At 43.5% G+C, this 230686-nt stretch carries 186 protein-coding genes, 1 pseudogene and 2 other annotated features (1 of these 189 running past the window's edge); of the genes and pseudogenes, 142 read left to right on the top strand and 45 right to left on the bottom strand.

The genetic code is table 11. The features are described 5' to 3' along the window. Positions 1-214 precede the first annotated feature (214 nt). The 6 genes from dapG to MKZ09_RS20935 all read left to right on the top strand — a co-directional run bounded on the left by dapG (position 215) and on the right by MKZ09_RS20935 (position 8439). Positions 215-1438 carry an aspartate kinase gene (gene dapG / locus MKZ09_RS20960; RefSeq protein ID WP_036688442.1) on the top strand — a complete coding sequence of 408 codons (1224 nt, stop codon included), beginning with the start codon at positions 215-217 and terminating at the stop codon, positions 1436-1438. A 16-nt stretch (positions 1439-1454) separates the two neighbouring features. Further along, on the top strand, positions 1455-2330 hold the full coding sequence (gene dapA, locus MKZ09_RS20955; protein ID WP_076201735.1) for a 4-hydroxy-tetrahydrodipicolinate synthase: 876 nt from the start codon (positions 1455-1457) through the stop codon (positions 2328-2330). 510 nt (positions 2331-2840) lie between these two features. Continuing rightward, positions 2841-4520, top strand: a complete 1680-nt coding sequence (locus MKZ09_RS20950; protein ID WP_076127859.1) for a ribonuclease J — start codon at positions 2841-2843, stop codon at positions 4518-4520. A gap of 203 nt (positions 4521-4723) precedes the next feature. Then, positions 4724-5491: a ClpP family protease gene (locus tag MKZ09_RS20945; RefSeq protein WP_076136428.1), complete on the top strand. Its 768-nt coding sequence runs from the start codon at positions 4724-4726 to the stop codon at positions 5489-5491. Then, on the top strand, positions 5488-5700 hold the full coding sequence (locus tag MKZ09_RS20940; protein WP_076136429.1) for a YlzJ-like family protein: 213 nt from the start codon (positions 5488-5490) through the stop codon (positions 5698-5700). The genes MKZ09_RS20945 and MKZ09_RS20940 overlap by 4 nt, the downstream gene beginning before the upstream one ends. A gap of 78 nt (positions 5701-5778) precedes the next feature. Continuing rightward, positions 5779-8439: an FtsK/SpoIIIE family DNA translocase gene (locus tag MKZ09_RS20935; protein WP_076201737.1), complete on the top strand. Its 2661-nt coding sequence runs from the start codon at positions 5779-5781 to the stop codon at positions 8437-8439. An 89-nt stretch (positions 8440-8528) separates the two neighbouring features. Here MKZ09_RS20935 and MKZ09_RS20930 read toward each other — a convergent pair whose 3' ends face one another. After that, positions 8529-10493 (bottom strand): AraC family transcriptional regulator, encoded by a 1965-nt coding sequence (locus MKZ09_RS20930; RefSeq protein WP_076201739.1) that lies wholly within the window; start codon positions 10491-10493, stop codon positions 8529-8531. A gap of 172 nt (positions 10494-10665) precedes the next feature. On the opposite strand from MKZ09_RS20930, the gene sleB reads away from it, so the two are divergent. The 19 genes from sleB (at position 10666) to MKZ09_RS20835 (ending at position 30057) form a co-directional block, all read left to right on the top strand. Beyond that, positions 10666-11532, top strand: a complete 867-nt coding sequence (sleB, locus tag MKZ09_RS20925; protein ID WP_036688421.1) for a spore cortex-lytic enzyme — start codon at positions 10666-10668, stop codon at positions 11530-11532. Between the two features lie 176 nt (positions 11533-11708). After that, a complete protein-coding gene (yfmF, locus tag MKZ09_RS20920) occupies positions 11709-12947 on the top strand; it encodes an EF-P 5-aminopentanol modification-associated protein YfmF (RefSeq protein ID WP_232061535.1) in 1239 nt (412 codons plus the stop codon). 2 nt (positions 12948-12949) lie between these two features. Beyond that, positions 12950-14230 (top strand): EF-P 5-aminopentanol modification-associated protein YfmH, encoded by a 1281-nt coding sequence (gene yfmH, locus MKZ09_RS20915; RefSeq protein ID WP_076136435.1) that lies wholly within the window; start codon positions 12950-12952, stop codon positions 14228-14230. After that, entirely contained in the window at positions 14231-14998 is a 768-nt protein-coding gene (ymfI, locus tag MKZ09_RS20910; RefSeq protein WP_036688412.1) for an elongation factor P 5-aminopentanone reductase, read from the top strand. Positions 14999-15135: 137 nt separating this feature from the next. Then, positions 15136-15399 (top strand): DUF3243 domain-containing protein, encoded by a 264-nt coding sequence (locus tag MKZ09_RS20905; RefSeq protein WP_036688409.1) that lies wholly within the window; start codon positions 15136-15138, stop codon positions 15397-15399. A gap of 177 nt (positions 15400-15576) precedes the next feature. Beyond that, on the top strand, positions 15577-16344 hold the full coding sequence (locus MKZ09_RS20900; protein ID WP_036688406.1) for a DUF3388 domain-containing protein: 768 nt from the start codon (positions 15577-15579) through the stop codon (positions 16342-16344). A gap of 94 nt (positions 16345-16438) precedes the next feature. Next, positions 16439-17368, top strand: a complete 930-nt coding sequence (locus MKZ09_RS20895) for a helix-turn-helix domain-containing protein (protein ID WP_076201741.1) — start codon at positions 16439-16441, stop codon at positions 17366-17368. Between the two features lie 79 nt (positions 17369-17447). Next, complete coding sequence (locus tag MKZ09_RS20890; protein ID WP_169744781.1) at positions 17448-17609, top strand: hypothetical protein; 162 nt, start codon at positions 17448-17450, stop codon at positions 17607-17609. 210 nt (positions 17610-17819) lie between these two features. After that, on the top strand, positions 17820-18311 hold the full coding sequence (locus MKZ09_RS20885; RefSeq protein WP_036688400.1) for a YajQ family cyclic di-GMP-binding protein: 492 nt from the start codon (positions 17820-17822) through the stop codon (positions 18309-18311). Positions 18312-18466: 155 nt separating this feature from the next. Next, positions 18467-19054, top strand: a complete 588-nt coding sequence (gene pgsA / locus MKZ09_RS20880; RefSeq protein ID WP_036688397.1) for a CDP-diacylglycerol--glycerol-3-phosphate 3-phosphatidyltransferase — start codon at positions 18467-18469, stop codon at positions 19052-19054. Positions 19055-19162: 108 nt separating this feature from the next. After that, entirely contained in the window at positions 19163-20449 is a 1287-nt protein-coding gene (locus MKZ09_RS20875) for a competence/damage-inducible protein A (protein ID WP_036688393.1), read from the top strand. Positions 20450-20749: 300 nt separating this feature from the next. After that, positions 20750-21814, top strand: coding sequence for a recombinase RecA (gene recA / locus MKZ09_RS20870; protein ID WP_076127879.1), 1065 nt, complete (start codon positions 20750-20752; stop codon positions 21812-21814). Positions 21815-21924: 110 nt separating this feature from the next. Beyond that, a complete protein-coding gene (locus tag MKZ09_RS20865) occupies positions 21925-22650 on the top strand; it encodes a regulatory protein RecX (protein WP_076201743.1) in 726 nt (241 codons plus the stop codon). A 316-nt stretch (positions 22651-22966) separates the two neighbouring features. Beyond that, entirely contained in the window at positions 22967-24511 is a 1545-nt protein-coding gene (gene rny / locus MKZ09_RS20860) for a ribonuclease Y (protein WP_370510565.1), read from the top strand. A 211-nt stretch (positions 24512-24722) separates the two neighbouring features. Next, a complete protein-coding gene (locus MKZ09_RS20855; RefSeq protein ID WP_076100408.1) occupies positions 24723-25517 on the top strand; it encodes a TIGR00282 family metallophosphoesterase in 795 nt (264 codons plus the stop codon). Between the two features lie 199 nt (positions 25518-25716). Then, complete coding sequence (locus tag MKZ09_RS20850) at positions 25717-25977, top strand: stage V sporulation protein S (RefSeq protein WP_019910496.1); 261 nt, start codon at positions 25717-25719, stop codon at positions 25975-25977. A 122-nt stretch (positions 25978-26099) separates the two neighbouring features. Continuing rightward, positions 26100-27065 (top strand): dipeptidase, encoded by a 966-nt coding sequence (locus MKZ09_RS20845; protein ID WP_076136442.1) that lies wholly within the window; start codon positions 26100-26102, stop codon positions 27063-27065. A 138-nt stretch (positions 27066-27203) separates the two neighbouring features. Further along, positions 27204-27776 carry a phosphate propanoyltransferase gene (gene pduL, locus MKZ09_RS20840; RefSeq protein WP_036688383.1) on the top strand — a complete coding sequence of 191 codons (573 nt, stop codon included), beginning with the start codon at positions 27204-27206 and terminating at the stop codon, positions 27774-27776. Between the two features lie 892 nt (positions 27777-28668). Further along, complete coding sequence (locus MKZ09_RS20835) at positions 28669-30057, top strand: DEAD/DEAH box helicase (protein WP_081394161.1); 1389 nt, start codon at positions 28669-28671, stop codon at positions 30055-30057. A gap of 149 nt (positions 30058-30206) precedes the next feature. Here MKZ09_RS20835 and dapA (MKZ09_RS20830) read toward each other — a convergent pair whose 3' ends face one another. Next, positions 30207-31103, bottom strand: coding sequence for a 4-hydroxy-tetrahydrodipicolinate synthase (gene dapA, locus MKZ09_RS20830; RefSeq protein ID WP_076201745.1), 897 nt, complete (start codon positions 31101-31103; stop codon positions 30207-30209). 121 nt (positions 31104-31224) lie between these two features. Between dapA (MKZ09_RS20830) and MKZ09_RS20825 the strand changes: the two genes are divergently transcribed. After that, positions 31225-32100, top strand: coding sequence for a LysR family transcriptional regulator (locus MKZ09_RS20825; RefSeq protein ID WP_076136445.1), 876 nt, complete (start codon positions 31225-31227; stop codon positions 32098-32100). Here MKZ09_RS20825 and MKZ09_RS20820 read toward each other — a convergent pair. Next, positions 32071-32493, bottom strand: a complete 423-nt coding sequence (locus MKZ09_RS20820) for a VOC family protein (RefSeq protein WP_051491575.1) — start codon at positions 32491-32493, stop codon at positions 32071-32073. The two genes, MKZ09_RS20825 and MKZ09_RS20820, sit on opposite strands and share 30 nt — an antisense overlap. A gap of 253 nt (positions 32494-32746) precedes the next feature. Here MKZ09_RS20820 and htpG point away from each other — a divergent pair, with 253 nt between their 5' ends. Then, the gene (gene htpG / locus MKZ09_RS20815; RefSeq protein ID WP_076106327.1) at positions 32747-34627 is read left to right on the top strand and encodes a molecular chaperone HtpG; all 1881 of its coding nucleotides are present in this window, start codon (positions 32747-32749) and stop codon (positions 34625-34627) included. Positions 34628-34688: 61 nt separating this feature from the next. On the opposite strand, the gene MKZ09_RS20810 is transcribed toward htpG, so the two are convergent. Further along, positions 34689-35153, bottom strand: coding sequence for a DUF4362 domain-containing protein (locus MKZ09_RS20810; protein WP_076201747.1), 465 nt, complete (start codon positions 35151-35153; stop codon positions 34689-34691). Between the two features lie 133 nt (positions 35154-35286). Then, positions 35287-35548: a binding site (T-box leader), on the top strand. A gap of 43 nt (positions 35549-35591) precedes the next feature. Between MKZ09_RS20810 and metG the strand changes: the two genes are divergently transcribed. After that, positions 35592-37238, top strand: coding sequence for a methionine--tRNA ligase (gene metG / locus MKZ09_RS20805; RefSeq protein ID WP_076201749.1), 1647 nt, complete (start codon positions 35592-35594; stop codon positions 37236-37238). Between the two features lie 9 nt (positions 37239-37247). On the opposite strand, the gene MKZ09_RS20800 is transcribed toward metG, so the two are convergent. Then, entirely contained in the window at positions 37248-38117 is an 870-nt protein-coding gene (locus MKZ09_RS20800; RefSeq protein ID WP_076201751.1) for a LysR family transcriptional regulator, read from the bottom strand. 150 nt (positions 38118-38267) lie between these two features. On the opposite strand from MKZ09_RS20800, the gene MKZ09_RS20795 reads away from it, so the two are divergent. From MKZ09_RS20795 to MKZ09_RS20780, 4 genes are all read left to right on the top strand, one after another. After that, complete coding sequence (locus MKZ09_RS20795; RefSeq protein WP_076201753.1) at positions 38268-40004, top strand: ABC transporter ATP-binding protein; 1737 nt, start codon at positions 38268-38270, stop codon at positions 40002-40004. Continuing rightward, the gene (locus MKZ09_RS20790; protein ID WP_076201755.1) at positions 40001-41740 is read left to right on the top strand and encodes an ABC transporter ATP-binding protein; all 1740 of its coding nucleotides are present in this window, start codon (positions 40001-40003) and stop codon (positions 41738-41740) included. Before MKZ09_RS20795 ends, MKZ09_RS20790 begins: the two co-directional genes overlap by 4 nt. 793 nt (positions 41741-42533) lie before the next feature. Next, complete coding sequence (locus MKZ09_RS20785) at positions 42534-43247, top strand: ABC transporter ATP-binding protein (RefSeq protein WP_036688363.1); 714 nt, start codon at positions 42534-42536, stop codon at positions 43245-43247. Next, positions 43240-44841: a hypothetical protein gene (locus MKZ09_RS20780; protein WP_076201757.1), complete on the top strand. Its 1602-nt coding sequence runs from the start codon at positions 43240-43242 to the stop codon at positions 44839-44841. The genes MKZ09_RS20785 and MKZ09_RS20780 overlap by 8 nt, the downstream gene beginning before the upstream one ends. 102 nt (positions 44842-44943) lie before the next feature. Here MKZ09_RS20780 and MKZ09_RS20775 read toward each other — a convergent pair whose 3' ends face one another. Next, positions 44944-45642: a TetR/AcrR family transcriptional regulator gene (locus MKZ09_RS20775; RefSeq protein ID WP_076136456.1), complete on the bottom strand. Its 699-nt coding sequence runs from the start codon at positions 45640-45642 to the stop codon at positions 44944-44946. 230 nt (positions 45643-45872) lie between these two features. Between MKZ09_RS20775 and MKZ09_RS20770 the strand changes: the two genes are divergently transcribed. Continuing rightward, entirely contained in the window at positions 45873-47306 is a 1434-nt protein-coding gene (locus tag MKZ09_RS20770) for an MDR family MFS transporter (RefSeq protein ID WP_076136457.1), read from the top strand. A 94-nt stretch (positions 47307-47400) separates the two neighbouring features. Beyond that, positions 47401-49011, top strand: a complete 1611-nt coding sequence (locus tag MKZ09_RS20765) for an S-layer homology domain-containing protein (RefSeq protein WP_081394163.1) — start codon at positions 47401-47403, stop codon at positions 49009-49011. A gap of 100 nt (positions 49012-49111) precedes the next feature. On the opposite strand, the gene MKZ09_RS20760 is transcribed toward MKZ09_RS20765, so the two are convergent. The 5 genes from MKZ09_RS20760 to MKZ09_RS20740 all read right to left on the bottom strand — a co-directional run bounded on the left by MKZ09_RS20760 (position 49112) and on the right by MKZ09_RS20740 (position 53603). After that, the gene (locus MKZ09_RS20760; protein WP_076201759.1) at positions 49112-49828 is read right to left on the bottom strand and encodes a glycosyltransferase family 2 protein; all 717 of its coding nucleotides are present in this window, start codon (positions 49826-49828) and stop codon (positions 49112-49114) included. Next, complete coding sequence (locus tag MKZ09_RS20755; protein ID WP_076201761.1) at positions 49825-50562, bottom strand: glycosyltransferase; 738 nt, start codon at positions 50560-50562, stop codon at positions 49825-49827. The genes MKZ09_RS20760 and MKZ09_RS20755 overlap by 4 nt, the downstream gene beginning before the upstream one ends. A 187-nt stretch (positions 50563-50749) precedes the next feature. Beyond that, complete coding sequence (locus tag MKZ09_RS20750) at positions 50750-51736, bottom strand: phosphotransferase enzyme family protein (protein WP_076201763.1); 987 nt, start codon at positions 51734-51736, stop codon at positions 50750-50752. A 20-nt stretch (positions 51737-51756) separates the two neighbouring features. After that, a complete protein-coding gene (locus MKZ09_RS20745; RefSeq protein ID WP_076201765.1) occupies positions 51757-52629 on the bottom strand; it encodes a glycoside hydrolase family 43 protein in 873 nt (290 codons plus the stop codon). A 68-nt stretch (positions 52630-52697) separates the two neighbouring features. Continuing rightward, a complete protein-coding gene (locus MKZ09_RS20740) occupies positions 52698-53603 on the bottom strand; it encodes a helix-turn-helix transcriptional regulator (protein ID WP_232061395.1) in 906 nt (301 codons plus the stop codon). A gap of 155 nt (positions 53604-53758) precedes the next feature. On the opposite strand from MKZ09_RS20740, the gene MKZ09_RS20735 reads away from it, so the two are divergent. After that, positions 53759-55834 carry a beta-galactosidase gene (locus MKZ09_RS20735; protein WP_076201767.1) on the top strand — a complete coding sequence of 692 codons (2076 nt, stop codon included), beginning with the start codon at positions 53759-53761 and terminating at the stop codon, positions 55832-55834. Between the two features lie 49 nt (positions 55835-55883). Here the strand turns inward: MKZ09_RS20735 and MKZ09_RS20730 are convergent, their stop codons facing one another. After that, positions 55884-56429 (bottom strand): GNAT family N-acetyltransferase, encoded by a 546-nt coding sequence (locus tag MKZ09_RS20730; protein ID WP_076201769.1) that lies wholly within the window; start codon positions 56427-56429, stop codon positions 55884-55886. Further along, complete coding sequence (locus tag MKZ09_RS20725) at positions 56426-57076, bottom strand: NUDIX hydrolase (RefSeq protein ID WP_076201771.1); 651 nt, start codon at positions 57074-57076, stop codon at positions 56426-56428. The genes MKZ09_RS20730 and MKZ09_RS20725 overlap by 4 nt, the downstream gene beginning before the upstream one ends. 142 nt (positions 57077-57218) lie before the next feature. Here MKZ09_RS20725 and MKZ09_RS20720 point away from each other — a divergent pair, with 142 nt between their 5' ends. After that, positions 57219-57743, top strand: a complete 525-nt coding sequence (locus MKZ09_RS20720) for a hypothetical protein (protein WP_076201773.1) — start codon at positions 57219-57221, stop codon at positions 57741-57743. 2 nt (positions 57744-57745) lie between these two features. Beyond that, entirely contained in the window at positions 57746-58186 is a 441-nt protein-coding gene (locus MKZ09_RS20715) for a hypothetical protein (RefSeq protein ID WP_076138539.1), read from the top strand. A 310-nt stretch (positions 58187-58496) separates the two neighbouring features. On the opposite strand, the gene kduD is transcribed toward MKZ09_RS20715, so the two are convergent. From kduD to kduI, 3 genes are read right to left on the bottom strand one after another with little or no spacing between them, the layout of a single operon-like run. Continuing rightward, entirely contained in the window at positions 58497-59252 is a 756-nt protein-coding gene (gene kduD / locus MKZ09_RS20710; protein ID WP_036688326.1) for a 2-dehydro-3-deoxy-D-gluconate 5-dehydrogenase KduD, read from the bottom strand. 45 nt (positions 59253-59297) lie between these two features. Further along, entirely contained in the window at positions 59298-60053 is a 756-nt protein-coding gene (locus MKZ09_RS20705; RefSeq protein WP_036688324.1) for a DeoR/GlpR family DNA-binding transcription regulator, read from the bottom strand. A 34-nt stretch (positions 60054-60087) separates the two neighbouring features. Continuing rightward, positions 60088-60921 (bottom strand): 5-dehydro-4-deoxy-D-glucuronate isomerase, encoded by an 834-nt coding sequence (gene kduI / locus MKZ09_RS20700; RefSeq protein WP_036688322.1) that lies wholly within the window; start codon positions 60919-60921, stop codon positions 60088-60090. Between the two features lie 229 nt (positions 60922-61150). Here kduI and MKZ09_RS20695 point away from each other — a divergent pair, with 229 nt between their 5' ends. Beyond that, positions 61151-62827: a hypothetical protein gene (locus MKZ09_RS20695; protein ID WP_076201775.1), complete on the top strand. Its 1677-nt coding sequence runs from the start codon at positions 61151-61153 to the stop codon at positions 62825-62827. Between the two features lie 401 nt (positions 62828-63228). After that, positions 63229-64653, top strand: coding sequence for an aspartate ammonia-lyase (gene aspA, locus MKZ09_RS20690; RefSeq protein WP_370511154.1), 1425 nt, complete (start codon positions 63229-63231; stop codon positions 64651-64653). A 146-nt stretch (positions 64654-64799) separates the two neighbouring features. Here the strand turns inward: aspA and MKZ09_RS20685 are convergent, their stop codons facing one another. After that, a complete protein-coding gene (locus MKZ09_RS20685) occupies positions 64800-65342 on the bottom strand; it encodes a MerR family transcriptional regulator (protein WP_076138537.1) in 543 nt (180 codons plus the stop codon). A 213-nt stretch (positions 65343-65555) separates the two neighbouring features. Between MKZ09_RS20685 and MKZ09_RS20680 the strand changes: the two genes are divergently transcribed. From MKZ09_RS20680 to ybaK, 5 genes are all read left to right on the top strand, one after another. Next, entirely contained in the window at positions 65556-66176 is a 621-nt protein-coding gene (locus tag MKZ09_RS20680) for a bifunctional transcriptional activator/DNA repair enzyme AdaA (protein ID WP_143767285.1), read from the top strand. Continuing rightward, on the top strand, positions 66166-66699 hold the full coding sequence (locus MKZ09_RS20675) for a methylated-DNA--[protein]-cysteine S-methyltransferase (protein WP_076138535.1): 534 nt from the start codon (positions 66166-66168) through the stop codon (positions 66697-66699). Before MKZ09_RS20680 ends, MKZ09_RS20675 begins: the two co-directional genes overlap by 11 nt. Then, positions 66696-67514, top strand: coding sequence for an SPL family radical SAM protein (locus MKZ09_RS20670; RefSeq protein WP_076201780.1), 819 nt, complete (start codon positions 66696-66698; stop codon positions 67512-67514). Before MKZ09_RS20675 ends, MKZ09_RS20670 begins: the two co-directional genes overlap by 4 nt. Before the next feature lie 85 nt (positions 67515-67599). After that, positions 67600-67851 (top strand): YolD-like family protein, encoded by a 252-nt coding sequence (locus tag MKZ09_RS20665; protein ID WP_036688306.1) that lies wholly within the window; start codon positions 67600-67602, stop codon positions 67849-67851. Between the two features lie 100 nt (positions 67852-67951). Then, complete coding sequence (gene ybaK, locus MKZ09_RS20660) at positions 67952-68425, top strand: Cys-tRNA(Pro) deacylase (protein ID WP_076201783.1); 474 nt, start codon at positions 67952-67954, stop codon at positions 68423-68425. Here ybaK and MKZ09_RS20655 read toward each other — a convergent pair. The 3 genes from MKZ09_RS20655 to MKZ09_RS20645 all read right to left on the bottom strand — a co-directional run bounded on the left by MKZ09_RS20655 (position 68414) and on the right by MKZ09_RS20645 (position 71101). Beyond that, positions 68414-69166: a YdcF family protein gene (locus tag MKZ09_RS20655; RefSeq protein ID WP_076201786.1), complete on the bottom strand. Its 753-nt coding sequence runs from the start codon at positions 69164-69166 to the stop codon at positions 68414-68416. The two genes, ybaK and MKZ09_RS20655, sit on opposite strands and share 12 nt — an antisense overlap. A gap of 61 nt (positions 69167-69227) precedes the next feature. Next, complete coding sequence (locus tag MKZ09_RS20650) at positions 69228-70463, bottom strand: MFS transporter (RefSeq protein ID WP_076138531.1); 1236 nt, start codon at positions 70461-70463, stop codon at positions 69228-69230. Between the two features lie 155 nt (positions 70464-70618). Continuing rightward, positions 70619-71101, bottom strand: a complete 483-nt coding sequence (locus MKZ09_RS20645; RefSeq protein ID WP_076138530.1) for a MarR family transcriptional regulator — start codon at positions 71099-71101, stop codon at positions 70619-70621. A 324-nt stretch (positions 71102-71425) separates the two neighbouring features. Between MKZ09_RS20645 and MKZ09_RS20640 the strand changes: the two genes are divergently transcribed. The 5 genes from MKZ09_RS20640 (at position 71426) to MKZ09_RS20620 (ending at position 78255) form a co-directional block, all read left to right on the top strand. Beyond that, the gene (locus tag MKZ09_RS20640) at positions 71426-73027 is read left to right on the top strand and encodes a response regulator (protein WP_076138529.1); all 1602 of its coding nucleotides are present in this window, start codon (positions 71426-71428) and stop codon (positions 73025-73027) included. 32 nt (positions 73028-73059) lie between these two features. Next, positions 73060-74841, top strand: a complete 1782-nt coding sequence (locus MKZ09_RS20635) for a cache domain-containing sensor histidine kinase (protein ID WP_076201789.1) — start codon at positions 73060-73062, stop codon at positions 74839-74841. A 203-nt stretch (positions 74842-75044) separates the two neighbouring features. Further along, positions 75045-76394, top strand: a complete 1350-nt coding sequence (locus tag MKZ09_RS20630; protein ID WP_076138527.1) for an ABC transporter substrate-binding protein — start codon at positions 75045-75047, stop codon at positions 76392-76394. 84 nt (positions 76395-76478) lie between these two features. Continuing rightward, complete coding sequence (locus MKZ09_RS20625) at positions 76479-77417, top strand: carbohydrate ABC transporter permease (RefSeq protein ID WP_076129834.1); 939 nt, start codon at positions 76479-76481, stop codon at positions 77415-77417. 1 nt (position 77418) lies between these two features. Continuing rightward, positions 77419-78255 carry a carbohydrate ABC transporter permease gene (locus MKZ09_RS20620; protein WP_175619013.1) on the top strand — a complete coding sequence of 279 codons (837 nt, stop codon included), beginning with the start codon at positions 77419-77421 and terminating at the stop codon, positions 78253-78255. 77 nt (positions 78256-78332) lie between these two features. Here MKZ09_RS20620 and MKZ09_RS20615 read toward each other — a convergent pair whose 3' ends face one another. Beyond that, positions 78333-79247: a helix-turn-helix domain-containing protein gene (locus tag MKZ09_RS20615; RefSeq protein WP_076138526.1), complete on the bottom strand. Its 915-nt coding sequence runs from the start codon at positions 79245-79247 to the stop codon at positions 78333-78335. Between the two features lie 173 nt (positions 79248-79420). On the opposite strand from MKZ09_RS20615, the gene MKZ09_RS20610 reads away from it, so the two are divergent. The 24 genes from MKZ09_RS20610 (at position 79421) to MKZ09_RS20495 (ending at position 109943) form a co-directional block, all read left to right on the top strand. Further along, positions 79421-81532 carry a glycoside hydrolase family 52 protein gene (locus MKZ09_RS20610; protein ID WP_076201864.1) on the top strand — a complete coding sequence of 704 codons (2112 nt, stop codon included), beginning with the start codon at positions 79421-79423 and terminating at the stop codon, positions 81530-81532. Positions 81533-81717: 185 nt separating this feature from the next. After that, on the top strand, positions 81718-81975 hold the full coding sequence (locus MKZ09_RS20605) for a hypothetical protein (protein ID WP_179089510.1): 258 nt from the start codon (positions 81718-81720) through the stop codon (positions 81973-81975). Then, positions 81965-82573, top strand: a complete 609-nt coding sequence (locus MKZ09_RS20600; RefSeq protein ID WP_179089511.1) for an AraC family transcriptional regulator — start codon at positions 81965-81967, stop codon at positions 82571-82573. The genes MKZ09_RS20605 and MKZ09_RS20600 overlap by 11 nt, the downstream gene beginning before the upstream one ends. A 138-nt stretch (positions 82574-82711) precedes the next feature. After that, positions 82712-83599, top strand: a complete 888-nt coding sequence (locus tag MKZ09_RS20595; protein WP_076201791.1) for a DUF6923 family protein — start codon at positions 82712-82714, stop codon at positions 83597-83599. 33 nt (positions 83600-83632) lie between these two features. Next, positions 83633-85009, top strand: a complete 1377-nt coding sequence (locus tag MKZ09_RS20590) for an ABC transporter substrate-binding protein (RefSeq protein ID WP_076201794.1) — start codon at positions 83633-83635, stop codon at positions 85007-85009. A gap of 103 nt (positions 85010-85112) precedes the next feature. After that, positions 85113-86003 carry a carbohydrate ABC transporter permease gene (locus tag MKZ09_RS20585; RefSeq protein ID WP_076201797.1) on the top strand — a complete coding sequence of 297 codons (891 nt, stop codon included), beginning with the start codon at positions 85113-85115 and terminating at the stop codon, positions 86001-86003. Positions 86004-86087: 84 nt separating this feature from the next. Then, complete coding sequence (locus tag MKZ09_RS20580) at positions 86088-86924, top strand: carbohydrate ABC transporter permease (protein ID WP_076201869.1); 837 nt, start codon at positions 86088-86090, stop codon at positions 86922-86924. 12 nt (positions 86925-86936) lie between these two features. Next, on the top strand, positions 86937-87797 hold the full coding sequence (locus MKZ09_RS20575; protein ID WP_076138521.1) for a metallophosphoesterase family protein: 861 nt from the start codon (positions 86937-86939) through the stop codon (positions 87795-87797). Continuing rightward, positions 87794-88996, top strand: coding sequence for a Gfo/Idh/MocA family protein (locus tag MKZ09_RS20570; protein ID WP_076138520.1), 1203 nt, complete (start codon positions 87794-87796; stop codon positions 88994-88996). The genes MKZ09_RS20575 and MKZ09_RS20570 overlap by 4 nt, the downstream gene beginning before the upstream one ends. A gap of 2 nt (positions 88997-88998) precedes the next feature. After that, positions 88999-89514 (top strand): GNAT family N-acetyltransferase, encoded by a 516-nt coding sequence (locus tag MKZ09_RS20565; protein ID WP_076138519.1) that lies wholly within the window; start codon positions 88999-89001, stop codon positions 89512-89514. A 186-nt stretch (positions 89515-89700) separates the two neighbouring features. After that, positions 89701-90738, top strand: coding sequence for an ROK family transcriptional regulator (locus tag MKZ09_RS20560; protein ID WP_076201800.1), 1038 nt, complete (start codon positions 89701-89703; stop codon positions 90736-90738). A gap of 10 nt (positions 90739-90748) precedes the next feature. Further along, entirely contained in the window at positions 90749-91951 is a 1203-nt protein-coding gene (locus MKZ09_RS20555; RefSeq protein WP_076138517.1) for an MFS transporter, read from the top strand. Between the two features lie 65 nt (positions 91952-92016). After that, positions 92017-93108 carry a glycosyltransferase gene (locus MKZ09_RS20550; RefSeq protein ID WP_076138516.1) on the top strand — a complete coding sequence of 364 codons (1092 nt, stop codon included), beginning with the start codon at positions 92017-92019 and terminating at the stop codon, positions 93106-93108. Next, on the top strand, positions 93108-93725 hold the full coding sequence (locus MKZ09_RS20545; RefSeq protein ID WP_076138515.1) for a glycerol-3-phosphate acyltransferase: 618 nt from the start codon (positions 93108-93110) through the stop codon (positions 93723-93725). Before MKZ09_RS20550 ends, MKZ09_RS20545 begins: the two co-directional genes overlap by 1 nt. Before the next feature lie 225 nt (positions 93726-93950). After that, entirely contained in the window at positions 93951-96161 is a 2211-nt protein-coding gene (locus MKZ09_RS20540; RefSeq protein WP_076201803.1) for an AraC family transcriptional regulator, read from the top strand. A gap of 216 nt (positions 96162-96377) precedes the next feature. Next, complete coding sequence (locus MKZ09_RS20535) at positions 96378-97352, top strand: ABC transporter permease (protein WP_036688267.1); 975 nt, start codon at positions 96378-96380, stop codon at positions 97350-97352. A gap of 30 nt (positions 97353-97382) precedes the next feature. Next, positions 97383-98246, top strand: a complete 864-nt coding sequence (locus MKZ09_RS20530; RefSeq protein WP_036688266.1) for a carbohydrate ABC transporter permease — start codon at positions 97383-97385, stop codon at positions 98244-98246. Positions 98247-98333: 87 nt separating this feature from the next. Beyond that, on the top strand, positions 98334-99920 hold the full coding sequence (locus MKZ09_RS20525; RefSeq protein WP_076201806.1) for an extracellular solute-binding protein: 1587 nt from the start codon (positions 98334-98336) through the stop codon (positions 99918-99920). Positions 99921-100026: 106 nt separating this feature from the next. Further along, positions 100027-101463, top strand: coding sequence for a glycosyl hydrolase family 28 protein (locus MKZ09_RS20520; protein WP_076201809.1), 1437 nt, complete (start codon positions 100027-100029; stop codon positions 101461-101463). Between the two features lie 31 nt (positions 101464-101494). Then, entirely contained in the window at positions 101495-107014 is a 5520-nt protein-coding gene (locus tag MKZ09_RS20515; protein WP_076201812.1) for a discoidin domain-containing protein, read from the top strand. Positions 107015-107227: 213 nt separating this feature from the next. Then, complete coding sequence (locus MKZ09_RS20510; RefSeq protein WP_076138510.1) at positions 107228-107650, top strand: SRPBCC family protein; 423 nt, start codon at positions 107228-107230, stop codon at positions 107648-107650. A gap of 1 nt (position 107651) precedes the next feature. Beyond that, the gene (locus tag MKZ09_RS20505; protein WP_076138509.1) at positions 107652-107984 is read left to right on the top strand and encodes an ArsR/SmtB family transcription factor; all 333 of its coding nucleotides are present in this window, start codon (positions 107652-107654) and stop codon (positions 107982-107984) included. Between the two features lie 109 nt (positions 107985-108093). Then, positions 108094-109125, top strand: a complete 1032-nt coding sequence (locus MKZ09_RS20500; protein WP_076201815.1) for an ATP-binding cassette domain-containing protein — start codon at positions 108094-108096, stop codon at positions 109123-109125. A 2-nt stretch (positions 109126-109127) separates the two neighbouring features. Then, positions 109128-109943 (top strand): ABC transporter permease, encoded by an 816-nt coding sequence (locus MKZ09_RS20495; RefSeq protein ID WP_076201871.1) that lies wholly within the window; start codon positions 109128-109130, stop codon positions 109941-109943. Between the two features lie 138 nt (positions 109944-110081). On the opposite strand, the gene MKZ09_RS20490 is transcribed toward MKZ09_RS20495, so the two are convergent. After that, entirely contained in the window at positions 110082-110735 is a 654-nt protein-coding gene (locus MKZ09_RS20490; RefSeq protein ID WP_076201817.1) for a TetR/AcrR family transcriptional regulator, read from the bottom strand. Positions 110736-110934: 199 nt separating this feature from the next. Between MKZ09_RS20490 and MKZ09_RS20485 the strand changes: the two genes are divergently transcribed. After that, on the top strand, positions 110935-111720 hold the full coding sequence (locus MKZ09_RS20485) for an SDR family NAD(P)-dependent oxidoreductase (protein ID WP_076201820.1): 786 nt from the start codon (positions 110935-110937) through the stop codon (positions 111718-111720). A gap of 49 nt (positions 111721-111769) precedes the next feature. Here MKZ09_RS20485 and MKZ09_RS20480 read toward each other — a convergent pair whose 3' ends face one another. Continuing rightward, positions 111770-111940: a hypothetical protein gene (locus tag MKZ09_RS20480; protein WP_341041221.1), complete on the bottom strand. Its 171-nt coding sequence runs from the start codon at positions 111938-111940 to the stop codon at positions 111770-111772. A 1407-nt stretch (positions 111941-113347) separates the two neighbouring features. Between MKZ09_RS20480 and MKZ09_RS20475 the strand changes: the two genes are divergently transcribed. The 13 genes from MKZ09_RS20475 (at position 113348) to MKZ09_RS20415 (ending at position 126950) form a co-directional block, all read left to right on the top strand. Then, a complete protein-coding gene (locus MKZ09_RS20475; RefSeq protein ID WP_076129753.1) occupies positions 113348-113674 on the top strand; it encodes a PadR family transcriptional regulator in 327 nt (108 codons plus the stop codon). A gap of 6 nt (positions 113675-113680) precedes the next feature. Further along, positions 113681-114643 (top strand): permease prefix domain 1-containing protein, encoded by a 963-nt coding sequence (locus tag MKZ09_RS20470; RefSeq protein ID WP_076133886.1) that lies wholly within the window; start codon positions 113681-113683, stop codon positions 114641-114643. Positions 114644-114894: 251 nt separating this feature from the next. After that, entirely contained in the window at positions 114895-115653 is a 759-nt protein-coding gene (locus MKZ09_RS20465; RefSeq protein WP_076200642.1) for a YveK family protein, read from the top strand. Next, entirely contained in the window at positions 115601-116308 is a 708-nt protein-coding gene (locus MKZ09_RS20460; RefSeq protein WP_076133884.1) for a CpsD/CapB family tyrosine-protein kinase, read from the top strand. Before MKZ09_RS20465 ends, MKZ09_RS20460 begins: the two co-directional genes overlap by 53 nt. Positions 116309-116313: 5 nt before the next feature. Beyond that, complete coding sequence (locus tag MKZ09_RS20455) at positions 116314-117549, top strand: oligosaccharide flippase family protein (RefSeq protein ID WP_076200645.1); 1236 nt, start codon at positions 116314-116316, stop codon at positions 117547-117549. A gap of 80 nt (positions 117550-117629) precedes the next feature. Then, positions 117630-118853 (top strand): O-antigen ligase family protein, encoded by a 1224-nt coding sequence (locus tag MKZ09_RS20450; protein ID WP_076200648.1) that lies wholly within the window; start codon positions 117630-117632, stop codon positions 118851-118853. Then, positions 118804-120114: a glycosyltransferase family 4 protein gene (locus MKZ09_RS20445; RefSeq protein WP_081394120.1), complete on the top strand. Its 1311-nt coding sequence runs from the start codon at positions 118804-118806 to the stop codon at positions 120112-120114. The genes MKZ09_RS20450 and MKZ09_RS20445 overlap by 50 nt, the downstream gene beginning before the upstream one ends. A 66-nt stretch (positions 120115-120180) precedes the next feature. Then, entirely contained in the window at positions 120181-122091 is a 1911-nt protein-coding gene (locus MKZ09_RS20440; RefSeq protein WP_076200651.1) for a polysaccharide biosynthesis protein, read from the top strand. Positions 122092-122094: 3 nt separating this feature from the next. Beyond that, positions 122095-123216: an LCP family protein gene (locus MKZ09_RS20435; protein WP_341041219.1), complete on the top strand. Its 1122-nt coding sequence runs from the start codon at positions 122095-122097 to the stop codon at positions 123214-123216. Positions 123217-123240: 24 nt separating this feature from the next. Further along, complete coding sequence (locus tag MKZ09_RS20430; RefSeq protein ID WP_076129746.1) at positions 123241-123867, top strand: sugar transferase; 627 nt, start codon at positions 123241-123243, stop codon at positions 123865-123867. Beyond that, the gene (locus MKZ09_RS20425; protein WP_076133879.1) at positions 123864-124661 is read left to right on the top strand and encodes a GNAT family N-acetyltransferase; all 798 of its coding nucleotides are present in this window, start codon (positions 123864-123866) and stop codon (positions 124659-124661) included. Before MKZ09_RS20430 ends, MKZ09_RS20425 begins: the two co-directional genes overlap by 4 nt. Further along, positions 124654-125787, top strand: coding sequence for a GNAT family N-acetyltransferase (locus MKZ09_RS20420; protein ID WP_076200654.1), 1134 nt, complete (start codon positions 124654-124656; stop codon positions 125785-125787). Before MKZ09_RS20425 ends, MKZ09_RS20420 begins: the two co-directional genes overlap by 8 nt. After that, positions 125784-126950 carry a DegT/DnrJ/EryC1/StrS family aminotransferase gene (locus tag MKZ09_RS20415; protein WP_076200657.1) on the top strand — a complete coding sequence of 389 codons (1167 nt, stop codon included), beginning with the start codon at positions 125784-125786 and terminating at the stop codon, positions 126948-126950. The genes MKZ09_RS20420 and MKZ09_RS20415 overlap by 4 nt, the downstream gene beginning before the upstream one ends. 6 nt (positions 126951-126956) lie before the next feature. Here the strand turns inward: MKZ09_RS20415 and MKZ09_RS20410 are convergent, their stop codons facing one another. Beyond that, positions 126957-128603, bottom strand: a complete 1647-nt coding sequence (locus MKZ09_RS20410) for a glycosyl hydrolase family 28-related protein (protein WP_076200660.1) — start codon at positions 128601-128603, stop codon at positions 126957-126959. Between the two features lie 101 nt (positions 128604-128704). Between MKZ09_RS20410 and MKZ09_RS20405 the strand changes: the two genes are divergently transcribed. The 6 genes from MKZ09_RS20405 to MKZ09_RS20380 all read left to right on the top strand — a co-directional run bounded on the left by MKZ09_RS20405 (position 128705) and on the right by MKZ09_RS20380 (position 136204). Beyond that, a complete protein-coding gene (locus MKZ09_RS20405) occupies positions 128705-129649 on the top strand; it encodes an NAD-dependent epimerase/dehydratase family protein (protein WP_076133875.1) in 945 nt (314 codons plus the stop codon). Between the two features lie 27 nt (positions 129650-129676). Continuing rightward, positions 129677-130795, top strand: a complete 1119-nt coding sequence (locus tag MKZ09_RS20400) for an acyltransferase family protein (RefSeq protein ID WP_076200663.1) — start codon at positions 129677-129679, stop codon at positions 130793-130795. Between the two features lie 875 nt (positions 130796-131670). After that, positions 131671-132726, top strand: a complete 1056-nt coding sequence (locus MKZ09_RS20395; protein ID WP_038571758.1) for an LLM class flavin-dependent oxidoreductase — start codon at positions 131671-131673, stop codon at positions 132724-132726. 82 nt (positions 132727-132808) lie between these two features. Continuing rightward, the gene (locus MKZ09_RS20390; RefSeq protein ID WP_076133872.1) at positions 132809-133492 is read left to right on the top strand and encodes a Crp/Fnr family transcriptional regulator; all 684 of its coding nucleotides are present in this window, start codon (positions 132809-132811) and stop codon (positions 133490-133492) included. Positions 133493-133600: 108 nt separating this feature from the next. Continuing rightward, complete coding sequence (locus MKZ09_RS20385) at positions 133601-134419, top strand: DNA alkylation repair protein (protein WP_076200666.1); 819 nt, start codon at positions 133601-133603, stop codon at positions 134417-134419. Positions 134420-134653: 234 nt separating this feature from the next. Next, positions 134654-136204 carry an acetamidase/formamidase family protein gene (locus MKZ09_RS20380; RefSeq protein ID WP_232061391.1) on the top strand — a complete coding sequence of 517 codons (1551 nt, stop codon included), beginning with the start codon at positions 134654-134656 and terminating at the stop codon, positions 136202-136204. A gap of 78 nt (positions 136205-136282) precedes the next feature. Here MKZ09_RS20380 and MKZ09_RS20375 read toward each other — a convergent pair whose 3' ends face one another. Continuing rightward, positions 136283-136729 (bottom strand): Lrp/AsnC family transcriptional regulator, encoded by a 447-nt coding sequence (locus MKZ09_RS20375; RefSeq protein WP_076200669.1) that lies wholly within the window; start codon positions 136727-136729, stop codon positions 136283-136285. Between the two features lie 152 nt (positions 136730-136881). Next, positions 136882-137112: a binding site (T-box leader), on the top strand. 186 nt (positions 137113-137298) lie between these two features. Between MKZ09_RS20375 and tyrS the strand changes: the two genes are divergently transcribed. The 3 genes from tyrS to MKZ09_RS20360 all read left to right on the top strand — a co-directional run bounded on the left by tyrS (position 137299) and on the right by MKZ09_RS20360 (position 140515). Continuing rightward, positions 137299-138558, top strand: a complete 1260-nt coding sequence (gene tyrS, locus MKZ09_RS20370; RefSeq protein WP_076133869.1) for a tyrosine--tRNA ligase — start codon at positions 137299-137301, stop codon at positions 138556-138558. 187 nt (positions 138559-138745) lie between these two features. Continuing rightward, positions 138746-139060: a hypothetical protein gene (locus MKZ09_RS20365; protein WP_370511150.1), complete on the top strand. Its 315-nt coding sequence runs from the start codon at positions 138746-138748 to the stop codon at positions 139058-139060. Between the two features lie 210 nt (positions 139061-139270). Then, a complete protein-coding gene (locus tag MKZ09_RS20360) occupies positions 139271-140515 on the top strand; it encodes an anaerobic sulfatase maturase (RefSeq protein WP_076200672.1) in 1245 nt (414 codons plus the stop codon). Positions 140516-140578: 63 nt separating this feature from the next. Here the strand turns inward: MKZ09_RS20360 and MKZ09_RS20355 are convergent, their stop codons facing one another. After that, positions 140579-141778 (bottom strand): ROK family protein, encoded by a 1200-nt coding sequence (locus tag MKZ09_RS20355; RefSeq protein ID WP_076200675.1) that lies wholly within the window; start codon positions 141776-141778, stop codon positions 140579-140581. 186 nt (positions 141779-141964) lie between these two features. Here MKZ09_RS20355 and MKZ09_RS20350 point away from each other — a divergent pair, with 186 nt between their 5' ends. The 5 genes from MKZ09_RS20350 (at position 141965) to MKZ09_RS20330 (ending at position 146553) form a co-directional block, all read left to right on the top strand. Then, positions 141965-142627, top strand: coding sequence for a chromate transporter (locus MKZ09_RS20350; protein ID WP_256719118.1), 663 nt, complete (start codon positions 141965-141967; stop codon positions 142625-142627). 11 nt (positions 142628-142638) lie between these two features. Further along, on the top strand, positions 142639-143172 hold the full coding sequence (locus MKZ09_RS20345) for a chromate transporter (protein ID WP_076133867.1): 534 nt from the start codon (positions 142639-142641) through the stop codon (positions 143170-143172). 35 nt (positions 143173-143207) lie between these two features. Then, complete coding sequence (locus MKZ09_RS20340) at positions 143208-144185, top strand: formylglycine-generating enzyme family protein (protein ID WP_081388870.1); 978 nt, start codon at positions 143208-143210, stop codon at positions 144183-144185. Positions 144186-144224: 39 nt separating this feature from the next. Continuing rightward, a complete protein-coding gene (locus MKZ09_RS20335) occupies positions 144225-145058 on the top strand; it encodes a helix-turn-helix domain-containing protein (RefSeq protein WP_076133866.1) in 834 nt (277 codons plus the stop codon). 106 nt (positions 145059-145164) lie between these two features. After that, the gene (locus MKZ09_RS20330; protein ID WP_076200678.1) at positions 145165-146553 is read left to right on the top strand and encodes a sulfatase; all 1389 of its coding nucleotides are present in this window, start codon (positions 145165-145167) and stop codon (positions 146551-146553) included. Between the two features lie 81 nt (positions 146554-146634). Here MKZ09_RS20330 and MKZ09_RS20325 read toward each other — a convergent pair whose 3' ends face one another. Together MKZ09_RS20325 and MKZ09_RS20320 are read right to left on the bottom strand one after the other, a co-directional pair. Next, the gene (locus tag MKZ09_RS20325; RefSeq protein WP_076200681.1) at positions 146635-148413 is read right to left on the bottom strand and encodes a cache domain-containing sensor histidine kinase; all 1779 of its coding nucleotides are present in this window, start codon (positions 148411-148413) and stop codon (positions 146635-146637) included. Further along, on the bottom strand, positions 148400-149839 hold the full coding sequence (locus tag MKZ09_RS20320; protein ID WP_076200684.1) for a response regulator: 1440 nt from the start codon (positions 149837-149839) through the stop codon (positions 148400-148402). Before MKZ09_RS20320 ends, MKZ09_RS20325 begins: the two co-directional genes overlap by 14 nt. Positions 149840-150089: 250 nt before the next feature. Here MKZ09_RS20320 and MKZ09_RS20315 point away from each other — a divergent pair, with 250 nt between their 5' ends. The 5 genes from MKZ09_RS20315 to MKZ09_RS20295 all read left to right on the top strand — a co-directional run bounded on the left by MKZ09_RS20315 (position 150090) and on the right by MKZ09_RS20295 (position 157203). Beyond that, a complete protein-coding gene (locus tag MKZ09_RS20315; RefSeq protein WP_076129727.1) occupies positions 150090-151058 on the top strand; it encodes an ABC transporter permease in 969 nt (322 codons plus the stop codon). Positions 151059-151082: 24 nt separating this feature from the next. Next, the gene (locus MKZ09_RS20310) at positions 151083-151982 is read left to right on the top strand and encodes a carbohydrate ABC transporter permease (RefSeq protein ID WP_076200687.1); all 900 of its coding nucleotides are present in this window, start codon (positions 151083-151085) and stop codon (positions 151980-151982) included. Positions 151983-152039: 57 nt separating this feature from the next. Continuing rightward, entirely contained in the window at positions 152040-153671 is a 1632-nt protein-coding gene (locus MKZ09_RS20305; RefSeq protein WP_076200689.1) for an extracellular solute-binding protein, read from the top strand. Between the two features lie 121 nt (positions 153672-153792). Continuing rightward, positions 153793-155688: a family 20 glycosylhydrolase gene (locus MKZ09_RS20300; RefSeq protein WP_076200690.1), complete on the top strand. Its 1896-nt coding sequence runs from the start codon at positions 153793-153795 to the stop codon at positions 155686-155688. A gap of 15 nt (positions 155689-155703) precedes the next feature. Continuing rightward, the gene (locus MKZ09_RS20295) at positions 155704-157203 is read left to right on the top strand and encodes an arylsulfatase (protein WP_076200691.1); all 1500 of its coding nucleotides are present in this window, start codon (positions 155704-155706) and stop codon (positions 157201-157203) included. A gap of 72 nt (positions 157204-157275) precedes the next feature. On the opposite strand, the gene MKZ09_RS20290 is transcribed toward MKZ09_RS20295, so the two are convergent. Further along, positions 157276-158730 carry a sulfatase family protein gene (locus MKZ09_RS20290; protein WP_076200692.1) on the bottom strand — a complete coding sequence of 485 codons (1455 nt, stop codon included), beginning with the start codon at positions 158728-158730 and terminating at the stop codon, positions 157276-157278. Between the two features lie 154 nt (positions 158731-158884). On the opposite strand from MKZ09_RS20290, the gene MKZ09_RS20285 reads away from it, so the two are divergent. Both MKZ09_RS20285 and MKZ09_RS20280 read left to right on the top strand, forming a co-directional pair. Continuing rightward, positions 158885-160630 (top strand): glycoside hydrolase family 35 protein, encoded by a 1746-nt coding sequence (locus MKZ09_RS20285; RefSeq protein WP_076133857.1) that lies wholly within the window; start codon positions 158885-158887, stop codon positions 160628-160630. A gap of 131 nt (positions 160631-160761) precedes the next feature. Beyond that, positions 160762-161151: a hypothetical protein gene (locus MKZ09_RS20280; RefSeq protein WP_076133856.1), complete on the top strand. Its 390-nt coding sequence runs from the start codon at positions 160762-160764 to the stop codon at positions 161149-161151. Between the two features lie 82 nt (positions 161152-161233). Here MKZ09_RS20280 and MKZ09_RS20275 read toward each other — a convergent pair whose 3' ends face one another. After that, positions 161234-162259 carry a serine hydrolase domain-containing protein gene (locus MKZ09_RS20275; protein WP_076133855.1) on the bottom strand — a complete coding sequence of 342 codons (1026 nt, stop codon included), beginning with the start codon at positions 162257-162259 and terminating at the stop codon, positions 161234-161236. 13 nt (positions 162260-162272) lie between these two features. Further along, positions 162273-163103 carry a MerR family transcriptional regulator gene (locus MKZ09_RS20270; RefSeq protein ID WP_076200693.1) on the bottom strand — a complete coding sequence of 277 codons (831 nt, stop codon included), beginning with the start codon at positions 163101-163103 and terminating at the stop codon, positions 162273-162275. A gap of 264 nt (positions 163104-163367) precedes the next feature. Here MKZ09_RS20270 and MKZ09_RS20265 point away from each other — a divergent pair, with 264 nt between their 5' ends. Beyond that, positions 163368-163787 carry a hypothetical protein gene (locus tag MKZ09_RS20265; RefSeq protein ID WP_076133853.1) on the top strand — a complete coding sequence of 140 codons (420 nt, stop codon included), beginning with the start codon at positions 163368-163370 and terminating at the stop codon, positions 163785-163787. Between the two features lie 54 nt (positions 163788-163841). On the opposite strand, the gene MKZ09_RS20260 is transcribed toward MKZ09_RS20265, so the two are convergent. Further along, on the bottom strand, positions 163842-165758 hold the full coding sequence (locus MKZ09_RS20260; protein ID WP_076200694.1) for a right-handed parallel beta-helix repeat-containing protein: 1917 nt from the start codon (positions 165756-165758) through the stop codon (positions 163842-163844). A 120-nt stretch (positions 165759-165878) separates the two neighbouring features. Here MKZ09_RS20260 and MKZ09_RS20255 point away from each other — a divergent pair, with 120 nt between their 5' ends. Continuing rightward, entirely contained in the window at positions 165879-166658 is a 780-nt protein-coding gene (locus MKZ09_RS20255) for a helix-turn-helix domain-containing protein (protein ID WP_076200695.1), read from the top strand. Positions 166659-166738: 80 nt separating this feature from the next. On the opposite strand, the gene MKZ09_RS20250 is transcribed toward MKZ09_RS20255, so the two are convergent. From MKZ09_RS20250 to MKZ09_RS20230, 5 genes are all read right to left on the bottom strand, one after another. Continuing rightward, positions 166739-172702, bottom strand: a complete 5964-nt coding sequence (locus MKZ09_RS20250; protein WP_076200696.1) for a bacterial Ig-like domain-containing protein — start codon at positions 172700-172702, stop codon at positions 166739-166741. A gap of 541 nt (positions 172703-173243) precedes the next feature. Beyond that, the gene (locus tag MKZ09_RS20245) at positions 173244-174251 is read right to left on the bottom strand and encodes an alpha/beta hydrolase family protein (RefSeq protein WP_076200699.1); all 1008 of its coding nucleotides are present in this window, start codon (positions 174249-174251) and stop codon (positions 173244-173246) included. Further along, positions 174235-174912 (bottom strand): GNAT family N-acetyltransferase, encoded by a 678-nt coding sequence (locus tag MKZ09_RS20240; protein WP_076200702.1) that lies wholly within the window; start codon positions 174910-174912, stop codon positions 174235-174237. Before MKZ09_RS20240 ends, MKZ09_RS20245 begins: the two co-directional genes overlap by 17 nt. Beyond that, positions 174909-175697 carry a MerR family transcriptional regulator gene (locus MKZ09_RS20235; protein ID WP_076200705.1) on the bottom strand — a complete coding sequence of 263 codons (789 nt, stop codon included), beginning with the start codon at positions 175695-175697 and terminating at the stop codon, positions 174909-174911. Before MKZ09_RS20235 ends, MKZ09_RS20240 begins: the two co-directional genes overlap by 4 nt. Positions 175698-176161: 464 nt before the next feature. Then, positions 176162-176809 (bottom strand): transcriptional regulator, encoded by a 648-nt coding sequence (locus MKZ09_RS20230; RefSeq protein ID WP_076200708.1) that lies wholly within the window; start codon positions 176807-176809, stop codon positions 176162-176164. 945 nt (positions 176810-177754) lie between these two features. Here MKZ09_RS20230 and MKZ09_RS20225 point away from each other — a divergent pair. The 6 genes from MKZ09_RS20225 to MKZ09_RS20200 all read left to right on the top strand — a co-directional run bounded on the left by MKZ09_RS20225 (position 177755) and on the right by MKZ09_RS20200 (position 187195). Further along, complete coding sequence (locus tag MKZ09_RS20225; RefSeq protein WP_143767268.1) at positions 177755-180865, top strand: ATP-binding protein; 3111 nt, start codon at positions 177755-177757, stop codon at positions 180863-180865. A gap of 3 nt (positions 180866-180868) precedes the next feature. Beyond that, positions 180869-181960 (top strand): response regulator, encoded by a 1092-nt coding sequence (locus MKZ09_RS20220; RefSeq protein ID WP_076200714.1) that lies wholly within the window; start codon positions 180869-180871, stop codon positions 181958-181960. Between the two features lie 133 nt (positions 181961-182093). After that, positions 182094-185954: an S-layer homology domain-containing protein gene (locus tag MKZ09_RS20215; RefSeq protein WP_081394122.1), complete on the top strand. Its 3861-nt coding sequence runs from the start codon at positions 182094-182096 to the stop codon at positions 185952-185954. Between the two features lie 261 nt (positions 185955-186215). Beyond that, positions 186216-186446, top strand: coding sequence for an ankyrin repeat domain-containing protein (locus MKZ09_RS20210; RefSeq protein ID WP_076200719.1), 231 nt, complete (start codon positions 186216-186218; stop codon positions 186444-186446). Beyond that, positions 186427-186801 (top strand): DUF4180 domain-containing protein, encoded by a 375-nt coding sequence (locus MKZ09_RS20205; RefSeq protein ID WP_076133840.1) that lies wholly within the window; start codon positions 186427-186429, stop codon positions 186799-186801. The genes MKZ09_RS20210 and MKZ09_RS20205 overlap by 20 nt, the downstream gene beginning before the upstream one ends. Positions 186802-186820: 19 nt before the next feature. After that, complete coding sequence (locus tag MKZ09_RS20200; RefSeq protein WP_076200722.1) at positions 186821-187195, top strand: iron chaperone; 375 nt, start codon at positions 186821-186823, stop codon at positions 187193-187195. 127 nt (positions 187196-187322) lie between these two features. Here MKZ09_RS20200 and MKZ09_RS20195 read toward each other — a convergent pair whose 3' ends face one another. Then, positions 187323-188255 (bottom strand): ArsR/SmtB family transcription factor, encoded by a 933-nt coding sequence (locus MKZ09_RS20195; RefSeq protein ID WP_239498748.1) that lies wholly within the window; start codon positions 188253-188255, stop codon positions 187323-187325. Between the two features lie 143 nt (positions 188256-188398). Here MKZ09_RS20195 and MKZ09_RS20190 point away from each other — a divergent pair, with 143 nt between their 5' ends. Beyond that, positions 188399-191152: a glycoside hydrolase family 2 protein gene (locus MKZ09_RS20190; protein ID WP_076200725.1), complete on the top strand. Its 2754-nt coding sequence runs from the start codon at positions 188399-188401 to the stop codon at positions 191150-191152. Positions 191153-191228: 76 nt separating this feature from the next. On the opposite strand, the gene MKZ09_RS20185 is transcribed toward MKZ09_RS20190, so the two are convergent. After that, positions 191229-192923 (bottom strand): M3 family oligoendopeptidase, encoded by a 1695-nt coding sequence (locus MKZ09_RS20185; RefSeq protein WP_076200727.1) that lies wholly within the window; start codon positions 192921-192923, stop codon positions 191229-191231. Between the two features lie 229 nt (positions 192924-193152). Here MKZ09_RS20185 and MKZ09_RS20180 point away from each other — a divergent pair. The 8 genes and pseudogenes from MKZ09_RS20180 to MKZ09_RS20145 all read left to right on the top strand — a co-directional run. Then, a pseudogene (locus tag MKZ09_RS20180) lies at positions 193153-193296 on the top strand (VOC family protein); the annotation flags it as partial. A 202-nt stretch (positions 193297-193498) separates the two neighbouring features. Beyond that, entirely contained in the window at positions 193499-194683 is a 1185-nt protein-coding gene (locus tag MKZ09_RS20175) for a GntR family transcriptional regulator (RefSeq protein ID WP_076200730.1), read from the top strand. Between the two features lie 245 nt (positions 194684-194928). Continuing rightward, complete coding sequence (locus MKZ09_RS20170) at positions 194929-196194, top strand: glycoside hydrolase family 125 protein (RefSeq protein WP_076200733.1); 1266 nt, start codon at positions 194929-194931, stop codon at positions 196192-196194. Positions 196195-196238: 44 nt separating this feature from the next. Beyond that, positions 196239-197543, top strand: coding sequence for an ABC transporter substrate-binding protein (locus tag MKZ09_RS20165; protein WP_076200736.1), 1305 nt, complete (start codon positions 196239-196241; stop codon positions 197541-197543). Between the two features lie 64 nt (positions 197544-197607). Beyond that, the gene (locus tag MKZ09_RS20160) at positions 197608-198495 is read left to right on the top strand and encodes a carbohydrate ABC transporter permease (protein ID WP_076200739.1); all 888 of its coding nucleotides are present in this window, start codon (positions 197608-197610) and stop codon (positions 198493-198495) included. Between the two features lie 33 nt (positions 198496-198528). Next, positions 198529-199416: a carbohydrate ABC transporter permease gene (locus MKZ09_RS20155; RefSeq protein ID WP_076142466.1), complete on the top strand. Its 888-nt coding sequence runs from the start codon at positions 198529-198531 to the stop codon at positions 199414-199416. A 33-nt stretch (positions 199417-199449) separates the two neighbouring features. Next, positions 199450-200505, top strand: a complete 1056-nt coding sequence (locus tag MKZ09_RS20150) for a glycoside hydrolase family 76 protein (protein WP_076200742.1) — start codon at positions 199450-199452, stop codon at positions 200503-200505. Between the two features lie 12 nt (positions 200506-200517). Further along, on the top strand, positions 200518-201579 hold the full coding sequence (locus MKZ09_RS20145) for a glycoside hydrolase family 76 protein (RefSeq protein WP_076200745.1): 1062 nt from the start codon (positions 200518-200520) through the stop codon (positions 201577-201579). 64 nt (positions 201580-201643) lie between these two features. Here the strand turns inward: MKZ09_RS20145 and MKZ09_RS20140 are convergent, their stop codons facing one another. Continuing rightward, entirely contained in the window at positions 201644-202750 is a 1107-nt protein-coding gene (locus tag MKZ09_RS20140; protein ID WP_076200747.1) for a glycoside hydrolase family 88 protein, read from the bottom strand. 212 nt (positions 202751-202962) lie between these two features. On the opposite strand from MKZ09_RS20140, the gene MKZ09_RS20135 reads away from it, so the two are divergent. Beyond that, positions 202963-204417 carry a glycosyl hydrolase family 28 protein gene (locus MKZ09_RS20135; RefSeq protein ID WP_076200749.1) on the top strand — a complete coding sequence of 485 codons (1455 nt, stop codon included), beginning with the start codon at positions 202963-202965 and terminating at the stop codon, positions 204415-204417. Between the two features lie 7 nt (positions 204418-204424). Here MKZ09_RS20135 and MKZ09_RS20130 read toward each other — a convergent pair whose 3' ends face one another. Then, positions 204425-205282 carry an AraC family transcriptional regulator gene (locus tag MKZ09_RS20130; protein WP_076200752.1) on the bottom strand — a complete coding sequence of 286 codons (858 nt, stop codon included), beginning with the start codon at positions 205280-205282 and terminating at the stop codon, positions 204425-204427. 121 nt (positions 205283-205403) lie between these two features. Between MKZ09_RS20130 and MKZ09_RS20125 the strand changes: the two genes are divergently transcribed. The 3 genes from MKZ09_RS20125 (at position 205404) to MKZ09_RS20115 (ending at position 208439) form a co-directional block, all read left to right on the top strand. Next, positions 205404-206987: a glycoside hydrolase family 43 protein gene (locus tag MKZ09_RS20125; RefSeq protein ID WP_076200754.1), complete on the top strand. Its 1584-nt coding sequence runs from the start codon at positions 205404-205406 to the stop codon at positions 206985-206987. A gap of 92 nt (positions 206988-207079) precedes the next feature. Then, positions 207080-207913 (top strand): hypothetical protein, encoded by an 834-nt coding sequence (locus tag MKZ09_RS20120; RefSeq protein WP_143766637.1) that lies wholly within the window; start codon positions 207080-207082, stop codon positions 207911-207913. Between the two features lie 163 nt (positions 207914-208076). Then, positions 208077-208439 carry a DUF1304 domain-containing protein gene (locus MKZ09_RS20115; protein ID WP_076133826.1) on the top strand — a complete coding sequence of 121 codons (363 nt, stop codon included), beginning with the start codon at positions 208077-208079 and terminating at the stop codon, positions 208437-208439. A gap of 385 nt (positions 208440-208824) precedes the next feature. Here the strand turns inward: MKZ09_RS20115 and MKZ09_RS20110 are convergent, their stop codons facing one another. Continuing rightward, the gene (locus tag MKZ09_RS20110; RefSeq protein ID WP_076200757.1) at positions 208825-209712 is read right to left on the bottom strand and encodes a fructose bisphosphate aldolase; all 888 of its coding nucleotides are present in this window, start codon (positions 209710-209712) and stop codon (positions 208825-208827) included. A 2853-nt stretch (positions 209713-212565) separates the two neighbouring features. On the opposite strand from MKZ09_RS20110, the gene zwf reads away from it, so the two are divergent. The 3 genes from zwf (at position 212566) to MKZ09_RS20095 (ending at position 215891) form a co-directional block, all read left to right on the top strand. Continuing rightward, positions 212566-214101 (top strand): glucose-6-phosphate dehydrogenase, encoded by a 1536-nt coding sequence (zwf, locus tag MKZ09_RS20105; protein ID WP_076133824.1) that lies wholly within the window; start codon positions 212566-212568, stop codon positions 214099-214101. Positions 214102-214172: 71 nt separating this feature from the next. Beyond that, positions 214173-215066 (top strand): phosphogluconate dehydrogenase (NAD(+)-dependent, decarboxylating), encoded by an 894-nt coding sequence (gene gnd / locus MKZ09_RS20100; RefSeq protein ID WP_036688068.1) that lies wholly within the window; start codon positions 214173-214175, stop codon positions 215064-215066. Between the two features lie 183 nt (positions 215067-215249). After that, positions 215250-215891, top strand: a complete 642-nt coding sequence (locus tag MKZ09_RS20095; RefSeq protein WP_076133822.1) for a class I SAM-dependent methyltransferase — start codon at positions 215250-215252, stop codon at positions 215889-215891. An 84-nt stretch (positions 215892-215975) separates the two neighbouring features. Here the strand turns inward: MKZ09_RS20095 and MKZ09_RS20090 are convergent, their stop codons facing one another. Further along, positions 215976-216731, bottom strand: coding sequence for a DeoR/GlpR family DNA-binding transcription regulator (locus MKZ09_RS20090; protein WP_076100077.1), 756 nt, complete (start codon positions 216729-216731; stop codon positions 215976-215978). 358 nt (positions 216732-217089) lie between these two features. On the opposite strand from MKZ09_RS20090, the gene MKZ09_RS20085 reads away from it, so the two are divergent. From MKZ09_RS20085 to MKZ09_RS20040, 10 genes are all read left to right on the top strand, one after another. Then, positions 217090-218241, top strand: coding sequence for an iron-containing alcohol dehydrogenase (locus MKZ09_RS20085; RefSeq protein ID WP_076133821.1), 1152 nt, complete (start codon positions 217090-217092; stop codon positions 218239-218241). A 27-nt stretch (positions 218242-218268) separates the two neighbouring features. Further along, positions 218269-219735: a rhamnulokinase gene (gene rhaB, locus MKZ09_RS20080; protein ID WP_076133820.1), complete on the top strand. Its 1467-nt coding sequence runs from the start codon at positions 218269-218271 to the stop codon at positions 219733-219735. Positions 219736-219774: 39 nt separating this feature from the next. Further along, positions 219775-221031 (top strand): L-rhamnose isomerase, encoded by a 1257-nt coding sequence (gene rhaA, locus MKZ09_RS20075; RefSeq protein ID WP_076133819.1) that lies wholly within the window; start codon positions 219775-219777, stop codon positions 221029-221031. 43 nt (positions 221032-221074) lie between these two features. Further along, positions 221075-221920, top strand: coding sequence for a rhamnulose-1-phosphate aldolase (rhaD, locus tag MKZ09_RS20070; RefSeq protein ID WP_036688060.1), 846 nt, complete (start codon positions 221075-221077; stop codon positions 221918-221920). A gap of 148 nt (positions 221921-222068) precedes the next feature. Further along, entirely contained in the window at positions 222069-223163 is a 1095-nt protein-coding gene (locus tag MKZ09_RS20065; RefSeq protein ID WP_076200760.1) for an NADH:flavin oxidoreductase, read from the top strand. Positions 223164-223435: 272 nt separating this feature from the next. After that, positions 223436-225022: a tRNA (N6-isopentenyl adenosine(37)-C2)-methylthiotransferase MiaB gene (miaB, locus tag MKZ09_RS20060; RefSeq protein ID WP_038571650.1), complete on the top strand. Its 1587-nt coding sequence runs from the start codon at positions 223436-223438 to the stop codon at positions 225020-225022. A gap of 25 nt (positions 225023-225047) precedes the next feature. After that, positions 225048-225497, top strand: a complete 450-nt coding sequence (locus MKZ09_RS20055) for a RicAFT regulatory complex protein RicA family protein (RefSeq protein ID WP_076128288.1) — start codon at positions 225048-225050, stop codon at positions 225495-225497. A 241-nt stretch (positions 225498-225738) separates the two neighbouring features. Beyond that, complete coding sequence (locus MKZ09_RS20050) at positions 225739-226509, top strand: NUDIX domain-containing protein (protein WP_036688055.1); 771 nt, start codon at positions 225739-225741, stop codon at positions 226507-226509. A gap of 29 nt (positions 226510-226538) precedes the next feature. Continuing rightward, complete coding sequence (locus MKZ09_RS20045) at positions 226539-227078, top strand: cysteine hydrolase family protein (RefSeq protein ID WP_076200763.1); 540 nt, start codon at positions 226539-226541, stop codon at positions 227076-227078. Between the two features lie 51 nt (positions 227079-227129). Further along, positions 227130-228581, top strand: coding sequence for a nicotinate phosphoribosyltransferase (locus MKZ09_RS20040; protein WP_076128292.1), 1452 nt, complete (start codon positions 227130-227132; stop codon positions 228579-228581). A 168-nt stretch (positions 228582-228749) separates the two neighbouring features. On the opposite strand, the gene MKZ09_RS20035 is transcribed toward MKZ09_RS20040, so the two are convergent. Continuing rightward, positions 228750-229514: a hypothetical protein gene (locus MKZ09_RS20035; protein WP_143767269.1), complete on the bottom strand. Its 765-nt coding sequence runs from the start codon at positions 229512-229514 to the stop codon at positions 228750-228752. Then, a protein-coding gene (locus MKZ09_RS20030) for an amino acid permease (protein WP_036688050.1) crosses the window boundary here: on the bottom strand, positions 229451-230686 show its 3' portion. Its footprint extends 108 nt past the window's final position; only the last 1236 of its 1344 coding nucleotides appear in the window; its start codon lies beyond the right edge, outside the window; its stop codon occupies positions 229451-229453. Before MKZ09_RS20030 ends, MKZ09_RS20035 begins: the two co-directional genes overlap by 64 nt.

Below are 230686 nucleotides of genomic sequence, written 5' to 3'. Positions count from 1 at the left end.
AGATGCACCAAATGAGCAATGAGAAGTGCCAAGATAACGTAGTGGAACCAGCTAAGTTCATTGCTATCAAAAAAATATAAGCAGTATTGCTACCGTCCTCAGGTTAGAGGGCGGTACAGCCATTTACCAACTTACTTAACGAATAAGCTCACGTACCGTAATCTTTTCACGAATGATTAGTGTGTTTGCTTTGATAATAATGGGGGAATTATACATGGGTATTCTGGTACAAAAATTCGGAGGAACATCGCTATCCACACCGCAAGCTAGAGAACACGTAATCCGTAATGTCAAAAGGGAGCTGGCAAGTGGCTATAGTCTTGTAATTGTTGTATCCGCTATGGGCCGTCGCGGAGAGCCTTACGCAACTGACACTTTGCTGGATTGGGCCGTGCAGAACGGAGATGCACTTCCAGACCGGGAAAAAGATCTCTTGATGTGCTGTGGTGAAATTATTTCAGCTACTACTCTATGTGGGCTGCTGGAGAATGAAGGCATCGCTTCTACAGTATTAACGGGAGCTCAGGCAGGATTTCTGACAGACAGCAACTACGGTAATGCCAGAATTCTGGATGTACGTCCGGAACGTATTCTCCGTGAGCTGCGTGAAGATAAGGTAGTTATTGTTACCGGGTTCCAGGGCCAGACTGAAGCGGGTGATTTGACAACTTTAGGCCGTGGCGGCAGTGATACCTCTGCTACAGCACTGGGTGCTGCTCTTCATGCTGATATGGTGGATATTTATACGGATGTTAACGGGATTCTTACAGCAGATCCACGGATCGTTGAAGATGCTAAGCCATTAACTTACGTTAGTTATACTGAAATATGCAATATGGCTCACCAGGGAGCAAAAGTTATTCATCCACGTGCGGTTGAGATTGCTATGCAGGCACAGATCCCAGTTCGTGTTCGTTCAACCTTTTCAGAAGCTGAAGGTACGTTAGTTACGAATCCAGAAGGATTTAACGATATCCAAGCAGGGGGTATCGTGGATCGATTCGTTACAGGGATTGCTTATGTCAGCAACGTTACACAGATTTCTGTGGAATGCCCGGACGGTAACGGAACCGGAGTGCAACTGCAAATCTTTAAGAGTATGGCAGATAACGGGATAAGCGTTGATTTTATTAATGTAACACCCACGGAAGCCCTTTATACGGTTTTTGATGACAAATCAGAGAAGGCCATTTCTGCTCTACAGCAGCTGGGTTTACGACCTAAGAGTTTATCGGGTTGTGCCAAAGTTTCTGTTATCGGGGGCGGAATTAATGGTGTGCCTGGTATTATGGCGCGCATCGTTGAGGCGCTTAGCTCACAAAACATTCAAATTCTACAATCCGCGGATTCGAATACAACGATATGGGTGCTTGTGAAAAAAGAAGATATGGTGCAGTCCCTGCGTTCGCTGCATGCTATGTTTGAATTGCACCGCTGACAAGGAGGAATTCAAAGTGGATTTCGGAAGATTAATAACAGCCATGGTAACCCCTTTTGATGGGGATGGAGAAATCAACTGGGATGTAACTTCACAGCTTGTCGATTATTTGATTGAGGTACAGAAATCAGAGGCTTTAGTTGTCTGCGGAACGACAGGGGAATCGCCTACGTTAAGCGATGAGGAAAAGCTGCAGCTGTTTTCTTTTGTGCTGGAAAAGGCGAACGGACGTTGTAAAGTTATTGCTGGAACTGGCAGCAATAACACGAAGCATTCCATTCATCTGACGAAGGAAGCGGAGAAAATAGGCGTAGATGGAGTGCTTTTGGTCGTTCCTTATTATAATAAACCGAATCAGGAAGGTCTTTATCAGCATTTTTCCACGATTGCTTCAGAGACTTCATTACCAGTGATTCTATATAATGTTCCAGGTCGAACAGGTGTAAGTATGAGCGTGGCCACTACCCTGCGACTTGCTGAGATTCCGAACATCGTTGCTACGAAAGAATGCGCGTCTGTAGATCAGGTAACACTTATTGCCTCTGCTTGTTCAGATGATTTCCGTGTATATACGGGTGATGATGCTTCAGGTCTTGCCAGTCTGGCTGTTGGTGGATATGGAATTATAAGTGTATCTAGTCATGTGGTTGGTGCGCAGATGTCAGAAATGATTTACGCTTATACCTCCGGCAATGTTCAGCTTGCTGGAGAGATTCATCGCCAGCTGTTTCCAATTTTTAAAGGAATGTTTGAATGCCCACAACCGCTGCCCAATCCTTCAGCTGTAAAATATGCTTTAGGACTCAAGGGGATCCCTGTGGGTGGAGTCAGATTGCCGCTTATTTCGCCAACCGAAGCGGAAGCGGCTTTTATTGAGGCACTATTTCACTAAGAATTAATCATTGCTGATGTACGTTCTAAACCGGCTACTCTATTGGGGGAGCCGGTTTTTGCATTTATATTTTTTTTCTGAAATATTGAGGTGAATTTAAGGAAAGAATTTGGATACGAGGCGGATGACTTGTCTTTTGCCAAAAAAATCATGTATAATGATCTTAAGTGACTGGGTGCGGTTAAAATTAAATATGCGGTAATCTTCCGTCAATGTAATACATTGTGAGACAGGATAGGTCCCAAGATGAGTCTGTTTAAATAAATGACATGTCTTCGCGCGAGGGGCGCGACGGTGAATTTTGACGGCGTTTGTCCGCTTCAATATGAACTTTACTGCCCGGAATCGGGAGCTTTCGCATTGCGCATTTTACAGATTTCAGGAATTTCCTCGTCGATTGGAAGTTATTGGCTGTTTGAAAGAAATGTGTTCAGCGCCGCTGAAATAATCGAAGTTCGATATTTACCAATAAAAGTATGACGTCCAACATCATAGGAGGGTTAGATTCATTTGTCCAAAAAAAACAACAACGATAAATTGACGATTTTCGCATTGGGCGGAGTCGGAGAAATCGGGAAAAACATGTATGTTATTCAATACGGAGCTGACATTGTAGTCGTGGATTCGGGACTCAAGTTTCCGGAAGAGGATATGCTCGGTATTGACATCGTAATTCCTGATATCTCGTATTTGACAGAGAACCGTGACAAGGTAAGAGGTATTGTGCTTACTCACGGACACGAGGATCACATCGGTGGTCTGCCTTATGTCCTGAAGAATTTGAATGTTCCAGTCTATGGAACAAGATTAACTTTAGGTCTTGTAGAGAACAAATTGAAGGAAGCGAACCTGCTGGGTGACACCAAACGGATTCTGATCAACGAAGATTCAGAAATTCAATTGGGGAACTCACTTAAAGTAACTTTCTTTAGAACCAACCACAGTATTCCTGATTCCGTGGGTGTATGCATTGAGACTCCGGAAGGAAATGTTGTTCATACGGGCGATTTCAAATTTGACCACACCCCAGTCAACGGTCAATTTGCAAATCTGCATCGGATGGCAGAGATTGGCCAAAAGGGCGTACTTGCTCTTTTGTCGGATAGTACAAATGCTGAGAAACCAGGCTTTACCCCATCTGAGAAGAATGTCGGTATTGTGCTGGAAGATATTTTCCGCAAGGCTGAGCAACGTGTCGTTGTAGCAACTTTTGCTTCCAATGTGCATCGTATTCAACAAGTGGTTAATGCAGCAGAATCTACGGGTCGTAAGATTACAGTAATTGGCCGTAGTATGGTCAACGTTGTATCCATCGCTTCAGAGCTTGGATATTTGAACGTACCTGACGGAATGCTGATCGAACCGGAAGAAATGAATAGAATGGCAGCAAATCGTGTAGTTGTTCTTTGCACAGGCAGCCAAGGCGAGCCAATGTCTGCATTGACACGTATGGCACGTTCTAGTCATCGTAAAGTAGATATCCTGCCAGGCGATACCGTTATTATTGCGGCAACACCTGTACCAGGTAATGAGAAGTATGTAGGCCGTACTATCGATGAATTGTTCCGTCTTGGCGCTAATGTGATTTACAGCGGTTCCAACTCCGGCGTTCACGTATCCGGTCACGGTAGTCAAGAAGAACTTAAGCTGATGCTTAACCTGATGAAACCGAAATTCTTCATTCCGATCCACGGTGAATACCGCATGCAGCGCAAACATGCTTTGCTGGCTGAATCCGTTGGCGTAGAACCACAGAACATTTTCATCACTGAAATCGGTGAAATTGTTGAAATCCAAGGCGGTGCCGCTCGTAAGGCTGGTAAAGTAACAGCTGGTAACGTATTGATTGACGGACTAGGTGTAGGCGATGTTGGTAACATTGTATTGCGTGACCGTAAGTTGCTGTCTCAAGATGGTATCTTGGTTGTCGTGGTTACACTTAGCAAGCAGAATGGTGCAATTGTTTCTGGACCTGACATCATTTCGCGTGGTTTCGTTTATGTTCGGGAGTCCGAAGGGCTGCTCGACGAAGCTAACCGAATTGTATCCAGTACATTGCAACGCCTGATGAGTGAAAAAGTAAATGAGTGGGCTTCCCTTAAAACAAGTGTAAAAGATTCGCTGGGCCGTTTCTTATATGAACAAACGCGCCGCAGACCGATGATTTTGCCAATTATCATGGAAGTGTAAGGAGAGTTTCTCCTTCAATGAATATATAGCTAGGGCTGAGCCCCTTTTCCCCGGAAATATTGGACGGTTTCCACGGGAGAAGGGGTTTTTGTATGTTCAAAAGCTGAAAATTGCATAATGCAGCACCCTGAAATGTCATACTAAGGATTGTTAGTAAGGCAACAGCAGACTAGAGCTGCATATAACAAGGGAGAGCTGCGAAGATGAACTACATCGAAGGATCAAATGGAGCAAAAAATGAGGAAGTTGTCCCAGGAGAAACTAATCCGAACCCTAATGAAAATATGCCGCCCACTACAATGGGAGCGATTAAGGAGCTTGGACAAACAGTAGTCCCAAGTGGAGAGCCTGATATTTTTTGCTTAACGATTATTGGTCAGATTGAAGGACATATTGTTATGCCTCCACAGAACAAAACAACAAAGTATGAGCATATCATTCCGCAGCTGGTGGCAGCTGAGCAGAATAAAAACATCAAAGGCCTGCTTATCATTTTAAATACGGTAGGTGGAGATGTAGAAGCGGGATTAGCAATTGCGGAAATGATTGCATCTCTCTCAAAGCCAACAGTAACCGTAGTCATTGGAGGCGGGCACAGCATCGGGGTGCCGATTGCAGTTTCCTCCACTTATTCGATTATTGCTGAAAGTGCAACGATGACGATTCATCCGATTCGAATGAATGGTTTAGTGATCGGAGTGCCGCAAACGTTCGAGTATATGGAGAAAATGCAGGAACGTGTCGTTAAATTTGTGACTTCCCATTCGCGTATTTCTGAAGAACAGTTCCGTGATCTCATGTTTAAGACAGGTGAGCTCAATCGTGATATCGGGACGGCCGTGGGGGGCTTGGATGCCGTTAAATATGGTCTGATGGATGAGGTCGGCGGGATCGGAGCTGCTCTAGCACATCTCAACCGGATGATTGGCGGGGATTTCTCAGCATCGACTCCAGGAGGGATTACGCAATGACACTGTACACAGTAGTTGCAATGGATCAGGTGTGGGAGGGGGCATTTAACAATTATGCTGCAACCCTAGAAGTGAGTGTGCAGGGCATGCTGATGCAGGTTGAACCGATGGAGGAGGGGCGTGCGCGGATCGTGAGATTATTGGATTGTCCACTGAACCGTTATCTAGATCCGGCGTTCTCTCCAGGTTCGATAATTACATTAACATAAAGATTCATTTTCTGACAAAAGAGAACATAGGTACGCCACGCCATTATATGGTATAATGTTGTTCCGGGGGTGGCTGGCGTGGCTAAACGAAAAAAGAAGAAGAAAAAAGCGCTGCTCGGCAGCGTTTTAAAATATGAAATATATGGAATTTTATTAATAACTATTTCCGTCATTGCACTGTCTGGTGAAGCAGCCGTAGGGCGCTCACTTTCAAGTATGGCGGGTTACTTATTAGGGAGATTTTATTTTGTGTTGCCGCTTGTCGGCATTTTTTATGGACTTATGGTGATGATCCATCGAAGATGGCCTTCCTCGTGGAACAGCAGGCATACTGGCGTGCTTCTGCTTCTATTGTCTATGTGCCTTATGAGCACAATATCTGCAATGGAGCAGAAGCTTGGCCCGTTGTCTTTATTACATCCCGGCAATGTAATGACACAAATACATAATGATCTTTCGGGATCACTTTCACCTGGCTCGAACGACAGCAATGTCTATATGCTGGGGAAGGATATAAGCGGAGGGTACATCGGCGGGTTGGAGTATGCAGCGTTGTTATGGCTTTTTGGTAGTCTGGGCGCTAAGCTGCTTATGATCGTCATGCTGGCGATCAGCTTTATGCTAATTACCAACTTGTCCTATGTGGAGATTTTTACGCTTTTGCGAGTGCGCTTGGTTAAGTTTGTGGAGGGGATCCGTCTCCATGCTGCAAACCGTCCGAAGGCGGTTCCGGTAGCGGCCAGACCTTCTAGAGCCGCTGCTCCAGCTAAAGCTCGGCAGGTGAAGCAGCCTGTCTATGATGACGAGGATGAAGAAGACGAAGACGATCGGTATTTGCCTAATCGCAAACAACCTGTCCTTTTGAAAAAAATATCTGGCTGGTTCTCAGGCTCCACGCGTTCACAGGTGGAAGCAGATCCTGAGGATGACGATCAGGGTCCAATTGTGACAAGTGTTTCAACCGGTCCGATTATTTCGGGATTAACTCCAGATAGTCGTGTAATTCCATTAGACGATATCGATCATGATTTTGATGATGCGGATCTGGATATTGAACCTGTGACGCCTATTATTCGTGACTTCTTTGAACATATCCGTTCAGAAGGGTTAAACGAAGAAGATCGGGAAGAGTGGAGTGAATTCTCACCCACTGCTCGTGGTGAAGCAGCTAAACCTGCTGTAGCCGGACCTAATGCTGTTAAGCAACAGCCTACGGATGAGTCTGAGGAGAATGTAAGCATAGACTTGGAAGGCCTGCTAGGTGCTTCTCCAGATGGAGAGATTATTCCCGCTCCTCCAGCACCACCGCCACCGAAGCCATATAAGCTGCCATCGTTCCGTCTTCTAGCCAAACCTAACAATGGTGGCAAAGCTGGAGATCAGAATGATTATATGCAGACAGCCCGTAAGTTAGAAGCAACACTTGAAAGCTTTGGGGTACGGGCTAAGGTGCTGGAGGTAGTAAGAGGCCCAGCGGTTACGAGGTATGAGATACAACCGGATATTGGGGTTAAGGTTAGCCGTATTGTAAATCTGACGGATGACATTGCCCTTGCACTTGCAGCCAAAGACATTCGGATGGAAGCACCGATTCCGGGTAAATCTGCGATTGGGATAGAAGTTCCGAACTCTGAGGTGTCTATTGTTACCATGCGCGAAGTTATGGAAACACAGATTTTTCAGGAGGCTGAATCCAGATTATCGATTGCTTTTGGCCGTGATATTTCCGGCCAGACCATTATTGGCAATCTGGCTAAGATGCCCCATTTATTGGTGGCCGGTGCAACGGGCTCCGGTAAATCTGTCTGCATCAACGGGATTATTACAAGCATCTTATACAAAGCAAAACCTGATGAAGTCAAATTCCTCATGGTCGATCCAAAGATGGTAGAGCTGAATGTGTATAATGGAATTCCCCATCTTCTGGCTCCGGTTGTAACAGATCCCAAGCGGGCAAGTCTTGCTTTGAAGAAGATTGTTGTGGAAATGGAGAAGCGTTACGAGCTATTCTCCAAATCGGGAACACGGAATATGGAAGGTTATAATAAGCTAATGGCTGAGAATCCAGCGGCAATTCTCCCGTATATCGTTGTTATTGTGGACGAGCTTGCGGATTTGATGATGGTTGCTGCCAATGATGTTGAGGATGCAATTTGCCGACTTGCACAAATGGCGCGGGCGGCTGGAATTCATTTAATTATCGCTACACAACGACCTTCAGTAGATGTCATCACAGGTTTAATTAAAGCTAATATTCCATCCCGGATCGCTTTTGGCGTATCGTCCAATGTGGATTCACGTACCATTTTGGATATGCCCGGTGCAGAGAAGCTGTTAGGCCGAGGTGATATGTTGTTCTTGCCAATGGGCGCATCTAAACCTATTCGTGTACAGGGAGCTTTTATGAGCGACCAAGAAGTAGAGACTATCGTTCAATATGTCAGCAGTCAAGGTGAAGCCGAATACGATGAGTCCATCGTTCCTGAAGTGGATGATACAATCACTGAGGATCAGGAGCCACAGGATGAATTATACGAGCAGGCCGTACAAATTGTGCTGGAGGCTAAGCAGGCTTCAGTGTCGCTGCTACAGCGTCGCATGCGGGTCGGTTATACCCGTGCAGCCCGGTTGATTGACTCTATGGAGGCTCGTGGGGTCATCGGTCCTTACGAGGGCAGCAAGCCGCGTGAGGTACTAGTGTCACTTGAGCAATATCAGCATAACAAGATCAGCTCGTAAGCTGGACAAGCCTGTCGAAACCTTCTATAGACAGTAAAAGAGATGGCCACTTTAGAAGTGGACCATCTCTTTTTTTGTATGTTGAGTACTTATTTGACCCTTGGCGCAGCAAGCAAAGCTTCAACAATATAATCCAGTTGCACATTTAGAGAATAGATATCACTGTAATATCCTAATCCAAAATCAATTTCCATCAAACGGCCTTCTTTTACGGCAGGGATATTGTTCCAAATTGGGTTTTGGGTCAGATCAGCCATACCATCATAAGAGGACCGGAAGATATAATCACCGCTGTATTTGCTAAGGACTTCAAAGGATACGGATTCCCCATCCGCACCTGTTGTCGTATCTATTTTCTGTTGGATGATCTCCGGCGCCTTCATGCCTAAATATTCATAAATGATTTGCGAACCACGTCCGAATTGTTTGCTCGCCACAACAGCCATACTATTGTCTTTTCCACCTTCCATGATGGATATTGTGTGATCCAGAATACCAGCTTCTTGCAGCTTTTGTTTGCTGTCTTCAACTTTTTTATGGAAATCAGTAAATAATTCTTCTGCTTGATCTTCTTTGCCTACGACTTGTCCAATAAAGGACACCCGTTCTTCTGTTGACATTCTTTCATACGGAACTAACACTGTTGGTGCAATTTGGTGGAGGGCTTCATAAGTTTCCTCTGATGGCACGATGATAAGATCGGGATTTAGAGCAAGGATTGCTTCAGGGCTAGCCTCAAACCAGGTACCAAGCTTTTGCACATCTTTTAGCTCATCTTCAAAAGCAGCACCCTCGGATACATCGGATACGCCTATAGGTTTAATGCCTAGAGCCAGTACATCACCGAGCAAATAAAGAACTACGACTCTTTGTGGACTAGTGGGAACGGCAATGTCTCCTTTAACTGTGGAAATTATCCGGGTTTGTGCTTCGACAGCAGCTTTGTCTGTATTTGCCCCTGTACTTGTTTCTGCTGAGGGGGTTGGTGTCCCGTTGCTTGACGCATTTAAATTTGTGGTTCCTGTGGAACAAGCGCTTAACACTATGGTAAAGCATAATAAAAGGGTGAGCAGTAATGATGGTTTGGCATTTCTAAACATTGGTAATTCCCCTTCTCCGTTATATTGATAATGATTATCATAATCAATATAACGGAGAGGTTGTGTTCGGGCAATGTCAATTTGTGCACCTTGGGATGGCATATCACGCCAGCTAGGTTGGGTGATCAATTTATTTTTGTATCGGACAGGGGAGATTCCGTAATATTTTTTAAACATTTTTCCTAGATAATAGCCATCAGGATAACCTACTGCAATTGCGATGTCATGCAAGCTCGCCTCTGTGTTCAGGAGCAGTATTTTCGATTTTTCCATGCGGATGCTGATTAAGTACTGAGCAGGGCTAGTCTGCAGCCTTGTTCTGAATAATCTGGATAATGTTCTAGGGCTGCTGTTTACCGCTTTAGCTAACTTTTCAAGAGAGAAGGTTTCCTTATAATAAGCCTGCATATAGCGAATGGCTTGATCTAGCGGATCAGGTTGGATTAACTGTGTTTCCAGCGTATACAGCTGCCTAAGCATCTCATAAATCCATTGATAAAACAGTGTTTTAACATGCAGCCGATCCAAAAGACCTGCTTTGCCCCAATCAGTAAACATGTTCTCCATCTTATCAAATAAGGGCAGTGGACTAGTAGGTGTAAATCCATATTGGAGATTAAAGGGATTATTGTGTTCCATAATTGTCTTTAGATTGTTGCGTGAGGCGAGTGAAAGGTTTGCTTTATATAAAATTAAGTAATACTCCAGTAATTCCTCCGTGCGTAAAAATTGAATGTTCATTCCTTTTCCACCATGAAGGATATGAAAGTTGCCGATCTCGTGTGGGACCTCGTCAATCAGTATTTCGGCCTTGCCGTTTATGATCAACAAGAATGCGCTTGAGGGCAGCTGATAATGTGAATTCAGATCACCTGATCGTTGAAAAGTATGGCGTATATCAATAATTTCTATTAGTGCGTGGTTCCACAATAAAATGTGGTCCTTTAAATTCATGATTAATATCAACTCCAACGTTTTCTTATTTCGATTATAGTTGATAATTATTCTCAATTACAATGAAATGCTATTACTTCTTTTTTAGTAATGCATAGGATGTCCTGACAGTCGTCATAATAACTTTAGCCATCCATGCAGAACTCACAAAAGAAAGGTAGAGCGAACCCCTATGAAGAAACATAAGTTGTGGATCTTTGCTTCTTTAACCCTTGCACTTGCTGCCGCGCCGTTTGCAGGAATGCTGCTCCAGGGTAATGGCATAGTACAGACCAAGCAAAGTGCTGCTGCGTCATTTGTCCATGAACTAAATCATCCTGAAGAAGAGGCCTTGCCTGCCTTCAGCACGACTCCGATTAAACTCGGTTCTTCTGGTCAGGATGTTTATGAGTTGCAAGGACGTTTAAAACATCTGGGCTTTTATGAAGGGAAAATAGACAGTCAGTTTGGTCCGAAAACGAAAAATTCAGTAACGTGGTTTCAATGGAAGTTTGGAATGAAGTCTGATGGCATCGTAGGCGCTAAGACTAAGCTGAAATTGTATAACGCAACTAAGAATTGGAAGCCGACAGAATCGGCTTCAGCAACCGGAAATAATACAGCAAACAACAACACCGGTAACAAAACTAATACAACTAATAATTCGGATTCAGCGTCCCTGTCTTCAGGGAATACGATGGGATTATCAGAAAATGATCTCAAAATTATGGCTAATGCCGTCTATGGTGAGTCGAGAGGTGAACCTTTCGAAGGTCAAGTTGCTGTTGCTGCAGTAATCTTGAACCGGGTAAAATCTCCGAGCTTTCCAAATACACCGTCTGGCGTTATTTTTCAGCCTGGAGCTTTTACAGCTGTAGCTGACGGGCAGATTTATTTGGAGCCAAATGAGCAGGCACGAAAAGCAGTACAGCAAGCGCTGAATGGCTGGGATCCTTCGGGTGGGTGTTTGTATTATTTCAACCCTAAAACGGCGACCTCCAAATGGATTTGGACTCGTCCACAGGTCAAGACTATTGGCCAGCATATTTTCTGTATGTAGATAAGTAAAGAAGTAAATCCAGAGAGCAACCGGGAAGAGGCATCCGGTTGCTTCCTTACTTTGGAATGGTTTAGAATGGTTATTAATTCATAAACATGTTAATGAGCAACTATCCACGCGGTAAAGGAGTTTTGGACTTGACTAATAATGTATTTCAGCATGGCAACGTGGCAGGTATGCGTATTCACGTGATGCCTACCAAGGCGTTCAAGACCTACGCCATCTCACTTTATGCCGGTGTCCCACTTAATGAGGATACGGTCACCCCTACAGCACTTGCTCCATTTGTGCTCCGCAGAGGTACCGCTTCTTATCCAGAGACTACTCAATTCCGCGAGCGTTTGGAGGAGCTGTATGGCGCTGGATTTGGTTTTGATATTTATAAAAGAGGCGATTATCAGATTGTTCAGTTTCGCATGGACACCATTAATGACTCCTTCGTGCAGAGTCAGGAGAGCTTGCTTGAACAATCCTTTGCTTTCCTAGGAGAAGTCCTGACCCGTCCGTTGGTGGAGGATGGAAGCTTCCGTCCTTCCTATGTTGCAACAGAGCGAGAAACAGTGCGCAAGAAGCTGGAATCTATCGTAAATGATAAGATTCGTTATGCTGCGGAACGCTGTATCGAAGAAATGTGCCGTAATGAGCCTTATCGTCTTCATCCACTGGGTCAAAGAGCGGATTTGGATCGGATTACCCCAAAAAGTTTGTACGAATCTTATAACTCATGGTTGGATGGAGCTATTTTGGATCTCTATGTTGTGGGAGATACGACTACTGAGGAAGTTGAAAAGCTTGTGCAGCATCACTTCGGACGCATTCAGTCGGAGGTGGGCTTATATAGCTCCAAGTTTGTCCCGGTATCCGTCAGTGAGGTGCGGACGGTAGAGGAGAAGCTGGATGTCAGTCAGGGCAAGTTGAACATGGGTCTGCGCACATCGATTACGTATAAGGACGATACATATGCGTCCGCACTTATGTACAACGGAATATTAGGAGGGTATCCACACTCTAAACTTTTCGTCAATGTACGGGAGAAGGCCAGTCTTGCATACTATGCCTCTTCACGCTATGACGGTCACAAGGGGATTGGAACGATACAATCAGGCATAGAAACGCAAAATTACAACAAAGCTGTAGAAATTATAGAAAAACAATTGGAAGAGATGAAAGCTGGCAATATCACAGATTTGGAGTTAAGCCAGACGAAAGCCATGATCCGTAATCAGCTTTCCGAAATTCCGGATTCTGCTTTTGAGATGATCTCTTACGACTTCAACCGCCAGTTGTCAGGAAAAGAACGGACAGCGGATCAGCTGCTAGAAGAGGTGGAACAAATCGGTGCAGGGGAAGTAAAAGCTGCAGCGGAGACCTTTCAGCTGGATACGATTTATTTCTTGACAGGGAAGGAGGAATAGAGATGGAACAAATTCAATACGACAGACTTCAAGAGACCCTTTATCATGAGGTGATGGATAACGGGCTTCAGGTTTATGTATTGCCAAAACCAACATTTCAAAAAACTTACGCCACATTTGCAACTAAATACGGTTCTGTAGATAACCATTTTCATGTCGCAGGTGGAGAAGAGACCACTGTTCCTGATGGTATAGCTCACTTTTTGGAGCACAAAATGTTTGAAGAGCCTGAAGGCGATATTTTTGCCACTTTTGCCTCAAATGGAGCTTCAGCTAACGCTTTTACAAGTTTCGATCAGACGGTTTATCTTTTCTCGGCAACAGAGAACATAGAGACTAACCTTAGTACACTCGTTGATTTTGTGCAACGACCATATTTTACGGATGAGAATGTAGAAAAGGAAAAAGGGATCATTGGTCAAGAAATCAATATGTATGCAGATAATCCAGACTGGCGCGTATACTTTGGCCTTATTGAGGCGATGTATTCGAAACATCCGGTTCGGATTGATATTGCCGGAACTATAGAGTCGATTAGTACGATTACGAAAGAAACACTGTACACTTGTTACAATTCTTTTTATCATCCCAGCAATATGCTGTTGTTCGTAGTGGGTGGTGTGGATCCGGAGAAGGTATTCTCCTTGATTCGCAGCAATCAGCAGGGGAAATCTTATGGTAAACAAGGTGAGATTAAGCGTATTTTTGAAGAGGAGCCGGAACAAGTCGCTACGAAGCGCTTAGAAAGCAAACTGGCTGTTTCGATGCCTAAGATTATGTTTGGGTTTAAGGAAAAAGTTGATGGTCTTACAGGTGAAGCTGCGCTTAAGCGTGATTTGGCCACCAAGCTTATGCTTGATTTGCTGGTTGGCAGCAGCACAGCGTTGTACCAAAAGCTCTATGATGAAGAACTGATCTCAGACAGCTTTGGCCATGAATTTAATAGTTCAGAACAATATGCTTTTTCAGCTATGGGTGGAGATACCAAGGACCCTGATTTGCTTCTAAAACGAATAAAAGAAGAAGTGGATCAGATCTTAAAGTCTGGCTTTGCTGAGAAGGATTTCGAGCGGGCACGGAAAAAGAAAATAGGCGGATATTTGCGCATGCTGAACTCCCCTGAAAGTATCGCACATGAATTTACACGTTACCAATTCCGCGGTGGTGATCTGTTTGAAGTTCTGCCTATTTACGAATCGATTACTTTAGCTGAAGTGAATGAGCGTTTACATGCCCATGTAAATTGGGAGCAGCTCGCTGTTTCACTAGTGGTGAGTCCTTAAATGGCGCTTTTGGGAGAGAGCAACAAACCATTAGGAGAAATGACAGTTCTGGTGACAGGGGGCAGCGGGGGAATCGGTGGTGCCATTGCAGAACGGTTTGCCTCTGTAGGCATGAATATTGTTATTCACTACAAGCACTCACATGAAGCTGCTAATGATGTCGCTCGGCGTTGTATGGCCCTTGGAGCAAAGGTAATGACTGTAAATGCGGATATGAAGGATCGCAGTCAGATTGTACGAATGGCGGAGAAGCTTGAAAGTAATGGAATGCAGCCGGATATTCTTGTTAACAATGCCGGTAAATCTCATTATGGGATGCTGGCTGATGTGAGTGAAGAGGAATGGGACGATATTATGGCCATTAACTTGAAAGGTACCTTTATGTGCAGCCAGATTTTTATGCCGTACATGGTATCCCAGCGTTATGGCCGAATCATCAACGTTTCCTCCGTGTGGGGAATATCGGGAGCCTCTTGCGAGGTCGCTTATTCAGCCAGTAAGGGTGGAGTAAATGCTTTTACCAAGGCGTTAGCCAAAGAATTAGCACCTTCTGGCGTAACTGTAAACGCGGTAGCTCCAGGAGCGGTTAATACGAATATGTTGTCTAACCTCCAGGAGGATGAGGTCCGGATGCTGGAGGATGAGATTCCGGCGGGACGTTTGGCTACTCCTAATGAAATCTCCTCACTGATTTACTTTTTGGCCCTGCCAGAATCCGGGTATATTACTGGACAGATCATTAGCCCTAACGGTGGCTGGATTACGTAATGCTTAACTTGGAGAAAAGCTCCAGCATAAGAATCTATCTTCTGAGACATATTATAAGTGTTGTTTTTTAATCTCTCGTAAGGCGGCTTACAGCCTGTATGCAGGTGTTTGACCGTAAACATGAAGGAGGATTTAAGATGACACAAGACGATAGCGTAATCAAAAATTTTGACACCTGGAAGAAATTCCTAGGTAAACGGGTTGTACAGGCGGAGAAACTTGGGATGAGTCAAGACACAATCTCAAAGCTGGCTTTTGAAATCGGGGAATTCCTTGATGAAAAAGTGGATCCAGCAAACACTCAAAACCGTGCGATCAAAGAGCTATGGGATGTCGGCAACGATGAAGAGAAGCAAACGATTGCTAAACTCATGGTCAAGTTGGCGAAAGACAACGCCTAAGCTTGCGGAAAAGCTCCCCCTGTGGGAGCTTTTCTGCAATTATTACAGGACTGACCTTGCCTTTCATTTTTATTTTATATATCATTAACATGACCCGTGTAAAAGACCGCTTTGCCGGGGCAGCTTTTTTTGCTGTATTGGCAAAGGGTAGGGAAAAGGAATCTATGAGGTGTACAAGTGGAATATAAACAGTGGTATATGGAATACAAGATTCACAAGAACAGACCCGGTCTGCTTGGTGATATCGCTTCAATGTTAGGGATGCTGGAAGTTAACATTCTGACGATTAATGGAGTCGAAGGAAAAACTCGCGGAATGTTGCTGGAGACCAATGATGATGAGAAAATTATGCTGATGGGTGAAATGCTCAAAAAAGTTGATAATATTACAGTTTCAGCTCTGCGGTCTCCAAGGCTCGTGGACAAGCTGGCTGTGCGCCATGGGCGATATATTGAACGGGATTCAGATGATCGGAAGACGTTTCGTTTCACCCGCGATGAGCTAGGTCTATTGGTTGATTTTCTCGGTGAGCTGTTTAAAAAAGATGGGAATCAGGTTATAGGACTTCGTGGTATGCCCCGTGTAGGAAAGACGGAATCCATTATAGCTGGCAGTGTCTGTGCTATGAAACGCTGGACATTTGTCTCGTCCACACTATTGCGGCAGACGGTGCGCAGTCAATTGGCTGAAGATGAGATGAACCCACATAATGTATTTATTATTGATGGTATAGTCAGTACGATCCGCTCTAATGAGAAGCATTATAATTTATTGCAAAATGTTATGAGCATGCCAAGCACAAAGGTTATTGAGCATCCAGATATTTTCGTACGCGAATCTGAGTATAGTTATGATGACTTTGATATTATTATTGAGCTGCGGAATAATCCAACTGAAGAAATCTTGTACGAGTCATTTACGACGAGCTACAGTGATGATTTATAGAACACAAACGATGAAGAATACACTTCCGAGCATGTTTTTTTTATAAAGCTGGTTAAGGAAGTTTACATTCATAGAACTTACAGGAGGTGATGGTATGTCGGAACTGGGCCGGCAATTGAAAGAGGCACGTCTGCAAAAAGGGATGAGTCTTGACGATGTCCAGGAAGTAACAAAAATTCGCAAAAAGTATTTGGAAGCCATCGAGTCTGGAGACTACAAGGTGCTTCCAGGAAGTTTTTATGTGAGGGCGTTTATCAAAACGTATGCAGAAGCAGTAGGCATGAGTCCTGACGAACTGCTTGAGGAGCATGGGAACGTACCTGCACCACCTGCAGACACGACCATGGAGACGGTGATTCAAAAGCGCAGCCGTAGACCCGAAACCGAACGGAATGCAAAATGGCTGCCAACAGTGCTGATGTGGACATTCCCTATATTGATTATTGTAGTGATTTACATTTATGCTTCTAGTTTAAACAAAGCAGACCCTGATCAAGTTGATCAAACAAATATCACAAATAATGTGCAGGATCCTAATACAGCACAAACTTCTCCACCCGCATCAGGAGGCGGTGTTGTAGCACCTACTTCCTCGGCAGGTGCAGAAGCAACTACTGAGCCAACTACGGAGCCTACGCCAACACCGACACCAACGCCGTCTCCTCAATCTATCACGGTTACACCAGATGGGAAGTCAGGCAAAACAACGAAATTTAAGGTTACAGCTCCTGCCGGAAGCGAAGTTAAGGTTGAGATTGTTGCATCTGGAGTAAGCTGGCTTGAAGTTTATAAAGGCGAGAACTCTAAAGGTGAAAAACTCTCCTTCGGAAATACTGCAGCAGGAGAAACTATGAGCTTCGTTCTGGGCAGTGAAGGTATGTATATTAAGTCTGGGTATTCCCCAGCAACTGAGATTACCGTAAATGGTCAAGTAATCACGGATGAGAAGACGTCCTCACGTCTCCTGCTTAATCTTGACGGTTCTGGAAGTGAAGGTACTCAAAGTGAAGGGACAGGCGAATAACAAATAGGATGTATAGACTTTGGCTTTAGGGAGAACATAAGACTGTTTTCAGTTTTAGCCAAAGTGAGGTGTACATCTTATGACAGTTAGCTGGATTGTAGCTGGCCTTGGGGTTGTTGTCAGTCTTATCGGATACTATTTGACACCAGGTGCTTGGGGATACGGAATTCTCGGATTCGGTATTGCACATATTGTGCTAGGAATTCTGGATATGTTTCGTAATCCGGTCCGAAGCAGATAGAAGCTGTAGAAATGAATGTCTCCAACGATTTACTTCCGGTGGAGACGTGTTTCTACCCTTTGAACCAAACTCACTCGAAGGAAAAGCTCCACTTAGTGGGGCTGTTTTCTATGTCGGGTGAGCTACATAATGATTTATCCAAAATTAGACTTAATAGTACCATTCTCTTATAATAGTAGCAGACTAATTGTATAAAGGACGTGGAGTTTAATGAGTTCAGAATGTTCATTTGATATTGTATCCAAAATGGATATGCAGGAGTTAACGAATGCTATTCACCAAACAGAGAAAGAGATCGACAACCGCTTTGATTTTAAGAACAGCAAAAGCAGTCTGAAGATGGAGAAAGACGCACTTATTATCGCCTCTGAAGACGAATATAAGCTAAATGCTGTTATTGATATTTTACAATCAAAGATGGTGAAAAGAGGCATTACCCTAAAGAATCTGGATTTCGGTAAAGTAGAACCGGCTTCCCTGGGATCTGTACGTCAACGTTTAGGGCTTAAGCAAGGCATTGATCAGGAGAATGCGAAAAAGATTAATATTCTGATCCGTGATTCAAAATTAAAGGTAAAGAGCCAGATCCAAGGGGATCAAATTCGTGTGACTGGTAAGAGCCGCGACGATTTGCAGCAGATTATTCAGATCTTGCGTAAAGCTGATTTACCACTGGATTTACAATTCATGAACATGAAATAGAATTTTGTGCCCCGCAGTGCTTATTAGCACTAACAACGCGGGGTGCTTTCTGTTTTTTTGACACCTATTTATTGCTATAATATACTTGCTTAAGTAGAAATGGATTAGCCTGATTTAGGCAATTTGTATGAACGATTTAGGGGAGGAAAACTTCAGTGAATTTGCCCAACCGCATCACGCTAGCTCGTATTTGCCTGATCCCGATTATGATGTTTTTTTTACTGGTGGATTTCAGTTTTTATCCAGAACCGATACATTGGGGCTCGTTTCAGCTATCTGTTAATCATTTGGTAGCAGCTGTAATCTTTTTGCTTGCGGCCAGCACAGATGGAATAGACGGCTACATTGCTAGGAAATATAATATGGTCACCAATCTCGGTAAACTCCTTGATCCACTTGCGGACAAACTGCTGGTATCTGCAGTACTGATTTCACTTGTGGAGCTAGGCAGATGCGATTCATGGATTGCTATTGTAATCATCAGTCGTGAGTTTGCAGTCACCGGACTTCGCCAGATTGCATTGCTAGAGGGAAAAGTGGTTGCCGCCAGCAAATGGGGCAAGATAAAGACGGTTGTACAAATTGTTGCGATCTCACTGCTGTTGTTGAATAATTTCCCATTTCAATTTGTCAGTATTCCTGTAGACGATATTGCTATTTGGGCCGCAGCGCTGATCACTATTTATTCTGGAATTGATTATTTTGTGAAGAATAAGGATCTGCTACAGCTGCATAATGCGTAAGCATGTAAGCTGGATATACAAGGAAAGGTAATAGGTGAAGCACCTATTACCTTTTTTGAAATCCAAAAGCAGTGTACCTACATTATAACGAGGAGGCGAAAGCCAGGTATGAAAGCGGAGATTATTGCAGTAGGGACAGAGCTTTTGCTCGGTCAAATCGTGAATAGTAATGCCCAGTTTTTGTCTATAGAGCTAGCTGCCATCGGGATCGATGTATACTTTCAAACCGTTGTCGGTGATAACAGCAGCCGCCTGCAGCAAGCCATCGAGATCGCTCAGAGTCGGGCCGACGTTATTATCTTTACGGGCGGAATTGGCCCCACTGAGGATGATCTGACTAAAGACGCACTGGCTGCATCGCTAGGTAGAACGCTCCATATTGATCGTTTGGCGATGGATCATGTACAACGTTTCTTTGATGATCGTAAGATCGTTATGACCGAAAATAACCGCAAACAGGCACTTATTATTGAAGGAACTACACCGTTGCCGAATGAAATCGGTCTTGCGGTTGGGATTGCTTTTGAGCATGAGAAGAAATATTATATTGTGCTTCCAGGTCCACCTCGTGAGATGAAACCGATGTTCGTTGATAAAGCAGTACCGTGGCTACAGCAGCACGCTTTGACGAACGAAACACCGCTTTATTCAAAAATGCTCAAATTTGCCGGCATTGGAGAATCGTTGCTGGAGGACAAGCTCATTGAACTGATTCGCAGTCAGACTGATCCAACGATTGCCCCGTATGCCAAAGAGGGAGAGGTAACTGTTCGTATTTCGACAAAGGCCCCTTCTGAGCATGAAGCTACAAAGAAGCTGGAGATACTGGAACAACAAATCAAGGAGATTTTGCCGGAACATTTGTATGCGAACATTGATGTACCGCTGGAGCAATTGATTGTGGATTGGATGGCGGATGCCGGCCTGACCTTAAGTGCGGCAGAGAGCTGCACCGGAGGTTTGCTGATGGAGAGCATAACAAATATTCCAGGCAGTGCTTCGATGTTTGCCGGCGGAATCGTCTGCTATTCGAATGACCTAAAGAAAAAGCTACTGAATGTGCCAAGTGCTTATTTGGAGGGACCCAATGCTCCTGGAGCCGTAAGTCGTGAGGTTGCCGAGGTGTTGGCTGACCAAGTGAGAATGATTGCAGACAGCGATTTTGGCTTATCTGTTACAGGTGTAGCCGGACCGGGTTATTCTGAACGCAAGCCTGTTGGACTTGTATTTATCGGCTTGGCTGAACGGGGACGTAAGACAGAGGTCTATGAGCTTAATCTTAAAGGTACACGGGAAAATATCCGGTTGCGTACTGTTAAGGCTCTGCTGTATCGCCTCTGGCGGAGACTTGAGGAACGCAAGGTGGAGACACCTCTTGAGGGTTCAGACTTGTAATGGGAGATTAGCCCAGTTATAATATACACATACGGAAGAACCGTGGCACTGAGATTTCTTTGCTGCGGTTTTTTGTATATTTGCAGAGATTTTGATCACGATGGCTACTCATGATCATAAGTCGTTGATGTCCGGTGAAGTGGGGAATTTAATTAACTTCTATCTCCGGAGGGAGGCTTACAATAAAAGGGATAAATAACGCCCAAGACAAAAAAAACGAATGTATGTTCGAAAAAAAGCTTGGCAAGACCTTAAAAACACGTTATTATATTACTATAAACAGTGAAGGAAGTGGTCTGATTGTCAGATCGTCGTGCAGCGCTTGATATGGCGCTTCGTCAAATAGAAAAACAATTTGGTAAAGGTTCGGTAATGAAACTGGGAGAATCCACGCATATGCAAGTGGAAGTTGTACCTAGCGGATCTTTGGCACTTGATATTGCGTTAGGTATAGGCGGACTTCCAAAGGGACGTATTATTGAAGTATATGGACCGGAATCTTCAGGTAAAACAACAGTTGCTCTTCATGCTATTGCAGAAGTGCAAAGACAAGGCGGACAAGCTGCATTTATCGATGCCGAGCATGCGCTTGATCCGAAATATGCACGTAACTTGGGCGTAAATATCGATGAGTTGCTGCTTTCTCAGCCAGACACGGGTGAACAAGCGCTGGAAATCGCCGAAGCACTCGTTCGTAGTGGAGCCGTTGATATTATTGTCGTTGACTCCGTTGCTGCTTTGGTACCTAAAGCTGAAATTGAAGGCGATATGGGTGATTCCCACGTCGGATTGCAGGCTCGCTTGATGTCTCAAGCACTTCGTAAGCTTTCTGGTGCCATTAGCAAATCCAATACGATTGCTATCTTTATCAACCAGCTTCGTGAGAAGATCGGTGTTATGTTCGGTAACCCTGAGACAACTCCGGGTGGTCGTGCATTGAAATTCTACTCTTCTGTACGTTTAGATGTACGTCGCGTAGAGAGCATCAAGATGGGGAACGATGTGGTTGGTAACCGTACTAAGATCAAGATTGTGAAGAATAAAGTAGCTCCTCCATTTAAACAGGCTGATGTTGATATCATGTACGGTGAAGGGATTTCCAAAGAGGGAAGTCTTGTAGATATCGGTACTGAAATGGATATCGTGAATAAAAGTGGTGCATGGTATTCCTACGAAGGCGAGCGTCTCGGTCAAGGTCGTGAGAATGCTAAACAGTTTTTGAAGGAACATCAGGATATAGCCCTTATTATTGAGAATAAGATCCGTGAAGCAAGTAATTTATCCACTATTGTTGCTGCGCCGAAGAATGAGGATATTATTGCAGAGCAAGAAGAAGAAGAGAAATTGCTTCTCGAAATCGAATAGTATATTAAGCAATAGGACGCCCTGTGATTGATTGTTGCAGGGTGTCTTTTCTTAACAATTAATGAAAGTAAGACGATAACTGATCTATTGCTATGAGGTGACAAACAACTATGGTAATACAACTGGATTTTGAAGCAGAAGAACAAGATGAGCAGGTGTTATCTGATTTTCCTGAAGGAGAACTCTTAGAGATCACTAAAGTAGAACGTCAAAAGAAATCTGACCACCGTTATATCATACATTTCGGAGCATATAACATGACTGTGCACGAAGACGTCATGATTAAATATCGAATGATTACTGGTAATTCTTTTATGAAGGCTGATTTGGAGGGAATTGTTGTAGCTGATGAGCGTCAGCGAGCTTATGTAGAAGGCCTCCGTTATCTAGAACGTAAACCACGCACCGCTATGGAAATGACTCGCCGTTTACGCCAGAAAGAAATAGGAGAGACTATTATTGCGGAAGTGGTGCAGCGGCTGCAGGAGGAAAGACTTCTTGATGACCCTTTATATGCTAAGCAATGGGCCGAGCAACGAATAGCGAACCAGCGGAAAGGGAAGATGTGGATTCGACAAGAGCTACGTGAGAAAGGGATTGACAAAACCCTTATAGCGGAAGCTTTGGAGAATATTACTCCTGAACAAGAGCTGGAGAGTGCACTCGAAACTGGGCGCAAGAAATGGAATCTCATCCGTGGAGACGCTTCTGATAAACGAAGAAAGACTGGAGCCTTCCTTATGCGCCGTGGATTCTCGGGCGATATGGTTCGCCAAGTGATCAATACTTTACTTGCGGAAGACAATTATGAAGGTGAAGATGAGGAGTTTTACTAGAATCACTGATTCTCTTGACATTAATGCGTATATCGACTCTCTTGACAATGTCTTTTTATAAATAATAAAATATAACATGAATCGGCATAAAATTAGAATCCTTTTTCCTTCCCAAAAAGGAGCCTGTTTTAAACGGTTCACGTACAACTCATATGAAATGTAATCGCCGGATAAGGCGGGCAGTGTGCATGTGCAGCATGTGCAGTATGGCAATCGGTTGTTTACCGGTTTTTTGTATGGTGATGAACGGATAGTTAAACAACTGCACAATTCCCAGGGATATACCTTGGAGAGGAACCAACGAGGAGGTGAACAGATGCTGGAATCATGGATCTGGGTCATTATCGTTCTCGTTGTAGCTGCAATATTCTTTGGGTTCGGTTATTTTATTCGTAAATCCCTTGCAGAAGCTAAAATCCAAAGCGCAGAAAGAGAAGCCGTTGTCATCGTTGAGAATGCGAAGAAGGACGCTGAGGCGCTGAAGAAAGAAACAGTATTGGAAGCTAAGGACGAAGTCCATAGAATCCGTACTGAAGCTGAGAAAGAAACTCGTGAACGTCGGAATGAAATCCAACGGCAAGAGAGACGTTTGCTGCAAAAGGAAGAATCTCTGGATAAAAAAATGGAATCGCTTGAAAGAAAAGAAGAACAAGTAGCTAACAAAGAGAAACGAATTGATGAAACCCAACAGCAAATTGATGTTATTTACAAAAACCAAGTCACTGAATTGGAACGTATCTCCAATTTAAGCATCGAAGATGCAAGAAGTATCATTCTTAGCAATGTTGAGCAAGAAGTTCGCCATGAAACGGCACAAATGATCAAAGAAATTGAACAGCAGGCGAAAGAAGAAGCGGATAAGAAATCCCGTGAAATCATTACACTCGCTATCCAACGCTGTGCAGCTGATCACGTAGCGGAAACAACGGTTTCAGTTGTTACGTTGCCGAATGAAGAGATGAAAGGTCGGATTATCGGTCGTGAAGGCCGTAATATTCGTGCTTTGGAAACTCTTACAGGTATCGACCTCATTATTGATGATACGCCGGAAGCAGTTATTTTGTCGGGATTTGATCCAATCCGCCGTGAAGTGGCCCGTACGGCACTTGAGAAATTGGTGGCTGATGGACGTATTCACCCCGCTCGTATTGAAGAGATGGTGGAGAAATCCCGCAAAGAAGTGGACGAACGGATTCGGGAATATGGTGAGCAAGCTACTTTCGAAGTGGGCGTTCACGGTTTGCATCCAGATTTGATCAAGATTCTGGGGCGTCTGAAATTCCGTACAAGCTATGGTCAAAATGTATTGAAGCACTCCATGGAGGTTGCTTATTTAACAGGACTGATGGCCGGTGAGCTTGGGGAAGACATCGTGCTTGCAAAACGTGCAGGATTACTCCATGATATCGGCAAAGCGCTGGATCATGAAGTGGAAGGTTCGCATGTTGAGATTGGCGTTGAACTAGCGAAGAAATATAAAGAACATCCGGTTGTTATCAACAGTATCGCATCTCATCATGGAGACTGCGAAGCTACTTCGGTTATTGCTATGTTGGTTGGTGCCGCTGACGCATTGTCGGCAGCTAGACCTGGTGCTCGCCGTGAAACACTGGAAACGTATATTAAACGTCTAGAGAAACTGGAAGAAATCTCAGAGTCGTTCGAAGGCGTTGAGAAATCATTTGCTATTCAAGCGGGCCGTGAGGTGCGCGTGATGGTACAGCCAGAGAAGATTGACGATGCAGAGGCATTCCGTCTTGCTCGCGATATTACGAAGATGATTGAAAGTGAACTGGATTATCCAGGACATATCAAGGTTACCGTTATTCGTGAGACACGGGCTGTTGAATACGCTAAATAGGCAATAAGTAGATAACATACGCTTTGGAAATAACGATATTTATGATCGTTTCCTGGTACATGTTTCTGCTAGGAATATAAGGTTAAAGGATAAGATATAACTTATACTTTCTTATATTTGATGAAAATTGGCCCCTAAGCGGGGCCTTTTTTCTTTTAAATATGAAGACTTATCCGCTAGATGGAGAGGTTAAGATTAGGAGGAGAGAAACATTAAAGTACTATTCATTGGAGATATCGTAGGTAGTGTGGGCAGGAAGGCACTTCGGGAGATGTTGCCCTCATTAAAAAGCAAATATCAACCACATATAATCATAGTTAACGGTGAAAATTCTGCTGCCGGTAGAGGTATTACTAAAGCGATCGCAAATGAATTTTTTAACTGGGGCGTTCACGGAATCACCATGGGTAATCACACATGGGACAACAAGGATATCTTCGAGTTTATCGACGATGAGGCTCGGATTATCCGTCCTGCTAACTTTCCTCCAGGAACACCGGGAAGAGGATATACAGTTGTTAAAGGTAACGGCAAAGAGCTAGCTATAGTTAACCTGCAAGGCCGTACATTTTTGCCTGCGATTGATTGTCCTTTCCGTGTGGGTGAAGAAATTGTGGAAGAACTGCGTAGAGATCATAAATGCATTCTCGTTGATTTCCATGCAGAGGTTACCTCTGAGAAAATCGCCATGGGCTATTTCATGGATGGTCGCGCGTCAATTGTAGTAGGGACCCATACTCACGTTCAGACGAATGATGATGTGATTTTGCCGGGTGGAACGGCTTACTTGACCGATGCGGGCATGGTTGGTTCAAGCGAAGGGATTCTGGGTATGGAAAGAGATGCAGTACTTTATAAGTTCACTACACAGCTTCCAGCACGATTTGTTGTTGATGAAGGCAAATGGCAGCTTCACGGTTTATTTGCAGAATTAGACGAGAATACTGGCGCGGCTACCCGTCTGGAGAAAATACGGCTACGTGAAGATGAATGGGTAATGAGCTAGTAGTAGGATAAGATAAGCGATTTTCCGGGTAATTTCGCCGAATAAGGGTAAAGTGTGATATTTATTATATCGAAAAAGAGTATCTATTGTACCATTTTCTCCAGAGTAGTCCGCAAAAAGAAGGAATTATTTCTTCTCTCGCGAATAACATCTAAAGTAGTGGAAGAACACCATTATTTTCCCAGGGGAGGTACTTACTATGGATGTATTAAAAGTATCAGCTAAATCCAATCCAAATTCCGTCGCCGGCGCTTTAGCAGGTGTTCTTCGTGAACGTGGATCGGCCGAATTACAAGCTATTGGAGCTGGAGCACTGAATCAAGCAGTCAAAGCAGTTGCCATTGCCCGGGGATTTGTTGCACCAAGCGGAGTAGATTTGATCTGCATTCCGGCATTTACAGACATTGTGATTGATGGAGAGGATCGAACCGCGATTAAATTGATTGTAGAACCCAGATAATAGAAGCATAGAACGGATGAACCTGTTTACTTATGTAAACAGGTTTTTTTGCTTTTGATATATAGTCTGGTGTTTTTAAGCATAGAATCTGGAATAGGGCTGCATGAAAGCGAGGGCTTGGGATGAGAACCGATAAGCTACAGGTTGCGGATTTTCATTGTGATGTGCTGAGTAAAATGCAAGCGTCACCGGATATGAATTTTATGAACGATCCTCGGTTGGATGTTACCGGAGAGCGGTTGGTAGCGGGCGGTGTGGAATTGCAGATTTTTGCAATATACCTTTCGGCAAGTAGAGGTAGACCTAGCTTTGAGAATGTTTTAGGACAAATTGATTTGTTCCGGCAAAAAATAATAGGCTCAGAGAGCCTTCAGTGGCTGCGTTGGAAGGAGGAGGTAGGAAAACGAACAGCTGGAGCATCCCCGTGGGGAATGCTCTCTCTGGAGGGTGTAGACGGTCTAGAAGGGAACTTGTTTTATGCACAGCTCTGCTATGAGCTTGGCGTGCGGTTTTTGGGGATCACTTGGAATTATGCCAATTGGGCAGCGGACGGTGTTCTGGAGCAGCGCAACGGCGGATTTACGGAAAAAGGGCACAAGCTGATTGAATGGTGCAACGACAGTGGAATGCTGCTTGATGTGTCACATTTGTCTCAAGCAGGTTTTTGGGAGCTAGCCGACTTAAGCACACGTCCGTTTATAGCTTCCCATTCGAACGCTGCAGCAATCTGTGGGCATGTTAGAAATTTAAATGATGAACAGATTAAAGCTTTGATTGCAATGGACGGAAGAATGGGCCTGACCTTTTATCCGTGGTTTGTATGTGATGATGGAAAAGCTCGTATGAATGATTTGTTAAAGCATATTGATCATGTATGTAGTCTAGGTGGCGAGAAACATATGATGTTTGGTTCGGATTTTGACGGCATTGACACTTGGGTAGAGAACATGGAGCATCCGGGAAAGTACCCTGAGCTCGCGGAGCACCTGCTTCGTTACTATCCAGAAGCTTCCGTAAAAGGTTGGTTATATGAGAATGCGGTCTCCTACCTGCGCACAAACTTACCTTCTCAGGTGTCCAAATCATGACAATCCTGTTCTAAAAGTATGAATTATCGAAAAAAAGGCCCTCGTTATGATGTGGGGCTTTTTATTTTTGGTTAAGAAGATGTATAATGGTTAATGGCTTGTACAGATACTAGAGAAAATACAAGGAGTGACTTTACTATGAGTAAGACTGTACCCGTAGGTGTGTCGGCTAGACATATTCACCTTACGCAAGAGCATGTGGAGGCTTTGTTTGGCCCAGGATATCAATTAACGGAGTTCAAACCCCTCTCTCAACCAGGACAGTTTGCAGCAAATGAGCAAGTAGCAGTTATCGGCAGCAAAGGTAAATTTGACAAAGTAAGAATTTTGGGACCTGCTCGTCCGGCTTCCCAATTAGAAATTTCCCGTACTGATTCCTTCGCACTTGGCGTGAAAGCTCCAGTTCGCGAATCTGGAAATATTGATGGAACACCTGGCATTACGCTTAAAGGACCTGCTGGCGAAGTAGAATTGGAACAAGGCGTTATCATCGCCGCTCGTCACATTCACTTCCATACTTCTGAAGCTGAAGCTTGGGGCATTGCTGATAAGCAATTGCTTAAAGTTCGTCTCGGAGGCGACCGTGGTCTCGTATTGGAGAACGTAATTGCACGCGTATCAGACAGCTTTAAACTGGATATGCATATTGACACTGACGAAGCTAACGCTGCAGGTGCCAACAACGGCGATACTGCTGAAATCGTAGAATAGTCATCATAGTTATAGCAAAGATAAGAAGCGGGGGAGAAATCCTCCGCTTTTTTTGTGTGGCAGATCCGCATGCTGTAAGGATTGCGTGTCTGATCTGTGTGCTGTAAAGATTGCATGTCTGATCTGTGTGCTGTAAGGATTGCGTGTTTGATTGGCGTGCTGTGAAGATTGCATGTTTGATCTGTGTGCTGTAAGGATTGTGTGGCTGAACTGCGTGCTGTAAGGATTGCGTGATTGATTGGCGTGCTGTAAAGATTGCATGTTTGATCTGTGTGCTGTAAGGATTGTGTGGCTGAACTGCGTGCTGTAAGGATTGTGTGGCTGAACTGCGTGCTGTAAGGATTGTGTGGCTGATCTGCGTGCTGTAAGGATTGCGTGGTTTACCCGACCGCTTGTACGTATCGGACTGTATCGCAGCTATTTCAGCATTTTGATCTATTTTGTCAAGGTATCGGACGGCATAGCTCTTATTGCTTTATATTTGTACTGATTTGGGCTTCAAAAGTGTGAATAACTGCATCTGAGTCCGATAGCATCGCCAAAATCAATGAATCTTCAAAATAAGGGTGTCTGAGTCCGATAGGTCAGCAGGATCAACATGATCAAAAGGATCAACAAAAGGATCAACATGATCAACAGGATCAACATGATCAACATCAGGATCAACAAAAGATACGCCGCAGGGATAAATTGAGGAGGAGTATTTTACGATTAGCAAAATATTTCTGTAAGAGTAGAACGGATTGTATCCTGAAATGGATTATTAATGAAAATTGGTGTGATGATAAAGAAAATCTATTATTATGTAACTTATTGTGTTATGATTATGGTTTATGACGTGATAAAAGGATTTATTGTTAAGAATATATGTATTAGAAATTAAGGAGACCCAATGACATTTAATGAACTGAATATTGTGCCTGCAATTTTGAAGGCTTTAAGCAAAGAAAACTATACATCACCTACACCAATACAGGAGCAGTCGATTCCAGCTGTATTAGCGGGTAGAGATTTACTTGGATGCGCGCAAACGGGAACAGGAAAAACAGCTGCATTTTCCGTGCCAATTATTCAATTGCTAAGCGAACAATCCAACCCAAACAAATCCAATAATGTGCGACGCATTCGCTCGTTGATTTTAACACCGACAAGAGAACTAGCGATTCAAATTGCTGATAACATAAAAGCGTATAGCCAATATACAGATATCCGCTCTGCTGCCATTGTTGGCGGTGTGTCACAGAAAGTGCAAGAGCGCGCACTGAATCAAGGTGCCGATATTCTTATTGCTACCCCTGGTAGACTTATCGACCTGATCAATCAGAAACGTGTAGATCTGCAATATGTACAAATTTTAGTTCTGGATGAAGCTGACCGGATGCTGGATATGGGCTTTATTCATGATGTGAAACGAATCATTGCCAAAATGCCTACGAAGAAGCAGACTTTGTTTTTCTCGGCAACGATGCCAACTGAAATTTCTAAATTGATCAAAACATTGCTTGTGAATCCAGTCAAGGTAGAAATCACACCCGTGTCATCTACTGCGGATAGAATCAATCAATCGATCTATTTATTAGAGAACGGAAATAAGCAAAACCAGTTGAATCTGCTATTACAGGATAAATCCATCGTTTCAGCTTTGGTGTTTACTCGTACCAAACGTGGTGCAGACCGTGTTACCCGAGATCTGGCTAAAGTGAACATTGCTGCTCAAGCTATACACGGCAATAAATCACAAAATGATCGCCAAAACGCCTTGCGGAATTTTAAAAGTGGTGCGACACGTGTTCTCGTAGCTACGGATATAGCTGCCCGCGGAATTGATATTGATGAGCTGTCTCACGTAATCAACTTCAACTTACCGAACATTCCGGAAACCTATGTGCACCGGATCGGTCGTACAGGCAGAGCGGGATTGAGTGGAACGGCAATTTCTTTTTGCGAAGCTGAAGAGCTTCCTTTCCTGAAAGATATTGAAAAATTGATTGGAAAATCGATTCCGGAAGTTAAGGATCATCCTTATCCGATGTCTCGTAAAACGCAAATGAAGACAGATCGTTCGGCGAAACCATCAGGTTCGAAAGCAGCAGCTTCGAGACCATCGTCTTCGAGACCGTCGAATTCCAAACCAGCAACTGCTAAACCTGCGGCAACAAAACCGGCAGCAACAAAATCAGCGGTATCCAAACCAGCAAAAGCAAAACCTAAGTCTAACCCTCCATTGAAGCCAAAGTCCGAGTGGTTCACAAAAGGAAGACAAAAAACGAGCAGCAGATAAGTTAGTTTGAATCCGTATCGTTTCTATAGCAAAATAAAAAAACCGTCAGAGTAAATCTGATGGTTTTTTATGTTTTAAGTCCTGATGATTTACAACAAAAAACAGCCGCTAAACAGTTCCTCACTGTACAACGGCTGTTGTTATTTCATTTATGCGGTTGCTTCAATTGTATTGTCCTGAACATAGGGGCTCAGTTCTTGCTGAAGTCCTGTGCTGATGGAAGTCATAGGGAGGCGAAGCGTATCCGAGGACAGTAGGCCGTTTTGGCTAAGCATCCATTTGATTGGAGCGGGATTCGATTCCTTGAACAATAGGCGGATGATCGGCAGTAGTTGTTCAAAGCTTTCTTTAGCGAAGTCCACTTGACCAGATGTAAAGGCTTCAAAGATACGAAGGCATTCTGCCGGATAAACGTTGGCAGTAGCGAGCATACCCCCAGCTGCTCCGCAGCTAAGCATTTCATAAAAGAGGGAATCATCGCCGCCAAGCACAGGTTTAGCACCTGTACGTACTAACTCCGTAACCATTTTTGTACTGCCTGAGCAGTCTTTTAAACCGACAACATTATTCATTTCTAGGATTGTACGTGCAGTATCTACCGTCATGGCGGTACCTGTACGACTTGGAATATCATAAGCCATGATAGGTATGCCTACTTCTGCAGCTTTGCGGAAATGGGCAATGATACCCTCTTGTGAAGGACGACTATAATAAGGTACGACTACTAGTGCACAATCAGCACCAAGGTTTGCAGCAATTTCCGTGCGTGCAACCGTAGAGGCTGTATCATTGGTACCTGTACCAACTACTAAAGGGATTGATGTGGATTGCAGAAGCTCACGGGAAGTGTTTACTAGAAGCTGCATTTCATTTACGGTTACAGTGGGCGATTCTCCGGTGGTTCCATTAACGACCAGACCTTGTATGCTGTTGTTAATAATGTTCTTTACATAACGCTGATACGAATCCAAATCAACTTCACCAGCAGCATTGAACGGGGTGACCACGGGGACATAAACTCCATAAATCTGTTGTTCTGTAAGCATAAATTATCGGCCTCCAAAATATTTTAATTCCTCTACATACACTTTACCATGGAAAGTAGCATCGTCGTTAGCTATAATAAATGATATGGATCATCAAAAATATTGATGTTAGGGTGAGGTAATGGATTTAACCTATTTACGAACCTTCCGCGAGGTGGCTAAACGTCAGAGCTTTACGCGAGCTGCTGAAGAATTGGGATATGCACAATCAAGTGTGACGATGCAGATACAGAAGATAGAGAAGGAATATGGAGTACCTTTAATAGAAAGGCATGGCCGTCAGCTGCGGCTTACCCCTCCAGGAGAAGAGTTATTGAAGCTGTTCGTGGAGATTTTGGATTTGTATGATCGTTCAAAAGAAACCATCGCCCAGCAAATCGGAGGAACGATAACTATTGGGACGATAGATTCTTTAGCGGCCTTTTATTTACCTCCTTACCTGCAGCAGCTAAGGACTAAATTTCCGAAGCTGGATATTCATCTGCAAACGATGCAGGAAGCTAATCTTCTTGCCAAAATAAAAGATGGCGAAGTAGATCTAGGCTTAATGTTGGATCGCACCACTGCGGATTCCATCCTTGAGCGTACGATCGTCAGAGATGAGCCACTTGTATTGATAGCCCCCATTCATCATCCGCTTGCCCAGATGGATACGGTAACCCTACACGATCTGAATAACTGTGAACTAATAGTCTCGGAGGAAAGCTGTATTTACCGCAGTCTGTTCGAGAATTTGTTAAAAGAGCACGGGATCATCTTCCGCATAGGTTTTGAGCTTTCGAATCTGGAGGCCATCAAACGTTGTGTAATGAATGGTCTTGGAATTGCTTTGTTACCAAAAATCGTGGCAGAGGAAGAAATTGAACGAGGAAGCTTGGCGGAGCTGTCCTTTATTCATCCCGAAATTCACTTTGATCTGCAGCTTCTGATGCACCCTAAGAAGTGGAAATCACAACCGCTGCAATTTTTAATCCAAATGTTGCTTGCAAATCATTAATTTATTCCCATCAGGATCTTTCACAACAAACCAATGCTCATCTTGAATTTCAGTTACTAGCTCTACACCGAGAGCCTTCACATAATTGAAAGAGGCTTGCAAATCATCGGTCAGTAACAAAAAAGCTGGTGTTGTAATGGGCGGTGTTCCTTCAGGTTCTAAGCCGCCCCACAACGGCATCGTATCCAGGATGATTCCAGTGTTTCCCTGCATAGGCAGCGGGCATAAATGACCGTTCATGATCTTACAATCTGTCTCTGGAAGCCCCAGGACTTGGCAATACCAGCGACGGGATTTTTCAATATCATGTACGGGAATGAATACACTGCCAATTAAGTTCTTTACGGGGCTTTTTATTGTGGAATTTAAAGCGGACATCGCTTGTTCATTCATTTAAAGACCTCCCAAATCCGAAATGGATAAACCTTTATTTGGAAATTATGTATCTAATCTATTTAAATCATACAATCAATAGGATTGCAAGGGAATTGTAAATGGTTTTATTTTCATATGAAAGTAGCCAAAAAATTTGACATTGAAAATCAGTTTATGTTATATAAAAAGAAGAATTAGCACTCATCTAAGAAGAGTGCTAATCACGGAATGATGAATAATAAGGTTATTTTGAAAGGAGATTTATTTATTCATGGCCAAAAAAGAGTTTAAAGCCGAATCGAAAAGATTGCTGGAAATGATGATTAACTCCATTTATACACAACGGGAAATATTCCTGCGTGAGCTGATTTCCAATGCAAGTGATGCGATTGATAAGATCTATTACAAAGCATTAGCTGATGAAGGCCTGGTCTTCAATAAAGAGGATTATTATATTAAAGTGACCGCCGATAAGGCGAACAGAACCTTGACGATTTCCGATACAGGTATCGGGATGACACAAGAGGAGTTAGAGAATAACTTAGGTACAATCGCGAAGAGTGGATCTCTTGCTTTTAAGAAAGAGAACGAAGCTAAAGATGGCCACAACATCATCGGGCAGTTCGGGGTGGGCTTCTACGCTGCGTTCATGGTGGCTGATGACGTTATAGTGATCAGTAAAGCATTAGGCAGTGACGAGGCCTTTAAATGGGAGTCTAAGGGCGCTGACGGCTATACCATCGAGACTGTCGAGAAGGATTCTGTCGGCACTGATGTGATTTTGAAGATTAAAGAGAATACGGAAGAAGATCAATATGATGAATATTTGGAAGAATATCGCCTGAAATCCATCATTAAAAAATACTCCGACTTCATCCGTTTCCCAATCAAAATGGACGTGAAGGAGCAAAAGCCAAAAGAAGGCACGGAGAACGAGTTCGAAGAAGTTGTTCAAGAACAAACCGTAAACAGCATGGTGCCAATCTGGCGCAAGAACAAAAGCGAGCTTACTACAGAAGATTACGATAACTTCTATGCAGAGAAACGTTACGGCTTCGATAAGCCGCTTAAACATATTCATATCAGTGCTGATGGTGCTGTAGTGTACAATGCAATCCTGTTCATCCCAGAAAATACGCCGTTTGACTATTACACAAAGGAATATGAAAAAGGACTTGAGCTCTATTCCAACGGTGTGCTGATCATGAACAAATGTGCGGATCTGCTGCCTGATTACTTCAGTTTTGTAAAAGGTATGGTGGACTCAGAGGATCTTTCCTTGAACATTTCCAGAGAGATGCTCCAGCATGACCGTCAGCTGACTCTGATCGCTAAGAACATTAAGAACAAGGTAAAAAGCCAACTGCAAAGCCTGCTGAAGGATGAAAGAGAGAAATATGAGCAGTTCTATAATGCTTTTGGCAGACAGCTTAAGTTTGGTGTTTATAACGATTATGGGATGCACAAAGACACCCTTCAAGATTTGCTGATGTTCTACTCCTCTAAGGAGAAGAAGCTGGTTACGCTGGACGAATACGTCTCAAGAATGCCAGAAGATCAGAAGTATATCTACTATGCTTCCGGAGAGTCGATCGACAGAATCGAGAAGCTCCCGCAAACCGAGCTTGTATCGGATAAAGGGTATGAAATTCTCTACTTCACTGATGATATTGATGAATTTGCGATCAAGATGATTCAGTCTTATAAGGAAAAAGAATTTAAATCCGTATCCAGCGGAGATCTGGGGATCGAAGCCGACGAAGCGGACAAGCCAACGGAAGCGGAAGAGAACGAAAACAAGGAGCTTTTTGAAGCGATGAAGGACATCCTGTCCGGCAAAGTGAAAAATGTTAAAGCTTCCAAACGTTTAAAGACTCATCCGGTATGTCTTTCTGCCGAAGGTGAACTGACCATCGAGATGGAGAAAATCCTGAAATCGATGCCGAATGGCCAAGAGGTGCAAGCGGATAAGGTACTCGAAATCAACATCCATCACGAAGTGTTCCAGTCCTTGAAGGCGGCAGCAGAGAACGACAAAGAAAAGCTCGGTTTATATACGAACCTGCTGTACAACCAAGCCCTGTTGATCGAAGGTCTACAGGTTAGTGATCCTGTTCAATTCACCAATGATATTTGCAAAATCATGAAATAATATGAAGTACAGAGACCATCCAATTGTATTATGATTGGGTGGTCTTTTTTATTTCAGCATTTCATTTTGTTGTGCGAAAAAGGTAGTAATCAATTTCAGAGTCATTTTTTGTGCAACTGCTAATCGAATAGATGATTTCACCGTGTGTGCTTTTTTTACTCGTCACTTCGGAGCAGGTATCGGTTCTGACTCCTGTGTTGCTTCCACCGAATGCATCATTAGAGGTATCATAGCTATAATTAATCACGTTACCGTCAAATTTCAAATCCTTAAATATGGGATCGCCTTCATCTGTGTAACTTGTAACGCGTATATTGTCTGCTTTTTTGCTGGAGAGATTCGTTATAAATTGCTCGAATTTATCTAGGTTGTACACTTTTTCAATAGAAACAATATCCCCTCTACTGATGGCTTCTTTGGAAGTATAGGGTTCACTTTTGGGAACAGAATTAACTTTATTATCGGAACAACCCCATACTCCTGCTAGTAAAAGAACAGAGAGTATAAGTAAATTTACTTTTTTCACTGAAGGACCTCCTTGTAACGTTGTAACGTATTTATATAAAAGACGGAGATTAACTGGAAAAGTTACAGTGAGCTTGATGTTTCATATTGACAATAAACTACAAATTGAGTATTATTTTCTGTAACTTGAATATGTAAAAGCAAAGAAGAGAAAGAGTACCACGGCAATTCTTTCAACAGAGAGCTCCGGTCGCTGAAAAGGAGTAAAGAAAACCCTTGGGAATATGGTCTCAGAGCTGCGCATCGAAACCTTATGGGTTGTAGGCTGCGCCGGAACCTGCATCCGTTACAGTGCTAGGGTATAAACGTTAATTAACGTCGTACCTGAAGAGGTAAATGTCATGAGGCATTTATAAAATTAGGTGGTAACACGTGAGTAGAACTCTCGTCCTTTGTGGATGGGAGTTTTTTTGTTGTCTAAAAAAGGAGGAGAAGGTTAATGAGTAATGTGTTTATAGGTGGTGCTTGGCCGTATGCGAATGGATCTTTACATTTGGGGAGATTATCCAGCGTGTTGCCTGGGGATGTGCTGGCACGATATTTTCGCTCCAAAGGGGATAACGTATTATATGTATCAGGCAGTGATTGCCATGGCACACCCGTAGCAGTTCAGGCTGCAAATGAAGGGATTACGCCCGGAGCTTTTGCAAGCAGATATCATGAAGAGTTTCTGAAGTGTTTTGAACAGCTGGGATTTAGTTATGATCTATATACTCGAACGGATCAACCGCAGCATCATAAGGTCGTGCAAGAGTTGTTTACAAAGCTGCTAGAGAATGGTCATTTATATAAAAAAACCATTGCGCAATGTTACTGCGAGGTGGATCAGCGCTTTTTGCCAGACAGATATGTGGAAGGGACTTGTCCGGTATGTGGCCAGCGGGCGCGAGGGGATCAATGTGATTATTGTTCTACGATTCTAGATCCTGCCGATTTGTTAGACAGAGTCTGCAAATTATGTGGGAATACACCAACAGAACGGCCGACAGAACATTATTATCTTAGCTTATCTAATTTTCAGTCTGAATTAACGGAATATGTAGAGGAAGCACAATTTTGGAGAGAAAACGCTATAAAACTGACCAAACGTTATTTACAAGAAGAGCTGCAGGACCGCGCGGTAACAAGAGACTTGTCTTGGGGTGTAGATGTTCCTGTGGCTGGATTTGAAGATAAAAAAATTTATGTTTGGATTGAGGCGGTAAGTGGTTATTTATCAGCCAGTAAGCAGTGGGCTGCACAGTCCGGAGGAAGCTGGGAGGATTTTTGGTTAGAGGAAAAAGGGGAGAATACCGCTTATTATGTGCATGGGAAAGACAATATTCCTTTTCACACCTTAATATGGCCGGCTGTGTTATTAGGAGCAGGGGGTCTGCATTTACCGGACAGGATTATATCTAGCGAATATTTAACCCTTGAAGGGCAGAAGTTCTCCACTAGCCGAAATTGGGCGGTCTGGGTACCTGATATTTTAGAGCGGTATCAGCCAGATTCTGTTCGTTATTTCTTAATTGCCAATGGACCCGAGAAGCGGGACACGGATTTTTCCTGGAGAGAGTTTATTTATAGCCATAATGGAGAGCTGCTTGGAGCATTTGGTAACTTTGTGAATCGTTCTTTGGCTTTTGTAGATAAGTTTTATGAAGGGAAAGTGCCAAATGGGCAATTGGATAAGGGGTGGAAGGACAATATCGACCTCTTGTATTTGGAATCAGGGCGGCTTATTGAGGCTGGGAATCTTAAAGATGCGCTGGAGTATATTTTTTCTTATGTGCGCAAGGCAAACCAGTATTTCGATCTGCAAAAACCTTGGATACAGATAAAAGAGGATCAGGTTTCTTGTGATTCTGCAATATACACATGTGTGCAGATTATTGCGAACTTAGCGAATTTGTTGCATCCGTTTCTACCGTTCTCTTGTGACAAGATCAGGGGGTTCCTATCGTTAGCACTACCGAATTGGCAGCCTTGCTCGGTGCCCCCTTACCAACAGGTTACTGATTTACAATTATTGTTTGAACGAATTGATATTAGCCGTATTAAGGAAGAAGAGGATAGGCTAGATCAACAGCAAGTGAATAAATAGAGCTGGTATTTATCCATTCCTGAAGCTTTCAATAAACTTGGAAGCCAATGATGATAAGTATTTATCCTTAATCCAGACGGCGGCGACCCGTGTGCGTAGTGATTCACTACTGATTTCTTTATAGATCAAATTACTGTTACTCGTTAATTCGAAAGCGGATTTGGGGATGATTCCGATGCCAAGACCAGCGTTTGCCCAGAGCAGTGTTGTCCTAGCATCATCATTCATACAGAAAATCAGCGGATCAAAGCCGTTCTCAAGACATGTTTCCCGGATAAGCTGCTCAAAACGGCGGTAGATAATAAGCGGCTTATCCTTTAGCTCACCGATCTTCATAAAGTTTTCATCCGTTTTCCAGTCATACTCAGGTGTCATTACGGCAATCATAGGTTCAGCTTGTGTGTAAAGACATTCTAAATTTGTACCATTAAAGGGTGTCCTAACAATCCCGACTTCGACAATACCTTTATTCAAGAGGTCAATGATTCTAAAGGTATTTCCTTCATGTATCTCAAACTTTACACCTTTATAGGTTTTGTGAAATTCACATAGCCGATCTTGAAGCAACGTAGCTCCAGAGGAAGAAACTGTACCAATGGCTAGGGTTCCTTTTAAACCTTTGACAAAATCAGTGAGCTCACGGGCAGTGGAATCTGCCAGCTCCAGAATTTGTAGGGCACGGTCCCGCAAAATGGCTCCAGCTTCAGTGAGCTGCACGCTGCGTGGACCTCGTTCCACTAGCTTTACACCTAGTTCTTCCTCCAGGAGCTTTAGCTGCTGGCTCAGCGGAGGCTGGGCCATTTGCAGTTTTTTGGCTGCAGATGTAATCTGTCCTTCCTCAGCTATCGCCATAAAATATTTAAGTTGTCTAATATCCATATAAAAATCCTCCGAACTTGAGATATGCTAATCGTATGGGAGCGATACGAATCCAATATTATTAATATGTGAGTAGATATGCCATAATCATAACTGTTCTTATACATATTTCAAGTGGTTAAATACTTCTTATGTTGGGTGTGGATGAATTTGTTCAAAATTGCAGTATATTTAAAGCCGTACAAAAAAGAAGCGATCATAGGACCGATCTTTAAACTGATGGAAGCGATTCTGGAGCTGATTTTGCCTACCATTGTCGCATTGATCATCAACAACGGGGTTGGCAATCATGACAGCGCCTATGTTTACCGCATGGGTGGCCTAATGGTGCTGATGTCACTGCTTGGCTTCGGCTGCTCCATGGTATGCCAATACTATGCAGCCCGGGCTTCACAGGGATTCGGTACGACACTACGCAATAAGATGTTTAGACATATTACATCTTTGTCGTATGCTGAGCTAGATACCTTAGGTACGCCTACACTGATTAATCGGATTACCAATGACGTAAACCAACTGCAAATTGCTGTGGCTATGCTGATTCGTCTAGTGATTCGTGCTCCGTTTATCTGCATCGGGGCTATCCTAATGTCGATGATTTTGGATTTTAGATTATCGCTGATTCTAATAGCGGCAACACCGGTTTTTGGCATTATTTTATATTTTATTATCACCCGCAGTGCTCCTTTGTACCGAAAATACCAACAGAAGCTGGATGCCCTAGCGCTCGTACTGAGTGAGAATTTGTCGGGGATTCGAGTGATTCGTGCTTTTGCCAAAAGACGTACAGAAAAAGAACGTTTTGATGCCTCATCCGAGGATTTGACTACTACAGCGATCCGGGTTTCACGGATTTCCGCTTTGCTTGGGCCGATGACTACACTTGTAGTAAATGCGGCGATCATAGCTATTTTGTGGGTAGGCGGAATTCATATCGATGGGGGCCGATTGTCTCAAGGGGAGATCATTGCCTTCATCAATTACATCACTCAAATCTTGCTGGCGCTGATAGTGGTCTCTAACTTGGTCATTATTTTTACAAAAGCCTCATCCTCAGCTAATCGTGTAAATGAAGTCTTGGGAGTTAAGGTATCCGTGTCCGAGGAAGGAAATGTTGTGATTGCTGAACCTGATCGTGCTGTCCCTGCTATACAATTCGATCACGTATCCTTTGGGTATAATACGACAGGTGAATCGGCATTAGAGGATATATCTATAGTAATTAATCGCGGAGAGACTGTGGGCCTGATTGGCAGTACGGGTTCAGGTAAGTCTACTTTTGTGAATATGATCCCTCGTTTTTATGATGTGGTGCAAGGTGAAGTGAAAGTGGATGGTGTGGATGTCCGAGATTACAAGCTGCACCAGCTTCGTGAGAAAATAGGGATTGTACCACAAAAAGCTGTGCTGTTTACAGGAACAATCACTGAGAATATACGTTGGGGCAAGGAAGATGCTACTGAGGAAGAAATCATGCAGGCAGCCTCTATTGCTCAAGCGGAGGAGTTTATACGTAAATTACCTGAAGGCTTAAATACGCAAGTATCTCGTGGTGGATTAAATTTATCCGGTGGACAAAAGCAGCGCTTAACCATAGCTCGTGCAGTAGTAGGTAAGCCATCGATTCTTATTCTGGATGACTCCTCCAGTGCGCTGGATTTCTCCACAGATGCGGCACTTCGTAAGGCTCTTAAAGAGAGCAGCCAGGAAATGACCGTGCTCCTTGTCTCGCAGAGGGTAAGCACTGTAAGACAAGCGGATAAAATAATGGTATTTGAGGAAGGGCGGATCGCCGGTGTCGGAACCCATGAGGAGCTGATGCAGGGTTGTGAAGTGTATAAAGAAATCTGCCTGTCCCAGCTATCAAGTGAGGAGTCGGGCCAATGAACAAAAATAACATTTGGAAAAGATTAATTGTATACACAGGGCATTATAAAAAAATAGCTATAGGTGCAGTAGTCTGCGCAATACTCAGTGTGATTGCCAGTCTAATTGGCCCGCTGCTTATCGGCAGCGCCATCGATTTTATGATCGGGCCGGGAGAGGTTGATTTTGACGCCGTATTTAGACTGCTTTTAATTCTGGCAGGGGTGTATATTGTCGGCAGCTTTTTCGGATGGCTTCTTACCTACCTGACTAATCGAATTGCCTACCGGACTGTATATGACTTACGGCGGGAGCTTTTTGATAAATTAAATGTTTTGCCGTTAAAATTTCATGATAACCACCCGCAAGGGGACAGCATCAGCCGGTTTGTTAATGACATGGATGCGGTCTCTGATGGACTGCTGCAAGGTTTCTCAACACTGCTCACGGGGATTATCACCATCGTGGGGGCAATTGCACTCATGTTGTACATTAGTCCTTTAATGACCCTAGTTGTTCTTCTGTCAGCACCCGTTACATTTTTTGTGGCAAGATTCATTACGATGCGCTCCCAGAAGATGTTTAAGGAGCAGGCTAAAATTCTGGGCGGTCTCAACGGATACGTGGAGGAAATGATCGGCGGACAAAAAGTGGTCACTGCTTATCATTATGAAGACCGTGCACTGACCCAGTTTGAGGAACGAAACGAGACTTTGTACCAGACTGGCGTGAAATCACAATTTTACGGTTCCTTGTCCAATCCGACAACACGGTTAGTAAATAATATTACTTTCTCTGTTATCGCGATGATCGGAAGTGTTATGGTGATTCGCGGGCTTGTGACGGTAGGGGATTTGTCCAGCTTTTTGATCTTCTCCAACTTGTTCGCTAAGCCGTTTAATGAAATTACAGGTGTGATTACGCAGCTTCAATCGGCAACAGCATCAGCGCAGCGGATTTTCGCCATTCTAGACCTATCGCCAGAACCAGCGGATGCAACAGACGCCAAAATTATGAATACAAGCCAAGGAACGATTACCTTTGAGAAAGTATCCTTTGCTTATAATCCTGAACGTCCTCTGATTAATGATTTCAGTCTGGAAGTGAAGCCAGGTACCCGGGTTGCGATTGTAGGGCAGACGGGAGCGGGAAAGACGACGCTGGTTAATCTGCTTATGCGTTTTTATGATGTGGATAGGGGTTCCATCAAGATTGACGGCGTGGATATCAAGACGATTACCCGTGACAGTCTGCGGCGTAATTTCGGGATGGTGTTGCAGGACACTTGGCTGTTTGGCGGCACGATTAGAGAAAATATTGCCTACGGCAAACCTGAGGCTACCGAAGAAGAGGTCATCGCTGCTGCTAAGGCTGCAAATGCTCATAGCTTCATTAAACGCCTGCCTGAGGGATATGATACAAAGATCAGTGGCTCAGGAGATAATTTGTCGCAAGGACAAAAGCAGCTGCTAACCATAGCACGAGTGATGCTCGTAGATCCGCCAATGCTCATTTTGGATGAAGCCACCAGTAGTATTGATACACTGACTGAGGTACGGATTCAGAAGGCTTTTCTAAAAATGATCGCTGGCCGGACCAGCTTTGTAATTGCTCACCGTTTGTCGACGATTCGAGAATCGGATCTCATTCTTTTCATGAAGGACGGAGACATTGTGGAGAGTGGTACGCATGACCAGCTCCTAGCCAGCGGTGGATATTACGCCAGATTATATAACAGTCAGTTCGCATCAGCGTAGACTTTGCATTTAGAAAAAGAGCATTCAATCCCGAATTTGGGGATGAATGCTTTTTTTTTGATGAGTGGGTTAGTTTGGCTTAGTTACCTTACCTTACCTTACCTTACCTTACCTTACCTTACCTTACCTTACCTTACCTTACCTTACCTTACCTTACCCTTGCGGACCGTATTGCAGCTAAATGGTGTTTTTGGCGCCTTTTTTGAAAGTAACGGACTGCATAGCACTTATTCGGCTGATTTTGCAGCTAAAAGGAGCGGATATGGCACAATAGCTGCATCTGAGTCCGAACGGAGTGAAAAAGGGCATGAATTTGCGAAATAAGGGCGCCTCGGTCCGATACGTAGCAATGGCAGCCATCATCAAAGGTAGATTGCTTCTGATCTATGTTAAGACCCAAGTAGTTCGCTCATCGGCAGTCTGCTAAGCGTTCCAAAGTTGTTAGCTCACCGTCAACAAAGTCGTCTGCTTAGTGTTCCAATGTAGTTCGCTCATCGTCAGTCTGCTTAACGTTCCAAAGTAGTTAGCCTACGTTCCAAAGTAGTTAGCTTACGTTTCAAACTAGTTATCTCACCGTCCCCAAAGTAGTTTGTTTGCCCTTACGGACTATGTTGCACTCAATCGTATTTTTATCCCACCCGTTAGAGGTGAAAATCTCAAAATAAAATATTTGAAAACGAATGAACTATCTGGACGGGCTAAACGTATTATAAGAAACGTAGATTGAAGACGACGAAGCTACAGTAAATATGGCATATTGAGAGTGTTATGAGATTGGAAGGGGAGTGGCAAGATGTTGACAATCAAACATTTTACCAAGAGCTACAAGGGTGGCAAGAAGGCGGTAAATGATCTGAATTTGGTGGTCGAAAAAGGTGACATCTATGGCTTTATCGGTCATAACGGTGCGGGAAAAACAACGACTATCCGAGCAGTGGTCGGAGTTTTAGATTTTGAGGAGGGGGACATCGAGATTGGTGGGTACTCCATTAAAAAAGATCCTTTAGCCTGCAAAGCGATTACTGCGTATATTCCAGATAATCCGGATTTATACGATCATCTGACGGGCATTCAGTACTTGAATTTTATTGGTGATCTTTTTAGCGTATCGAAAGCGGATCGGGAGTTATTGATAAAGAAATATAGCGATGAATTTGAGATTACCTCTAATCTGGGGGATTTAATCTCCGCGTATTCTCATGGCATGAAACAGAAGCTTGCGATTATCTCCGCGCTTATTCATAAACCGAAGCTGCTGGTTCTGGATGAACCCTTTGTTGGACTTGATCCAAAAGCGGCACACACGCTCAAGAGAATCATGGCGGAAATTTGCAGTCAGGGCAGTGCGATCTTTTTTTCGACGCATGTACTGGATGTGGCCGAGAAGCTCTGCAATAAGATTGCCATTATCAAAGCGGGTGAATTGATCACTCATGGGAAAACAGAAGAGGTGAAGGGTGACAGCAGCCTTGAAGATGTGTTTTTGGAGTTGATTAAACATGATTAATATCTGGAGATTGACGAAAATTCAGCTGATCTCATCCTTTGGGTTAAATAAAGCTTTGCATACACGGGATGTGAAAGTAAGACGAAAAATGCTTTTGCTGAGCATCGGTATCTTAATAGGGATTGTCATGATGGCAGTGGTTTCGTTTGGATATAGCTTCATGATAGCAGAGACCCTTGAACAGATAGGCAGGCCAGAGCTGCTGCTTGCGATTATGATGGCTGTTACTTGCTTGATTGGATTTTTTACAACGATCTATAAGGCGAGTGGGGTATTATTTGGCTCCAAAGATTACGATCTCGTAATGTCGTTGCCTATCAAAACGAGCCATATCGTAGCAAGCCGTGTAGTTCAGCTCTACGTGCTGAATATACTGTTCTCATTGATGGTGATGGTGCCAGCAGGTGTAGTTTATGCTATAAAGGTAAATCCGGCAGTAGTGTATTATCTATTTTTCATGATAACGCTACTATTTATCCCATTAGTGCCGATCATTGCTGCAACGATTATAGGGGCATTGATTAGTTGGATTTCCTCACGTTTTAAAGGAAGTCGTTTAATAAGTCTGATTCTGACTTTTGCCGTAATCATTGTTATTATTTTGGGCTCAGGCCAAATAAATGGGAATGACCCGCAGTTGCTTGCGGATATGAGCACACAAATTGCCGATCAAATCTTCAACTTATATCCTTTGACGGTCATGTATGTAGATGCTGTCTGCTCGTATCAGGTAGCTCCTTTATTATTATTTATAGGGATATCGTTACTTTCTTTTATGTTGTTTACCCTTATTCTCGGCAGCAAATATAAAGCAATACACACAGGTCTTACGACTTCTTACTCAAAGAATAAGTATCAAATGAGGTCACTTGCAGTCTCTTCACCGCTTTACACATTGTATAAAAAAGAGCTGCGCCGCTATTTTAGTTCTTCTATATATGTGCTAAATACGAGTATTGGAATGGTTATGTTACTTGTTTTGGCGATTACCTTACTGTTTGTTAGCTCAGAGCAATTAGGACAAATTATGGAAATACCAGAACTCTCTAACTATCTAAGCAGATTGGCGCCATTATTTGTTTCCCTCTTTGTTGCATTAAGCTGTACGACCTCGAGTTCGATTTCGCTTGAAGGTAACCATATTTGGATTTTAAAAAGCGCCCCCGTTCCGACAAAAACCATATTATTAAGTAAAATCGCAGTGAATCTTACCATTACAGTACCGATTGTGATTGTTAGTAGTGTGCTTCTTATGATTTCTCTGGGCACAGGCTGGATGGAGAGCTTGTTATTGCTAATAATCCCTGTCCTATACGCTTGTCTTACCGCAATGGTAGGTGTGATCGTTAACTTGAAGCTTCCTAAACTGGAGTGGACCAATGAAGTCTCTGTAATTAAACAAAGTGCTTCGGTCTTTGTGGCTATGATTATAGGGTTCATAAGCTTGCTAATTCCATTTGGTTTGAGTTTTCTTTTATCTGATCTAAATGGTAATCTCGTTATGTTAGGCATTGGTGTGGTGATATTAGTGGCCTGTGGAGTGATGTATAGATACATCCAGTCCAAAGGAGAACTTTTATTTCGGTCTCTTTAAAAAAAGGGCATTCCAAAAGCCGAAATCGGCTGCTGGGATGCCCTTTTTTTGTGCCAAGATTTATTTTCGTGAAAAATCCCCTATGTTCTGTTGTCGCTCTTGTTATTCTTTTTGCTCTTCTCGTTCTTGTCGCTCATTAGCTAACTGTTCAATTCCACTCACCATTATTTTTAGACCTGTATAGAACATCTTATCGGAGCCAATTTCATTAAAGATATTGTTTTCGTGCATTCGTTTTATAACATTAGGTCCATCCCCGGATAAGTGCTCAAGCGATTGTTTAAATACCTCTCTAGCATCTCCATTAGGTTCATTTTTCATGGCTAAGTCAATTCGATCCTGCTCATATTTGTCCAATTCGAAAGAGATTACATAGTTTAACACGCAAGCAATTAAGGAGAATTTGTCACTATCACTTAAAGGAAGATGATCCACGATCTGAAGCAAAGTATTCAGTAAAGATAGATAATTAGGTTCAGAAGGCAAGGTTCGCATCATCAGCTGAGCCGAGCAAGGATACTTATGTAAAACCCCGCGGATTCGGTCCACAAAATTAAATAACTGTTCTTGCCAAGTACCTTCGAGATTCGCAGTTTCGAGGGCTTCTTTGGCGATCTCATTAGCCAGTGTCTGGAAAATACTCTGTTTACTCTTAAAATGCCAATAGAGAGAGGCGGCTTGTATATTTAATAGTTCTGCTAATTTACGCATACTAAATGCCTCTATACCGATATCATCCAACAGCTCCCAAGAAGCTTTTATTATATCTTGTTCAGTAATTTGCAGATTTTTGATTCTCATCGAAACGACCTCCTGTTACTGTCTTTCTTTATCATAAGCGAAGATGGATGGCTGGTCTACCATCGTTAGATTAATGGTTAATCTTACACTGTTAGATATTTTTATTTACAAGCAAATAAACGGATGCTATATTAATCTTACACTGTTAGTTTAAGGGTGTGATTTTTTTAAAAAAGGAGGCAGCAGTTAGCAATTTATTAGTAAAAATTAAAAAGGATGTGTATAGACCCATGAGTAATCTACAAGTGAAACAATCCCAACCAGTCACCAAAGAATTTTCTATAAAAGCAATACTTCCCATAATACTGGCACTTATAACAGGAATGCTGCTGGTTATGCTCGACAGTACAATTATGAATGTAGCGATCCCGCAGCTTGAAAAAACCTTTGATGCCAGCCTAAAAACAATACAGTGGGCCATTACGGGTTATACGCTGGCTTTATCCGTAATTATCCCATTGGCCGGTTGGTTCTCGGATAAGTTTACTGCCAAACGTGTTTTTTTAGTTTCGATCGTATTGTTTACCATAGGTTCTTTATTATGCTCAATGGCACAATCCACAACAGAGCTGATAATCTTTCGTATTTTGCAGGGATTAGGCGGAGGGATGATTGCTCCAATTGGTATGGCTATGTCATTCAAAATCGCACCTCCCGATAAAAGAGGTTCAATCATGGGATTGCTTGGACTACCGATGTTAATTGCGCCTGTTCTTGGTCCTGTACTGTCAGGATGGCTGTTGGAATATGCAAGCTGGCACTGGATTTTTCTGATTAATGTTCCCATTGGTATTATTGCAATGATTGTTGGAGTGAAATTTCTTCCGGTAATAGAGAAGGGGAATAAAGCTAAATTGGATATTTGGGGTGTGATTTTATCACCACTCGCTTTCTCCAGCTTGGTATTTGGAGTGCATAGAGGGGGAGTGGACGGCTGGGGGGATCGTATAACGATTATAACTCTTGCGTTCAGCTTCATTGCTTTAGCCTTGTTTATTTTCGTGGAATTGCGCCAAAAAGAACCGTTATTGGAACTTCGCTCTTTTCGATCTCTAGAATTTAGTAAAGGTATGATTTTGACCTGGATTAATCAGTTCGCCTTATTTGGTTCGATTCTGTTAATTCCAATTTTTTTGCAGCAGGTCAGAGGTTTTTCTTCCTTTGAATCGGGACTTTTAGTTATTCCCCAAGCTTTAATATCCTTTGCTGGCATGATTATTGGAGGGAAATTATTTGATAAGTACGGAGCTCGGCCCGTTGTGTTCTCTGGACTTGTGCTGCTGTCCTCCGGACTCTTTCTCTTGTCACGTTTACAAAATGATACAAGTGTATACGTTATGATCAGTTATTTTGCTATTATGGGACTTGGCCAAGGATTAACTACTATGCAGCTCGGTACACATGTGCTTAAGGCCGCTCCGAAGGATTTGATCAGCCGTGTGACCCCGCTTACTGCCTCTGCACAACAAATTGTGGGTTCCTTTGCTGTCGCTATAATGTCGGGGTTATTGACTTCCAATATAGCTGCTCATATGAGTCAAGGGAATCAGAAGCTACCTTCTGCGGCTTTGGTTGCAGGATTCCACGACACGTTCCTAGTTTCATTGGGCTTGGCGCTGTGTGGTGTAGTTCTTAGTCTCTTTTTGCGTAATCCGAAGAACTGATCCTATCGTACTCTACCAATATTTTAGCGATGTTTATGGATTGTATCCTTGGTATAATTCAAAGATTGATAACCAAGGGGGAATCTCTTAGCCCGTGAAAAATATATTTGCTAGATTTACTATAGTAACCCTCGCTGTCGTGCTATCCGCCGGAGTATTTATTCAGCATATATCGGCCGATAACGGGGTTCCTTTTAACGATATAAACACTAGTTATGCAAAAAAAGAAATCATAGATTTATATAACCGGAATATATTAACTGGCACTTCGAATACTAAATTTTCACCTACTCAATCGATTACTAGAGCTGAATTTATTACCGTTCTTGATCGTCTGTTGAAGCTTGATCCAGCGTTGAGTCCGGTATCTCCTTATACCGACGTAGCCAAAAGTGCTTGGTATTACGGCTGGATACAGGCCGCGGTTCAGCTTGAACTGGCAAACGGCACTTCGGCAACTACTTTTGCACCCGCAAAAGCAGTCACCCGGCAGGAAGCGGCTGTGTGGATGAGCAAAGCTCTAAAGCAGACAAACACTGCAGCTACGGCACAAACTAATTTTAAGGATCGGCAACAAATTGCTAGCTGGGCAAGTGCTGCTGTAGCAAAGGTTAATGATCGCGGATTAATGAAGGGCGATAATAGCGGAAATTTTCGACCCGCGGACCCGATAACCAGGCAAGAGACGGCAGTGCTGATGGATCGGGTGCTGCAACATACAAGCTGGGCGGCAGAGCTGGAAAGTGATCCGGACAAACGTATTGTTATAGGTTGGCAGTATGGTCTCACGACGGCACAATTTGAGAATCATGTTCTGCAATCGAACGTCAATACATTATCACCACGGTGGTATTATGTTGGAAAAACAGGGGCAGTAACGGATTCGACAGATGCCTCGCTGGTAACTTGGGCAAAAAAGAATAAAAAGCAAGTCTGGGCGATGGTTGGCAATCGATCGGATCAAAAAGCGACGCATCAGATGCTGTTGAGTACAACCGCAAGGAATACGGCAGTTAATCAGTTAGCTGCTTTAGTGAGTAAATATGGATTAGATGGACTAAATATAGATTTTGAAAATGTAGCGGCCGAAGATCGTGTTTATTTGACTTCGTTTATTTCTTTATTAGCCGAGAAAATGCGTTCGCTCGATGTTATCCTGTCGCTGGATGTATCCCCTGATCTTGGAACGGATTGGACAGAAGCTTTTGACTATGCTGCCCTCGGCAAGCAAGTGAATTATATGGTGATGATGGGTTATGATGAGCATTATGACGGGAGTCAAGTTCCGGGGTCCAATGCCTCGCTTTCTTATGATCAAAAGGCTGTGAATACAATCCTAAAAGTTGTACCTAGTCAAAAAGTTATATTGGCATTGCCCTTATATAATCGGGATTGGACATTGAACCAGAAGGGAACGGTTTTATCCTCTCAATATATTACGCTTCCGGAGCAAAATCAGATTATCAGCAGCTATGCATCGAGACCCGTGTGGAATCCTTCGCTGGCACAATATGTCGCGAACTACTCGAAACAAGCAATAAAACATACGATCTGGATTGAGGATGGGCGTTCATTAATAACTAAATACAACTTAGCGGTTACTAAAAAACTAGCTGGAGTAGCTTATTGGTATATAGGCGGAGAAAGTTCTGATGTATGGTCTAGCTTAAGAAACGCAGAGAAATTTTATGACTATACTTTTTAAAAATATGAAAGACTGGATGCGAATAGCCGCTTAGCTATATTGCTGTCCAGTCTTTTTATTGGGTTACTAAGGGATAACTGGTAGTATTAGATTGATTAAATCAGCCTCGCGTTACGTATTTTTTGAAGTTTTTCACTTTTAGAACTTTAACATTTTGAGCTAGAAGTTTCTTGTCGCTAACGACCCATGTGTGATCTTTGGAGTTTTTTCTACGAATCGCAGCGAAGTTATACTTATTTCCTGCATAGATCTTAAAGCCCTGTGCAGCGCAATCCGCACAAAACTTAACACATTCACCTTTATTCCAATCTGGAAAAGAAATCTGCTGGAAGACATTTCGTTTTACGAGTAGGGTGGCACCCTGAACATTGGTTACATATTTATTTTCCATATGAAGATAACGAAGCAAGAGTAGCTTCTTATCATTTAAATACATATAGTGAGCTCGTTTTCCAACGATATCAGCTTTAGTTTTATGGAGGATGTTCATACTATCCGTTAAATAGTTGGCAGAGTAATAATCGTCGTCATCAAATTTAGCGATACAGCTATAATTCGCTAAGTGCACACCAAAATTCAGACAAAACCCGAGTGAACGATATTCTGGTAGTTTATAGATCCGTACGTTTTTATGTTTTTTTGCAGCATGTATATAGTCTTCTATTTTCAAGCTATCATTATTAATGATCACGATAAGCTCTTTAGATTTGAAATTCTGTCGTTGATAGTTATCAAATATTGTTTTAATACAATCCATTCGTTTTGTACAAGTTAAAATAGACACAGCAGATGAAGTAGATTCAGCAGTTAATTTCATAACGAAATCTTTGGACGGCGTCCAACAAAATTCCTGTAGTTTTTAATATTCCGGATGATCTTATGGTTAGCTATTAACGTACTATCACTGATAATCCATGTATGTTTTGAAGAGTTTTTTCTACGTATGGCAACGAAGTTATTTTTACTCGCAGAATAAACCTTATAACCTTTCCTTTTGCTTCTGCTGCAAAAGAGATCATCCTCACCTACGTTTTTATTAGGAAATTTCACATGATCGAATACTTTTCGTTTGAAGACGAGCGTAGCGCCAGGGAGATGGGTAACCGTCCGGTGTTCATCATTTGCGAAACGAAGAATCAAAGTCTTTGAACCTAGTAAATACATATAGTGAGCCCGTTTTCCGAGGATATCAGCTTTAGTTCTTTTTAAGGTCAGAATACTTTCCGTCAAATAATGAGGGGCATAATAATCGTCGTCATCAAATTTGGCGATGGTATGATATTTGCATTTTGTTACGGCATAGTTTAAGCATGAACCAAGAGATTGCTGTTCAGGCTTACGAAATATCTTAATATTTTTGTGTTTTTTAGCTAAGGTTTGGTAGGGGGATAGTGGAATTTTATTATTATTGATAATAATGATAAGTTCTTTATTGGCATGTTTTTGTCTGCTGTAATTTTGAAATAGGTTGTTTAAATAATTATGGCGATTGGTACAGGTAATAATGGAAATACCTTGTTGGTTCGCCTTGTAGTGAGGTACAGCACTCATTTAACCAACCCCTCATATGCATTTTTGGGAAAAGTCTCATAATACGATATGTCCAAGTTAGGATAGAGTAACGGCATATCAACCTCTTAAAAGCAAAAATGGACTTGTTTAAAAAACACAAAACCCACAGTGATAGCTGTGGGTTTTGTAAGAGAGACACATCATATGAAATGCTTTGGAGGTTTGTTCAGAAATAAGATTCAATGATGGAAACGCCATTCTCGATTCTCGCCTTACTCTGCGTTAAATAATCTTTGGTCCAATCATCTAGGTTAGACATATCAAAACTCCGGTACATCCCCGTATAAACAATAATCTCTCTTAATCGAAGAAAAAGAGGAATTAACTTCAGCTCATTTTCTGAAATCCTGTTCTCTTTAACGTAGCCTTTTAGAAAATGCTCCATAAAACGCTGACATTGAAGCTGCCTGTCCTCCATACTATCATCCCCGTAAACGTAGACTAGATAATACAGTTGAATGGCGATATCTTCTACAAACCAGCTGTACTGAGCTTCATCAAAATCAAACAAAGTCAGCTTACCATTGTCGACCAAAAAGTTGCCTACATTGATATCCCCATGGATGAGACCATAGGTATTTATATCAGCGTCGAGATGCTTTAGCCGATCCATAAGCGCCTTACAGCTTTCTAAAACGACACTCTGGGATGGAGGAATAAACTTCGTTACATTCTGCAGGTAGTAGTTCTGATGCCACGCATGTCTTTTGGACTGTGGTTTATAAGATTTTGCTAATCTGTGCATTTGTCCAGTGATCATGCCACACTGCTCATAGAGGTCTAGATCCTTCAGGCAGTCTGGGTAACCTATTCGTTTCCCTTGTGCTTTTTCAAAGGAAGATACCCTAAAGCATGAATCACCAATCTCTATTTGCTCAACTAGATTACCCAGAAGAGAACCTACGGGTCTTGATACGGAAACGCCATGATCTGCTATGTATAGAATCCATTCAAGTTCAGCCGTTAACAATTCCATACTGCGCAGCGAGTTATGAGTAAATCTTAGAATATATTGATGATTGCTAAGTTGGTATTCATAAACAAAATTTTGAAATCCGCCAATGAACGTTAGCTCATCTATGGGGATACCATATTTCGTACAGGCGGCACTTACAATCTGGTCATTAAATAAGGACTTAATCTTTTGTTCCAAGGGTTCTACTCCGTTCTACATTACAATGATTTTATCGAAATCGTTCTGGAGCTTTCCTGGACTTCAATAAGCAGCGGCCGTTCTTGTGGGTTGAGATTTGGGGCATGAATGGCCAGCATAAGTCTGCCCGTCAAATCACGAAACAACATTCCATGTCCGCCATCTTTGGCATAAAGAGGCTCAGGATCATGTAGCCAAGGTCCACTAATGTCACCGCTGACGGATCGGACTAAACCCATGGCATAACCACTAGCTCCACTGCTAGACCACAACATAAGCAGCTCACCACTGCTAGTCTGATGCATAAAAGGCCCGTCAGTTACGTATTGCCCTTCTTTGCCACCTAACGTCCAAGGAGCTTGTGAAGCCTGGAAAAGCAGCACGGGTTCACCAATACTAGCACTTAAATCCTCCTTTAGCCGAACGCCATACATTTCTCCATCCGTCACTTCAATCCATTCACGACAAAAGATCATCCAAGGTTTGTCTTCTTTTTCTACATATAACGTTCCGTCAAGGCATTCCCAAGAAGCAGGGGTAATTGGATGATTGCTGATAGGGAGATAAGGACCCTCAGGGGTTTCCGCGCTTAATATTTGTGTCCCCCGTGGAACGCCATGTCTTTTAAAAGAAGCGAACATATAATATTTTCCGTTGTAGCGGTGAACCTCTGGTGCCCAGAAATGATGATCAGCCCAAAAATCAGCATCTGGACGAAAGGCAGCAATGGGTCCGGACCATTCCTGAAGATCTGAGCTGATATATACATCGAAGCCGTGAGGTGTGCCACTCCAAGCTGTTAGGCCATCTGTGCCAAATAAATAGTATTGTCCAAGTTCGGGAACAGATAGGATATAGGGATCTCTAAAGTTAATATCAGATAATGTTTTCATTAAGGTGCCCCCAATTTACAAGCTATCATCTGCTTAATTTTACAATATCTTCATTAGGCTTGGAAGCGTTACTTCATTTGCTCGCCTTGTAGCAAACGTATTTTCATTACGCCTGGTGTACAGCCGTAGTTTTTTCGGAAGACACGTATAAAATAATTAGTCTCCATGCCCAGCTGAAGCGCAATATCTTGAACGGGGATCTCCACATCCTCCGTCATTAATTGCAGCGCCCGCTCCAGCCGCAGATTCTGCAAATATTTATGCGGAGTGACCCCATATTCCTGCACGAATAAACGCTGGAAATGCTGCACAGAGTAGCCGACTGCTGCTGCAAGATTGGAGATCAGAAGCGGTTCTGTGTAATGCTCGTTGATCAGCCCGACGGCTGTAGTTAAGGCTTCATTTCGGACCGACTCGAAGGCTAGACGATTACCGGAGCCTTCTGAACTCTTGGCAGGGCGCAGCATTAAGAGCAGTCTATAGAGCGTGATAGACAACTCCTGCATCCACATCTCGTCCTGTCGATTGGGGGCAGGAGAATTCACCGTATGCCAGATTTGGCCGATTTCTTCCCAGCATTGTTCAAAACGATCCGTTCGATAAGGAACAGAAGGGAGCAGTTCAAGCGCTTCCAGCAATCCATGAGCTTGACTGCCTTGAAAGCCGATAAAGCCAACATGCCACGGTTCATGAGAGGTAGGATAATATTCATGACCACGATCTGGCGGGAAGGCAAAAGCCATCCCCGGTTCCAGTATGATTTCTGTACCACTTTCCAGATCACGAAATAACCCGGTTCCGGTCCGGATCAAAAAGATTTGATACACAGGAAATCCTGCTGGGCGCACATGATGGAATTGGATATGACGACCTACAGAGTAGGGGGATAGGGGCAACGTTCCAGAGTCGCGTGGTAATTCAATCAGAGAAAAAGGCAGCAGGTTAATCACCTCATCTTCATTTTGTGCTATCACTTCGAGACTATATTCCTACTGATTGAAATGACTTTTCTTATATTATAAATAGTATAAATGATGATTCCTGTATTAGATAGCATAAGTATCTAGCCTATCATCAGAGAATAGTCCCATTCTATAAATGGGCAGAATTGAGAGGATGATCATACACAATGAATAAAAAACATTCCCCGATAAGCAGTAAAGCTGGAGTCATGCTGCACGGTGCTGATTATAATCCTGAACAATGGCTTAAATATCCGGAAGTATTGCGTGAGGATATCCGGTTAATGAAGCTGGCGGGCTGCAATGTCATGTCCGTAGGCATTTTCTCGTGGGTATCTCTTGAACCTGAAGAGGGTATGTTCACTTTCGAATGGTTGGATGGTGTACTTGATTCTTTTGCGGAGAATGGGATTTACGCTATCTTGGCAACGCCAAGTGGTGCCCGCCCAGCGTGGATGTCGCAAAAATATCCAGAAGTCTTAAGAGTGGAGCGTAACCGTGTTCACAATTTGCATGGTTTCCGTCATAACCATTGCTTTACCTCACCAGTGTACCGTGAGAAAACTGCAATTCTGAACGCAAAGCTAGCGGAACGGTACAGCCAGCATCCAGCCATTATCGGTTGGCATATTTCGAATGAGTTCGGTGGGGAGTGTCACTGCGAGCTCTGCCAGGATGCTTTTAGAGAATGGCTGAAGGTGAAATATAATAACAGTTTGGATGAGGTGAATCATGCTTGGTGGGCTACTTTTTGGAGTCATACCTACACTTCATGGTCACAGATTGAATCCCCAGCTCCACATGGTGAGACACAAGTACACGGCTTGAATCTTGACTGGCGGCGTTTTGTTAGTGAACGGACGATTGATTTCTGCCAGCACGAGATCAATACGGTTCGTCCTTACAATCCAGAGCTGCCTATCACGACGAATATGCATATGATCGATGGCATTGATTACCGCGAGCTGGCCAAAATCCTGGATGTGGTCTCATGGGACGCTTATCCAGACTGGCATTATACCGAAGATGGTGACGATACTAGATTGGCTGCATGGACGGCGATGCACTACGACTTAATGCGTTCATTTAAAAAGAAACCGTTCCTGCTGATGGAAAGCACGCCATCCCTTACGAACTGGCAATCGGTCAGTAAGCTGAAACGTCCAGGTATGCACAAGCTGTCTTCCTTGCAAGCGGTAGCGCATGGTTCGGATTCTGTGCAGTATTTCCAATGGCGCAAAAGCCGCGGATCAAGTGAGAAGTTCCACGGGGCAGTTGTAGACCACAGTGGCCACTCCGAGACTCGAGTATTCCAAGATGTAGCGGAAGTAGGGAAGACGCTGGCGGGAATGACGGAAGTAGTGGGTACGTCCACTCCGGCGCAGACGGCGATTATTTTCGATTGGGACAACCGCTGGGCGATAAAGGATGCGCAAGGCATCCGTAATTCCGGATTACATTATGAGGAGACGGTGCTACAGCATTATCGTGCACTTTGGGAGCTGGGCATTCCAGTTGATATTATAGGCTCTGGAGATGATCTGTCTGCTTACAAGCTGATTGTTGCCCCTATGTTATATCTGATTAGTGAAGAGAATGGAAAGCGTATCGAGAAATATGTGGAGCAAGGCGGCACATTTCTCGCAACCTATTGGTCAGGAGTAGTTAACGAAACGGATTTATGTCATCTGGGAGGATTCCCTGGTCCACTGCGCAGAACACTGGGGATTTGGGCAGAGGAGACTGAAGGGCTGCACAGCCGTGATCTGAACGGGTTAGTGATGGAGGCAGGTAATAAACTTAAGCTAAGCGGTGACTACGATGCGCATGAGATTGCCGAACTGATTCATTTGGAAGGTGCAGAGGCTTTGGGGCATTATCGCAACGATTTCTATGCGGGCCGTCCAGCGCTTACAGTCAATCGTTTTGGTGAAGGAAATGCGTACCATCTTGCTACCCGTGTGAAAGACGCTTCGTTCTATGTTGAGCTATACGCAGCGATCACATCTAAGGCAGGAATTACCCGTGCGATGGAGCGTGAGCTCCCAGCAGGGGTGACTGCACAACTTCGCACAGATGGCGAAAGTGATTATGTTTTTGTGCAAAATTTCAGCGGCAGTCCGCAAACGGTAGAGCTGGATGGAGCGGAATACACAGACTTGGAAACAGGTCTTTCAGCTCCGGCCCTATTGAATCTAGCGGTGAATGGACTTGCGATGTTGAAGCGTAAAGCATTAGTATAATAAAAAGGCAGGACCTGAGTTTCAGGTTCTGCCTTTTTTTTGAATAAAATCAGTTCTTAACTCTTCCCATCATAATGGTGTTATACAATTTACCGTCCGATAGAAGTTTATCTTTCTTTAAAATCCCTTCGATTTCAAAGCCAAGCTTTTGATATAGCTTAATAGCGTTGGTGTTCGTTTCCAGCACATTTAGGGTGATCTTTTGAATACCGTTAGTGTCAGCCCAGGGAATCGATTCGGCGAGAAGATTTTTTCCAATACCATATCCCCAATAATCCTGCAGCACACATACTCCAAATTCTACTTTATGAGCAAATCTTTTTAAGGAATAACCTTCGCATCTGGAGAACGCAACGATTTGTTTATCAACTACTGCGACTAGAAAAAGGTTATTATTTTTCTCTGAATCGGCTTGAATAAGCTGTTCAAACCCTTTTTCATCAATAAAGGCTTCGCCTGGTTCCCGATCTAAATTCTCGGTTTCTCCATCGATCCGCACTCTTAATTCAGATAATACTTTAGCATCATGAGAGGCTGCAGATCTAATCGTGTATTGGATTCCATTCACTGTAAATGTTTGAGGATTAATGATCATATGTCCTCTGTGACGATGGGTGATGTTAGAATTATCGCTTCGATGCCCTCAATGATCCGAGTGAAATAAGCTGCTTCATGAGGCACAAAATGAGTTCGATCCACACTTTGTTGAATGTTGATTTTTTGCCCGTTTGAATCCACTTTGAAACCATCGATTTGTAGACTATGTATTTCTCCCTGCCAAAAGCTTCGGAAGTCGGCAAACTTTGTGATAACTATTCCTGCAACCTCTTCTTCTTGCAGCTTAAAATCATCCAGAGGATAAGGATTGTTATAAACAAAAACATGCGCCCGTTCTTTATCGATAAGATTTTCTTTGATCATACAGTAAGGAATTGTACCTAAGGGAATCAGCTCATCAAAAGCTAGCTCCAAACCGAGTTCTTCTTGAACCTCGCGAATCCCGTCCTCTACCGTTTCTTGTGTCAGCAAATGTCCAGCGGCCGTGATGTCCAGTAATCCTGCATAATCTTGTTTCTGCTCACTACGAAGCTGTAAATAAATATAGGGGATATCTTGGGTTTTGCTTATAAACCAGCAGTGGAAGGTCTCGTGCCAATGCCCTAACCGATGTACTTCTGCCCGTGGAGCTGTGCCGATTTGGTGACCCGCTTCATCAAATATAGTAAGTATCTCATTATGCATAGAAAAGCTCCTTTGTGAAAATATCTACTGCTTAAAGCCTATCATAAAAACGATCGAATTGCTTAATGTGCCTAAGTGATTTTTATTGACATCGTTAAGAAATATATGTATATTTTTGGATGTTAATCAAAGGAGGAGTTAAATGAATTTAGTAGCCATGAAGCAGGAAGACTTGGACACTTTAAGTGATGAAAGGTTAGGATGGGCCTGTATGGAGCCTACCTTTCAGCTGATTCGCGGAAAATCGCCTTCGACCAAATCAGAAGTGATCTCGAAGCTCACAGAGGGGCAACAAGCATTATGTATGTTCAGAGTGCTATATGGTCACAGCTGTAATTCCGAAGGGGAGTATTATGCTTGGATTTCCTACATGCAAGACCTGCCAGGGTATTGGACAGGGGTGATAGGAGGCATACGATTTTTTGACGATTCACCCATGATTCTTTTGCTTCAGGAAACAAAGACATTTCTCGAGGAAAGAAATCATCGCCTGGGTAAAGAGTGGGCAGATGCGGCCATCACGGATTTGGATCGAGACCCTCAGCTGTTAGAAGTAATTAGTGAGTTATTCGAACGTTATAAGAACCTGACACCAAATACGCATAGAATTATCGGCAATTATATTCGCACTCATCCAGAGGAGTTTGTAGAAATAGGGTGTTCATAATTATGAATATGAAGAAAAGTTATGTATTTCTCGTACTCATTTTTTTATTAATCGAAATCCCAGTAATCATTAATCTCTACCATAGTTATAATTCATTTGAGAATTTAGTGCTGGATCAAATCGACGAAACAGAAATCACCTCTATCGAGATTGAGAAATCTTTAGTAGATGAAAAGGTAGTTATTGAAGATCCGAAGGAAATTGAAAAGATCATTTATGCTTTTTCAGATGTAAAATTGAGAAGAAGTAGTGCTTTGGACAAATCTACGGAGACTTACTGGATAAGTATTATTGTGAATAACAGCTTGAGGTTTGGCATGAATCTTACGGATACTAACTTCCTGTATGTGACGGATCTTGATAAGAAGGACAAATACAGTTCAGGAAACTTTAGAATGACTAGTGATTTTGATGTGAATTCCATTGCAAGCTTATTTAAATGATGCACAACGATCCACAACCACGGATACTGAGATTTTCGGACCCAGATGCCCCTATTTGCGAATTTATCGTCTTTTGAGCAGATTTTCGGACTCCAGCGTCGCTATTGCTCATGAAAGAGCTTATAATTGGTGTTTTTTGCGCCAATAGCGGCTATGAGGTCCGATAGCTATCCAAATAGCGGATAAAACGGTGTATAAGGTCAGCTGAGTCCTTTAGGTGTTGCGTATGTAGATCGGTCAGCTGAGTCCGATAGTGTTTCATATCCACATAAAAATGGGAGCCCCTATGGGACACCCATTTTTGTATGGATTATCTAGCCATCCATCCGCCATCCACATTAAGAACGTGACCGTTCAGGTAGTCAGATGCTGCGGAAGCCAGGAATACGGCAGGACCTTTAACATCATCAGGCGTTCCCCAACGTGCTGCAGGGATACGGTCTAAGATAGAGTCCGAACGACTTTGGTCAGCACGGATTGGAGCGGTATTTTCAGTAGCCATATAGCCTGGTGCGATGGCATTGATGTTCAGGCCGGAGCCTGCCCATTCATTGGCAAAAGCTTTAGTAAGACCAGCAACCCCGTGTTTACTCGCAGTGTAACCAGGGACATTGATTCCGCCTTGATAGGAGAGCATGGAGGCGATGTTAATGATTTTACCGGATCCTCTTTCCAGGAAGTGGCGGCCTGCGATTTGCGACAGAAGGAACACTGTGTTCAGGTTCAAATTGATTACATCAAACCAGTCTTTTTCACTATGATCTTTAGCCGGTGCACGGCGGATCATCCCTGCGCAGTTTACGAGAATGTCAACATGTCCGGTCAGCTCTAGTGCTTGGTCAAAAGTGCTTTGCAGCTTGCTGTGATCACTTAAGTCAGATTCGATACTAACTGCTTTTACTCCAAAAGCTTTTGCTGCATTTACAGTTTCTTCACTCGAATTAAGGGAGACAGACGCAACGTCTGCACCGGCTTCTGCAAATGCAAGCGCGATTCCTTGTCCAAGACCTTGAGCTGCGCCTGTTACAATAGCTGTTTTACCTGCCAAGCTGAATAATGATGACATATAAATTACGCCCCTTTATTGTAAATGGATTGTTATTCCGGGTTTTTACCCGCATTCAATTGTAACGCCTGCACTGCGGAACTGTTCTGCCGTTTCGGGGGAGAGCCCGTTGTCCGTCAGGATCACGTCAACTTCTTGTAGGGAAGCGAAGGTACGCAGTGCAGTATGGCCGAATTTATGATGATCTACAACCGCGAATACCTTACGGGCTGTAGATACAAGGGCTTGCTTGAACTCAATTAAATCTCCGGTATAAATGGAGAGCCCATGCTCTATATGAATAGCAGTCGATGAAAGGAACGCTTTTTGAATATTAAGCTTTTGTACATAGGAGACGGCTTCAGGACCAGCCAACATATTACGGACACGATAACCACCGGGAACGACCAGACGGATGTTATCTTTGGGAACCAGTTCGCTGATGATGTATACATCATTGGTGACTACCGTTAGTGGCATATTGTCCAGACGCCGAGCAATTTCAAGCGTAGTGCTACCGCCGTCAAGAGCGATAATATCGTCCGGTTCAATATGAGCAAGCGCACGCAAGGCAATCTCCGTCTTCTCGTCAGAGTATTTATCCAGCGGGTCCTTGGAGGGCAAAATACCAAACTGGTCGCTTTGTGCCAGCACAGCTCCGCCATGTACACGTACGATCAGTCCTTGTTCCTCCAGCCTGCTTAAATCCTCGCGTATTGTTTTTCCAGTAACCTGAAGCTTATCGCTCAGTTCATTCACCGTTACATCTTTTTGGTTCAGCATAACTTCCATAATCATCTCGTGTCGTCGTATCGGGTTCATCCGCCTGCCTCATCTTTCCGTAATTGATTTATCTCTATTGTAATTCTTTCATGGATACGGGGTCCATATCATCATATCTTTTATTATCGCCAGCCATACTCCAGATAAAAGTATAGTTATGAGTGCCGACACCACTGTGGATGGACCAGCTTGGAGAAATAACCGCTTGTTCGTTATGCATTACGATATGGCGGGTTTCGTCAGGTTCTCCCATCAGGTGGAACACAACGGAATCGTCCGGAAGATCAAAATAGAAATAAGCTTCCATCCGGCGTGGATGGGTATGTGCTGGCATTGTGTTCCACATGCTGCCTGGTTTCAGTTGGGTCATACCCATAACCAGTTGGGCACTTTGCACCCCATTTGTGTGAATGAAGCGGTGGATTGTCCGTTCGTTAGAGTTCTCCAGACCACCCATTGCACCGGATTCAGAATCGGCCAGTGTGGTTTTGGTAGTAGGGTAGGACTGATGGGCAGGAGCAGAATTCAAATAGAATTTAGCAGGCTTGGAAGCGTCTGCACTTTTGAAGACTACATCTTTAGAGCCTTGACCTACATAAAGACATTCTTTGAAATCTACTTCATATTCTGTGCCATCTACAACCACGGAGCCTTTACCACCCACATTAATGATGCCCAGTTCACGGCGTTCCAAGAAATAAGTAACCCCAAGTTCTTTAAGGTCAGTAGTAAGCGCAACCTCTTCTTTTACAGGATTAGCTCCACCAACGATCATACGGTCTTCATGGGTTAGGACAAGCTTTAGCTCATCAGGAGCAAAAATAACGGGAATGTGGAATTCCTTACGGAGGCGCTCAGTGTCAAATTGTTTTACTTCATTAGGATGGGATGCGAAACGTCTTTCCATTGAATGTTCAATCTCCTTTGTGTACATATTATCGTTCGTATAGGTACACTTTAGTATATTTATGTTCATTTTACAAGTGCTAATCTTTTTTATTTCGTTTATTTATGTTTATTTATTGGTTTTTCCAATTGCAAAATGAACGGAAAGTGTGCACAATAGAGCTATTATGCTCGATTTTCATGAATGCCTGAAGAGGATATAAAACTGAAATGATGGAGGTTGAAAAGTAATGCCGGGGTTGAAAAATATCCAGAGTACTTATAAGGAACGTCAGCAAGAAATTATTTTTAAAATAGCACTGGAAGCGGAGCAACGCCCTTTATTGGAAAGTGGACTCTGGTTCCATGATGATGTGCGAAATAACTTTTATTATGCTTCGTATCTTTTTGCAGCGGCTGTTGATGATTCTTTTGAGTTGCCTTTTGATCGTGAGCAAGCGAAACAGAAAGCACAGGATGTGTTGCTGGAGATCTTAATGCTTCAGAACCGACAGCCCGGCACGGAGTTATACGGTCATTGGCCGCTCGGTTTGAATCCGGTTCCACGAGATGCGTCACCACATGAGTTACCAGTGGAGCTTATGGGCAACCTGCTGGCGTATTTTTGCAAAAGATACGGAGGAGCATTAAATGCTCAACTTCGCATAGTTCTGAATACAGCGTTTGGACATATTTATCGCAGTGATTTCTACCGTAAGCCGGTGGTTACTTTTGGGCATCATGAAGCTAAATATACAGCTGCTAAGCTGATTTTTGGCACCATGTTTGCGGATGAAATATTGCTTGAGGATGGCCGGCAGAGTCTGAAGGATACGCTGGCATATATTCGAACTAAAGGGATGCCTGAATACGGCAGTCTTCCGTGGTTTTGGCATTGGGTGCAGGCATTCACCTGTGCCTTGGAACTTGTCCCGCCTGAGGATACGGAGCTTACTACGAGCCTTAAAGAAATGCTTGACCATTTATGGAATGTACGAGCTGAATTCTATCTGCGTGGCGCTTGGGTTGGAGCGCATTCTAGAGGTTGGCCGCATGATGTTCCCGGCGATGCTAATGTGCTTCATGATTATGTTCAGTTTGGAGATTTCCAGCTGCCTGAGATGATGCCACGCACGGAGTATGCCGGTTTATTATTCTATCAAGCATCCGATGAAATATTAGCCGCAGCCATGAATCGCCAGACACCAATGGAAGTAAGGAAGATTACTCAGAAGGTTGTCCCAACGGATCCACAGCCGCAGCCTTTGCTTCATTCCTATGCTTATATTACAGCGGAGTTTGCAGCAGGTGGGATGTGGGAGCGGGTTGAGGAATTCGATAATGAGCAGCTTCGCTGGGCTTTTTCGTTACCTGTGAGTGGAGAGGGAGGCGCAAATCAGCTATATTTCTTCCACCCGGGACAAGGCTACAATGAGGGAGATCCCCGCCATCAAAGCCGTTATATGGAGGTTCTCTATCACAAGAATGTCATTATTTCTTTATTCCCAATCCCCCAGGGTGAAAAGAATACGATCATTGGTGTACTTCCCCAAGGGGAATGGAAACAAGAGCCTAACACATTGTACGGGCAGGTTGGTGAGACGTATTTTGTTATTTATTTATCTCACCCCTATCAGCTGCAGGAACGGTCCGGATTCATAGAGGTATCCGTCGCAGGGATGCCGGGCGGTGTAATCGTTGAAGCATTGGGCATTAAGAAAGCTGCCGAATGTGGTATTATTGGTTTAGAGGCTTTTGCCGCAGCTATGGCTCATAAAGAAAGGAATTTTGAAGTGGGAGAGGTATTAGTAGCGAATTATACCAACATGGATGGTGAAAGCTTAGTTTTGAGTATTAGCAGGGAGTCAGAATTACCGCAAGCTCAGCTTAATGGAATCCAGATCTCATTAGATCATTATTCAGTATAAAAAATACACAATTGCTGTGATAAATAGTAATCGGAGTCGGCCTTTTTTGGCCGGCTTCTTTAATAAGGAGGTACATGAAAGGATGTGATGCCCCATTGTACAGCCCGCAATAGATACCTAAGTATCCGTAAACGTGATTTTGTCCAAAATACTTATAATTGGGGTGAGTGACGATTTATCTGGATAAACTAGGCCTAACGATTTGGTAATTCAATCCTCCCAAAGCACATTTCCCTTTAGAATAGCGGTGTTAGGTTACTAAATAGTAATTAATTACATTATACCCTATTTTTCTGAGAGACATTTGTCACAATAAAGGTTAATATCTAAGTGAGATAGAAATGATTGCGCTTACTTATTTTCTAATAAACCTAATCATAATGAATGCGAGGGATATAACAGTGATTGAAACTGAATTTCGTGTAGAAAATGACTTTCTAGGCAGTAAACAGGTAGAGAAGAACGCTTATTATGGGATTCAGACACTACGCGCAGTCGAGAACTTTCCTATTACGGGCTATCGGGTTCACAAAGAGTTAATCAAAGCGATGGGGATTGTAAAAAAAGCCGCTGCGCTTGCAAATATGGAAGTTGGCCGTCTCTATCGAGGGCTAGGAGAAGTTGTAGTGAAAGCAGCAGAAGAAATCATCGAGGGTCAGTGGCATGAGCAATTTATTGTAGACCCTATTCAGGGTGGTGCGGGTACCTCGTTAAACATGAATGCGAATGAGGTTATTGCTAACCGTGCCTTAGAACTGCTTGGCCATGAAAAGGGAGACTATCGTCACTTAAGTCCCAATTCACATGTAAATATGGCGCAGTCTACAAATGATGCATTTCCGACGGCAATTCATATTGCCACACTTTCACTGCTGGAGCAGCTGCTTGTAACGATGCACAGAATGCATGATGTGTTTGCGGTAAAAGCGGATGAATTCGATCCTGTGATAAAAATGGGCCGGACACATCTTCAAGATGCAGTGCCGATTCGTCTGGGTCAAGAATTCGAGGCTTATCGCAGAGTGCTGGAAAGAGATATCAAACGTATTGAGCATACACGCCATCATTTGTATGAAGTCAATATGGGGGCAACAGCAGTGGGTACAGGATTAAATGCTGATCCTCGTTATATTGAATTGGTGGTAGAGCACTTAGCTGAGATCAGTGAATTGCCGCTCGTAACGGCAGATCATCTAGTCGATGCCACCCAAAATACGGACGCCTATACAGAAGTGTCTGCTGCCCTAAAAGTGTGCATGATGAACATGTCCAAGATCGCTAATGATCTGCGGTTGATGGCCTCCGGTCCGCGGACTGGGTTTAATGAGATTTCATTGCCTGCACGCCAACCTGGATCTTCAATTATGCCGGGCAAAGTTAATCCGGTTATGGCAGAGGTCATTAATCAGGTGGCTTTTCAAGTCATAGGGAACGATCATACGATCTGTCTGGCTTCCCAAGCGGGTCAACTGGAGCTGAATGTTATGGAGCCTGTGCTTGTGTTCAATCTCATTCAGTCCATCAGCATCATGAACAATTCCTTCCAAGTCTTCACAGACTTCTGTCTGGCTGGGATTGAAGCCAATAAGGAAAAGCTTGAGCGGGACGTGGAGCGGAGTGTCGGAATCATTACGGCTGTGAACCCGCATCTGGGATATGAAGTGGTATCGCGGATTGCTAGAGAGGCGATTTTGACTGGGGAATCTGTTCGGGAATTGTGCATTAAATATAATGTGCTAACCGAAGAAGAGCTTAATCTGATCCTGGACCCTTACGAAATGACACACCCGGGAATTGCAGGAGCAGCTTTATTGCATAAAGAGTAGAATGTTTCGGAGGATCGAGCTTTTTATTAGGAAAAAGCAACCCCCGCCACCGTTTAGGGTGACAGGGGGAGATCTTAAATATGTTTATACTTATATGAATCTACTTTGGGATTGTCTGAAGTAGGTTCTTTTTTTACATTTCACGCTTAAAAGAAAAATAAAGAACGTAACAGGCCGCGTTTTCTTGGCGGAGCCGTTAGTCTGGTAGTGGCAGTGGACTGGGAATTTTCATAAGAGGTGAGCGGTTTGCCGTTAGACACTTGCAACGGTTCTATGGATGCCGCTATTTGCTTGATCATTAATCGCAGATCCTCAAGCTCCTCACGCTGCTGTAGCAGTTGTATCAATACTACTTCATCGGCTTTTTGATCGAGTGCACGTTCAACATTGTTGATGCGAGACAAGATATCCTTCATAGGCTCAGCATCTGTGTGCTGTAGTGGATTTTTCTGTTGTGATGTGGAAATTTGCTGCTCATTCGTGAGTGTAAGTTGTATACATTCCAAGGCTTCTCCGTGATTAATACGGTCTTTAATATGATTGAGCAGGTCGATTTGCTGCTCTGAGAACACATAATGGCCAAATCGGTCTTTTGGAAAAAAATCAGGGAACATGGCAGCCCAACGTTTAATTGTGGTTAGACTAACTGACAGCAGCTCTGCGGCATCTTTTGTTTTTAAAATATCCATTTCGATTCCTCCAGTTCACGTAGTCATGTTAGGAGTAATATTCGTTGTCCAGCAGCGGCTCCCTGCACGGTTGACAAAGGTAGTGCGTATTCGCTAAACAAAGTGTAATTACGAGCAATCTCACTCTTTTGGATTTCACTATCTTGCTTTTCCATTCCAAATTGAGTACAGATGAGCTTGCTCAGGGGTATAATTGCATTAGAGGTGAAGGCGATGAACAGGATTGAAGATGAGGAACAAATGACTGAGGAGCAATGGCAGGCTATTTTGCAAAACGATGTTGCTTATAACGACATATTTTTTTATGCGGTGAAGACTACAGGGATTTTTTGTCGACCCTCCTGCAAATCCAAAGCACCCAATCGGGAGAATGCGTGTGTTTTTCAGAATGCTGAACAAGCGCTGGCTGCCGGATTTCGTCCTTGCAAAAGATGTAAACCGACAGGTGAGCGTCTTCCTGATAAGGAATGGGTAGCTGTGATGACGGAATACATTGATCATAATTATATGGCCCCCCTCTCCCTTGAAACGTTAGCTGAGGTATGTCATGGCAGTCCTTATCATTTACATCGAACCTTTAAAAAAGTAACAGGAATCACTCCTGTGGATTATATACAGCAAAAGAGAATCGCTAAGGCCTCTGAGTATTTGCTTACTACAGAGCAGGCAGTTGCTGAGATTGCATTACGCGTGGGTCTGCCCAATACAGCATATTTTATTACTTTATATAAGAAAAAAACGGGGTATACGCCCACACAGTTTCGTCAGCTTAACAAACAGAAAGTAACGTTGGCTTCTGATTTTATTTTGGAGGGACCGAATCATGGAGAATAAAACAAATGCTATTCTATACTGGACATTATTAACCGATAAGGACTGGAGTTTTTATATTGCAGCCACAGAGAAGGGGTTAAGTTATGTGGGTTCGCAGCAGCAACCCTTTGAGGAATTAAGCGAATGGGTTAGACGTCGTTTTCCGGGGAGTGAACTGGTGCAGAACGATGAAAAGATGGCGCCTTATGTAAAGGAGCTTGGTGAATATTTGCAAGGGAACCGGCAGAGCTTCGGCATTCCTTTTGATTATCAGGGTACTCCTTTTCAGCTTGCGGTGTGGAAGGCGTTATGTGAAATTCCATATGGGCAAACCTGGTCCTATTCGGATATTGCTACACATATTCAAAAACCAGCTGCGGTGCGTGCGGTAGGGACTGCCATTGGTGCGAATCCGATTCTGATTACGGTGCCCTGCCACCGGGTTATTGGTAAGAATGGGACATTAACAGGATACCGGGGTGGTTTGGATATGAAGACCAAACTACTTCAGTTGGAGAGAGGAGAGTATACAGCAGATATATGAAAATAGAGTCCAATTACACCTCCCCAAAAACCTTGCTGAATAAAGGAACAGGTTATCTGTCAGGCTACAGTCATTCCTTAAATCCATATACGGGCTGCACTTATGGCTGTTCCTATTGTTATGTACGCCAAATGCCTGTCTCGCTGTTCCGCAAAGAGGAGTGGGGGACGTGGGTAGATGTTAAACAAGAAGCGGCTGCAATTTTACAAAAAGAACTGCACAAAGCGAAGGCGAAAGGTCCCGTCTCTATTTTTATGTCGTCAAGCACAGATCCCTATCAACCGGTAGAGCACAAGGAAGAGGTGACGAGAGCTTTACTGGAGGTTATGGTTCAAGATCCGCCCGATTTCCTATTCGTGCAGACGCGTAGTCCGCTGGTTCGCAGAGATATAGATTTATTATTACGTTTAGAGGATAAGGTTCGTGTAAGTATAACTGTAGAAACAGACCGTGAAGACATTCGCCAAAAATTCACACCATGCGCCCCACCCATTGCTGCAAGACTGAAGACGTTACAGCTTCTACGTGAAGCTGGCATCCCTGTTCAAGCTACTATAGCGCCAGTACTGCCAAGCAGTCCAACTTTTCCGGCGACCTTAAGGACTTTGGTGGATAGAGTCTGTGTAGATGATTATTTTATGGGCGACGGCAGCGGCGGCAAACGAACACAGAGATTAGGGATTTATTCCCTATATGAAGGGCTGCAACTGGAAGATTGGTATGATCCTGCAGCCTATCGCAGAGTGTATGAAGGACTTCAGCAAGTTTTTTCCGAAGAGGAGCTATTCTTGAGCCAGAAGGGGTTCGAGCCTTAATCTGAAACATGGTATAATAAATGAGAGCATTCATACTTAGTATTTAATATACTTAATATCCGTAATAGCTTATTGGAGGATTAGTGTGGCAAAAGCAAAGGTGGCCAAGCGGCCCACAAGAGATGAATTTGTGCTTGAGGAGTTAGGTAATCAGTTAGTTGAAGCTAAGCAAGAAGGTTCTGAGATTTTATTGACCGTATGGGGAAAAGAAGAAGAGGTACGCGGCATGATCGTGGAAATGGATTCGCGAACCGGGAAAGTACACCTCAGTAACCATGAAGAAATCATAAAAGTTCCTTTTATGGATATCATGCAGGTTAATTATCCCAGAGATTAATGGGCACGGCAGCAACAGGAGGTCCTGAAAGCTATCATAGCTTTGGGGCCTCTTTGATCATAAAGGTAAGGAATAGAGGATATAGAAAGGTAGGTCGACAATGCAAGTAACTAAAACCAACGCGATGCGAATGCTGGATGCCAAAAAAATTGGCTATGAAGTGTTCGCCTATGACAATGAAGATGGACTAATTCACGGCACGGCTGTAGCTGAGAAGATTGGAAAGGCGGCAGAGACAGTTTTTAAAACGTTGGTCGCTCATAGCGGCGCAAATCTTTATGTTTTTGTTATCCCAGTTGCCGAAGAGCTGGATCTCAAAAAGGCGGCCAAAGCCGCCGGAGAGAAAAAAATTGAGATGCTGCCAGTGAAGGATCTGCAGAAATGGACAGGGTATATCCGCGGGGGTTGTTCACCTGTTGGAATGAAAAAGCTGTACCCCACGTTCATTGACAGCAGCGCAGAAGGGCTGGAAATGATGGCTGTCAGCGCTGGGAAGATTGGCCAGCAAATGGATGTAGCCCCACAGTTACTCGCTGAGGTTGTGCATGCGAAGTTTACAGAACTAATCAAATAGACGAGCAGCAAGCTGGCCTAAATATTCCTTCAATGCTAACCCTGTTGTGGAGATCGCTCCTGGGGAGGGACTGAACTTGGCGGGCTGCAGTGCAATATCAGCGCTGGCGATATAATCCGTAGGATAGGCTTGCGCTGTTAGCCCCGCATTCTTAAAGTGCAACATCGCACGGGACATATGAAAACCTGAAGTAACTAATATAGGTTTTTTAAGTCCGGTTTGTTGCAGGATGGCTGCGGTATTTACAGCGTTTTGCTCCGTGTTGAGGGATTGATTCTCGATCAGGATATCCTCCTCGGGTATGCCGAGGCCCAGTAGTTGTCTTTGCGCGATATCCGCTTCATTACCACTGTCGGAGAATACTTGTCCGCCAGAAAATAAGATTGGCAAACCTGTCTGCCGATGGAGGCGAACAGCAGTAAGCAGGCGATTTGCTGCTGATCCGTATAAATTGCCTTCGCCATCTATATCCGGTGTGCCAGAGCTGGCGCCCCCGCCGAGTACGACGATGACATCTCCTTGCAAAGTTTCCGGCTGCGGATATTTCCGTTCTAGACTGCCGATCAGCGCATCGCTGACTAAGGGTGTCATGGAGAAATACATTAATAGTGTAACCCCGAGTAGAACAAGTGCTGGCCGGCGGTTTTTTTTCCACAACCAAATGACTAAACCTAGCAGAAGCACGATAAACAGGCCGGGAGGAAGCACAAAGCTGTATACAAATTTGATGATGTAAATCAACAGTATCAACCGCCTTCTAAAAATATAAGTTCAGGTTGTATTGTAACATGAGATTGCAAGATTACATATTTACATGCGTATCCTTATACAAAACGGATATTGCCGCAGCTATCAGGATCATCCCCATAAAAGCGGGTGCAGCATGGCCAAGTGATACATATATTTGACCGCCAATGACAGGCCCAATCATTCTTGCTAAAGCCTGAATAGATTGGCTACCTCCTTGAATCCTCCCTTGTTCACTAGAGTCGACAGACTTGGAAAGCATCCCATTGAATGAAGGCCCAAAGATCGAATCCCCAAAACCAAATATAAACATTCCAGCGATAAAAAGCGGATAGTATGAGAACAAAGCAGATAGTGCAATAAGACTGTAGCCTATAATCTCCGAAACCATTCCAAGAATTGCGATCTGTTTATCACTAAATTTCAGCAAAAGCTTAGGCATGATGAAACCCTGTGAAATGATGTCTTGGAAGCCCATAATTGAAAACATCAGTCCGATTAGTGCAGGCTTCCAGCTGAAAGTATCCATTGTGAATTGTGAAAAAACAGCCTGTAAAGATCCGTTGGGTATCCAGAGTAAGAATGCTGAGACCAGTAGTCTTTTTAAGTTTTTTATGGACAATATGCTTGCAAGCTGTGTAAATGGATTCAGTCTTACCAAGGTAATCTCTTTCAGTCTATTATTCTTGTCAAGGCTCTCAGGCATAAAAAAGAATCCGTAAACAACATTTAATAAGGTAATTATGGCTCCGAAATACATAGGTACAGAATAACCAAACTTGGCAAGTAAACCGCCTAGCGTTGGACCAATGACGGTGCCTACACCTACAACCGCACTCACCCAGCCAAAGTATTTGGTTCTCTGTTCTGGAGGAATGATGTCAGCAAAATAAGCGAAGATAGTACCTATGCTTCCGCCGGTTATACCTTCTATTAAACGTCCAACAAAGAGAACCCATAACGCTCCTCCTATCCCAAAAACTAAGTATCCAATTGCGGAACCCAAAAGGCATACCAAAAGTAATGGACGACGCCCATATTTGTCACTCAAAGCTCCAAGTGCAGGGGCTGCAAAAAATACGCAGACTGCATAAACAGAGGTTAGCAGCGTGACAACTATAGCCTGTTCTCCCGGATTGCTTATATAAGGCTGCACTAAAAATGGGACAACGGGCATGATGATACTGAAGCCTATTCCGCACAGAAACACAGAGATCAAACCGAAGATTAGAGCGTGTTTATCTACGGTTTGTTCTGTGTTCTGTTCATTATGTGATCTGAATTTGAACATTAAATTCTCTCCTCAAAGCTGGTATTTTGATTCCTTGGAAACAAATTTGATACATCACCATTTTTATCACGATTTTGTTTCCGTGTCAACAAAATAATGAACGTAAAAATGCAGCCTTTCTCATAAGAGCCCGGCTGCATGGAGTTTCATTTTCATTATTCGAATTTATTCGGATTAAAATCTATACCCTGTTTCTTTATTTCTGCATCCAAATGCCTACTATACTTTTCTACGAAGCTAAGCATACTGTCAAATTGCTCCTCAGTTACCTGCTCAAATACGGCTTTATCCCGCTCTTGGAACTCTTTGTGCAGGTCCTCATGGATGTTATAAATTACTTTCCCTTGCTCAGTAAGCCTAAAATAGATTTCTTTTTTGTTATCCGATTTTTGGTAGCTTTCGATGAGGCCCTTTTGGATGAGCTTCTTAGTTAATTTACTTATGGCACCGCGAGTCATATAAAAGGACTCTGCAAGTTTTGTGACGTTGGAATCTGCATTTTTTTCAATGTATTCGATGCAATGTACTTCAGAAGGTTTATAACCTTTAAGACTGTCTTCCATCTTATCCTTATTAAGCCAAACCATCTTGTTATATACGTCCCTGAAACCCATCATGACCTGATCTTCTTTGTTCATGGCCTGTCCTCCCAGCGCTCTTACCTTAACAAATTATATTGATTTTTTGTTTCTATTTCAACAATATTAAAGTAGAGGATAGTTTGTTTTATTGAACTTTAGATAAAAATAACAGGTGAGCAGTAACGGCGGAAGTCCAAACATTCCCGGCAGTTAAGCCCGCCACCTTTTTAAGCTTAGATAAAATAATCTTAAGAAACTGCGGTTTCTTCTTAAGAAAGTTCATCCGCTTGAAGCTGCACCAAAGATTGTTTGTCTGTTATCATAAGATTAAGATGATTGGACAGCTGTGGGATGATTTCTCGAAGGTAGGAGGACTGCATAATGAAGAGTATCCGGGTACTGCTCGCCGATGATGAACCGGTGATTTTGCGAGGCCTAAAAAAACTGATTTCATGGGAGAAGCTTGGACTCACCATTGTTGGAGAGGCTAGTGATGGAATAGAGCTGAAACAACAGATCGAGGATTGTGATCCTGATCTGATTATTAGTGATATAAGCATGCCAGGATATACAGGGATTGATATCATCCGTGAAATTCATGAAGCTGGCAGAGCGGTGAAGGTTATTTTTATAAGCGCTTATCAAGAGTTTACGTATGCCCGTCAAGCACTGCAATATGGTGCGCTGGATTATTTGGTGAAGCCCGTGAACAAAAACCAGCTGGAACAGGTTGTGAGCAAAGCCGTTTCCCTTATTCGTCAAGAAACAGAAGGCGAGCGCAACAAAGAGAAGCTGAACCATTATGAACAGAGAAACCGCAGATTAACGATCGAAGAATTGCTCGACAAGCTGACGGACGGCAATAAGGGAACAGCAGACACCTTGCTTGATATGGGGATTATTGCGCTAAGTCGCTACGTCAGTATTTGTTTGGTAGAGACGGACGAATCGTCGGGGCAGCCTTCCAGATGGGAAGAACGCGAACGTAAGCTGATTGATTTTGCACTGTCTAACATTATTAAAGAAACCGTGGAGCAAAGCGATAATAGTTATATGTTCCGTAAAGGGGAACGTTTTTGTATCCTGCTCCAGCATGAGCATGCTGAGGAACCAGCGGGAATTGCCCTAGATCTCCATGACAAAATCACAAGTTTTCTGAAATTAAAGGTGACCCTTGGAGTAGGCAATCCTGTTGACAGTATGGATGATGCTGATGAATCTTATCGCCAAGCTTTGAAAGCGCTAAATTATAAATATTTTACAGGGCCTAATCGTGTGATTCCTGTTAAAGAGAGCAGGTATGAGAGTGAATCATTGATTCAAACTCCGCTGCATGAAATCCAGTCCGCCCTTGGGATTGCCATGAAATCACAACACAAAGAACAAATTGAGCAGGAGTGCCTGCGATTATTTCAGACGATCCGGCAGATGGCAGGCGGGAATAGAAACCAAGCCGTTTCTACCGTATACAATACCTTTTTGCAGCTTGAACAGGAGCTTATTCAATTCGGTGTGGAAGCAGGTCCATCACTTCAGGATACAAATCCGATTCTTGAACGATTGGCCAATTATTCTACCTTCCAAGAGGTGGAGGAAGATTTCCGTGTGCTTTTGAGCAAAATGTCCGGGCAAATTGGCAGTCGCATGGGCAATAAGGAGCTGAAGCAGCTTTCCCAGGTGAAGGCATATATTGAGGAGCATTATCCAGAAAATATTACACTGGAATCTATGGCAGGGATGATGTTTATGAATTCCTATTATTTCAGCAGCTTTTTCAAAAAACATACCGGACAGAACTTTAAGAATTATGTCACTGAGGTGAGGATGAATCATGCCCTTCGTTTATTGCTGCAAAGCGATATGATGGTTTATGAGATTGCCGATAGTGTAGGCTACAACAATGCCCGGCATTTTAGCGATATGTTTAAGAAGAAATATGGCAAGCTGCCACAAGAATATAAGCAATCCTTCAAAAGCCAATAGTCAGATGGATAGCAAAGGGGATGCCTTCATTCATGTTTATCTGGGGCCGAAGATCCAAAAGTATATTTGTTAAATTCTCCGCTTCCTTTTTATTAGTCGGCTTAATTCCGCTTTTTGCACTTAGTTACATTTCTGTACAGACTTTTTCTGGATATGTCGAGCGTTACACTACAAGTAATTTGCAGCAAATGGTTCTATATATGAGCTATAACCTGAATTCTGCCTTCAATCAGTACAATGAGGTCTCTAAGCTGATGTATACAGGGCGATATGAAGGTTTTATCGAGAGTTATTCGCAGAATCAAACCTATAATGTAAATGAGCTGGAGCAGATCAATACGATTCCTATTGAAACCTTTCTAAAAACAGTTCTCTACAGTGATTCCTACATCACCAGTGTTTATTTTCATAGGGCGTCAGACGATAAGCTCTACTATCAGGAAAAAGAAAACAGAGGGGTCAATTTTGATTTGCTGCCTTATCAAGAGTGGTTAACTAAAATGGCTCCAAACCCTTCACAAGTGGCAATTTTCCCTACCCATTCCGAAGAATATTACACAGGTTCAAAGCGCAGTGTGTTCACTATCGGCCGTACTTTAATTGATATTTCTGGGCGTGTCACCAAAGATCCCAAGATTGTCGGGACTTTGTTTATGGACGTGGATGTTTCGTTATTTAATCAGTTCTTCAGAGAATTAAATCTGGGGGGACAGGATGAATTATTTCTGCTGGATGGGGACGGAAATGTATATTTCACGAATGAGACAAGGTCAACGAATGGAGAGGCTTTTCGGGCTAAAAAGGACGAGGAGATGATCGTTCTCAGTGAAGAGATTTTTTTTCTTAAAGGCACGGTGACTGCCAGAATTCATCGGGCGAATTTATTCGATCAGCTTTTTTCAGCCCGTACGACGGTGTTTATAGCGATGTTTATTTGTGCGATTGCAATGATCATCATGGGCGTCTGGTTCTCTAGGCGGCTGGCTGCTCCGATTCGGAACTTAATTAAGCAAATGGCTATCGTAGAATCCGGTAATTTGGATACCCAGATGGTCGTGAACAGCAATGATGAAATGGGTAGACTTAGTCATGGTTTTAACCGAATGGTCGAGCGTTTACAAGCCTATATCGATGAAGCTTACGTTGCCCAGATCAAGCAGAAGCAAACGGAGTTAAATGCTCTGAAAAGTCAGATTCGTCCGCATTATTTATACAACACCCTGGAAGTCATTCGAATGAATGCGGTGGATAAAGATAATGATGAGGTCGCAGATATGATTTTATCGCTCTCTAACCAGTTGAAATATGTAATCGACTATGGAGAGGATAGGGTAAGCATACGACAGGAGCTGGAGCATCTACGGGATTATTTCTATATTATCTCTGTGCGGTATGAGAATAAATTTGAGCTTGTTGTCGATCTCTCACCCGAAGTGGATCTGAACTGGTACATTCTGAAATTGTCACTTCAGCCGATAGTTGAAAATGCTATCCAGCATGGCTTGCGCAGTCAAGGCAGAGGGACAGTTGGATTGACGATGGAAAAGAAAGATGAAATGCTGTTGGTTACGATCTATGATGATGGAATCGGTATGAGCAAGGAAAAGGTACAGCAGTTGACTGAAAACTTGGAAGAGCCTAGTTCGCCTAGCAAAAATGTTGGACTAAAAAATGTACATGAACGAATTCGTACTGTGTACGGTGCAGAATACGGGGTATCTATCAGCAGCCGGGAGCATATTGGGACATCGATTCTATTGTTGCTTCCGATAGTAGAGGACCCGTATAAAATCTCAGATTCAGAGAATGCGTAAAGGATGGACGATGAACGGAAGACTGCGGTCTTTCGTTCTTTTTTTACTTACTTCTTAAATTCACCGCATATCCCGCTTAAAAAAGTTCATTCTAACTATTTATAAGGAATGCTATTCTATTAGCAACGGAAACGCTTTCGAGAGATGATGCGCACATCTTGCTTCAGTTTCCACGGTTCACTAAAAGGGGAGGCTATTATGCTATGTACAAAAAAACAATGATGAAACTATCCGTATTGTTACTCGCCACAACAACAGTTTTGACTGCTTGCGGTGGAAATAATAATAATGCAGGAAGTAAGGCAACTAATACGCCAGCATCCGAGACGCCTTCAAATACACCGCAAGAGACCAAAAAAGAGGTTAGCTTTACGATAGGTTACGCCTCCGGAGATCCGGCCACCAAAAAAGCTATCTCAGATACGGTCAAAAAATTTACTGAAGCTAATCCGAATGTCACTATTAAAGATTTAAGCGAAACTTCATCCGCTGCCTATCTTGACTGGCTGAAAACAAAGGATGCTGTGGGTGAATTCCCGGACCTGGTGGAAATGCGGGATACAGAAGTTTTTGCCGATGCGGGTAAGATTGTAGAGCTGCCTTCCGATCTGCTAGATTTGTTCGAAGCCCCTCCACAAGTGGATGGTAAGGTGTGGAATGCACCGCTGCAAGTGAACGCTCCCCAAGGAATTATCTACAGCAAAAAAGCATATGCGGATGCAGGGATCACCGAGCTTCCAAAAACCTATGACGAATTCATCGCCATCCAAGAAAAATTGAAAACATCGGGCATTACTCCGATTGTAGTAGGCGGAAAAGATATTTTCCATATGGGCTTCTGGGTTAATAAATTCCTGATTGATGAGGTCTACTCGAAAGATGCAGATTGGAACTCCAAACGTACCGCTAAAACGGTCAGCTTCACGGATGCTAATGTAGTTCAAGGCATAACGGACTTCAAAGAATTGTTCAAGAATTATGTTGATAAAGGTTGGCTCAGCACGGGCGACAATCAGACCGCTTCGATTCTTGTTTCGGGCAAAGCAGCACAATTGTACTCCGGTACGTGGATGTTTACACAAATCGCTGAAGCAGACCCGAACTTTGAATTTGGCTTCTATGCTCTTCCTGACCGTAAAGGGAAAATCAATGTCATTGGTCTTCCGTCACCAGCAGGCTGGTCTTTATCGGCTGAAGCCGCTAAGGATGCAGACAAAACAGAAGCCATTAAAGACTTTATCCGTTTCTTCTTCGCCCCAGAACAGTATTCGAACTATTTAGCAACCATAAATGCGATTCCTTCAACAAAAGAGAAAGTAACCTATGACACAAGTGAACAAATGCAAGTGGCTTTGGATCTTATTGCTGACCCGAATGTAGTGAAATCGTTGGCGATCAATAACTGGTGGGGAGACAATTTGATCCCTCCACAGTTCCGTAACTGGTACTACAAGCTGTTGCAGGATCTCGTGGTAAAAGATGGAGATGTAGCGAAGTACATGAAAGATGCGGATACAGAGTATGACAACCAAGTGAAAGCTAATCAGATGTAAGAGCAGCGCCTGATCGAGGAACCTCTGCTGCTGCAGAGGTTCTCTTTTTAACAAGCGCGGTCTTTGAAGGGAGGGAGAGTAGCCATGGCTACATCCGCAGTAAATGCTGACAAGTCATTGATAGGCACTGTGCAGCACAAAAAGAAAAAGAAAAAATGGCAGTCCTACGCTCTGCTGTTCATATTACCATCATTTATTTTGTACACCTTGTTCGTTATCGTCCCTACAGTGGGCAGTGTCTATTTAAGCTTCACCTCATGGGATGGCATTAGCGACAACGTAAGGTATATCGGCTTCGCTAACTTTGTGGAAATCTGGAATAGTCCAAGGGTGCATAACGCACTGAAAAATACGATGATCATGACCATTTCACTTGTTGTTTTAGAGAATATTGCAGCAATTGCAATGGCTATGATGGTCGATAAGGTACGCTGGTTCCGGAATTTATTCAGAAGTGTATTTTATTTCCCTACGTTGCTTAGTGGGATCGTAATGGGTTTCGTCTGGGCGATGATCCTGAATTACAACTTTGGTGTATTTAATCAGATTCTGGAGTCTGTTGGGCTTGGAACCTGGATTGTGGATTGGTTGGGCAATCCTAAATATGCAATGCTGTCGATTATTTTGTCTACCGTTTGGAAAGGCGCGGGTTATTATATGATCATTTATCTCGCTGGATTGCAAGGTATTCCGCAGGAATTGAATGAGGCGGCCAGTATTGATGGAGCAGGGGGCTGGCAACAGTTTCGGCATATTACCTTTCCGCTGCTTGCGGGGTCAATGACAGTATGTATGGTATTATCGATGATCAGCGCCTTGAAGATTTTTGATCAGATTGCCGTCATGACCGATGGTGGTCCGGGCTTTGAGACGGAGACATTAACTTATATTATTTATAAAGTCGGGTTTGGTGAATTAAGACAAGGTTTTGGTACTGCACTGGCGATGGTCTTGTTCTTAATCATACTCATCATTACAGTCTTCCAAGTGAAGGTTCTCCAGAAGCGGGAGGTGCAGCTCTAAAATGACGATGCAGACACGTAAAAGAGTTGGGCAAATCGCACTTTTCATTGTTACATTATTAGTAGCTATTATCTTTTTCTTTCCTATATTCTTTAATTTAATGTCAGCCTTCAAGAGTAATGCAGAGATTATGAAGGATGCCATCGCTTTTCCGAAAACCCTTTATCTGGACAGCTTCAAATATCTGTTAACCGAAACAGAGTTTCCACGGGCTATTCTGAATAGTCTGATTTTGACAGCATTTTCTATTGCGGCACAGGTCTTGATTATTCCGATGGCGGGCTACGCAATTGAACGCAGAAATGCCAGATGGACTCGGTTCATGTTCGTTTATTTTTTAGCAGGAATGATGATCCCTTTTCAGGCGTATATGATTCCTCTATTTAAAGAGCTTAGAATGCTGGGGTTATACGGCAGCCTTGCCGGTCCAATTCTAATTTATGTAGCCGGTGCGGTGGGCTTCGGATGCCTGCTGTATACAAGCTTTGTCAAAGGCATTCCTAGAGAAATTGAAGAAGCGGCGGAGATCGACGGATGTTCTCGTTATGCGATATTCTGGAAAATTGTTTTCCCGCTGCTAGGACCCGTCACAGCCAGTATGGTGGTCTTAAACGGACTTGGAATCTGGAACGATTTCCTGATGCCGATGCTGGTATTGCCTTCAGGACAGGCTAAAACTATGGTCGTGGAAATTTACCGTTATATCGGAGAATTCTCCTCACGTTGGGATATGATTTTTGCAGGAACAGCAATGTCGGTTGTGCCTGTGCTGATTGTGTTTATTGCCTTGCAGAAGTATTTTGTTAAGGGGATTGCGTCTGGTGCAACGAAGGGTTAATTCATAAAAAGGGATATATCCTGTAACCACTTAGTGGGCTGCAGGGTACATCCCTTTTTTTGTAAGCGAAACAATCACTAAAGCGTATTTGGATTCGCGGTTAAACGGCGGTAGCCCATTGGCGGGAGACCTGTCCAGCGTTTGAATTGCTTGCTGAAATGGGACACATCCCGGTATCCTAGCCGGTGGGCGACCGATTCGACAGATAGACTATTATCCATTAGCAGCAGTTTGGCGTGACGAATGATCAAGCGGGATAAATATTGTCTTGGCGACATGCCATAAATTTGGTGGAAAACACGATTGCAGTGAGTTGTACTGTATCCGAGTTTTGCCGCAATGTGCTCAATACCGCCGCCTCTTTCGCCTGTGCTTGCAGCGGAGGCGACAGATTCCTGCAGCAATCCTTCGATGGCGTTGGCTAAGGCGACGGTATTTTCCGTAGCTTCTGTATCTGCCAGGAGGGGCATTTCCGAAAGTACCCAGCCGCTGAGTGCGGTTAGAAGTTGCAGCGAAGCATGCAATGTAATCAGGCGATTTCTGTGTGTGTCCTTTGACTCTGACAGGATGGAAGAATTTATGATTACATCTAGAGCGGAACGAATGGCTCGCAGCTCCGGGGTATTCCCACTTAGACTAACAGCGTCTGCTGTTAGTAAAGCTCGCCGTAAAATCAGATCATCAATATCGAAATGCAGGCAGTAATAAGTCATGTCACGACTAGCATTCGAACCGAGGCTGCTATGTTCTACACCGGGACGAATAAACAAAATATCACCGCTTTGCTGGATAAAAGATTTATTGCCGACCGTCATATGTTGCTCACCCTGCAGTACAACGTTAATCTCAAACATGGGATGAGTGTGTACGGGATATTGCCAATCCGGATTTACTTTTCTCCAATGCGCGGCGAAGATATGGAAAGCCGCTTGGATGTCTGGAGACATCTGGCCATCAATAGAATTATGAAAAGCGGGATCATTCGAGATCATTTCAATCCTCTTTTACTGTAAAGTTTGGCTTCATTATAACATAGGTTTTTATCGATGTTTGATTTGCCCAAATAAAAGAAGGCTTTAACCCTGTTGTACTTCCGGAAAGATCGATAACATGGAGATATAGCCCGGAGGTATCCGGGACCATGCTGGAAGGAGTGTTATTATTTATGGCGCATAATCAATTTTTTAATGCCCATCATTCACCGATTGGTGCATTTGCGAGTTTCACTTTAGGATTCAAAGGAGCTAGTGGAGGTTTCGATCTGGAGATTGGAAAACCACCTAGACAAAATATATTCATAGGATTAGAACGTGCTGACGGAAAGGGATATGATACCCTGCCATTTCATGAAATCGGGGGAGAGGACGAAAGTAAACGTTATGATATTGAGAATCCGGATCCTAATCCTGACAAGGAGAATATTCTGTTCCCTTTTCAAGAGCGTGAGATTTCCAGAGATTTTCATGTAACCACAGACAGCTGGAGTGCGGGTGATTTGACCTTCCGGATTCTGTCCCCCGTTCGTTCTGTACCGGATCCAGAAACTGCCTCTATAGAAGAAATGAAGGATGTGCTGCTGCCTGCAGTGCTGGTTGAACTCGAAGTGGACAACACCTCATCCGCCACCTCGCGCCGTGCATTCTTTGGTTTTCAGGGAACAGATGTGTATAGCGGAATGAGAAGACTGGATGATGTATCATCGGAGATTACAGGCGTTGGCCAAGGAAGATTTATTGCGATTGCTGCGGAAAAAGGAACTGCAAAGTCCGCACTGCATTTCACGATGGAGGATATTCTAACGGAGGAGCTGCAGGAGAATTGGACCTTTGGACTGGGGCGCGTCGGCGCTTTGATCATGGATGTTCCAGCCGGAGTAAAAGAAACTTACCGTTTTGCTATTTGTTTTCACCGTTCAGGTTATGTCACCTCAGGCATTGATGCTTCCTATTACTACAATCATTATTTCAACAATATAGAGGCAGTGGCTGAATATGCATTATCCAGATTTGATATCCTTAAGCAAGAAGCGGAGCAAGCTAACGATAGATTTACTCATGATGACCTATCCGCAGATCAAACCTTTATGTTAGCGCATGCGATTCGTAGTTATTACGGCTCCACGCAATTACTGGACTACAAGAATAAGCCATTTTGGATCGTCAACGAAGGCGAATACCGGATGATGAATACCTTTGATCTTACCGTCGATCAGTTATTTTATGAGCTGCGTTTTAATCCTTGGACGGTACGTAATGAACTAGATATGTTCGTGGAAAGATTCAGCTACGAAGATACGGTGCGTTTCCCGGGTGAGGATACAGAGTATCCAGGTGGAATTAGCTTCACACATGATATGGGGGTAGCCAATGTAGTTTCACGCCCGGGATATTCTGCTTATGAGGTCTATGGCATTGATGGTTGTTTCTCACATATGACACATGAACAATTGGTTAACTGGGTGCTGAGTGCAGCAACTTATGTAGAGCATACAGGCGACCGGGGCTGGATGGAACGTAATCTCAGTATTATGGAGAAATGCCTGGATAGCATGGTAAATCGCGATCATCCAGATCCTGAACAAAGAAATGGTGTCATGGGGCTTGATAGCTCACGTACGATGGGCGGAGCAGAAATTACTACGTATGACAGTCTGGATGTGTCTTTAGGTCAGGCTCGTAACAATATTTATCTGGCAGGAAAATGCTGGGCTGCTTACTTGGCTATGGAGAAAATATTTGCAGAGCATGGGCGTGCGGAACAGTCCAAAACAGCAGGTGATCAGGCTGAAAAATGCGCCGCAACAATGGTGGCAAGTGTTACAGCAGACGGGTATATTCCGGCTGTCATTGGAGAAGGCAATGACTCCAAGATCATTCCGGCTATCGAAGGCCTTGTGTTCCCTTACTTTACAGGCTGCAAGGAAGCACTTGATCGTAATGGGCGGTTCGCCGCCTATATTGGTGCACTCGACAAGCACCTGCATGCGGTATTACAGCCGGGAGTGTGTTTATTCGAAGACGGAGGCTGGAAAATCTCTTCAACCAGCAATAATAGCTGGCTCAGTAAAATCTATCTCTCACAATTCATCGCTCGTTGCATTCTGGGACTGGAATGGGAGGAACGTGGAGCGGCAGCGGATCGTGCTCACGTAGCTTGGCTTACCCATCCGGAGTTGTCGATTTGGAGCTGGAGCGATCAGATTATTTCCGGTGAGATCACAGGCAGTAAATATTATCCGCGTGGCGTTACAGCGATTTTGTGGTTGGATGAGAAATAAGAGTAGATAATTTCAATAAGTAGAAACGGAATATGCAAAAATACTAAGAGGGGGGCTACCCCTCTTTTTTGCTGTTTCGACGTATAAAACTTTCGAATCTGAGAGGAAATTAATATAGCTTTTACAGCTCATTGACGCGGAGCGTATATAGGCTTGTTATATTGAGGGGAAAAGGGGGATGAAATATGAGAGAAATGGAAGAATCGTCCTTTACCGCTACCCAGCCTGTTCTTGCAAGCGATACTTATGGTTGGGATAAGCTTCAGGTTTCACAATGGTATAGTCCGCAGCAAGCTTTCACCCCGTCCTCGGAGTCAAAATATTTAATTGGGATTCACTGCACAGCCTACTACGAAAACTATTACACCATTCATATTACCCCTTGTAATGAGAGCCTTCTTTGCCCTTGGGGCAGAACCTCGCTCTATTTTTTTGAAAATTGAAATTACACCAGCGGTCATCGAAGAGATTGCTCGTGAATCAGGTTATCTGAAGGAAGGCCATATCCAATTGGACCGCAAATTTCATGTGAAGGATTCCAAGCTGCTGCAATTAGGGCTTTGGATGCTAGAGGAATTGCAGAATGGCGGTGCCAAAGGGAAAATATACAGCGACTCTTTATCGAATATGTTAATTATTCACTTGTTACAACACTATTCTTCTGTGATCCCCCAGCACTCAAATAGTAAAACTCCCGCCAACCAAGAGATATTTCAGGTCATCCAATTTATGCGTGAACGGTTGGAAGATGAGATTCAACTGACTGATCTCGCAACTATGGCTAATATGAGCCAATCACATTTTATTCGGATTTTTAAACAACAGACAGGATATACCCCCCATAACTATTTAATCCGGCTGCGAATCGAACGCTCTAAATTTCTTATTCGTTCCGGGAAAATTGGGTTGAAGGAAATTGCATCTCAGGTGGGTTTCGCCGATCAAGGACATTTTACTAGATTGTTCAAACGAGAAACCGGCCTAACCCCAAAGCTGTATGCGAATCAAAGCTCCTCCAAGCCTAATCATATGGTTTATTAATTTTATTCTTGTAAATGAGAGTTTTATTCAAGGAATGAAGTGTTTTGTTCAATTAGTGAGCTGGAGCCAGCTTCTATAATAAGGTTGAAGTAAGGCGAACAAATGCCGGACTACAACCTTATTAGGAGGAGAGAAAACATGAGATTAAAAAGATTATTCAGTCTGATTTGCGCGGGGGTACTTACGACCAGTTCTTTATCTTTAGTAGCATCTGCCACACCTGTCGGACCGGATAACCTAGTAAACACCGAGGTAGAATCCAGTGCAGAGTCAACTTCAGCTTCAGGGATCACTGCTGGATGGCATGAAGTATCCAAGCAAACCTTTTGGTTACTTGATGCTCTTGAAAGAGGACAAGGGGTGGCTACAGACGGAAATTCTTGGATCTTTAGTTCCTCGTACGGACTCTTGCGGACTGGACTTGATGGCAAATCCGTAAAAGCACGGAATGAATTGGCTATTCCTCTGGAGATTGCTTCCCAAGGTGGAGACCATATCGGTGATATTTCCTACTATAACGGTAAAATATACGCTCCTATTGAAGACGGCAAAAACTATCAGCATCCTTACATCGCCCTTTATGATGTGAACACTTTGAAATATACGGGCACATCCTATGCTTTGCCGCTGAATTTGCATATTGGCGGTGTACCATGGGTAGCGGTGGATGCCGCTCGCGGTCAGGTTTATACAGCTCAGTGGAGTAATGCCAGCGTCTTGAATGTGCTTAGCCTCGACGATATGCATGTAATCACAACCGTTCCACTTTCCCAAAGCATTGATCGAATTCAAGGTGCCGAAGTGTACAACGGTGTTCTATATGCCTCTACGGATAACGCGACCCAAACGGTTTACCAGATTGATCCGGAGACTGGAAACGTATCTGTGGCCTTTGATCGCAATCTGCCTAGTGGTACTGAAGCTCAAGGAATTGCTGTATTGCCCACCGCAGATGGTGCACAGCTTCATATTCTTGATGTAGGCTCAAATCGTATTAGTGTGAACTTTCGCCATTATGCATTCTAATTCAAATCCAAGCGAAAAAAGGGGCTAACAGAAATGCTAAAGCAATCCAAAACCATTCTAACGTTATTATCCGTTTCTATGCTGGCAGTAGCGGGCTGCGGTCAAGCTAATAACAGTTCAGTTGAAGCCAAAGCGGAAGCTAATAACGCTCAGCCTACAGCAATCGCAGCAACTCCTGAATCCACCGAGACTCCAGCTACTAAACCGGTGGAGATTACATTTTATTATCCGGTTAATGTGGGTGGTCCTCTTACTAAAGTAATCGATGGGATGGCTAATACATTCATGGAACAGCACCCAGAGATTAAAGTTAATCCCGTGTACACAGGCAATTACGGTGATAATACAGTAAAAATTCAAGCGGGTGTACAAGCTAAGCAGCCACCGGATGTAGCGGTCATGATGTCAACAGAGCTATACAGCATGCTCGATATGAATGCGATTATTCCGCTGGATGATTATATTGCGAAGGACAAGGACATTCAAATGGAAGACTTTTATCCCGCCTTTGTGGAGGATACTCAGTCTGAAGGTAAAACGTACAGCCTGCCCTTTCAGCGAAGCACGATTGTTATGTATTACAACAAAGAAATGTTCAAAGCCGCAGGACTTGATCCAGAGAAGCCACCAACTACATGGGATGAGCTTGTAACTTATGCTGAGAAGCTGAACAAAGACGGTCACGTGGGGCTGGAAATTCCGGGCAATGATGATTCGTATTGGATGTTTCAAATGCTTGCTCGGCAAAATGCGTCTGATCCGAAGCAAAACATAATGTCCTCCGATGGCAAAAAAGCGATGTTTGATACACCGGAGAATGTGGAGGCATTGCAATTCTGGTTGGATTTGTCCCATAAATATAAGGCGATGCCGGAAGGTGTTATTGATTGGGCCACGGTTCCAACGGATTTCATTCAAGGTAAAACAGCCATGATGATGCATACAAGCGGCAACTTAACCAACGTAAAAAATAATGCGAAATTTGAATTCGGTGTAGCGTTCCCACCTGCACAAAAGCAATATGGATCACCCACTGGTGGCGGCAATCTGTATATTTTCAAGGACACATCTCCTGAAAAACAAGCAGCAGCTTGGGAATTCGCCAAATACATGACGGCTTCGGAACAGGCGGCCCTCTTCAGCAGCTCATCCGGTTATGTTGGCGTAAGAAAGTCCGCTTATGATACAGATGCAATGAAGAAATATACGGCGGATTTCCCGCAAGCATTGGTTGCAAGAGACCAGCTGGAATATGCTTTCCGGGAATTATCCACTCATAATCATGGTAAAGTATCGACGGTAATAACGAATCAGATTCAAGCGGCATTGGCAGGAGAGATTGATGCAGCGGGTGCGCTCAAAAAAGCGCAAGCAGAAGCAGATCAGGCATTAGCTCCCTTCAATAAGTAATTATTAAGGTATAGGTTACGCCAGAACAGACTGGTAACTTGTTCTGGCGTCATTCCTTTATTCAATAATCGTAACAACCTTTAACAGGGAAGGATTGAATGGTATGGATGCCGGATGGACTGAGAGGCTTAGACGAAACGGATTCGGCTGGGGACTTGTGTTGCCTTCGCTGCTCTTTCTTTGCTTGTTTACTTATTACCCTATGTTTAAATCCCTTTGGCTCAGCTTTTATGAGAAAAACTTAGCGACTCCTGAGCCTTTGTTCGTAGGTTTTGACAATTACGCTAATCTATTGCATGACCATGTTTTTTTGAAGGTGTTCAGTAATAATATATGGTTCGCCCTTGGTACAGTACCAACCTCAATAGTTTTGGCTTTCTTGATGGCACTGTTTGCCGACAAGGCGATAAAAGGGCGGGGACTGGCACGTCTTTCCTTTTTTTATCCGAATATGATCCCAATGATCGCGGTGGCGAACATTTGGTTGTTTCTGTATACCCCTCATTTTGGGCTTTTCGCCAGATTGGCTTCTTGGATCGCAGATCAGCCTGTGAATTTACTGGGAACACCTGATACGGTGATGGGCGCATTAGTGATCATGATGATTTGGAAAGAAGCCGGATATTTTATGATTTTTTATTTAGCAGGAATGCAGCAGATTCCTAAGGATTTATATGAAGCGGCTGCTGTAAGCGGAGTCGGTACGTTTACTTCCATTCGTAGAATCACAATTCCACTCACGATGCCGACTACATTGTTCGTGGCTGTTGTGGCGATAACGAATTCCTTTAAGCTGGTTGACCATCTCTGGATTATGACAAAAGGCGGCCCGAACAATGCAAGCAACCTGTTGCTTTATTATATCTACGAGACAACCTTTAATTTCTACGATCAAGGAATGGCTGCATCGATGACGGTAATCATGATTGTGCTGTTGCTTCTGATTTCCTCTTTGCAGTTTTTTGGCTGGGATCGGAAAATTCATTATGAATAGGAGGTGGAATCCGTGGAGGATAATCCATTAAAGCTGCCCTTAGTATTAAGGCAGAATACACGTAAAGCTATAGAAGAGGAGCGCATGTTGAACTCAGAAAAAACGAAGCGCCGAATCCAGCAGATACTGTGGCATGCGGTTGGATTTACTTTTGCCGCGGTCTGGATCATTCCCTTCCTATGGGTGGTCAGAACGGCCTTTTTACCCAAAGACGTTGCTATCGGTTCGGGCTGGTCTTGGAGCTGGACGTTTGAGAATCTGATTCATGTCTGGAATGGAGCACCTTTTGGACGGTTTTTAATGAATACATTGCTGGTGTGCGGTGTTGTTCTTGCTGTGCAGCTGGTTACGATGACGATGGCTGCTTATGCGTTCGCGCGGGTACGTTTCTTCGGAAAAGATCTGCTATTCCTGTTATTTTTGGTGCAAATTATGGTGCCGCCGGATGTTCTTATCTTTTCGAACTATCAGGTGTTGAATGAAATGGGTCTGCTGGATACCAAGCTAGGGATTATGCTGCCTTACTTTGCTTCCTCCTTTGGAGTGTTTCTCTTAAGACAATCCTTTAAGCAATTACCCTATGAGCTCGATGAAGCTGCCCGGGTGGAAGGCGCCTCACGGCTGCATATTCTTTTCAGAATCTATGTTCCACTGTCACGCCCGATTTATGTGTCCTTTGCCATCGTGTCGGTCAGCTTTCATTGGAATGATTTCTTGTGGCCGTTAATTGTAACCAATTCAGAAGAAAATCGCTTGTTAACTGTAGGATTGGCGATGTTCGCAAAAGCCACGGAATCGGGTGCACAGTGGTCTGATGTCTGCGCGGCTACGTTGATTGTCTCGGCACCGTTAATAATTGGATTTTTATTGTTCCAGCGGCAAGTGATAGGTAGTTTTATGAGCTCTGGCATTAAAGGTTAGAAGGAGGCATTTATGAGGCTGGCGATTATCGGAGACTTACATTATCCGGATGAATTGTTAAACAACAAGGTTTTGATTAAAGAAGCACGAGATGCTTTTTATGAGCAATTTATGAATCTGTTTTTGTCCATCCCAGCCGATTATCATATTTCTGTAGGAGATATGGTGCATGCAGGAGAATTTAGCGAATTTAATTATATTCTGGGTAAGATTAAGGACAGCAAGTATCCTAGGCGGTTTCTACATGTTCTTGGCAATCATGATACGTACACTTATCCTAAGCAAGAAATCCTTTCCGTCACCCGGCAGCAGCGATACAGTGTTATTGAAGAGACGAATGCGATCATTATTTTGCTGGATACCGCACGGGAAAATCGTGACGATTGGAGCGGAACACTTGATGATGAACAGCTAGCCTGGCTCGAAGCACAAATGAAGCGGACTACAGATAAGCCACTATTCGTCTTTGGCCATCATCCCCTGTATAATACGACCGCTAGATCAACCGAACCGATGATGTCACTGGATCCCAGCTTGGATATTTGGCCGATATTGAAGCAGTGGCAAGGTGTGGGTTTTTATTTTAACGGCCATAATCACGTACATTCCATCGTTAGACAAGACAACTGGCATTTCATTCAAACGGCCTCCATTCTGGATATTCCTGCTGCTCGAATTCTCACTGTGCTTGAAGATGAGATCCGGTTAGAAATGGTGAGTCTGGCGAGTGAGCAATTGAGTAAATGGTCTTCATTATTTACCTTCAGCATTTTTGATTATGAAAAATATCCGCAGGCTGAAGGGGAGGCGAGAGATCAGGAACTGATCATTAATCGACTTCAAAGGGACAGAAAGCAGGTGGACCAGCAATGAATCGCCAGCCAGTAAGATTAGCTATCGTAGGCGGGAATCGCGGAGCCAGTTTTATGAATGCACTATACTCTCTATCGGATCGGATACATCTGACCGCCACTTGTGACTTGAATGAGTGGGTTCTTAATCAATGGAAAGAGAAATTTCCGGACATCCGAACATATCGGGATTATCATGAAATGTTAAAAGATTCGGCAATCGATGCGGTGTTTATCTTAAGCCCCATGCATTTGCATGCCAGACAATCTATTGATGCTTTAAAAGCGGGTAAGCATGTCCTAAGCGAAGTGATTTCGATCCAATCTTTAGAGGAAGCTTGGGAGCTTATCGAAACTGTTGAACAAACTGGACTTAAATATATGATGTCTGAAAATTACTGCTTCTCGCGCTCCAATCTGACGATTAAACATATGGCGGATCAAGGCATGTTCGGTGAAATCACTTATCTGGAAGGGGGATATATCCATGATTTGCGTCATTTGACTCATCATCCGGATGGATCTCTGACTTGGCGGGGGCAATTACATCAGCAGTATAACGGGATCAATTATCCGACGCATTCTATAGGTCCAGTTGCCCAATGGATTAATCTCAATAAGCCTGATGGAGATCGGTTAAAAAGCATCTCGACTTTTGTTTCTAAATCAAGATCCTTACAATATTATTTTGGAGAGCATTATGGAAAAGATCATCCGGCAGCGCGTGAAGGTTTCTGGCGGCAAGGTGACAGTGCGGTTGCGGTCATCCAAACGGAAAAGGGTGTACTGATTGAGCTGCGTGTAGATTGGAGCTCTGTACGACCTCATAACAAAACTCATTATTTGCTGCAAGGAACTGAAGGGGCGTATAATACGGGCCGCCATCAGCAAGAAGAAGATTTGATCTGGTTCAGGAATCTTTCGCCCAAAAATATAGAAGATGGAGAGGAATTGTGGGAGCCGCTAAGCAGCTATCAGCCACTTTATGATCATCCAACATGGAAAAAATGGGGCGAATACGCTGCTGGGACGAAACATGGCGGAGGTGATTTTATGGTGCTTGAAGAATTCATTTCCGCGATTCAGGAGGATCGAACCCCTTCGGTGGACGTATATGATGCCGTTACTTGGAGCTCTGTGTTTACATTGTCTATGGAATCAGTAGAGATGGGTGGGAAAGTTGTAGCTTTTCCTGATTTTAGATCGAAGGTGAGAATTTGACGGTGGAACAGGCGCTTTCCAAACTTGTAATGAAAAAAGAAACACTGTCGGACTTGCCTGCTTTTCAATGTCCTGCCGGGTATCAACTTACGTCCTTCCAGCCGGAGGATGAGCGAAATTGGGAGGATCTTATCCGTCATTCTTTTACAAGAGAAGTTAAATTTGCAGATAAAATCAGTGCTCATGTGCCGTTTTATTCTGATCGCTTGTTGTTCATTTGCCGCGGGGATCAGCCTGTAGCGACAGCTACGGCCTGGGAATTAAGCAGTGGAGACCATAAGAGCTGGTACTTGCATATGGTTGGAGTGCTTCCGGAATATTCTGGCAAAGGTCTCGGTTATGCTGTAAGTCTTGCTGTTTTGCACAAAATAAGAGAATCAGGTGGAGCGGCAGCCTCTTTAGAAACCGATGATTTCAGACTGCCCGCCATCCGTATTTATTTGAAATTAGGATTTCAGCCGGTGTACTTAGACGATAGTCATCCTGGAAGGTGGGAACGAATCCTACAAAGGCTTTGATTTTGATAATGATAAATGCTAGGGATTAGGGGGGCTATACGCCTCCTTATTTCATTCTGGCACCTACGGAAGAAACTTGATTCAAGAATTAACTTGTCGGTTGGTTTAATTGCTGCTATAGTCATACTGACTTATTAAACGCGTTTAATAAGTCAGTATGACTATAGGTGAGAGGGTGGGAGAGCCATGGCGAGTGAGAAACGACTTCCTTCACAGCAAATGAAATCTGAAATTATCCGAAATATTCGAACAGCATTATTAGAACTAGGAAAAGCAACGAAGGCAGAGTTAAGCCATAAATTGCAATACAGTTTCCCAACGATAAGTAAATTTCTAATGCAGATGGAAGAGGCAGGGGAAATAACGGTCAGCGGTCTGGATGAGTCAAGTGGGGGAAGAAGGGCAATAAGATACACCTATAATCCGAATTATCGGTTAGGGATGGCTATTTTTTTGGAAAAAAATGAAACCAATTATACCATCTATAATTGCATTGGTGAGGTAATCAAAGAAGGGAGTTTGCCCAGTATTCTTGAGGAAGAGGTTAGTAAACTGGTCATGCTTATTGAAGATGAAAAAAAGGCCAATCCTAAAATTCATTCTGTGGCTATTGGAGTTCCAGGTGCGGTGAATCATGGGCAGATTTTTCTGATTCCGGGTTATGAGAAATATCAGAATTTAGATTTGAAAAGACACATAGAAGATCAACTATCTATTCCGACAATCGTGGAAAATGATATGAATGCTGCTGTAATCGGCTATATGACGCAACGAAATTTGAAAGAGAATATATCTCTAATGTATCTGTATTTAGGGAAAAATGGTCCGGGGGCTGGGATCGCGGTCAATGGTGAAATCGTGCGAGGAAAGACGTTTTTTTCAGGAGAAGTTCAATTTTTGCCACAGTATGATCATAAAAATTTCATAGAGGCATTAACTGAAGATTCTAGTGGATCAAATATGCAATCGAATCATAGTGTGGATGCGATTAGTCGATTAGTGGCTACTATGACTTCTATTTTGAATCCGCATTATATTATTTTTTGTGAGGATGAATTAGCTCCAGCCATGCTTAATCAAATCTATGAACGAAGTGCCACATACGTTCCGAAGGAGCATCTTCCAGCGTTAGCGGTAAGTCACTTGAAGCGTGATTATCTGAATGGATTACAAAGTCTTGGATTAGGCTTATTAGTTTCACAACAAATAGATGAGAACAATTAAGGAGATAACTATGGCAACTTTTTTTCTTATTATTATTTATTTAGCATTTATTAGCTTGGGATTGCCGGATTCATTGCTTGGCTCCGCTTGGCCAGTGATGAGAATGGACTTAAATGCTTCATTAGGTACGGCTGGAATTCTTTCGATGGTTATTGCAGTAGGGACAATTGTTTCCAGTTTAATGAGTGGTGTTATCCTTAAACGTTTTGGTACAGGGAAAGTGACTCTTATTAGTTGTATCATGACAGCTGTAGCGTTGTTTGGTTTTGCAGGGTCACCTTCGTTAGTCTGGTTAATTATTGCTGCAATTCCACTCGGTTTAGGTGCGGGATCTGTAGATGCCGGATTAAATAGTTATGTGGCTACGCACTATAAAGCCCATCATATGAGTTGGTTACACTGCTTCTGGGGAGTGGGCGCCACGCTGGGTCCTATTATTATGGGCTCTTTTATCTCTGGAGAAGGGCTATGGCGGCAAGGTTATCTTACGGTTGCTTACATACAATTGAGCTTAGTTATTATTCTATTCGTTACACTGCCTTTATGGGATAGAGTGGCTGGGAGTAATAACCACCAGCATGCTGAAAGTGATCTTGAGTTCAATCATCCGGAGCAAGAGCATGTCGCAGAGAACACAAAACCATGGAAATTAAGAGGGGTAAAGCTAGCAATGTTAACCTTTTTATTTTATTCTGCCATCGAAACGAGTATGGGGTTATGGGGGAGCAGCTTTCTTGTAAACATTAAAGACATTCCTGCATCAACTGCAGCGACATGGGTATCGTTTTTTTATCTAGGGATTACCTTTGGTAGAATGGTGACGGGTTTCATTACTTTTAAAATGAGTAATAAACAGCTAATTCGATATGGTCAGCTCATTGCTTTAATTGGTACGGTGCTGTTAGTATTGCCGCTTCCAACTATAGTTTCACTTGTAGGATTTATGATCATAGGTTTAGGGTTAGCCCCCATTTTTCCGTGTATGCTACATGAAACCCCTGTACGATTCGGGAAGAAACATGCTCAGTCGATTATGGGCTTTCAGATGGCAACTGCTTATACCGGCACCACGCTGATGCCGCCTTTTATCGGCTTATTAGCTTCGAAATTCACGCTCGGTATTTTTCCTGCGATGATCGTTTTTTTCGCCATCGTTATGCTCTTGTGTACAGAAAAGCTTAATCAATACTCAGCAAAAGTAAATGTCGGTTAAATTTGAATTGAATATATTACGGACTAACCCTTCATATATATAGCTATAGGAGGGGGGAGCTGTAAATGTGGTTGTTAATTATTATAGGTGTTGGATGTCTCTCCGGTTTTATATTGTTTAGAAAGAATATATTGGCCGCTGATCACGAACATTTTCAAGGACCGGAGAAATTGTCCATCATCATCCCCGCAAGAAATGAAGAATATAATCTGCGTTTTCTGCTCGACTCACTCCAGCTCCAAACCGTTACTCCCTATGAAATTATTGTTGTGGATGACTTCTCAGAGGATCGGACCAAGGAAATTGCCGAAAGCTATGGAGTTAAGGTTATTGCGAACAGCAGTCTCCCTGAGGGATGGACGGGCAAGAGCTGGGCAGTATGGAATGGGTATTTACAAGCCTCGGGCGATATTTTTGCTTTTCTGGATGCAGATATCCGGTTAAAACCTAACGCTCTGGCCTCATTATTAAAAGCAAGGGAGCTAGCGAAAGGCGTCATTTCGGTAGTTCCTTTTCATCATACAGAAAAGCTGTTTGAGAAACTTGCCTTAATCATGAATATGCTGGGGATCTTCACATTCACCTCTGTTTTTGAAAAGAATAACGCCAAAAAAGGTTTATACGGTTCGTGTATTCTAGCTTTAAGGCAGGATTATGAAAAGGTTAATGGCCATCAAAGCATTAGATCTGAAGTGCTGGATGATTTGTCTTTAGGAGAGAAGTTTATCGCGGCAGGTGTTCCCATTAGAAATTTTATCGGTTATGGCTTAGTATCTTTTCGTATGTATCCGAAGGGGATAAAAAGTGAAATTGAAGGCTTCAGTAAAGGGGCTGTCTTAAGCACCTCAACGTTAAGCCCGCGGACGATTATTCCAATTGCACTTTGGGTGGTCGGGCTCATCATCTCAGAAACCGTGTTTATTTTTGCGAATACTTCCTGGGGATTGCCGTTACTTTTTGGTTATCTCCTTTATATGTTCCAGCTCTTTTATTTTATTAAATATGTAGGGGTTTTTGGCATCGTCATTCCAGTATTTCACGTGGTTGCTACTCTTTTCTTTATCTTGATTATGCTTTATTCGATATATCAGGTCGTTTTTCTGAGGCATGTAAGCTGGAAAGGAAGGCAAATCCAGGTGGGAGGCCATAGGGACTAATGATCATATTGTGGGTCGCGGGTTTATTCTTGTCGGGATCTCTTATGTTTTCCTATTGGCTTGGGCTGGCGCGTAAAAAGAATTTAAAGGTCATAGGCGATGGTAATCCGGGGGCTTTGAATCTATGGAAGTCATCTGGCTATAAATTCGGAATTTTTGGGGTGTTGTTGGATTTTTTAAAAGGATATCTGCCTCTTTTATGGGTAATGGAAAGTCATTATAGTCAGGGTTATTTCATTATTCCGCTAGCCTTAGCTCCTATTGCCGGTCATGCCTTCTCCCCATTTCTTAAAGGAAAAGGAGGGAAGGCGATCGCTGTAACCTTTGGGGTATGGAGTGCGTTGACAGGATTCAAAGCCTCTTTAGCGTTAGCAGTCATCCTGGCAGTGTTGAAAGTGCTCAGCAGCGGGTACAAAAGCAGAGGAAATTCACCTGTCTCGGATGGTGTGCAAGTGGTTAGCGGAATGCTGCTCCTTTTTGTCTATTTGTGCATCAGTAAGTGGTCTGCTCCTATCCTGTGGGTATGGCTTGGGAGCTTTGTGATCCTAGTATATACGCACAGGTTAGAATGGATTGCATGGGTGAAGGAATATTTAAAAAGAGAGCGGGGGCATTGAAGTTACTTACTTCATCGTGATAGATGTTTCGTATAGGTTTAATAAACAGGTTTCCAGCGATTAATTTCGGGGAAGCCTGTTTTTTTTCGGTTTTATAAGATGCGTTATCTTTAAACAGAAGATTTTATAATGGCTAAAGTTGGTGCATTTTAGTATCTTTAATTATAAATGCTTTCAATTTAGAAAGTTACAGAGATAGGGTTATGAACTAAAGGGGGGCTTGTGATGAAGATCGGCGGCAGACTAAGAAATGGAGGCACATGGTTTACCCATCTGATTTTTTCATTCACATTATTAGCCGTTGTTTTAATCGGACTTGTGGGCAGTTATCTGTATGTTCAGGCTAATCGCTTAATGGTGGATGAGATTGCCAGAGACAGTAAGCAACGACTGATGACTTCAAGTGATTTTGTGGAGAATACGCTGCTGCAAAAATACGAAAATAGTATCCGCAACCGTGCAGTGTCTACCTTGTCGTTAGAGAATCAGTCTATGCTGAATTATTTACTGGACAGTGAATGGGAAGGAAATACGAGCAGAATATTAGCTTTTCGCAAGGATCTCGAAATTTTCAAGCTTACTAATGAAGGCGTTTACAAAATATCCGCATACTTCGAGAAAGGAAATTATATCATCGATAACAGCCAATTTTATTCGAAGCTGGACAATTCTCCAGATGCTTCCTTCTTGAAAACTTCAGTGACACCAGCCTTAAACCGCTGGACTTATAGAACGTTATCGGATGAAGAAGAGGTATTGACTTACGCAATCGCCCTTCCCTATGGTGCTTTATCAAAGTCATCAACCGGCACTATGTATATTGACGTTAGCTTAGAATACATCAATAAAATGATTTCCAGCACGATGAGCTCGCCGATGGAAAAGCTATATGCTTTTGATGAAAAGGGCAGCCCTATTATCCATACGGGCTCGAACGTCGAAGAGGGGCTTAAGACTGCTAAGCAATGGATGGAGTCAGCGGGGAATAATAAGGAAATTCATTATAATAAACGAGACAAATATGTGTTGTCTTTTAAAAATGACCAAACCTCGAATAATCAATGGAAATACGTATTAATACGGCCTATGAATTCATTTGTATCCTCATCAAAGCAGCTGAAGAGTCAAATATTTGTCAGCTGTATTCTAGTATTGTTAATTGGGCTTCTATTCGCTTATTTGATTTCCAAACGTGTATATGTTCCGATGAAGAAGCTTGTAAACAATGTTCGCAGCTTTTATCATCCAGGCACCGTAAACTATGAGCAAAATGAGTTCGCTATTATTGATAGTACTATCTCAAAGCTAGGTCAAAAAATCGAAACCTTAGAATCTAAAGCTAAAGTGAATGAACTAAAAAATCTGGTATTAGGTGCAGGCGTTGGCTCGGATTACTACGATTATTTACCTTTGCAATGTCATTATATGACTAGCTATATTCGTATAACCAAGGGAGATTGCGAGCAATTCAGGGCTTTTTATGAACAGCATGCTGCCTATAGCTTTTATAAATTCGTCAGCTTAAATACCCAGGAAGCGGCGCTTATCTATTTCAGTGAGTTGAATAAGGATCACGATGAGCTGGAGCTTTTATTATTGAAGGAGCTGGAGCTTATAAAAAATGGGTTACCCGAGCAAATACACTTTGGAGCGGCGCTTGGATCGAAGGTTCAGGCACCTGAAGAAATCCCCTTTTCGTATCAAAATGCCTTACATGCCTATCGATATCGGTTTATCTATGGTTCGGAAGCTATTGTGCTGTATTCACATATCCCGCTTAATGATGTTACGCCACACTTATTCTCTTTTGATCTTTATAAAAATGCATTAAAGGCAGGCAATGACGTTACGATGAACAGGTTTATGGATGATTTCCAGAGGGTCATGGAGAAAGGTGATGTCCAATTGGAGACGGTTGAGTTAGGCCTGCTTCAGTTGGTTACGGTCCTGTATCAGACCATTATTGAGCTTGATCTGCAACAAATCGTTTCACCTTCCAGTCTGTTCGATGAGTTCAAAAAGGAGACGTTGGCCGAAACACTTGATTCCATTCGTGATTTATCAGCACAAATTACAGCTTATATTCAAGAGTCAGGTAATCACGCACATACAGAGATCATTCATAAATTAAAAATCTTTATCGATGATAATATTCAAGAGGATTTATCGCTAAATAAATTATCTGAGGTTGCTTCGTTGGCGCCCTCGTATATTTCTACCTTGTTCGGAACCGTTATGAATGAATCATTCACTGAATATGTAACCCGAGTGCGGTTGGAAAAGGCGGCTGATTTATTAAGAGAAAATAAGCAGCTGTCCGTGGCTGAGATTTCTGCTCAGGTGGGTTATCGTAACCCGCAATATTTTCACAACAAATTCAAAACACGTTACGGAGTTACACCGGTCCAGTATAGGAACGCAGGCAATGCAAACTAATCGAGTCATTCAAGTGCATAATTCTCTAATCCATGTGGAAAAGGCAATCGTCTCGCGATTGTCTTTTCTTTTGTTCGAAAAATTATAGCCCCAATACGAAGATAATTTACTGATTTTAATGAATTTACAATAGAAAAAGCGCTTACAATGCCCTAACGTAAGGGGTGTTCAGACACAGTCTTAACGCAAAATCGTATTCGGAAGGAGAAAACAACTATGAACCCGGCAAGCACTGCTGGCATTCAAAAACAGGGAGAGAATCTTAAGCCGAAAGTCTCGAGGTGGACACATACTTGGCGCCAATACAAAAAAAACAAATATTTATTCTTATTACTAGCTCCCGTGATCATCTGGTATACCGTATTTGCTTATGGCCCGATGTATGGCATTCAACTGGCTTTTAAAGATTATTTTATTCGTGATGGAATTTGGGGAAGTCCTTGGGTCGGCTTTAAGCATTTCGAATATTTGTTCACAGCTTCACCCGACTTTTGGAAAATTATTAAGAACACGCTTATTATCAGTTTTTACCATATCATTTTTGGTTTTCCTGCACCGATTATATTGGCGCTGTTATTTAACGAACTTAGGTTTTCCTTCTTCAAGAAGGTTGCACAGACGATATCCTATTTACCCCATTTCTTATCCTGGATCGTTATTGGAGGGATATTGATCACTTTGTTATCTCCGAATTCGGGTGTGGTCAATTATATTATTCAGTGGCTCGGCTTTGATCCCATTTACTTTTTAGGCAGCGAGAAATATTTCCGCTTTACGCTCGTTATGTCAGGAATATGGAAGGAAATCGGCTGGGGAACGATTATATACTTAGCTGCATTAGCAAGCATCGATTCCCAAATGTACGAAGCTGCAGTTCTGGACGGTGCTAATCGCTGGAAACAAACGTTATTTATCACCATTCCTTCGATCCTGCCGGTGATTGCTATTCTGCTTATTCTTCGGGTAGGGAGTGTGCTGGATGCTGGCTTCGATCAAGTCTTAACACTTTATTCACCAGCTGTTTATGGGGTGGCGGATACGTTAGATACTTATGTGTACCGGATAGGTCTGCAAAACTTTCAGTTCAGTCTCACGACGGCTGTTGGATTATTTAAAAATGTGGTGGGTCTTATCCTGGTGTTATTTGCTAACTTCATCACGAAAAAAATGGGGCAGGAAGGCCTTTATTAATGAATGTATGTAAGGAAGGAGTAACTACAATTGAAGCTATCCACTGGTGAAAAAGTATTCCAAGTCTTTCTAATCCTATTTGTAATCATTCTTTGTATTACGATGATTTATCCCTTCTTGCATGTGCTCTCTATATCATTTAGCACACCTGCGGAAGCCCTTCGGCCGGGAATTCATTTCTATCCTAAAGAAGTTTCCTTTTTTGCTTGGAAGCGTGTACTGACAACAGATACAGTCTGGCAAACGATGGGGAATACGGTTTTTCGCACAGTTGTAGGAACGGCTCTCACACTGGTGTTTCTGTCACTGGGAGCATATCCGTTGTCGCGCAAATATTTGCCGCACCGGGGATTTTATACAATGTTCATTGTCGTAACGATGTTTTTTGGTGGCGGCCTTATCCCTACCTATCTGCTAATCAAAAGTCTGGGACTTATAAATTCGTTATGGGTTTATATTGTCCCCGGCCTGCTCAGCACGTTTAATCTTCTGCTCCTGCGAAATTTCTTTATGGGTATACCAGAGGAACTGGAGGATTCAGCTAAAATAGATGGGGCTAATGATATGCGGATCTTATTTACGATTGTTATTCCGCTGTCGAAGCCTGTGCTAGCAACATTAGCCCTATGGACTGCAGTAGGGCACTGGAACGCTTGGTTTGATGCAATGTTATATATGCAGGATCAATCAAAGATTGTACTGCAGCTCTTCTTAAGACGGCTTGTTATTTCAGCCGAAGGAGATCCGATGTTACCACTTCCTACTAATGAGCAGGCTCCTGAAATGGTTAAAGCGGCGATTATTATGTTTACAGCGCTGCCTATATTAATGATCTATCCATTCCTGCAACGTTTCTTCGTCAAAGGAATTATGGTTGGATCACTTAAGGGTTAGAAGGCTCAGAACGGTTTAAACAGTCCGCTATATCCGCGAGCTGTCTAAATATATAGATGAACTAGAAAAGGGAGGAAATAAAAGAATATGAGGCATACATCCAAGAAATGGTTGGAAATTGCTGCGATAGCCCTATCGGCTTCACTTGTCATGAGTGGTTGCGGCGGGAATGCGGCGAATAATAACACTAACGAAACGAAGCCGACGAACCAAGGTCAAGGGGGAACATCAGCAGCTGAAGCTCCGATTGAAATTATTTGGGCGAACAACTTTAATACGCCAGAAGAAGACGGTAACTATGTGCAAACCGAGCTTGAGAAGAAATTTAATGTAAAAATCAAAAATATTAAATTGGAACGTGGAACTTGGAAAGAACAATTTTCGGTGCTTCTAGCTTCTGGAGATATTCCTGATATCTTCCCGGTCGATGCAAATGAAACGGATATGGTGCAATGGGCAGATCAAGGGATTATTGCGACGATTGATAAGGCTGAAATTGAATCCCTGATGCCGAAATATGCAGCAGCATTGGATTCGGTTGATTCCGGGGCATGGGGCGTAGGCTTATACAACGAAAAAAACTGGGGGATCCCGAAAATTTGGCCAGGTGGTCTTGATGGATTTATTCCGGGCTATAATGAAGCCTGGCTGAAAAATATTGGCTACTCAGAACCACCCAAGACACTGGAAGAGCTTGAGGGTGTACTCACCAAATTTGTTAATGAAGATCCGGACAAAAATGGGAAAAAGGATACTTACGGCTTAATCGGCCGCGGCAAGCTTCCAGAGCAATTGTTCACAAGTGTCTTCTCAGCATTTGCTGTTTCCCCTTATCAGTTCAAAAAGGATGCTTCCGGGAACGTAGTTTATGGAGGCATTACAGAAGAGACGCGATCAGCTTTGGCGTTATTGAGCAAATGGTACAAAGCAGGTCTGATTGATCCTGAATTCATAACTAGTGATAATAACGAAATCAATATTAAATTTGCTGACCAAAAAGTGGGTATGGTGGATAACGGGAAGTGGGGCAATTTTTATAAAGAATCTGGGTTTGTCGCAAAACCTGGTCTAGAGAAAGGTCAAATATTTGTGCCTGGCAAGCCGTTTACAGCTCCAGATGGTGTTGCTTATTCTTTCGCGTATGGTGCAAGACAGGCGCCAGTATTGTTTGGTGTTCAACTCGAAAAGGATGAGAAGAAACGTCATAAGATTATGGAAATTCTCGAATATGTGTCTACGGATTCCGAAGGTTTTCTGCTGACAGGTTTCGGTCAATTGGGGGTGAGCTATGATATGGAAGGGGACCTTGCCATTCCAAAAGCGGGTGAAGAGGTTAGTGCTCCGAAGATGGGAGCGGGCAATTTCTATAATCCACTTAGCTCCACAGACACTTCAATGGAAAAACATACGGTAAAACAAGAATTGCTAGATTTGAGAGACAAGATCACTCCAGGCGTCACACCATTGCTTGATGTACTAGGCCCAGCGGTATTGACCAGCAAACCCAAGTATTGGGGCAATCTGAAGACGTTGCAAGATACGTTTGTTATCAAGGCAATTACAGGAGAAGCGAACACGGGTAAAGATTTTGATAATTTCAAGGATAGCTGGCTAAAAGCCGGAGGTCAGGAAGTAACGGATGAGGTAAATAAAGTGCTTGCGGATCGTAAATAGCAGCGGGTCCGCTGATTCGTACTGGATGATAGGCTGGAGCAAAAGCTTGCTCCAGCCTATTTATTAAACCCTTAAGTGAGTTGATTTTAAGATAACGGAGGTAGAAATGAGCGAATTAATTATTTATGAGCAGCCGAATGAAGCCCTGGGGAAAGACGATTTTACAGTGAGTGTACGAGAGCCTGGTGGGGTATGGCAATCTCTGTTTGTTTTTGAAGCAAAGGTGGATATGCATCAGGTTCGGTCGACATCGATGGTTTATTTTGATATGGATGGCACGGTGGAGGTCTCTGTTCATTGTAAAAAACAACAGATTGAACAAGCGGTTATTCGCCCTTTGGCATCCCAAATCTCCTTTCAAATCGAAGAGAATACCCTTTTGTTCACATTGGAGCACCCGTGTAAGCTTTCCATTGAAATCAATGGAGAACGTTTTAGTAACTTGCATCTTTTTGCCAACCCCTTGGAGACAGCCCCACCTAAACTTGATGCTGATAATGTAGTGCTTGTCCAACCAGGAATACATCAATTTGCGGCTATCGCAGAACAAGTTCAGCATTTGTCAGAAAGGGCTAACGGGGAGCGTCAGACGATATATTTTATGCCCGGGCTTCATCAATTCGAGAATCCAATGCTGCATATCCCTTCTGGGACCACCGTTTATATTGCCGGAGGCGCGATCCTTTGTGGATCCATAATGATTGACCATGCTGAGAATGTTGTTGTTCGTGGCAGAGGTGTTCTGTATTTGGCGGATATGGAGAAAACCACTTATTTAAGAGGCGTTCAAATCCAGCATTCTGAACAGATTGAGATCGAAGGGATCATCACGCTTGATCCTCCGCATTACAGTATATATATCGGAGCGTCTAAGCATATTCGCATTCATAACTTCAAAGCTTTCAGTACACGCGGCTGGTGTGATGGAATTGATATGATGGCTAGCTCAAATGTGGATATTAATGATGTGTTCTTGAGAACTTCTGATGATTGCATTGCCATTTACGGCAGCCGTGGAGAGTATTATGGAGACTCACGCCATATCACGATTAAAGATTCCATACTCTGGGCGGACGTTGCTCATGCCATGCATGTCGGTATTCATGGTGATCACCAACATAATGGCGATTTTATAGAAAATATTTGGTTTGAAAATATCGATGTGCTCGAGCATCACGAGCCGCAGGAAAATTATTGGGGGGTTATGGCAATCTGTGCAGGGGACAACAATACCGTTCGTAAGGTTACTTTCAAAAATATCCGGGTGGAGGATTTTGAACTGGGGCAGCTGTTTGATGTCCGCGTTGTGTGGAATAAAACCTATAATCCGGTGCCAGGACGCTGTATCGAAAATATAGAGTTTAGCGATATCACCTACAATGGGAAGAATACCAATCCTTCCCGTATATTCGGCTATGACGAGGAAAGAGGTGTGAAGGACATTTATTTTTATAATCTCCAGATTAATGGAGAGGTTATTATCGACCTGAATAACAAACATTTTGTAGTGAATGAATTTGCCAGCGGTATTTATTTGCATTAAATCAGAGGATGTAAATGAATGGAGGAGAACAATGAATTCACTTAGAGGGCTACTCTTTGGAAAATCGCTTAAACGTATTTTTAGGATCACAGTTTCCTTAAGTTTGTTGGTAACGCTAGTGCCTTTATCGGCAGAAGGAGCCGCAGTAGAATCGACAGAGCTGTCGATAATTACGGATTACCAACCTACCATTAATGAGGTTATAGATGAAAGCGGATTCAAACATCCGGGTGTTGGCCTGACTAAGGATATTCTTGAGAATATTAGGACACAGGTACGGGCGCAAAAAGAACCCTGGATCACTTATTATAATCAAATGCTCCTGTCTCCGGCGGCTTCGAGGACGGTCACTTCTAATAATCAAAGTGGTGCGGATCCGTTGAAACCAGCGAGCGATGCTTTTAATAGCCAAGGCTTTAATTCAAGATTTATAGCGGATGGGTTGAAGGCTTATACACAAGCTCTATTGTATGTAATATCGGGTGATGAGGTTTACAGAGCTAATGCCATGCATATTATCCGGATTTGGTCACAGATGGACCCTGAGAAATACGTGTATTTTAATGATGCACATATTCATACAGGAATTCCACTTAATCGAATGGTTACTGCAGCGGAAATCTTAAGGTACACAAGTACTCCAACTGAAGAGCTGAAATGGACGGAAAAAGATGTCGCTGATTTTGCGAATAATCTTATTAATCCGGTTATTGAAACGTTCCAACACACCAATGATCGTTTTATGAACCAGCATCTTTATCCGCTGCTTGGAGCTATGTCAGGTTATATTTTTACAGGAAATAAAGATAGGTACAATGAGGGAGTTGAATGGTTTACCGTCAATAAAACCGCTGTCGATCAGGGGCAAAATGGCGCGATAAAAGCTTTATTCAGATGGGTTGATACAAATATTGTAACAGGGGAAAAAGTTAATCCTCCCGTAGTTCAGCATGTTGAAATGGGCAGAGATCAGGCGCATGGCGCTGGGGATATAACGAATGTAGAGATTTTATCACGTTTATTATTGGCTCAGGAAACAAAAGTAGATCCGGTAGAGGGGACTGTTTCTAGTACGCCAAATGCGGTGGGTCCGTATGAATTTCTAGATCAACGGATATTAAAAGCTGCCGACTACTTTGCACAGTATATGATTGGCCATGATACACCATGGATTCCAGTGGCGGCACATACAGATGTAAATGGAAATCCAACGATTATCTATAAACACTTGGCTGGCGGTTACAGGGGGAGAATTGGCGGTAATGTCTATGACCTTTATTATTATTATAAATATACAGCTGGAATAAATATGGAGGTTGAAGCTCCTTATTTTAGCGAGATGTTTGCTAAGCGATTGCCTTTCTATTGGGAGTCTCCGGATGGAGGCGGGGATTATTGGCTGTACATTCCTAAAGAAGCAGAGGGCGAGGGTACGCTTAATTTGCCGAAGCTGATAACGAATCCAGATTTGAGAGAACTAGAAGACCGGTATACGAAGCTTGATGGTCACTCCACCACAAAACAAGAAGGAGACACTACTTACGTTGAAATTACCGCAACAGATGAGGGCAGTAAAATTGCTTTTGTGGGGGCAAGCAGCGGCGAACGAACCATTGCTTTTAAGATTCGGACTAATGGCATAGCAACCATGGAGGTGTTTGGCGATACCGTTACACTGCCTGATACAAAGGGGCAATGGAGGTATATCCAGTATGCGTTCAATGAGTTCCAAGGCTTCAGCGATCTTGTTTATTTTAATGTAAAAGGAAATGGGACAACAGTCGATATTGACCATATTAATTTAAAAGCTGGGGCACAGCTTACCCCTCCAGTATTTACATCAGGAAGAGCACCAGTATCTTTTTTTACCTATGAGGGATCTATAGCGGCAATTCAATTTGATTTCTCTGCGACAGACGCAGGTGCAACGGATGTTGTTGCCTATCAAGCGGATCAATTACCTGAGGGCGCACTGTTCAATGAAACTTCAGGTGTGTTCTCTTGGTCTGGAGCACATGCGGGAACGTACTCCTTTGTAGTGAGTGCCTCAGATGGTACTTCGGTTACAACCAAGGATGTTACTGTTGTAGTAGCGAATGATCGGCAATCTGCCGTCAACGCCGTCATTTCTCCTTATCATGCTGATGTGCCTTACATTTCGGCAACGTTAGCTTACTATAAGCAAGTGCATGCTGAGGTAATGGATGTAATTACTAATGCCACTGACGAGATCTTCTATCAGAAGTTGTTTGACCTGAATCTTGCAGTGCAAAGTCTTAAAGAATTGACGCCATTAATGAAAGATGGAAGTGTTAATTTTACGAATATGTTTGTTAGCTCAACCTTTGGTAATGCAGTCCCGAATCTGCTGGACAACACAAATGATAGTTTTGTGGGGTATTATACAGCGCAGGATCGGGCGCATTACATGGATTTAGGACCGGATTTTCAAATATCAGCAGAAAGCTTTGAGCTTCAGGTAAGAGCCAGTTTTCCGGAGAGAATTGGCGGCGTTGCAATGTTCGGATCGAATGACAAAGAAAATTGGACCCGCTTAACCCCCGGTTTGACAACAGTTACTGAAGAGATGCAGAGACTAGAGGTTCAAGCAGGCCTGGAGCATGAAAAATTCCGATTTTTGAAAATGGAAATGATAAAGCCTTCGAGTACTATGCTGGAAATTGCTGAATTTAGAATCTTTGGCCAGCGGTATGAGACAGTAAATCAATTAGAGTCCGTGTCTATTCATTCGGACCAAAGCTTAAGAAATCGAATTATACCAGGGGATACGATTCAATTATCCTTTAAATCTACAGAAATGATCCATAATGTCACGGCCAATATACAGGGTCAACCTGTTGAAGTCAGTTCTGTGGACAATATCAACTGGACAGCTAAGCTTGTGGTGAATGAAAATGTTCCATCAGGTACTGTGAAATTTAAGATTAATTATAAAACGGCAGCTGGAGAGGATGCAGTAGAGACTATTTTTACAACAGATGGTTCTACCTTATTCATTGCAGATCAGACAGGACTTGTCGCTAATGTGCTTGAGATAGCAAATCTAATCGATTCCAGTGGAAGAAATCCGGCTGATCTTTTGGCAACAGCAAAAGTTTTATTTGATAATCATTTAGGTTCCATCACTGATTTTCGTTTAAATGGCAGTGGTTATGGTGCATATCTAACCTTTGACTTTAAAGAAGGCGGCCAGGCATTGCTGTCTAGGGTAGAAGTAATCGGAAGGCAAGATAATTATGCGGGCAGAATTAATGGAACAGTGATGCAAGGCTCCAACGACAATGTGACGTGGACTACGATTTCTAATGCAGCCTGGAATACGCCGGAATGGCAGACGCTGACGATTAACAGCACAGAACCCTATCGTTATATCCGCATCACCAATGGGAACAACTGGTATGGAAACATGGCTGAACTACGTTTGAACGGTGATGTTAAAATTAATTCAAAGCTTGATGCGGTGTCTATTAGCTCCGACCAGAGTATCCAGAAACGAATTGTGCCTGGGAACACGGTGAAATTGTCTTTTAAAGCAAGTGATGCAATTAACCAAGTGAATGTCAATATTCAGGGTCAAGTCGCAACCGTTGCTACTGTCGATAAGATCAATTGGACGGCTGAAGCTGTGATGGGCAATAACGTACAACCTGGACCTGTGAACTTTAGTATTAAATACAAGTCAAAGGAGGGAATCGAGGGGCCGGAAAAAACATCAACTACAGATGGTTCATCTCTGTACATTCCCGATGAGACCGAGTTGATTAGGAATGTGCTTGCGATTACTAATTTAAGTGATTCCAGTGGAAGAACACCAACCGATCTCAGGAATGTTGCGGGATCATTATTCGATGGAAATGCAGGCTCAATTACGGATTTTCGGGTAAATGGCAGTGGATATGGAGGATTTATAACGTTTGATTTTAAAGAAGGGAATAGGGTCCAGCTGTCCAAGGCAGAGGTGCTTTCCAGGCAAGATAATTATTTTACACGAATCAATGGGACTGTGGTTCAGGGTTCGAATGATAATACAAGCTGGACGACAATCTCCTCACCTGCAGGAAAAACGATGGATTGGCAGACCTTAAGTATTAGTAACGCAGAAGTCTATCGTTATATCCGGATCTATAATAGTAGTAATTGGTTTGGAAACATGGCAGAATTACGCTTTTATGGTGTAGTGAAAGGGGCAGATCATACAGCTCCGATGACAATGGATGATGCACCACAAGGTTGGACCAACAAGGATACGTTGGTAACCTTCACAGCTACAGATGCGGGCTCTGGTGTTGCGGCAACCTATTTCACTGTAAACGATGGCGAGCAGCAAACCGGGAATTCAGTTATTTTGTCCAATGAAGGAACACATCAGTTAGTTTATTGGAGCGTTGATAGAGAGGGAAATGTGGAACAGCCGCAGAAGACCGCTATGGTGAAGATTGATCGGACTGCACCACAGGTGGTAATTAAAGGAGAGAGTTTCTATACCATAGAGCAGACATTAAACATCACCTGTAGTGCAGCTGATACTGTATCAGGCATCACTTATTCGCCATGTGATTCAACGCTTGCAGATGTTAGAGCGTATACGCTGGAAGCGGGAACTCATAGTGTAACTGCGAAAGCCGAGGATGCGGCGGGCAATGTCGGGTTGGCAGAGCATTCGTATAGTGTATATGTGACATTTGACAGCTTGTCGGCATTAACCGAAACTTTTGCAGCTGAGACGGGCGCTCCAGATTTAGAAAACGTAATCAAATCACTTAAGCAGCAGCTGGCTAACGCAAAAGAAAAAGCTGAGCAGCATGCTGGTGCAGAAGTTCACAGCTTGCTGGAAGCTTTTAATAGTGAAGTGAACCTCCAGAGCAATCAGGTGTTCACTTCTGGGCAGGCAGAGGTTCTAGTCCGTTGGTCACAATGGCTCCAGAATACAACTCCGCTTGCTGGTGGAGCCCCTGGAAAGCCAGTGTTATCTGACAATAATGGGCACGACACCGGGCTTCGCGATGGCAGCTATGCCGTCACGATGAATCTTTGGTGGGGGAACAACGGTACCGAGTTTAAGCTCTATGAAAACGATGTGCTGATTAGTACCCAGATGCTGACGGACAGCTCACCGAATGCGCAGACATTGAGTACGGATATTGTGGGCAAAACAAATGGAACCTACTCGTACACTTGCGAGCTGGTCAACAGCTTCGGCTCGACGACCTGCGATCCGCTTATCCTTACTGTTACCGATGCAGCGCCGGGTAAGCCTACAGTAACCCACGACAACTGGAGCGGCGATGGAACTTACGACGTTGTGATGAATATGTGGTGGGGAACTAATGGTACTGAGTACCGTTTGTACGAGAATGGAGAAGTGATCGACAACCAGACACTAAACACGGCTACCCCTGCGGCTCAGATGAAAGTTACGAAACTTAAAGATAAGGCACCAGGTGTATATGAATATTACGCGGTATTAGTCAATGCATCAGGTGAGACATCTAGCGAGAAAATCACAGTAACTGTCAAGCCAAGAAACTGACCATAGAGCTGATGGAATAGGAAGGCCCTTTCTTCGGGATGACCGAGGGAGGGGCTTTTTCATAGCATTTAAAGGATACTATTGAGGGATTGAGACGTTGAATAACGAACGGGGAATTAGGGAAATCTGTAAATTGACATAACACCTATAGGTGTTATAATAAAAATGAACCCAAAAGGTGTTACATTAAATGAATGCTGGAGGCTATTTATTATGCAAGCTCAAGAACCCTTACAAGAAATTCGTCAAACGGTTTTACTAAATGCGCCAATAGAAAAGGTTTGGAAAGCTGTTGCCACGGCAGAAGGAATGGCAGCCTGGTGGATGCCTAGTACATTCGAGCCTGTTGTTGGGCATGAATTCATCCTGCATGCTGGACAATTCGGAGATTCTCCTTGTAAAGTAACCGAAGTTGATCCTCCGAATCGTGTTGGTTTTAATTGGGGGAAGGATTGGCATCTTGCTTTTGAACTGAAAGAAATCGAAGGGAAAACTGAATTTACCTTGATTCATTCTGGATGGGACCCTGAAAAAGTTACTGAATTTGGACAACCACATTCAATCGTACGCGGCTTTATGAACAGCGGCTGGGAAAAAATCGTCCAAGAAAAACTTCCTGCTTATATCGAGGCTTAATATGCCGGTTGCTGAAGCAGGACATGATGTATTTCAGGCGATAGCAGATCCTACCCGCCGCAGTCTGCTAAAGCTGCTCGCAAATAAGGAAATGTCTATCGCATCTATTACGGATTACTACCCGATCAGCCGAACCGCTGTTAATAAGCATTTACAGGTATTGTCCGATGCGCAGCTTGTTAGCAGTCAGAAAGTCGGACGGGAGACCCGGTATAAGCTTCAGCCAGAACCTTTGCTGGAGCTGCAAGATTGGCTCGCCTTTTTTGAAGGTTACTGGGCTAATAAATTATTTGCGCTTAAAGAATATGTTGAGGCTGACTCAGAGGAGAAGTGATAAACCGGGAGGCGTGAGATCGCGCTCCCCGGTTTTTTGTGTTGTTTAAATTCAGTTTATAAAAGGGAGTTACCATCACAATACAAACTAAAACGTTGGAGGAATTGTAATGGTAAATGAACGCAAAAAAATAATTGAGCCCAACCCTGGAGAGTGGGCCGTCGAAGCGCGTGGGCTCGTCAAAACCTTTGGTGACAATCGCGCAGTTGATGGAGTAAATCTAAACGTTAAGGCAGGCACGATTTACGGCGTTCTTGGTCCCAATGGGGCAGGAAAGACGACGGTAATTCGGATGCTGGCTACGTTACTTCGTCCGGATGCGGGGTCGGCGCGAATCTTCGGGCATGATGTGGTAAAGGAGTCGCAGATTGTTCGGCAATTGATAGGGGTTACGGGACAATATGCTTCTGTAGATGAGTCACTTAGTGCTACAGAGAATCTGATTATCTTTTCACGTCTTTTAGGGTTAGGGCGGGCAGAGGCGCGGCAAAAGGCAGCGGAGTTGTTAGAAGAGTTTGGTCTGACAGAGGCGGCGAAACGGCCGCTTCGAAATTTCTCTGGCGGTATGCGCCGACGTCTGGATCTTGCAGCGAGTCTGATTGCCCAGCCTCCGCTTATCTTTTTGGATGAACCAACAACAGGTCTGGACCCACGGACACGTTCGCAAATGTGGGATACCATTCGTCGGTTGGTGAACACAGGATCAACAGTGCTGTTAACTACGCAGTATCTTGAAGAAGCCGATCAGCTGGCAGACCGTATTGCAGTTATTGATCATGGTCATGTCGTTGCAGAAGGCACCGTGGATGAGCTAAAAGCTTCAGTGGGCACCACCTCGCTGCACTTAAAAGTCCAAAATCTTAAAGATATCGCTCAAGCGCGCCGGATTGTGGAACATGTGCTGCATATCCAGTCTATTGTGCCGAATGAGGCTGGAAAAATTACTGCACCGATGGCGAACGCTGATTTAGTCACTGATTTGCTTATTGCTCTCCGCGAATCGGGGATTCCACTTGCGGAGATGAGTGTGCAGAAACCGACGCTTGATGAAGTGTTTTTGACGATCACTGGCCATGGAGTTACAGATGAGGCGTCCCAAGCGTCACAAGAATCAATTAATAAGGAGGCAGCAAGAGCATGAGTATGAGAACTTCTACTATTAGTCCAGGTGCGACCCGACAATTGAAAAACCATACGAGCTTCAAACAATCTGTTCGTAACTCGTTAACGATGGCTTATCGCGGGATATTGAAAATCCGTCGTACACCCGAGCAACTGTTTGATGTAACGCTGCAGCCAATTATTTTCACATTAATGTTTACTTATATTTTTGGTGGAGCCATATCAGGAGATGTAGTGAGCTATTTGCCCGTTATTATTCCTGGTATTCTAGTGCAGACTGTAATCACGACCTCCATCGTCACTGGTGTCCAACTGCGGGAAGACATGGATAAAGGGGTGTTTGACCGCTTTAAGTCATTGCCGATTGCCCGAATAGCCCCATTAGCCGGAGCTTTGTTGGCAGACACGATTCGATATACGATCGCTACTGTGCTTACTTTTGTCATGGGCTATATTATGGGTTACCGACCTGATGGCGGTCTGGAGCATGTCGCAATTGCTGCGCTTTTGGTTATTTTCTGCTCCTGGTCGATTAGCTGGATTTTCGCTTTCTTTGGTGTGATTGCCCGAACCGCTTCCAGCGTACAAGGGATATCAATGATTGTGCTGTTCCCACTCACTTTTCTATCCAACGCCTTCGTGCCTGTAGATACGATGCCTAACTGGCTGCAATGGTTTGTCAAAGTTAATCCAATCTCGCATCTTGTGTCAGCTGTCCGTCAGCTTGCTAACTCTGGAACTGTAGGCTGGGATTTCGCTATCTCACTTATCGGAGCCGCTGTGATTGTTGCGGTTTTTGCACCTATTACTGTGCGTGCATATATGCGCCGGACATAATTAGAGAGATGAAGAAGCGGCAGAAATGCCGTTTTTTTTGTGTTTTTTTAACATGTTAAAAAAGCCGTGATCTAAGGATATCCCGAGATTACGGCTTAAATTTGTTGAGTAGGGACTTGCAAAGAGGCCTTTTTAGAATTAATTATCTTTTTTAAAGAAGGTATGAATTAAATTGGAGACCGATCTATCATACAATATTTTAGCCGTTTCCTCATTTTGAATATGTCCCCCTAAATGCAGATGAATGACGCCATGCAATGACGCCCACACCAAGTTCACAACAAGGAGAGGATCTTTTTCGTTAATAAATCCTTGTTCGATGGCTTTTGTAATAAGGGCTATCACTTGTTGTAGTGCCGTAAAGATAGCATGTAAGCTTTCCTCCTCCGGTTTGAATTCGCTAAAGGCTCCTCCGAACATAACCATATAATAGCTAGTATGATTCCGTGAGAAATCCCAATAAGCTTGTCCAAGCTCGCGAAGATATAAATTTAGATTGTCTTGTTTTGGAACCGCTTGAAAGGCAGTAGCCAACAATTTACACCCTTGCAGAAAAAGCTCCTTCGCTAAACCTTCCTTGTTTCCAAACAAGTTATAAATGATTTTTGTGGGACATTCCATTTTTTCAGCAACCTTACGGATGGTTACACCTTCGGGTCCGGATTCATGCATAATGGCCGCAGCGGCTTCGATAATGTTCTGTCTTAATGTTTCCGCATGCTGTTGTTTTGCTTTTGGGTAGGTTGTAACAGATTGAGCATCTATAGAGGATATTTTGGACGATTTTTGCATGTAGTTTCACTTCCTTAGAACTTTACTTTAGCTTTTTTTAGATAGCCGTTATTTCTAAACCTTATTTTACTGATGTAGAAGAGAAATAGCCAATAATTAAATGTGTAGAACTTTATTTGACAACGCAACCTCACTTGGATACAATGATTCATATTGAAACACTGTTTCCAAATGATCGTTAAAGGGAGAGATGATAACAATGATTACAATTCAAAATAAATGGACGTTGATTACAGGAGCTTCTTCGGGTATAGGTGAAGCGTTTGCTCGTGAATTTGCCGCCAAAGGTAGTCACTTAATTTTAGTCGCCCGTTCCGAAGATAAATTGATTGCTTTAGCGGAAAAATTAAAAAGTGAATATCGAATACAAGCGGAGGTTATCGTTGCTGATTTATCTCAAGAAGGTTCCCCTGACAGGCTCTATCAACAATGTGTAGAACGTGGCTTGAACGTTGATATTCTTATTAATAATGCAGGTTTTGCTACGTATGGGCTTTTTGAACAACTATCTGGTTCAAGACAACATGAAGAGGTGATGCTAAATGTTTTGGCGGTTGTAGATCTGACCCATTTATTTTTGCCGGAGATGTTAAAAAGAAAAAGCGGAGTGATTATAAACGTTGCATCAACAGCTGCATTTCAACCTCTCCCTAATATGGCTGTATATGGAGCGACAAAAGCTTTTGTATTATCATTTACACAAGCGCTATGGGAGGAAAATCGGAAACGGGGTGTACAATTTCTTGCGTTATGTCCGGGGTCTACGGAAACAGAATTTTTTAATGTCGTGGGAGCCGATGAGGCTTCGGTAGGGAAACGAGACACGCCAGAAAATGTCGTTCAAGTGGCTCTTCGGTCACTTGAGGCTAAAAAAGTATTTGCTGTTCCAGGGTTTGCAAACTATATTTCAGCTCAAATGTCACGTTTTTTCACACGTAAACAAATGCTTTATTTTGTTGGACGTATGCTCCGTACGCGACACTAATAGGTCAACGTATTCAAGTTGGTATATTCCTTAGCAATGATTAACTATTTTAATTATAAAAAAACAACAAAGCAGCGGTTCTCCACAATATTGGAGAACCGCTGTTTTGTGTTTTGACTTGCTGACTTTGACTCCGTTCGCTTGAATTTACATCTACATCACCAATATCAACAGCAACAACATAAACAGCATCAACAAAATAACCAATCGACATCATCACATCGCCGACTCATAGTCATCCACTGTAGTACGGACTCAGATGACGTTATTAGTATGTTTTTCGCAGTTCTAGTGTAGTTTCGGACTCCAGTGCAGCTATTCCCTAGAAAGGGGCTCGAATATGGTGATTTGTGCGCCAATAGGTGCATTGGAGTCCGATAGGATCAGAAAAGTGGGGAATTACTGCGAATAAGTTCAACTGAGTCCGATAGTACCTCGTCCGTCAAAGTAAGGGGAAGTAAACACCTATGTTCTTGGAGTCAACCTTATTGTATTAAGGTTCAAAAAAGGACAACAAACCAGTGTAGGTTGGGCAACAAAAAAATGGGGCAAGTAAGGCAAACGGACCCCAATGACGTTATTAGTATGTTTTTCGCAGTTCTAGTGTAGTTTCGGACTCCAGTGCAGCTATTCCCTAGAAGTGGGCTCGAATATGGTGATTTGTGCACCAATAGGTGCATTGGAGTCCGATAGGATCAGCAAAGTGGGGAATTTCTGAGAATAAGGTCAACTAAGTCCGATAGTACCTCGTCCGCCAAAGTAAGGGGAAGTAAACACCTATGTTCTTGGAGTCAACCTTATTATATTAAGGTTCAAAAAAGGACAACAAACCAGTGTAGGTTGGGCAACAAAAAAATGGGGCAAGTAAGGCAAACGGACCCCAATGACGTTATTAGTATGTTTTTCGCAGTTCTAGTGTAGTTTCGGACTCCAGTGCAGCTATTCCCTAGAAAGGGGCTCGAATCTGGTGATTTGTGCGCCAATAGGTGCATTGGAGTCCGATAGGATCAGCAAAGTGGGGAATTTCTGCGAATAAGGTCAACTGAGTCCGATAGTACCTCGTCCGCCAAAGTAAGAGTAGGTAAACGCCACCGTCTATGCAAACAGCCTACTAGTAAACACCATCGTCCTGCAAACAGCCAATTGGTGAACACCATCGACTTCGCAAACAGCCTACTAGTAAAGCCATCGAACTTTCAGACAAGCTATTGGTGAACACCGTTGACTTAGCAAACATCCTACTAGTAAACACCATCGTCCTGCAAACAGCCAATTGGTGAACACCATCGACTTCGCAAACAGCCTACTAGTAAAGCCATCGAACTTTCAGACAAGCTATTGGTGAACACCATTGATTTAGCATACAGCCTACTAGTAAACCCACGTCCTCGCAAACAACCAACTCGTAAACACCATCGGCCCAGCAAACACTAATGGCCGGCACCTTCGTATAAGTAACTCTGTATTGGAAGCTACATCATGCGCAGACAGCAATTGTGATGTAATCAAGGAAGGTTCGGTCTTCAAATTGTTTTGGCCTATTTTTCCATTAACTACTTCATCTGTCGTAGTAATTGTGATATACTGCAACTACTACGACAGATGAAGTAATCATGGGGGGATATTTTTGATCAGCAGTGATGTTATACGCGGCTACAATGATACGATGATCCTCTACATGCTGCTGGACGGGGAATCTTACGGGTACGAGATTTCCAAAAATATCAGGCAGTTAACGCAGGAGAAATATGTCATGAAGGAGACAACGTTATATTCTGCCTTCACCCGACTGGAGAAAAACGGATATATAGAATCCTTTTATCTGGATGAGAGTCTTGGCAAGCGGCGTACGTATTACCGGATTACCCCTTTGGGTCTCGCCTATTACCGAGAAAAATGTGAGGAATGGAAGGTTACACAGCAAGTTGTAAACCAATTTATCAAGGAGTGGTGATAGAGCATGGAGACGATCATAGTATATCTGGATAATATGTTTGCGGGTCTGCCAAAGACTCCAGAACTGGAACATCTGAAGCAAGAGCTGCTATCCGGGATGGAGGAGAAGTACCTGGAGTTGAAGCTTGCTGGCAAGTCGGAGAATGAGGCGATTGGTATCGTCATATCGGAATTCGGCAATATTGAAGAGCTGACAGCGGAGCTTGGCATCGATCCAGTTGCGCCAGAACAGGCTTTTCCGGTGCTGTCGGAAGAAGAGGTTTACGCTTATGCGGCGGCCAGACGAAGCGCTGGATTATGGACGGGTATCGGCGTTTTTCTCTGCGCATGCGGAGTGGCATTTTTGATCACCCTGGATACAATATTTGAAAATAAGGCTGTTATGAGTGATAAAGGTTCGATGCTGGGGCTGGTCGGAATGTTCGTGCTGGTCGCTATCGCCGTCGGGATGTTTATACACAGCGGAATGAAGCTGGATCGCTTTAAGAGTCTGGAGCAAGGCTTTCAGCTGCCTTATGCTCTAAAGATGGCGCTTCAACGCAGCCAAAGTCTTTATGCTCCGACTTACCGTCTTTCTCTGATTACAGGAGTCTGCCTATGTGTGCTGTCGCCGGCTTTTATCTTCACCACTAGCTATGTCAACGATGACTATGCTCCCTATGGAGTCGCTGCCTTTTTGTTTATTGCGGCTGTGGCGGTGTTTCTGTTCATCTATTATGGGAATATCCAGGGCACTTATACGAAGTTGCTGGAAGAGCCGAATATCACTGCAGAGAAGCAGGAGGAGAACCGATTTGTTGGAGTTGTTGGGGCTGTGTTATGGCCTTTGGCGACGGCGATTTTTCTGTTCACGGGTTTTGTCTATGGGCGCTGGGACGTCAATTGGGCAGTATTCCCAATTGCTGGAGTTCTATCCGGCATGCTAAGCAATGTTCATCATGCCCTGAAACGTAAAGATATCTCCTGATGATGTTGACTGCACTTGTACATTCCTGAACTAGATAGACTATATGTAAGGTATTCTACCAGTAGATTTTGCTGGAAGAATGCCTTTTTTTGTTGAATTTTAACAGGTGAGCTAAATGAGCCCTTTAATATTTTGACATTTAAATTTTAAGTACGGACTTGGACATATGTTGAAAGAAAGAGAATATGAATATACAACAATAATCTTGTTAAAGAGGCGACAATACATTAACTAGTTAGGAGAAATGATCGATGGAATTCGAACTGGGCAGCATTTTGAAACTAGTAAAACGTAGGCTGCTGTTCATTATTGTATTATGTATCGCTGCAGTCGGGCTCGCTGGTAGTGTTAGCTATTACGTTTTACAGCCGAAATACGAGGCGTCAGCTTCTATACTTATTCAAGGGGACAGGCAGCAGAAAGCAATTAATGACATTATGGCCGGACAAAAGCTGGTAACCACTTACGGGGAGATCATTCGAAGCAGCAGGATAGCGGAAGAGGTTGTCAGCAAGCTGCAGCTAAAAATGACAGCGGAAGAGTTACTCAAAAATGTGAAGACAAGAACCAATAGTGAATCACTCGTAACAACGGTAATTGTGACCAATTCAAAAGCTCAACGGGCAACAAATATCGCGAATGGCTTCGGAGAAGCCTTTAATGCAAATATCCAATCGATTATGGGGGTTGAGAATGTTGTATTTCTTGACCGTGCCAAGGTTCCTTCTGATCCTATCTCCCCTAAGCCGGTTTTCAATATGGCTGTTGCCTTCGGATTGGCGCTGATTACCGGGATCGCAATCTCTATCCTCCGGGAATTGATGGAGAAACACGTGAGAAGTGCCAAAGATATTCAGCTTGATTTGCAGCTTCCGCTTCTGGGAACCGTGGGCAAATTAAAGCCACGAAAACGGCGGAATAAAGCGAAAACCAAATCAGCAGAAGGAGCCACCAGTTATGAAGAAGAAAACGCCAAAATTATATTGCCTGGAACAACCGAAGTCATCTAGCGGAGATCAATTCCGAAGCATACGCTCCAATATTCGTTATACCCGCGTTGGTGGAGAGATCCGCTCTTTATTAGTCACAAGCTCGCTTCCGGATGAAGGAAAATCAACGGTAGCCATAAACCTGGCGATTGCCATGGCGGAAGCAGGTAGGACAGTTCTTCTCATTGATGGGGATCTACGTACCCCAACCGTGCATAAGGCATTTGATCTGCCTAATTGGATCGGGCTTAGCAGTATTTTAGTGGATCATACCCGCTTAGAGGATTGCATTATTTCGATTGAGGATGCAGAAGGTTTGTCAGTATTGACCTCTGGTCCGATTTCACCAAATCCCGCTGAATTACTAGGCTCTGAAGGAATGAAGCGATTGTTCGCAGAGCTGAGCGTGCGTTTTGATACGATTGTCATCGACTCATCCTCTGTATTAATGCCATTTTCGGATGCCCTTATTTTGGCAACGTTGACTGAAGGGGTATTGCTAGTTGTGAAATCCGGAAAAGTGCTCTTAAAGCACACGAGTTCTGCCAAGCACTTGTTAGAGCAGCAGGGAGCACATTTACTGGGAGCCGTATTGAATTATCGGAAAAAGAGCAGGCGTTCCAAGATTCGTGGTGAAGATTTTGCCGAGTGGGCCTCTTCTTCAGGAATGGTCTGACGTCTATGTCATTTGCTTCTCTTCGTTATTTGCTCGGGAATATCACTTACGCTGGTGCTCAGTTTGTGATTGTGATCCTGCTGAATAAATTCGGGTCTTCGGCAATCGTGGGGCAATATTCGCTAGGGCTTGCAGTTACTGCTCCGATCTTTATGCTGTCGCATCTACATCTTCGTTCCGTATTAATCGTTGATTCATCGGGGAAATACAGTTTTGGAGACTTTCTGGGCTTACGGCTGATAACAACCGCCCTTGCGTTTACGATTACCGCAGGTTTTTGCATAATGAGTGGTTTGGATTGGAATACAGCATTGGTTATTTTCTTCATCGGTCTGTATAGAATCGTTGAATCAATCAGTGATATTTTATTAGGCATCGTTCAAAAGGAGGAGAGATTAGATCAAATCTCAATCTCCAGAATGGCAAAAGGGTTATTCTCCATTCTAATCTTCATCCTCGTATTTATCCCTACACAGAGCCTTGTTCTTGCCTTGTTAGTCATGATAATCGGATGGTTAGCGATAACGATTGGATATGATGCTCGTAAAGCGAGAATATACACTTCTCTCAGGCCACTCTTCAACAAAAGAAGCCTATGGAGTTTACTGATCGTCAGTTCACCGCTAGGCGTGGTATTGGCGTTGATGTCGTTAAATACGAATATCCCATTATACGCGATTTCCTATTTTAAAGGGGAGCATGACTTAGGTATTTATGCTTCACTCTCATATATGATTGTTGCCTGCAATGTTGTCGTCACCGCACTTGGTGAAGCCATAACACCACGTCTTGCCAGGTGGCACGCAGGCGGGAGACACAAGGAGTTTGTCGCTTTACTCAGCCGAATGATAGCGATGGGTTTGGGGTTTAGTGCGGTCGCTTGTTTGATAGGGTGGTTGTTTGGCCACAAGCTGTTAACCTTATTATTCAGTTCGGACGTGGCAGGAGAGTTAGGGTTGTTTCATTGGCTGCTGGCGTCCACCATGCTGGTATTTATTTCATCCTACCTGTGGTATGCCATAACGGCTACCGGAAGGTACAAAGCCCAGATTCCATTGTTTCTGTGTACAGCCTTCACTAATGGCTTGTGTTGTCTGATCTTCGTACCTCATTACGGGGTAGTAGGTGCTGCGATGGGAGCTAGTTCGTCGTTATTTGTACAGATGATTGGCAGTGTAGTTGTGCTGTATCGTGTCCTCGGAAAGGTAAGAAATCGGGAACAGTCGGAAGCGGCAGCATAAGTTCTTTGTTAGGAAAGTAGGAAAGTAGGAAAGTAGGGACTTGTATGACATCTGTATCTGTTGTAGGGAAGCCCTACACCATGCACAATTTATTTCTGTTTGCGGTCATGGGGTATATCATATGCCTTCCGGCACAGATTGATTTTGGTGGAGCCTTCCGTATCGCCCCCTCGGATCTCTTCTTAATGTTAGGTTTATTTGCCGCTGGATTCCATCTCAAATTGGACCGGAGGATATTCAGTTCATGGCATTGGGGCATGCTGTTCATTTTTGTTCTAGCTTCCTTTGTATCCATTTGGCGCAACGGCTTCATAACCCAATACGCCTTACTGCAAAAAGATATTGGATTCATTCTCCTTTTGTTGACCTACATCATGCTTGTGCAAGCAGTAGATAGCTGGGAACGGTTATATAAGATGCTCCGATTTTTCCTGATTAGTGTGCTGCTCTTAAATGGTGTTGCCCTATTTGCTTTTTTCAGTGCAGTAAAGGTTCCGTTCATGGTGCAAGACGGGCGGTTGTCCGGCATGTTAATTGATCCCAATGCATACGGGGGATTGCTGGTGACGGCTTTTGCCATTCATATCATGACGAGTGGGGAGAAGATAAGACTGCTGCGGGGATGGGTCAGCATACTAGCGACGATAAGCTTAGCCGGGGGCATTATGATGACTTTCTCGCGCTCGTCATGGATTGGTCTCTTCCTTGTATTACTTACACTTTTGATTACCAAACCTTCCAGACTGATCAAGATCGGAATGGGGTTTGGTGTGGCATTTATAGCTCTGCTGCTGTATAAAGGCACCGCTTATCTAAATGTGCTGGAGTCTATGTCCAGCAGACCTTCCCAGATTCAGTCGCGTCTTGACATCATTGACAAAGCGGTGGATTGGATCGCACAAAGTCCGTTATTAGGCATTGGGCTTGGTTCCTATAATTACGAACTGCGCATTATTATCCACAACACCCCTATATGGTTTTTGACTGAATTCGGCTTATTGGGCTTGATTGTATATGGCGGATTTATGGTTTGGTTCTTCATTGTGGGGATCCGTTCTTATCGTGCGGCAGATCCAATTCATAGACCAATTATTATGGCATTGCTGCTGTCCCATGCGGCGATGATTGGGTTATCGATGGGCATTGAGGCGTTATTCCAGCGGTATTGGTGGTTCATGATGGCGATGAACGGAGCTTGCATCCGGTTAACAGACAAAAAACTGAAAGGAGAGATGCCCTATCGAACCCAACACGTTGAAAGGTCAACTGGGCGCAAGCTTCGACAACGAGCAGAGCAACCTTAATAAAAGCTCAAGTAAGGACATCGGGAGTGTTCCAGCTGAGGGCGGCTTACAAGCAAAGGTTGCTTTTGTTGCCTCCATATATGGGCATTTCGAGAGTTTTCATTTACCTTACATGGCGTTATTACAGCAAAAAGGGTGTGAAGTCCATGCTTACGCTCAGCCGGGTGAAGCCAGACAGCGCTTGGAACAGCGGGGAATTGTATGTCACGACGTACCTATACAACGAAGTCCTTTACAGTTGAAGAATTGGACGGCTCTGCGGATCTTAACTAAAAGCTTTCAAGCGGAAAAATTTCAGTTCGTCCATGTACATACACCCGTGTCTTCAATTCTCGGACGGATTGCAGCCCATAGAGCAGGTGTCCCTAGCGTACTGTATACAGCTCATGGTTTTCATTTTTTTAAAGGTGCTCCTTTTCTGAACTGGATGCTTTATTATCCATTGGAGTATTTGATGGCTCGTTGGACGGATGTACTGATCACTATTAATAGTGAAGATTATGAGCGCGCTCAGAAATTCCCTGTGCGAAAAAAAGTAACTTATGTGAGTGGAGTCGGGCTTGATCTTCAGGTATACGGTAGCGGTGAAGGGGATAAAGAAGCTGCAAAAATGAAGGGGGAAAGTCGTCACCAGCTATTTGATTTACCTAACAGTGACAGTGATAATCCTTCATTCGTTGTTCTCTGCGTCGCTGAGTTAAATGCTAACAAAAACCAAAAACAGTTGATCGAAGCACTACATCATTTGGGTGATCAAGCAAGCGATATTCATCTAGCATTCGCAGGTACAGGTCCTTTTGAGCAAACCCTTTTAGAACTTGCTACTCGGTTAGGGGTTAGGGAACAGGTGCATTTTCTCGGATTCCGAAGAGATATACCGGATTTGCTACAAGCGTGTGATGTTGCGGCACTCGTGTCCTATCGTGAGGGGTTACCCCGGGCGATTATGGAGGCGATGGCAGCAGGCAAACCCGTGATCGGCACACATATTCGGGGCATTCGCGATTTGATTGAGCATGAGTCAACGGGCATGTTGGTACCAGTAGAAGATATTGCCGCTACGGCAAAAGCACTGGTTCAACTGCGAGCGGACGCAGCTTTGACCGCAGCAATGGGTAAGGCGAACAAGGACAGGATTATTCGCTATGGATTGCCAGCGGTGCTTCGTGAAATGGACTCGATTTATATAGAAGCGCTTAAAGAATCAGGGATAAAGGCATTTCCGACTGAATTGCAACCGGGTCTGACAGCAGATAGATAATTCATTCTCGCATATACGACAACAAACGAATAAACGAATAATTAGTTAATTAGGGAGAAAGAAGTGATGAAAATGCGGATCGTACGTTTAGTCATGTTGGATGCGGGAATTATAGCGGCTTCAGTATGGCTTGTGTTTTTACTTCGGTTTGATTTTCAAATCCCTGAGCAGTACATGTGGATGCTTCCGTGGGCGATACTCATTCACATTACGGTGTACGCAGCGTTCTCATTTGGATTCAAGGTGTATAACAATATCTGGCGATACACCGGTATAGGTGAGTTATTACAGCTGCTAAAAGTGAGTGCTTTAACACTTTGCGGAGTGGTCGCTGTCAATGTATCTGCGCATGTATTCGTCCCTTCCTATCGATTGCCGATTTCGATTTATTTTGCAGCGGGATACGTATTTCTCGGCATTTCCGGCTTACGTTTAGTTAACCGCCTCATTAACGATAGATTCGAAGCACCGGGAACAAAGGGTTCATCCGAAGGCAATCTGCTAATCGTAGGGGCAGGGAAAGCAGGCATCCTCGTTACCAAAGATATCAAGCATTCAAGATTTAAATTTATGAACCCAGTAGCTTTCATAGATGATGATATCTCTAAGCAAAAGCTGGAGCTTATGGGGTTGCCGATTGTCGGTAACCGTAACTTCATTCCCCAGGCAGTCGAGCAGCTGGACATTTCGTTCATTATCATCGCTTTGCCTACGGCTCCTCAAAAGGAATTACTGGAGATCATCGAAATCTGCAAATCTACCAAAGCTCAGATCAAGTTAATGCCTAGTATGACCGATATTTTGGACGGGAAAATGGCCATTAACATGATCCGTGAAGTATCCGTAAATGATTTGCTGGGGAGAAGCCCCGTAGAAATTAATACGGAAGAGATCCGTGAGAATTTGGGAAGCGAGTGTATTCTCATCACGGGTGCAGGCGGTTCAATTGGTTCGGAGTTATGCCGGCAATTGGCTGCGTATCGTCCAAAGGAAATGCTGCTTTTGGGGCATGGAGAAAATAGCATTTATCTCATTGAACAAGAGTTGCGGCAGTTATATCCGGATCAGATCATTCATCCCATTATAGCGGACATTCAGGATGTATCGCGGATCGATAACGTTTTTCAAAAATTCCGCCCCTCCATTGTGTATCATGCCGCTGCTCACAAGCATGTTCCTCTTATGGAGATGAATCCAGTAGAGGCAGTTAAAAATAATGTGATCGGCACAAGGAATGTAGCGGAAGCGAGTGCTAAATATGGCGTTAAACGGTTCATCCTCATCTCATCGGATAAGGCGGTCAATCCTACCAGTGTTATGGGGGCCACGAAACGAGCCGCGGAAATGATCATTAATGATCAGAATTCCTTAAGCAAGACGGTTTTTGCCGCTGTGCGTTTTGGTAATGTGCTGGGCAGCCGGGGCAGTGTCATTCCGTTATTCAAAAGACAAATCGAAAACGGCGGCCCGGTGACAGTTACACATATGGATATGGTGCGTTACTTCATGACGATACCCGAAGCGGTACAGTTGGTTATTCAAGCAAGTGTGCTGGCACAAGGGGGAGAAGTGTTTGTGCTGGATATGGGTAAGCCAGTTCGTATATACGATCTAGCGAGGGATTTAATCCGCTTGTCGGGTCTCGAGCCTGACAAAGATATTCCCATTGTGGTCACTGGCATTCGTCCTGGAGAAAAATTGTTTGAGGAGCTTTTGACTGAAGAAGAAGGGTTATTGGTCACTAACAACTACCGTATTATGATTAGCCGCCCGCAAAGTGTCTCCAGATCTGAACTGAATTTGGTGTTGGGGGTTCTGGAGAACTTGTGCAAACGGTATGAACTGATGCCAAGCAGTCATCAGATCAAAAAACTGTTAAAGCAGCTAATTCCAAGCTATTCGGGCTTTCAGGAAGAACCGCAGTTGGGCACACATGATCTTGAACGCATCAAATCCGAAGTTCATGCGGGAATCTGACCCATGAAGTCGACTAAGCATTCATGGATGACAAGATTATGGGGAAAGCGCGACAAGCCAATTACAGGTAAACGTTCACGCATGCGGCGGGTGGGACGATACAGCTTGATTGTTATTCTTGTTGTGGTTGTAGTTGGGGGGATTTGGATTGGAGGCATATTGAATCCAGAGCATCGTTTTAATAAGGCGATTCTTAACCCCTTGACGATCCCTAGCTCTAATGTGGTTATGGACAATGAAGAGATGGTGCAGCCGCTCAGCACACCAGCCCCACAAGCGCAAACGGATGAGCTTATCCCTTCAACGCCTACACAGACCCCAGCTACAGCATCGACATCCCCAGCAGACAAGAAAAGCTCATCCTTTAATGTAGTGCTGATTGGAACAGACACTTGGGGCGGAGAAAGCTCGCGGGCAGATACGATTATGGTTGCCCATGTGATGCCGGATCAACGGAAGGTGAATATCGTATCTGTGCCGCGGGACACGCGGGTTTTTGTGCAAAATGTCGGTTATACCAAGATCAATCATGCACATATCGTTGGTGAGACAAAGGGTGGGAATCAGCAGGGTACGCTGACACTGATTCAAGCCGTTAGTGATTTTATGAATATTCCTATTCATTACTACATCAAGACGAACTTCTCCGGTGTTCGTGATTTCATCGATTCGATCGGCGGGATCGATATGCAAATTGATCAGGATGTGACCATCACTCCGGAGATCACCATCAAGAAAGGTGAGCAGCATCTGGATGGTGCACACACGCTTTATTTAGCAAGGGAGCGCTACTCGACTCCGGAGGGTGACTTTAGCCGCCAACGGGAGCAATTCAATATCGTTCGGGCTGTAGCTAAAAAGCTATTAAGTCCGGAGCATATTCCTGATCTAGCGGGACTGCTACTGCGTGAAAAGAAAGACATTATTGATACGAGTTTTAGTGACAGTGATTTGATGAGCTTAGCTTGGCTATTCAAGGGAATGGATTCCTCGGATTTTGCTTACGAACAGATTCCTGGCCATAACAGCTCTGCTCTAGATCCGCTCGTCCGAACCAAAGTGTATTATTGGAGTGCAAATTCGGAAGAGGTAAAGTCACTTACAGAACGTCTTTTTACGGAATAAGAGAAAGGCGGGGGGAAGACTACCATGTATCGCCATATGAAGCGGGGCTTCGATTTGGTGGGAGCGATCGTTATGTTAGGTGTGTTTAGTCCGGTCATGGCTGTGGTGGCGTTGCTGCTTCGGATAAAGCTGGGAAGTCCTATTTTGTTCAAGCAGCAGCGGCCGGGAATGGGAGAAAGACCCTTCTACATCTACAAGTTCCGAACCATGGCTGAAATGTATGATGCGCAGGGCCAGCCGTTATCGGATGCTCGGCGTTATATCAAATTCGGCGGATTGATTCGAAAGCTGAGTCTGGATGAGCTCCCGCAATTAGTAAATGTTGTGAAGGGAGAAATGAGCCTGATCGGACCAAGACCTTTGCTCATCCGTTACAGCCCGCATTACTCTGAACGGGAACGGCTGCGATTTACTGTAAGACCCGGAATTACGGGATTGGCGCAGGTATCTGGGCGTAATACTTCGGAGTGGAAACAGCGGCTCTCCTATGACGTTACCTATGTTGAGAAGCTGAGCTTTAGATTAGATGCGTTGATCTTATGCAAAACTGTGCTGAAGGTGATCCGCCAAGATGACGTTGTGGCCAATCCGGGTGAGCATAGTCTGCCGCTCGATGAGTACAGAATGAACCAAAAGGAGGGGTCGGCATGAATTTGCGGTTTAGTCCGCTTCAGGAAGATGATATTCACCTTGCATGCCGGCTCTTACAGAGCAACTTGCCAGAGTCAGTCTACAATCAAACCATATTCGCCTGTGGCGGTTATCCCGAATATTTGAAAGCAGCATGTAAATGCGGAAGCCATTCAGCAACACTGCTGATTGGTGCCTATTCTGAAAATCTTCTTATTGGATTCGCTGAATGGCGAAGAATGGAACAGATGCTGGTTCTGAATAACCTGAATGTGGACGCAGCTTATCGAAAAGATGGCATCGGCGGCAAGCTTATGGCGTACGGGGAGACGTTAGCCCAAAAGGATGGCATTTCGAAGCTGGCACTTGATGTATTTTCGTGGAATGAGCAAGCTCATGCTTGGTATCTGCGGCTTGGTTTTGCAGAGGAAGGCCGGACTTACTGGTATGTAAGAGATTTGACTCCATCGGTTGATAGGGATAGAGAAGCATTGGCGTACATCATAGATGATTATCCGATGGCAGAAGCACATCATCAAAAGTATGGATTCTCTTCTCTTAAGATTAGAACGAAGGAAGAGACTTCAGTAGTGGGCCGGTTAGGTGAACAGTATTATCGTATCCAGCTGCAAAGTGGAGGGTGGAGTGGCTGCAATCTTTTGACAGACGTATTAATGGATTTAGACCGGGGGAAAAGGCTGCTGTTGCTTTCTTCAGATGCTTATTTGCGTGAGCGAGACCCCGGGTTAATCTTAAGCACTGAAAGTATACGTATGATCAAACTATTGGAGAATCAAGAGGTGTTGTATGAGTAACTTCATCGTGCTAGGCAGCTCTAGTTCAGAGGAATGGGATGCCTATTTGAACCAGCTAGAGACGAAGGATATCTATTTCTCCTCAGCGTTTTTTCGGCTGTTTGAGGATGGAGAACACCAGCAGGCAGAGCTGTTTGTATTTAAGCGGGGAGACCAGCTCATCATTTATCCTTACTTGCTTCGCTCCATAAGCCATCTTCCTGCTGTAATCCAACTGGGGCTTGAAGGTGATTGGTACGACATTAGTACACCTTATGGATACGGGGGACCGATATCGAATCTTCCTCCGGGAGCCGAACGAAGTGAGCTGTACCGGCAATTCAGTGAAACATTCACGGATTACTGTAGAGATAAAAAAATCATGACCGAGTTTGTAAGATTTCATCCCTTGATTGACAACGCTAAGGAATATCAAAGCGGTCTGACCACCGAATGGAATAGGAATACAATTTATATTGATTTGACTGTGGGTTCGGAGTCAGAGCTCATCCGGCATTACGGCAGCAATCATAAACGGAATATTCATAAATTAAAGTCTGCACCCTTTACGATTCGGAATTCGAATCTGAAGGATCGTATTGAGTCCTTCAGTGAATTGTATTACGGAACACTAAATGATTTACAGGCGGATTCTTTTTATTATTTCCCCAAAAAATTTATAGAAGATACTAGTCATCTACTTGAGGGGAGAGTAGAGCTATTCGAAGCTATGGATGGGGAGAAGACGGTAGCGACCAGCATCGTGTTACATGAACGACCGTGGATGCATTATCACCTATGTGGTTGGGATCGCGCCTATCTGCAGTGGTCACCTACCAAATTGCTAATACACGCAGCAGCCAAGTGGGGGATGGAAAATGGCTTTGAACGTTTTCATCTTGGCGGGGGATATAAGGGGAATGACGACTTATTTCAATTCAAGCATAGATTCGCGACACAACTGGAACCCCTTGACTATTACTTAGGTAAACGAATTTTTTTTCCAGAGTTGTATGAGCGGATCATATCCTTTTGTGACACCAGAGTATCAGGAAGTTACTTTCCGCTCTATCGGCATCCAGATCTCGATATGATATGTATTCCATCTGGAGAAATCGGTCCAAATGGAGAAAGGAGCTTCGCATGAGCATTCGTCAAACGAGCATTTTGCCACGAATCTTGTTATCCCCGCCGCATATTAGTGGACGTGAGCAGGTCTACATGGAGGACGCTATACACTCTGGTTGGATTGCTCCTATTGGTCCGCAAGTCGATGCGTTCGAGCGGGAGATGGCCGCCTACACAGGATCAAAGGGTGCACTAGCGTTAAGCTCTGGCACGGCGGCGATTCATCTCGCACTTCGTCTAGCCGGTGTCACACAAGGAGATTACGTGATCTGTTCAACGCTCACGTTCGTAGCTAGCGCCAATCCTATTTTATATTTGGGGGCCACCCCCGTATTTGTCGATTCAGAGCCTGAGACCTGGAACATGTGTCCGCTAGCTTTTCAGCGGGCCTGCCAAGATTTGAATGACAAAGGGCTGCTGCCAAAAGCGGCTGTTGTCGTCAATTTATACGGACAAAGCGCAGACATGGAGCCCATTGTAGAAATAGCTAACCGATATGGAATTACCTTGATTGAGGATGCTGCCGAATCACTGGGTGCTTTCTACCAAGGCAAGGCCAGCGGAACCTGGGGCCAATTCGGAATCTATTCTTTCAACGGAAATAAGATTATTACGACCTCAGGTGGGGGCATGCTCGTATCTGACGATACCGAAGCCCTAGAGCAAGCGCGCTTCTGGTCTACGCAAGCCCGAGACACTGCCCCTCATTATCAACATTCCGAAATGGGATACAACTATCGGTTAAGCAACCTGTTGGCAGCCATAGGACGCGGTCAATTAGAACTGCTTGAAGAGCGAGTAGAGCGTCGCAGATCTATTGGCCGGCGATATAGGGAACGTTTAGGTTCCATACCGGGTCTTCATTTTATGCCGGAAGCGCGCAATTGTCGCAGCACGCACTGGTTGAGTGCGCTGACCATTGATGAAGAAGTGGCAGGGTTCTCTTCACAACAACTTCTGTCATGTCTGGAACATCACAATATAGAAGCTAGACCTGTATGGAAACCGCTGCATTTACAACCGTTGTTCGAGAGCAATTACTACTATCCTTACAGTGAGGAATACAGTGTATCGGATAAATTATTTTCAACAGGTGTCTGCCTGCCTTCTGGAAGCTCTTTAATGGATGAGGATTTGGAACGTGTCATTTATGCGATAGAGACATGTAACCAATACCGTTGATTCATCTTATTTAGCCTTCCATCCACTGGCAGCTGATCCGCTTTCCTTCACATACAAAGTGGCTTGTGCGGTGCCATCCGTTCGCATAGCCAGACTGCCAACTGGGGCGGTTACGACTCCCTCGGGCGAACCTTCCACTATGAACACTGCGGGCAACACTGCCCCGCCAGTGAGGCGAATGGCCCGTTTGAAGTTACCGTAGGTCGAGAACCATTCAAGAAGCGAATAAGGATTATACAAGGTGCCTAGTGATGTGCCTTGCATGCCGATTAGTGTTTCGAATTCTAGAATTCGCTTTACCTTCACTGCTCGGGTATCAAACACCGCTACATTATTGAGGCGCAGAGACGGTTTAGCTGCACCGTAAGAAGAGACTAGCACTACCTGATTGGTTCCGCTATTGCGGACGATCATATTGTCGACAGTAGCCATTGCGTCAGACTCCGTTGTGAATAAATGCAAGGTATTGCCCGTTAAATCCTGTGCATCTATCGTCCCCACATAAAGATCTCCTCCGTCGATTCGGACACCACTTGCTAAGGTGGAACCCGAGCCGTACATTCCTAACGAACCGATATGCAATCTTGGTTTACCTCCGGCAGCATTAAACGCTGCATAGATCGCAGGGCCTCCGATGCCATCGAACTTGGCGCTAGCGATATCAATAAATTGTGAATAGATCGTCTGTAGGCCGAAGCTAGCTTTGTGATCGGTGGAGCGGATAGCCAAATGATTGATTTTCAGCGTCAATCCATAGGACAGTAAGGCTGGACTTACCGATCCGCTTACACGCATATCTAGTGAACCGATGTCGAGTGTCCAGAGTCTAGCGATAGCATCTGTAAGCCCTGCTGATAGATCGTTACCGAAACCAATGGTTGTCAAGGAGTCGAATCGCTGATAAAAGCTGCGCGTTCCTTTAAAGACATCCGGTTCAAGATCGAGAGAGTTAGCGCCAGTAAAACCAGGCGCGCCACCGCGGCTATTATTCAGAACCGCTCTGTTGACATGAAGCTGGTCTACAAAATGGACCACAAAGTTCTTTCGTCCAGCAGTCTCACAGCGGGCATATCCGATGTGCACATTAACGGAGGGGGTTTCTTCTGTCCCTCCAATGAAGATATTATCCCCATAGCAATCGTGAGAGTACACTGACTCTATCGTTATATTTTGCGAAGAAGAAATGAACAGGCCGTGAAGCTGATCGTTGACGGCTGTTTTAACAGTCGATGCACTTCCATCAATTTCAAGGGTGCCTGCGATTGTGATATTTGAGGCATTTAAGATGACTAGAACCCTAGTGTCTGAGGGTGGATTCGGGGCAAGCACAAGTTTGGAGCCGGCTTCAAAACTTAAATTAGTTTTGGCTGGAATTCGAAGACACCACCAGTCGAGGACGGAGGGGTTACGCATGTGCCCCGAAGATACCTTGTATACACCAGGAGGAAAGATTACTACTTTGTTTTTGGCGTTTCCCGCATTGATAGCATTTTGAATCGCTACTGTATCGTCCTTGATACCGTTTCCTACAGCGCCGTACGATCGGACGTTCACATAACCGTTTGTCTCAGGGTCTAATTTAATAGATGTGACCGCACCATCAGAAAGGATGGACGTAGTCACCGAGCTGTCTGGAATAGGGGCAGAAGCCATATACTTCACTCCTTTATACTTTGATTTTGTATTTTATGTGAATTTTTCGGGGAATGCACGGTACAAAGATCACTCTTAGAGGGCGAAAGGAGTTTTTTATTTTGAAGGTATTGGTAACTGGGGGGTTAGGCTTTATTGGGTCCCATGTGGTTGATCGGCTAATAAAAAAGGGCATAGAAACTGTGATTGTAGATAATGTATCCGGAGCCTCCGGTCTGACTTATATGAATCCTGCTGCGGTTTTGTATAAGTACGATATTCGGGATGAGACTTTGCATGAGGTTTTTAGCCTTGAAAAGCCAAATGCAGTCATTCATCTGGCTGCACAGATCGACGTCAGAGAATCACAGCGGAACCCGTTATTTGATGCGAATGTGAATATTGTTGGCACGCTGAATGTACTGCGCATGTGCGAGATCCATCAGGTTCAAAAGCTAGTTTATGCCTCGTCGGCAGCGGTTTATGGGAACCCGGAATATTTGAGCATTGATGAGCAGCATCCCATTAATCCCGAGTCCTGCTATGGTGTATCCAAAAGTGTACCAGAGTCATATATTCGGATGTTTGCCAGCTTACATGGGCTTAAATATACGATTTTGCGTCTCGCTAATGTATATGGGCCAAGGCAAAGTTCGCATGGAGAAGCTGGCGTTGTTTCCGTTTTTCTGGATCGTATAAAGCAAGGGAAGGATCTCGTTATCTATGGGGACGGTGAGCAGACAAGAGATTTCGTCTATGTGGAGGATGTGGCGCAGGCGTTCGTTGATGCGGTTCAGACCGACGGCAGAGTGAATAATGAGACGATGAATATTAGCTGTGGAATACCAACCTCGATAAATACGATGGTTCGGATGTTAGGGGACATCACAGGTCGGGATTTCCTGACAACCTATGCGGAGCCTCGTCCGGGGGATATTCTCCATAGCTATTTAAATAATCAAAAAGCTCAGGAATTATTGTCTTGGTTCCCTAACCATAACTTTCATACCGGGCTCGAAAAAACAATTACTGTCCGCTTAAGTGTAGGAAGTGCAGTAGATCATTAAAAGCACCCATTGAAAGGGGCACTCCGCATGGAACGCAAAATGAACTCGGAAATGTTCGTTCTTCGTAGTGTAGCCTGCTTAAGTATAGCCCTGCTGCATGCTCTTTATCGGGTTTATGACGATGGAAATACACCCTGGGTAGAGTCGGTGGGTTTACTGCTAACGTTTGGCACACCTGTATTCGTATTTATCTCTCAATTCGTGTTGTCATTTGCCTATCCCAATGAAATTCCAGCGAGATTTTGGGAGAAAAGAATCAAGTATATTTTATTGCCTTACTTTTTTTTCGGGACCTTGTATGCAGGACTAAAAGGATTGGAGCTGTCGAGTAGTGACGGCATTCCTTTGCTGCAGGCTTTTTGGTATTACCTCTGGCGTCATTTGCTGATTGGAGATTTCCATGGCTATTTTATACTGATTATCTTTCAGTTTTATGCTTTATTCCTCTGGTTTCAAAAGTATGCGAAGCGGCTTAACCCCCGCAATGTTCTAATCGTATCGTTCCTTATTAACGTTATCTATTTGGGTTTCTTCAACTTCACTACGCCCGCAGATACGGCAGCCGCCCATTATTTCTGGGATAAAATGTACTGGATTTTCGCACCAGGTTGGATTTTTTACTTTACAGTAGCCTATTACTTGGGACGAAATGAGCTGTGGTTCCGGGAAAAATTAAAAAAGTTCCGCATAGCCGTATACACGCTCCCGGTTCTGACAGGTGCGCTTGTGCTGTTCGTGAATAGTCAAGGCTGGATAACGGCGCATAGCTCCAAAAGAATTGATATGCTTCTATTTGCCTTAAGTATGATTTTGTTGCTCTTCTCCGTGGCATCAAAAATGAAGAAAGTGCCACGTGTGCTGGAATGGAGCAGCAGATATTCTTTTGGCATATACTTGCTTCATCCTTTGCTATTAGCTATATTCGTCAAGCTTCCAGCTTCGTTTGGGTTGCAAAACCTTGGACTATTCAGTGTTCTGCTGCAATTTGTCGGTTGTGTGGTAGGCTCGGCAATTATAATGAATTTAGCGAATCGTATTCCTGGCGGAGCGTATGTATTCGGTCGGATCGGCATTGGGCTAAACCCGAGCAAACCATCGAAATCGCTGGATAAGCCGATAACTCCGAGTATTGGGAATGCAAACTAGCTTGAACTTGACTGGCCGCTAATCGTCTGTGTTTAGGTGATTAGTGGTCTTTTTTGTTTTTGTATTAATTGCGATTACTTCGCTAATTACATTGCGATTACATCTCACTAGCAGCATCCGCCCAATTCTCATTAAAAAAGCAAAATAGTTGTAAAAAGTACAATTAAGCTCTTATGCTCGCAGCTTTAGGGCAGTTTAATTGCATATTTTACAACTATTTTTCTAGAATCCCGCCATATTGAGGCAATTGCTCGTATTTAAGTGTACAGAGTGCAACTAAATCCACAAAGGCTACCTTCAAAGCGTATATAGTTGCACAAAATACAATTAAACAAACTTCGTCGTTACCTCACATTAGCTGCACAGTGCGTTGGCGGTAAATGCAATTAAACAAACTTCGTCGTTACCACGTCTTAGCTACACTGTGCGTTGTTGGTAAATGCAATTAAACAAACTTCGTCGTTACCACGCATTAGCTGCACTCTTGCACATTGGCGGTAAAGTCCCAGTATAATTGTTGTATTGTGGTCAGTTCATACGAGGTCTTGTTTGCTCGGACTGTATTGCAGCTATTTTCACTTTTTAGTTGATTTTGCGATAGTTTCGGACTGTATTGCGCTTATTTCCATAAAAACACACATTATGGAAGCTACTTTGCACGAATAGCTGCATCTAAGTCCGATAATTTAGCAAAATGAATGAAATTATTAAAATAACGGCTCCTCAGTCCGATCTATAGTGAGGGGGATCTAATTAGATGAACTTCGATTATAGTCGAAGGGAACTAAATTAGTTAGAATAATTAGGTAGTCCCTTTAGGGTTTTTTACATCCAGAGAATAATGCATCGTGCAGAATATTAGGAGGAAATGAATAGTGGAACTTGGAGTAAGCACATTTGTCGAGACCACACCTGATGTCCAAACAGGTGAGACAATAAGTCATGCAGAACGACTACGTGAAGTAGTGGAGGAAATTGTACTTGCCGAAGAGGTGGGATTAGATGTATACGGAGTAGGTGAGCATCATCGCCATGATTATGCGGCATCTTCACCTGCGGTTGTACTGGCTGCGGCTGCTTCGTTGACTACTAAGATCCGGTTGAGCAGTGCTGTAATGATCCTGTCTTCAGCCGATCCGGTGCGTGTGTTTCAGGACTTTGCAACGCTGGACGGAATTTCGAACGGACGTGCGGAGATTATGATCGGCCGGGGTTCGTTTACAGAGTCTTTTCCTCTATTCGGATATGATCTGAAGGATTATGAAGAACTGTTTAATGAGAAGCTGGAATTGTTATTAGCCATCCAAAAGTCAGAAAAAGTGACCTGGAAAGGCAAACACCGAGCAGCTATAGAAAATTTGGGGATTTACCCGCGTCCGGTTCAAGATCCTTTACCGATTTGGATCGGGAGTGCAGGAAGTCCAGAATCTGCGATCCGCACAGGATCACTAGGTTTGCCTTTTGTTTTAGCGATTATAGGGAATGTTCTACCACTGGATTATGCGTCACATGTACAGCTTTACAAAAAAGCAGCAGCAGAAGCCGGGCATGATATTTCAAAATTTCCAATCGCTTCGCATTCACACGGGTTTATAGCGGAGACTAATCAGTTAGCGCTGGAGAAATTTTTCCCTTCAACGCATGCCCGGACCAATGTGCGGGCGAAGGAAAAAGGAACACCTCCGTACCATCGTGCAGATTATGATGCAGCGTGCAGCTTAGATGGCGCCCTTTACGTAGGTGATCCAGAAACTGTCGCTAATAAAATCATTCATCTGCGCAAACATGTGGGAATTACGCGATTCTTTTTACATGTGCCGCACGGCACGATGCCTCATGAGGATGTTATGCAGGCGATTAGACTGCTGGGCACCGAAGTAGCCCCACGTGTGCGGGAAGAAGTAGCGCGCTGGGAAGCAAGTAATCGGTAATTTAGTAAGCTGCGTCCTTAGGACGTGGCTTTTTTTGTAAGGTATACTGAAGAAATGAATAGCGTTTTATACAGGAGGGGCAATGGAAAAAAATCATTATTTATCTCAATTCAATTTGCTTCAATCGTTAGGACTGGAAGATCTAATTGAAATGGAAGAATTAACGCGAATAACAGTAGTCCCCAAAAATACATATATCCAAACACCGTCAACCTTTTCTGAAGGACTGTTTTTTGTGAAAAAAGGAAAGGTTCGCTTATACCAATTAAACGCAAACGGTAAGCAATTTACATCGGATATCCTTAGTGAAGGCAATGTTTTTGGTGAAATGGGTGTGATTTCTTTTGGAACGAAGGAACATTATATTGAAACGATTGAGGAAAGCCATATCTGTACAATTGATCCTGCAAGATTTGAAGAATTTATCTCTCACCGGCCTAGGTTTATGATGTCATTATTGCAAGTATTGAGCGACCGCATAAAAAGTATGAGTCAGTTAACTCAAAATCTAGCCATCGGAAATCTGCATGATAAAATATTGTGCGTTCTGTTAAAGCTGGCAGATCAGCATGGGGTTGAGCATAAGGATAATTGTTACAAAATTAATGTTCCTCTATCGCATCAAGAAATCGCTAATTTAATTGGAGCCAGCAGAGAGGCTGTAACTGTGGCATTACAAGAATTGGTGAAAGCGGAGGTTATTCAGACAGGGTTCAGAACTATCTATGTCCAGCGAGACAAGATTTTGGAAAGAAATATAACATAGCTATCGAGTTGTAAACGAGATTACAGCTTGATTTTTAAAAACAATCGTATCCTAGCTATGACATGAAGGTGATTTAAGCTTTCAAATCATAGTGAAGGGACGATTTCCATGGAACACAGGAAGGGCGCTCGAAAGGTTACTGAAATTCCCGTTGAGATTGTAGAACTGCTGAATAAAGGATATTTACAGAGCGTGAATTTAACGGAATGGCTTGCGGTGGATCATCTTATATTGCTGGAAAATGTACTGAATGAGCTAGGTTTTGAAGAGGAAGCTAAACCAATTTTACTAAGGTTGAATGCGTTATCGGAAAAGAAAATCATGAAGCTAATCCCGGTGATTTCACGTGAGTGGCAGCTTCTATTTGACTGTAAATCAGAGCTGGAACGTTCCCGGCTATTTGCTGTGTTAGCTCATCATAAATCCGATAGTGTTCGCTGCTGGGCTGCTTATATCGTGGGCCAGAATCATCAATGGAGTCTAGTTCAAAAACTAACAGCAATCCGTCCTTTTGCAGCGGATGGTCATTTTGGGGTGCGTGAGATTTCTTGGATGGCTTTAAGGGAATCAGTCATTGCCGAGCTGGAAGCGTCCATTGAATTGTTAAAGGATTGGGTTCATGATCAGGACGCGAATATTAGGAGATTTGCGATCGAATTGACGCGCCCACATGGGGTATGGGCAAAGCATATTACAACACTCAAAGAAAATCCAGCGATTGCCCTTCCGCTATTAGAACCGCTTAACTCTGATCCGGCAAAATACGTTCAGGATTCTGTAAGCAACTGGTTAAATGATGCTAGCAAAAGCCATCCGGCATGGGTACAGCAAATTTGTGATGAATGGTTGAACCTACCAGGTACCAAGGAAACAAAGCGGATTGTAACCCGGGCTACAAGAAGTATTACTGATCAAAAATTAAATTAGTGCATTACTTTAGACTGGATAATCAAACGTCAAACACTATGGGCTAATAAGTGTTGGCGTTTTTTTATTGTGCAGTTAACTTTGATAATTCAAGAAAAATACTCCTTCGTGTTTATTATTTAAATCAAAATTCGTGAAAATATTTATATTGTTAATCCTCAGGTCATCTGTTATACTCAGAAACACCAAATGTTATAAAAACTAACACAAATTAAAGGAATGGAGGATTTTCTTATGAAAAAACAAATAATTCGTAATGTGGGTGTCACTTTATCCCTGTTTTTAGGGGTGAATTCGTTATCTGGTGTTATGTATGCTAACACATTAAACAATGCGTATAAACCAAAAACCCATGTTTTGAAGGCGAATTCGGAAACTGTTCGATGGGGGAATATAGGTAAGGGAGATCCAGCTCTAACTGTACAATCGGGAGACATCGTAACGGTTGAGGCCATTACACATCATTCAGGCGATGATTACGAGCGGATGATTAAAGGAGATGCGGGAGTGGAGGATATTTTCCACTGGATTAAAGGGGAGAAGAACGAAGCGCTCCGCGGGCCAGGCGTACACATTATGACAGGTCCCATCGCTGTTGAAGGTGCTGAACCGGGAGATGTGTTGGAAGTGAAGATTCTGGACATGAAGCTGAGACCAAATGGGAATGACCAATACGCTGGCAAAACATATGGCGTGAATGCCGCAGCGAACTGGGGTTATCTATACGGAGATATGGTAGAGGAGCCGAAAAAGCGTGAGGTAGTAACCATCTACGAGATGGATACGGAGGGTGGAACAGATTATGCAACAGCTGTATATAACTACAAATGGTCTGTGCAAACCGATCCGGATGGTCAAGTGCACCCGACAATTGACTACCCGGGTGTTATCGTTGACCATAATACGATTGATAAGAACTTCGATGTGCTAAAAGGTGTGAAAATTCCGGTACGTCTCCACTTTGGTACAATGGGTGTGGCGCCAAAAGAAGCGGATGTTGTTGACTCCGTTCCACCTTCTTACAACGGCGGTAACGTAGATGATTGGCGGATTACCGAAGGTGCAACGATGTATTATCCTGTATCCGTAGCTGGTGCACTACTGTCGATCGGTGACCCGCATGCCGGTCAAGGCGATTCGGAGATTAACGGAACTGCGATTGAGACATCGGTCACAGGGGATATACAAGTTATTCTTCATAAAAAAACATCGCTTAACAACAAGCTGAAAGGTTTAAACTTCCCATTACTTGAAAATGAGAACGAGTGGGTCGTGCATGGATTCAGCTACGCTAATTATTTGGAGGAGCTGGGGGCTAGTGCTCAGACGGATATCTTCAAAAACTCATCCATCGACAAAGCCATGAAGGATGCCGCTCATAAAACAAAAGATTTTTTAATGGCTGGAATGGAATTGAGCGAAGATGAAGCGTATTCTCTGATGTCTGTGTCAGCTGATTTTGGAATTACACAAGTGGTGGATGGAAACTGGGGCGTACACGCCTTAATTGATAAAGGTCAATTCGGCGATTCTGAGCGCAAGCCCGTGGTTTTACGGAGCAGCTTTGAGAACTTTGGAGCAAAGGTTGGCTGGCAGCCAGCCACTAAGACAGTTACGCTGAGCTACAATGGCAATGTACTGGAGATGAAGGTTGGAGCGACAACGGGAATTTACAACGGAGAGACAGTGAAGCTTGTAGCCCCATTAAGTGTTGTGAACGGGCAGGTTGTGGTCAGCGAATATTTCGTGAACTTTTATAAAGCTAAGCTGGCTAAGACAGAGTAGGACGAAATAGCAATTATTTGATAATTCTAATAAAAATTTAGATGAGAAAAGAACCGTCTTTATAGGCGGTTCTTTTTCTTATATATTTAAGCCGTCTTGATTTTTGTGGCGTTTCAATAAAATTTGGTTTTCTGCACGTACCAGTCCATCCAGACAATAGATTGATTCATGCATAAACCGTTCCATCTCTTCAAGATTCTCAACTAAGATGTGAATATGCAGAATACAAGGTCCTGTCATTTCGTATAATACAGCTACACGTTCGTTTTCTTTTAATACGTCGACAATATGATTCAAATGAGCAGGTTCTACTTCAAGTTCTAGGTAGGCGGAGATTTTCTTTCCTAACTTTTCGGCACTGATGACAATCGAGAACTGTTCAATAATCCCTTGATTGACTAGCCGATCAATACGGTCTTTCACCGCGACACTTGATAAACTGACTTCTTTAGCTAGATCAGTATAGGAAATTCTGCTGTTTTGGGCCAGCCGCATCAAAATATGGTTATCGATAGGATCTAGCATGCGGATTCGTTCACCTCTTTTTTCGTAATTGTATCAGAAAAAAAGTGGGAATGCCTATTAGCGCTTTACAGTAGAAGTGTGTGGCGGCATTCTCTGCTGAAGGTAGTTGACATAAAAGAATTATTTCACTATACTGGCTGTAATCTTATATACGATATACGTTGAAGGAGCCCAGTAGTAACTTAGTCCCTGTTCCAGAAAGCCGGGGGTTGATGAAACCCGGTACACACTAAGCTTGCGAATTACACTTTGGAGTATCTTGGGTAACACCGAGCGGAATGGCGAACGATATCTCGTCAAGAGTGGTATCAATGGTATGCTTGAGTATAAGCGTTTCATGGGTGCAATCTGGGTGGTAACACGGTTATTCAATCGTCCCTATGTCTACAATAGACAAAGGGACGATTTTTTTGTTTTTAAATATAAGGATTTATAGGGTTCACTTCATCAATGATCCTTATATTTCTCGCTGAAACGGTACCGTCCTAAACAGGAGGACAGAGCCGTTTCCGCTTGGCGGACTGATGTTTCATTATAGGATAACTACTAATTTTGAGGGGTGTAAGGAAATGAATATTATCGACGAACTAGAATGGCGCGATGCCATCAATCAACAAACAGATGCCGAAGGGCTTAGAGAACTGACCAATCAAAAATCGGTATCTCTGTACTGCGGTGTAGATCCAACGGGTGACAGTATGCATATTGGCCACTTGATTCCATTCATGGTGCTCAAAAGATTCCAGCTGGCAGGACATCGTCCGGTTATTCTAATTGGTGGGGCTACGGGAACGATCGGTGATCCAAGTGGACGTCAATCCGAACGCTCTTTGCAAACGCTGGAGCAAGTCCAAGCCAACGTTGATGCACTTACAGCACAAATGAAAAAATTGTTCGTGACTGATGGCGACAATCAAATCCGCATGGTGAACAACTACGATTGGACGCATAAAATCAATGTTATCGAATTTTTGCGTGACTATGGTAAAAACTTCAGCATCAATTCGATGCTTGCCAAGGATGTTGTAGCGAGCAGATTGGACAGCGGAATTTCCTTTACGGAATTCTCCTACCAAATCCTGCAATCCCTGGACTACCTGCATCTGTTCCAGCATGAAGATGTGCAGCTGCAAATCGGTGGTTCTGACCAATGGGGGAACATCACAAGTGGCTTAGATCTGATTCGTAAAAAAGAAGGTTCTGAAGCGGTAGCATTCGGACTTACCATCCCGCTTATGCTGAAAGCCGATGGTACAAAATTCGGTAAAACAGCTGGCGGAGCCATTTGGCTGGATCCGAACAAAACGACAGCTTTTGAATTCTACCAGTTCTGGGCAAATACAGATGACCGTGATGTTGTGAAATACCTGAAGTACTTTACCTTCCTCTCTAAAGAGCAAATTGATGCACTTGCAGAAAAGGTGCAAACCGAACCGCATAAACGTGAAGCGCAAATAACACTGGCTGAAGAAATGACCAGATTCGTACATGGTGAGGAATTGCTGGAGCAGGCTAAACGTATTACTGCCGCTCTGTTCAGTGGAGATATTAAATCTCTGACCGCTGACGAGATCGAGCAAGGCTTCAAGGAAATGCCGACCTTCGAAACGACATTGGAGTCCAAAAATATCGTGGAGTGGCTGGTAGATCTAGGAATTGAGCCATCCAAACGTCAAGCACGTGAAGACATCACCAAAGGCGCAATTTCCATGAACGGTGAAAAAGTTAGCGATGTAGCATTTGAAGTTACGGCCAGCGAAGCCATCGGCGGACGTTTTATCATTATCCGTAAGGGGAAGAAAAACTACAGCCTGGTGAAATTGTCCTAATAATAAGAAGCCTTCCTTATGAATAAGGAAGGTTTTTTGTTGTATTTTAAGTATAGAGGCCGACTATTTGCATATTAAGTGAAATTTGAAAGGTGAAATCGTCAAAATTATGGTAAGCTTAGGATTCGTGTGATTTATGGATTAACATGATATTCTACAACTATAACAGAAAATTAGGAGTGGTAATTTGAGAAGACAAAAACCAATGACCATGGAAGAATTAATGAATGAGTTACAAGGACAGAAAACGTATCAAGAAGATCCCAATCACATCTCTTTCGAAAAATTGTTTAATGAAGCGTTTATGAGTAAGTATTCCAATTACAAAAGTTTCGATGAGTTTGTAACCAAAGGGAACTTTCAAGTAAAGACAGAAGAAGATGTTGCTGACATACCTGATGAACTGTTTGATCGTCATGTTGTTAGGGAGACGAAGTTTGCGGATTGGAAATCCATGTTGGAAACAGCAAATAGAGAATACGTCCGTAATAATAAGACTTAGTCTCTAACTACCGTTAGACTCATCCACAAAGAAACTGCACACCCTTATTGCTTTGTCCCAACGGACAATGGGGAGTGCAGTTTTTTTATGTCCAGTTATTTGACCAGCTATGATGTTTTACTCATCGTTGACTTGCAGATCTATGATTTAATTGAACAAATAGGCATTAGGTTTTACAAAGATAGTATTACATAGGAGGGGCAGAATCGTATGACTGCATGTATACAAACCTCTAAGCAGGAGACCCTTCATGTCATGTGGAAAACCGTCTCAGAGGATTGTAATCTAGCCTGTAAATATTGCTATTACAGTACAGCCGGGGGACATCCTCAGCAACCGATCCGGGTGATGGATACGGAGCTTCTGGAGCGGTTTATCGCTCAATACATGAAAAGATCATCAGGGATAGCGACTTTCTCTTGGCAGGGTGGGGAGCCATTATTGGCCGGACTTTCGTATTTTGAACAAGTGATTTCATTTCAAGCTAAGTACGCTCCGCCTCATACGATGATCAGTAATGCACTGCAGACCAATGGAACGCTTATCCATGAGAAATGGGCGAAATTTTTTAAACGGTATAACTTTTTGGTTGGGATTAGTCTGGATGGCCCAGAGCCTATTCATGATGCTCATCGTGTAACGGGTTCGGGGAAAGGCAGTTATGATCTAGTTATGCGTGGGATTCGTCATTTACAGAATGAGGGTGTGGAGTATAGTATTCTGACGGTGATTCATGAAGATAACGTGACGAAACCAGAGGAGTTGATGGCATTTTATCTAGAACATACCTTTCCGAATATTCAGTTTATCCCCTGCATGGATTTTGTTTCTCAGAAAAGTGATGTAGCGGGACGTTTCCGAATTACACCTGAACAATACGGAGTCTTTTTATGCCGTACATTTGACCTTTGGTACAACGGTGGGTATCCAGAGCTTCCTATTCGTATTTTTGAGAATATGCTTCTTGTATTCATGCATCGTGAGGCAGAGTTATGCGTTCACAACTCATGTTGCCCGAAGATGATGGTGCTTGAAACGAACGGGGATGCCTACCCTTGCGATTTCTTTATTGATGAAGAGCATAGGCTAGGAAATATCGGCCAAACTGACCTGGAAACACTGCTAACCAGCCCAGTATATGATGATTTTTTGTTAATGAAGCCCAATTTGAATGAATCATGCTATAAGTGTGAGTACCTTAGCTTTTGCAATGGGGGATGTCCGCGCAACCGGAATTGGCTTGATGTTAATGATCGGACTGAGGTTGATTATTTCTGCCATAGCTACAAAATGTTCTACTCACACGCCTATGAACGCATGTTATTACTGGCGAACCGACTTAGATCGGAGCGGATGCTGGAGTACAGGAAAAGTGCAAAACCACTTCCGGGTCGAAATGATCCATGTTTCTGCGGAAGCGGGAAGAAATTCAAAAATTGCTGTCAGGCATTATAGCTTTGACTACATAAGGTTGTCCCAACAGTCATGCAAAGGATTGGGAACAACCTTTTTGTTATGCTATAGTACCATATGATTTCTCGCCATTATTGCCGCACCCGTCACCACAGCTTCTTCTTTTAATATACCTAGGGAGAAGTGAGGTTGGTATTCAGAATAACGGTAAGTGTTTCTTTGTGCCACCTCTACCGCTGTTTGGAAAAACAACTCGTGAGAGTGAATGAGCGCACCACCTAGAATGATGGTCTCTGGATGAAATAGGTTGATAACGTTGGCGAGCCCGATCCCGAAGTGGCTGGCAGCTTGGGTAAATAATTCACGCGCGTGTGGATTACCGTCTCTAAAGGCTTGTACCAATACATCATAAGTCAGCTTCTCAGGCGCCACTTTATATCTTTGGAGGATCAGATCGTTGTCCATTTTCGCCTCCGAGCGTGCACTTTGTTCTATGGCCTGCACAGATACAAATGCTTCCAGAGCCCCGTAGTTCCCGTCATGATTTAATCGGGGTCCATCTGTCTGGATGATCATTTGACCGATTGCATCTTCCATATCCATTGTGCCATGAACAATACTTCCATGCGACATCATCGCATACCGGAGTCCTGCTCCAGCATGTACATAAAGCATATGCTGAATGTTTGCGTGACGGATAGACCATCGTTCCCCAAGCAATGCGGAATTGGCACCGTTGTCCAACCAAGCTTTGAACCCCGTCCGTTCCTCCACCAGTTTGCAAATCGGCAGATTGTTCCAGCCTGAAGAAGGGAAGTGCAGCGGTTTTAGGATCAAACCATGTTCCCGATCAAGTGGCCCCACAGCCCCTATTCCTATCCCGATGATTTGACTGTCCACTAACTGATGGTCCCGAAGGAAAGCGCGTATTTGATTACTGATATGATCTATAAATCTTTCAGGTGTGAATGCCTGATCCATTCGCCAGTGAACAATTGATTTTGGGTTCATTTGCATATCAAATAAACCAAGAGAAGAATACACCCTGGAGATCTCTAACCCGATTATATAACCGTAGGAAGGATTAATCTGGTATAAAATAGGTCTTCTGCCTCCGCTAGATTCCCCAAATCCGCTTTCTATCAGCAAGCCTTCTTCCGTCATCTCATCCAATATCCGGGTCATTGTGCTTTTGGTAAGTGAAAATGTCTGTAGAAGATCCAACTTGGAAACAGTACCTTGTTCGGCGATTCGGTCGTATAGAAGTTTTTTGGGTGATGGAATGTGTGTCGAGCGCTTTTCCACGATATACCTCCAAGCTATATATAGGATGAACTTGTAAGATCGTTTTTTATATAGTTTGTATTTATTAACATGAATATAGTATAACTCATAAACCCTTGGTTGTATTTTACCGTTCAAAAAACTTAATTCCATTTTGGGAAAAAGTGATATAATGAAATTACGACAGATTATAAAAGGGTGGATTCCATGAGAACAACTATGAAAACAGATATGATACCGAATACAGATCTGAGGATAAGTCTACTTTTTCAGTTGTTTTGGGTATTTGTTCGAATTGGTCCTGTAACCTTCGGGGGAGGTTATGCGATGATCCCTATGATCGAACGGGAAATTTCCGCTAAACGAAAATGGCTGGGTGAAGAGGAAATGGATGAAATTCTATCTTTAGCTGGTGCTGCACCTGGGGGTGTAGGTGTAAATGCAGCGGCATTCATTGGTTATCGTCTTGCTGGTGTGAAGGGGGCGATTGCTGCAATCGCAGGGATAACGATTCCAACCTTTATCATTGTTTGTTTGCTTAGCGCCGTATACTCCCAACTGGCCGACCAGCCAAAAGTCATTGCCGCTATGAAAGGGATAAATGGTGCTGTTATTGCCTTGATCCTATTAGCTGCATATCGAATGGCCAAGAACGCTATAATTGACAAGACTACCGCTGTTACGGCGTTAGTTATACCGGTTGTTTTACTGGTTTTTGGAATTAATCCCATTTACGTGATTGCAGTTGGTTTATGTATTGGGTTTGTATATCTGCAAATTAAACAGCTCTTAGGGCTCCAAGTTCGAACGGAGAAGGAGTCCTTGAAAGCTTCTGATGAAGAGTCGAATTATCCGGAGTATTACATCTAGGGGGAAGCGATGTGATTTGGAGTTTATTTTTCACTTTTATAAAAATTGGCCTTCTTTCTTTTGGAGGAGGGTACGCCATCATTCCGATGATTCAGCATGAAGCCATGGCTGGGGGTTGGTTATCCGAAGGGGAATTTCAAGAGGTAGTTTCCATCGCAGGGATGTCACCTGGTCCTGTTGCGACGAACAGTGCAACCTTAATCGGATATCGTATAGCCGGAATGGAAGGAGCGATTGTGTCAACATTAGGCATGGTTCTGCCCTCATTTTTAATCATCATTGTTATTTCTGTCTTCTTTTATCGGGTGAGGGATAGTCAATGGATTAAAACGTTATTTTATGGTTTGCGGCCAGTGATTACAGGCTTGATTGCCTATGCTGCGATTCGTTTTGGCTTAAATAGCGTGGAACATACTTATATTACTTGGCAGACCCTTGGCATGTTGATCATTGTATTCGCTGCACTTTATGGTTTAATGAAATATAAGCTGCATCCGCTCACCATCATCGTTGCCTCTGGCATTCTTGGGGTAGCTTTTTTTTAGACAGAGCCGGGACGATCCCAGATTGGAGGTAAATCATGTCAGAGAATATACGGGCATGTTGTTCAGCTAGTCGAAATCAAGTCGCGAAACAAGAATCTATTGATGTTTGTAAGGAGAACACAACGGTTCAAGGAGTAACAGGGGGGAAAGGTTTCTCGGATATGATCCTTATCCCTGGAGGCACTTTTCTTATGGGGACGGATGATAAGGAAGGGTTCCCCGCAGATGGAGAAGGGCCGACTAGGAAGGTTACCTTATCTTCCTTTTTGATGGATGCAACGGCGGTTACGAACAAGCAGTTTGCTGCTTTTATCAAGGAAACAAACTATGTTACAGATGCGGAACGTTTTGGATGGTCATACGTGTTTCATTCTTTTGTTTCCATGGAGACAGGGAAAAAGGTGACCCAAGTAGCCACTCAAACCCCCTGGTGGTGGGTGGTGGAGGGAGCGGATTGGTGTCATCCTGAAGGTCCGGATTCCAAAGTAGATGAACGACTTGAACATCCGGCTATTCACCTATCATGGCATGATGCGGATGCATATTGTCGCTGGGCTGGTAAACGTCTGCCTACGGAAGCGGAGTGGGAGTATGCCGCACGAGGAGGACTGGTTCAGAAACGGTATCCTTGGGGGGACGAATTAAAACCAGGCGGAGAGCATCGCTGCAATATTTGGCAGGGAAAGTTTCCCGATAAAAATCATGCCAGCGATGGTTTTGCAGGTACCGCACCTGTAAGGTCCTATCAGCCTAACGGCTATGGTCTTTATAATATGTCAGGGAACGTGTGGGAATGGTGCGCGGATTGGTTTACTAAGGACTATCATTTATCTTCCGAATCCGTGAATCCGAAAGGTCCAGTAAGTGGTGTCGCAAGATCGATGCGCGGAGGATCGTATTTATGCCATAAATCTTACTGCAACCGTTATCGGGTGGCGGCTAGAAGCAAAAATACTCCAGACAGCTCTGCCGGAAATATTGGCTTTCGATGTGCGGCTGATTATACAGGTTAGAGCACTTTTACGACTACTACATAAGAAGGAGGAACTTCCTTGTCCTCTATCATCCATAGTCAGTTTGACATCAGCGTGCTGGACGTCCTAAAGATTCAATATCAGAAGCGGATCCTGTTCGATTATGTCCAGTCTTGTTATACCGTCTCTTATATCCAAAAAGGTGAGGTATTGACGACATCCTCGGAAGGAGAATATGTTGCTTCTGCCGGAGATGTGATGATTCACCGTCCTAACGAGCCTTTTAATGTGATCTCCAAAACGGATGGTATACATTATCTGTTTAATATTAACGCTAAAGTTAAAGACGGGGATGACTTCTTTAAGTTATTCCCTTTAGGCAAGGTGATTCGGGTCCGGGATCGAAGCGAATATGAGCGAAGGTTTGACGAGTTGCGAAGCTTGTGGTTGCAGGAGGAAGATGATTTCAGGAATGTTCAGGTCGGTTCATTGGCATTTTTTCTTCTTTATGAAATTATGGAGAGTACCAAGCTTGGCGGGCGCCGCTCTTCACGAGATCCCTTTATCACGGACCGCTTTAACGAAGCGTTGCAATATATGGAGGAGAGGCTTGATCAGGAGATTAGTAGAGAGGAGCTTTCCAAGCTCTATCATATGAATCCTGTTTATTTTAGCCGGGCATTTCAGAAAATATATAAACTGACACCCATGCAAATGCTGCGGAAATTGCGGCTGCAGCAAGCTAAACAAATGCTGGAATATACGGATTATACAATTGAGCATATCTCCCAGAGATGTGGTTATTATGATGCTTCACACTTCAGCAGGGTATTTCGTGGCGAATACGGCAAGGGGCCGGCAGAGTACCGGAAAAGTATCGAATTTACAAAAACAAACATCGCTACTCCATAGCGGAGCTTTCCATATTCATTTACTCTTATAAGCATGAGCAGATCATTCTAAGCTGCCCGAATCGAGCGTAACCATTTCGATGAATAGGAAAGGCAGGGAATAACTCATGAGAATCTTGTATTTGGATTTGGATTCGCTTCGCCCGGACCATCTGGGATGTTATGGCTATCATCGGAATACCTCCCCGAATATCGATTCAATCGCTAAAGAAGGTGTCACCTTTACCAACTACTATTGTTCAGATGCTCCTTGCCTGCCATCTCGTTCTGCTTTAATGTCGGGGCGATTTGGCATTCATAATGGGATTGTAGGGCATGGCGGAACCGCTGCTGATATGCGTAGAGAAGGAGCCAAACGTGAATTCAATGACCGTCTGGGGATGGAGAGCCTTCCGGCTATATTAAGGCAAGCGGCGATGAAAACCGCATCGATCAGCACCTTCTCCGAACGACACTCGGCTTGGACCTTTAACGCCGGGTTCCAAGAAGTGTTTAATGTTGGTGGCAGAGGGCATGAGACGGCAGAGCAGGTGCTTCCAGTGGCACTTAAATGGCTTGAGGATAATGGGGAGTCCGAAAATTGGTTTCTGCACCTGAATTTCTGGGATCCGCATACGCCTTATCGTACACCTGAGAGCTACGGTAATCCGTTCAAGAAGGAGCCTTTACCCGATTGGATCACGGAAGACGCGTTTGAGCTTCACCGAAATAAGAAGGGGCAGCATAGTATTGAAGATATGAATACGCTCGCGAAATCGCACTATCAGCAGCATTTCAGGCATCAGCAGGAGATAGAGAACCGTGATGACCTGCGTGTTATCTTTGACAACTATGATGCTGGAGTTAAGTATCTGGACGAGCATCTCGGGAAAGTTTTTTCTAAGCTGAGAGAACTTGGCGTGATGGAAGATACGGCTATCTTGATCTCTGCGGATCATGGAGAGAGTCTGGGTGAACTAGGAATTTACTCCGAACATGGCACAGCAGACGAGGCGACTTGCCGTATTCCGATGATTGTTCGCTGGCCAGGGGGCAAGAAGGGAATCGTGGAGGAGGGGCTACATTATCACCTTGATCTAGGCCCAACATTAGCAAGCCTTTTGAATTTGAAAGGGGCTGCTTCTTGGGATGGTGAAAGTTATGCAGGAGCCATTCTGGAGGGGGATTTGGGAGGGCGTGAGTATCTCGTAATCTCACAATGCGCGCATGTGTGTCAACGCAGCGTCCGGTTTGCGGATTGGTTATATATACGAACCTATCATGACGGACACCATGGATTCCCGCTAGAAATGCTGTTTGATTTGAAGCACGATCCTTATGAACAACATAATCTCGCCGAAGTGCGTAAAGACGTTTGTATGAAGGCTGTCTATTTGTTGAATGAATGGCATGATAATATGATGAGCTCCATGGATTGTGATATCGATCCATTATGGACGGTACTTATGGAAGGTGGACCCTACCATGCGAAAGAGTATCTGAGCTCATCCTTATAGAATGCTTAATAATATCCTAGAAAATGCGGCGAATGAAAGACATATGAAAGGGAGGTTGCCCTGAATGGGCAACCTCCCTATTTATGTTCTCGCTTTTTGTGGATCTATTAAAGATCCGGGAAGCCTCAAAACGGTCTTCGTCCCGCTACCCTCCTTACTGTACAGCAGAACACCGCAAGGATCCCCATATTTAAGATTTAGACGATTATTGACGTTTAGGAGACCGATATGATCGCCTGATTCTATATTCTTACCAGCCAGCAACTCCGTTAGTTGTTCCAGTCTTGTTGGATCGATGCCTACACCATTATCTTCTACCACGATTTCAAGCAGCCCTGCTTCGTTTTTCTCTACGGAGATCAGCAAAATTCCTTGTCCTTGTGCCTCAAGCCCATGACCAAGCGCATTTTCAACAATAGGTTGAAGGATCATTTTAGGCACGGGAATGTGTAACCATTCCTGTGGACACAACAACTTGTAAGTAAATTTGTCGGGGAAACGGCCTTGGTAAATCCTCACACAAGATTCCGCGATTTTCAGCTCTTCCCCAAGTGTTACCTCCTCTTTGCCTTTGATGCTGTACTTGAGCATTGTGCTTAAGGCGGTAGTCATCTCGAAGATATCCCGATTTCCTTTTACGATAGCAACGCCCTTGATTGTATCTAAAGTATTGCTTAAGAAATGCGGATTAATTTGACTTTGTAAATACGAATATTCCGCCCGCTGCTTTTCCAGATCGGTCAGATAAAGTTGAGTTGAAGCATCGATTAATTGGTCCGTCAAATCGTGGATCCGTGTGGTCATATCGTTGAACTGTCGGGAGATGATTTCAATCTCAGCATAGCCCTTTAAATCGACCTTGTTGTTCAATATCCCCAGACTTCCGCCCTTTAATTGATTCATATAGCGCATAAGTCTAGACAACGGCCTTAAGAGATTCATCATAAGCACAGAATAAGGAATAGAGACGACCAGCAAGATTAAGGCTAGAAGAGCATAGCTGACCTTCTTCAATTTCTCCAGTTCTTTCATTAAATTATGGACAGGAACAGCGGTTATGATTTTTCCAGAGATCTCCGGTAAGCTAAAGGACTGAATGGCATATTTCTGTCCATGAACTGTCTTGACGATGGACTCTCCATCCCTTCCAGTTGCCCGAGTTTGAAACTGCTGGAGCATATCCTCCGGCTCATTGCTATTAGAGTAGATCATGCCTTTATCATCCATCATAAAAAAGCTGGTTCCGACCAATCGGGGATACTCAGAAATTTCAGTTTGAATGGCCTTCATATCTACAATAACTGCGAGATAGCCAATTTTTTCACCATATAGGGACGTGTCACCTGAAGCGAAGATGTTCATTCCGAAAAGCAGTTTTCTCTTGTCGATGACTTTGTCTGGAGGACTGTATCCGCGATAATGAACGATTCCATCCTCCTCAGCTGTTTTCATAAGATCGATAGCATATTTTGTTCTTCCTGCTAAGGAAATACGTGTGTTTGAGCTACCGATAACAATAATATCTAAGATGTCTGTGTTCATATTTCGGGCGATGCTCAACAATCCTTCAACTTTTTGGGATAAATCGTAGACTCGAAGCTTATCCTTCTCGACTAGGAACTTTTGAACGGTCGAATCGTAACCCACATTCATCATCATGGAAGAAACGTTGGCATAGTTGTCAGAAATCCGTTGCTTGAGAAGGGAGACCAGCTCCGTATTGTATTGCGTATTTTGATTAATGATAGTTTCGCTTGATAGTTGGTAGACTCGTGAAACGATGATTGGGATAATGGCAACAATAAATAACCCGAATAGCAAAACCTGAGTACGGATGGATAGTCTCTTAAATGTCTTCATTGTTTTGTTCCCTATATTGTGTAGGTGTCATTTTGAGATGCCGCTTAAAAATTCGTGTGAAGTAGAAATAATCCTGAAAACCGCATTTCTCACCGATTTGGTAAATGGAAAGGTTGGTTTCGATCAGCATTTTACAAGCGTATTCAATTCGTAAACGACTGATATGTTCGATGATGGTCTCGCCGACCTCTTTTTTGAATAATTGGCATAAATAATTTGGGCTTAAAAAAAACTGATTGGCTAAATGCTGGATCGAAATTTCTTGATTGAAATGGTTGTGGATGTATAACATAATTTCTTTGACTTTGTGGTTTGAGATTCGTGAAATATCAGATTCGTTTCTGTTCATAAAAATATCAAGTGTCATAAGAATCAGATCATCGATCATAGCTTCAGCCGTACCGTACCGATAATAGAGCTGTTCATAGCCTTCAAAAAAACGGCCGCTAACCCGAGTCCCTTCCCGAGGAAATAAGTAGAGGATCGATGTATAGAGCAAATAAGCTTCTTTAATGGTGAACGTTCCCTCTTTGAATAATTTCTTTATCGATTCCATGGCTGCTATGAAACCGAGCCGGTCTTTATTATGAAGAATCCGGGAAATCTCTTTGAGCTTCTCGTCGACCGGTATCTCCTGTTGTGAATTTACCCGGTAACATCCGGGCTTCCCCGTTGTGAACATATTGAAAGCAGCTTGAGAGGCGGACTCTAAAGACGCATCCAATTGGTGTATATCCGAAATAGGAGGCCCGATCCCTACCCCGCACTCTTGTACAACTTCTGTTTGTTCAATGCCCTGGAGGAAGACTTCGTATTGGCACTCTTCTAATAAGTAACCATACCGACGCCGGCTCATTGGGAAGACCAGGGAAGAGAACTGCCCGGCATTTACAGGTGAACTTAACCCTTGGATAACAATGGGGATATGAGGGGTATCTTTCGACAAGGGTATTTTCTTCTCATCCAACCATAAGCTAATTCGTTCAAGATCTCCGGAACAAACCGCTTCATAAAGTTCGAAGTCGTGGATAGGTTGTTCTTTAACTGTCTTGGAATCGTGTTGCTGGGCTATTCGGTTGAGCATTCCTTCAATTTCTTCGATTTCAAAGGGTTTGAGACAATATCCGAAAGTACCATAATTCATTGCTTTTTGTGCATAAGCGAACTCGGCATGTCCGCTGAGTACGATAAAGATCGTATCAGGCGCGATGGCCTTGCCACGTTGAATGAGCTCTAGTCCATTCATAACAGGCATCTTGATATCTGTTAGAACAAGGGTGGGGCGAAGCGATTGAATTAATTGAAGGGCTTCTTGCCCGTTTTCGGCATCGTCGATCACTTCAAAGCCGTATTTCTTCCAATTCACTCCTGCTTTAATTCCTTCTACAATCCACTTCTCATCATCTGCAATAATCACTGAACGCATAAGTGAATCCCCCTCTCTTTATAGAGCTCTTAGATTTATCCTAGCGATTGTGGACCAAGGGGGGTATGGACGATTTTACGCTCACTATGTCCGATATTACGTGCCACGGGAAGGTCACCCGCCAAGGTGTGAAAAATCCACATGATCGGAGTTGTATTCTCTATACAAGAGAATTTACACTCCCGATATAATTTACCATATAAATCGCTTACAAGTATAAATAATCTCATACAGAAAGGTGGGGAGAAGATTGGCTGATTCTGTAACCGCTCGTACGCCTAAACGAAGCTTAAAAACTCGTGCTCCAAAGCAAAGTTTAGGAAAAACGATTTTACAGTACAAGTATTTTTACCTTATGGTTCTACCGGTGTTAATCTGGTACGCCCTCTTCAGCTATGCTCCCATGTACGGTGTAACGCTAGCGTTCAAAACATTTAATTACAGTGAGGGGATTCTGGGCAGTCCTTGGGTTGGCTTGGAGAATTTTCAAACGCTGCTGACCGACCCCGATTTTCGCAAGGCGTTTTGGAATACGGTCATTATCAGCTTGATGAAGCTGGTCACTCATTTCCCGATGCCCATTATCCTGGCGATTGTTTTATATGAGTTTTCCAGGACAAAAATGAAGCGTTTTTTTCAGACGATCCTGACGTTCCCGCATTTTATATCGTGGGTTGTACTGTCGGGGATTATTATCAATATTTTAAGCAAGGACGGGATTTATAACCAGATCATCATGCTGTTTGGTGGAGATCCGAATTCTCCTCTTGTCGATGAAAGTGCATTCAGACCCGTTCTGTATATCACGCATGTGTGGCGAGAGATCGGTTGGGATTCAATCATTTACCTGGCGGCTCTGGCAGGGATCAATCCTGAGCTGTTTGAAGCGGCTGAAGTGGACGGAGCGAACCGGTTTCGCCGTTTGCTAAACATCGCATGGCCAGGTTTGAAGAGTACAGTCGCAGTCCTGCTAATCCTTCAAGTTGGACAACTACTAACCCAAGGTTCGAGCTTCGAGCAAATTTTCAACCTGTATAGTTCGCCGGTATATTCGGTTGCCGACACGATCGATACTTACATTTATCGGACTTCCTTCACGATTGGAGGAGACTTTGGATATATGACCGCCGTGGGTGTCGTCAAGTCCATTATCAGCCTAATCCTTTTATGGGCGGCCAATACGTTCGCTAAGAAGATGGGCGAGGAAGGACTGTATTAATCTGCAGGAAAAGGGGAGAAGCAAGTGACCGACACAACGGTTAAAAAGAGAAAAAATTGGAGTGTTTTCGATATCGTCGCATTCGTGGTGCTGGGGCTCCTAGCAATAGTAACATTTTTTCCCTTCTATAATGTTCTTATTATCTCTGTGGCAAAGTTCGAAGCGATTAGCAAAAGCGACTTTTATATTTTTCCGCTTTCGTTTGACCTGTCCGCTTACAAGCTTTTGCTTCAGGATATGAAGTTTTGGACTTCCATCTTTAATTCTGTCATCGTAACAGTGGTTGGCGTGTTGTTCAGCATGACAATCTCTGTGGCGGGAGCTTACGCATTATCCAAGCGGGGTATGCCCGGCAGAAACATAATGCTTAGCTTGATCTTGTTCACTATGTTTTTCAATGGCGGTTTAATTCCTTTTTACTTAGTCGTTAAGGATCTAGGATTCGTAAACAATATACTCGTCATGATCATCCCCGCGGGTCTCAATACGTTTTATCTAATCATTATGAAAAACTATTTCAACACCATTCCAGAAAGCTTGGAAGAATCGGCTAAGCTGGACGGGGCGAATGATCTGTACATTCTTTTCAAAATCATTATTCCAATCTCTGCTCCATTCATGGCGACTTTTGCTTTGTTCTATGCTGTGGAAAGATGGAATGAATGGTGGTATGCGCTGATTTTTATCAGTGACGCTGCAAAAGCACCCCTTCAGATTTATCTACGGGAGACACTTATTACTTCGAATTCCTTGCTAAGCCAAATGGCACAAACGATGGCCGAGCAGGAGCAGACGGGAAAGGTCTACACACCTGCACTTCAAATGGCAGCGATTGTAGTTTCGAGTATTCCGATTATTGTTGTTTATCCGTTCCTGCAGAAGCATTTTAATAAAGGCATTATGGTGGGTTCAATAAAAGGATAAGAAAGATTTTAAATAGATTGATTCTATCCTAAAATAGTATAAAGGGAGGTTTCAAGCATGCATAGAAAGAAAATAATGACATTGGCATTATGTATAACTTTGTTGGCTTCAGTACTCACGGCTTGCGGTGGAGGCAATAACGGCAAAGGGCAGGCTGGTTCAAACGGTGAAACAACTCCGAATTCTACTAACTCCACGGATAATCCTTACAAGGATCCAATGACTATTTCTCTTGGGTTTTGGGATGCGGATGCCGAGATTGCTAACATCGAAAAGGACCCGATCGCTAAACAAGTATTGGAGAAATTCAATATCACACTAAAACCTGTCAATTTGTCCTGGGATGACTATACCCAGAAGATTCAAATGTGGGCCGCCTCCGGCCAATTGCCAGACATTTTCGCGATCGACGCCGTCGGTACGCAATATCAGCGCAAATGGGTGAATCAAGGCGTTGTTAAAGCGCTCCCGGATCTTTCAAAGTATCTAAATCTTGCAAAATACTTCGAATCGCCAGATATTAAAGGATTAGGAGTAGATGGAAAGTATTATACTGTACCTCGCCGGATGTTCCCGAGTGTCGATTGGAGCGCACTGGACCGTATGGTTTTCTATCGTTGGGATCTTGCTCAAAAGGCTGGGATCACCAAAGAACCAGAGACATGGCAAGAGTTTGAAGCCATGCTTGATGCAATCGTAAAGTCGGATCCGGAAGGCAAGCATGTTACTGGTCTTACGACGACAACTACCAAGATGCTGGGCGGATTCTTCTGGTTGTATGGCAACCCGGTTGCTACTAGTGATGGAAGCGGAAGTGATTTTAAATGGATCAAAGAGGATGGGAAATTTATCCCTGCTGTATTCTCTAAAAATGCGCTGCCAGCGCTGCAAAACATGAAGAATATGTACGAAAAAGGATTGATCGATCCAGACATCGCGCTTGTTAAACCAGCAGAGTCCTATGACAATTTCGTAGCAGGCAAAGCAGCTGCTCTCCTGAGCGGTGGAGGTTTCATAAATTTAAATAGCGATATGTATGAAAAACGCTGGAAAACAGCTTATCCGGATAAGGATATGACGGAGAGCGTGAAGGCGCTCAAGCCGCTTATCGGTCCTGATGGTGAACGTTCACATGCTATCTTTAAAACATACTGGTCAGAAAGCTATTTCAGCAATAAGATTGACGATAAAAAAATGGATCGCATCATGGCACTCTATGATTATGTGTTGTCTCCTGAAGGCAAGGATCTGTTGACTTATGGCATCGAAGGTGTAGATTATAAGCTCGAAAATGGGCAGAAGGTTGTCATTGAAAAGGGTTCATTAAATGAGAAGTATCCAGCTAGCAGATTTCTGAAGAATTTGGTAGCTTATGAAACTTCAGATAGCTATAACATGGATAACCCGACGATTGCTAACGAAGGAATCCGCAAAGAAGCTGTCGATTACATCGACTGGATTCAGAACAATACAAAGGTGCCAGAATACGACATTCGGTTAACTTATATGTCCACCCCAACAAAGGATAAATTTACTGTGCTTGACCATGATGATTTGCTTAAGATCATGCTTTCCAAAGAACCCGTTGAGAGTTACTGGAATAGCATTGTGAACGATTATAAGGCTAAAGGCCTTGATAAAATGATAGAGGAAGTAAATGAGAAGGCCAAGGAACAAGGTATTGAATAATGGATGGATAGAGAAGATCCGGGCGGAAGTAGCCCGGATCTTCCGTTTAATTATTTGAAGTATGGTTTAGACTGTGCGGCGCTACTGACCGCATACTTATAAGATTGGGAGGGTAAAGTTTATGAAACTTAGCATTCACTTGACGGGATTAACCGAGAAACAGTTAGCAGCAGTTTCAGAAGTAGCGGGAATATTGAGTATACGAATGGAACGCTCAGGGATACCAGTGAATTGTATTAAGCAAGGGAAGGGCTTTCGAATATCTTACGATGAGGCTCAGGTCACCATTGCGTATGGACAGGAACATCAGTTGATCCGGGCACTCAGCCGATTTCTTGAGAACGTACGCCGTGGAGAACGAGTTGAAATTAATGAACGGCCGGTTTATGAACAGTTAGGCTTCATGGTAGACTGTTCGCGAAATGCGGTTCTTAACTATCAAGGATATAAGGAATTGATCCGGCGTTTAGCGCTTATGGGATATTCAACGGTTCAGTTGTATACGGAAGACACCTACGAACTGGAGGGATACCCTTATTTCGGCTATTTGCGAGGCCGATATACTGGAGATCAAATTCGGGAGCTGGATCAGTATGCCGCGTTATTTGGCATAGAACTGGTTCCTTGTATTCAGACCCTGGCCCATCTCGGCCAAGCATTGAAATGGCAGGCACATGCACAGCTTGTGGATTTCCAGGATATTCTCCTTATTGATGATCCCAGAACTTATGAGTTAATTGATCGAATGTTTGCTTTTATGTCGGCTCATGTAAGCAGTCGCCGCATAAATATCGGGATGGACGAAGCTCATATGATGGGACTTGGTAAATACTTGGATAAGCATGGGTATCAGGATCGATCCTCATTAATGTTAAAACACTTTAGCACTGTTATGGAGATCGCCAGAAAATATGGTTTCCAGACGATGATGTGGAGCGACATGTTTTTCCGTCTGGCCAGTTCCGGAGAATACTACGATGCTGAAAGTCCAATTAGCCCTGATATTGTAAAGCTGATTCCTGAAGATGTTACCTTGATCTACTGGGATTATTATTCGGAAACGCAGGAGAAATACGACGGGATGTTAAGCAAACATAAGCAGCTGAATGATCATATTGGATTTGCAGGTGGTGCTTGGAAATGGATGGGCTTCACTCCAAACAATGAATTCAGTCGCCATGTCAGTCTGCTGGCTCATGATAGCTGTGTTAAGCATGGAATTCAAGAAGTGTTGATTACCGCATGGGGAGATAATGGCGCTGAAGCTTCCGTTTTCTCGGTTCTTCCTACCCTTCAACTTTGGGCGGAGCTCTGCTACACGGGATGTTTCGTGGAGAACCATGTCAAAGAAAGATTCTGGAGCTGTGTGCAAGGCAATTATGATGACTTTATGGCACTTGATGCGGCCAACCTGGTTCCGGGTAATTCGGCACCGGGGGGATGTTCTATCAATCCGGCTAAATACTTGCTTTATCAAGATATTTTGTGTGGTTTGTTTGATCGACATGTTATTCCTAGCGCATATTCGAAGCATTATCAGCAAAGTGCACAAAAGCTCGAACAGGCGATCACACGCAATTCGCCTTGGCAATCCTTATTCTCTGTACAAGCCAGCTTGTGTCGCTTGCTCGAAATAAAGAGCGAAATCGGAATTTCTATACGCGGCGCTTATCATCGAGGGAATGTTGAGGAATTGGCTCACTTTGCCAAGGTGACTTTGCCACAATTATCTGATTTGGCCCGACAATTCATGGACGACTATCGAGTGCAATGGGAGCTGGAAAATAAGGTATTTGGTCTTGATGTCTTTGATCTTCGTATGGGAGGAATGCTTGAGAGAATCAGAACGGCGATTCATCGAATCAATCGTTATGTCGAAGGGAACGTGGACCAGATTGCTGAATTAGAAGAGGAGCTTCTGACGTTCGACGGTTTTGTTGACGAGGGTGACCCCAGGGCGATAAGTGCGAATTTATGGCACACGATTGCAACACCATCCGTGATCGCTGGGGTTTAAGAAGGGGGTGAGGTTATGATTGATACTAATCTGGACAATCAAAAGGGCACAAATCAGCCTAACCTTCTGCTTATCACCGTAGATCAGATGCGTTTTGATTGCCTAAGCATTATGGGACATCCCGTCGTTGAAACACCCAACCTGGACGCTCTGGCATCAAGGGGGATCTTATTTGAGCACGCTTATTCGGCTACCCCCAGTTGTATTCCCGCCAGGGCTGCTATCATGACAGGAATGGGGCAGAGATCACATGGGCGGGTTGGTTATCAGGATAAGGTTGAATGGAATTACGCCCATACGATTGCCGGAGAGCTTGCTCAAGCTGGTTATCATACGCAGTGTGTTGGCAAGATGCATGTGTATCCTGCACGTAATCTATGTGGATTCCATAATGTGGTGCTTCATGATGGATATCTTCACTACAATCGGGATAAGAGCAAAACGTTTCATGATGAACACTATGATCAAGTGGACGATTATTTGCAGTGGCTGCGAAGACAAACTGATGCCAATTCGGATATCACTGACTTAGGCCTCGATTGCAACGCCTCAACGGTTGCCCGCCCCTGGCACTTGCCAGAAGCGATGCATCCAACGAATTGGTGTGTAACCGAGTCACTAGACTTTTTGCGAAGAAGAGATCCTGGGAAACCATTTTTCTTATGGTCTTCCTTCGTTCGCCCGCATTCCCCCTTGGATCCGCCACAATGTTATCTGGATATGTATAAGGACTTGGAATTTCCCGATCCTCCAGTCGGAGACTGGGTGGACGAGAGTACGGCCTTAAACGGAGCTAAGGATCCAACTTCTTCGTTTACTCATTTGCCAAAGCGCAAATTGGATCGTGCCCGTGCCGCGTATTACGCGCTAATTACGCATCTTGACGACCAAATTGGAAGGTTGATCAATGGGCTGCAGGAGTATGGAGTTTTAAATGAAACTTTGATTCTATTTACTTCTGATCATGGTGAAATGATGGGAGATCACCATTACTTCCGCAAATCTCTTCCTTATGAAGGAAGTGCTAAGATTCCTTTCATAGTGTTTGATCCGGGAGAAACGCTTGGACTTCTTGCCGGCTCCCGGCTTGATTCTATTGTAGAGCTTCGCGATATTATGCCCACATTTCTTGAAGCTGCTGGCGTCCATATACCAGTTGCAGTAGAAGGGCAAAGTGTGTTGCCGCTGTGCAGGGGAGATCAGACATTGTGGCGGTCATATATTCATGGGGAACAAGCTTATGGAGAAAAGTCCCACCACTTCTTAACGGATGGAAGAGAGAAGTTTATTTGGTATTCTCAGACAGGGGAAGAACAGTATTTTGATTTAGTGGCAGACCCCTCAGAGAAGGTTAATGCGATAGGCTGTATTGATAAATTCGAGCGCATAAATGAATGGAGAGAGCGTCTTATTCACGAGCTGGAGGGACGAGAGGAAGGGTTTGTAAACAACGGCGAATGGATTGCCGGACGCCCAATTTCTCATATTCTAAAGGCATCCGAATTGGGAAAATAATCATAATGTAGGGCAACCTGAACTTTCAGGTTGCCCTACGTCTGTTAAGGATATAAAGAAAGGTTAGTGAATTTACCAGCTACTCTGGCGTTCTGGCAAAGGGTCCTGATCTTGAATCATTCGATGGACGAGCAATTCAACCATTGAATGGCGAATATCACTATAATTGGGATCTTCAAAACGATTGGAGTTTTCATGAGGATCCTCTCTCAAATCATACAATTCACCGTAGGTCTCACCTCCGAAGATCACCAGCTTATAGCGTGTTGTACGCAAACACTTAGCGTTAATGCCGCGATCATGAGCAATATAAGCGGTTAGGGCAGAATTGCGCACATGGGACTCTCTTCCAGCCAGCACCTCCATCTGTGACACACCTTGAGTTCCGTAGGGAGTTTTGAGACCTGCGGCTGCAAGCAGTGTGGGGACAATATCAACATGTTCCATCAAAGCAGGGACACGTTGCCCGGAAGCAATCCCAGGACCGCGTACGATCATCGGGATTCGTGTTAACCCTTCATAAAACCACGGTCCCTTGTAAATTAGTCCATGGTCACCGAGCAGTTCTCCATGATCGCTGGTAAAGAGGATGACTACATCATCGTACATTTCTTTTTGACGCCAAGCTTTTATAATACGTCCGATTTGTTCATCAATGAAGGTAATCATCGCATAATAATTTCGGGTGAGCCGTTTCATATGCGCTTCATCAAGAGAATGTTCCTCACCGCCACCAGGCCAATATCCTCCCTGACTCTGACTCAGCAGATGTGGAGGACGAAGATGCAAGTCGTCTGCTTCTCTGGCTGGAGATGGAATGTCAGTGTCAGCGTACATATCCGCGTAAGCTTTTGGAGGGTCAAAGGGGTGATGTGGATCGACGAAACTGGTCCATAAAAATAGCGGTTGCTCGGTTTTGTGGGCGAGGATAGCATCGATACTCCGTTCAGCAATCCAATAAGTCTGATGCAGCTCCGGAGGGATTTCGCTCTCCCACACATCGTTTTGAGCATTAGAAGCTCTGTAATGGTCCTTGCTGAAACGCTCTGCCACTTCAGGGTTGTGCTCTCTAAGCCACTCCATATATTCTCCGATACAATTGTCTTCCGTAATATGATGTTCATCAAATCCGTAGTACGTTCCATCGGAAGCTCTTCCGCGGTCACGATAAGCAGGCTCTTCATATTCTTGTGAAAAGTCCCCTTTCATCTGAGGGCGGAAATGCATCTTTCCTATACCGATGGTTTTATAATCCGCTTTCTTTAAATGATCGCATAAGGTAAGTTCGTCTTCTCTGAGTGTGGTACCGATGTTCCAGGCACCGTGAATATGCGGATACCTGCCTGTAAAAATGGAAGAACGTGAAGGCGTGCAAACGGGACTAGCGCAGTAAGCGCCAGTGAAGAGTGTGCCTTCCGAAGCAAGCTTGTCAAGCTCAGGTGTCCGTACGGAAGCGTTTTCGATACCTAGTGCGTCCGCACGCATTTGATCTGTGGTAATTAACCAAATATGAGTTCTTTTGGACATCCGTAACAACCCCCTATGAATATAGTGTATAGCATCACAAAAGCCTCTAGCAACCAATGAATTCTCCATATATTTCATTAGAATCGTCCATATGGGTTGATATTTTTATTACCTATAATTGAATAGTCTATCTCAATGTTGGAGGAGAAATTATATGCGGAAGTTATCCATATCAGGGGATCAATTTATATTAGATGAACAGCCCATCCGGCTGCTTTCTGGTGCGCTTCATTATTTTCGGATCATTCCGGAATATTGGCAGGATCGTTTGCTGAAGCTGAAGGCTTGTGGATTGAATACGGTTGAAACCTATATTCCTTGGAATTTACACGAACCAGAGGAGGGGAGCTTCAATTTTGCTGGATTTGCTGACATCGAGGCTTTCGTTAGACTTGCTGGAAAGCTTGGGTTGCACGTGATATTGCGGCCAAGTCCTTATATTTGTGCGGAATGGGAATTCGGTGGATTGCCAGCTTGGTTACTTGCGGACAATAACATACAGCTGCGTTGTAATGATAACGTCTATTTATCTAAGTTGGATGCCTATTTCGATGAGTTGCTTCCACGTCTGCGGCCTTTGTTAAGCACTAACGGTGGGCCTGTGCTTGCCCTTCAGGTAGAGAACGAATATGGAAGCTTTGGTAGTGATAAGGCTTACCTGAATGATCTAAAAGCAGGAATGATCGCCCGCGGCATGGACGTTCTGCTGTTTACTTCAGATGGAGCTGAAGATCATATGCTCCAAGGCGGTATGATTGACGGAGTGTTCGCCACTGTAAATTTCGGTTCACGGGCAAAGGAAGCCTTTGCTAAACTACGTGAATATCAGCTTACGGGACCGTTGATGTGTATGGAATTCTGGAATGGATGGTTTGACCACTGGATGAAACCGCATAATACACGCCCCGAATCTGAAGTAGCGGAGACTTTGGATGAAATGCTGGCTTTAGGAGCCTCTATTAACTTCTATATGTTCCATGGGGGGACGAATTTTGGATTTATGAATGGGGCAAATCTTTTTGACAAATATGAGCCCGTCGTAACCAGCTACGATTATGATACGCTGCTGGACGAATCCGGTAAGCCAACTGCAAAATTCTATGCAGCACGAAAAATAATTGAGAAATACGTAACGTTGCCGCCCCTGGAATTACCGCCGTTAATAAAGTCACAAGCTTATGGTAAAGTGTTGATGACAGAAGCGGCACCACTATTCACTCAGTTAGACGTTTTGTCTACCCCAGAACATAGAGCATGTCCCGAGCCAATGGAGAAACTGGGTCAGAATTATGGGTTCATCTTATATTCGACGAGGATCAGTGGACCCCGCAGCAGTACGGAGCTCGTCCTTCAAGAAGTACGTGATCGTGCGCTTGTATTCGCGAATGGAGCCTTTGTCGGTACAGTTGAACGCTGGGATCCGCGAGGAATTTCATTAGAGGTTCCAACGGAGGGACTGCAGATCGACATCCTTGTGGAGAATATGGGGCGTGTAAATTATGGCCCGCTGCTTCGTGATCCCAAAGGCATAACCTGTGGCGTTAGACTCGGCTATCAATTCCTGCATGATTGGACCATACGTTCTTTGCCTTTAACCAATCTTAAGGGATTATCATTCACACCGATAGATTGCGAGCAACGTCAGCAGCCCACTTTTTACCGGGGGAGCTTTCAAGTCAGTAAGCCTGAGGATACTTTTTTGCGGCTGGACGGATGGAGTAAAGGTCAAGTTTTTATAAACGGCTTTAATTTAGGGCGCTACTGGGAGCAGGGTCCAACTAAAACACTCTACTTACCAGCACCGCTTCTGCGTAAAGGTGAAAACGAGCTAATCTTATTTGAACTACATAGCGTAATGGAACCAGTGGTTACTTTTGTAGATACACCGGAGCTCACATGATATTTAACAGGTGAGGAAGTATCATGATTCTATAGTATGGGTCTGCTGATTTTTAATATATAATCAAAACAGCCCAACAATTTATAGGAACTGAAAATGCACAATTAGGGTGGGGTAGAGGAGGATTTTAAATGAGCTATGATTTGATGGCATTCGAAACGTCTAAAGCGCCGCAAGAGAGAGCAGCGTTTATGGAGTGGTATGAACAGCAAGTGCAGTGGTCGGAAGACCATGCCTATAATGATCCATCAGTTTTATCGGAGGCGTTGCAACGCTTTTATAGTGAGTTGTCTGAGCAATTTCCTAATATGAATGTAGAGGACGAGATTTTTGAGGCGATGGAGGAAGCCGGAACGGATAACCGGTTAACTGACTACTCGCTTGGCTCATCCGTCATCTATGCAGCTTTCGCTTATTCTGTAGCTGAGGAAGCTTATACGGCGATGCGGGAGTTGGCTATAAAACATAAAGTTGGATTTTTTGATGTAAGCAGCAACGAAGGTGATATTATTTTTCCTTGAAGCAATATGATTTAGAGTGTAGACAGCTGGTTGCTCTCCTAGTTGTGAATGAAGGGGCAACCAGCATGTTTTTTTATCTTCTTTACTCTACTACAGACGGAATAATACAATCCTTAATCAGAGGCCAGCGGTCACGAGGCTGAAGTGTGAATTCTGAGGCGATGGTTACGACAAGATCCTTTTCTGGAATGCAGCAAATGACATTACCACCATCACCTAACGCTGAGTAGGTGTAAACCCCGTCTTCTTCGCGTAGCCACCACAAGTAACCGTAATGATTAGGGTTCATCGCGGTTGATTCCTCAATCCATGTCTCCGAAATGATCTGATTATGCCCCCATTGTCCACGGTTCAAATATAATAAACCAAAACGCGCCATATCGCGTGGAGACAACGTAAGTCCCCATCCTCCTGTGGTGATACGATTGGGGTCTTCCACCCACCCCTTCACATTTACCCCAAACAAATCATCGAACCCAAATGAGCTCATCTCATAATCCGGGATCTCATTCATTCCGATAGGTTTAAATAACCGTTCGTTGGCGAACTCACGGGCACTTTGTCCAGTGCTGCGCGTGATGATAGCAGAAAGCAGATGTGCTCCAGCGGTAGAATATTTGAAATCCCCAATTGTTCCTTGTTGGCCTAGCATATCCAGCGTATATTTTACCCAGTCAGGCTGCATACACATTTGCTCCAGCGGTTCGTGCCAATCTGCAAAAGCATAGGGTGCGGTCATCGTCAGAAGATGGCGTAAGGTGATTTCTTGTTTTTGCGGATCTTGAGCAGCATTTGGAACGTAGTCCGGGAAAAACTCCAGTACCTTTTGATCTGCATTGTTAATAAAGCCAGCCTCTATGGCAATGCCTATGAGTGCGGATATGATACTTTTTGTTACAGAGGCCACATGATGTGTGTCATTCGGGCCAGCGCCATTATAATATTTTTCATAAGCGATAGCTCCACTTCTTACCACAACAATCCCGTTGATATTGCTATACTCGGATTTGATCCTTGATTCTAGTTCTGAAAGCATATCAGCATCCATTCCCAAGTTTGCGGGGGCTGAGATTTGCCAATCTGAAGTTGGATAATTGTTTTTGAGCATGAAAGTAACTCCTTTATGAATTTTTTTTCTTTACTGGAAAATAGACCTCGGTAACCAGATCCTCAGGCACAGCGGCTTGTATCGGGTCCGTTACATATATTTCATAGGGCGAATTCACCATTTCATAACCTTCATTTTCTATCCATTCTCTCAGCTGAGCATAGACCGAGGTCAATTCTGAATAGGCGCCTTTAAGAACAGATCTCGCACAAAGAGCATCAGGCAAATCTCTTGTACCTTTTACACCTTCTTTTATGGGGAGAGCAAACTCTGTATCATTTCCGGCTGGATTATATTCATGGCTGTGATATATCGTTATTGGCGTACCGAGCAAAGTGAGTTTTTCAGTGGCGATTTTTTCATATAGCCCGCTAAAATAATGTCCATAACCTAGCGCATAGTCATCACTGCTCAACATCTGACGTGTAAAAAGAATATTCATAGGCTGAGTTTCAACAAGCTCTACTTTTATCTCATTCAGGTAGGACATCATGGGAATACCTTTCTCCAGATTTAAAACATCACTATTGATTTGTTGTAAGGTGTATTCATAAGCGCTTATTTTCTCCTGGATTTCTTTTTTCTTCAGATTAAGGGCTGAGTAGAGCTTCTCTTCTGAATGATCCTGTTCCCATTGTAAAATGTCTCTGATTTCTTCCAGCGAGAAACAATAACCTTTCAGACGATTGATAAAAAGCATTTTTTTAAGTTGTTTGATGGAGTAATACCTATAACCGTTCTCAGGGTTAATCTCATCGGGATGAATTAATCCGATCTCATCATAATATCGAAGCGTCTTCGTAGAAACTTCGCATATCTTCGAGAATTCTCCAATCGACAGCAAAAAGTCATCTCCTTTTTTCGTTTGAATTAAACTTCCAAAGCCAAAACATCGATGTTTGGTTCTAGCTCTACTTAACACCTTACCCTAAGGTCAAAGTCAACAGCGAAATAGTGAACCGATTCTTTGGTTACGTGGCCAATGGGGCTACCCTTATTTATTAGAGTGTATCATTTTAGCTAAAGCCTTCAAATATTTCCCATAAAACGCCTAGAACATGTTAATATTTTCACAAGAAAAGATTATAGGAATGGAGAGGTGAACATTTTGTCTAGAAATAAATACGTATCTTTATTCGTGTTGTTAATAGTCTTGTTATCGGGTTGCGAAAAAAACAATGCCGATATATCCAATAATACAGATGTAGATGTAACTGATGATCAAGAATATAATTTGCTGATTACGAATAATAGTCCGTTATTTTTAAAAAGTGTAGTCGTTACTGTTGATGAAGGAAACGACGTTCAGATCAATTCTTTGATCGATAGTAATATTAAGTTAGGTGGCGTTGCGAAGTTCCCCATAGACAATGGAAAGCATTTATTTAAGGTTACACTCAATCCGAAAGATAATTACTCGGTCAGTAAAGAATTTAAGGAAGAATTTAAAGCAGGAGAGATTGTTGAATATCAGATCCTAATAGAACAAAACGAAGTATCTATTCAAAAGATTAAGGCTATTAAATAGCAGACTCAATTATAGCAATGAAAAAGCAGGTGGACTTGCCACCTGCTTTACCGATCACCACACTTTAATATAATTTTTGCCCTTATTCAAAAGTGTAAGAGGTCCTAAAGTGCTTTTATGTTCTTTCTTTTTATCCAGAAAATCTGTATCCAGAATTATATTGCTGCCATCCGGATTCTCAAACTCGGCATCCACGATGCGCACCCGCGGCAAAGTCTCAGTGGAATGTACCTCACCTAAGAAGTTAACGAAGCTTTCAGGCAGATCAATGGAAAGGAATCCCTCATCTCCTTGATCTACAATAAAGAAGTCTGGATCAAAGCTTTCCTCAACCAGCTTTACATTCTCTCTTTCGAAAGGCTCAGCACTGTTTAAGTAAGCGTTGTTATTAATGAACATAGGCTGTTCAACGAGTTCAAACTCCTCAAGATCACCGTGTAACTTATGGACATTCTCGATATACTCCGCCAAAGAGGTGGTGTAGTTATTGAAATGTGATGTTCCCACGCCTGTCCATCCGTCTTTTCCAATAATGATATTGTTATAGAACCGATCGTCCCCACCATAAATAAGTGAGAAACCGGCAATTTTTGTACTATGCGGAAGATGATATTGCGTGGACCGGTTTAGTACCTTTCGATGAACCATCCTGCCGCCGATCAGATTGTTGATATAGGCTCCACCTTGGGCTACATTCTCTAAAGCATGTTTAGCTGTCAAGATATTATGGTCAACAATGTAAGGGCCATGGCTTACTTCTATAAACAAATCCCGGTGATTTTGATAGAACAGATTTTTGCTGATTCTTGTCCCTTGGGTCTGCCAATCCAGCCATAAACCTAAAGTACAATCGTGAATCCGGTTATGGTGGATGTGAGTATCGATCGGTGCGTGAAGCTTGATTCCGGCAATTTCGTGGCCCCAGAATTCCCGTTTTATCGCAATGTTGTAAATATGGTTATGATGAATTTCGCTGAAAATACAACCTAAGTGGCCGACGATGGCATTTTGGCCGCAATCATAAATGGTATTATGGCGGATAAGATGTGAACCGATCGATTCTTTGCTCCAGCCCTGACGCTCAGCAGTAAAGACGGATTCAAGCTGGTATTGATATCCGGGTTTGTCTTTTCGAAGGGTACGGTAATTATGGCCTGTGGAAGCTTCTTTGCCGATACTGATAGCGCTGCATTTGGCATCGTGAATGATATTATTTTCAATAATCCAGCCTTTACTCCAGTTAGTGCCCAGCAGTCCGGGCTGGTCTGCGGTTGGAGGTGCCCAAGGTGTTGCCGCATGTGCCATTTCAAAACCTTTTACAGTAATATAATCAATCCCGGTTTCTTCAGGGTAGAAACAAGATCTGCGTACATTGATTTCTACCAGTTCTTTGTTCGGGTTGGCACCTTGGAAATTAGCGTAAATCGTGGTGTGGTCAGGGCTTACTTCGGCAAACCAAACATAGGTCGTCTGTTTTGGATTTTGGACCGGAACCATCTCTTGTGTCCAGAGATCCTTTAACATCAGCTTTTCGACAGGAGCTGCCAGTTGATCATACTGACTGACCTCATAAAAAGACATGCCATTTAGATATACATCGCCTAAGTGTCTTGTCTCCTCTATAGTGACGAGCCAATCGCCAGACACTTCCTCAACATACGGATTAAAGCTGCCAAAAAACGTGTTCGGCAAGATCACTTTCCAAATATGATTCTCAACCTGCTGCCAATCTTGTATATGTTCAGAGCCTTTTATGACAACCAGCTCGTCTTCAGCGGCTTGATAAATAATTCTTCTTTGTTCGCTTAATCCTTTGTATCTCGGTTTTACCCACTCACGATATATCCCTTCATGAACGATAACCTTATCTCCAGCGACAGCTACTAAAGCCGCTCTATTGATGGTTAAAAAGGGATCATGTTGAGTGCCTTGATCTTGATCTGAACCGGTTTTTGATACGTGATATTCCATTGTCCTATAACCTCCGCTTGGTTGACTTTATCCAATATTATAGGATTTAACATTGTTAGTTCTATACTTTATATAGTACACTTTAAGACAAAATTAGTGTTTTCGTGAAGGAGAATCTACTTGTGGCCCTTTTTTGAAAAACATGGTGTCGGCGAAGAAGATTACTTTAAACTCATTCCCTTGAAAAACTATCATTTTCCACTTCATTTTCATCGGGCATTTGAGATTATTTATGTCAACGACGGGCAGTTATCTATCACCATTGATGGGAAAAGCTATCAGGTGCAGAAAAATGATCTGGTTTTTATTTTTCCAAATCAGATGCATGAATTTGAGACGATTGATTTTTCGGAGATTATGGTAATCCTTTTCTCCACAGAATTGATAGGTGATTTTCACATGAATTATAAAAGCTTTATACCCAATGATAATATTCTCCATGCTGTGAATGAACCTGATTGTACAAAGCTGGATTCAATTTATAGCCAGAAAAGTTTTCTGTATGGTGTATGCGCGCAGTTGATCTATCAGACATCATTTGCTCCAGTCAAACAGTCCCCGCAAACAAAGGTGCTCTATAAAATCCTGCTTTTTGTAGAACAAAATTATTCTACCGATTGCACATTAAAAGCTGTAGCAAAACATCTGCAATATGATTACCCGTATTTATCAAAGCTGTTTGTCCAGCTGATGAAAATGCCCTTCACAGATTACTTGAATCACTATCGGATCTCACAAGCATGTTATATATTAAAAAACTCGAATCTTACTATTGGTGAAGTTGCCAACCTTTGCGGCTACAGTAACTTACGGTCATTTCATCGGAATTTCCAGAAAATCACCCATCAATCGCCGAAAGGGTATCGGGTTTCCAATCCTCCTGATAAGGAAATGAACTAGGATGCTTAAAGGGGGTAGGGAAGAGGATAAAAAGAACTCCAAAACCACGAGTATAGTGGTCTTGGAGTTCTTCTTTTTTTTTATTTTTGCATCATAATTCTGTAAATCAGCATGGCTGCTTCGGCACGTGTGGAATGGGCAGTTGGTGTAAGCTGCTGCTGAGAGTCTCCTTTAATGAGACCTGCTGATACCAGCGCCGTAATATCATTTGCCGCATAATTAGAAATTTGATTATGGTCAGTGTAGCCGTCTAAGGCAGAGGAAGAGGACGTATTCGATTTCCATACCTCTGCAGCCTTCAATGCCCTAGCTGCCATAACAAACATTTCTTGTCTGGAGATGGAGTCATGAGGGTGGTAAAGGCCGTCGGATTGGCCCGTAACGATCCCTAATTTCTGAGCTGTCATAAGCCCCTCATAAAAATAATCGTTAGGTGACACATCTGCAAAGCTATTTCCTTCTGCTGCGGACAGACCTAAAGCTCTAACTAATAAAAGTGCGAAATCTGCACGTGTAACAGTCTGGTCGGACCTGAACTCTGTTTCTGTTACACCATTAATGATACCTTTTGATGAAAGTACTTCTACAATAAACTTCGCCCAATGAGAATCAGTTATATCCCTGAACGTTTTGTGATTGTAAACGGCGGCGTATTGTCCAGATGAGTTTGTTGTTGAGAAATTAACTTGCTTCTTATCTGCATCATAATTTCCGCCTAATACCGGTTGGATGACTCCGTGTTCATTGACGTTCCACGCAACAATAAATGCGTTGTTCAATGGAGGTACAGCTGCTGGATATGGAAGCCCAATTTGAATGGCTGAATTTAAACTCTCTAATTGAACAGTTGTACCATCCAAAAGTAGCTCGTAATCAATAAGCAAATTGTCACCCAATCGCTTCTTTAAACTTCCTGTTGTATCGACAGGTTTGAGGAGCAAGGTAACCGACTTCACATTGTCCAGTGTCTTCACCGGGAATAGATTATCCGGAAGTACAAAGGTAGCTAGTGATGTATTGATCTCAAGCTGCAATTTGGAAGTTCCAAAAAGAAATGCTGCGGCAGGGAGAGTGACTTCAAATGAGCCAACATTTGAGAATTGTTCCTCTGCGAGCTGAATTCTTAGGATTTTGTGGCCTGCGGAATTAGGTTTGGCTAAATTGATAATCTTTTGTAAGGAAGATTCAGTCAATATTGCGCTAGCTTTTTCTCCATTCATAGTAGTAGGTATCTCAATCCTTACGCTACCGTCCAAATGGAGTATAGTAGTGGCCGAATCTCCAACCGATGATCCGGAACTGCCTGAGCTCACGGCAGCCGTCGGACTCGGAGAAGCCGTTGGACTCGGTGAGGCAGTCGGACTCGGTGAGGCCGTTGGACTCGGAGAAGCCGTCGGACTCGGAGAAACAGTCGGACTCGGAGAAGCCGTCGGACTCGGAGAAACAGTCGGACTCGGTGAGGCAGTCGGACTTGGAGAAGCCGTCGGACTCGGAGAAGCCGTGGGACTCGGAGAAGCAGTGGGACTCGGTGAGGCAGTCGGACTTGGAGAAGCCGTCGGACTCGGAGAAGCAGTGGGACTCGGAGAAGCAGTGGGACTCGGAGAAGCCGTCGGACTTGGTTCCGGCCCATCCAAAGGAATGAACTTCAAGAAATCGCCCCAGATTATATTCCCGTCAGCATCCCGAGAGTAATTGACTACAGGATTTAAGCTGACAAAGTTAGAATCGCTCAGTTCTTTTCCTGAATTATTCGCCGATCGCGTGCCGTCAAACATGAAATTATTGTCCGCAGCTAAAGAAGCTGGATATTGGTCTTTTGCAATGTTGGCAGTTCGGTAAGATAAGAAACCGTCAATCGTAAAGTCTGGAGTAATGTGATCATAAGTGGTGAAGCTTATATTACCACGCGTATTGTTAAATCCGAGGTTGTTGATGGCGATCACACCTGGATTACTATTGCTTGTAAAACCATAAGCGCCATTACCAAAGGCGATGGAATCGCGGATGGTATGTGTGACATGAATGCCTTCGCCACCAAGCTTGAAGCCATTTTTATCACCGGCACCTACGGTTCCGTCTGTTAAGAACCCATTGTTGAAGGCAGCGCTGTGCTCAATCAGCACTGAACCTATTGCACCTGAGCCTGCTTTCGTATATAAGTCCCAACCATCGTCGATATTGTTATGCGCCAGACAACCTCTGAAAATATTACCAACACCCGCAGTCAATTTTGCCGCAAAGCCATCGGCATTATTGTCGGATGGATCACGGTTGTCGAAGGAGGTACTGTTGAGAATTAAGTTGTAAGAAGGCCATTCACTGATTTCTATCGCGGTACCATCAGTTCGGCTGATTTGTAAACCAGTGTCACCATTCGCATAGAAACGGCTATTTTCAACGACGTTATAATTTCCTCCCACCGTAAAACCCTTGGTATTCCCAGCTGAGCGAGTGAAATCAAGTCCCTTCACATGCCAATAGTTTCCGCTCAAGAGAACGCCTTCTGTTTTTTTGTCAAAATCAAAGATGGGTCTTGCTCCTGGTGCTGCTTCTATATACTTTTTGGCGGAGGCTTTACCATCATTGTACTTTTTAATCTCAAGTGGTGATTTCCGCACATAACGACCCTCAAGCACAATAATATGCTGACCTGGTTTAACGAAATCAATCGCAGTATCGATATCAAGTGGGAGATTGATCGTTCCATCTCCGGAGCTTGATCCGGTGGGCGATACGTAGATCTCATCATCTTCGTTATAACTTTTTAGGGTGACGGTATAGTTGCTGATGATCTTCTCATAAGAGGTCAAATACTGAGTATCATCTGGTAAAAAAGTAATGCTGAAGTTCGTATCTCCTTGATCAAGAAGTCTCGTGGGAATAGAAAGACGTTTACCAGCTATTGCCTCGATATCCTGAGCGATGATCGTAGAACCTTGCTTCAACGTCACCGTTCCGTTGACATTAGAGCGCACAATCATTTGGTAAGCTGGATCTGAGGTTTTACTTAGTGAAAGTATATTTAAGCTAGGTGTGACGGGAGTCGCAGGTGGTTCTATTTTAGGAGGATCTGTAGCTGCTGAAGTGACTGTTAATTGAATATTGCTTACATTAATTGTGGCTAAACGAGCGGCATAGAATCCGACGTACATTTTTGAATCCTGTACGCTAAGAATGTCTGGTGTGAAATGAATAGCTTGCTGGCCATTATTGAGCTGTCCTGTAAAACCACTATTCGTCTTTGCTAACGTTAAATGGTAAGGTGCTGCAGGAACAGTATTGGCAGGTGCCGGACGTTCTTTTTGAAGCATGGTGGTTTGAATCCCTTTACTGCCAGTCCCATCCGTTTTTTCAACTCCAGTGCGGACAAAAAGCTGTGTGCCCAGATCGCTTTTCGTACCGCCGCTATAACCACCGAGGGCAGCTATATTGGATGCAAAGACGCTAGAATTTCCTTGTGTGCCGATGACGTCACGTGCCATAATGCCAAAAGATTCTTGCCCGTCATATGGATTTTTTGCAAAAGCCAACACTTGGATATCCGCAGATAGTACGAAATTATCTTCCGCAGCATCTAGCTCGGTGTAATAGAAGGTAATGCCGTCATGATCTTCGGTGACTTTACCGCCGCCTTCCAAAGCGATCAGTTGGGCGGATCCATCCTCGTTGACAATCGTCTGATTGTTAGCTGCTGAAGTGGACTGACCGAATTGAATGCTTTTCCAAATGGAATCCATCTTTTCTTTTACTGTAACCGAATACGTAATGGGCTTAATAGAAGAATCGGTAGGGAGTATGCCAATTTCATACACTCCAGCTGCCTGATTGTCGAACTTGGAAGTGTCGAGCGTATAGCTGTTTAGCTTCTCTCTATCTGAATTATCATACACTTTGGATACGAGCAGGTTGTTGCTGTCAAAGTTGTCGTTAATAAAAAAGGTAGTTTTAGGATAGCTGGTGACTTCGATGCCAAGTAGTTTTTTAACGTTGACCTTAACTTGAAAAGAGGTTGTTAAACCTTTATGCGTAATTGTGATTTTTTTATCGCCAGATGTCGTGGTGTCGAGAGGAGAGACTTTGTATTCATTGTTCAACAGCCGAATCTGTGTACCATCACTGTAATGAGCATAAACCACAAGTCCTTCTAGTTTGAGGGAGTCACCGATATAGTAGAGTGTTTGTTTAGGTTCATTTCGAATTTCTAAAGCGGATAACGTCGCTGCTTTTACTTCCACATTAAAGGTTGTTGTGATTGCCGGCGCCTCTGTTGAAGTAACGGATACCGCTGTGGAGCCTGATTGCGTAAATAGATACGGTAATAAATCGCTGACCGGTTGTCCGTTAATGGAGAGGGAATAAAGATCACTGGTCAGCTCTTTGGTCAGGAAGCCGTCGTTATAATTGGCAACAAGAACAAGACCTTCTGGATCGAAGGTATCGCCTGGGTAATATACGGTTTTAGCTGGATAATACTTCACTGATAATGAGGTCATAGATAATGGAACGATTTGCAATGGAATACTCACGAAAGCACCGTTGTAGTTAATGGTTATGATATTTTCTCCAACCTTGCTGCTATCAAAGCCTGTAACAATATAGTCCGTAGAAGACAAAACTGCCTCACTCTGATCAGAAAAAATAGCCTTAACGACTAATCCAGTCAAATCTAGGAATTCACCAACCAGATAAGTGGTTTTCGTCATTGCGCTCGTATCAGCGGTTAAGCTGGTTACGATTTTGGATTCAAGCTGGATGTCTATGTCACTGAAAGTAACAGTTGCATCTCTAGCTACATAGATTCCGGCAAAAAGAGTATCTGTGAACGTATCGTCCAGTGTTATGATTTCGGTCTGATCACCCACACTAAATCGATAAGTATCTCCTGATTTTTTAATACTTAGCGAATATACAGCTCCTGCGGACGGGGCCTGGCTATCGCTAAAAGGATTTAACTTCACTTGGGTGTCTTTTTTATAAAAGCCTTTCATTACCTGATCCAAAGCACCTACCGCCGCATAGTCAGAAGTGGTTGTGCTTGTATCTCCGTTCGTCCCAATACTGTCGCGGAGCATAAGACCGAAGGATTTCTGGTTAGGTGTGCTGACAGTGCTATTGCTATTAAAAGCAATCACTGAAGCGGTCGCTTTCAGTTCAAAGTTCGCATCCACCGGAATCTCTTTCGAATAAAAAGATAATCCCTCATCGCTGCTGGAGATTTTGCCGCCGTAGGTCGTCATCGTTACAGAGGTTGGACTTTCAATTATAGGCTCGGGGTTCTTAGCTGGACTAGTGTTGCCTCCGAAGGCGCTGAAGCCCCAAGGTCCTAGCGCGATTTGACCTTCTTGACTGAATTGAATATTTCGGAACGTAACCGTAGTGTTTCTAGCGGTATAAAGGCCCGCATATTGAACGGAGCCGTCAAAGCTTTCGATCGTTTTGGTTTCATTGCCGATGCGGACAATATACAGATTTCCGGTCTTTTTGATGCTTAATTCGTAATTCTCTCCTTGGGCAGGGCGATTAGCGTTATCAAACACGTACCCAAGTTTCTGTAGGCTTGTATTTTGCAATTTGTGAAACGCTTTCATTTCTTGATCCAAAGCACCCACGGCGACATAATCTCCAGAGTAGGCTCCGAATTGGTTATTCCACACATTGCCGCGCAGCATTATTCCGAAGGAAACTTGGTTATTGGCTGTCCAAGCATCCACGTGAGCCGTTGCCTTCAACTCAAAATTAACACTTGGATCAACCTCTTTAAAGTAATAAGCGATACCTTCCGTGCTGCCCGATACTTTGCCTCTGTCGTTCGAGCTTCGCAGTGTAGCTGATCCATCCGTGTTCTCCGTAATGCCAAAGTTGGCTGCAGTAATCTTGTCTTGCCCCCCAACATCACCAAATACGCTGCCTTGCCATTCACTTTGAATGTTAATCATTCCTTCATAAGGATCAGGTGCTTCCTCTGCAAACATCGATAACGGAAAAGAGGAGCACAAAAGCAGGAAGGTTACGAGCATGGCTAACAAACGTTGTTGTTTTCTCAATGATTAAAACCTCTCCTTATATGATCGATTTTGACCAAAGCTAAGCTTGATCATCCGAAATTATACGTTATCACTAAAGCGTACAGCTATAATCAATACGCCATATAACGCTGTTTATGCAGCAGGAGAGGGAGAATCTGAGTTAATGACACCCGGTTTATGCCTTTGCTTCTGCTACTTACGTGGAGTTTCCGGAGTTTGTTGCTGGTGGTTAGTACTCCCGCGTGGGTGTTACGGGCGCCGAAACTGCCGATAAGTACGATTGCAGTGGAAGTCCGATACTCATGAGCAAAAATTACGCCCGTGATTGGAGTTACGGACCGTAATGCAGCTATTTCAGCTAATTCGCTCCTTTTCCCTGAGTTTCGGACAGCATAGCTCTTAATGAGCTGAAAAAGGGGAACTGTGGAGTGTTTTTGAGTAAATAGCTGCAACTGAGTCCGATAGCGTGGCGAAAACGAGGAAATTCAGCAAATAAGGGCTATACTGTCCGAACGTAGGGAGTTCAGCTGGTGAGAGTGCATAATGGATGGCAAACAGATTAAAACTGGCTTACAAAGTGAACCAAATCATCTAAATATTGCTCAACAACAATATGTCGCGGAAAAAAGACAGCGGTCAAATATGTTCTTAATGGTGATGAGGCATTCTTTTTTGAGAGCATAGAGTGATCAGCATCAGGAATATAGAAGACGGAGAGTAGGTTTTCAGGAATTTTTTCACGGTAAACACGTTCGGTTTCCTCAACATCTACATTTATATCTTGCCCGCCAAGAACTAAGTGGACAGGTGTAGTGAAGTTTTTTAAATCCTTGCTCGCATCTGACTGATAATTTTTAGCGAAAAACCCCCATTTTTCTTTGGAAATTAAATCGTCCGATTGTGCAATTCGCAAGTAACTTTCATACGACGCCTGTTCTTTAAGTAGCAGTAGGATTTGCGCGTTATAATCTTCTCTCTTTTGTATCTCCTGTTCTGAAAAACCTTCTAAAATCATCTCTTGTCTGGTATTGTATTGTCCTTGAGAAATCCATTGAATGGCGGGGGATACAAGAATACTGAAGGCGAGATCAGGCACTTTTTTAACAATCTTAGGAATCACCCAGCCCGCCTGACTTGCTCCCCACAAACCAATAGCTTGAGTATTAATCATAGGTAAGGATTTAGCCCAGTTAATTGCATATATAGTTTCTTGCGCTCTATCCTCCATGCTTTGTTCTAGCCAGTTCCCTGAGGAACCCCCGATACCCGGTTTGTTAAGAGATAAGGAAGCATATCCGGCAGAGGCGAGCTTTTCCCACAAAGGTTTATATCCATCATCGTAAGTATCATTAACTGGGCCATCCCCATGAACAAAAACTACCAGTCCGACGGTTCCAGAGTAACTTTCGGGCAGAACTAAGGTTCCTGTTAGTTGACCTTGAGGCGTATCAATTTCAATTTTTTGCTCAGTCATTGAAAAAGAATGTTGCTGTAGTACGAACAGGACCGCTGCAATCAACAACGAAATGGTAATCATCCAGACAGTTAGCTTAATTTTCTTTTTCATTCATTGATCCCCCAAATTGTAGCGATGTTGTTCTTATCATGTAATGCCAAATAGGCTCTTTAAAAAGTAAATGTCTTACCGCGCTATAGTCAGATTTATGGATCTCAAAGTTCAACTGCTGGTACATATTAAGGGCTCGTTTATTCTTGTTAGCAACATGTAGCGTTAATTTTTCAACCTCAGAATGACTGTTTACAAAATCCGCCGCCCAACCCAGCAACTTTTTGCCAATTCCCTTATTACGGTGACTGGACCGAACAGCCAAATGAGCCACATAACACTCTTTTGCACTAGGTTGATAATCCAAAAAATATAACCCGAGGATTAACTTACCAACATTTAAGTATCCAAATTTCTTGAATAGCTGCAAAAAGGGAGCCCGATTCAGTGGTTTAATTGATCCTTTTTTAAGGGAGAGCGTATCCTGCCATTTTAAGTAGATAGTGCCAACCACTTCTCCGTTTTCATAAGCGATTATTTGTTTAGATGATAAGGAAGAAGAATCTTGTTCCCAAAGTCTTATAAGTAGATCAGCAATTTCATTGTCCTCGAGAGAGAGGAGAGAGTGAAATTTCCCCTGAAATGCATCTACCAAAAGCCTGCTTACAGCCTCACGATCTTGTTCCTGGTAATGGGCGATGATAACCTCGTTTGTACTCATTTAGTGGTATCATCTAAGGCATGCTCGATTTGAATTTGAAGCTCATAATGAAGCTTGTCGTTGTTAAACATGGATAGGTATGATTTCTCCAAAATGATGATTGGTCCCAATACCATATAGTGATGCCCATTTAAAAAGTGTTCCAGCTTGGCAATCTCATGATCTACATCCTGATCGTCTGTTACAAAAAATGCTTTATAGAGATAACACCCTTTTTCTAAAACAATGTCAGGGGTGGGAGTGGTTTCAATGGTTTCGAAGCATAAGGTTACTTGTTCAGAATCGTATACATAATGTAAATCTGTTTCAAATAAATGATGGTTCTGCGGTCTTTTTTCATATAAACTTCGTGCAGTTAGTGTTTCGTTATCCTCTAGCACCAACCACTTTTTGAGATAACGATTGTCCACATGTTTAATTTGATACTCCCCCTCCATGTTGCCATAATCTGCATGCTCTTTTAGTACCTTTTGTACAAATTGTTGCAGCATTATTAATTGGTTTATTTCTGAGTTGATTTTGTTTAGCGATTTCTCTAACAACTGTTGGTAGTCATTCGTTGCGGATTTATTCATACTTTGGTTAATGGTACTGACAGGGATGTTTAATTTGCGGAGCAACAGGATATGTGCCAATTGATAGATCTCATCGATGCCGTACATCCGGTACTGATTATTGTCTATATAGGATGGAAACAGGATTTCTTTTTCTTCAAAATATCGAATCTGATGGATAGATACATTCATAAGTTTTGATAGTTCGCCAATTGTAAGGTACGGATTCAAGGGCGGTGCTCCTAACTGTAAGTTATTTGATAAAACAACTATAAACCTTAGGTCAGACCTAAGGTCAAGCGTCGATTAAAATACGGGATAAGCAGAGTACTTTTTTCTAAATAATGATTAGTAATAGTAATGGGTGGTAATGAAAAAGACTTAGATTTTGGAAGGACAATGCGGGGGTGCAACGGATTAGATTCATGATCATTTTTTTGTATGAGCCTTGCTGGTATGACCCTTGAGTTGCCTTTACGGACCGTAATGCAGCTATTTCAGCTAATTTGCTCATTTTCTCTGGGTTTCGGACTGCATAGCTCTTATTGAGCTGAAAAAATGGGTCAGAGCAGTGCTTTTGAGTAAATAGCTGCAACTGAGTCCGATAGCGTGGCGAAAACAAGAGAAATTGGCAAATTAGGGCTATACGGTCCGAACGTAACTTTTAATCAAACCAAACTAATCAAATCAAATCTTCACATTCTAAGCTGATAGGTTCGATTGCGTTCTTTTCCACCAACGATCTCTAGTAGCTGCTGTTCAGCTAACTCGTGTAAAACACGTCGGGCATGACGATTAGTGACTCTAAGATGATGGGTGAGTTCAACAGGTGTAAAAGGACGCAGAAGACGTCTTGCGAAACGAAGTGTTTCAGCTTCTAACCAAGTTAATGAAGAGGGCACGTCTGAAGCCATGAATTTGCCAATGAAGGCGAGTACTAGTTGTTGACATAGCTGAGGCTCGTCCGTGATTGAGGGATAGGCGATGGACAGGAAGGTCCAACCGTCTAGCGATAATAAGGAATGGCGTCTACATAAATCTTTGAATCGTCGTACATCAAGATCTCTAGCATGCGGACCGTAGCCTTGAATCTCTATTCCACCCTTAGCTCCACCTGGCATATAGGCCAGATCAAGATAACGATAACCATTGTTGAAATCGCGCACTTCCCATTCGGGGAACAAGTAGTTGAAGTTTCCTACAGCAGGAAACCATACCGCACGCAGAAATTCGACTGTTCCATAGCCCAACCCTTTTGCAAGAAGCTCCTGTCTGCGGGGATTGTTATCCTTATCCAAGTTGATCTGTAACCATTCCTCTAGTAGCTGTTCGAATCTGGACATTTTGTATATCCTCCTTAAGTAATTTTTTGAAAAAAGAAAAAGCCGCTCCCATACAATTCCTCCTGAGCTTAACCCAGGATAGAGATTGTATAAAAGCGGCGTGTTCTTCACGACCTATAGTTGCTATTATAACGAGTGCTGAGGATTTCTTCAATGAGTTACTGTGTATAAAGATGACGAATTCTAATAGGTTTTAGATGAAGGAAGCTAGCATGGTGAACGAGCTAAATTTGCTGAAGTTAATAGTTACTCTAAAAGCGGATTCTTCCCCCTCGCGCGGTCCGCATGGCTTTTCCAGGACGACCATCATGTGATTACTGATCTGCAAAAATGGATTACGTGCTCTACGCAATATCATTATTCATTTTCGAACGTTGCGGACCGTATTGCAGCTATTCGTACATTTTCGCTCGTATTCCAGAAGTTACGGACTGCATAGCTCTTATTAGCTGCAAATCGACTCAAAATGGAGTAGTTATGTGCGAATAGTTGCAACTGAGTCCGATAGCATGGCAAAACCCTCGTTTTTCAGCAAATAAGGTCTCCTGAGTCCGCATGCGCGCGGTGTAAGTATCCAGAGTCGCAAGAACTCCTGAGTCCGCAAGTGCCCGGCAGTTGCATTCGAGTTGCCAAAGTAGCACAAGTCGTCCAACTGGTCCTTTCATTTCGTCATTAAACTCATCATGCTGATTTCGTCGTCCTACTCATCGTGCTCATCTCGTCATCCTACTCATCATGGTCATATCAGACCCTCTTTTCATACAAGTCCCGCTTTTTCCGAAAAAAATCCTAATTAAGGCCCATTACTTTGTCGAATTGTGAAGGAAATTAGAAAATTTTATAGAATTATCTATGTTCATCTAAACTTTTTACGCTACATCACGTGTTGCAGGATGGCCCTGGTGATTGCTGCAGCTTTACTCTTCCATAAAAGGGGCCGATACGATGCTCAAAAGGACATTACTTATCTATCTGATTGGTTTAATTTTATTATCTGCGATTCCTCTATCCATTCTTATGGGTCACGATAAACAAGGGAGTCACCTGCAAGTGCAGCATGGAGTCATGGATCTCGCGGATTGGGATTACGAACAGGATAAGATTATCAAGTTAGACGGTGAATGGGAGTTTTATTGGAACCAGCTATTAACTTCTGAGCATTTTAGGGCGGGTAGCGCAGATATACCTGCTTCTTCAGCTTGGATGGAGGTACCCTCCCGGTGGAACGGCAACATCGTTAATGGAAGCCCTTTACCCGCCTTCGGTTCTGCCACCTATCGGATGGTGCTAAAAAACCTGCCCGTAAGTGGGGTATTTGCCTTGAAAAAAACAAATATCCGCTTTTCAAGCAGGATTTTTGTTAATGGACAGTCAGTTATTGAGGATGGTAATCCTGCTGCTTATGAAGCTGATTATCGGTCAGGGAATATCCCGCTGATTGGGCTTTTTTCGTCTGATAAGGGAGATGTAGAAATCATAATACAAGTCTCCAACTTCGATTATGTAAATGGGGGCATTCCGGTTTCTTTATCCTTTGGTGAGGAAGCAGCAATGATGGAGGTTCAGCAGAAGAGTACGGCCCGTGAATTTAGCACCGTTGCTATTTTAGGCACACTTGCGCTTATCTTTTTTATCTGCTTTGGGGCAGCGTCCTTATACCGTAAGCAGGATTATTCTTTACTTGTGTTTGCTACTATTTGTTTGCTGTTTGCGATATATCATGGGTTGATCGGTGAGCGTTCACTCTTACTCTTTTTCCCTAAACTTTCGTTCATAGTGCTCTACAAAGTAAAGGATATAAGCTCCATCGCCTGCTTTATTGTGCTCGCAATATTTTTTTACCAAATGCACAAAAGCATAATATCTTTAAAATTTACTCAAGCCATAACGATTGTTTTAGGCAGCTTTATAATTCTGGTCGCTATCCTGCCGATTCGTTCTTACACGGTCATTTATCCGTATGTGATTATTTTATATGAGCTGATGTTAATTTGGATGTTATGTAGAGTGGCCACATTGTATATCAGAAGCACAGAAGTAAATAGAATCAAATTGCTGCTGATGTTTATGGCGATTCTAGCTATTAATCTATATTCCATAGACATTATTCTGTTTGCTCTTTCTATAAAAGAGAACCTTTGGCTCGGGCAGTTTTACATCGTGGCTTTTAATATCATCATGATCGTACTGATTGTTCTACGTTTTTTTGAAGCCTACCATACCATAGACGAGATGAAAAACCAGCTGATCGGGCTGGATAAAATTAAAGATGAATTCCTTTCCAACACCTCACATGAACTAAAAACACCTCTAAATGCCATAGTGAACATTACAGCTACGCTGCTGGATGGGGTTGAGGGTCCAGTTAATGAAAAACAAGCGCAGAATCTAGCGATCGTAATCGGGAGCGGCAGAAGATTAACACATATGGTAAATGAACTACTTGATTATTCCAAAATGAAGTACGGAGACATCACATTATACAAAAGCAACCTGGATTTGAAGGCCGTTGTTGATTCCGTCATTGGCATTCATTCTTTTCTGCTCGGAGAAAAGTCGATCCTGCTCGTTAACAGAGTCGCTTCGAATTTCCCTATGGTGAATGCAGATGGCAATCGGCTGATTCAGATTTTCCACAACTTGGTTGATAATGCGATTAAATTTACGGAGCAGGGTGAAATAGAGATTAGTGCCAGAGTTATTCAGGAGTGGGTGGAAGTACGTGTGGCAGACACAGGTTTGGGAATCTCCCCGGATATGCAGGAGCGTATTTTCAAAGCTTTTGAGCAGGTGGATGAGGCGGAGATTCATAGTCATGGTGGAACAGGGCTCGGATTAAGTATTACTAAGAAGTTAGTAGAACTGCATGGTGGGAACATAGCTGTAGAATCTACAGTGGAAAAAGGTTCGGTGTTTATTTTTACACTTCCACGGTGGGATAAAGCGTTTAAGCCAATCACGAGACCAACCCTTAAGGCGGCACATTCTTATAAAGAATTAAGTTTCTCCCATGCGGGTTATCCCCTTTATATCAAAGGCGAAATCGATGAGCCTATTTTAGTAGTGGACGATGATTTTGCCAATCTGCAATCTATGATCAACCTGTTTAAGCTAGAGAAATATTCTATAGTGGTCGTCAATCGCGGGCAGATGGCACTTGAGGAGCTAGCGAAAAACACAGACTTTTTTCTGGTGGTACTGGATATTACCATGCCGGACATTTCGGGTTACGAGGTTCTGCAAAAGATTAGAGAGAGATTTACTCCTTTTGAGCTGCCTGTGTTAATGCTGACGGCCAAGAACAGGGTGAGCGATATGAAGATGTCCATGGATAACGGCGCAAATGACTATGTGGGAAAACCTTTTGAAGCTGAGGAGCTAATGGCACGTGTTAAAAGTCTGACCCGATTGAGAGCTTCCGTGAAGACTGCCAAAGACGCCGAAATTGCTTTTTTACGATCCCAGATCAAACCTCATTTCTTATACAATGCTCTGAATTCAATTGCTGAACTATGTGTGGAAGAACCTGAGAAGGCCGAAGAGTTGACACTGCAGCTGTCACAGTATTTGCGAAGCAGCTTTGATTTCAAACAACTGGATTCACTAACGAGTCTGGAGAATGAGCTTGAGCTGGTAGAGGCTTATATCAATATTGAAAAAGCACGCTTCGGTGCCAGATTAAATGTGGAATATGATGTGAGAGTGAATACGGATTACCGGATTCCTCCGCTGATTCTACAGCCTTTGGTTGAAAATGCAATAAGGCATGGCCTAATGTCCAATTTGCGGGGGGGCACGGTAAATATATCTGTAAAAGAATTAGAGAATTCGGTGATTAGCTTTATTGTGGAGGATAATGGATCAGGAATGAGTGAGCATAAATTGAAAGAAGTAATGCAGTCAGATGTAGATAAAAGAGGGGTGGGGCTGTGGAATATCAGTCAGCGCATCAAGCTATTATATGGAAAAAATATTCATATTCAAAGTGCTGAAGGATTAGGCACAACGGTATCTTTTGAAATTCCAATACAGCAGCTTAAGCGGATGGGAGGTTGAGGCATGCTGCGAGCGATTATTGTAGATGATGAGGAGTTATCGGTAAAACGCCTGAAGCGGATCTTATCGCAGAGCGGAGAGATTGAAGTCTATGAGACGTTTTTGGATCCAGCGGAAGCCTATGCTTTTGCGAAGGCCCAACCGATAGATGTAGCTTTTTTGGATATTTCTATGCCTGAGACGAATGGGATGAAGCTTTCTAGCCTTTTGCATGAATTGGATGAATCGATAGATGTGGTTTTTGTAACCGGATTTGATGAGTATGCGCTGCAGGCTTTTGACCTAAGTGCAGTGGATTATCTTTTGAAGCCTGTAACTGCGGAGCGGTTGTCTAAGACGTTAGAGAAACTCAAAAAAATGAATCGAAAAACAACGGCTGAGCCTATGTTAGAAGTTTTTTTATTTAATGGTTTAAAAGTGTACCACAGAACCCAGACTAGAGAGCTAATCAAGCTGAGAAGTCCAAAAACAGAAGAATTATTTGCTTTTCTGGTTAGTAAAGGAACTGTTAGCCGGGAGGAAATTATCGACACGTTGTGGAGCGGATTGGAGCCTGAAAAAGCGTGGAAGAATCTGAACTCGACGCTGTATTATATTCGAAAAGCAATTGGAGCCAATTATATAAAAGCTAGCAGGAACGAAATTCATGTAGTAGAGAGCAGCATTTATTGTGATCTGTATGAATTTGAGCGATTGTTAAAGCAAATCAGGCAAACCTCTGAAAGACATGTTGAATGGATGATTCAAGCAGAAGTTTTATACACAGGAGCATTACTCAAAGGAAAAGCCTATGAATGGGCCAGTAGCAGGACGCGCAGACTCGAGCATGAATATATAGGATTGCTGGAGCTGGCTGCAAGATCTCATTTGGAGCAGAATCAGCAGCATCAAGCACTGCATTATTTTGGAGAAATATTAAAATTAGATTCCTTGCGAGAGGACATCTATCATGAAATCATCAACTTATTAATTGAATTAGGGCGAATGAATGAAGCACAGCGGAAATTTGGTCAATTGGAAGAGATGCTGCAGCAAGAGCTCGGAACAACACCCGATCCTAAACTCAAAGCGTTAATGAAACAGAAGTTATTGTAATGGAAGGAACCTTCGAATGGATGGTTATCGAGGGTTCTTTTTTTGTTTATTTTTTGTTTATCTTAATTTTGTATAATACTCTCGATTATTGTCGAATTAATGACATGATTTATGCTAGAGGGGGAAATAGAGTTTGAAGCCATCATTTATGAAAATAGGCATTAGTATTTCGTTATGTACTGGACTTGTGGTGCAGGGGGTGGGTCCTATGCAAACTCCAATCATAAGTGCAAAAGCTAGTTTCGGTTGGATCGAGAATAGCCCAGCTATAATAACGTCCATCAATGAAGATGACTATTCCAACGCAGGAGTTGAGGTAGCCAGCTTTTTGACAGGAAAAGTATCGGATCCAGCGTCAACAGGGATTGCTGTAGTAGCTTTAGATAATACCAAAGGGGCCTGGCAGTATTACAACACGGTGGGACGAATTTGGTATAATATCGAGCCGGTGTCAAACAGTAATGCTTTTCTGCTGCTGAAATCGGAGAAAATCCGTTTTGTCCCGGCGAAAGACTGGAACGGAACGGCATCCATTAGCTTTAAGCTATGGGATACAACAGCATCCGGTTATCAAAATTATCAAAAAAATGCGAATACCACTGTATCTGCCGCGTTCAGCTCAGATCCGGGTATAGCCGTAATTACTGTAAATCCAGTGAACGATGCACCTTATCTGACAGAACTAAATGGTGGGGACTATCTTAGTTTTGACGGTAACGGTGATTATGTGACCTTCCCGGATCAACGGATTTATGGGAATTCTTTTACAGTCGAAGGATTTTTGAAGGTAGATGCTTTTCAGACATGGATGAGATTTTTTGAATCATCGATCGCAGAGCAGAACCACAATATTTTTGTAGGTTTTAATGGCAAACGGATGAATTTCACTGCCTACACTAATAAGGGAGATATTAATGTCACTGAGGATTTCCCGATTTCTAAATGGGTTCATGTCGCGATTGTTTATGATCACAGTCAGAAAAAGGGACGGATTTATTGGGATGGTGTACTTAAGGCAGAAGGAGCCATGGATTTAAGTACAGTAGGAAACGTTGCACGTCCGAATAACTGGCTTGGAAAAAGCACGTGGAGACAGGACGGAGATTATAACGGTGGAATGAGAGAAGTGAGGTTCTGGAGTAAAGCCAAGACCCAAAGTGATATTGTTCGAGAAATGAATGTCGATTTGACGGGCTCGGAGCCTAATCTGGCTTTAAACTATAAATTAGCGAATAGCAATGATGGGAATGTCGCTATTAATACCTCTGGTCTTCCCCTTAAGAACGGCACAATTACTGGGGCAACCTGGAAGCAGGATACAGGTTTTATGGGGAATACTACAACCGATAAAAACAAGTCGGTCTCACGATCCTTTAAGGTCCTCGATGTGGATGGAGATGACCTACAAGTGTCAGCTACTTCCTCGAATACGCTCTTAATTCCGAATAATGGACTGAAAGTAAGTGGAAGTGGTGAGGTACGGACTTTAGAAATAACACCCGCAGCGAATGCTTTTGGCACCAGTGTGATTTCTGTTAAGGTAAGTGATGGAGCATTAAGCAACACATACACTTTTAATGTGACGGTAAACGATACGGGGGATGTAATCGTAACCGGAGTGACCCTGGATAAACCATCACTCAGTTTAACGGAAGGAGAAACAGGAGACACGCTTAGTGCCGTAATAGCACCTGCTAATGCCACGAACAAAACAGTAAGTTGGAGCTCTAGTGATGAGACTGTTGCAACCGTTGTAAACGGGGTGGTAACTCCAGTTGGTGTTGGAACAGCGATCATCACGGTAACGACTACTGATGGAAGTTTTACTGCTTCGTCTGTAGTAAATGTGAGTGCCCCAATCCCGCCGGTTGTGAACGTAACTGGTGTGAAGCTAGATCAGGAAACACTGAATTTAACAGCTGGTGAAGCTAATGGAATTCTAAAAGCAACAATAGAGCCTGCTAATGCAACGGATAAAGACGTGATCTGGAGCTCAAGCGATGAGACAGTTGCGACCGTAGTGAACGGAGTAGTAACTCCGGTTGGTGAGGGGACAGCAGTTATTACGGTAACGACCAAAGATGGAAGTTTTACAGCTACAACCACAGTTAAAGTAGCCGCTCCTAAGCCGCCTGACGTTATCGTAACTGGGGTGACTTTAGACCAGACAGAACTTCACTTAACGGTGGGTGAAGGCGACGGGAATCTACAAGTTACAGTAGCACCTGCTAATGCGACAAATAAAGGTGTAATCTGGAGCTCAAGCGATGAGACAGTAGCTAAGGTTGTTTATGGAGTAGTAACTCCGATTGGTGAGGGAACAGCCATCATTACGGTAACGACGAAAGATGGTAGTTATACGGCTTCTACAACCGTTACTGTGAAGGCTCCTGTTAAGCCAGTTACAGCACCTGGAATTCCAACATCCGTAACTGCAACTGCAGAGAATGGTCAAGCAATCATCACCTTTATCCCGCCGGTGAACGATGGAGGCAGCGAAATTACAGGATATATTGTAACTGCTAATCCGGGAGGTTTGACGGTTACGGGAACTGGAAGTCCACTGACAATCAGTGGTTTGACGAATGGAACAAGCTATACCTTCACGGTACAGGCTATCAATAAAGCTGGCATCAGCGAATCCTCTGCTGAGTCCAATGCAGTCGTTCCAAGCACTCCATCTGGTGGTGATATTGTAGTTCCGTCGCAACCAACCCCATCAGCAACTCCGGCACCTGTGGTAAATGATGCTTCCATTCTAATCAATGGTAAAGCGGAAACAGTGGGAACCGCAACGAATGGTAAACGGAATGAGCAAACGTTAACTACCATTGTGTTAGATCAGAAGAAGCTAGAGGACAAGCTCGCCACTGAAGGTAAAGGTACGGTAGTTTCTATCGGTGCGAATAGTAAATCTGATGTTATAGTTGGCGAACTAAACGGACAAATGGTTAAAAATATGCAGGGTAATCAAGCGATTCTTGAGATTAAAGCGGGAAATGCGACATTTACACTTCCTGCTCAGCAAATTAATATTGACGCTTTGAACGAGCAAATCGGCAAGTCGGTAGCTTTGCAAGATATTAAGATACAGATTGAAATTAGCGCTCCTACAGCTGATAAAGTTAAAGCTTTAGAAGCAGCTGCGCAAAAAGGATCCTTTTCATTAGTTTCCGCGCCAGTTAATTTTACGGCTAGAGGTATCTACGGAGATAAGAGTATTGAACTTTCCCAATTCAATACGTATGTTAAACGTACCATAGCCATTCCTGAAGGGATGGACCCGAACAAGATTACAACTGGAGTGTACGTTGATTCCGAAGGTTTGGTACACCATGTTCCTACTAAAGTGGTTGTAATTGATGGCAAATATTTTGCTACCATTAACAGCCTAAGCGGAGGTACTTACTCCGTAATCTGGCATCCGCTTGAATTTAGTGATGTGGCTAATCACTGGGCAAAAGAGGCAGTGAACGATATGGGCTCCCGATTAGTCATTGAGGGAACAGGTAATGGTCAATTTACTCCGGATCAAGCCATTACCCGTGCAGAGTTTGCGGCGATTGTTGTACGCGGTCTGGGACTTGAGATGGAACAAGCTGCAACACCATTCTCAGATGTAAAGACCACGGATTGGTATAACAGTGCGATCAACACAGCATTTGCTTATCAATTAATCAATGGTTTTGAAGATGGAATGTTCCGCCCTGATGAACATATTACCCGTGAACAAGCGATGTTAATTATCGCCAAAGCGATGAAAATTACAGCGCTACAGACTAAGCTTTCTGTTCAATCGGCTGACGTTTTGTTAGCTCCATTTACAGATGGCAGTGATGTTTCTAACTGGGCGACCAGTGGAGTTGCTGACACTTTGCAGGCAGGCATTATCATGGGAAGAAGCAGTAAAGGGCTTGCTCCAAAAGATGATATGACCAGAGCTGAGGTTGCAGAGATTGTGAAGCGGCTACTTGAAAAGTCGGATTTAATCTAATTTACTGAGCTCCAGAATCGTGATAATTAGAGGATTCGTTCAAAGAACATTGAACGAGTTCTCTTTTTTTTTATGGTTAGCCAAGCAGGAGAATGGCAAATTATCCAGAAAAAATAACTTAGCTCGTTTATACGATAATTAGAAAAGAGGCGATATCTATGGAAATAAACCCAATCATTAATGATGTATTTCAGGCAGCACAATCAGGCCTTACAGAACGGCTAAAAGAAATCCAGGAAGCCCATCCGCACCTTGCCGAATATGGAAAATAATATATTCGATAGTGATGGTTATACTTCCTTAGATTCTGCTGCTTTTCATATGGATAATGTTGAACTAATAGAGTTGTTAATCGAACATTGTACCGACATTTCTGCTAAAATTAAAAGTGATGAATCTGCATGGTCGGTTGCGATTAAGCAGAGTAATTATAATGTTGTAGAATTTCTCCGCGGAAAAGGAGTAGTCTTGAATGAAAATCACAGTGGATGATAAGAATGATTCAACGGTAGCTATAATCTCTGGTGAGGGGATTGTTATCAATAATGTAAGGGATGCCTTAGACTTAATGATGAATGTGAAATACCAAGGATGCGATAAAATGCTTCTGAGGAAGGAGCAGATTACGGCTGATTTTTTCGAGCTAAAGTCTGGAATTGCTGGTGAGATTGCTCAAAAATATACAAATTATCAGATGAGAGTTGCTATCGTAGGAGAATTTACAAGCTATAACAGCAAAAGTCTGAATGATTTTATTTACGAATGCAACCAAGGCGATAAAATGTTGTTCAAAAGTACTGAAGCTGAGGCTTTAGCGGCCCTACATTTATGCAAATCGTGGAGATGATCCAGAGAGGAGTTATATCATGGATGAAAGTAAAATCACATATGAATCGATCGATGCCTATATTTCCGGGTTTTCGCTTGAGGTTCAGGAAATCCTTAATACGTTAAGAAAGGTAATAAAAGAGGCGGCACCGGAAGCAGAGGAAAAAATAAGCTATCAGATGCCTACTTTTGCATTACACGGAAATTTGGTGCATTTCGCTGCTTATCCCAAACATATTGGATTCTATCCCACTCCAAGTGGAATTAATGCTTTTAAAGATGAATTATCAGGCTATAAAGGTGCTAAAGGGTCTGTTCAATTCCCCATTGATAAGCCTATGCCTTATGAATTAATTAGCAAGATTGTAACCTTCAGAGTCGCTGAAAATCTAAAAAAAGTTAAAGCAAAATAAGGTCTCTACTGGTATGAAATAGAGTTGTCCATCTGGTCAGGGCTGGAAGTGTGTATCCATTGGTGATGTTCTTTTTGATGCTGGTGAACATTGGATCCACTTCCGAGGCACTCCTGCCTCTTTTTGCTCATTTCGGACGTCGTACAAACGCCAGTATGATATCCTGGGCATAGTCCCCGAATCCACTTCCGAACAGATTTAGTCCTCGTTTATTGAGTGCATCCTCCCGAATTTCAAAACGTACACGAATTGGTTCATTAAACGCCAGCTTTAAAGAGCTGATTGTAGTGGAAGATGAGAGAGAACCATTACAGCTGCTGCCCGATTCCGAGACACTCCATGTAGTAAGAGCTCCATATTCAGTTCCGCTTCTCCAACGTTCAGGGGTCAGTTTCCCTTTGCGGTTCCCGAAATCGGAGGGACAGGTCCAAGTCCCGACTAACTGGTCATTGATGGATAAGCTGATATCACTGGCCCAATCCTCTCGGAACGAAGGGGCTTCTGAGCATACTTCTGCCGAAATGCGGATTTCGTCCAACTCGACGCCTGGAGGCAGGGGGTTGGCAAAATAGTATTCGACATAACCGGCTTCCGCGAACCATAAGAGTGAGGCATCGACTCGTTCAGGCATGTAGAATGCTCTTGGATCATCCTGGGAGCCAATGACACCTCCATCTTTTCCGGCCATCCCGCAGGATGGTTGTATGGAGCAGTGGGAGAACATTCCGATGGGCATATGTATTTCCTCAGTTTGATGCAGACCATCCCCTAGCTTTGAAGGGAGATCGAGTTGAATAGAGCGACAGGTGACCGCGCAGATTTTTTCGCGATTTGCTCCTTGTGTAGACGAGATAAGATTAACCTGTTCTAACGTCTGTACATTGATAGATATCGTTGGCTGAGCTACACCTAACGTCTCAGCTAATTGACTGACACTCATAGGCTTCTCTCCAAGGGCTTCAAGAATGCGGACGCGGACGTCACCAGACAGTGCTTTAGCTACATCTAAAATGCGTGACGCGGGATAACGTATCATTTCTTGTGAAATATCATTCATCATATTTGTTCCTTTTCGTATAGGATGGGTTGAGGTTATTGTACAATGAAGAACGAGTATTGTAAAATCATAATAAACATTGCGAAAATAATATACTGGTGCTAAAATGAGCTCAACTTCTTATTTTGAAAGGCTGTGCTCGACATATGACAACTTCTATATTAGCTTCTGAGACACTTGCGATTCCTCGTTCTGAACACCCTCATCCACATTGGCAACGTCATGAATGGATGAATTTGAATGGGCAATGGTCGTTTAAGTTTGATCCGAACAATGAAGGTATGAAGGCATTATGGTACTCCAATCCTGAAATCGCTTACGACTCAATGATCACTGTACCTTTTTCTTGGGTAAGTTCCTTATCCGGAATTGGCTGCGATCAACAAGGAATAGGCTGGTATCGCCGCACCGTGAATGGGCAGGCTGTTGACCAACAAACACGATTGTTTTTACGTTTTGGGGCAGTAGATTATTCATGTGATGTGTGGATAAATGGAGAACATGTAGGTTCACATCAAGGTGGATATGGTTCGTTTGAATTTGATATTACACCTTACTGGGAAGCTAATTGTGAGAATAATATTGTCGTAAGAGCTGAGGATTTCGATCATGCTTATCAAGCGCGGGGCAAACAAGGATATGGAGAAATCCGTGGAATTTGGCAGCCTGTATGGCTTGAAGCACGTCCCGAAACTTATATGAAAGATGCAAAATTTGTGACCCGTATAGATGGACAGGTGAAGGTAACTACAAGAATAATTGCGCATGAAAAGGGTTCGGCAGAGTTTACGCTGCAATTCGCTGATCATTCTGTTGTTCATACTGAGAAGCTGCAGCTTATAGCAGGGGTGAACGAATGTAAGCTGTCTATCGATATTCCCAATCCGCATTTGTGGAGTCCAGAAAATCCTTATTTATATGAAGGTGAACTGCAGCTTAGTGGATCGTTTGGGACAGATACAGTCAGCACTTATTTCGGAATTCGCGAAATTCAGACTGCTCGCTTTGACAATCGTGATTATCGGTGGATCACCTTAAATGGCAAGCCGATATATTTGAACGGTACTCTTGATCAGTCCTATCACAAGACAGGGTTTTTCACCTATCCAACGGATGAAGACATGCGGGATGAAATTTATTTAATGAAACGTTTAGGACTAAACATGGTGCGAATTCATATCAAGCCCGAAGAACCCCGTAAGCTGTATTGGGCGGATAAGCTTGGCATTCTTGTTATGGAAGATATGCCTTGTTTCTGGGGTAATCCGGATGACAAGGCCAGAGCCTCCTATGAGAGTGAAGCCCTTGAGGTGATTGAACGAGATTATAATCATCCATCTATTTTTTCGTGGGTTATGTTCAATGAGACCTGGGGTTTGAAGACAGATGCTCAGGAGGCTAGCCTCACAAGTGATGTAACGCAGCAGAGTAGTTATCTTAAAGAGACACAGGAATGGGTGCGGGAGAAATATCGCTGGGCGAAGCAGCTTGATCCGACTAGAATTGTTGAGGATAACTCGCCGTGTAATTATGATCATGTGGAATCGGATATTAATACATGGCACTTTTACATTAATGGTTACGAGCAGCTGCAAGCCCACTTAAATGAGGTTGTAGATAAAACATTCCCAGGGTCGGAGTTTAACTGTATTGGCGGCAACGTACAGTCTGATGCACCTCTAATGAACAGCGAATGCGGTAACGTGTGGGGGATAGAAGGTGGTGCGGGGGACAGTGATTTGGCATGGCATTACCGCTATATGATGAATGAATTCCGGCGGCATGATAAGCTATGTGGATTCGTATTTACTGAATTCCGTGATGTTACGAATGAGTTCAATGGTTATTACCGGCTAGACGGGAGCGATAAGGATTTTGGATATGGGGATTTTGTTCCCGGGATGACGATTGCGGATCTGCATTCCCCAGATTTTATCGTGATAGATGCTCCTCCATGCCAGACAGTAGAAGCAGGGCAGAGTGTTAAAGTACCTTTGCTAGGTTCCAGCTTCGCAGACAGCTATCACGGTCATAATTTGAAGCTGAAATGGGAACTGTGGTACGACAATTTAGGGACTCGGGTCACTGCGCAAAGTGGACATATGTCTGTGAAATGGGATCACTTTGGAAACACTATACTTCCTTCTTTGAACATAACAATGCCTGGTCAGGAGGCGGCTGCAATACTTGCTGTTTCTCTGATTAATGAGAAGGGTGAAGCGATCACGCGGAATTTCATTACTTTCGATGTAAGAGCCGGTAATAAATCTGTATTGCTTAAAGGTGAAGGAGAATTTATTCAAATTCCAGTGGGAGCATATACCGAACATAACTTTAAGCATCAATGGGATGCTATCCAAGGATCTAAGGTCAATGGTGCTGGGCAAGGTCAGTATGTATACGAGGTTACACTGCCAGATGCAGCAGATAAATCAATGATTGGTGAGATCGAGATCATGTTCGAAGCAAGTGCTAAACGATTGCTGGCGCGGCATGTTGAAGGTATGAAGCTTAATGATATGGGCCTTGATCTTATGCATGGGGCAGATGCGAGGGTGGAATATAATCCGAATACGTATTATATGACGGATGAAGAGCGTCATCCTTCGCGAGTGAACGTTCTGGTGGATGGGCAGCGGATTGGTTCTTTCTATTTACCGGATGATCCGGCTGATAGCAGAGGGATTTTGTCTTGGCATTATCAGCCAATAGCGAATAAGCTGGATGAGGCTGGATCTTACGGCTACCTATGCAAGGCAAGTGTACCGGGGCAGTTAGCAGCGAAGCTGGATCGCAATCGTGTTTTTCGTTTGGAGCTGCAAGCAGAGGAGGGCGGATTAGCTTTGTATGGCCGTAATGCAGGTCGTTATCCATTGGACTTGTTGATTCGTTATCGCTAAATAACCTCGATGTGCAAAAAAAGCAATCCCTGCTAAGAAGCAGGGATTGCTTTTTTATCGGTACTGCAAGGTATTATTAAAGTTCTTTATCATTAATGCTGTTTAACCAGCTTTCAATCTCCCCGATGACCGAACTAATGCAGCCATCTTCAAAAGGTGAAGTCAGGCCCGCAAGTTCAACCAGCTTGATAAAGGATTTGCTTCCTCCAGCTTGACATAACTCCAAATAATCACTCCAAGCGGATTTAAAATCTTCATTTGAGCGTTTCCAGAACTGGAAGGCACATAGCTGTGCTAGTGTATAGTCAATGTAATAGAACGGGGAAGCGAAGATATGGCCTTGCTTATGCCAAAATCCACCCTGTTCCAGATAAGCATTACCTTCATAATTGCGGTGCGGCAAATATTTTTTCTCGATTTCTCGCCAGGCTTGCTTACGTTCAGCAGGGGTTGCTTCAGGATTGCTGTAAACAAAATGCTGGAATTCATCTACAGTAACTCCGTAAGGAATAAACTGAAGGCTATCTGCCAAATGATTGAAACGGTATTTGTCTGCATCCTCTTCAAAGAACAATTCCATCCATGGCCAAGCAAAAAATTCCATGCTCATGGAATGGATCTCACAGGCTTCATAAGTAGGAAAAGCATATTCAGGTACATTAATATTTCGGCTTTCATACACCTGGAAGGCATGCCCCACTTCATGGGTCAAGACATCAATATCCCCTGAGGTTCCATTGAAATTGGAGAAGATAAAAGGTGCTTGGTATTGGCTGAAGTACGTACAATAGCCGCCGCCTTGCTTTCCTTTTTTACTTACTAAATCCACTAGATTGTTATCCAACATAAAAGTAAAAAATTCATCAGTTTCTGGTGAGAGCTCTTTGTACATCTTTGATCCGTTAGCTACAATCCAGTCAGGATCTCCTTTAGGAGTGGCATTGCCAGTCTTGAAGCTGAAGTTCTCGTCATAAAACTTCAAAGCATCCAGACCTAGGCGTTCAGTCTGCCGTTTCTTAAGCTGTTGGGAGACGGGTACGATATGCTCCAGAACTTGTTTGCGGAAGTTGGCTACCATGTCGGCGTTATAATCGGTCCGCATCATCCGGTCATAACCTAGCTCCACAAAGTTGCTGTAACCAAGCTTTTTAGCAATGCGGTCACGGACTTTAACTAGCTCGTCATAGATTCGATCAAATTCACTTTCATGTTCAGACATAAAATCATATCTGGCTTGTGAAGCACGTTTACGCATGTCACGGTCCGTGGACAATTCAAAAGGAGTAAGCTGAGTCAGTGTGCGTTCTTCGCCTTCGAATAGAATCTTAGCGGACGCGATAAGCTGAGCGTATTCTGTAGAGAGTTTGTTCTCCAATTGTAAATCTTCGATGATTTCTGGACTAAAAGTACGCAGAGCTACTTCTGCAAGCTGAAGCAGCTGTGTGCCCCATTCTTGTTCGAATTCGGCTCTGTATTTGGAATTGACGAGTGCTTTGTAATAGTCCGTTATGTATTCCTGAACGATAGGCCCAATTTCGTCCATGAATTCCTGTTCAGCCTTGTAGAATTCATCTGTTGTATTGATCGAATGGCGAACGCTAACCAATGTCTGCAGCGTGTCAAACTCATTGCGAAGCTTGTTAATAGCGGTAACGGAAGCCTTTTGCACTTCTAATGGCTCGGTGTCATTGAGATCTTTAAGCAGGTTGTTAAAATCCTGTTTGAACTTCTCTACATCCGGGCGCTCATAGCGATAATCATTAAATTTCATTAACTATTCAACTTCCTTTCTATACCAGATAGTCTCTATTATATATTCTGAACAGCAATTTACGATAGACCTGTGTTAGCTGTTTTTGAATAAAAAAAGAACAAATGGACAAAAGTGTAAAAACTTGTAGATGAAATACGGTTTGAAATTATCTAAGAATATAGTAGAAATGCAATTTATGAGCGCATCCGTACAATGTAATGAAGCGAAAATAGGAGGCTCGATATAGATGAAACCCCGGATTACAGTAATAACACTAGGTGTGGACGATCTGGAGAGGGCTTTGATTTTTTACAGGGATGGATTAGGATTCCCGACCAAAGGGATCATTGGGAACGAATTTGAACATGGAGCAGTTGCCTTTCAACAGCTTATCGATTACCTAGCCTTTATTTAACCCGCATTCGCTGAATACGGGTTATCTCTGTTTATATACGAAGTTTTGTATTTTTCCACTTTACACCCTTCCTCCCTCTTTTTTTGCTGTAGCAGCACAACTGTCGACAAACTTAATATATCATGATATATTATTATGTATAAGGTGAAAAAATTAGAGTCAGGAGATAACGAAAGTCATGAGTGAGACAACATCATCCAAACCGATGTATGAAAAAATATTTGATGAAGTGAAGCAGCTTATCGTTAATAAATCCTATGGACAAGGGGAACGGGTTCCCTCAGAGAAAGAACTGGCTGAAGCCTATAATGTTAGTCGGATTACGAGTAAAAAAGCTCTGGAAATGCTCGCTGCGGAACAATTAATTGTGAGAAAACCGGGGAGAGGTTCATTTGTGGCTGATCCAGCAGTCGATTACATGGAATCAGCGATATCTCCGGGGACGGTCTCCGACGGAACTGTTTTCAATTCCTTTAACCATGAGGAAAAGACGATCGGTCTGGTTATTACCGACTTTGGCAACAGCTATGGCACAGGCTTGATTTATGGCATGGAGCAGGCTTCACGTGATAATGATTGTTTTCTGGTTTTAAGAAGAACCTTTGGGGTGCCGGAGAACGAAGAGAAGTCTATTCAGAAGTTGCTCAGCTTAGGTGTAGATGGTCTGATCATTTTTCCGGCTCAAGGCGAATTTTTTAATGCTGAGATTCTAAAATTGGTGATAGGGCGCTTCCCGCTAGTTCTGGTAGATCGCCATTTAAAAGGAGTGGCAGCAGCATCGATCAGTACTGATAATATGCAGGCTGCACTCAAGGGTACGGAGTATTTATTTGATCTCGGGCATACTCACATCTCCTTTCTCTCTCCACCTCCAGCGGATACCACAGCTCTTGAAGAGCGGGTAGAAGGATTTATTCAAGCGCATGCGGAACGGGGAATAGCTGTAGACAAGGGATTGTGGGTCAGCGATTTGACCTCAACACTACCGGATTCCTTCAACGATGAGAATATTGAACATGACATTTCACGGCTAATTTCTCATTTGCAAAAGAATCCAACAATAACGGCGCTTTTTGCTGTGGAATATAATATAGCGCTGCTGGCTAGAACAGCGGTCCAACGACTTGGGTTACGGATTCCAGAAGATATTTCGATCATTTGCTTTGATAGTCCGCCAACTCCACTCGGTTCGGGTTATGCATTTACCCATTTACGGCAAAATGAAGAAGAGATGGGGCGGCTCGCAGTAGAAAATGTATTGCGAATTATGAACGGGCAGAGTGTGTCCAATAAGATAATGCTGGAAGCTGAGTTGATTTCTGGTGAATCCACAAGCTCCGCTAAACAATCCATCTCTGAATAGATTTTTGGCTTATTCTCCAAATTAAACATATATTAGTTGTTATAAAAACCTATCCTTTTGGATGGGTTTTTTATTTGTTTTAGATATATATTTATCATTACAGATGTGTTGATATATTATTATAATAAAATAAACATATTGACATACTAATTACATGACAATATACTAATCAATGAAAGCGCTTCAAAGTTAAAAAGAAAAAGGGGGTATTATAACTGAAAGCAACTAGAGAAATACCCGAGTCGATGCATAAACTGGCATCTAGCGTAAAAGCACAGCTGAGTGATCGCCCGAAATTAGCCGAAATGTTCGAGAAATGTATGGCTAACACCTGGAACACAACCTTAAAACGAATGCCAAACGGAAGCACTTTTGTTATTACCGGAGATATTCCAGCGATGTGGCTACGGGATTCCGCCGCACAGGTCAGACCTTTCCTAATCCTTGCCTCCGAAGATGAAGAAATTGCAGACATGATTGAGGGACTTGTACGTAGACAATTTACTTACATCCAGCTTGATCCATATGCTAACGCATTCAATGAAGAAGAAAGTGGGCATGGCCACCAAGAGGATCTGACGGAGATGAGCCCGGGAGTCTGGGAAAGAAAATATGAAATTGATTCGTTATGTTATCCAATCCAACTGAGTTATCTGCTCTGGAAGAATTCGGGCCGTACTAGTCAGTTTAATGAGTCGTTTGTAACAGGCGTAGAAAGAATCATAACATTATGGACTACCGAACAGAACCATGAGCGCGATTCAAAATATCTTTTTCAACGGATGAACTGTCCGCCCACGGATACGTTAGCTCGAGAAGGCAAAGGGACGTTGACGGCTTATACCGGAATGACTTGGTCTGGATTTCGTCCTAGTGACGATGCCTGTGAATATGGGTATTTGGTTCCAGCCAATATGTTCGCGGTGGTTGTTTTACGATATGTGTGTGAAATTGCCCGTGAGATTTTAGGTGATCAGGAGCTGGAAAAGAAAGCTAGAAAACTATCTGACCAGCTCAATAAGGGAATAAGTGAGTATGGAATTGTAGAACATCCAGAGTTTGGGACGGTCTATGCCTATGAAGTAGATGGTCTGGGACAGGTGAATATTATGGATGATGCAAATGTACCGAGTCTTCTCTCCATCCCTTATTTGGGTTATGTGACTGCTGATGATCCTATCTATAAAAATACCCGTGAACTTATTTTAAGTAGCACTAATCCCTATTTTTTCGCTGGAAAAGCGGCTGCTGGCATTGGAAGTCCGCATACGCCAAATCGGTACATCTGGCCCATAGCTTTAGCGATGCAGGGAATGACATCTACCCGCTTTGAGGAACAGGAAGCCTTACTTCAGCTGCTGGAGAAGACGGATGCTGGAACTGGATTTATGCATGAAGGGTTTCATGTGGATAATCCTGATGAATTTACACGTCCATGGTTCTCTTGGGCAAACATGATGTTCTGTGAGCTTGTACTCATGCGCTGTGGTAGGCAAATTAAGCGCGGTTGAGACCAACAAGGTTTTTATAATCGACTCTAAAGGGGATAGAGAACATGAAAAAATGGCTGGTTACCTCAATTGTTTTGGTAATGACTACTGCTCTTGCTGCGGGCTGCGGTGGTAATAACGGATCTGCGGACAAAGAGACCGGAAACACAAGCAAAGCTGGGAGCAGTACCGGGAAAAAGACAGAGCTTACCTTCTGGGGAGATTGGGGCGGTGAGGGGCAGAAGCAATTCGAGACCATGGTGGATGCTTTTAATAAATCGCAGGAAAAAATTCACGTAAAATATGTGCTGCAACAGGATATGATCACGAAATTCCTAACTTCTGCGACCAATGGCGGCACTCCTGATGTACTGTTTTGGGACCGTTGGAGAACTTCGCTGTATGCCCCGAAAAATGTACTGCATCCGGTGGATGAATACTTAACGCGTGACGGCATTTCCGAAGATGATTTCTACAGTGAATCCCTACGGGAGCTTTCATACGATGACAAATTATATGGGCTGCCGCTTACAGTAGATGCACGTGCTCTTTTCTATAATAAGAAGCTGCTCGCAGAGGCAGGACTTCAGCCTCCAACAACTTGGGATGAGCTAGAGGCAGCGGCTACGAAGCTAACGAAATGGAATGGCAATAAACTGGAGACTGCAGGTTTTTCCATGGGAGATTTGGGACTTTTTAATATGTATCTCCAACAGGCTGGCGGCACCATGCTTACAGAGGATGGAAAGACCAATTTTAATAATGAGCAGGGCAAGCAAGTGCTTGAGTTCTGGGATCGCCTAATGAACAAGGACAAAGTGTATAAAGTAGGGTTCGAACTTGGACTTGGTGAAGGACAAGATGCTTTTGTCACAGGTAAAGTGGCTATGCTGTATTCCGGTCCGTGGATGCTCAGCACCTATAACAAATATGGTAAAGACCTGGATTATGGAATCGTTCCTCCTCCAGCCGGACCAAATGGTGATAAAGGCAGTGTCATGGGGGGATTTGGGCTAGTGATTCCAGAAGGCTCCAAACATAAGGAAGAGGCATGGGAGTTCATCAAATGGTGGACAGCGAACAAGGATAACGCGTTGCTCTGGGCAAAGACGAGTCTAAACCTGCCGGGTTATAAGCCATCGATGGAAGATCCATTTTTCAAGGATGATCCAAAGTGGCAGCCGTTTCTGGAAACGTTGGAGTTCGCCAAGGTTCGTCCGAACCACCCTGGATATTCCGTAATGGAGACTGATGCTTTGGCCCCTAATTTGCAGCTTAACCAGCAAAACAAGATGAGCATTGATGAGACCTTGAAGAAATCGCAAGTAGAGGGCGACAAAATGCTGAAGGATAATGAAGTAGTGAAGTAATAAGTAAGACATTTGAAGTAAAGGGAGGTTTCGCCTCCCTTTTGCTTAGGAGGGGGTAGCTGAAATGGCTTCCATCAGAAAGCTAGAGAAACATCAGGCGCGGACGGCTTATCTGTTTATTACACCCACGGTATTGCTGTTTACAGTATTCACGGTCATCCCCGTGGTAATGGCGCTATATTTAAGCTTCACCAACTACGACGTACTTAGTAGAAACGATTGGATCGGTTTTGATAACTATCGCCGTTTGATAGAGGACAGTTTGTTATGGAAAACATTCCGAAATGTATTTCTGTATTCCATCATTTTCGTTCCACTTAATATTCTGATCTCGCTTCTCCTCGGGATTCTGCTTAGTCGATCCTGGCGTGGGGTAAAGTTGTTCCGCACATTGAATTATCTGCCTACCCTTACATCCGCTGTTGCTGCAGCTACGGTATGGATCTGGCTTTTACATCCTGAATTTGGTTTGGTTAACGGGTTGTTGTCCTATGTTGGGATTACGGGTCCAGCTTGGTTATCCGAGACACGAACGGCGATGTTGTCCATTATTATGCTTACCCTCTGGCAATCGGTAGGTTCTAATATGATTATCTACTTGGCAGGTCTGCAAGGCGTGCCTGACTATTTGTATGAATCTGCACGGCTGGACGGTGCTAATAAGCTGGCTTGTTTCCGGTTTATTACTTGGCCGCAGCTGCGACCAACGACCTTTCTTGTCAGTACGATGTCAATCATTGGTGCGTTGCAGTTGTTCGACCAAGCTTTTGTGCTGACGCAGGGGGGGCCGGCGAATATGACAAAGACTCCAGTTTATCTGATCTATCAGCAGGGCTTTAATCAATTGCAAATGGGGTATGCGTCTGCACAAGCATTTGTGCTTGCTGTGGCGATTCTCATATTCTCACTTATAAACATGCGGATCACAAAGGCGGAGGAGTCCATTGTATAAGCCGGGCTTGCCATGCAGAAGGGGGATAGAGGTATGGATACTAGCGGAAGTTCGTTATTAAAAAGAAGCTTAAGTAAATCTATCTATTATATAGTGTGCATTGTTATTGCCATCGTAATGTTTCTACCTTTTTATTGGAGTGTTCTTACATCCTTGAAGCCTGACGAAGAGATATTCGCCATGCCCATCCGGTGGTTTCCTTCACATTTGACCTTAGAACACTATCGTAAGGCATTTACTACGGTTCCGTTTGCGCTCTATTTCTGGAATTCGCTTGTACTTGCAGTAGCGGGTGTACTGGCGAATCTGTTCTTTGGTTCTATCAGTGGATACGCGTTCGCAAAGCTGAATTTTAAGCTCAATAAGCCAATATTCCGCGTGCTGCTTGCGGCGATGATGATACCAGGCATTGTGACGATGATCCCCACGGTTTATGTCATGCGCCATATTCCTCTTTTTGGAGGCAATGATATTTTTGGTAGCGGGGGTAACGGGCTGATGAACTCATTCTGGGGGATTATTCTTCCGGGCGCTTCTGGAACCTTTGCTGTGTTCTTTATGCGGCAATTCTTTCTCACCTTACCTAGTGACATGATGGAAATGGCCCGGATTGAAGGCTGTGGAGAGTTTAAAATATTTTGGCGGATATATTTGCCGCTGACTAAACCGGCGCTGGCTACTTTAAGTATCTTTACCTTCCAAGCGGGCTGGAACAGTTTCTTATGGCCAATGATTGTGCTGAATGATCCCGACAAAGCAACGATTCAGATGGGACTTCAAGCTTTCTCGTATAATTTTCAAACAGACTACGGTCCAATGATGGCTGGAGCGCTGGTAGCAATCTTGCCGATATTGGTGTTGTTTTTAGCGCTTCAGCGTTATTTTGTACAGGGGATAGCCTTCAGTGGTATTAAGGGTTAATGCAATAAAAATCGAACCAGGGAGAGAGTCTATATGAACCAATTGGAGATAGGGATTTGGGAGGAACGGGCGAATCAAGCACAAGCTGCATTGGATTCATTATTCTGGAATGAAGCGATCAAAATGTACAATATAGAAACACCTTGTCCAAATGGAGAATGCAACACGATTTTTCATTATTGGTGGATGGCCCATGCTGTGGATGTATTGGTAGATGGACTACAGCGGACTAGAGAGAACTGGTATGCCGAAAGGCTTTCCGCACTTCATGAAGGTCTGCTTCAGCGAAATGGTGGAGTATGGCCAAACGAGTTGTATGATGATATGGAATGGATGGCTCTCGCGTGGCTTCGTGCTTATCATGCAACAGGAGTGGAAGGTTATAAAGATACAGCCCTTCTTTTATGGAATGACATTCAGACAGGCTGGAACGAGCATATGGGCGGTGGGATTGCTTGGCAGAAATCACAGTTGGATTATAAAAATACACCAGCCAACGCACCGGCAGCTATACTTGCGGCACGCTTGTATCAAGCTTTTGGTGAAGCCAGCAATCTTGAATGGGCGTTAAAAATATACAGATGGCAAAAAGAGCATCTAGTAGATCCGGCAACGGGTTTTGTATGGGATGGCATGAATCGCACTGGTGATGGAAAGATCGATAAAGATTGGAAATACTCCTACAACCAAGGTATTTTCATTGGCGCAGCAGTTGAACTGTACCGTATCACTAAAGAGCAGGAATATTTAGAGGATGCTCACCTAACCTTTGCCGCCGCAGCCCATGAACTTGCTGACTCTCAGGGAGGTGTGCTGCCAGATGAAGGGAATGGTGATGCGGGACTGTTTAAAGGGATCCTGATTCGCTATACAGCTGAATGGGTCAAAGCTGATTCTGCAGCAGTTGATGCTGTTGATTTCCTGCGTGCGAATGCAGAATGTCTCTGGGAACAAGGAAAGTCAGAGGACACAGTGTTGTTTGGCACAGATTGGACTTCGTCCTCTGCTGGTGTAATTCAGCTCAGCTCCCAGCTTAGTGCGATCAAGCTGCTGGAGAAGATGGCTGAATTAACTAAGGAACAGGGTTGAGGTGAGTTCTTAATGACACAAGCAAAGGAAGCCATAGAAGCAGTCAGTTGGCGGGAAAAGTCCGAGTGGTTCCAACAATGTCTACTACGTAATTATTATAATGCTGAGACGGGGATCATGAACCAATGGTATCCCAGAGAGTACAACGTTGCGGGGGAAAACTTTTATTATTGGTGGCAGGCTCATGTCATTGATATTTTAGTAGATGGTTATGAGCGTAGTGGAGATCCTGTGTATTCCTTGAGAATTAAGGAGCTAAGTCAGAGTCTGCAAGCTTATAACGGGGAGACTTTCAGGCATAATTACTATGATGATATGGAATGGACAGCATTGGCGTTGCTGCGTGCTTATCGGGTTACAGGACATGAAGTCTATTTAAATGCTGTGCTTGATCTATGGGAGGATATTAAGACGGCTTGGAATGAACTGTTGGGTGGAGGTCTGGCGTGGAAGAAGGATCAGCTCGATTATAAAAACACACCTGCCAATGCACCTGCCGTCGTCCTTGCAGCCCGGTTATATGAACTTTTTCATAAGCAAGAGGATTTGGAGTGGGCGCTCCGTATCTATGAATGGAACAAAACATATTTGATGGATTCTACGACTGGTTTTGTGTGGGATGGGATGAATAGACTCGGGGATGGCCAAATCGATTACGATTGGGAGTTTACTTACTGTCAGGGAGTGTTTCTAGGCGCTGGCCTAGAGCTTTACAAGAATACGGGTGATGTTCATTACTTAGAAGATGCGAATCGAACGGCTAATACATGTATTGATCGGTTATGCGATCCAATTAATCTGATGTTACCTGATGAAGGTGTTGATGATACTGGATTGTTCAAGGGCATTCTGATTCGTTATTTGGTTCAGCTCTGTAAAGAGGTTCCTGAGGTTAGCAGGATTCGTGAAGTTATCATGGCCAATGCAATACAGTTGTGGGAAAAAGGTCTGGATAAACAACTGGGACTGTGCAGTTCATCGTGGGAAGTGAAACCGGAGCTTCCGGTTCAGCTGAGTATTCAACTCAGCGGCTTGATGCTACTGGAGGGTGCTGCGGCACTGGTGAACGAATAGCCTGAAATATATAAAGACACCTCAAGAGAGGTGTCTTTTTGTTGTTTAAATTAACTATCTGCAATTAGAAGATCCGATGTTTCCAGCCATTTAATTTAGCGATAGCCTCAATATAATAGTAGTCTCCATAGATCAGGGATACATCAATGAAGGAATTGCCACTGCCAGTTCCGTGCAATAAAATCGCTTCATGCTCCGGCAGCTCCCAGGTTGCGTAATTTTCCGTCAGTGAGCGCAGAATTCGCTCCGCTGCATTTGCATATAGACTTTTTTCACCTAAGGGTACGATATCTGCAAGCTCTAATAATCCTGAAGCGGCTATAGAGGCTGCGGAGCTATCTCGGAACATTCGGGTATCATCCTCTAGGCGGAAATCCCAATAAGGGACTTGATCCACTGGCAAAGCAGAGATGAAATAATGTGCGATCCGTTTAGCAGTGTTCAGGAAACGTTCATCTCCAGTGTGGCGATAAGTATTGATGAAGCCGTACAGTCCCCAAGCCGTTCCTCGGCTCCAAGAGGATTCAGCCGAATATCCTTGGCCACCAAAATTCTCAAGATAAGCACCTGTCTCTGCGTCAAAAGAAATAATATGTTTGGTGGATCCATCCTCACGTATGCCATATTGCATCGTCGTCTCGGCGTGGCTAATTGCAATATGCTTATAGCGGGGATCACCTGTCACTTTGCTGGCCCAGAACAGCAGGGAGATATTTAACATACAGTCGATAATTACCCAGCCGTATTTATCTTCATTCCATGCGCGGATGAATTTGCCTACAGGATTATAGCGGGCAGCGAGGAAGTTCGCTGCTTCAATTCCTCTGCGCAGGGCATCTTCGTCACCTGTAATTGTATGTTTGATTACAGCTGTCGGTAGGAATTGGAATCCCACATCGTGATGCATCTCAACTGTTGGTTTAATAAACCATTCCTCCAAGGTACCGTCCCAATGCCAAGCGGCCTCCTTGTAAAGATTTTTTCCGGTCATATCATGCATGATCCAGAGGAGTCCAGGCCAGAACCCTGTAGTCCACCAATCTGAACCGATATCATCAAATTTGCCATCTTTTCCGGCGAAATGCGGGCACTTATCACCGATCTGCTCTATCATACGTTCTACTTTTGTATCGAGTCTACCCATGATCTCTTGCCAATAAGGGTTTGTCATTGTTACTGCCTCCAGTGTATTTAGAATGTTATGAGTATAGCTTTCTAAAGCTCAGGAAAGTTGTGTTTTGATATAAGGAAATGTTTAATTATTGTCATGTTGAAGTTGGCTTTTAATTTATAACTGACAAAATACAAACATTTCTGCATAACACATTAAAACTTTATCGGAGTTGGAAGCGATACAATCTACATGAACAGGAGGATGGTAAAGTGGATGATTTACAAGTATATAAAGCACCTAAAGATATCCCGGGACGTGAGGATTATAAGGTCAGAGTACGGCAGCCTGAAGGAGAATGGCAGAGCTTGTTTATTTACGAGGTTAAGGTAGATATGCATGAGGTACGTCCTGCATCCATGGCTTATTTTGATCTGGAAGGTACAGTAGAAGTTGAAGTCACCTGTCTTTATACGGAGATTGATTGTGTGAACATTGCTCCGGCTTCGCGTGGGATCACTTACGAACATCATGGAAATACCCTTTTGTTTAAGCTAACGGGTCCGCAAAAGTTATCGATTGAGATCAACGGTGATATTTTTCGGAATCTGCATTTATTTGCTAACCCTAAGGAGAAGGATGCCCCTCAACCAGAGGATGCTAATGTCTTAGTAGTCCAACCGGGTATACACCGGAAACCTGATCTTTTACGTCTGCTGGATAATGCCGCTGCTGATCCTCGTGAAAAGAGGAAGGTGCTTTATTTCGCTCCGGGCACACATTATATAGAAGAAACAGTATTGCCGGTCCCTTCGGAAACCACGGTGTATCTTGCCGGAGGTTCAGTGCTTGTAGGTTCCTTGGTATGCGAGGGAGTTCATGATGTATCCATTCGTGGTCGCGGTATAATTTATCTTGCGGATTTTCATCGATTCTCGGCCTTTCGAGGGATACGAATTGTTTTTTCACGATCTATAAATGTGGAAGGTATTACCGTGATTGATCCGCCACATTACAGCATTTTCATCGGGCAGTCTGAGCAGATTGTGATTGATAATTTCAAATCGTTTAGCACTCGGGGGTGGTCTGATGGCATTGATATTATGTCTAGTTCCGAGGTTAGGATCCGGGATGTTTTTATGCGTAATTCTGATGATTGTATTGCTATCTATGGCTCGAGATGGGATTTTTATGGAGATACCCGCAATATTAGCGTTCGTGATTCCATTTTGTGGGCGGATGTCGCTCATCCATTGATGATTGGTACACATGGGGACCATGAACGGAACGGGGACACCATCGAGTCTATTGTTTTTGCAAATCTTGATATCTTGAATCATCACGAACCGCAAGAGAACTATTGGGGGGCACTGGCGATTAATGCCGGGGATCGAAATAAGGTATGTAATGTTCTTTATGAGAATATACGTGTGGAGCGTATTGAGCAGGGGCAGCTAATTGATGTGCGGGTGGTCTATAACAAGGACTACAATCCAGAGCCGGGGACAAGTATCCGGGACATTACATTTCGCGACATCAGCTATAGGGGGACGGCCAACCCTTCACGAATTTATGGATATGACGAAGAGAGAGCTGTTTCAAATGTGACCTTTGTCAATTTAAGGATCAATGGTGAACTGATGGACGCCCCCCGCCCAGAGCTGATAGATATTAATCATTTTGCTGAGAATATACTCTTCGTTACTGAAAAAAATACGGTTGTGTAGATTAGATCTAATTACTTTTTCTATATTTTAACGGCGTCGTCCCTAAGACTCTTTTGAACAGTTGATTGAAATAAGAGGCATTTGGAAAACCAACTGTGATTCCGATTTGCTCCACAGGCAGGTCTGTCGTTCCTAACAAGCGGCAGGCCTGTTTGATCCGGCGGGCAGTCAGATAATCAACAAGCCTTCCTCCGGTTTCCTGATGAAAGATTCTGGAGATATAGGATTTGGACAGATGAATCTCCTCAGCTAACTGATCCAGATTAACCTCCTCATGATAATGCTCTTCGATAAAACTCATGATTTTCTCAGAATAGCGCAAGGTTCGCCGTTCTCCGGATTGGAATACATGCTGATCTTCAGTTCCTATACTGCTCAATAATTGAAGAATTAACAGTGAAATGTCTTCGGTATCCTCAGTCAGACTGACTTTTTTATTGTGGTTATATTGCTCCAGAATCCACTCCACAGACTCAACGTGATCCTTAAGATCAAAGGCACAATGTGTATTTTTCCCTTGCCAAAGCGCTGTGAATAAAGCCTTTCTTTTCGCAAAACCCTCCAGCAGGTGCTCAGCAACATGTGGATCAATGTAGAAGATGGTTCGTTCAAAAGGACACTCGGGAGAAACCTCAGAATAGATCCGGTGCAGCTGATAGGGTTGGAAAAAGAATAACATTCCCCTGCGAATATCGTACATCTGCTGATTCACAACAACGTTTCCCTGTCCGCCATACACGAACATGACTTCACAGCATTGATGCCAGTGATAATAACCTTTGTAATAGTCGTCGGTATATATTTTATAATCCCAAATCAAGGTCTTATGTTCTTCAAAAACAACAGGTTCGAACAGCTGCTTCATAGGCCCTCCAAGATGACAAAATACAAACATTTTCTTATATTCCATTATAACTTTAATCGTTATGAAAGCGATACAATAAATACATTAAACTATGAAAAATCCGGTAGTGGAGGGTAACATTATGACGCGAAAAATTGTTAATCCGGTGTTGGCAGGTTTTCATCCAGATCCGTCTTTTATTAGAGTAGGGGATGATTATTATATCGCAACATCTACTTTTGAATGGTTTCCAGGTGTAGAAATCCATCATTCCAAGGATCTAGTTCATTGGCATTCCATTTCACGTGTTCTGACTGAAGCCTCACAAATAGATCTGCGTGGTAACGTAAGCTCTGGTTCCATTTGGGCACCAGCGCTTTCTTATGATCAAGGCGTATTTTATCTGCTATTTACAGATGTGAAATCTCGCAAAAGTGTATATAAAGATCTGCATAATTATTTAATTATAGCGACGGATATCATGGGCCCGTGGAGTGAGCCGATTAGACTTAATGGCAGCGGATTTGATCCATTTTTATTCCATGATCTGGACGGGACCAAATGGCTGCTTAATATGCGTTGGGATTTCCGTAAAAATCACAATAACTTCTCTGGCATCGTTATGCAGCAATATGACCCGGAGACTGGCAAATTAACGGGACCTATCCATGAAATTTATAAAGGGACACCTATCGGAGTGACCGAAGGTCCGCAATTGTACCAGAAGGATGGGTACTATTACTTACTGACAGCTGAAGGGGGCACTGGCATCAACCATATGGTTACTTTAGCTAGAAGCCGAAGCCTCACAGGTCCTTATGAGACTGATCCGGATTTCCCGATTATGACCACGGCGCATGATCTGACCTACCCGTTTCAGCAAGCAGGGCACGGATCGCTCGTAGAGACTCAGAATGGGGACTGGTACATGGCGCATTTATGCGCACGTCCGATTCCGGGAACGTCAACGATGAATCCGTTAGGCCGGGAAACTGCTATTCAACGCTGTGAATGGACAGAGGATGGCTGGTTGCGATTGGCCCACGGAGGGAAGCTACCTGCATTGGAGACCGTGGCTCCTGAACTGCCGATATTCACTTTTGAGGAGCTGCCAAACAGAGATGAATTTGATGGAGAGGTTCTTGGATTTCCATACCAAAGCTTGCGTGTGCCCTTTGATGAATCTTGGGTTAGCTTGAAGGAACGTCCGGGTTTTCTTCGTCTGCGCGGCAGAGAGTCGTTAGCTTCACTGCATGATCAGAGTTTAATTGCCCGGCCGATTCAACATTTTGAATGCTCAGCGACAACCTGTCTGGAATTCGAGCCGGATAGCTTCCTGCAAATGGCTGGATTAGTCCTCTATTATGATGACAGTGATTACTATTATTTGCGTGTTACCGCTGATGAGATTCGTGGAACTAGTTTGGGTGTTGTGCTGTGTAGAGGTGGTAAATACGATGAGATTTCCTCTATGCAACTCTCTGTGAAGAATTGGGATCGTTATTATCTAAAGGCGGAAATTCATGGACGTGATCTGTTGTTTTATGCTTCATCAGACGGGGTGAATTGGACAGCTGTCTGTACTCCCTTAGATTTTGGTACGCTTTCGGATGAATATGGCGGCAAGCTTGGCTTTACCGGTTCCTATGTCGGGGTATGTGCTCAGGATTTGGATCAGCAAGCGAAGCCAGCTTATTTTGACTATTTTGAATATAAAGCTTTATAGGGGTTCGGAAAAACCATAACATTCTTCATATTCTATTTTAGGATAAAATGTTAATTTTTACTTATCTTACATAGAAAGGGATGTTTATGATTTTGAAAAAGACTTATAAAGCCGCAATAACCTGCACGCTCTTGCTGAATCTGGCCCTGTCCTCTGCTGCAATGGCCGCACCCATCGACGTCGACGTGAGTAATTTGAAAGAAGTCCAGACTTCTGGACCGGAAAAGGTTTGGGTTGGAGAATGGAAGGGCGACGATACGATTATTGTGGACACACAAGGAAATGTTACTACAGTTGGAGAACTCAAAGAGTCTTCAAGCTTTGTACCTCCGGCAGATGACAATCTTATAAATAATGAATTGCTGGCACCGGAGCTGATAACACCTACTTTTGAACCAGATTCTCCGCAAGCCACTCTATCTTCCGCATATGGTCATGCGTGGCCGTATACAGCCGAAAATAGTTATGGGATTAACTGTTATGGTTATGCCTTAAGATTTCCAGGAGCAATCAATCCTGGTGATGGAGACGGGGTCTCGAATGTCAGAGATCCTGCCTATTTTACTAATGTGTATTATACTGCTGGTCTTGTAGTTCAAGATGGCAATACGAATCCTTTATACTTTAAGCCGGGTTGGCGGATACTTCCGGGCCGAACTGCAGCGATTAATTCCGATGAACATCGAATTGCACTTAGAGTGGGGTGGATCGACTCAAATGGCAATGGTAAAGTCGATATTCCTGAGGATAACGTTGATTACCACTTCATGCTTCAAAATAGCTCAGGTTTATGGTCAGAGAAACATGGACATCAAGCGTCTCAAAATACGGCAATTACAGATCCTAGCAATTTCGTCTGGAGCAATGGCTCTCTTTATGGTTTTTACAATAGCGTAACCGTTTATATTGCTGCAAAAGTATTTTAGAATTTCATAAAACATTACGTATGGAATAGCGATAGTCTTTTTTTTGAAGATTATGGCTATTCTTTTTTTAGTGTCGAATTGTTTATGGGATTTTGTATACATTTTTTAGATTTCATGTGATACAATTAAATTGTACACAAATTAAATGAAGGTGGTTATTTTGATGGTATGGGTAGCTAATATTATGGTCGGTGTTGTTGCGTTAATACATATCTATATTGTTTATTTAGAAATGTTCGCTTGGTCAAAGCCAAAAGGGCTTCGAGTCTTTGGAATGACACAGGAAGTTGCGGATGCTTCTAAAACACTGGCAGCGAACCAAGGGTTATACAATGGATTTTTGGCGGCAGGTTTAATTTGGGGATTGGTTCATCCGAATGTAAATTTCGGCCATCAAATTGAAATTTTCTTCTTGGCAACAGTTATTGTGGCGGCATTATATGGTGGACTGACGGTGAAAAAGTCTATTTTGTTTATGCAAGGTCTTCCAGCTTTAATTGCATTAATCCTCGTGGTTTCGATTTAAGATAACATAGAAGTAATCGATTAGGTTTCTACCTCGCGTACATGCGTGGTGGAAGCCTTTTTTGCGTAAGATCAAGAAATTATCGGGTAAGGAAATGCGCTGGATTAAAAACAGGACAGGAATTATGAACAGGTGTACCAAAAAACAGTAGAGAAGTGGTTGATTAATGTGTTATAGGTACAGGTGTGGTCCTTAGATAAGATTTAAGGGACTTTTTCAAACCCATTACATGCTTGTGTGGGCTGAATGAGTAGACAGAATGGCGTTTAATCTGAAAGTTCTAGACTTTAAAAGTAAATTCTCATCATAAAAAAAGAGCTGCTACCCAGCAGGGATCACCTGTCAGGGAAACAGCTCTTTTTATGTGCTGGTTTAAATGAGGATCTTATTTAATAGAGGCTGCATAAATCGCTTCTACAGATTTGGAGAGGAGCGCGTTAAACTCTTCTTCTGACTGCACAGCGCTTAGTCCCTGTGATAACGCACGTGAGAAGCTGGCGATCAGTCCTTGATTATGGGCGAGCTTATCGTTGGCCTCCGCTTGTGTGTAACCGCCGGACAAAGCGACAATTCGCAAAACATGAGGGTCATCCATTAATTCGCGGTAGAAATTATTCTCCGTTGGGATGGAGAGCTTAAGCATGACCTTCACGTCTTTGCCCAGCGTAGACAATTGGGCCGATAGTTCTTCTTTTAACAGCTTCTCTGAAGCTGTTTTATCAGCACTGTGGATATCAACTTCCGGTTCGATAATAGGAACGAGTCCCGCTGCTAAAATTTGCTTACCGATTTCAAACTGCTGTTCAACCACTTTTTTGATACCAGCAGGGTTAGCCTCTTTAATCACCGAGCGCATTTTTGTACCAAAGATCTTACGTTCGTTGGCCCGCTTCAGAAGATCACTCAAGCCTGGAATAGGCTTCATTAGTTGTACTCCGTCTTCAGGGTCGGCAAGCCCTTTATCAATTTTCAGGAAAGGCACAATCCCTTTTTTCTCCCATAGAAAATCGGCAGTATATTGCCCGTCTATGGAACGATCCATTGTGTTCTCAAATAAGATTGCACCCAGTATATGCTTAGAATCAAATGCAGGGCTCTTGATAATGCGCGTTCTCATCTCGTGAACCAACCCATACATTTGATCTTCATTAGAGTAACTGTCCTCTGCAACACCATATTGCAGCAGCGCTTTTGGTGTACTGCCACCACTTTGATCCAAGGCAGCTATAAATCCCTGTCCCGTCCGAATTCTTTCCCATTGCTCCATATTCATGAAAATTCTCCTTCCTTTCGTGAACTGAATGAAAATTTATATGTTCATTAACTATAACACTTAATGTAGCGGCTCTAAACAAATGGTATTGTAAACTCGGCTGGTAACTAGTCTATTGTAAGGGGGTTTGAATCTGCGATATAAGGACTTCTGGGTCCGGCTGTTCTATGAGGATGACGTGGTATCTACGTGTAAGGTCTCCTGAGTCCGGACTATCGATGGCGAGGACTTGCAGCGTCCGCATACGAGAACGAATCGACGTCTGAGGTCACCTGAGTCTGGACTAGCCAAGATTGAAGATACTACAGCATCGTTCGGACTGTATCGCAGCTATTTGGTGTTTTTGGAGCATTATTCAGAAGTATCGGACCGCATAGCTCTTATTGCCAAGTTTTTGCTCCAAAGAGGAGTGGATTTGGTCGAATAGCTGCACCTGAGTCCGATAGCATGGCGAAATGATCAAAATCTGCGAAATAGCGTCTCCTGAGTCCGGACCGTCGATGGCGGGGACTCGTAGCCTCCGCAGACGAGTAAGAATCGAAGTAGAATGTCACCTGAGTCCGAACCCATAGTTAGTGTGGACATAAAGCCTCAACTGACGTGTACGAATCGACGTCTGAGGTCACCAGAGTCCGGACTAGCCAAGATTGAAGATACTACAGCATCGTTCGGACTGTATCGCAGCTATTTGGTGTTTTTGGAGCATTATTCAGAAGTATCGGACCGCATAGCTCTTATTGCCAAGTTTTTGCTCCAAAGAGGAGTGGATTTGGTCGAATAGCTGCAGCTGAGTCCGATAGCATGGCGAAATGACCAAAATCTGTGAAATAGCGCCACTGAGTCCGGACTTTCGATGGCGAGGATGTGTAGCCTCAGCAGACGATTAAGAATCGACGTATAGCGTCATCTGAGTCCGAACCCATAGTTAGTGTGGACATAAAGCCTCAACTGACGTGTACGAATCGACGTCTGAGGTCACCTGTGTCCGGACTAGCCAAGATTGAAGATACTACAGCATCGTTCGGACTGTATCGCAGCTATTTGGTGTTTTTGGAGCATTATTCAGAAGTATCGGACCGCATAGCTCTTATTGCCAAGTTTTTGCTCCAAAGAAGAGTATATTTGGTCGAATAGCTGCATCTGGGTCCGATAGCATGGCGAAATGGGCTAAATCTGCGAAATAGCGTCTCCTGAGTCCGGACAGTTGATGATGATGACGTGGAGCCTCCGCATACGAGCACGAATCGACGTTTGAGGGCACCTGAGTCAGTTTCTTCCATGGTGTGGACATAAAACCACCGCAGACGAGTACGAATCGAAATTTGAGGTCATCTGAGTCCGGATTAGCCAAGATTGATGATACTACCGCATCGTTCGGACTGTATTGCAGCTATTTGGTGTTTTTGGATCATTTTTCAGGAGTATCGGACCGCATAGCTCTTATTGCCAAGTTTTTGCTCCAAAGAGGAGTATATTTGGTCGAATAGCTGCACCTGAGTCCGATAGCATGGCGAAATGATCAAAATCTGCGAAATAGCGTCTCCTGAGTCCGGACCGTCGATGGCGGGGACGAGTAGCCTCAGCAGACGATTAAGAATCGACATATAGCGTCATCTGAGTCCGAACCCATAGTTAGTGTGGACATAAAGCCTCAACTGACGAGTACGAATCGACGTCTGAGGTCACCTGAGTCCGGACTAGCCAAGATTGAAGATACTACAGCATCGTTCGAACTGTATCGCAGCTATTTGGTGTTTTTGGAGCATTATTCAGAAGTATCGGACCGCATAGCTCTTATTGCCAAGTTTTTGCTCCAAAGAGGAGTGGATTTGGTCGAATAGCTGCAGCTGAGTCCGATAGCATGGCGAAATGACCAAAATCTGTGAAATAGCGCCTCCTGAGTCCGAACCCATAGTTAGTGTGGACATAAAGCCTCCGCAGACGAGTAAGAATCGACGCTAAGGTCTCCAAGATCCGATCTCGCCGCAGCGGAGATGCGGGTAAACATAATGTTACTCCAAGCAGAAACTAAAGACGCTCGATGCGAACTTTAAAGTGATCCCCCAAAGCGCACACTTAGCAAACTACACTCACAGGGTACTCCTAGCAAACTTCAGAACAATCCCAATGGTTCACCTAGCAAACTCAAGACATTCACAGGCTTCCCTTCCCTTAGCAAACTACAATCACAGGGTTCACTTCATTTCACAAGGTTCACCTAGCACACCTCAACTCGTTCCCAATGGTACTCTTAGCAAACTTCAACCTATCCCCAATGGGCCTCTTTGCAACGTCATCTCATCCCCAATCGTTCTCTTCGCAGACTCCAAGCCACTCCAATGTGCTCAGCGAAAATTCCTTCGAAGTATTCTCAAATAATATTCCTCGAAGCAGTCACTTTTTATGCTTAATTCCCAAACTTGGAATCAAAGCGCATAGTCTTCATCAAGGCACGCCAGACCAAACCACTTCATTACTTAAAGTTAGTTTAAACACAGTGGAAGGATGAGCATATTTAGGCGACTGGGAATTTTGTTTATGTTGTAAACAGCTTTGTATGAACAATTTTAAATCAGAGTGTGTTAAGTCAGAGCGCCTAAACCCATGCTGGGAGCGGGTTGTTAAGTTATTTGTGGATTATTTCCCAGTAATTTAATACGAATAATCCAATAAGATAATTGATGTGACATTAATCATAATTACCAATTTGAAGCTTTGTGAAAATAATAACTTTTCGTAAATGTCGAAATGAGGTTGACGAATAAAAATATCAGTCGTATGATTGATTCTACTGAGTATGCTAGTAATTAAAAGTAAGTTAATAAATAATATATAACAGCGGGAGGAATGAAAGTGGAATCATCAACATTTGTGCTTTTTGGCGCTACAGGAGATTTAGCAAAACGTAAAATCTATCCTGCACTATATAACCTCTTTTTAGATGGTCAAATTTCAGGTCCTCTCTCAGTGATTGGATTAGGAAGAAGAGAAGTTTCAACCGAAGCTTTCCGTAAGCAAGTCCTGCAATCTTTGCAGACATTTTCTAGACAGCCGGCAGTAGAATCTCCACAGTTGCAGGTTTTCTTGGAAGCTTTTGAATATAGCGTTCTAGATGTAGGTAATACAGAGGATTATTTGAAGCTACTGGAGCATGTTAAACGTCGTGAGCAATTTTTTAACATTCCGGAGAATCGGATGTTCTATTTATCGGTGGGTCCTGAGTTTTTCAAGGAAATTGCCGCCAATATTCACTCCAGTGGTCTGGGATCTACGAAGGGCTGGAAGCGTCTGATTATTGAGAAGCCTTTTGGTACAGATTTGCAAACAGCAAGAGAGTTAAATGACAGCTTGAATGCCGTATTTACTGAAGAGGAGATTTTCCGAATTGACCACTTCTTGGGTAAACCGATGGTTCAGAATCTGGAAGTCCTAAAATATTCAAATCCTGTGCTTAGAGCACTGTGGAAAAATCGATATATCGCAAATGTGCAAATTACGGCGAGTGAGATTGTTGGCGTTGAAGAACGGGCAGGCTATTATGATAAAGCTGGGGCACTTCGTGATATGTTCCAGAACCATATGCTGCAATTGCTCATGATGATGGCGATGCAGCTTCCAAAAGGCAGTACACCTGAAGAGATCCGTGGGAAGAAAAGATATGTCATGGAGCGCCTCATTCCGCTAAGTAAAGACGAAGTTAATCAATATGTTGTCCGCGGACAATATGCTGAAGGTGAAATTAAAGGTAAATCTGTTGCAGGATACTTAGATGAACCAGGAATTAGCCAATCCTCACAAAATGAGACGTTTATTGCAGCGCGATTGTTTATAGATGATCCATTGTGGAATGAAGTTCCGTTCTATATCCGTACCGGCAAGAGAATGAAAGAGAAATCAACAAGAATTGTTATAGAATTTAAAGAACCGTTTAATGATAACAATAACAAAAATAAAGGGAATGACGTTCCAAATCTACTCATTATCGAGATCGGTCCGAATGAAGCCATTACGCTTCAGTTGAATACGAAGGATCAGCTGCAAAAAGGGAAACTTGAACCTGTCCTCGCTACTTATGAAGCCGGAACTTCAGACGTACCAGAAGCTTACGAAAATCTGATCTTTGATGCGCTTCGTGGTGATGCCACTTTCTTCGCTCACTGGAAAGAAGTCGAGCTGTCATGGCAATGGGTTACACCAATCCAGGAAGCTATGGAAGAGGGGCTAATGCCACTTCATACCTATGCTTCAGGTTCTTATGGTCCAGATGCGGCTGTGGAGCTTTTGGGTGAAGACCGCTGGTGGTTTGATGATGCAGATCAGGAGTCAGATCTTCTCGACGCTCAAGCAGAAGTTGCAGCAGCGCAGGAATCTATACGGCCAGGGGCTTAAGCCCCTGCCTGTTTTTTTTGCCAATTTAGCTAAAATACATCACAAGAATCTATAAATCGGAGGGAATTTACATGAAAGTAGGATTAGTTGGGTTAGGAAAAATGGGTTTTAATTTGGGTCAAAATTTGCTGGATCATGGACATGAGGTAGTTGCTTTTGATCTGAATGCACCTGCTGTAGAAGAAATGAAAGCTAAAGGCGCTAGTGGAGCAGTAACGCTTCCTGAATTGGTGCAGCAATTGGAAACACCAAGAATCATTTGGATCATGGTTCCGCATCAAGTCGTTGATTCAGTAATCGCTGAACTCACTCCACAATTGTCTAAAGGTGATATCGTTATTGAAGCGGGAAACTCGCACTACAAGGAATCTATTCGTCGGTATGAGGAATTGAAGGAGCACGGGATTCACTTTATGGATGCAGGTACCTCTGGCGGTATGGAAGGTGCTCGTAATGGCGCTTGTTACATGGTTGGCGGAGATCCCGAAGCTTGGGAGGTTGTGGAGCCTATTTTCCGTGATACAGCTGTAGAAAGCGGCTTTTTATATGCTGGTAAGGCAGGTAGCGGCCATTTTCTAAAAATGGTGCATAACGGTATCGAATACGGCATGATGGCTGCTATCGGTGAAGGTTTTGAGGTTCTTGAAAAGAGTGAATTTGACTACAACTTTGAGGAAGTAGCTCGGGTGTGGAATCACGGCTCTGTTATCCGTTCATGGCTGATGGAACTTGTGGAACGTGCCTTCTCGAAGGACGCTAAACTAGATGAGATCAAGGGCATTATGCATTCGTCTGGTGAAGGCAGATGGACGCTTGAAACCGCCTTTGATCTACAAGCGGCGACTCCGGTTATCGCAATGGCGTTATTGATGCGTTACCGTTCCCTTGAGACCGACACATTCACTGGCAAAGTAGTTGCTGCACTGCGTAACGAATTCGGCGGACATGCTGTGGAAACTAAATAAGATTAGCCGACTCTGAATTGAGTGTTTACAAGCTCGAATTTCCCGCAATTTATGTTGCGGAGAAATTTGGGCTTTTTATTTTAAGGGGAATAGATAATGGGAAGTATAGATGGAGTACGAATTTAATGCAGTTTACATATTTTAGGGGTAGAAGGGTAAGTTAGGAAGCAAGGGGGAGATTTCATGCGAAGTGGAATTCGTGAGCGACTTCATTTTCTAAATAAATTTCTGCATGCGCCCCGACAATATGGTAGTGTGACTCCCAGTTCACATTGGCTGGCCCAGACATTGCTTGATCCAGTGCCTTGGAACCAAGTGCATTCTATGGCTGAGTTGGGTGCGGGGACTGGTGCAATCACAAGGTTTATTCCGCGTGGAGAAAAGACCGGTATGAATGTTCTTCTATTTGAAATAGATCCTGATTTTCGCAGGCAATTAAGAGAGGAATTCCCCGGATGTTTCTGCAACAACGATTGTCTCCGGCTGCGTCTTGCGCTTCATAACAGCAGTCTGGAGAAGCTGGATTGTATCGTGAGTAGTTTGTCTTTGATGAATTTCTCGAAGCCAGACCGCACTAGGTTTATGGAACAGATCATTTCTTCTTTAAAAGAAGGAGGGTGGTTTATAACCTATGAATATTTTCCGCGGATGAAAACAGAGTTGAGCCAGCATTTTGAGATCCTACACACGAAGTGGGTGCTGCTGAATTTCCCACCAGCGCTAGTTTATATTTGCAGGAAAAAAACCACAACGCAAGTGCAACGCGAAAATCCCAAATCAACAGTCAACGTAGTCCCAAACTCTCAGGTTTATACAAAAAGATAATCATCTTTATACAACAAATGCCGTCACCCATTACTCATTGGGGAACGGCATTTTTAATTGGGCACCGAAGGCATTTGAGCCCGATCAATAGAGAAGCTCAATATTCTCTTTGTTCAAACGCTTCAACCAAACCTCAGAAGGCTGGCGGTCTGTGATCAAAAAGTCGATTTGGCCAAGCTCGATCAGCTTCGTAAAGGCGGTCTTATCGAATTTGGTGTGATCGGCCAGGAGTATGACCTTGTTAGCTTGACGTAGCATATATTTCTTGAGCTCACACTCCGGTTCATTAGAATCTGTGATGCCCCGCTCCATATCTATTCCTTTACAACTGATAACCGCAGTGTCCACATTGTATCTTTGAATGGTGTCATGTGCTACAGGACCCACGAGTGACATGGATCGGTAACGTAAAGAACCACCGGTAGAGATGATATCCATCCCTGAATTCGAGAACTCATGCAAAATATTAATCGAGTTCGTGATAATGGTCAAATTGTTTTTATTGCCAAGCAGTTTTAGAAACTCAAAGGCTGTGGAGCTAGGATCCACCATTAACGTATCTCCATCATTGATTAAATCAAGCGCCTTAAGGGCGATTCCCCGTTTGATATCTGTATTCAGCGCATTGCGTGTAACAAAAGGCAAATCCTCGTTCGTGTGACGATTCAGCATGGCCCCGCCATAGGTTCGGCTTAGGATGCCATCCTTCTCCAGCTTCTCCAAGTCTCTGCGTATCGTCTCTTCTGTAACTTCAAACATCCGGCTTAGATCAGAGACTAAAACTCGTTTATCCTGATGAACAAGATCTATGATTTTTTTGCGTCTTTCAGCTGCAAGCATAGGGATCACCTTTCCGAAATCTGTATATTCCTTAATCATAGCTCCAAATATCTGTGTTTTGCAATAAAATCAACGTAGAATCATGTTTGTTTTCCAATAATATTCACAAAACGGATATAAAACAAATAAAAACAACATAAATAATATTTAAAATGTTGACAACAAAGATTTACGGGCATACGATGAAGGAGAAAAGAAGTTCTGTAGTGGTAATTAGATTTGAAAGATACCAGAGCCGGCCCAGTTGCGATTCAGAGGCCAGCCTGAGACGCTGCAGCCGGGATACTACGCTCTAGCTTGCAGAGTTGTGTGTAAAACTTTGGTGTTGATAAATTAACTTTAGGAGGCTGGTCAAGCAATGAGCACGCATGTGTATTATGTTCCATCGATCAATATTATGGGCAAAGGATGCTTGCAGGAGATTGGTCCATACATCCAAGAGCTTAAATTAAAAAAGGCGCTTGTAGTTACGGACAAATTCCTTATGAAAAGTGGCATTGCTGGTAAATTGCTGGCGGTATTGGAGGAAGCGGGGATTGAATATGCCATCTATGATGAAGTGAAACCCAATCCGACCTGTAAAAATGTCCACGATGGCGTAGATTATCTCAAGTCGCAGAATTGTGATTATCTGATTTCCATCGGCGGTGGATCACCACAGGATACTGCCAAAGCCATTGGTATCCTTGCCACAAATGGCGGTCATATCAAAGAATATGAAGGTGTACACAAGTCTAAGCATAAATCACTGCCGATTGTTGCCGTGAATACCACAGCCGGTACTTCGGCTGAAGTGACCATTAACTATGTAATCACAGACGAAGAACGCAAAGTGAAGATGGTTATGGTAGATAAAAACAGCCTTGCGACGATTTCAGTCAACGATCCTGAGCTTATGGTTGAGAAACCCGCTGCACTTACCGCGGCCACGGGTATGGATGCACTGACTCATGCGATTGAAGCGTTGGTGACGCCAGGAGCTTATCCGGTAACTGATGCTACGGCACTAGCCGCAGTGGAGCTAATTTTTGCTAATCTGGCTCGTACTGTGAAGAATGGCCATGATATCGAAGCGCGTGAACAGATGGTATACGCGATATTCCTTGGCGGATTGGCTTTCAATAATGCGGGGCTTGGTTATGTGCATGCGATGGCGCATCAGCTGGGCGGCGTATACGATCTGCCGCACGGCGTATGTAACGCGATGCTGCTGCCTTTTGTGGAAGAAGAAAATGCCAAATATGTGCCTGAGAAATTCAGATCCATTGCTAAAGCGATTGGACTTAATGTAGAGAACCAAACGGATAAACAATGCGCAGATTTCGTAATTGAGTCGATCAAGGCGTTGTCTAAAGAAGTAGGGATTCCAGCCAAATTATCCGAGCTTGGTGTAGAAGAAGTAGATCTTGATCTTCTGGCTGAAAATTCGATGAAGGATGCTTGTGCACCAGGGAACCCTTTTATTCCTACTAAAGAAGAAGTTATTACACTGTTCAAAAAAATATTATAAATCACCCCTTATCATAGGAGATTGTTTATGAATAATCACATCGCCGTTGACATCGGGGCCTCAAGTGGGCGGCTGGTGCGCGGAATATTGCAAGAAGGTATTCTTTCCTTAGAAGAGCTTCATCGCTTTAGCAATAGCTTTACGGAACAAGAGGGTTCCTGTTTCTGGGACATTGATTATTTAGTAGAGCAGATTATGATCGGGCTTCAGAAAGCTAAAACCGATGGGATTACTACCTGTACGCTTGGTATTGATACATGGGGTGTAGATTATGTGCTGGTAGATGCGGAAGGGAATCGTGTTCAGGAAGTATACGCCTACCGTGACCGCAGAACGGATCTGGCTGTGGATCAGGTGGCACAGCAGCTTTCACCACAAACCGTCTATGAAAAGACAGGAATCCAGCAGTTATCCATCAATACCTTGAATCAATTATATGTTCATAAAGAAGAAGAGTTAGCGCAAGCGGATCAAATTTTACTTGTACCAGATTATCTATATTACCGACTGACTGGCTGCAAGATCAATGAGGTTACTATCGCATCTACAACACAGCTGTTGAATCTGGAAAGCCGGGATTTTGACGATGACCTATTAGAATTTTTGAATATCAGGAAAGATCAATTTGCAAAATTAACTGAGCCTGGTGTAGTGGTTGGTCCTCTTGACGAAGCTTTAATCCAACAATATGACCTGCCTGAATGCCAACTGATTTGTGTGGCTTCCCATGATACGGCCTCAGCAGTGCTAGGTGCTCCACTTCAAGAAGGTTCAGCTTATATCAGCAGTGGAACTTGGTCTTTACTCGGTGTAGAAAGAACGGAGCCTCTAAATTCTCTACAAGCCATGCAGGCCAACTACACCAATGAGTGGGGAGCCTACGGAACTTATAGATTCCTCAAAAATGTAATGGGCTTATGGCTTATTCAAGAGGTTCGCAGATTACTGAACAATTGTTATAGTTTTGCGGAGCTTGCAGAGCTTGCGCAGGGAGAAGAGGGGTTTCGCAGCCTCATCCCTTGTAATGTACCAAGGTTTCTAAATCCATCCAACATGATAGAAGAAATCCGCAGTGCCTGTATGGAGAGTGGGCAGCCCGTTCCGGAGACACCTGGACAGTTAGCACGTTGTGTTTTTGACAGCTTGGCGTTATCCTATCTAACTTATTTGGAAGAGTTGGAGGAGCTGACAGAAGGTCGGATCGAGGGATTGCAAATTGTCGGCGGCGGGGCGAACAATCGGCTTTTATGCCAACTAACAGCTGACGTTATTGGCAGGGAAGTAAAGGCTGGACCAACGGAAGCGACTGCCCTAGGAAATATAGTAGTGCAGATGATTAGCACAGATTCCATTGCAGACATAACTGAGGCAAGAGCTATTATCGAACAATCTTTTGAAATAACATCATACATTCCGCAGCCGATCAAGCATTTTGATAACATTCTAAATCGCTGGAGAAGCCTTCATCTGTCCAGAGTGAATGAGCTTATCTAAGCGAAACAGACATTGCACTATTTTAGGAGGATAAACAGTATGGATCAGAGCATTATCACTAGCTATAACGAAGCCAAAAAACTATACGCAGCCCACGGTATTGATGTGGATAATGTGCTGGAGCGACTCGCGCAAATTAAAATTTCCATACATTGCTGGCAGGGAGATGATGTAAAAGGTTTTCTTTTTAAGGAAAAAGAACTAAGCGGGGGCATTGCGGTAACGGGAAGTTATCCGGGCCGGGCAGGTACACCAGATGAACTACGTCAAGATTTAGAAAAGGCGTTATCTCTTATTCCTGGTAAACATAAGGTTAACCTGCATGCTATTTACGCAGATACAGATGAACCTGTAGATTTGGATGAACTAGAGCCACGACATTTTCAATCCTGGGTGGATTGGGCGAAGGAGCAGGGCTTAGGGCTTGATTTTAACCCTACTTGTTTCTCACATCCAAAAGCAGCCGATGGATTCACTCTCAGTCATTCGGACGCGGAGATTCGGGATTTCTGGATCAGACACTGTAAAGCTTCACGTACGATCGCTGAGCATTTTGGACGGGAGCTGGGTCAGCCTTGTGTGACGAATTTTTGGATTCCAGACGGTTATAAAGATACGCCAGTAGATCGGCTAGCTCCAAGAGTACGTTTAAAAGAGTCGCTGGATGAGATTTTTAGTCAGGAAATAGATCCGCTTTATAATTTGGATGCCTTGGAAAGTAAACTGTTTGGAATTGGTTCTGAAAGTTATGTGGTTGGCTCTCATGAATTCTATATGGGTTATGGTTTAACAAATGGAAAAGCGATCTGTTTGGATGCGGGACATTTTCATCCTACAGAAGTGATATCGAATAAATTATCTTCGATTCTGATGTTCAGTGAGCAGCTGCTGCTGCATGTCAGTAGACCTGTCCGCTGGGATAGTGACCATGTGGTAACAATGGATGATGAGCTGCTGGAAATCGCCCGTGAATTGGTTCGTGGGGATTTACTTCCTCGTACGAATATTGGATTGGATTTCTTTGATGGCAGTATCAATCATCTCGCGGCATGGGTCATAGGTACCCGCAATACTATTAAGGCGTTGCTGCGTGCGATGCTGGAACCAGTGGAAGAACTTAAGCAAATCGAGCGGTCCGGGGATTACACTTCACGTCTTGCTCTGGTAGAAGAGTTCAAATCGTATCCGTTTGGAGCGGTCTGGGATTACTACTGTGCCTCACAAGGTTCACCGGTGCGTGAACAATGGCTTACTGAAGTGAAAAATTATGAACAAGACGTTTTGTCTTTAAGATAAAAGTGGATACGGAGAGCAGCAAATACAAAGGAGAGAATAGACTATGAGTACGTCCTTGTTAGAATCAAAAGGTTATATTGCCAGCAGTGAAGCTCCATTTATTCAGGAAATGTCAGAGATCACCCGTCATATGTGGGAGCTTGGCTGGGATGAACTGAATGGTGGGAATGTCAGCTATTTGCTGGATGAGAATGAAGTGGCTAAGTATATTAATGTACTGGAGCCGTTGCGCACGATCAAACTCACCTTTCCGGTAAAAGAATTAGCAGGCAAGTACTTTATCGTAACAGGTTCGGGCAAATATTTCAGAAATGTGATTAAAGACCCTGAAGCGAATCTGGGTGTGTTAAGAGTTAGTGGCAATGGCGAAAGTGTGGAAGTATTGTGGGGATTGCGGAATGGTGCAGTTCCTACGAGTGAGCTCGCTTCGCATTTTATGAGTCATATTGAACGCTTGAAAGTAGATCCCACACACCGTATCGTGCTGCATACACATGCTACAAATGTGATCGCGATGACCTTCACGCATGATCTGGACGAACTGAAGTTTACCAAAACGTTATGGGAAATGTGCACAGAGTGCCTTGTTGTTTTCCCTGATGGGGTCAGTGTTATTCCGTGGATTGTTCCGGGCAGCAGTGAAATCGGCCGTGAGACTGCCAAAAAAATGAAGGATCACCGTTTAGTCATCTGGCCGCAGCATGGGATTTTTGGCACGGGCTCCACCATGGATGCTACCTTTGGTCTAGTAGAAACGGTTGAAAAGGCTGCGACGATCTACAACTTGATTGGCGGTAGAGAAATCAAACAAAAGATCACAGACCAACAGCTATGGGATTTAGCTAAAGCATTTGGAGTTACACCTAAAGCGGGGATTCTTGAAGTCTAGAGAGTCATTATAATTTGGTAAAAACCGGGCATTCGTAGATTCTGCGAGGTCCGGTTTTTTTGTCTTTTTCTTAAAATTTGCATTTCCCATCTTTTGGGTAGATAATAAGCTTACTTAAAGTAATCAATTAATAAATTGGAGGTAACATATGAATACAGAGCAACTATTTTCACCTTTTCAAGTGGGGAATCTTTCGCTGTCGAACCGATTTGTAATGGCGCCGATGACACGCGCGCAGTCTCCGAATGGTATGCCGGGAAGCAATGTTGCCGCTTATTATCGTAGACGTGCAGAGGGTGGAGTGGGATTAATTGTTACTGAGGGTACTGCGGTAAATCATCCAGCGGCTGTCAGTCACCGAGATATTCCTAATATACATGAAGAAGCATCTTTAGAAGGCTGGAAGAAGGTTGTGGAAGAGGTTCACGCAGCTGGGGGCAAGATCATCCCGCAGCTTTGGCATGTGGGGATGGCGCGTACAATCGGCGAGTATCCTAACGTTGAAGCCCTTCCTGTAGGCCCTTCGGGTCTGAATTTAGCAGGTGAGCCGGTGACAGAGCCGCTGACCACAGAAGAGGTTGAAAGCTTAGTATCAGCCTTCGCTCAAGCGGCGGCAAATGCCAAAAACGTTGGCTTTGATGGCATCGAGCTGCATGGCGCTCATGGGTATCTGATAGACCAGTTCTTCTGGGATAGAACGAATAAACGTACCGATCGTTACGGTGGCGATTTGGTAGGAAGAACAACATTCGCTGTCGAGATCATTAAAGCATGCCGTCAAGCGGTTGGACCAGACTTCCCAATCGTGCTGCGCTTTTCCCAGTGGAAGTTGGGGGCGTATGATGAGAAGCTGGCGAAGACTTCAGAAGAACTTGCGAGTTTCCTGGCACCGCTTAGCGAAGCGGGTGTAGATATTTTTCATTGCTCGACCCGACGCTTCAGTCAACCTGAATTTGCTGGCTCTGATCTTAATTTAGCTGGGTGGACTAAGAAGCTTACCGGGAAGCCGTGTATTACAGTGGGCTCTATTGGCCTGCAAAGCGATTTCTTCGCAGAAGATAAAGCTCAGAAGCCTGCGGATAATATCGATGAGTTAACTGAAAGGTTCGCTCGGGAGGAGTTTGATTTGGTTGCAGTGGGCAGAGCGCTTATTAGCGATCCGGCTTGGCCCGCTAAAGTACAAAGCGGAGCGATAGACGAAATCATCCCATTTACTCCTGAAGCGACGAATACGCTTTACTAAAACTAGCAGAATATACAATGACTATTTTTTTAGGTAAGAGGTTGTGTAACTGTTTCAAGAGTAGTGTATCTGCTTATAATAGTAGCATACCCCCTTAATATGATAGAACTTGACCCTGCCAAACGTTGGCGGGGTATTTTTTTGTCGATATGCAACGCTCCTTTACATCATTAATAGACCGGGCACTTCTATGTTAGGCCAGCAATATGTTATAATTTTAAATTAGCAAAGTATAAAAATAATTGTTGAACAATAGAGGACGTGAAAACAGCATGACAAAGGGGAACCACAACTCACCGGACTTAAAATCCGGCAAGGGTTCTAAGGATTATTCGAAATATTTTGATTTTAGTGATGCAAAGGTAATTAGTGAAGAAGAAGGTAAAGTTACTTACCGGATTAAAGGAAGAAATGTGCAAATTAATAGCCAGCCTGACTATAAAGAAGGAAAACGGCGCGGCAAGGAAGAAATAGAAGTTCATTATGATTTCGAGATTCCTGAAGAGATGCAGAATTTCGGAGTGGGCAAATATTATCATATAACGACTTATGGCTGCCAAATGAATGAGCATGACACGGAAACGATGAAGGGCCTATTGGAACAGATGGGCTACCGCAGTGTCGCTGACCGTAATGATGCGGATCTCATTTTGCTGAATACTTGTGCGATTCGGGAGAACGCCGAGGATAAAGTATTTGGAGAGCTTGGACATCTTAAGAACCTGAAGATCGAGAAGCCGGGTCTGTTGTTAGGGGTATGCGGTTGCATGTCCCAAGAGGAAGGCGTAGTCAACCGGATTATGTCAAAGCATGGCTTCGTGGATATGATCTTCGGTACGCATAATATTCACCGGTTGCCACACCTCATTAAAGAAGCGGTATTTAGTAAAGAGCTTGTGGTTGAGGTATGGTCCAAAGAAGGCGACATTATTGAGAACTTGCCGAAGAAGCGGGAAGGCATGCGCGCTTGGGTGAACATTATGTATGGTTGTGATAAGTTCTGCACGTATTGCATCGTACCGTTTACACGCGGTAAAGAACGCAGTCGTCGTCCAGAGGACGTCATCGCTGAGGTGAGAGAGCTTGCGCGCCAAGGCTTCAAGGAAGTAACGCTACTGGGGCAGAACGTAAATGCTTACGGTAAAGATTTTACAGATATTGATTACACCTTCGGTAACCTGATGGATGATATGCGTCTGATTGATATTCCACGCATTCGCTTTATGACATCGCATCCACGAGATTTTGATGATAAATTGATTGAGGTTTTAGGCAAAGGCGGCAACTTGGTGGAGCATATCCATCTGCCGGTTCAATCGGGAAGTACTGCCGTTCTTAAGAAAATGAGCCGTAAATATACCCGGGAAGCTTATCTGGAATTAGTACGCAAGATTAAGATAAGTGTGCCGAATGCTGTATTAAGTACCGATATTATCGTTGGTTTCCCTGGGGAGACTGATGAGCAATTTGAAGATACCCTATCGCTTGTGCGTGAGGTTGGGTATGATATGGCATATACGTTCATTTATTCTCCACGGGAGGGCACACCAGCAGCAGCGATGGAAGATAATGTACCGATGTCGGTGAAGAGTGAACGTCTGCAAAGATTAAATGATCTCATCAAAGAGAACAGCCGGATCATTAATGACCGGATGCTGGGTGAAGTTGTAGAGGTGCTGGTAGAAGGGGAGAGTAAGAATAACTCCGAAGTCCTTTCCGGCCGTTCCCGAGCTAACAAGCTGGTCCATTTTGAAGGTCCTAAGGAGCTTATCGGCACATTTGTAAACGTGAGAATTACAGATACCAAAACATGGTACATTAAAGGGGATATTGTGGTTGAGGCCGCAGCTGTTCATTAATCACATACGAATGGGGAGATGACTAATGAGTACAGAAGAACAACAGTTGAATAAATATGGAATGAAAACTTATAATACCCGTGATCTGATCGTTCGCGAGGATATTATGGGCAAAGCTAAAGAACTAGCATCATTAATCTCAACCAGTGAAGAGGTACGCCATTTTCAGCAGGCGGAGCAAAAAATTCTTAATCACGAGCGTGTGCAAGGACTGATTGCAACCATTAAGAAAAAACAAAAAGAAATCGTGGCCTTCGAAAGCTTCAATAATAAAGATATGGTCGCCAAAATTGAACGTGAAATTGAAGTGCTGCAAGATGAGATCGACGGTATTCCAGTCGTGAACGAATTTCAGCAAAGCCAGAGCGACATTAATTATTTGCTCCAGCTGGTAATTTCCGTAATTAGAGATACCGTTTCGGAAAAAATAAATGTGGAAGCCGGCACTGAAGCGCCTCCGACCACATGCGGATAACCCACACTCAGTTCAGGGGGCGGATGCAGATCCGTCCCTTTATTTCAATATAAGAGGTAGAAGTAAAGTGCATGAATATACATAATCTTATAATTCAACGACAACGTCGTTTCTCATATAGTCTTTTTTGTAGGATAATGTAAAATAATGGAATTCAACTGTTGATTTATGAAGAACATGTTTGGTACATTTAAAGATACGAATAAGTAAAACTACAGCTTCGGAAAAGGATGGGGCAATTATGAGCGACAATGGGGAATTAACCTATAACGCCAAAAAATATCGTACACCGGATGGTGTTCCGGCCGACATTGTAATGTTTACACTGACCAAACGCGAACGGAAGACGGTCACCAAGACGCTGCCTTTACGTGAGTTGAAGGTAATGTTAATTAGACGGAAAAAATGGCCATGTGCAGGCATGTGGGCTCTACCAGGCGGATTCTGTCAGGAAGATGAGTCTATTTATGATGCTGCAACTCGTGAGCTGAAAGAAGAGACCGGTGTCGATGGAGGTCACTTAGAATATCTTGGGGTTTATAGTACACCTGGCCGCGACCCTCGGGGCTGGATTATCAGCCATGCCTTTTTCGCCTTAGTAGAAGAGTGGATGCTGGAGCAAAGACAAGCTTCCGACGATGCGGGTGAAGTGGGTTTATTTACGTTGCAGGAAGCGTTAGAAGAACTGGAGCTCGCTTTTGACCACCATGAAATTATCAAGGATGCATACGTACGTATCCAACAGCAAATGCTGCAGACAACGATAGCAAGACAGTTTTTGCCTAGACATTTTACGCTAAGTGAGCTTTATCAGGTGATTCAGACAGTAGTGCCGGAATTTAAAGAGCCAAATTTTATTCGGAAAATCACGTCAACACGCAGCCGTCAGGGTATATTAAAAGAAGTGAGAGATGAAGAGGGTAATGCACTCAGCTCCAATCAATACTCACAACGCCCGGCTCAGCTGTATATGTTTACAGATCACGAGCCATTGTTGTCCATTTATACGTAGTGTCTTAAATCAGGGGAGGGATGATTCTCATGAGAGCACTAATAGTAATTGACTTTACCAATGATTTTGTCGATGGGAATTTACCTGTTGGGCAGCCTGCAATCGATATCGAACCAAGAATCAGCCATTTAACGTCTGAGTTTGTTCAAAATGGTGATTATGTTGTAATGGCTGTAGATTTACATGAAGACAATGATCCTTATCATCCTGAGAGTAAACTGTTTCCACCTCACAATGTACGAGGGACTACAGGGCGGGAGCTTTATGGAAGTTTGAAAACTGTTTATGAAGCTGACCAGGATTCCATCTATTGGATGGACAAAACTCGATATAGCGCTTTTAGTGGAACTGATCTGGAGATTAAGCTGCGGGAACGTGGCATTACTGACCTTCATTTGATTGGCGTATGTACAGATATATGTGTGTTGCACACTGCGGTGGATGCATATAACAAAGGTTTTACTATTACTGTGCACGAAGATGCGGTCGCCAGCTTCAACGCGGATGGACATAAATGGGCACTAAATCATTTCCGGGGAAGTTTAGGAGCAGACGTTGTTAAGGCATAATACTATAAAAAACATACACATACAGCAACGTGGATATTAGGAGATGAGGACTTGAAGAGAGAACTTGCGCTACATACAGATAAATATCAGATCAATATGATGTATGCTCACTGGGTGAATGGAAGCCATAAGCGAAAAGCTGTATTTGAAGCTTATTTCCGCAAATTGCCTTTCGGAAACGGCTATGCCGTGTTCGCAGGATTAGAGCGTATCGTCGGGTACATCGGCGGCTTGCGTTTCACCGAAGATGATATCCGTTACTTGTCGGAGCAAGAAGAAAATTACGCTCCCGCTTTTTTGGAAGAATTGCTGCAATTTCATTTTCAGGGCAACGTTTATTCGATGAAAGAAGGGGCGTTGATTTTTCCGGATGAACCACTAATCCGTGTGGAAGGGACGATCATGGAAGCGCAGCTGGTGGAGACCGCTATTCTGAACTTCATGAACTACCAGACGCTGATCGCTACGAAGGCTTCCCGAATCAAGCAGGTAGCTCCGAATGATATTCTGCTGGAGTTTGGTACCCGGCGGGCACAAGAAGCGGATGCGGCGGTCTGGGGCGCTAGAGCGGCCTATATAGGCGGCTTTGATGCAACCTCCAACATGCTGGCAGGTAAAATGTTTGGCATCCCTACCAAAGGTACACATGCTCATTCTTGGGTTCAGAGCTTCAGCAGCGAGCAGGAAGCTTTTGATGCTTATGCTAAGGTAATGCCGGATGAAGTTACACTATTAGTTGATACCTTCGATACATTGCGCAGTGGTGTGCCGAATGCGATTAGAACCGCCAAAAAGCTTGAAGCTCAAGGTAAAAAAATGATCGGTATCCGCTTAGACAGCGGTGACTTGGCCTATCTATCCCGGCAGGCGCGGAACATGCTGGATGAAGCGGGGTTAGATTATGTGAAGATTGTGGCGTCCAACGATCTGGATGAGAATACAATCATGGATCTGAAGCTGCAAGGTGCAGCCATCGACACATGGGGTGTAGGCACACAATTGATTACGGCTTCGGACCAACCCTCTTTGGGTGGGGTCTATAAGCTGGTAGAAATTGAGTCTGCAACTGGAGAAATGGTACCGACGATCAAGATTTCTTCTAACCCTGAAAAAGTATCCACGCCAGGCAGCAAAGACGTATTCCGGATTATCGGGAAAAATGGCAAAGCGCTAGCAGATTATATCTGCTTCCCGGAAGAGGAAGCTCCACGCAACGGCGGTCGGGTGAAGCTGTTTAATCCGCTGCATCCGTATATGCACAAGTATGTGGAGCGTTATGAAGCGCTGCCTATGCTTGAGCCGATTTACGTGAACGGCTTCCAGGTCTACACTTTGCCGGATCTGAATGAAGTTCGCCGTTACCATCGGGAACAAAAGGATCTGTTCTGGCCGGAATATCTGCGTAAGCTCAATCCTGAGGTGTACCGGGTGAATCTGAGTGAGAAGGTCTGGACCAGCAAGCAACAATTGATCGCGGAGCATATTCAGCCGGAGATCGAGTAGGTTTTGTAGTTTCGATGGAAAGAAGCACGGGAAGATTAGTTTCCCGTGCTTTTTTGCGTTTGGGTGCAGCCGATGTTTGGGTGAAGCTGATGTTTGGGTGAAGCTGACGTTGGGTGAAGCTTGCGTTTGTTAACTTCGAACGCCGCGAGTTTATTTTCTGAAAGTATATTAAGCTAGTTTGTCCGCGAATATTTGATTTGGTTTTTGTTGCATTTTGTGTAACAGAACACTAGTTACAGTATATCGACAAAATACCATACACCTAAAAGAATAAGTAATTCCCGAAGAATGGGGCGTATCCGGTGTGAGTGAGCGAATCAACGGTATAAATCCCGCAGAATGAGGCGAATCCGGTGCGAGTGGGTAAATCAACGGTATAAATCCCGCAGAATGAGGCGAATCCGGTGCGAGTGAGCAAATCAACGGTATAAATCCCGAAGAATGGGGCGAATCCGGTGCGAGGAGGCAAATTAACGGTATAAATCCCGCAGAATGTGGCGCATCCGGTGTGAGTGGGCGAATCAACGGTATGAATCCCCCAGAATGGGGCGCATCCGATGCGAGTGAGCGAATCAACGGTATAAATCCCGCAAAATGAGGCGCATCCGGTGGAGTGAGCAAATCAGCGGTATAAATCCCGCAGAATGAGGGGAATCCGATGCGAGTGGGCAAATCAACGGTATAAATCCCGCAGAATGAGGGGAATCCGTTGCGAGTGGGCAAATCAACGGTATAAATCCCGAAGAATGGGGCGAATCCGGTGCGAGGAGGCAAATCAACGGTCTTATAAGAAAAGGTGTATCCCCGTTCTACGCTATCGCGTGGAACAATGGATACACCTTTTTTCATGTAAATGCGAGATATATAGTTTAGTTCTTCTTCCGGAATTTCGCGAATGACCAGATGGTAAGCATCAGCAGGAAGCCCAGACATGTGCCTATGCTGATCCGGTTCTGAGTGTCGAAAAGGAAGGAAATCGTGATAACCGACAAACAGATAAGCGTCAAAATCGTTATATAAGGAAAGCCCCACACTTTAAAGCTTGGCTCTTTAGGATAGGTTTTCCGCAGCTTCAGCTGTGATAGACAGATGCTGATCCATACTAAGCTTACTACGAAGCCGGGAACAGCCATCAGCAGCCGGAAAAGTCCATCCTGTGCGAAGTACGCTAACATAGAACCAACAAAAAGAACTATAGCACAAAGTTTAAGACTGTTGATCGGCACACCTTTTGCTGAGGTCTTTGCTAAGCTACGTGGAGCTTCACCCTGTGAAGCCAAAGAGTGTAACATCCGTGTGGCGCCGTAGATACCGGAGTTAGCAGCAGAGAGCACAGCCGTAATCAGTATGAAGTTCATAACATGGTCAGCACCCTTAAGTCCTGTAGCAGCTAACACCTGCACAAAAGGGCTGGTATGCTCGTTAAGCTGATTCCAAGGAATTAACCCACAGATGATCAGAATTGGAATGGTGTAGAACAGAATAACACGCAAAATGAAGCTTTTGACAACTCTAGGCAACACTTTTTCTGCATCTTGAGTTTCTGTTAAGGTTAGTCCAATCAGCTCAGATCCGCCGTAGGAGAACATGACGACCAGAAGGGCAGAGAAGATAGGTGTCCAGCCTTGTGGGAATAATCCGCCATAATCCGTAAAATTACTTAAATAGGGAGTCCCTTCAGACATAGGCAATAGCCCAAACAATAATGCAGCTCCCAAGATAATAAAGATGATAATCATTGCAATTTTGATTCCCGCTAACCAAAACTCCGTCTCTCCATAACCGCTTACACTCATCATATTGATGCCAATAATTAAAGCCCCGCTTGCTAGACTCAGTAGCCATAACGGAACATCCGGTAACCAGTATTGCAAGAAGCTTCCTGCCGCCAGCACTTCGATTACGCAGACAGTCAACCACATGAAGCAATATAGCCAACCCACGATAAAGGAGAGCCGTTCTCCAAAAGCCTCGCGAATGAATTCCTTCATATTTTTGTTCGGGTATACCGTGGCCATTTCGGCAATTGCACCCATAACGACTAGTAGCAGCAAGCCTGCCAATACATAGGAGAGAACAACCCCTGGTCCAGCAATGCTTATCGT

The sequence above is a fragment of the Paenibacillus sp. FSL R5-0908 genome, assembly GCF_038006245.1.
Taxonomy (GTDB): Bacteria; Bacillota; Bacilli; order Paenibacillales; family Paenibacillaceae; genus Paenibacillus_AQ; species Paenibacillus_AQ odorifer.
The sequence above is the reverse complement of the archived record's forward strand: the minus strand, read 5'-3'. Positions and strand labels throughout refer to the sequence as shown.

Bases quoted from the DNA above. Each gene is read 5' to 3' on its own strand.
- MKZ09_RS20500 (WP_076201815.1), top strand. From the start codon at position 108,094: ATGGTAAATGAACGCAAAAAAATAATTGAGCCCAACCCTGGAGAGTGG.
- MKZ09_RS20850 (WP_019910496.1), top strand. From the start codon at position 25,717: ATGGATGTATTAAAAGTATCAGCTAAATCCAATCCAAATTCCGTCGCC.
- MKZ09_RS20785 (WP_036688363.1), top strand. From the start codon at position 42,534: ATGTTGACAATCAAACATTTTACCAAGAGCTACAAGGGTGGCAAGAAG.
- MKZ09_RS20545 (WP_076138515.1), top strand. From the start codon at position 93,108: ATGATCATATTGTGGGTCGCGGGTTTATTCTTGTCGGGATCTCTTATG.
- MKZ09_RS20510 (WP_076138510.1), top strand. From the start codon at position 107,228: ATGCAAGCTCAAGAACCCTTACAAGAAATTCGTCAAACGGTTTTACTA.
- MKZ09_RS20065 (WP_076200760.1), top strand. From the start codon at position 222,069: ATGAATACAGAGCAACTATTTTCACCTTTTCAAGTGGGGAATCTTTCG.
- MKZ09_RS20675 (WP_076138535.1), top strand. From the start codon at position 66,166: ATGGAGAATAAAACAAATGCTATTCTATACTGGACATTATTAACCGAT.
- MKZ09_RS20200 (WP_076200722.1), top strand. From the start codon at position 186,821: ATGGATGAAAGTAAAATCACATATGAATCGATCGATGCCTATATTTCC.
- MKZ09_RS20420 (WP_076200654.1), top strand. From the start codon at position 124,654: ATGAGTAACTTCATCGTGCTAGGCAGCTCTAGTTCAGAGGAATGGGAT.
- MKZ09_RS20175 (WP_076200730.1), top strand. From the start codon at position 193,499: ATGAGTGAGACAACATCATCCAAACCGATGTATGAAAAAATATTTGAT.
- metG (WP_076201749.1), top strand. From the start codon at position 35,592: ATGAGTAATGTGTTTATAGGTGGTGCTTGGCCGTATGCGAATGGATCT.
- MKZ09_RS20415 (WP_076200657.1), top strand. From the start codon at position 125,784: ATGAGCATTCGTCAAACGAGCATTTTGCCACGAATCTTGTTATCCCCG.
- MKZ09_RS20185 (WP_076200727.1), bottom strand. From the start codon at position 192,923: ATGAAATTTAATGATTATCGCTATGAGCGCCCGGATGTAGAGAAGTTC.
- MKZ09_RS20585 (WP_076201797.1), top strand. From the start codon at position 85,113: ATGGATGCCGGATGGACTGAGAGGCTTAGACGAAACGGATTCGGCTGG.
- MKZ09_RS20450 (WP_076200648.1), top strand. From the start codon at position 117,630: ATGCACAATTTATTTCTGTTTGCGGTCATGGGGTATATCATATGCCTT.
- MKZ09_RS20885 (WP_036688400.1), top strand. From the start codon at position 17,820: ATGAGTTCAGAATGTTCATTTGATATTGTATCCAAAATGGATATGCAG.
- MKZ09_RS20755 (WP_076201761.1), bottom strand. From the start codon at position 50,562: ATGAGTGCTGTACCTCACTACAAGGCGAACCAACAAGGTATTTCCATT.
- pduL (WP_036688383.1), top strand. From the start codon at position 27,204: ATGAGTAAGACTGTACCCGTAGGTGTGTCGGCTAGACATATTCACCTT.
- MKZ09_RS20190 (WP_076200725.1), top strand. From the start codon at position 188,399: ATGACAACTTCTATATTAGCTTCTGAGACACTTGCGATTCCTCGTTCT.
- MKZ09_RS20465 (WP_076200642.1), top strand. From the start codon at position 114,895: ATGGAATTCGAACTGGGCAGCATTTTGAAACTAGTAAAACGTAGGCTG.
- MKZ09_RS20570 (WP_076138520.1), top strand. From the start codon at position 87,794: ATGAATCGCCAGCCAGTAAGATTAGCTATCGTAGGCGGGAATCGCGGA.
- MKZ09_RS20610 (WP_076201864.1), top strand. From the start codon at position 79,421: ATGGCGCATAATCAATTTTTTAATGCCCATCATTCACCGATTGGTGCA.
- MKZ09_RS20680 (WP_143767285.1), top strand. From the start codon at position 65,556: ATGAACAGGATTGAAGATGAGGAACAAATGACTGAGGAGCAATGGCAG.
- MKZ09_RS20730 (WP_076201769.1), bottom strand. From the start codon at position 56,429: ATGATCATTAATCCTCAAACATTTACAGTGAATGGAATCCAATACACG.
- MKZ09_RS20385 (WP_076200666.1), top strand. From the start codon at position 133,601: ATGGAACACAGGAAGGGCGCTCGAAAGGTTACTGAAATTCCCGTTGAG.
- MKZ09_RS20645 (WP_076138530.1), bottom strand. From the start codon at position 71,101: ATGAACAAAGAAGATCAGGTCATGATGGGTTTCAGGGACGTATATAAC.
- MKZ09_RS20745 (WP_076201765.1), bottom strand. From the start codon at position 52,629: ATGAAAACATTATCTGATATTAACTTTAGAGATCCCTATATCCTATCT.
- MKZ09_RS20340 (WP_081388870.1), top strand. From the start codon at position 143,208: ATGTCAGAGAATATACGGGCATGTTGTTCAGCTAGTCGAAATCAAGTC.
- MKZ09_RS20635 (WP_076201789.1), top strand. From the start codon at position 73,060: ATGTTTATCTGGGGCCGAAGATCCAAAAGTATATTTGTTAAATTCTCC.
- MKZ09_RS20300 (WP_076200690.1), top strand. From the start codon at position 153,793: ATGAAACTTAGCATTCACTTGACGGGATTAACCGAGAAACAGTTAGCA.
- MKZ09_RS20520 (WP_076201809.1), top strand. From the start codon at position 100,027: ATGAGCGAATTAATTATTTATGAGCAGCCGAATGAAGCCCTGGGGAAA.
- MKZ09_RS20050 (WP_036688055.1), top strand. From the start codon at position 225,739: ATGAGCGACAATGGGGAATTAACCTATAACGCCAAAAAATATCGTACA.
- MKZ09_RS20240 (WP_076200702.1), bottom strand. From the start codon at position 174,912: ATGAGTACAAACGAGGTTATCATCGCCCATTACCAGGAACAAGATCGT.
- MKZ09_RS20615 (WP_076138526.1), bottom strand. From the start codon at position 79,247: ATGATCTCGAATGATCCCGCTTTTCATAATTCTATTGATGGCCAGATG.
- MKZ09_RS20550 (WP_076138516.1), top strand. From the start codon at position 92,017: ATGTGGTTGTTAATTATTATAGGTGTTGGATGTCTCTCCGGTTTTATA.
- MKZ09_RS20110 (WP_076200757.1), bottom strand. From the start codon at position 209,712: ATGAATATGGAGCAATGGGAAAGAATTCGGACGGGACAGGGATTTATA.
- MKZ09_RS20775 (WP_076136456.1), bottom strand. From the start codon at position 45,642: ATGAGAATCAAAAATCTGCAAATTACTGAACAAGATATAATAAAAGCT.
- MKZ09_RS20760 (WP_076201759.1), bottom strand. From the start codon at position 49,828: ATGAAATTAACTGCTGAATCTACTTCATCTGCTGTGTCTATTTTAACT.
- MKZ09_RS20790 (WP_076201755.1), top strand. From the start codon at position 40,001: ATGAACAAAAATAACATTTGGAAAAGATTAATTGTATACACAGGGCAT.
- MKZ09_RS20210 (WP_076200719.1), top strand. From the start codon at position 186,216: ATGGAAAATAATATATTCGATAGTGATGGTTATACTTCCTTAGATTCT.
- MKZ09_RS20800 (WP_076201751.1), bottom strand. From the start codon at position 38,117: ATGGATATTAGACAACTTAAATATTTTATGGCGATAGCTGAGGAAGGA.
- MKZ09_RS20605 (WP_179089510.1), top strand. From the start codon at position 81,718: ATGAGAGAAATGGAAGAATCGTCCTTTACCGCTACCCAGCCTGTTCTT.
- MKZ09_RS20505 (WP_076138509.1), top strand. From the start codon at position 107,652: ATGCCGGTTGCTGAAGCAGGACATGATGTATTTCAGGCGATAGCAGAT.
- htpG (WP_076106327.1), top strand. From the start codon at position 32,747: ATGGCCAAAAAAGAGTTTAAAGCCGAATCGAAAAGATTGCTGGAAATG.
- MKZ09_RS20825 (WP_076136445.1), top strand. From the start codon at position 31,225: ATGGATTTAACCTATTTACGAACCTTCCGCGAGGTGGCTAAACGTCAG.
- MKZ09_RS20705 (WP_036688324.1), bottom strand. From the start codon at position 60,053: ATGAACCCGATACGACGACACGAGATGATTATGGAAGTTATGCTGAAC.
- MKZ09_RS20535 (WP_036688267.1), top strand. From the start codon at position 96,378: ATGAACCCGGCAAGCACTGCTGGCATTCAAAAACAGGGAGAGAATCTT.
- MKZ09_RS20470 (WP_076133886.1), top strand. From the start codon at position 113,681: ATGGAGACGATCATAGTATATCTGGATAATATGTTTGCGGGTCTGCCA.
- MKZ09_RS20630 (WP_076138527.1), top strand. From the start codon at position 75,045: ATGTACAAAAAAACAATGATGAAACTATCCGTATTGTTACTCGCCACA.
- MKZ09_RS20560 (WP_076201800.1), top strand. From the start codon at position 89,701: ATGGCGAGTGAGAAACGACTTCCTTCACAGCAAATGAAATCTGAAATT.
- ybaK (WP_076201783.1), top strand. From the start codon at position 67,952: ATGCAAGTAACTAAAACCAACGCGATGCGAATGCTGGATGCCAAAAAA.
- MKZ09_RS20580 (WP_076201869.1), top strand. From the start codon at position 86,088: ATGTTGAACTCAGAAAAAACGAAGCGCCGAATCCAGCAGATACTGTGG.
- MKZ09_RS20640 (WP_076138529.1), top strand. From the start codon at position 71,426: ATGAAGAGTATCCGGGTACTGCTCGCCGATGATGAACCGGTGATTTTG.
- MKZ09_RS20590 (WP_076201794.1), top strand. From the start codon at position 83,633: ATGCTAAAGCAATCCAAAACCATTCTAACGTTATTATCCGTTTCTATG.
- MKZ09_RS20055 (WP_076128288.1), top strand. From the start codon at position 225,048: ATGAGTACAGAAGAACAACAGTTGAATAAATATGGAATGAAAACTTAT.
- MKZ09_RS20780 (WP_076201757.1), top strand. From the start codon at position 43,240: ATGATTAATATCTGGAGATTGACGAAAATTCAGCTGATCTCATCCTTT.
- MKZ09_RS20625 (WP_076129834.1), top strand. From the start codon at position 76,479: ATGGCTACATCCGCAGTAAATGCTGACAAGTCATTGATAGGCACTGTG.
- MKZ09_RS20490 (WP_076201817.1), bottom strand. From the start codon at position 110,735: ATGCAAAAATCGTCCAAAATATCCTCTATAGATGCTCAATCTGTTACA.
- MKZ09_RS20895 (WP_076201741.1), top strand. From the start codon at position 16,439: ATGTCGGAACTGGGCCGGCAATTGAAAGAGGCACGTCTGCAAAAAGGG.
- MKZ09_RS20685 (WP_076138537.1), bottom strand. From the start codon at position 65,342: ATGGATATTTTAAAAACAAAAGATGCCGCAGAGCTGCTGTCAGTTAGT.
- MKZ09_RS20905 (WP_036688409.1), top strand. From the start codon at position 15,136: ATGACACAAGACGATAGCGTAATCAAAAATTTTGACACCTGGAAGAAA.
- tyrS (WP_076133869.1), top strand. From the start codon at position 137,299: ATGAATATTATCGACGAACTAGAATGGCGCGATGCCATCAATCAACAA.
- MKZ09_RS20150 (WP_076200742.1), top strand. From the start codon at position 199,450: ATGAACCAATTGGAGATAGGGATTTGGGAGGAACGGGCGAATCAAGCA.
- MKZ09_RS20220 (WP_076200714.1), top strand. From the start codon at position 180,869: ATGCTGCGAGCGATTATTGTAGATGATGAGGAGTTATCGGTAAAACGC.
- ymfI (WP_036688412.1), top strand. From the start codon at position 14,231: ATGGCGCTTTTGGGAGAGAGCAACAAACCATTAGGAGAAATGACAGTT.
- dapG (WP_036688442.1), top strand. From the start codon at position 215: ATGGGTATTCTGGTACAAAAATTCGGAGGAACATCGCTATCCACACCG.
- MKZ09_RS20090 (WP_076100077.1), bottom strand. From the start codon at position 216,731: ATGCTTGCAGCTGAAAGACGCAAAAAAATCATAGATCTTGTTCATCAG.
- MKZ09_RS20125 (WP_076200754.1), top strand. From the start codon at position 205,404: ATGACGCGAAAAATTGTTAATCCGGTGTTGGCAGGTTTTCATCCAGAT.
- MKZ09_RS20495 (WP_076201871.1), top strand. From the start codon at position 109,128: ATGAGAACTTCTACTATTAGTCCAGGTGCGACCCGACAATTGAAAAAC.
- MKZ09_RS20165 (WP_076200736.1), top strand. From the start codon at position 196,239: ATGAAAAAATGGCTGGTTACCTCAATTGTTTTGGTAATGACTACTGCT.
- MKZ09_RS20035 (WP_143767269.1), bottom strand. From the start codon at position 229,514: ATGTCTGGGCTTCCTGCTGATGCTTACCATCTGGTCATTCGCGAAATT.
- yfmH (WP_076136435.1), top strand. From the start codon at position 12,950: ATGGAACAAATTCAATACGACAGACTTCAAGAGACCCTTTATCATGAG.
- MKZ09_RS20295 (WP_076200691.1), top strand. From the start codon at position 155,704: ATGATTGATACTAATCTGGACAATCAAAAGGGCACAAATCAGCCTAAC.
- MKZ09_RS20205 (WP_076133840.1), top strand. From the start codon at position 186,427: ATGAAAATCACAGTGGATGATAAGAATGATTCAACGGTAGCTATAATC.
- MKZ09_RS20620 (WP_175619013.1), top strand. From the start codon at position 77,419: ATGACGATGCAGACACGTAAAAGAGTTGGGCAAATCGCACTTTTCATT.
- MKZ09_RS20715 (WP_076138539.1), top strand. From the start codon at position 57,746: ATGAATATGAAGAAAAGTTATGTATTTCTCGTACTCATTTTTTTATTA.
- MKZ09_RS20820 (WP_051491575.1), bottom strand. From the start codon at position 32,493: ATGAATGAACAAGCGATGTCCGCTTTAAATTCCACAATAAAAAGCCCC.
- MKZ09_RS20245 (WP_076200699.1), bottom strand. From the start codon at position 174,251: ATGAAAAAGAAAATTAAGCTAACTGTCTGGATGATTACCATTTCGTTG.
- rhaB (WP_076133820.1), top strand. From the start codon at position 218,269: ATGAATAATCACATCGCCGTTGACATCGGGGCCTCAAGTGGGCGGCTG.
- MKZ09_RS20195 (WP_239498748.1), bottom strand. From the start codon at position 188,255: ATGATGAATGATATTTCACAAGAAATGATACGTTATCCCGCGTCACGC.
- MKZ09_RS20085 (WP_076133821.1), top strand. From the start codon at position 217,090: ATGAGCACGCATGTGTATTATGTTCCATCGATCAATATTATGGGCAAA.
- MKZ09_RS20290 (WP_076200692.1), bottom strand. From the start codon at position 158,730: ATGTCCAAAAGAACTCATATTTGGTTAATTACCACAGATCAAATGCGT.
- MKZ09_RS20440 (WP_076200651.1), top strand. From the start codon at position 120,181: ATGAAAATGCGGATCGTACGTTTAGTCATGTTGGATGCGGGAATTATA.
- rhaD (WP_036688060.1), top strand. From the start codon at position 221,075: ATGAGTACGTCCTTGTTAGAATCAAAAGGTTATATTGCCAGCAGTGAA.
- MKZ09_RS20360 (WP_076200672.1), top strand. From the start codon at position 139,271: ATGACTGCATGTATACAAACCTCTAAGCAGGAGACCCTTCATGTCATG.
- MKZ09_RS20155 (WP_076142466.1), top strand. From the start codon at position 198,529: ATGGATACTAGCGGAAGTTCGTTATTAAAAAGAAGCTTAAGTAAATCT.
- MKZ09_RS20735 (WP_076201767.1), top strand. From the start codon at position 53,759: ATGAATAAAAAACATTCCCCGATAAGCAGTAAAGCTGGAGTCATGCTG.
- gnd (WP_036688068.1), top strand. From the start codon at position 214,173: ATGAAAGTAGGATTAGTTGGGTTAGGAAAAATGGGTTTTAATTTGGGT.
- MKZ09_RS20380 (WP_232061391.1), top strand. From the start codon at position 134,654: ATGAAAAAACAAATAATTCGTAATGTGGGTGTCACTTTATCCCTGTTT.
- MKZ09_RS20720 (WP_076201773.1), top strand. From the start codon at position 57,219: ATGAATTTAGTAGCCATGAAGCAGGAAGACTTGGACACTTTAAGTGAT.
- MKZ09_RS20330 (WP_076200678.1), top strand. From the start codon at position 145,165: ATGAGAATCTTGTATTTGGATTTGGATTCGCTTCGCCCGGACCATCTG.
- MKZ09_RS20375 (WP_076200669.1), bottom strand. From the start codon at position 136,729: ATGCTAGATCCTATCGATAACCATATTTTGATGCGGCTGGCCCAAAAC.
- MKZ09_RS20555 (WP_076138517.1), top strand. From the start codon at position 90,749: ATGGCAACTTTTTTTCTTATTATTATTTATTTAGCATTTATTAGCTTG.
- MKZ09_RS20540 (WP_076201803.1), top strand. From the start codon at position 93,951: ATGAAGATCGGCGGCAGACTAAGAAATGGAGGCACATGGTTTACCCAT.
- MKZ09_RS20410 (WP_076200660.1), bottom strand. From the start codon at position 128,603: ATGGCTTCTGCCCCTATTCCAGACAGCTCGGTGACTACGTCCATCCTT.
- MKZ09_RS20045 (WP_076200763.1), top strand. From the start codon at position 226,539: ATGAGAGCACTAATAGTAATTGACTTTACCAATGATTTTGTCGATGGG.
- MKZ09_RS20865 (WP_076201743.1), top strand. From the start codon at position 21,925: ATGGTAATACAACTGGATTTTGAAGCAGAAGAACAAGATGAGCAGGTG.
- MKZ09_RS20280 (WP_076133856.1), top strand. From the start codon at position 160,762: ATGAGCTATGATTTGATGGCATTCGAAACGTCTAAAGCGCCGCAAGAG.
- MKZ09_RS20525 (WP_076201806.1), top strand. From the start codon at position 98,334: ATGAGGCATACATCCAAGAAATGGTTGGAAATTGCTGCGATAGCCCTA.
- MKZ09_RS20945 (WP_076136428.1), top strand. From the start codon at position 4,724: ATGAACTACATCGAAGGATCAAATGGAGCAAAAAATGAGGAAGTTGTC.
- miaB (WP_038571650.1), top strand. From the start codon at position 223,436: ATGACAAAGGGGAACCACAACTCACCGGACTTAAAATCCGGCAAGGGT.
- MKZ09_RS20305 (WP_076200689.1), top strand. From the start codon at position 152,040: ATGCATAGAAAGAAAATAATGACATTGGCATTATGTATAACTTTGTTG.
- rny (WP_370510565.1), top strand. From the start codon at position 22,967: ATGCTGGAATCATGGATCTGGGTCATTATCGTTCTCGTTGTAGCTGCA.
- MKZ09_RS20160 (WP_076200739.1), top strand. From the start codon at position 197,608: ATGGCTTCCATCAGAAAGCTAGAGAAACATCAGGCGCGGACGGCTTAT.
- MKZ09_RS20115 (WP_076133826.1), top strand. From the start codon at position 208,077: ATGGTATGGGTAGCTAATATTATGGTCGGTGTTGTTGCGTTAATACAT.
- MKZ09_RS20725 (WP_076201771.1), bottom strand. From the start codon at position 57,076: ATGCATAATGAGATACTTACTATATTTGATGAAGCGGGTCACCAAATC.
- kduD (WP_036688326.1), bottom strand. From the start codon at position 59,252: ATGTCATCATTATTCAGCTTGGCAGGTAAAACAGCTATTGTAACAGGC.
- yfmF (WP_232061535.1), top strand. From the start codon at position 11,709: ATGCGTATTCACGTGATGCCTACCAAGGCGTTCAAGACCTACGCCATC.
- MKZ09_RS20260 (WP_076200694.1), bottom strand. From the start codon at position 165,758: ATGGAATATCACGTATCAAAAACCGGTTCAGATCAAGATCAAGGCACT.
- MKZ09_RS20390 (WP_076133872.1), top strand. From the start codon at position 132,809: ATGGAAAAAAATCATTATTTATCTCAATTCAATTTGCTTCAATCGTTA.
- MKZ09_RS20400 (WP_076200663.1), top strand. From the start codon at position 129,677: ATGGAACGCAAAATGAACTCGGAAATGTTCGTTCTTCGTAGTGTAGCC.
- MKZ09_RS20140 (WP_076200747.1), bottom strand. From the start codon at position 202,750: ATGACAAACCCTTATTGGCAAGAGATCATGGGTAGACTCGATACAAAA.
- MKZ09_RS20670 (WP_076201780.1), top strand. From the start codon at position 66,696: ATGAAAATAGAGTCCAATTACACCTCCCCAAAAACCTTGCTGAATAAA.
- MKZ09_RS20460 (WP_076133884.1), top strand. From the start codon at position 115,601: ATGAAGAAGAAAACGCCAAAATTATATTGCCTGGAACAACCGAAGTCA.
- MKZ09_RS20225 (WP_143767268.1), top strand. From the start codon at position 177,755: ATGCTCAAAAGGACATTACTTATCTATCTGATTGGTTTAATTTTATTA.
- kduI (WP_036688322.1), bottom strand. From the start codon at position 60,921: ATGGAAAGACGTTTCGCATCCCATCCTAATGAAGTAAAACAATTTGAC.
- dapA (WP_076201745.1), bottom strand. From the start codon at position 31,103: ATGCTTACAGAACAACAGATTTATGGAGTTTATGTCCCCGTGGTCACC.
- sleB (WP_036688421.1), top strand. From the start codon at position 10,666: ATGAAGAAACATAAGTTGTGGATCTTTGCTTCTTTAACCCTTGCACTT.
- MKZ09_RS20130 (WP_076200752.1), bottom strand. From the start codon at position 205,282: ATGAAGCAGCTGTTCGAACCTGTTGTTTTTGAAGAACATAAGACCTTG.
- MKZ09_RS20595 (WP_076201791.1), top strand. From the start codon at position 82,712: ATGAGATTAAAAAGATTATTCAGTCTGATTTGCGCGGGGGTACTTACG.
- MKZ09_RS20425 (WP_076133879.1), top strand. From the start codon at position 123,864: ATGAATTTGCGGTTTAGTCCGCTTCAGGAAGATGATATTCACCTTGCA.
- MKZ09_RS20835 (WP_081394161.1), top strand. From the start codon at position 28,669: ATGACATTTAATGAACTGAATATTGTGCCTGCAATTTTGAAGGCTTTA.
- MKZ09_RS20940 (WP_076136429.1), top strand. From the start codon at position 5,488: ATGACACTGTACACAGTAGTTGCAATGGATCAGGTGTGGGAGGGGGCA.
- MKZ09_RS20875 (WP_036688393.1), top strand. From the start codon at position 19,163: ATGAAAGCGGAGATTATTGCAGTAGGGACAGAGCTTTTGCTCGGTCAA.
- MKZ09_RS20650 (WP_076138531.1), bottom strand. From the start codon at position 70,463: ATGTTCAAATTCAGATCACATAATGAACAGAACACAGAACAAACCGTA.
- rhaA (WP_076133819.1), top strand. From the start codon at position 219,775: ATGGATCAGAGCATTATCACTAGCTATAACGAAGCCAAAAAACTATAC.
- MKZ09_RS20145 (WP_076200745.1), top strand. From the start codon at position 200,518: ATGACACAAGCAAAGGAAGCCATAGAAGCAGTCAGTTGGCGGGAAAAG.
- MKZ09_RS20285 (WP_076133857.1), top strand. From the start codon at position 158,885: ATGCGGAAGTTATCCATATCAGGGGATCAATTTATATTAGATGAACAG.
- MKZ09_RS20515 (WP_076201812.1), top strand. From the start codon at position 101,495: ATGAATTCACTTAGAGGGCTACTCTTTGGAAAATCGCTTAAACGTATT.
- MKZ09_RS20275 (WP_076133855.1), bottom strand. From the start codon at position 162,259: ATGCTCAAAAACAATTATCCAACTTCAGATTGGCAAATCTCAGCCCCC.
- MKZ09_RS20845 (WP_076136442.1), top strand. From the start codon at position 26,100: ATGAGAACCGATAAGCTACAGGTTGCGGATTTTCATTGTGATGTGCTG.
- MKZ09_RS20770 (WP_076136457.1), top strand. From the start codon at position 45,873: ATGAGTAATCTACAAGTGAAACAATCCCAACCAGTCACCAAAGAATTT.
- MKZ09_RS20890 (WP_169744781.1), top strand. From the start codon at position 17,448: ATGACAGTTAGCTGGATTGTAGCTGGCCTTGGGGTTGTTGTCAGTCTT.
- MKZ09_RS20575 (WP_076138521.1), top strand. From the start codon at position 86,937: ATGAGGCTGGCGATTATCGGAGACTTACATTATCCGGATGAATTGTTA.
- MKZ09_RS20230 (WP_076200708.1), bottom strand. From the start codon at position 176,809: ATGTCCAGATTCGAACAGCTACTAGAGGAATGGTTACAGATCAACTTG.
- MKZ09_RS20170 (WP_076200733.1), top strand. From the start codon at position 194,929: ATGCATAAACTGGCATCTAGCGTAAAAGCACAGCTGAGTGATCGCCCG.
- MKZ09_RS20095 (WP_076133822.1), top strand. From the start codon at position 215,250: ATGCGAAGTGGAATTCGTGAGCGACTTCATTTTCTAAATAAATTTCTG.
- MKZ09_RS20455 (WP_076200645.1), top strand. From the start codon at position 116,314: ATGTCATTTGCTTCTCTTCGTTATTTGCTCGGGAATATCACTTACGCT.
- MKZ09_RS20485 (WP_076201820.1), top strand. From the start codon at position 110,935: ATGATTACAATTCAAAATAAATGGACGTTGATTACAGGAGCTTCTTCG.
- MKZ09_RS20695 (WP_076201775.1), top strand. From the start codon at position 61,151: ATGCCGGGGTTGAAAAATATCCAGAGTACTTATAAGGAACGTCAGCAA.
- MKZ09_RS20325 (WP_076200681.1), bottom strand. From the start codon at position 148,413: ATGAAGACATTTAAGAGACTATCCATCCGTACTCAGGTTTTGCTATTC.
- MKZ09_RS20930 (WP_076201739.1), bottom strand. From the start codon at position 10,493: ATGAATTTAAAGGACCACATTTTATTGTGGAACCACGCACTAATAGAA.
- MKZ09_RS20430 (WP_076129746.1), top strand. From the start codon at position 123,241: ATGTATCGCCATATGAAGCGGGGCTTCGATTTGGTGGGAGCGATCGTT.
- MKZ09_RS20350 (WP_256719118.1), top strand. From the start codon at position 141,965: ATGAGAACAACTATGAAAACAGATATGATACCGAATACAGATCTGAGG.
- MKZ09_RS20435 (WP_341041219.1), top strand. From the start codon at position 122,095: ATGAAGTCGACTAAGCATTCATGGATGACAAGATTATGGGGAAAGCGC.
- MKZ09_RS20320 (WP_076200684.1), bottom strand. From the start codon at position 149,839: ATGCGTTCAGTGATTATTGCAGATGATGAGAAGTGGATTGTAGAAGGA.